The organism is Streptomyces monticola, from assembly GCF_042665355.1.
GTDB classification, from domain to species: Bacteria; Actinomycetota; Actinomycetes; order Streptomycetales; family Streptomycetaceae; genus Streptomyces; species Streptomyces monticola.
Window position 1 is genome coordinate 226,614 of the sequence record NZ_JBHTCF010000005.1, and the last position, 230,686, is coordinate 457,299.

Consider the following 230,686-nt stretch of genomic DNA (forward strand, 5'->3'; position numbering starts at 1 on the left):
TCCTGTCGCCCGGGTACAGCGTCGGCATCCTGCTGCAGGAGCCCCCGCTGAACGAGGAGAAGACGGTCCTCGAGAACGTCCAGGAGGGCGTCTCCGAGACCAAGGGCAAGCTCGACCGGTTCAACGCGATCGCCGAACAGATGGCGACTGAGTACACCGACGAGCTGATGGAGGAGATGGGCAAGCTCCAGGAGGACCTGGACCACGCCAACGCCTGGGACCTCGACGCCCAGCTCGAGCAGGCCATGGACGCCCTCGGCTGCCCGCCCGGCGACTGGCCGGTCACCAACCTCTCCGGCGGTGAGAAGCGCCGCGTCGCCCTGTGCAAGCTGCTGCTCGAGGCGCCCGACCTGCTGCTCCTCGACGAGCCCACCAACCACCTGGACGCCGAGTCCGTGCAGTGGCTCGAGGCGCACCTCGCCAAGTACGCCGGCACCGTCGTCGCCATCACCCACGACCGGTACTTCCTGGACAACGTCGCGGGCTGGATCCTGGAGCTCGACCGCGGCCGTGCCATCGGCTACGAGGGCAACTACTCCACGTACCTGGAGACGAAGCAGACCCGTCTCAAGGTCGAGGGGCAGAAGGACGCCAAGCGTGCCAAGCGGCTGAAGGAAGAGCTGGACTGGGTGCGGTCCAACGCCAAGGGCAGGCAGGCCAAGTCCAAGGCGCGCCTTGCGCGTTACGAGGAGATGGCCGCCGAGGCGGACAAGATGCGGAAGCTGGACTTCGAGGAGATCCAGATCCCGCCGGGCCCGCGTCTGGGCAATGTCGTCGTCGAGGTGAACAACCTCAGCAAGGGCTTCGGCGACAAGCTCCTGATCGACGACCTGAGCTTCACGCTGCCGCGCAACGGCATCGTCGGTGTCATCGGACCGAACGGCGCCGGCAAGACCACGCTGTTCAAGATGATCCAGGGCCTCGAGCAGCCCGACTCGGGCGAGATCAAGGTCGGCGACACGGTCAAGATCTCGTACGTCGACCAGTCGCGCGAGAACATCGACCCGAAGAAGACGCTGTGGGCCGTCGTCTCCGACGAGCTCGACTACATCAACGTCGGCCAGGTCGAAATGCCGTCGCGGGCCTATGTGTCGGCCTTCGGGTTCAAGGGCCCGGACCAGCAGAAGCCGGCCGGAGTCCTCTCCGGCGGTGAGCGCAACCGGCTCAACCTCGCGCTCACCCTGAAGCAGGGCGGCAACCTGCTGCTCCTCGACGAGCCGACCAACGACCTCGACGTCGAGACGCTCTCCAGCCTCGAGAACGCTCTGCTCGACTTCCCGGGCTGCGCCGTGGTCGTCTCCCACGACCGCTGGTTCCTGGACCGGGTGGCCACCCACATCCTGGCGTACGAGGGTGAGTCCAAGTGGTTCTGGTTCGAGGGCAACTTCGAGTCGTACGAGAAGAACAAGATCGAGCGTCTTGGCCCGGACGCGGCGCGTCCGCACCGTGCCACGTACAAGAAGCTCACCCGAGGCTGAGGGTGCGGCTCAAGTGACCAGGCATATCTACTCCTGCCCGCTGCGCTGGTCGGACATGGACGCCTTCGGGCATGTCAACAACGTGGTCTTCCTGCGGTACTTGGAGGAAGCGCGGATCGACTTCATGTTCCGGCTTGCGCCGGGGGACGGTTCGCCGTCCTTCTCCGGCGGGTCCGTGGTGGCGCGGCACGAGATCGACTACGTGCGGCCGTTGGTGCACCGGCACGAGCCGGTCACCGTCGAGTCGTGGGTGACGAAGATCGGCGCGGCCTCGCTGACCATCGCGTACGAGATAAAGGACCCGGAGCAGGTGTATGTCCGGGCCTCGACGATCGTCGTGCCGTTCGACCTCGAGGCGCAGCGGCCGCGGCGGATCACCGCCGAGGAGCGGTCGTTCCTCGAGGAGTATCTGGACGACTCGGCTCCGGGGGCGCTGGCCGCATGACGGCAGCGCCGCTGCAGTTCGCCGATGCCGGGGAGGCGGCCGATCTCGCCGCCTTCCTGGCCCGGCTGATCCACTACGACAAGGCCGCGGCGGTACGGCTGCAGGCCGGTGACGGTGCGCTCGCGGTGTTCGGGCGGCCGCCGTCGTTCGAGGTCCTCGCCATTCGCAGCGCCCGCGTGACCGGCCGGCACGACATGGATGTCACGGTCTCCGCCGGTGAACTCCTGGAATCCATCGATGAGTCGGCGGGGACGGCCGGGGTGCCCGCGGCGGTCACCGGACCGCCCTGGGCGGGAGTGCTGCCCCCGCGCGGCGGCTGGCAGCAGGAGCCGGGGCTTCCCGCGCTCGACGGGGTGCGCCGGGCCGTGGCGGTGGCGATCGGTGAATTCCGGGCGCGTACCGAGGAGTTGGACCCGGAGAAGCGGACCCGGGCCGAGCTGGACCGGATCGGCCGTGAGGTCTGGTCGCGGCCCGTCGGCGACACCGAACTGCCGGTGCGGGCGGCGCACGCGGCGCAGTCCCTCGGCTTCCTGCGGCCGGTGGCAGGACCGGCGGCCCCCGCGGGTTCCGGCGCGGAAGGCCCCAAGGACGCGCCGGCGCTGCTGTCGTCGGGAGCGTGGCTGCGGCTTCGTACGCCCTACGGGTCGATTGCCGTACGCCGGGCGGGAGTTGGCTCGCTGAGCGTCACGCCCACCTGAGGCCGGGCCGGGGCCGGCCCGGCCGTGGTCAGCTTGCCGTGTTCACCATCGAGGCGGCTGCGTACGTCAGATAGCTCCAGAGCGTGTGCTCATGCTCCTCGGAGAGGTTCAACTCCTCGACGGCCACGCGCATGTGCTTCAGCCAGGCGTCGTGCGCGGCCTGGTCCACGGTGAACGGCGCGTGCCGCATCCGCAGGCGCGGGTGGCCGCGGTTGTCGCTGTAGGTACGGGGGCCGCCCCAGTACTGCATCAGGAACAGCACGAGCCGCTCCTCGGCCGGGCCCAGGTCCTCCTCCGGATACATCGGCCGGAGCAGCGGGTCTTCGGCGACGCCCTGGTAGAAACGGTGCACCAAGCGCCGGAAGGTCTCCTCGCCGCCGACCTGCTCGTAAAACGTCTGCTCCTGAAGTGTGCCGCGCGGAATCTCTCTCACCCCTCCATGGTCTCAGACAGGGCGGCCGAGGACCGGGGGCCTAGGACTTCCCGTCGTCTTTCCCGGCCTTTCCGGGCCTTTCCCGGCTTTTCCTTGTCCTACCGGCCTTTCCCGGCGCCATGGGCCTCGCATCCAGGGCGATATCGCAGCACAGTGGGTATATGGGTGCCGCAGAGCAGCCGCAGGGACCGCCCGCCGGAGATGACGACGGCGCCGGCGCGGATGCCGCCGACGCCGTCGCGGCGCGGGCCGCGCTGGTGCGGGAGATCGAGGCGAGCGGGGCCTTCGAGGGGGATTCCTCCTGGCGGGAGGCGTTCGCCGCAGTGCCACGGCATCTGTTCGTGCCGTACTACTACGTCGGCAGGCCCGGGGGCTATGAGCGGCTGTGGGGCGAGGACCCCGACCCCGGGCGGCGGGCACGCTGGCTGCGCGGCGCCTACACCGACGCGCCCCTGGCCACGCGGGTACGCGACGGCGAGCTGATCTCGTCGAGCAGCCAGCCCTCGCTGATGGCCAGGATGCTGGTGGAACTGGCGGTACGGGACGAGGACGCCGTCCTGGAGATCGGCGCGGGCACCGGGTACAACGCGGCGCTGCTCGCTCATCGCCTCGGTGACGCCCTGGTCACCACCGTCGACCTGGACCCGGAGATCACCGAGTCCGCGGCCAGACATCTCGCGGCCGCGGGGCATCATCCGGCGGTGATCACCGGTGACGGGGCCCGGGGATGGGCCGGGCGTGCGCCGTACGACCGGATCATCGCGACCTGCACCCTGTCCACCGTGCCGCGGGCGTGGCTGGCGCAGTGCCGGCCGGGGGCGCGCATTCTGGCGCCGCTCGCCACCGGGCTCATCGCCCTCGAAGTGCGGGACGCGGAGCACGCCGAGGGGCGGTTTCTGCATACGCCCGCCTACTTCGTGCCTCTGCGCGGCGGCGACCGGGGCTTCGGACAGGCCCAGGTCACCGGCGGGCTGCCGCAGCGCGCGCTGGAGAGCGAGCTGTTCCGCTTTCTGCTGTCGCTGACGCAGGGCGTGTTCGATCCGCACGAGGCGCTCGCGCTGTGGCGGCGTGAGGGGCGGCCGGTGCGGGAGCGGTTCGGGGTGACGGTGAGCGGCTCAGACGTATGGGCCTGGCTGGATGATCCAGCGGGCCCCTACGCCTGGCCGCTCCCGTGAACTCCCTCTTCGCCGGCGGTGGTTCAGCCGCGGCGGATGGTGATCGTCGTCCAGGCGCCCACATGCACCCGGTCGCCGTCCTGCAGCGGTACGGGGACGAAGGGCTGGATGGGCTCCTCGCCGCCGTTGACCGTGGTGCCGTTGGTGGAGTTCTGGTCCACCACCGCCCAGCTGCCGTCCGGCTGCTGGACCAGGACCGCGTGCTGGTGCGAGACGCCCGGGTCCTCCGGCGGCACCGACAGATCGATATCGGGGGTGTCACCGGTGGAGTGCCGGCGGCGGCCGATCGTGAGCTGGTTGCCGACCAGCGGACGCTGCTGCTCCGGTGAGTACGCGGGCAGGTTGAGGCCCGAGGCCTCGGGGCCGCTGCGGTGCATCATCGCCATGAAGTACTCGCGGTCGGGGCCGATCGTCGCCGACCAGCCCGCGGGTGCGGGTGCCTGGTTGCCCTGCGGGTAGCCCTGGTCGCCCTGGGGCGGGTAGCCCTGGTCGGGGAAGCCGGGGCCGGGGGGCATCTGCGGCTGCGGCATGGGCTCGTAACCGCCCTGCGGCGGACCCTGTTCCTGGAAGCCCTGTTCCTGGAATCCCTGGCCGGGACCGCCCTGGCCCGGGCCGCCCTGGCCCTGGTCGGGGAAGCCGGGCTGCGGCGGTGCGGGCGCCTGGGGGCCGGGGGCCGGGGGTGCCATGGTCTGCTGCATGGGCGGCGGAGCCTGGCCGGACGGCGGCTGGATCATCCAGTCGTCATTGCCGCCGAAGCTGGGGCCGGGCGGCGTGGGCTGCGGAGCCGGAGGGGGCGGCGGGCCCTGCTGGCCCTGGCCCTGGCTCTGGTCCTGCGGGAAGCCCGGGGGCGGGCCCTGCTGCTGACCCTGGTCCTGCGGGAAGCCGGGCGGCGGGCCCTGCAGACCCTGGCCCTGGCTCTGGTCCTGCGGGAAGCCCGGGGGCGGGCCCTGCTGCTGACCCTGGTCCTGCGGGAAGCCGGGCGGCGGGCCCTGCAGACCCTGGCCCTGGCTCTGGTCCTGCGGGAAGCCCGGCGGGGGGCCCTGCTGCTGACCCTGGTCCTGGGGGAATCCCGGGGGCGGGCCCTGCTGTTGACCCTGGTCCTGCGGGAACGCGGGCGGGGGCGGCGGGCCCTGCATGCCCTGGGGTGCCCCGGGCGGCGGGGGCTGCATGCCCTGAGGGGGCTGCGGTGCCTGGGGTGCCTGAGGCTGCAGCGGCTCGGCGGGCCGGTTCATCTGCGACGGCCGTGAACTCGTGTACTCACCGGGGGGCGGACCCGCCTGTGACGTGAAGCCCGGCGGCAGGTTGAGCCCCGGCGACGACGGGGGCGGGGCCGCGGGGGTGTACGAGGTCGCGGTGTTGGTGAGGAAGTTCCAGCGGCACTCCTCGCAGAACGGGGCGTTCGCCTCGCGCGGGGTGTTGCACTGCGGGCAGTGCTCCGGCGGGGCGCCGGCTCCCGGCTGCGGATAGCCGTAGCCACCGCCGGGCGCGGGCGGCTGTCCCTGCTGCGGGTAGCCGTAACCACCGGGCGGCGGCGGGGGCGGAGGTGGCATCGCACCGGCGGGCGCGCCTGCTCCTGCCATGCGATGGCCGCAGACCTCGCACCAGTCGTCGGAACCCGACTGGTGTCCGTTCGGGCAGGTCGGCATGTCGGCGCTCCCCCTCTCCTTCTTCTTACGCTGTGGGTGACGGTCACGCAGTGCGCTTACTTCGTCACGTGGACCGTCTACTTCTGCACGTTCTTCACGCGGACCGTCTTGGTCGACCGGGTTTCGAGAGTCATCTCGTCGGCGTCCTCGACCTTCGCTTTCAGTCGCACAGTACCTGTCGCGGCGTCGACCACGTCGACCACCTTCGCAAGCAGTTTCGCAGTATCCGCGTTCCCCGAGTCGGCCGCGAGCTGAACAGCCCGTCCCAGCTTGGCCGTTGCACCATCCGTATCGCCCGATTTACGGGCATCGAGCCCCTGCTGGATGACTTGTGCAAGTTCGGCCTGGCCTGTGTAGTGCGCAACCTGCGGATTGATCGAGGTGGAGGCCGCCATGTCGTCGGTCCACACCGCACGTACCAGGCCTTGCGACAGGGTCTGTGCGCTTCCGTCGCTCTGCGGGATCACGAGGGAGACGCGGGCGGCGAGCATCTCCTGGCCGATCTCCGCGTTCGGCACTTCGACGCAGACGTGGTAGTCGCGGGACTCGTCGCCCCAGGAGCCGGTCGGGTAGTCGCCCGCGCGCGGGCCCGCCTGGGTGCGGCGGTCGGTCAAGTCCTCGACCGTGGGCGCCACTTGCTTCACGAACTTGATCTCGGCGCCCACCGGTGTCCACAGGCGCAGGGACACATCGGCGACCTCCTTGCCCATCGCCGCCTCCATCATCTGTGTGAAGTCGGCGGCCAGGCCTGTGGGATCGGCCACGATGTCGGCGGAGCCGAGCATCGCCGAGGCGATCCCGGTGACCTCTTTCACTTCCCAGTCGGTGCCGACGCCGCGGGCGTCGCAGGTGAAGCGGCCCGCACAGGCTTCGAGGGTGGCCCCGAGGTCCTCCGGTGACTCGTGTTCGTTGCGCCCGTCGGTGAGCAGGATGCCGTGCCGTATCGACGTGTCCGAGAGGTCCGCGGAGTTGAGCAGCCGGTCCGCGAGCCGCAGCCAGGTGCCGATCGCCGTGCCGCCGCCCGCGCTGAGCCGGCGCAGCGCCTGCTTGGCCTGGTCGCGGGTGCCCGCGTCGGCGACCGCCAGGCGGCCGTCGCCCGGGTAGACCTCCTTGGCCACATGGGTACCGCCGATCACCGCGAAGTGAACTCCGTCACGCAGGGTGTCGATGGCGGCCGCGGTGGCGTCGCGCGCGTTGCGCATCTTCGTCGGCGGGTAGTCCATCGAACCCGAGCAGTCCACCATGATCGCGACGGCCGCGTCCGGGCTCTGTCCCGGCGCGAAGCTGCGGGCGACCGGGCTCCCGGTCGTGCCGCCGCCCGTCGAGGTCACCGTGACGATGGCGTTGACCTCGCGGCCGCCCTCCGGCAGGTACTCGTTCTGGTACACCTCGGCGGAGAACTGCGGCACGTTCGACTTCGAGAAATTGGCCATGGTTACTGCCTCCCCCTTGCTTTCCCCCTGTTGATCCACGGCGCTGCCGTGGTGGCCGTGCCGTGACGGCGGCGGTGCCCGGTGCCGGGACCGCCGCGTGCCTCAGGCCGAGCCTGCCCCCTGTGGTGCGACGGGGAACGGCAGCACCGCCACTGTTACGTTGTCGTGGCCCCCGCCGTCGAGTGCGTGTCCGACCAGGACCTGGGCGCTGTGCAGCGGGCGTTGCGCGGCGTCCGCGGGGACGGCGGCGGCCATCTCCCCGGCACCTTCCGCGTAGTTCCACAGGCCGTCCGTGCACACCACCACTACACCCGGCCGGTCGGGCTTGAAGGAAGCGGTGTGCGGCTCCAGTTCATAGGCGTCCGCGCCGAGCCAGCCCGTGATGGCGTGGGCGCGCTCGTCGGCGTAGGCCTCCGCCTCGTTCATCAGGCCCGCTGCCACCATCTGCGCCGCCCACGAGTCGTCCTCGGTGAGCCGGGCGGCGGGGGCGGAGCGGTCGACGGGCACCCAGTAGACACGGGAGTCGCCGACCCAGCCCACGACCAGGAGGCCGCCCGCGACGACCGAGGAGACGAAGGTGCAGGCCGGGGCGTTCTGATGACGGTGCGGGTCGTGCTCCATGGCCTGACCGGGGTCGGCGGCAAGGGAGTTGACGGCCTCGGACGCGGCGACGATCGCGTCGTGCATGGCCTGCTGCGGGTGGGTGCCGCGGGGCAGGGCGGCGAGCAGCGACTCGTTGGCGGCCTGGGAGGCGGCGAGTGAGGCCTCGTCGGGGCGGGTTGCCGAGGAGACTCCGTCACAGACCACCGCGATCACGGCGGGCGAGCCGTCGGGGAGCGCCGTCGCGGAGACGGCGAACGCGTCTTCGTTGCGGTGGTGGCGCAGTCCGCGGTCGCTGACCGCGGCCACCGCGTCGAGCTCCTGCTCCATGTGGTCGCGCTCGCGGGGCTGGGCGTGGCCGCAGTTCTCGCAGTAGCCGTCCCTGTCGACCTGGCCCGCGCGGCACGCCACACAGAGCTTCCCGCCGGTCTTCGTGCCGGCCGGGGGTGTGGGCGTGGGCGCGGAGGTACGCGGGTCGGGGCGGGCGGCGGCACGCGAGGGCGTGGACGGCGTGGAGGGTTCGTCGAAGTCGGCGAGGCCTTCGGGGGCCGGCGGGTCGTCGAAGTCGGACAGGCCGCTTTGTGCCGTGGGCTCGTCGGGCCCGGCGTGCTGCGGCGCGCTTTCGTCGGGTACGGCGTGCTGCGGCGCGCTTTCGGTGGGTACGGCGTGCTGCGGCGCGCTTTCGTCGGGTACGGCGTGCTGCGGTACGGCGGTGTGCTGCGGTACGGGGTGCTGTGGCTCGGCGGCGCCCGTGGTCGGGTCGGTGTGACGCGGTGCGGCGGTGCCCGTGGTCGGGTCGGTGTGCCTCATGTCGCCTGCTTCCGGCGGCAGTTCGCCCCCGTCGGAGTCCGTGCCCGCCAGGTCGCCGGGCAGATGCACCGGGGCCGGGGTGTCCGAGCTGTCGGCCTCGGGGGCCGGGGGCCACTCCACGGACGACGCGGCCCTGGCCACGGCGCCGTTGATGGCGATCGTGGGGTGGTCCTGCGCGGCGGCGGGCGCCGTCGACAGGTCGTACCCGCAGGCGCCGCAGAACAGGTCACCCGACTCCAGCGGCTCCGCGCAGCTGGGGCACGTCGACATAGCGGCCCCCTCGGTCAGCTGGTGCATCTGCGACATCAATCACACCCACGTCCGGGGGCGGAAGCGGTTGGCCCGCTCCACCAGTTCGATCCTCTCCTCGCCGCCCTTGGCCAGCCTGGCGAGCGTTCGGTACGAACGCTCAAGACCGAAGCGCAGACCGCGCTCGTCCAGACTGCTGCCGAGCAGCACCGTGTGCACGGGTCCCTGCGGTGGTGCGGCTCCGCGGCTCCCGGAGAGTACCCAGTCAAGGGCGGTCCCCAGGACCTCGGCCGAAAGGCGTTCGCGGCGGACCGCGTCCAGGCCGAAGTTCTGCAGCGCCTCGACCTGGCCGGCGGCGGCGGTCAGGTCGTCGAGCAGGGGCTCGTGCGCCGCCTGGTCCCGAAGGCGGGCCCGTACGGCGGCTACCCGGGCCGCCGTGTAGTGAATCGACGCCTCCGGTACGGATTCCAGGGTACGCACAGCTCCGCGCCGGTCGCCCGCGGCCAGCTGCACCCGGGCGAGGCCGAAGGCGGCGCTGACGTAGCTGGGGTCGGTCGTCCAGACGAGGCGGTAGTACTCCGCCGCGTTGTCCAACTGCCCGAGCACCTCGGCGCAGACGCCGAGGGCGAGCTTGGGCGCGGGCTCGCCGGGGAACGCGTCGTAGACGGCGTCGAAGGAGAGCGCGGCGCTCTCGAAGTCGCCGGTGGTCAGGGCGAGCACACCGCGGTACCAGACCACGCGCCAGTCGTCGGGGTGGCCGCGCTCCAGGTCGTCCAGGTTCCTGGTCGCCGAGGTCAGCTCGCCCATCTCCAGGCGGGCCCGCAGTTCGCGCAGGCGCAGTTCGAGTGAGCCGGCGGGGGCTGCTCCCAGGGCGCTGATCAGCTCGCCGGGGGCGGAGGCGAGGAGCCCGGCCAGGAAACCGGCGTTCGGGTCGTTCGGGTCGACCTTGGGCACGGGCAGGGCCAGGGCCGTCGCGGAGGTGTCAAGGGACCGTACGAGGCGGGTGCCTCCGGGAACCGCGACACCGTCTCCTCCGGAGACCGCGACACCGTTCCCTCCGGTGCCGGAAGCAGCAGTACCGCGACGCGGTCTCTGGGCCACCCGCACCCCGAGGCGGGAAACCTCCCCGTCCCCCTCCGCGAACAACTCCGTGTCCGTGACCCGCAGTTCGGGGCCGAACAGGGTCGACAGGGCGGGGCGCGGGCGGCTCGACTGGAGGGCGACGACCTCGCGCAGGACGCCGGTGAGCTGCTCGGCCATCTCCTGGGCGGAGGCGAAGCGGCGGGCCGGGTCCGGGTCCGTGGCGCGGACGAGGAGGCGGTAGAAGGACTCGTAGGTACGGAAGACCTCGATGTTGCCGGGGTCGGGCAGGGAGTCCACGAACACGTTCGTGTAGCCCTGGAAGTCGAAGGTGAGCACCGCGAGGGTGCGCGCGACCGTGTACAGGTCGGAGGCGACCGAGGGGCCGGCCTCCGCGACCTCGGGAGCCTGGTAGCCGACCGTGCCGTAGATCGCCGACTCGACGTCGTCCATCCTGCGCACGGCGCCCATGTCGATCAGCTTGAGCTGGTCCTGCTGCTGGATGGCGTTGTCGACCTTGAAGTCGCAGTACAGGAGATTGCGGCTATGGAGGTGGCCGAGCGCCTCCAGGGCCTCGATGCCGTACGCGCAGGCCTGCTCGACCGGCAGCGGATCGCGTTTGCCCTGCGGGGTGCGCCGCTCGTTGGCGAGCTCCTTGAGGGATTTGCCGCCGACGTACTCCATCACGATGTAGCCGTCGAGGGAGCCGGTGCGCTGGTCGAGATGTTCGACGAAGTTGTAGATCCGGACGATGTTGGAGTGCTCGATCTCGGCGAGGAAGCGGCGCTCGGAGATCGCCGCGGCCATGGCGTCCTGGTCGCCGGTGTCGAGCAGGCCCTTCAGGACCACCCAGCGGTCGGAGACCGCGCGGTCTATGGCGAGATAGACCCAGCCGAGCCCGCCGTGCGCGAGACAGCCCATCACTTCGTACTGCCCGTGCACGATGTCGCCGGTGTTCAGCTTCGGTACGAAGGAGTACGGGTGCCCGCACTTGGTGCAGAAGCCCTCCGTGCGGCCCGGCCGGTCGCCGCGGGCGCGCCCCACCGGGGCCCCGCAGTCGGAGCGTGAGCAGAACCGCTTGCGCTCGGGCACCTCCGGGTTCTCCCGGACCATGGTGCGCGGGTCGGGGCGCGGCACCTGCGGCACGTCGACCAGGCCGACGCCGAGTCGCCCGCGTCCCGAGGCGCCGGAGGGCGCGCCGGAGCTGCGCACGGAGACCGAGCGTGTCGACGCGCTGCCGGACAGGGAGCGGGAAAGGCGGCCGGAGACCGAGCGGCGAGACGTCGATGAGCGTGCCGAACGTGCCGAACGTGCCGAACGGGCGCTGTCGCGGGACGAACTGCTGTCGCGCCCGGCCGAGGTGATGCCGGTCGGAGCCGAGGCCACCAGGCCGTTCGGTGCGACGACGGGCGCGAGGCCGCAGGTGTCGCAGTACAGCTCGCCGCCACCCATGTCTTCGTAGTGGCCCTCGCAGCCGGGGCGCTGGCACTGCTTCTGGTTCATGCTCATCACTGCCCCCTGCGCCTCTTATCGCTCCTGTTCATGGTTCCCCCTCCGGTCCTCGGGCGCGTGCGCCTGCTGCGGCACCCGGCCCGCGAGGACCTCACCGACCGCCCGCTGGTAGCGCAGGACAGCCTCTTCCGCCACGCGCAGATCACAGGGCGCGCTCCACAGCATGCGCCGCGCTGCGTCGTACCGCTCGATGAGCAGGGGGTCCTCGGCGGCGCCGTGCCGGGCGACTTTCGCCTTGTAGGCGTCCAGGCGGCCGCGCAGCTCGGCGCGGACCGCGAGCGGCGCGGTGACGGCGGTCAACGACTCGCGGGCGCGCAGGAGTTCGTCCTCCGCCTTGCGCTCCAGGGATTCCAGGAGCGGGGAGAGCCGGTGCCACTGGGCGTGCCTGCGGTACTCGGCGGCGGTGGCGAGCTGCTCCTGCAGGGCGGTCGGCGGGCCGCTGACCGCGGGCACCTCGGATGCGGCGATCTTCGCGAGAACCTCGCCGCGCGCGGAGCGGGCCTCGGCCAGGGTGCGGTCGGCCCGGGACAGCACGTCACGCAGCTTGCCGAGGCGGAGTTCGGCGTCCTGGCGGACGGTGAGCACCGCGTCGATCTCACGGCGCACCTCCTCGAGGGCGCGGGCCTCCCGGTCGTAGCGCTCGGTGTCGGGGCGGCCGCCGCCGGGGGCCGAACTGCCGGGTGTGGGGCGCCAGAACTCCAGCGGGTCGGAGATCACTTGGGCGCGCAGTCCGGTGAGCTCCCGCGTGATGCGCTCCAGGTCGTCGCCCGAAGGGTGCTCCCCGGGGCGTACGCCCACGGAGGACGCGAGGCGGCGGGTGCGGGCCAGCTCGGCCGAGAGCAGGTCGATCCGGGCGGGCAGCGCCGACCAGACGGCGTCGGCGGCCACCACCATGTCGAGGGAGCTCGCGTACAACTCGTTCATCCGGTCGACGAGTTCGGCCAGCGTGAACTGCTCGGCCAGCTGCGCCGGGCCGGTCAGGGACACCGGAGTGCCCGCGCCGCCCGTGCCGCCGGCGACCGTGACGGAGCGGCCGCGCAGCAGCTCGGTGAGTTCGGTGAGGTCGTCGCGGTTCGGCCAGCGCCTGCGGGCGCGCAGCTCACGGGCGCCGGACAGGGCCGCGGTGTACGCGTCGAAGTACGCCCACAGGCGGGTGATGGCCTCTTCGGCCGCGGCCCAGCGGTCCTTGGTGACCCCGGTCAGGTCCGCGCCTTCGAGGAGCCTGCGGCCCGCGTGGTCCTGCAGGGCGAGCAGGGACGTCTCGACCGCTTCGTGCTCCGCGCCGAGCCTGGCCAGGGCACGGTCCACCTCGTCCCGGTCCATGACGGGGCCCGCTGGGAACGGGGGTTCCCCCATGGAATCGGGGGAGGGTCCCGCGACGCCCATCGATCACCTCTCGCTGTGCGCAGTCCGGGAGCCGGGCCGTGCGGCCCGGCTCTTCTGTCCCGTCAAGCCGGTCGAGATCCGTCGTTACGGATCCGTCGTTACAGGTCGGTCGGTTGAGTTCCGTCGATCGAGTTCGGTCGGTTGAGTTCGGTCGGTTGTGATCAGTCCTCGCGGTACTTGGGCTTCGGCGGTCCGTCCACGTTCTTCAAGTCGTCGGCCAGCCAGTTGTCGTAGGCCTTGTCCCAGTCGTCCTTGCGGTACTCGTCGAGCACGTGGTTGACCTGACGCACCAGGTCCGGTGCTTCCTTGCTCATCGCCACGCCGTAGTACTCGGTGGTGAAGGGCTTGCCCACGAGGCGCACCGTCGGGTCCTGTGCCGCCTGGCCCGCGGCGAGGGCGCTGTCGGTCACCACCGCGTCCACCTCGCCGAGCTGGAGCCTTACCAGGCAGTCGAGTTGGTTGGGCACCGTGGTGGAGATATCGGCGCCGAACGACTTCCTCTTGAGTTCCGTCTCGGCCGTCGAACCGGCGGCCGTGCACAGCTTCTTGCCCTTGAGCGAGTCGTCGTACCCGGTGATCTTCGAGGTCTTGGGGACGAGGAGCTGCTGCCCCGTCTCGAAGTACGCGGTGGAGAAGGCGACTTGCTCGGCGCGCTCGCAGTTGATCGTCATGGTGCGTACGACCATGTCGACCTGGCCCGACTGGATCGCCTGCACCCGCTGGTTGGTGGGCACGGCGCGGAAGAGCACGGCGTCACGGTCGCCGAGCAGCTCGTCGGCGATGGCGCGCACCAGGTCGATGTCGAAGCCTTCGAGATCGCCGGTGCCGGGGTTGCGGTAGCCCCAGCGGTAGCTGTTCTGGTCGATGCCGACGATGAGTTTGTTCGGCTTGTCCTTGCGGGTCTTGATCTCCTTGACGGTGGGGCCCTCGTCCTTGGACGGCTTCAGGCTGCGCACGGCGTCCTCGGGTGTGCAGTCGTCCGCGGCGGCGGGCTCGGCCACACCGAGGCCGGGGCCGCCTACGCCGATGCTGCCGTCCGTACCCGTGTGGGACAGCGGCAGCAGCGTGAAGAGAGCCGTGAGCACGCAGGCCACCGCCATCGCGGCCACGCCGCCCCAGCCGCGCAGCCGGCCGGGCCCGCGGGCCCTGCGCCGTCCGGTCATCTCGCCCCCACTCACCCTCACCGGTGCCTCGCCCCCTCTCACCGGTACTCCGAAAGCCTGCGTCCGATGCCGAGTACGGCGCCCGCCGCGCCGAGCACGGCGAGTGCCGCCGCGCCGACGGGCAGGCCCGTCATGGCGCCCAGGCCGTCCTCGGCAGCTCCCCTGAAGTCCTGCTGTTCATGCTTCACGGCCTTCGACAGGGCCTTGTCGGCCCGGTCGAAGTACTCGCCGGTGGGGTGCTCTTCCGGCTTGCCGTCCTCCGGCTTGTCGCCGTTCGCCTTGCCGTCGCCGATGACGCGCTCGAGCGCCTTTTCGTACTCCCCTTGTGTATCGGCGTCACGGGCGGCCTTGTGGCGTTTCTTCCATTCCTCTACGGCTTTCATCGCGTCGTCGAGCGGGGTGCGGCCCTCGCGGTCGTCGGCGTAGTGCATCGCCTCGCCCAGGGAGCCCATACCGCTCCGGTCGGTGCCGCCGTCGCCGAGTGCCTTCATCTGCTTGCGGTAGTCGACGTCGTACTGGTCCTCGCCCGCCTGCGGCCGGCCCTCGGGGACGGTGACCGCGCCGCGCGCGACCAGGGTCAGGTTCTCGTTGCTGCGGGCCTGGAGGGTGCTGATCCGGGCGTCGTTGAGGACGTTCAGGGAACGGATGCCGTTGTCGTACGAGTCGGACAGGGCCGTGAACGCCACGGTGTGGCCGGCGAGCAGCCAGAGCAGGACCGCGGCGGCCGTGGCCGTGGCGGTGACCAGGCCTGGGTTGAACACCCGGTGGGTACGGCGGTAGTTGCGGCGCTGGGCCCAGACGAGGACGGCGAGCACGAGCAGGCCGAGGCCGATGGCCGCCCACGGGTAGGACTTGGCGTCGTCGTAGTCGGCGCCGAGGCGGGACTTCTCCGCGGCGTAGAGCTTCTCGGCGGCGGGCAGCATCTGCGTCTGCATCAGGTCGTTGGCGTTACGCAGATAGGCGCCGCCCAGGGGCAGGCCCTGGCGGTTGTAGGTGCGGGCCGCCTCGATCCGCTCGGCGTACTCCGGCAGCAGGCCGTTCAGCTTCGCTATCTGGGCGCCCGCGGTGGCGGAGCCCTTGCTGTTCGCGGCGGCGGTGGCGAGCTTCTCCGCGGCCATCGCGATGTCGTCCTCGTACCGCTTGCGGACGTCCGCGGGCTCCTCGCCGCCGACCAGGAAGCCGCCGGCCGCCGCGGTGTTGGCGTCGGCCAGGGAGCGGTAGATGACCGCGGCGTCCGCGCTCAGGGGCTGGCTGCGGTGCAGTACGTCGTCGGCGGCGGCGGTGCGCTCGGACATCTGCCAGGCGGTGACGGCGCCGAACGCGATGACGAGCGCGGCCAGTACGGCGCCGATGATGCGCAGCCTGCCGGGCTCCGTGATCGCCGCCGCGCGCAGCCGGTCGAGGGCCTCGGCGAAGGCGGTGCGGCGCTGCGGGAGCGCGGCGGGCGGTGTGGCGGGGGAGCCGGGCGTCTGGTGCGGCAGCGACGACGCGGGGTGCGCGGTCGGAGCCGCGCTGCCGGTCTGCGGATGTGTCACCTGTTGACCTCCCCCGTGGTCATCCGACGGTCGCCCGCTCCCCGTTGGCGAGGGGAAAGGGCGCTCGGCCGTCCAGTATGGCCGCAGGGACGGACATCGACACCGGCGTTTCCTGGATCTTGTATGTATTGAGCCCTCGGTCATCGGTGCGGGCGCAGCGTAGTACATGCTCCGCGCACCGCCCCCTGCCCTTCTATACGCGATCGGGGCCTGTTCGGTTCCCGTTCCCCCGGAGTTACGCCCCGTCAGGGCCCTGAGTCCGCCTCTTCTCAGTGCCCTGGGTCCGCCTCCTCGAAGAACGAGCGCACGCGCGCGTGCACCTCCGTTCCTGCCCCTGTCCGGTCGAGCCCCAGCAGTGCGGCGCCCAGGACCGGGCGGGCCGCCACGACGCGGGCCTCGGCCTTGGGTGCGCGCTCCGCGAGGAGGGCGCGGACGCGGTCGTCGAGGCCGGGGTGGCCCGCCGTCAGGACGGAGCCGCCCAGGAGTACCGGGACCGCCTCGTCGAGCAGGCCGAGCCGGGTGAGGGCGACCGCGGCCATCGAGACGACCTCCGTGGCGAGCCGGTCGATGAGGGCACGCGCCACCGGATCGCCCGCGGCCGCGGTGGCGAACAGCACCGGCGTCAGCTCATGGCGCCGCGCGGGGGCGATCCGGCCCAGGTGCAGGGCCTCGATCAGGGCGTACATGGACGGCAGGCCGAAGTGCGCGGGCAGGGTGCGGGCGAGCTCCGTGGGGCCGCCGCGGCCGTCCTCCGCGCGGGCCGCGTGCCACAGCGCCTCCTCCGAGAGGCCCCAGCCGCCGCCCCAGTCGCCGGAGATCCGGCCGACGGCGGGGAAGCGGGCGGTGCGTCCGTCGGGCGTCATGCCCACGCAGTTGATGCCCGCGCCGCACACCACCGCGACCCCGAGCGGCCGGTCGACGCCCGCGCGCAGCAGGGCGAAGGTGTCATTGCGTACGTCGACGTCGTGCCCCCAGGCCCGTGCCCGCAGCGCCGCCGCCAACTCCTCTTCCTCCACCGGCAGATCGGCGTTGGCGAGGCAGGCGGAGACATGCTCCACACGGTCGGTCCCGGCGTCCCCGAGTGCGCGCCCGACGGCCTCCGCGAGGACGTCGACGGCCGCCTCGACGCCCACTTTCGGCGGCTGGAATCCGCCACCGCGCGTGCTGGCGGCCACCCGCCCGTCGGCCGTGACGACCGCGACGTCGGTCTTGCTGTTCCCCGCGTCGATCGCGAGGACGGTCCCCCTGACCGCCTCCGTACCCGCCCCCGTGGCGGTCCGCGTCATGCCCACGCGAGGTGCTCCCGGTTGTGCGCGAGCAGCCGGTCCGTGAGGTCGTCCGCGTAGGCGTACTGGCCGATCAGGGGGTGTGCGAGCAGGGCCTTGAAGACCCGGTCGCGGCCGCCGCGCAGCGCCGCCTCCAGGGCCAGCTCCTCGTACGCCGTCACATCGGCGATCAACCCCCGGTACAGCGGGTCGAGTTCGCGCACCGGCAGCGGGTGGGCGCCGTGGGCGTCGACGGTGGCCTGCACCTCGATCACCGCGTCGTCGGGCAGGAACGGCAGGGTGCCCCGGTTGTGGGCGTTCACCACTTGGTGACGGCTGCCGCCGCTGCCTATGAGGGAAGCGGTGAGGTCGACGGCGGCCTCCGAGTAGAAGGCGCCGCCGCGCTTGGCGAGCAGTTCGGGCTTCGAGTCGAGCGCCGGGTCCGCGTACAGCTCCAGCAACTCCCGCTCCATCGCCGCCACTTCCGCGGCCCTCGACGGCTTCGTGGCGAGTTCGCGGACGACCTCGTCGTGGGCGTAGAAGTAGCGCAGGTAGTACGAGGGCACCACGCCCAGGCGGTCCAGGAGGGTGCGCGGCAGGTGCAGGCTGTCGGCGATGGTGTCGCCGTGCTCGGCGAGCAGCCCGGGCAGCAGGTCCTGGCCGTCGGGGCCGCCGAGGCGTACCCCCGTCTCCCAGGTGAGGTGATTGAGGCCGACGTGGTCGAGGAAGATCTGCGCCGGGTCGACCTGGAGCGCGGCGGCGAAGCGGCGCTGGAAGCCGATGGCCACGTTGCACAGGCCGACCGCTTTGTGGCCGGCCTGCAGCAGGGCGCGGGTGACGATGCCCACCGGGTTGGTGAAGTCGATGATCCAGGCGTCGGGGTTGGCGCGGCGCACCCGTTCGGCGATGTCGAGGACCACGGGCACGGTGCGCAGCGCCTTCGCGAGGCCGCCCGCGCCGGTGGTCTCCTGGCCGACGCAGCCGCACTCCAGGGGCCAGGTCTCGTCCTGGTTCCTGGCGGCCTGGCCGCCGACGCGCAGCTGCAGCAGCACGGCGTCGGCGCCGTCGACGGCGGCGTCCAGGTCGGCGGTGGTGACGACGCGCCCCGGGTGGCCCTGCTTGGCGAAGATCCGCCGGGCCAGGCCGCCGACGAGTTCGAGACGGTCCGCGGCCGGGTCGACGAGAACGAGCTCGCTGACCGGCAGGACGTCCCTGAGCCGGGCGAAGCCGTCGACGAGTTCGGGCGTGTAGGTGGAACCGCCGCCTACTACTGCCAGTTTCATGGGGAGTTGAGCCTTTCTCAGCCGGGTGCGGGGGCCGCCTTGGCGGCGGTCAGCCTTTGACGCCGGTCAGGGTGACGCCTTCGACGAATGCCTTCTGGGCGAAGAAGAACAGGACGATGACGGGCGCCATGACGAGGACGGTCGCGGCCATCGTCAGATTCCAGTCGGTGTGGTGGGCGCCCTTGAACGACTCAAGGCCGTAACTGAGTGTCCAGGCACCGGGGTTCTCGGACGCGTAGATCTGCGGGCCGAAGTAGTCGTTCCAGCAGTAGAAGAACTGGAACAGCGCGACGGCCGCGATACCCGGCTTGGCCATGGGCAGAACGACGCGGATCAGCGCGCGGAACTCACCGCACCCGTCCACCCGCGCCGAGTCCAGGTATTCGTCGGGGATGGTCAGCAGGAACTGCCGGAGCAGGAAGATGGAGAAGGCATCGCCGAACGCCATCGGAATGATCAGCGGCCACAGCGTGCCGCCGAAGTCGAGCTGCTTCACCCAGAACAGATACATCGGGATGATGACGACCTGCGGCGGCAGCATCATCATCGAGATGACGAGCATCAGCGACAAGTGCCGGCCGCGGAAGCGGAACTTGGCGAGCGCATAAGCCACCGGGATCGACGACACGACCGTGAGCAGGGTGCCGAGTCCCGCGTAGAGAAGTGAGTTCTTCCACCAGGTGAGGAATCCGGGGGTGTCGAAGACCTTCAGGTAGTTGCCGAACTCCCAGGTGTCGGGGGTGAGATCGCGGGTGAGTGCCTGCTGGTCGCTCATCAGCGAGGTGAGTACGACGAAGACGAAGGGCAGCACGAAGAAGAGCGCCGCGGCGACACCGACGGCGTGTACGCCGACCCAGTGGAGCAGCTGTTTGCGGTTCATCGTCCACCCGCCCCGAGGAGCCCGCCGCGGCGCCGCATGAGGAGCGCGGTGAAGGCCATGGCGAGGGCGAAGAGCACCAGGGCGACCACACAGGCGGAGCCGTAGTCGAAGCGCTGGAAGCCCAGGTTGTAGACGAGCTGGGGGAGGGTCAGCGTGGATTTCTCCGGATATCCGGGCTCGAATTGCTGGCCCGCGCCGCCGATGATTCCGGAGGCCACCTTCGAGGCGACGATGGGCTGGGTGTAGTACTGCATGGTCTGGATGACTCCGGTGACCACGGCGAAGAGCACGATCGGCGAGATATTCGGCAGCGTCACGAAGCGGAACCGCTGCCGGGCGTTCGCCCCGTCCAGCTCGGCCGCTTCGTACTGCTCTTTGGGTACGTCGAGAAGCGCGGCCAGGAAGATCACCATCAGATCGCCGATACCCCAGACCGCGAGCATCGTCAGGGCGGGCTTGGACCAGCCGGGCTCGGTGAACCAGCCGGGCGCCGCGATGCCCATGCCTTCGAGTGCGCTGTTGACCGGCCCCGTACCGGGATTGAGCAGAAAGACAAAGGCAAGGGTCGCGGCCACCGGCGGCGCGAGATAGGGCAGATAGAAGAGGGTGCGGAAGAATCCCGCCCCGGTCTTGATCTTTGTGATGAGCAGTCCGACGCCGAGCCCGAACACCACCCGGCAGGTCACCATCACCAGGACCAGCCACAGGGTGTTGCGCAGGGCGGGCCAGAACATGGTGTAACTGCCGAAGACATACGACCAGTTGGTGGTCGCGTTCCAGGTGGGCGACCCGAATCCGTCGTACTTCATGAACGAGAAGTAGACGGTCGAGAGCAGCGGATACGCGAAGAAGACGGCGAATCCGATCAGCCAGGGCGACAGAAAGGCCACCGTGCGAAGCGCACTGCGGGTGCGCTTCGCACGCAGGGTGTACGTGGTCATGGTGCGCGCCGCCCCGCCCCTACTTGGCCTGGGCGATATCGGTGTCGATCTCCTCGGCGGTCTTTTCCAGGCCCGCCTGGATGTCCTGCACCGCTCCCTTTTCGACCTCGTAGCCGAAGTTCTGCAGCGACATCTGATAGGTGATGCCGTTGACCGCGCCGTCACTGGTGTTGGAGTCGGGGTGCTGCGCGATGTCCAGGAAGGTCTTGAAGCGCGGGTCGAACTTCAGCTTCGGGGACTTCAGGGCGGCGAGCGTGGAGGGCACGTTCTTGATGGAGTTGGCGAACTCCACCACCGCGTCGGTGTCGGTGGTCATGTACTTCACCAGTTCCCAGGCGGCGTTCTGCTTGGTGCTCGCCGGGGCGATTCCCATGATGGTGCCGGACAGATAGCCCTTGCCGTAGGTGTCGAGCTGGTCCTTCGGTACCGGCAGCGGGGCGACCCCGATCTCGAATCCGGGTTTCGTGGCCTCCGCCATGCCGAGCCGCCACTCGCCGTCCAGCTGCATGGCCACCTGGCCGGTGTGGAAGGGATGCTTGGCGCCCCACTCGTCACCGAAGGTCTTCTGGTACTTCTCCAGCTTCGCGTAGCCGCCGAGCTTCTTCACCAGATTCCGCTGCCAGGTGTACATCTCCTTGAAGGCGGGGTCCTTGGCGATATTGGACTTGCCGTCCTTCGTGAAGTACGTGGGGCTCCACTGCGAGATGTAGTGCGAGGGCACCGTCTCGTAGCCGTGGTAGTTCGGCATGAAGCCGAGCTGTTTGTAGCTGCCGCCCTTGTGCTCGGTGAGTTTGGCGGCGGCCTTGTCGAACTCCTCCCAGGTCTTGGGCGGCGCCTTGATGCCGGCCTTCTTGAAGGCGTCCTTGTTGTAGTAGAGGCCGTACGCGTCGCTCAGGAGCGGCAGTGCGCAGCGCTTGCCCTCGAACTGGGTGTAGTCGAGCAGCGGCTTGGAGAAGGTCTTCTCCAGGTCGATCCCCGATTTCTCGATGAACGGCTCCAGATCGGCGAAGGCGCCGGACGAGCAGAACTTGCCGACATTGGCCGTGGTGAACGACGACACCACGTCGGGGCCCTTCGAACCGCCCGCCCGCAGCGCCTGGTTGAGCTTCTCGTCGTTGATGCCGCTGACGACCTTCACCTTGATGTTCGGGTGCTTCTTCTCGAAGCGTGCGATGTTCTCGTCGATGGCCTTCACTTCGGCCGGGGCCGTCCAGCCGTGCCAGAAGGTGATGGTCGCCTTCGCCTTCGGGTCGTCCGTCGCCCCGCTGTCGGACGAGCCGACGCAGGCGGTGGCGAGGACCGATATCGAGGCCGTGGCGGCGGCGAGCGTAAGCCTGTTTCTGCGCATGACGATGTCTCCCTCGGCGGGGGTAACAGGGTTTCGGGGCTGACAGGGATTTACGGCACTTTCAGCGGGAGGTGTCGAACACTTCGTCGCGGGTGTCGGCGAGCGCGCTCTCCAACGCCCCGCGCAGGACCGGGTGTTCGCGCACCTCGCCGAGGACGAGCCGGGGCCGGGATGCGGCGAGCTCGGCCAGCTCGGACTGGATCAGGGCGCGCAGTGGTTCACCGCCCGCGCAGGTCACGCCGCCGGACAGGACGATGAGTTCGGGGTCGAGCACCGCGACGACGGCGGCGAGACCGGTGGCGATGCGCTGGGCGGTGCCGCGAAGGAGTTCCCGCAGCCGCTCGTCACCGCTGTCGTCGTCGGCGGCCCGCCGCAGGAGCGCGGCGGCGGTCTCGGCGTAGGGCTGCTCGGGGGTGGTGATGCCGAGCGACTTGGCGATCCGGGGCACGGACTGGGCGCCGGCCAGCTCCTGGAAGCCGCCGCTGTTGGCCTTGGTGACCTGCCGGACGAGCGGCGTCCCCGGCACGGGCAGAAACCCGAGCTCTCCGGCGCCGCCCGTCCAGCCCCGGTGCAGACGTCCGCCGATGACGAGCGCCGCACCGATCCCCTCCTGGTTCCAGAGGAGTACGAAGTCCTCGTGCTCGCGGGCGGCTCCCAGGCGCTGCTCGGCGACGGCGGCGAGATTGACGTCGTTCTCGTACTCGACCGGCATCGGCAGCGCGGCCGCCAGATCGTCAAGGAGGTCGGGGGCGTGCCAGCCGGGCAGATGGCTGGCGTACCGCAGTCGTCCGGTGCCCGGGTCGAAGGCGCCCGGGGTGGCGATGACCACGCGGTGCAGCTCGGCGCGGGTGAGCCCGGCGGCCTTCACGGCGCCGTCGAGGGCGTCGAGCACCTGGCGTACGACACCGTGGCCGCTGCGGCCAGGGGTGCGCAGCTCGAAGCGGCCGGCCTCGGCGCCGGTGATGTCGGCGACGGCGGCGAGGATGCGTTCGGGGGTGACATCGAGGGCGGCGACGTGTGCGGCGCCCGCGTTCACGGCGTACAGCTGGGCGTTCGGCCCGGGGCGGCCCTCGCTGGTGCCGGTCGCCACGACCAGGCCCGCGGCTTCGAGCCGGGCGAGCAGCTGGGACGCGGTGGGCTTGGAGAGGCCGGTCAGATGGCCGATCCTCGTGCGCGAGAGGGGGCCGTGCGCGAGCAGGAGGTCGAGCGCGGCCCGGTCGTTCATGGCCCGCAGCACCCGTGGTGTGCCGGGGGTACCGGGGGTACCGGGGGTACCGGGTGTGCCGGGGGGTGTACCCGCCATGACGTGCTCCTCCGTGACCCTTGACCCGCACTGTTAGGAAGGTTTCCTATCGCGTGCGAGGAACGTAGCAGCGCACGTCAGGGCGGAGTCAAGAGGTCGTGGTGGAAACCGGGAAACTGGGTGCGGAGGAGGGCGGTGCCGAAGGCGAGGGGTGAAGGTGGGCGTAGAAAAACCCGGCTCGTCAGGCGGAGATGCCGTCGATCCGGGCCATCGCGTCGTCCGCGCCGAACGGCTGCAAGTACGGCAGCCAGCGCGGGTCCCTATGCCCGGTCCCGATGATGCGCCAGGCCAGACCGGTGGGCGGCGCCGGTTTGTGGCGCAGTCTCCAGCCCAGCTCCAGCAGATGCCGGTCCGCCTTCACGTGGTTGCAGCGGCGGCATGACGCCACCACGTTCTCCCAGGCGTGCTGGCCGCCGCGGCTGCGCGGGATGACGTGGTCGACGCTGGTTGCGACGCCACCGCAGTACATGCACCGGCCGCCGTCGCGGGCGAAGAGCGCACGCCGTGTCAACGGGACGGGCCCGCGGTAGGGGACCCTCACGAAGCGCTTGAGCCGGACCACGCTGGGTGCGGGGATGGTGCGGGTCGCGCTGTGCATGAAGGCGCCGGATTCCTCGAGGGAGACGGCCTTGTTCTCCAGGACGAGGACGAGCGCGCGGCGGAGCGGTACGACGCCGAGCGGCTCGTACGACGCGTTGAGGACCAGGACATGCGGCACGGGTGCCTCCTTGTACGCCGGCGGCGCGTGGCTCGCGCCGGGACGATCTGCTCTCAGTCTCCCCTCATGCCTGGTCGAAGCGCCACCATGTACCGGTAACGGGCTCGGAGTGTTTTCGACCACACCTCCTTCATCCCCAGGTGAGCACCGTCTCTCCCTCGAACATGACAACGATCCACACACAATGCCCCGTTAGTGTGGTGGGTCTGCCCGCTCGTATCCCTTATTGCGGGCAGGCCGCTACACCTGGAGGTGCCTGCCGTGTTCTTGTCCGCTGTGTCGACGTTGTCGGCCGCGGGGTCCGGGAAGGACCCCGCCGACCATCTCGACGAAGCTCAGCAGAAGGCGACGAACGCCGCGGGTTGGGTGGAGCAGAACTGGTCCGCCTGGCTCGGCATCGGACTGCGGGTGCTGCTGATCGTCGTGATCGCCACCGTCCTTCGCAGTGTGATCCGCCGCACGCTCACCAAGCTCATAGAACGGATGAACCGCGGTGCCCAGGCCGTCGACGGCACCGCGCTCGGCGGTCTGCTCGTCAACGCCGAGCGGCGCCGGCAGCGCTCCGAGGCGATCGGCTCCGTGCTCCGCTCGGTGGCCTCGTTCCTGATCATGGGCACGGCCGCGCTGATGATCCTGGGCATCTTCGAGATCAATCTGGCGCCGCTGCTCGCGAGTGCCGGTGTGGCCGGTGTGGCGCTCGGTTTCGGTGCCCGCAACCTCGTCACGGACTTCCTCTCCGGTGTCTTCATGATTTTGGAGGACCAGTACGGAGTCGGTGACTCCATCGACGCGGGCGTGGCCTCCGGCGAGGTCATCGAGGTCGGCCTGCGGGTCACGAAGCTGCGCGGCGACAACGGCGAGATCTGGTACGTGCGCAACGGCGAGGTCAAGCGGATCGGCAACCTCTCGCAGGGCTGGGCCACCGCGGGCGTCGATGTCACGGTGCCGTCCGACGAGAGCCTGACGAAGGTCCGAGAGGTCCTCTCCGAGGTCGGCGACTCCCTGAGCAAGGACGAGCCGTGGAACGAGCGGCTCTGGGGCCCGGTCGAGATCCTCGGCCTCGACGCCGTGTACCTGGACCAGATGGTCATCCGGGTCAGCGCCAAGACCATGCCGGGCAAGGCGCTCGGCGTGGAGCGCGAGCTGCGCTGGCGGATCAAGGAGGCCTTCGACGCGGCGGGCATCCGCATCGTGGGCCGGATCGCTCTCGCCGCGGAGGACGAAGAGCCGGGCGCCGCGGCCCCGGCCGTCTCCGCGCCCTCCGCGTACGCCTCGGCGACCTCACCACAGTCGATCGCGGCCTCGCCGATCACTCCGCCGAACATGTCGAAGTAGCGGGCACGTCGAAGTAGCGGGCACGTCGATGTAGCGGCCGGCGCGAAGGCGCCGGCGACGGGGAGGCCACCGCCGGGGTGCCCCTGCCGGGGCCACCGCCGGGGTGGCCCTACCGGGAGCCCCGTACCGCGTAAGCCTCCACGCCCCACAGTGAGTAGCCGAAGCGGGTGGCTCGCTTGTCGCCCTGTACGCGTACGTAGCGCACGTCCTTGGCGTCCATGCGGACCGACTCGCGGCCGCCCTTGCCGTCCTTCACGGTTGCCGCGGTGCGCCAGCGCTTGCCGTCCGTGGATACCTGGACGCGGTAGGCCGAGGCGTATGCGTCCTGCCAGTGCAGGACCACGTGGCCGAGTCGTACCGGGTGGCCGAGTTCCGCCTGCCACCAGGCGCCGTCCTCGGCCGGGGACGACCAACGCGTCTTCGGGTCGCCGTCGTTGGCGGCGTGCGCGGGGAAGTCCGCGGTCTCGTCGCCCGAAGAGGAGGCCTTCGCGGTACGGGCCAGATCGGCGCCGCCGGTGCGCGGATAGGCCCGGACGGTGAGGGTGCGGGTCTCGCCGGCGAACGCGACGGGGACCTCGTAACTGCCGGACCGGGTGCCCTCGGGGACCGTGATCTCGACGGGCACCGTCACGTCCGTACCGCGCGGCACGGTGGTTTCCGCCGGGGTGCGGACCTCGATTCCCTTGGGTGGCTCGGCCGTCAGACGGCCCTTGACCTCGCCGGGGCGGCGGGAGGAGAGCCGGGCCGTCACCTTCTGCGCGGGGCCGCCGATCTCCGCGTCGGTCTCCGTGCGGGTGAAGTCGACGGAGGCGTCGGCGCCGTCCGCGAACCAGGGCGCGACGGAGCGGATCCCGGAGCCGGTCACGCGTACCGCGTCCGCCCTCAGGCCCCGTGCCGGGGTCTCCGTCCAGCCGTCGCCGGTCAGCCGGGCGAGCGTGCGCCAGCCCTCGCCGGGGACATGGGCCGCCACCGTGCCCTCGGTGCCCGGCTCCGTCAGGGCCGTCACCGCCTCGATCGGCCGGGGCCGCTTCAGGCGCACGGTGTACGAGGAGGCGTCCTTGGTGATTTCGCCGTGCTCGTCCGCGGTGCCGGTCCAGGCCGCCGACTCGCGCTCGGCGCGGTCGAGGAACGGATCGAGGACGCCCTTGCCGACCGTGGCGTGGCCCGTGCGCAGCTCCTTGCGGGCCGCCGTGAGGGCCCGGGCGCCGGCCCATGCCTTGGCGCCGTCGCCGTCCGCCTGGGCGGTGAGCATGTCGACGGCCGCCTCGCCCGCCCTGCCGTAGCGCGCCAACTGCTCGGTCCAGGGCCCGACTTCACCGCCGAGCTCGGTGCCGCGCAGCCGGCCCGGCGTCTCGCGCAGCACCGTGAAGGCGTCGCGGAGCTTGTCGGCGGCGGCCCGCAGACGGGCCCGGTCGGTGCCCGCGCGGGCGCGCCAGAACTCCTCGGCGAGCGGGCGCAGATACGCCGATTCCTCGGCGCCGAGCACCGACGACGCGGTGTTGCCCGCCAGGGCACGGACCGCCTCACGGTCCTCGGCGCCCGCACCCGCGAGGTCGTTCACGGCGGCCTGCCAGGACTCCTGCGGGCGGTAGGCCTTGGGGTTCCAGGCGTAGTCGGCGGCGGTGAACAGGGCGATACGGGAGGCGGCCGGCTGCTCCATGGCGTTGGCGAGCAGCGCCGCGGAACCGGCGGCGACGGCGGGCTCGCGGCCCGTATAAGGGCCCAGGAAGATACGGTCCTGCGCGTAGTCGTTGACCGGGTAGTTGTCCATGGTGACCAGCGGATGCCCGAACGCCTCGCGCGCACCGGCCAGTTCACGCCCCGTAATGGTCCTCGGCACGACACCGACGCCCGTCCAGGCCACCTCCACCCGGTCGTCGAGGCCCCGCGCGAGCGCCTCGCGGTACTCGGTGTCGCCGTCCTGGAAGTACTCGGTCGGCATCAGGGACAGCGCGGCGGCGGCCTTGTGACGCTCCTTGAGGTGCGCCGCGAGGGCGTTCGTGACCTCGGTCTGCGCCCTTGCGGCCGCCTCCGGGCCCGAGCCGAAGGCGTCGGCGTCCTCGTCGCAGTGCCACTCGCTGTACGACACGTCCTGGAACTGCAGCTGGAACGCGCGGAAACCGAGCGCCCACATGGCGTCGACCTTGCGCGTGAGCGCCTTGCGGTCGTCTTCGGACGACATGCACATGGCCTGGCCGGGGGCCACCGCCCAGGTGAGCGTGACGTGGTTCTGCGCGGCGCGCTCGGCCAGGGCGCGGAAGCCGGCGCGCTGGTCGGCGGGGTAGGGCTCGCGCCAGCGTGCCTGGCGGTAGGCGTCGTCGCCGGGGGCGTACACATAGCGGTTCTGCTTGGTGCGGCCCATGAAGTCGAGCTGCGCTAGGCGCTGTTCGCGGGTCCAGGGCGTGCCGTAGAAGCCCTCGGTCAGTCCGCGCGCGCCGGTCGCGGGCCAGTCGCGGACACGGACCCCGGGCACGCGCTTGCCCCCGTCGCCCCGGCCGCCGCCTGCCTTGCCGTCCTCGCGCTCGCCGCCGCCCCTGCCGTTGCCGGCGGCACCGGTGATCAGCTGCCGCAGGGTCTGCACGGCGTGGAAGAGGCCGTCATCGCCGACGCCCGCGAGGGCGACCGTGTCACGGCCCGCGACCTGGCCGGCGGCGAGCCGGTAGCCGCCGCGCGGCAGATCGCCGCGCTCGGGCGCCTTCAGGGCGCGCAGTGCGGCCTCGGCCCCCGAACGGTCGCCGCGCGCCGCCTCTCCCGCACGCACGACCAGGCCCCGTGCGGGCAGTTCGGCGGGGTCCGCGACCTCGGTGACCCTGCGGGCGCCCGCGTCGCGAAGGACGGTGCGCAGAGCGCGTACCGCGTGCGGATCGGCGCCCTCGTCCGTGAGGAGGAACACATCCGGGCCGATCGTGACCGCGCCGCCCGTCGCCCGCACCGACTGTGGCCTCGGCCACACATCGGGCAGCGCGCCGGCGTCCTCGCGGTCCGGTGCGTCGAGCCCCGGCAGATCCGGGTCCTGCGGAGCGGCGTACGCGCCGGGCGCGGAGCCGATGAGACCGCCGATGACGGCGGCCGCGATGGCCGCCGCCCCCTTCCTGCGCCGCACCTGCACGGCTTTCCTGCCCTTCTCGTCGCGCTCGGCGACCATCCGCACACAGTGATTCCAGGGTGGAGTCGAGCCCACCACCACGGTGCTGACAGTGTCAATCCGCGGGGCCGTTGCGCCGCATTTGCCCACCGGGACACGGCGCATGTCACATCCGGTCCGGGCCCGGTGCGGCGCCTGAGATGCGGGCAGATGTCCGGGTCGTGGGCCAACTCCCGCGCCGGGAACCAAATGTGAGCAGGGACACGTTCACGGAATGCGATCCATTCCGCTGGGTAGGACTGCGATTTGACCCTGCCGCCCACCGAAGGAGGCCCTCGTGGCCGCATCGGCACAGCTTCTGCTCGACGCCCTCTCCAAACGCCCGGAGCTGCGCGACCTGCCGGACATCTCCCTGGTGTCCGACCCTGACAGCGGGTTGCTCGGCTCCTGCTCCTGCGGCTGCATCGAGCAGCCCCTCACCAGCGAACCGCCCCTCGCCGACGCCGCCCCCCTCACCAGCGAGCCTCCCCTCGCCGACGCCGCGCCTCTGACCAGCGAGCCCACGGCGACCGGCACAGCCGCGGGCATGGACTTCTCGGCCTACTGAGCCCCGAGAACCGAGCCCCGAGAACCGAGCCCCGAGCGCTCCGCGGGACCGGCGCATGCGGAGCCCTGCCGCGCGGCACCTCCTCAAGGCGCCCTGAGCGCACTGAGAGCCGCGTATGCGCTGAGAGCGCTGAGAGCCTCGTACAGCCGTACGAGCCGTACGAGCCGTACGAGCCGTACGCACCGAGAGCGCTGAGACAGCCTGAGACACCCTGACCAGAAGACTCAAGAAGACTTCGGGGGTTCCGGATGACCCTGGCCCGCCTCGCCGAGCTGTACGGCGTCGCCACCTCGTACTCTCCGGCGCCCGGTCACACCGTCCAGGCCCCCCGGTCCGCCGTCGTCGCGGTTCTGGCCGCCCTCGGTGCCGACGCGTCGGACCCGGCGTCGCTCGCCGAGTCCCTGGCCCGCGCCGAGGCGGCCCGCCGCGAGCGGCTGCTTCCGCCGACCGTCGTGCAGTGGGCGGACGGTGAGCCCGCCTTCCTGGCCGGGCTCCCGTCCGGCACCCGCCTGCGGATCGACACGGAGCAGGGCGACACGCTCCAGGACCCCGGCGGGCCCCCACTGCCGCTCGGTGTGCACGCCCTGCACGCCGAGGCGCCCGACGGCCGCAGCGCCGACGCCCGTCTGGTCGTCGCGCCCGCCCGCGTCCCCGCCCCGCGGGGCCGCGCGCACGGCCTGCTCGTGCAGCTCTACTCCCTGCTGTCCGGCCGCTCCTGGGGCATGGGCGACCTCGGTGACCTCGCCGACCTCGCGGCCTGGTCGGGGCGGGCCGTGGACGCCGACTTCATCCAGATCAATCCGCTGCACGCGGCCGTGCCGGGACCGCCCACCGACCCCTCGCCCTACCGGCCTTCGTCCCGGCGCTTCCCCGACCCCGTCCATCTGCGGATAGCGGAGATACCCGAGTACGCCCACCTCGCGCCGCAGGACCGCGAGCGCGCCCAGGAGCTGCTCGACCGCGCGGCCCGGCTGCGTGAGGCCGTGCTGCACAAGGGCGCGCTGATCGACCGGGACGCGGTGTGGGAGCTCAAGGCCCGGGCCCTGGAGCTGATCCGCGCCGTCCCGCTCACCCCCGGACGCCGCGCCGCCTACTGCGAGTTCCTCGCCGCGGAGGGCGAGGAGCTCGAGGCGCACGCCACTTGGTGCGCACTCGCCGAGCTGCACGGCGGCGACTGGCACGCCTGGCCGCCCGCCCTGCGCGACCCGAAGTCACCCGAAGTGGCGCGCGCCCGCGGCGAGTTGATGGAGCGGATCGACTTTTACTGCTGGCTCGCCTGGCTCACCGACGCCCAGCTCGGCGCCGCCCAACGCGCCGCCGTCGAAGCGGGCATGGACATCGGCCTGGTGCACGACCTCGCCGTCGGCGTGCACCCCGGCGGCGCGGACACCTGGGCGCAGCAGGAGTTCCACGCCGCGCGCATGTCGCTCGGCGCGCCCCCCGACGCCTTCAACACCCGCGGCCAGGACTGGGGTCTGCCTCCCTGGCGCCCCGACGCCCTGGCCGCCTCCGGGTACGCGCCCTACCGCAGTCTGCTGCGCGCCCTGCTGCGGCACGCGGGCGCCCTGCGCATCGACCATGTGATGGGCCTGTTCCGGCTCTGGTGGGTCCCCGAGGGGCATCCGCCCACCGAGGGCACCTATGTGCGGTACGACGCCGAGGCGATGCTCGCGATCCTCACCCTGGAGGCACACCGCGCGGGCGCCCTCGTCATAGGCGAGGACCTCGGCACCGTGGAGAGCGGGGTGCGCGAGGCACTGGCGCGGCGCGGAGTGCTCGGCACCTCGGTCCTCTGGTTCGAACGCGACTGGGAGGGCGACGGACTGCCGCTGCCGCCCGAGCACTGGCGCGCCGCGTGTCTGGCCACCGCCACCACGCACGACCTGCCGTCCACGGCGGCCCGGCTGACCGGCGACGACGTCAGGCTCCGGCACCGCCTGGGTCTCCTCGACCGCCCCTTCGATGTGGCGGAGGCCGAGGACGCCGCGGAGGCGGGGGAGTGGCTGGCGCTGCTCGCCAGGCGCGGGCTGCTCCCGGGTGGCCCGGGTGACGAGGAGGAGGAGATCCGCTCGGTCTACCGCTTCCTGTGCGCCACCCCGGCCCGCATGGTCGGCGTCTGGCTGCCGGACGCGGTCGGCGACCGGCGCCCGCAGAACCTGCCCGGCACCTGGGACGAATACCCGAACTGGCGCTTGCCCGTCGCCGACGCGACCGGGCACCCCGTCTCCCTGGAGGAGCTCACGCTCTCGCCGCGTCTGCACGCCCTGTTCGCTGCCCTGCGCGGCTGAGGTCGCGGCGCTCGCGGCCGAGATCGCTGCCCTGCGCGGCTGAGCCTGTGCCCCGTACGGGCACCCCGGGCGCGCGGCTCGTTCACGCATTCGCTACGTTGGCACCGTGGACAAGAAGAACGCACTGCGGGCCGGCGCCGTGGCGGCCGGTACGACGCTGATGATGCTGCTCATGTCTTCCCCCGCGCTCGCGCTGACGCGTGACGACGGCGACGACCCGGGCCCCGGCCTGAGCGTGATGGAGACCCTCGGCCTGTATGTCGTGGCGCCGATCGTGCTCTTCCTGGTGATCGCGGGCCTCGTGGTGGCCGGCGACAAGTCCCGCAAGCAGCAGAAGCAGGGCTGACGCCCGCGCTTTTCCGTGCTCTTACGCGAGGGCGCGGCCGCCGGTCACCGGCGGCCGCGCCCTCGTTGTGTCCTCGGACGTTCCGTTCCCGGGAGCCGGTGTCCTCGGGTGTCGGTGTCCTCAGGTGCCGCTGTCCTCAGGCCCGCGTGACGCCCCCGAGCAGGGTGCGAAGGAGCGCGGAGAGCTGCTCGACCTGCTCGTCGTCGAGGACGGACATCAACTCCTGCCGTACGTCGAGCCCGGCGACCACCGCCTTGTCCACGAGCTCCAGTCCTGTGCCGGTCAGGGTGACCTGCAGACCGCGCCGGTCGTGCGGGTCGGGTGAGCGGCGCAGCAGCCCGGCGCGCTCCAGCTTGTCGAGGCGGCCCGTCATCCCGCCCGTGGTGAGCATCAGGGTCGCCGAGAGCTGCCGAGGGGAGAGCGTGTACGGCTCCCCGGCGCGGCGCAGGGTCGCGAGCACGTCGAACTCGCCGCGGGAGATGCCGAATCGGGCGTACGTCTTCTCCATGTGACCGCTGACGGCCTGGGCGATGCGGTGGACCCGCCCGAAGACCTCCATCACGCGTACGTCGAGTTCGGGCCTGACGCTGTGCCACTGCCCGATGATCGCGTCGACGGCATCCGGGGCCGCCGCCTTCTCCGCCGCCTTCTCCGTCGGCTCCATCGGCTCCGTCGGCCGCTCGGGCTGCGCGCTCGGCTGCTCGGTCGGCTCGGGACTCCGGCTTCGGCTCATGCGGCCCAGTATCGGCGGGAACAAGGCTCCTTGCAAGAAAGTTGCTTACGAGCAAGCCACTTGCACATAAGTAGCTTAACGCTAAGCTACTTAGCGCCGACCCTTCCGCAAGGGGGTGGCCTTACCTCAAGGAGCGTTCCTGCCATGAACCGCGCCGCCACCATCGCCCTCGCCGCGCTCGCTCCCGTCTCCTGGGGCACCACCTACGCGGTGACCACCGAATTCCTGCCGCCCGACCGCCCGTTGTTCACCGGACTGATGCGCGCCCTGCCCGCCGGGCTCGTGCTTCTCGCCGTCGCGAGGGTGCTGCCGCGCGGGGTGTGGTGGGGGAAGGCGGCGGCGCTCGGGGCCCTCAACATCGGGGCGTTCTTCCCGCTGCTCTTCCTCGCCGCGTACCGGCTGCCCGGCGGTCTCGCGGCCGTGTTCGGGTCGGTGGGGCCGCTGTTCGCCGTGGGGCTCGCCGCCCTGGTGCTCGGGGAGCGGATCACGGTCCGCCGGGTCCTGACGGCCGTCGCGGCGGCCTTCGGTGTCAGCCTCGTCGTCCTGAAGGCGGCCGGCGCGCTCGACCTCGTCGGTGTCGTCGCGGCCCTGGCCGGGACGGCCTCGATGTCCGCCGGGACGGTTCTCACCAAGCGCTGGGGCCGCCCCGACGGAGTGGGGCCGCTGGCCATGACCGGCTGGCAGCTGACCGCGGGCGGCCTGCTGATAGCGCCGCTCGCCCTGCTCGTGGAGGGCCCGCCGCCCGTGCTCGACGGCCGCAACGTCGCGGGCTATGTCTACCTCGCCCTGATCAACACGGCGGTCGGCTACTGGCTCTGGTTCCGCGGCATCGGTGCGCTCAGTGCCACCCAGGTCACCTTCCTCGGCCCGCTGTCCCCGGTGACCGCGGCCGTCATCGGCTGGGCGGCCCTCGGCGAGGTGCTCACCCCGGTCCAACTGCTCGGCATGGTCGTCGCGTTCGGGGCGACGGTCGCGGGCCAGCTGACACCGGTGTCGCTCCGTTCGTCGTCCGGTTCACCGTCCCGTGCATCGTTCAGTCAATCGTTCAGCTCAACTGAACAGAACATCCAAAAGTTTTCGATGGACCTAAGTAAGGAGTCGGTGCGACGGTAGGTCCCGTAAGCGATCAAGCCGCTCCGAAAGAGCGGCACACAGCCCCCGTAAGGGCAGCTCAGCAGCCCCTTCGGGGAGAAGGAAAAGGGATACGAATGGCAGTCCTCGACCGAGTCCACAGCAGCGAGGCGAGCGCGGCGGCCGAACGGGCCGAGCGCGAGACGGCCCGGGCGACGAAGGTGAAGCAGGCCTCCGGCCTCGGCCTCGTCCTCGCCGCACTCGCCACCGTGGTCTGGTCGGGCAGCTTCGTCACCTCCCGCGCCCTCGCCGAGAGCGTTCCGCCCATCCAGCACGCCTTCTGGCGCTGGATCATCGCCATCGCCGCCGTCGCGCCGTTCGCGGCCCGCGAGGCCTGGCGGCAGCGGGCCCTGCTCCGCCGCCACCTGCCCTATCTGCTGCTCGCCTCGCTGCTCGGCGTCACCGTCTACAACACCCTCGTCAACCAGGCCGGTATCTCCACCCCCGCCGGGAACATGGGCATGATCATGGCCGCGTCGCCCGTGGTGATGGCCCTCTACGAGCGCCTCAGCGGCACCCGGCTCGGCGTCCGCAGGATCACCGGCATGCTCATCGCCTGCGTCGGGGTGCTGCTGCTCGTCGGTGACGGATCGCTCGCCGTGGACTTCGGCGCGGGCGATCTGTGGATGCTCGCCGCGATGCTCTCCTTCGCCTCCTACAGCGCGCTGCTCCGCCGTAAGCCCGCCGAAATCGGCGGCCTGGCCTTTCTGTTCAGCACCTTTGTGCTCGGTGCGCTGATGCTGTCCCCGGCGTACGCCGTGAGCCTCGCCGTCCAGGGCGGCTTCGAGGCCACCCCGGCCACGGTCTCGCCCCTGCTGTACGTCGGAGTCGTCTCATCGGCCGTGGCGTTCTTCGCCTGGAACAAGGCCATCTCCCTGATCGGCGCCGCCCGCGCCGGAGTCATCTACTACATGCAGCCCGTCTGCGTCGCGCTCCTCTCCTTCGCCGTCCTCGGTGAGTCGACCGGAGTCATGCAGGTGGTGTGCATGGCGCTGATCCTCGGCGGTGTCGTCCTGGGCGCGGCCCGCGGAAAGCAGTCAGGACCCGAGGCCGGGAAGCCGACCAGGGTCTGAGGCCGGAAACCGTCCCGGGCCTGCGGTACGGGGGTCCTGAGGTGCCGGGCGGTGCGCCCCTCCCCACCAGCGGGGAGGGGCGCACCTTTTGTCGTGCGGGAGGCGGATAAGTTGCCGGGTATGACCGAGTGGGACATCAAGAAGCTGCAGATCCTGCGGACGCTGAAGGAGCGGGGCACCGTGACGGCGACCGCCCAGGCGCTGCTCATGACCCCGTCCGCGGTGTCCCAGCAACTGTCCAACCTGGCCAGGCAGGTCGGCGTCCCGCTCCTGGAGGCGCAGGGGCGGCGGGTGCGGCTCACCGACGCGGCGCATCTCGTCCTGCGGCACGCCGAGGCCGTCTTCGCCCAACTGGAGCTCGCCGACGCCGAGTTGGCGGGGTATGTGCGAGGCGAGGCCGGGGAGGTGCGGGTCGGGGCGTTCTCCACCGCCGTGCCCGCGCTCGTCGTGCCCGCCGTACGGCAGCTGCGGGCGGCGGCGCCCGGAATCGAGGTGCGGGTACGGGAGGCCGAGGCGGCCGAGGCGTACGAACTGCTCTCGGGCGGCGAAGTGGATCTGGCGCTCTCGCTCGCCGCGCACGCGCCCACGGCCCGCGACCCCAAGTTCACCAGGGTGCCGCTGCTCGCCGACCCCCTGGACGTGGCGCTGCCGGTCGGGCATCCGCTGGCCGGCGAGGGCCGGCTGCGGCTCGCGGACCTCTCCGGGGAGCAGTGGATCTTCGGCGGCAGCGGGCCCTGGTCGGAGATCACGCTCGCCGCGTGCGAGGCGGCGGGGTTCGTGCCCGAGCAGGCGCACAGCGCCGCCGGGTGGACCGCGATCATGGCGATGGTCGAGGCCGGTATGGGCGTCGCCCTCGTGCCGAGGATGGCGGCCGTACGCAGGGTGGGCGTGGCCATGTGTGTCCTCGACGGCGACCAGCCGCGGCGGCATGTGGTGGCCGCGGTGCGCAAGGGGGCGGAGGCGGGCCCGTCGGTGGCCCGGGTCCTGGACGCACTCCGGGACGCTGCGGGGGCTCTGGGGCGGGAGGAGTAGGACCCCGCCGTACGGGGCTTGCCTCCTGCAGGGGGGCGGCGCGTGGGCGTCAGAGGGCCCCGCAGGGATGCCGACGGCGCGTGGACGTCAGAGGGCTCCCGCAAGGGCCCCGGTGAGTGGGCGTCAGAGCGCCTTGCCGAGGAGTCCGATCCCCTCCGTGATCGCGGCCGTCGGCGTGGCCGCGTACCCGAGGAGCAGTCCGGGTGCGCCCGGGCGCTGGGTGTGCCAGGACAACGGGTGGGTCTTGACGCCCCGTTCGAGGGCCGCGGCGGCGAGCTCCGTGTCGGGCCGTGTGGAGTCGAAGGTGATCGTCACATGCAGGCCCGCCGCCGCACCGTGCACCGTGGCCCCCGGCAGCTGGGTGCGGACCGCCGTCACCATCGCGTCCCTGCGCCGCCGGTGGCGCCCGCGCACCAGCCTCAAGTGGCGTTCCAGGGCGCCCGATTCGAGGAGCCGGGCGAGCACCAGCTGGGGCAGGGTGGCATTGCCGAGGTCGGCGAAGCGCTTGGCCTCGATCAGCGCGTCACGGTATTTCGGGGGCGCGAGCAGCCAGCCCACGCGCAGGGCGGGAGCCAGGAGCTTGGAGACGCTGCCCGCGTACAGCACCCGCTCAGGGAGCATCGGGCGCAGCGCCGGTACCGGCGGCCGGTCGTAGCGGTGCTCGGCGTCGTAGTCGTCCTCGAAGACCAGTACGCCCGAGTCGGCGGCCCAGCGCAGGAGTTCGCGGCGGCGTCCGCCGGCGAGCACCACACCCATCGGGAACTGGTGCGCGGGCGTGAGCAGGACGGCCGGGGCGCCGAGGTCCCGCAGCGCGTCCACGCGCAGCCCCTCTGCGTCCACCGGCACGGGCGGGGTGGTCAGGCCGCCGGCCTGCAGATGCTGGCGTACGCCGAGTGAGCCCGGGTCCTCCATGGCCATGGTGGAGATCCCGTCGGCGCGCAGCACCCGGGCGGTCAGGTCGAGGGCCTGGGCGGTGCCGGCGACGATCAGGATCTCGTCCGGGTCGGCGCTGATCCCCCGGTTCAGGGCCAGCCAGGTGGCGACGGCGCGGCGCAACTCCGGTGTGCCGCGCGGATCTCCGTAGCCGAGGCCCGCGGACGGAAGGTCCCCGAGGACGGCCCGTTCGGCGCGCAGCCAGGCCGTACGGGGAAAGGCGGTGAGGTCGGGGCGGCCGGGGGAGAGGTCGATCCGGGCCGGTGCGTTCCGGATCACGTCCCAGATGTCCGGGGTGGCGGCGGACAGGGCCGGCGCGGGCGCCGTCGACGGGGGCGCCGCCGAAGCGGGTGCCGGACGCGGGACCGCCGTGGCCCCGGCCGGTGCCGCCACCACGACTGTGCCGCCCCGGCCGCGCCCGGCGAGCCGGCCGTCCTCGGTCAGACGGCGGTAGGCCTCGGTGACGACGCCGCGGGAGACCCGCAGTTCGGTGGCGAGCGCCCGGGTGGCGGGCAGGCGGCTGCCGACCGGCAGGCGTCCGTCGGCGACCGCGCGCCGCAGCTCTCTGGTGAGCCAGTCGGCCAGGCCCCCCGGCGGGGCGTCGGCGGCGTCGAGCTGGAGGAAGTCGGCGGTGCCCGGGGAGTGTGGTCCTGTGGCCTGCGGCGTTGGCGCGGTGACCGCCGACGTCGGCGCGGTGGCCGCTGAGGTTATGGACCTCTCGGACGGGCTCTCATTGGATCTGTCCACCGGACCATTCTGGAACGAGAGTTGCGGCATGTTCTCGCTGACTCCCGAATTCCTGCTGACCTCCCTGATCATGTGTGTCACCCCCGGCACCGGCGTCCTGTTCACCATGGCCGCCGGACTCGCCCGCGGCGCACGGGCGTCGGCGGTGGCCGCGGTCGCCTGCACGCTCGGTGTCGTACCGCACATGCTCGCGGCGATCACCGGACTCGCGGCCCTCCTGCACACCAGCGCCCTCGCGTTCCAGATCCTCAAGTACGCGGGAGTGGCCTACCTCTTGTACATGGCGGTGAGCACCCTGCGGGACAAGGGCGCCCTGACCGTGGCGGACGAGCGGCCCGGGGCGGCGCCGCCCTCGGTGGCGAAGGTGCTGGTCTCCGGAGTGCTGATCAATCTCCTCAACCCCAAGCTCACCCTGTTCTTCTTCGCCTTCCTGCCGCAGTTCCTAGTGCCGGGCGAGCCGGGCGCGCTGCTGCGGATGACGGGGCTCAGCCTGGTGTTCATGCTGATGACGCTCCTTGTGTTCCTCGCGTACGGAGCGTTCGCCGCGGCCCTGCGCCGTCATGTCATCTCCCGTCCGGCCGTACTGACATGGCTGCGCCGGACGTTCGCCGTGGCCTTCACGGCGCTGGGAGCGCGCCTGGCGTTCTCCTAGACCCTTTGGTGACGGCCGGTTCTGATCGGGTGTCAGAGTTCTTCACATCCTGCACAACTTCCGGATTCAATCACCGGATACGATGCGAGACGCCTTGATCAACATGGGGCGTGGGTCGTGCCCCGCGACGAGAGTGAGTCCTCAGTGGGGTCCCAACTGGCCGTACCGCCCATCTACTCGCCGTTCGAGGCGGCGATCCACCCCCGCCATGTGGTGATCGACCAGCGCACCGCAGCCTGGGCCGAGACATTCCGCATCGGCTCCGACGAACTGCGCGGCAGGCTCGTCTCGCACGACATAGGCGGGTTCTCCGCTCGCATACTGCCCGAGGGCCGCGAGGAGGTCGTCTCGCTGCTCTCGGACTTCGTCCTGTGGCTGTTCGGTGTGGACGACGGCCACTGCGAGGAAGGCGAACTGGGGCGCAGACCAGGTGAGTTGTCCGGATATCTGCAACGGCTGCTGCGCATAGCCCAGAACCCCGAGTCCCCGATGCTGCTCGACGACCCGCTGGCCGACGGCCTGCGCGATCTGCGGCGCAGGGTCGACCGCCATGGCACCCCCGGTCAGGCGGCGCGCTGGGTGGACGCCCTGCGGGAGTACTTCTTCTCCGTGGTGTGGGAGGCCGCCCACCGCACCGCGGGCACCGTGCCCGACCTCAACGACTACACCCTGATGCGGCTCTACGACGGTGCCACCTCCGTCGTCCTGCCGCTCCTGGAGATGGGGTACGGCTATGAACTGCAGCCCCACGAACGGGACCGCACCGCGGTGCGCGCGGCGGCCGAGATGGCGTCCTTCATCATCACCTGGGACAACGACATCTTCTCGTACCACAAGGAGGCCAGCGGCGACGGCTTCTACCTCAACGCGCTGCGGGTCCTGGAGCGTGAGCACGGCCTCGGCTCCGTGGCCGCACTCGACCTGGCGATCTCGCAGCGGGACCGGGTGACCAACCTGTTCCTGCGGCTGTGCGAGCGGCTGCGCGCGGAGGGCAGCCCCCAGCTGCGTCAGTACCTCGACAGCCTGGGCACCTTCATCAGGGGCGCTCAGGACTGGGGGGTCAGCTCGGTGCGCTACACGACACCGGAGGACCCCGCCGACATCCCCTCGGCCTTCCGCGACACCCCGATCGACCCCGGTGTAGGGCCTCTTGACATTCCCGCGGTGGCCTGGTGGTGGGGGCTCGTGCCCGACGCACCCACCCCCGCCCTGGCGAACTCCGGGGCGGATTCCATGGCGACCCCTATGGCGAAGGAGCCGACCGTTGTCCGTTGAGCTGCGTGCCGTCCCCCGCGCGCACGGCGCGCTGCCCGTGCTCGGGCATGTCCTCAAACTGTGGCGGGATCCGCTGGGTTTCCTGAAGTCACTGCGCTCCACCGGTGAGTTGGTCCGGGTCGACCTCGGCACCATGCCCATGTACGTGGCCACCACGGCCGGGCTCGTGCAGGAGATCACCGTCAAGAAGGCCCGCAGCTTCGAGAAGGGCCGCCTCTACGACCGGGTACGCCCCCTCGTCGGCGACGGGCTCGCCACCGCGAGCGGTGATATCCACCGCAGGCACCGGCGCCTGATGCAGCCCATGTTCCACAAGGAGCGCATCTCCTGGTACTCCGAGGTGATGAGCAGCCGCGCCATGGCGCTCGCCGAGTCCTGGACCGACGGGCAGGAACTCGCGGTCGAGCAGGCGATGGGCGAGTACGCCATCGAGACCCTGGCGGAGACCATGTTCTCCACGGACATCGGCCGGCCCGCGGTGGCCGCCGTACGCCGCAATCTGCCGGTGATCCTGAAGAACATGCTGATACGCGCGGCCTCGCCCAAGCTCTTCGACCGGCTGCCGATCCGGCCCAACCGCGACTTCGACGCGGCCTCGCAGAGCATGCGCGAGGTCATCGACGAGGTCATCGCCGGCACCCGCCGCTCCGGTGACACGAGCCGACCGGATCTGCTGTCCGTGCTGCTCGACGCGCGCGACGCGGACACCGGTGCGGCGCTGACCGACGCCGAGGTGCGCGATGAACTCGTCACCATCCTGTTCGCCGGCACCGAGACCACGGCGTCCACGCTGTCCTGGACCTTCCATGAGCTGGCCCGCCACCCCGACGTGGAGAAGCAGCTGGTCGCCGAGATCGACGAGGTGATCGGCGACCGGCAGGTCACCATCGAGGACATCCCCCGGCTGCCCGCCATCCGGCGCGTGCTCGACGAGGTGATCCGGCTGTACGGCGTGACGCTCCTGATGCGCCGTACGACGGAAGAGGTCGAACTCGGCGGCGTGAGCGTGCCGCCCGGCACGGAGATCGCCTTCAGCCTCTACGCCCTGCACCGCGACCCGGAACTGTACGAGAACGCCGATGAGTTCGACCCCGACCGGTGGCTGCCCGAGCGCCGGGCCGCGATCGGGCGTGAGGAGTTCGTGCCCTTCGGCTCGGGCAACCGCAAATGCATCGGGGATGTCTTCGCGTGGACCGAGGCCACCATCGCCCTGGCGACGATCCTGCGCCGCTGGCAGCTGCGGCCGCTGCCCGGCCATGAGCCGAAGGCGGCGGCATCGGCGATGGCACACCCCGATCACGTACCGATGCGCGTGGTGGCCAGGGCCTGAGTGAAGGAGGGCCCGGCGCGGTGCACACGCCGGGCCCCCACCACAGGCAACCTGCTTGCCGCCCGGACAGGCCTGCTTGCCGCCCGGACAGGCCTACTTGCCGAACAGCCGCGCCCACCAGGACACGCGCGGTGTGTCCGGTGCCGTCGGCTGCTGAGCCGCCGCCGTCGACTCCGCCGGCAGCGGGGCCGCAGTGTGCTGCGGCGTGGCCGTCGAGCCGGTGGTCTCCGTGCCGCGCGGCGTGAAGGTCACCGGGAGCGCCACCAGCTGATGCGACATCATCGAGGCACTGCGCGGCAACTCATGGTCGGGAACGGCCAGTTCGAGATCCGGCAGCCGGCCGAGCAGGGCGTCGATCCCGGTGTCGGCGATGGCCCGGCCGATGTCCTGGCCGGGGCACTCGTGCGGGCCGCCGCTGAAGGCCAGATGGGAGCGGTTGCCGTGGACGGGAGTGGAGAGATCGGGGCGGATCTCCGGGTCGACGTTGCCGGCCGCGAGGCCCAGCAGCAGTGCGTCCCCCTCCCTGATCTGCTGACCGCCGAGCTCGGTGTCGCCGGTGGCCCAGCGGCCCATGACCGTGGTGAGCGGCGGCTCGTCCCACAGCACCTGCTCCAGGGCGTCCGGCAGCGTCATATGGCCACCGGACAGGCTGGTACGGAAACGCCGGTCGGTGAGCACCATGCGCAGGGTGTTGGCGATGAGGTTGGCGGTCGTCTCATAGGCGGCGACGAGGACGAGACGTACGTGCTCGACGATCTCGTCGTCGCTCAGGTCCGACTCGTGCTCCAGGAGCCAGGACGTGAAGTCACGCCCCGGCTGCTCCCGCTTGCGGTCCACGAGCTGGCGCAGGGCCGTGGTGATGTACTCGTTGCTCTGCACCGCCGTCTCGGTGCCCTTGAGCATGTCGCGGGCGGCCTCGACGATCCGCGGACCGTATTCGTCGGGCATGCCGACGAGCTGGGTCATCACCAGCATCGGCAGCTGCTCGGCGAAGTCCTGGACCAGGTCGGCCCGGCCGCGCTCGCTGAACCGGTCGATCAACTGGTTGGCGAAGCGCGTGACATAGCGGCGCACTCCGCGCCGGTCGAAGCGCTCCAGGGACTCGGTCACCGCGCCCCGCAGCCGCTGGTGCTCGGCGCCGTCGACGAAGATGCAGCTCGGCTGCCAGGCGGCCACGGGGGCGAGCGGATGGTCGGCGGGGACCCGGCCGGCACGCCAGTCGCGCCAGCGCCGTGAGTCGCGGGAGAAACGGGACGGGGTGCGGGCCACATCGAGGTTCTCGCGATGGCCGAGCACCAGCCAGGCCGTCAGGTCGCCCGGCAGCAGCACGGGAGCCACGGAGCCGTGCTCGGCGCGCAGCTTCTCGTAGAGCCCGCGCTGATCGGCCTCCGCCTCCGGGCCGTAGAGCCTGCGCAACTCCGCGGGACCGAGCCCGTGTGCGGGGCAGCCCGGCGGCGGGGACGCCGGCTCGGGGGCGGCCGCCTGGCCGGGGTCGCTGTGAGTGCTCACGATGCCTCCGTCGTCAGGGCGAGAGTCTGCAGGTAGCGCATCAGCGTCATCAGGACGTCACGGCTCGAGGTGCGCAGGCGTGCGTCGCACTCCACGATCGGCACCGAATCCGGCAGGTCGAGCGCGGCCCGCAGCTCCTCCACGGGGTGACCCGGCGCGTCCGGGAAGGAGTTGACGGCGACGACGAACGGCACCGCGCGCTCCTCCAGGCGGCCGATGACGTCGAAGCTGACCTCGAGGCGGCGGGTGTCGACCAGGACCACCGCGCCGAGGGCGCCCTCGAACAGGCCGCGCCACAGGAACCAGAACCGCTCCTGGCCCGGAGTGCCGAAGAGATAGAGGACCAGCTCCTCGTTGATGCTGATCCGGCCGAAGTCCATGGCGACCGTGGTCGTGGACTTGCGTTCCACGCCCGCCGTGTCGTCGACGCCGACCCCGGCCTGGGTCATCGTCTCCTCGGTGGTCAGGGGCCTGATCTCGCTGACCGAGCCGACCAGGGTGGTCTTGCCGACCCCGAAGCCGCCGACGATCACTATCTTGACCGCGGCCGCCGCCGTGTCCGGCAGGGCGTCCTCGCTCCGCGGCCCCGCGGTCCCCGACGGCAGCCCGGGGCCCTGTTCAGAGCTTCTGAAGTCCATCGATCACTGCCTCAATCAACGCGATGTCGGGGAGTTTTGCGGGCGGTACCGGCGGGCGCGAGATCACCCGCCGGTCGTTGAGCAGATCGCCGACCAGCACCGTGACGACGCTGACCGGCAGGCTCAGATGGGCGGAGATCTCGGCGACGGAGAGCGGCCGGTGACAGAGGCTGACGATCGCCGCCTGCTCGGGCGGCATCCCGGGTCCGGGACCCGACTTGGCCACGATCAGGGTGACCAGGTCGAGCGTGGTCCGCGCCGACGAACCACTGCGCCCGCCGGTGATCACATAGAGCCGCTCAGGCCCCCCGTCGTCCCATGCGTCGTCCGGCCGTCGGTCTGACGGGCTCACCTGGCGGCCACACCGTCCTGCCGCGGCGGGCTGCTCAGGTGCTCACCGATCCGCAGGACGAGATCCCGCATCCGCTGGCCCATCAGACCGGCGTCCACGCCCTCGTCGGCCAGGACCGCGAGGAACGCGCCCTGGCCCGCGGCCATCAGATAGAAGAAGCCGCCGTCCATCTCGATCACGACGAGCCGCATCCGGCCCTCGCTCTGCGGGAGTTCGGCGGCGACCGCACCGGCCAGGGACTGCAGTCCCGCACAGGCCGCGGCGAGCCGGTCGGCGGAGTCGGTGTCGGCGCCGTGCTGGGCCATGCGCAGGCCGTCGGCGGAGAGCACCACGATCTGCCGGGTCTGCGGGACGCCCTCGGCGAGATCCTTGAGCATCCAGTCCATGTTGGCCGCCTGACCAGACTGTCCCTGCTGCTGCATCACTGCTCGTTCCCCTTGCTGGTCGACGCCGACGAGGCGTCGCTGTGGTGTGCGGTCTCACCGGCGAGGCCGCTCTGGAAGGCGGCCAGCCACATGCCCGGCTGGACCTGGCCCGCGTCTTCCTGCTCCGGCGCGGCCTGCTCGGGGGCGGGCGCGGGCTGCGGAGCGGGGGCCTTACGGCGACGCTGCGGCAGTCCGTTCGGGGTGCGTTCGGTGACCACGGGGGCGTCCTCGTCCGGAAGTCCTTGGGCGGAGCCGGCCGGCGCGGCCGGGCCCGGGGCCGTCACCTCGGGTGCGGGGACGCCCGCCGCGAGACCGTTCGCCGCCGGCGCGGCCCCGGCGGGCGCGTTCGCCGTCCCCCCGGTCACCGGCGCGGGCCCCGTGACCGGCCGTTCGGTGCGCTGCGCGGGCACCGTCACGGCGGTGCGCGGCCCCGACGAGGAGCCGATGCCGTGGGCGAGCCCGGTCGCCTTCGCCACGGTCGTGATCAGGTCCTGCGGTACGACGAGCACGGCGCGCACACCGCCGTACGCCGATGGGCGGAGCGACACCTGGAAGCCGTAGGCCTGGGCGAGCCGGCCGACCACGGCGAGGCCGAGCCGGGGGGTCTCGCCGAGGTCGTTGACGTCGATGCCCTCCTGGGCCTGCTGCAGCATCCGCTCGGCGCGCCTGCGGGCCTCCTCGCTCATCGAGACGCCGCCGTCCTCGATCTCGATGGCGATGCCCGACTGCACGTCCACGGCGGTCAGATGGACCTTGGTCTGCGGCGGCGAGTAGCGGGTCGCGTTGTCGAGGAGCTCGGCGAGCGCGTGGATCAGCGGCTCGACGGCGGTGCCGACGACGGCGATCTCTGAGACCGAGTGCAGTTCGACGCGCTGGTAGTCGATGATCCGCGACATGGCGCCGCGCATCACGGAGTAGAGCGGCACGGCCCGCGACCACTGACGGCCGGGACGCGCGCCACCGAGGACGGCGATGGAGTCGGCGAGCCGGCCGATCAGGGCGGTGCCGTGGTCGATCCGCAGAAGATCGCCGAAGACATCCGGGGCCTGCCCGTGCCGGTCCTCCATCTCCCGCAGTTCCTGGGCCTGTTGGTGCACGATCGCCTGCACGCGGCGGGCGATGTTCACAAAGGCCCGCTGCGCCGAGTCGCGCAGGTCCTCCTCGGCGGTGACCGCGTCCACGACGGAGCGCAGCACCTTGAGGTGGGCCTCGGGCGCGTGCAGCGAGGCGAGTACGTCCTCGGGGAACTCGCCCTTGCGCAGCCGCGCGACGACATCGGGCAGCAGCGCGTCGGCGAGGCGCACCGTCTCCGCCTCCTGCCGCTGAAGGGCGTTCTGCCGTTCGGCGGCCGCGGCGCGCAGCTCGGCTATCAGGCGCCCGCGGCGGGCGGCCTCCGCACAGGCGGCGCCGACACCGAACACCGCGACGACCCCGATGAGGAGGACCGCGATCCGTGTGCCGCCACCGGCCAGGAGCGTGGCCACCGCGGTGGCCATGGCGGTGCCTGCGGGGGGCAACACCCACAGCGGGAAAGGGGACTTGGGACTTCCAGGGGATGCCCCCGCGCGAACCCTCTGCACTGCGCCACTCCCGACGTACCGAAGATCACCAGACGGTTCGGTAGCGTAACGCCTTCGTGTGAAGCTGGATGACACAGGGTCAGCCTGTTGGCGCGATCTGTATGCCGCGTGATAGCGCAACGCGACGGGCCCGGCACCATGGGGTGCCGGGCCCGTCGGACGGCGACTTGTTCAGCGGGTGAAGGTCGCCGGATCAGGTCGCCACCGGCGAACGGCCCGGACCGCCGCCGGTCAGCGGCTCAGGCCGCCGCCGCGTCCGCTGCCTGCGCCTTCAGGGCGCGCTCCACACCGGCGCGCGACTCCGAAATCAGCCTGCGCAGGGCCGCGTTGGGCTCCTCGACGGCGAGCCAGGCGTCCGTCGTGTCCAGGGTGGCCTGCGCCACCTGGAGCGAGGGATAGAGGCCGACCGCGATCTGCTGGGCCATCTCGTGCGAGCGGGATTCCCACACGTTCTTCACCGCGGCGAAATACTTCTCCGTGTACGGCGCGAGGAGTTCACGCTGATCGGTCTGGACAAAGCCCGCGATCACCGCTTCCTGCACGGCGTTGGGGAGCTTGTCGGACTCCACGACCGACGCCCAGGCCTCCGCCTTCGCCTCCTTGGTGGGCCGGGCCGCACGGGCGGTGGCCGCGTACCGCTCGCCCGCCGCCGTCCTGTCCCGCTCGTACTCGGCGGCGATCTCCTTCTCGCCGGCCCGTCCCGTCGCGGCGAGCCGCTGCAGGAACGCCCAGCGCAGCTCGGTGTCGACGGCCAGGCCCTCGATCGTCTCGGTGCCGTCCAACAGGCCGCCCAGAAGGTCGAGTTGCTCGGGCGTACGGGCCGCGGCGGCGAAGGCGCGGGCCCAGGCGAGCTGGTGGTCGCTGCCCGGCTCGGCGCCCTTGAGGTGCTGAAGGGCGGCCTCGGTCCAGCGGGCGAGACCGCTCTCGCGCCAGTCAGGGGCGGAGTACAGCTCGAGGGCCAGCTTGGCCTGGCGGTGCAGCGACTGCACGACGCCGATGTCCGACTCCTTGCCGATGCCGGACAGGACGAGCGAGAGATAGTCGCGGGTGGCCAGCTCGCCGTCGCGGGTCATGTCCCAGGCGGAGGCCCAGGACAGGGCGCGCGGCAGGGACTCGGTGAAGTCGCCGAGGTGCTCGGTGACGACCTTCAGGGACTCCTCGTCCAGGCGGACCTTGGCGTACGACAGGTCGTCGTCGTTGAGCAGGATGACGGCCGGGCGCTGCTTGCCCACCAGGTCGGGCACGTCGGTGAGTTCACCGTCGACGTCCAGCTCGATGCGCTCGGTGCGCACCAGCTTGCCGCCCTGCTGTTCGTACAGGCCGATGGCGATGCGGTGCGGGCGCAGTGTCGGCTCGCCCTTGGCGCCTGCGGGCAGCGCGGGCGCCTCCTGCTGGACGGCGAAGGCCGTGACGACACCGGAAGCATCGGTCTCGATCTTCGGCCGCAGGATGTTGATTCCGGCCGTCTGCAGCCACTTCTTCGACCAGGTCTTCAGGTCGCGGCCGCTGGTCTCCTCAAGGGCCCCGAGAAGGTCGGAGAGCCGGGTGTTGCCGTATGCGTGCGCCTTGAAATAGGCCTGCACGCCGCGGAAGAACTCGTCCATGCCCACATAGGCGACGAGCTGCTTGAGAACGCTCGCGCCCTTGGCGTACGTGATGCCGTCGAAGTTCACGAGAACGTCATCGAGGTCATTGATTTCAGCCATGATCGGGTGCGTCGACGGCAGCTGGTCCTGCCGGTACGCCCAGGTCTTCATGGAGTTGGCGAACGTCGTCCACGAGTGCGGCCAGCGCGAGCCGGGAGCGTAGGCCTGGCAGGCGATGGAGGTGTAGGTGGCGAACGACTCGTTGAGCCACAGGTCGTTCCACCACTCCATGGTCACGAGGTCGCCGAACCACATGTGGGCAAGCTCGTGCAGGATGGTCTCGGCCCGCACCTCGTAGGCCGCGTCGGTCACCTTGGAGCGGAAGACGTACTGGTCGCGGATCGTCACCGCGCCCGCGTTCTCCATCGCGCCCGCGTTGAACTCCGGCACGAAGAGCTGGTCGTACTTCGCGAAGGGGTAGGCGTAGTCGAACTTCTCCTGGAACCACTCGAAGCCCTGCCGCGTGACATCGAAGATCGCGTCCGCGTCGAGGTACTCGGCGAGCGAGGGCCGGCAGTAGATGCCGAGCGGCACGCTCTGCCCGTCCTTGTCGTACGAGGAGTGCACCGAGTGGTACGGGCCGACGATCAGGGCCGTGATGTACGTGGAGATCCGCGGCGTCGGCTCGAAGGCCCACACGTTGTCCCGCGGCTCCGGCGTCGGCGAGTTGGAGATGACGGTCCAGCCCTCGGGCGCCTTCACGGTGAACCGGAAGGTGGCCTTCAGGTCCGGCTGCTCGAAGGAGGCGAAGACGCGGCGGGCGTCCGGCACCTCGAACTGCGTGTAGAGATACGCCTGGTCGTCCACCGGGTCGACGAAGCGGTGCAGGCCCTCACCGGTGTTCGTGTACGCGCAGTCCGCGACGACCGTCAGTTCGTTGCGCCCCGACTGCAGGCCCGCGAGCGCGATCCGCGAGTCCGCGAACACGGCGGCGGGGTCGAGGGACTCGCCGTTCAAGGTGATCTCGTGCACCGTCGGCGCCACCAGATCGATGAAGCTCTCGGCACCCGCCTCGGCGCTGTCGAAACGCACCGTGGTCACCGAGCGGTAGGTGCCGCCCTGCTGTGCACCGCTGAGATCCAGATCGATCTCGTACGCGTCCACGGTCAGCAGGCGCGCCCGCTCCTGCGCCTCTTCGCGGGTGAGATTTGTGCCAGGCACGCGGTCATCTCCTCGGGGAAAACTCGGGATGGGACTTTCCGGCAATCCTTGCATGTCGGCCGGTAAAGGCACGGGCCTCATTGTCCGCGCCAAGGGCCGGCACTAGCATCCGCGAGCGGTGCTCGAGGCCTGCCGTTGTCCGAGGGGCCCGGGGGACGCGACAGGGGACGCGACATGCTGGAGATCAAGGGCCTCGGCCATACCTACGACGACGGGCACCGGGCCGTCGACGGTATCGACCTGGAGGTCGCACAGGGCGAACTCGTCTCGCTCGTCGGCCCGTCCGGCTGCGGCAAGTCGACGCTCCTGCGCTGTGTCGCCGGCCTGCTCACGCCGACCGAGGGCGCGGTCGTCATCGGCGGCCGCGCGGTGGAGCGGGTCCCCGACGAGCTCGCCGTCGTCTTCCAGGACTACACCCGCTCCCTGTTCCCCTGGCTGTCCGTACGCGACAACGTGGCGCTGCCGCTGCGCCGCCGCGGCCTTCGCCGGGCCCAGCGGCGCGCGGCGGCGGAGGAGGCGCTCGGGCAGGTGGGGCTCGCGGCGGCGGCCCGCAGATATCCGTGGCAGCTGTCCGGCGGGATGCAGCAACGCGCCGCCATCGCAAGGGCGTTGGCGTACCGCCCGGCGCTCCTCCTGATGGACGAGCCGTTCGGCTCGGTCGACGCGCAGACCCGCGAGGACCTGGAGGATCTGCTGCTCGGGGTGCGCGGCACGGGCGCCGAGGGGGACAAGGAGGACAGGGGCGGGGGCGGTGACGGGGGCGGGATGACGATTCTGCTCGTCACGCACGACATCGACGAGAGCGTGTACGTGGGCGACCGCGTCGTCGTCCTCACCGGCGCCCCCGGCCGCGTCCACAGCGACCTGCGGGTCGGCCTCCCCGCACCCCGCGACCAGATCGCCACCCGGGAACTGCCCGCGTTCGTGTCCCTGCGCGCGGAGGTGGGGCGGGCGGTGCGGCGCGGCTGAGCCGTGCAGCCGAAGGGACGGCCATCAGCCGAAGGAGCGGTCATACAGCCGGAGGGGCGGCCACCGGGAATGGTGGCCGCCCCTCAGGGCGTGTGCGTACCCGGCGTCAGCCCTTCAGCTCCGCCGCCACCAGCTCCGCGATCTGCACGGCGTTCAGCGCCGCGCCCTTGCGGAGGTTGTCGTTGGAGAGGAACAGGGAGAGGCCGTTCTCGGCCGTCTCGTCGTTCCGGATACGGCCGACGTACGAGGCGTCCTTGCCGGCGGCCTGCAGCGGGGTCGGCACGTCGGAGAGCTCGACACCCTCGGCCGCGGCCAGCAGCTCAGTGGCGCGCTCGGGGCTGATCGGACGCTCGAAGCGGGCGTTGACCTGCAGCGAGTGGCCCGAGAACACCGGGACGCGGACACAGGTGCCGGAGACCTTGAGCTCGGGGATCTCCAGGATCTTGCGGGACTCGTTGCGGAGCTTCTGCTCCTCGTCGGTCTCGTTCAGGCCGTCGTCGACGATGGCGCCCGCCATCGGCAGGACGTTGTACGCGATCGGCGCGACGTACTTGTTCGGCGCGGGGAACTCCGCGGCCGAGCCGTCATGGGTGAGCTTAGGGGCGTCCTCGCCGACCTTCTTGACCTGCTCGAAGAGCTCGTCGACCCCGGCGAGACCGGAACCGGACACGGCCTGGTAGGTGGCGACGACCAGGGCGGTGAGCCCGGCCTCCTTGTGCAGCGGCTTCAGGACCGGCATCGCGGCCATCGTCGTGCAGTTCGGGTTGGCGATGATGCCCTTGGGGCGGTCCTTGATCGCGTGCGGGTTCACCTCGGACACGACGAGGGGAACCTCGGGGTGGCGGCGCCAGGCCGAGGAGTTGTCGATCACCACGGGGCCCTGGGCGGCGACCTTCTCGGCGAGCGCCTTGGAGGTGGCGCCACCGGCCGAGAACAGCACGATGTCCAGGCCTGTGTAGTCGGCGGTGGAGGCGTCCTCCACCGTCACGCCGTCGAGGACCGAACCGGCCGAGCGGGCCGAGGCGAACAGGCGCAGCTCGTCGACCGGGAAGTTCCGCTCGACGAGGATCTTGCGCATGACCGTGCCGACCTGACCGGTGGCTCCGACGATTCCGACCTTCACAGGGTTCCTCCGCGTATCCGTGCATGCGTCATCCGTGCATGCCCTTGGTTCCATCATGCGTCTGTCCAGGCTCGCCTTGTCCAATCCATTGTCCGGGGTGCAAGACGCCACACCGGAGGCGAACGTTTCGGGGCCGCCCCGCGTCGTAGGGGAAACGCACCGCGGCGAAGGGTGGGGGAGTGCTGCGCAGAAGACCGCGCCGGAGTGAGGAACGGGAGGACCCCCTGGGCCCTGCCCAGGAGGACCGGGTGCGTGCCGTCCTCGCGCTCGGCGGTGTGCCGCAGGCCGATCTGCAGGACGGTGTGCAGCAGGTACGCCTCAAGCTTCTGGAGCGGGCCGCCGACGGCCATGAGTCCCCGCGTGATGTCTCCGCCTGGGCCGCGGTCGTCGCTTCCAACCTGGCCATGGACTGGCACCGGGCCCGGCGCCGTCAGGAGCGGCTCGGCGAACGGCTCGCGGCGCTGCGTCAGGAGCCCGCGGCCGGCTCGGCGGAGGAGGCCAAGGTGCTCTCGCTCGCCGTGGCACAGGGCCTCGACGACCTGACGGACACCCAGCGCCAGATCATCGTCCTGCGCTTCTACGCGGATCTCCCGGTCCGTGGCATCGCGGACGAGCTGGGCATACCGGAGGGCACGGTCAAGAGCAGGCTGCACACGGCGGTACGGGCGCTGCGCGTGCGGCTGCACAAGGACGAGGTGGTGTGACGTGGCCCCCATGGATCCGCTGATGGCGGCGCTCACGGACGAGGAGCCGCCGCAGGAGCTGCGCGACGACGCCGAGTACCGGGCCGCTGTGACGGATGTCGCACTGTTGCGCGCGGAGCTGCAGAGCCTGGGCGACACCCTCGGCCGGGCCCCGCAGCCCCGCCCCGAACCGGCGGCGAGCCCCCGCGGCCTCCGCGGCCCCCGCGGCCTCCGTAGCTCCCGTAGTTCCCGCGGACGGCGTCCCGGCGCCCTGCTCGCCCTCGCCGCCGCATGCGCCGCCGCCCTGCTCGGCGGTGTGATGTGGCTGGGGGCGGTGAACGGCGTCGGCGGCGCGGTCAGCGGGGACGACCGGAGCGCCGGGGCAGAGAAGCAGGAGGCGGCGTCCACGTCGGCCGAGGGCACCGTGGCCTGCGCCCGGCTCATCGTGGAGGGCACCGTCGCGGCGGTGGAGTCACTGCCGGGGGCCGCCGGGGAACGGATCACGCTCGATGTCATCCGCTCCTACAAACCGGCCGACGGCGAGCCCCGGGTCACCTTCGTGACGGAGGCGGAGTCCTTCCCGCGCCTGCGCACCGGCGACCGGGTGCTGATCATCGTCCCGAAGGGGCAGGCGCGGCCGAGCCATGTGGCCACAGGCGAGGACGTGACCCGTGACCGGGCGTGGATCGAGCGGGCGCTGCCCGGCGCGCGCGGACTCACCTGCGACCGGGGCTCGGGCGATCAGGGCCCGGGTGATCAGGGATCGGAGGGCTGAGCAGCCGCCCTGCCCGGAATATCCTGCCTGCCCGACGGCGGGGGCCCAGGGCAGCCGAGCCCTGGACCCCCGCGCGCTTTACGGCACTACCTTCTTTACGGCACTACCTTCTTTACGGCACTGCCTTCTTTACGGCACTGCCCTCTTTACGGCACTACCTTCTCGATCCGCACGCTGCCCGAACCGGCAACCGTGCCACGGGCGTTCAGCACCCGCACCTCCCCGAAGAACTGCCGTCCCTCGGGCGCGGCAGCGGCGGCGACGACCTCGGCACCGATCTGTGCGCTCGCGCCGTTGGCCAGCTGCACCGGCTTGGTCTCGTCGACCTTGACCTGGCCGAGCGAGGGCGCGAAGTACACGTCGAGGTAGTCGTAGGCGGTGGACCCGGCCGGGACCGAGTAGCCGTCGACGACGATCGTGTACGTACCGGCGGCGGGCTTGGTGAGGCTGACCGCCTCCTCCGAGTCGCCGTCAGCGGCCTGTCCGACGACCTTGCCGTCCTTGAGGACCGTCAGATCCAGGTCGGCGGCCTTGTCGGCGGTGTTGCCGATGGCGACGTCCAGCTTCTCGGCGCCCTCGGGCACCACCACGGTGGTCTCCTGCGACGCGTGGTGCTGGATCGTGGGCCGGGCCGACTTGGAGGACCCGAGCGAGCCGCCCTTCAGCTTGCCGTCGACGGCGGCGTGGTCATTGGTGACCTTCCACGCGACCGGCGCGGGGGTGCCGACCTTGGCCTCGGGCACGGTCTGCACGGCCGGGTCGAAGGCCACGCCGAGCACGGAGACATCCAGCTTGTACGGGTTGTCGAGCAGCGGCGACGTCCGCCGCGACTCCACCTCGACCTCCCACACGCCGGGCTGCGGGTTCGCGTACGAGCGCAGGTCGGGGCGGCAGGTGTTGGCCGGGTTGGGGTAGTTCGGGTAGCAGTTGACCGTCGAGGTCGGGTCGACGGGGACGCCGTAGGGGTGCAGCGCGATGAACCGCGTCTGGCTGCCCTCCTTCAGGCCGCCGAGGGCGACTTCGAGGGTCTTGGCTCCCTTGGGCACGGTGATGAAGTACGACGTGGTGCTGTTGCGCTGCACCTCGGCGCTCTTGCTGAAGGTGTACGAGGGCTTCGCCAGGTCGTTCGCGACGACCACGGTCGCCATCACCTTCTTGTCGACGCCCTCGGTGCGCGGGTCGTCCACGTCGAGGATCGCGCTGTGCACCCCGGCGGTGCGGGGCTTCGCGTCGACCTTCACGGTCACCGGCTTGTTCAGGGGCAGCGTGACGTAGCCCTTGCCCGGCAGCGAGAACGTGCCGTCGTTCCGGACGATGTCCAGCTCGTGGCGCAGCGCGCGGTCGGGGCCGCTGGTGCGGGTGAGCGTGACGTCGTAGGTCTTCTTCCGTCCGGCCTTGAGCCCGCCCTCGCGGTCGTAGATCCCGGTGCCGGGCTTCTTCAGCTCCTGCTCGAGTGCCGTGTCGACCGGGGCCTTCACGCCGTAGTCGTGGGCGGTGGCGCCGTCCCTGAGCGACTCCCAGGCGTCCACGACGTCGATGAGGCCCGCGCCCTCCTGGTGCGGTTGGAACCCGCGGATGTGGTGCGCGGTCGAGGACAGCGCGGTCCGCAGGTCCTTCGGGTCGATCTCCGCGCCGCGCTGCTTGGCGGCCGAGATCAGCAGCGCCGAGGCGCCCGCGGCCTGCGGCGAGGCCATCGAGGTGCCCTGCAGCATCGAGTAGCCGGCGGGCAGCTGGTAGCCGGCCTCGGCGACCGGGGAGCCCGGCAGCCAGGTCTGCGTGGTGTTGATCGCGGCGCCGGGCGCCGCGATGGTCGGGGTGAACCCGCCGTCCTCACGCGGGCCGCGCGAGGAGAACGGCAGCATCGCGTACGGCTTCTCCACGACCGAGCCGTAGTTGGCGGCCCAGGTCTCCTTGGAGATGGAGGCGCCGACGGAGATCACCTTGTCGGCGAGCGACGGGTCGCCGATGGTGTTGGTGCCGGGGCCGCTGTTGCCCGCGGAGATCACCAGCTGCACGCCGTAGGTGTCGATCAGCCGGTTGTAGAGCTCGGCGCGGGCGTTGTTGCCGTCGTTGAGCGCCGGGAGCCCGCCGATGGACATGTTGACGATGTCGACACCGCGCTTGGTGACGAGGTCGATCATGCCTTCGGTGAGCGCGACGTTGGTGCAGCCGCCGCCCCAGGAGCAGGCCCGCGAGGAGACCAGCTTGGCGCCGGGCGCCGCGCCGTTCATCCTGCCGCCGAACAGCGAGTTGGCGGCGGTGATGCCCGCGACGTGGGTGCCGTGCTCGGACTCGATGATGCCGATGTTGACGTAGTCGGCCTTGTTCCCGGCCGCGTCGTAGACGACGTCCTTGCGGATCTCGACGACGAACGGCACCTGCTCGACGACCTCGGTCTCCGGCTTGTCCTTGCCGAAGTAGCCGGTCTGGAAGCCGTTCTTGTACGGCTTCATCGGCTCGTCGTTCGTGAAGTCCGCGTCGTCGTTCAGGTCGACGCGTACGGTGCCCGCGGCCGCGTCGTAGAGCACTCCCCACTTGTCGGTGGTGTCGCCGTCCCGGTTCAGGTCGCCGTTCGCGTCACCGCCGGTGGAGGCCGACTCGCGGAACCAGTTGATCTGGTACGAGCCCGCGGGAGCGGTCCAGGTGCGGCCGTCGAAGGTGAACGTGGGCCCGGCGGCCGGGGTGTTCATCCGCCGCCAGGTCGCGTCCCCGTCGATCACCGGGTCGGTGGCGGTCACCCAGTCGACGATCTTGCGCTCGCCGGTGGTGGTCTTCTGCAGCGAGGGGTGGGCGAGGTCGACCCCGGAGTCCAGGACGCCGATCGTGACGCCGCGGCCGTCGGCCTTGGGATGCTGCTTCACGAAGTCGACGGCGCCGGTCTCGAAGGACGGGTTGTACGGGTTCTTCGCCGGGGTGTCCTTGCCGGGGGCGGGGTAACCCGCGCCCTGCGCCGCGGCCTCGGCGCCCTCGGCGCGGTCGGCGGCGGGTGTCGGATCGTCCAGCTTGATCTCGTGCCGCAGGTCGATGCCGTGCACGGAGGAGAGCGCGGCCGCGTCCTCGATCGCGGCGTCGGCGCGCTTGGTCGGCACGGTGGCGCGCACATAGCCGAGCTTGTCGTACGCCTTGCCGACCGCGCCGCCCGCGACGGCGTCGAGCTGCCTGGCCACCTGCTCGGTGGCGCCGGGTGCGGTGGCGACCATCATCGTGACGTTCTTGTCGCCGTCCGCCTTGGCGTCGGCGAGGAGCTCGGCGTCTGCCGAACCGAGCTTGTCCCCGGGGGACTTGTCCGCTTTGGCGGTGAGGCCCGTCCCGGGCGCCGGGTCGTCGGCGGAGAAGGCGGGCATGGGCGCGGCCGCGGACAGCGCGGCCGCCAGACCGGCGGCCAAGGCTATTCGGGCCGCGCGTCTCGCACCTGGTCTGGAGGTCATCTGCATCCCTGTACGTGAAGAGATGGTCCGCAATTTGGGACCGGATGACCGCATAGCTTTACGCAAGTGGCACGCGTTTGGGGAGAGTTCGCCAAAAAGTGACCATAATCCGGTGCGAAACCGGTCGGGCGGTCGGGAACAGGCGCGGCCAGTCGGGGCCGGGCGCGGTCAGTCGGTGCGGGTCCGCGCGTAGTGCCGGGAGGCCTTGGCCCGGTTTCCGCACAGCGCCATGGAGCACCAGCGCCGCGTCCCGTTCCGTGACGTATCGAAGAAGTGGAGGGTGCACGCTTCGTGCGCGCAGGCGCGGATCCGGTCCGGCGCCTTCGTCAGGAGCGTCAGATAGTCACGGGCCGCGAGCCAGCCGGGGCCCCACGCCGGATCCGTGAACTCCGGGCGCTCGCCCGGTCCTTCGGCGTCGAGCACGGCACGGATCCGCCCGTGGTCGAGCACGGCGTCGAGCCGCCGCAGAGCCTCGGGACCGGCCGGGTCGCCGACGACGGACCCCAGCGCGTCGCGGGCGGCCAGCGCGTGCCGCAGCGTCGCGGCGTCGGCGGCGAACGGGCGGTGGCCGGGTCCGTCGAGGCCGTTGGCGCTGAGCCAGACCGCGAGCCCGTCCGTGTCCGTCAGCAGGTCCCGGGTCCGCCCGTCCTGCACCCAGCGGGTGTTGAGCAGGTCGAGGGAGAGCGGCTCGCCGGTCAGCGGGCGCGGATCGATCGCGGCGGCGGACATCTGCGGCTCCTTTCAGTACTAACCGGTCAAGGGTACGTCACCGGTTGGCGCGCGCCCTGTCCGCGATGAGTCCGGTCACGGCGGCCTCTCGCCTCCCCCTCGAACGGGGCGGTGCTATCCGGTGTATTGGCGCTGACGCCGGTCTAACGTCTGGGTGTGCACAAAGAGCTCCGGGTGGCGGCCTACGCCGTGTGCGTACAAAGCGGACGGCTTCTGCTCGCCCGCTGGGTGGCGGGGGACGGCAGCAAGCGATGGACGCTGCCCGGGGGCGGCATGGAGCACGGTGAGGACCCGTACGACACGGTGGTGCGGGAGGCCGAGGAGGAGACGGGGTACGCCGTCGAGCCGGTCAGGCTCCTCGGCGTGGACTCCATCCGTCGCCGCTACCCGCGCAAGCTCGGCACGTTCGCCGACTTCCACGGGCTGCGCCTGGTGTACGAGGGCGAGGTCACCGGCGGCGCCCTGCGCCACGAGGAGTCGGGCTCCACGGACATGGCGGCCTGGCACGACCTGGACGCGGTGTCCGAGCTGCCCCGCGTGGGCCTGGTCGACGTGGGCCTCGAACTGTGGCGCGCCCGCCCGGCGGTGGGGCGGGTCGCGGCGGCGGAGTGAACTCCCGGGCTCCGGCGGCGAAGTGGGTGCCCTACCCCGGCAGATGAACACAACGTGACGGTCTCCTCTCGGCAAGAGGAGCGCCCCATGACGGGCACACCGCTGCCAAGATCCACGTACCACGATCGGCTCACCCCGTTGCGGCGGCGTTAACGCACAGGCCACCCCCGGTGCCAACGATCCAGGGGAGACGGGAGTCCGCACCTCCCCGTCGGACCGCCGAAGCGCACGCACCCGGGGAGACCGCGCCATGCCGCGCATACGCTCAGTCGCCGCCAGCCTCGACCGCCGCTCCTTCCTCGCCGCCGCCGGTGCCGTCTCGGCCTCCACCGGCATCGGACTCGCACTCGGCCTCAGCGGCGGTGAGGCGAACGCCGCCCGTCCAGCCGCCGCCACCAGGCTGCATTCGCGCAAGGCGCCCGCCGCGCCCCTCGCCCCGTACAAGAACGGCACGACGCTCGGCACCGTCGCCACCCCGCGCGGCCACGGCGGCTACCGGCGCCTCGGTGACGGCCCCGCATGGCCCCGCGTCGTACGCCCCGAGATCGCCGCGCCCAAGGGTGGCCGGGACGAGCGGCGTACCGCGCTCGCCGCCTTCGTACAGTTCACGGACCTGCACATCGTCGATGTGCAGCACCCGCTCCGCTACGAGTATCTGCGGGCCCAGACCGCGAGCGCCTGGCGGCCGCAGGAGACGCTGTCCGTGGCCGGGGCGGTCGCCCTCGTCGAGCGGGTGAACGCCCTCAGGGGCGCACCCGCCACCGGCGCCCCGCTGAGCTTCGTGATGACGACGGGCGACAACACCGACAACAACTCGCGCGCCGAACTCGACTGGTTCCTGCGGACGATGAGCGGCGGCTCCATCACCCCGAACACCGGTGACCCGCGCCGCTACGAGGGCGTGCAGAACAGCGGCCTCAAGCAGTTCTGGCACCCGGAGGACCGCGATCTGCGGGACTCCGACAAGCAGGCGGGCTTCCCGGCCGTCGACGGTTTCCTCGACGCCGCGATCCGCCAGGTCCGCAGTCCGGGTCTCGATCTCCCCTGGTACTCCACGGTCGGCAACCACGACTCCCTGCCCGGCGGCTGCTATGCCTCGGGCGACAGCTGGTTCCATGACTTCGCGGTCGGCGGCAAGAAGCTGATGTCGCTGCCCGACGCGCAGGGCGCCGCCTTCTGGAAGGCGGTCAAGAAGGGCCTCGACCCCAAGGGCAAGGAGTTCAGGGAGCTGATGCGCAGCGAGGCCAAGCGGCTTCGTTCCATCACCCCGGACGCCTCCCGCGCACCCTTCACGCCCACCGAGTACGTCCAGGCCCACCTGGACCCGTCGTACGCGGGTCCCGGTCCGGTCGGCCACGGCTATACGCAGGCCAACCTCGCGGCGGGCACGCAGTACTACGCGTTCCGTATCTCCGACGACGTGGTCGGGGTCAGCCTGGACACCACGGACCCGGCGGGCCACTACGAAGGCTCGCTCGGCACGGCCCAGTTCGACTGGCTGAAGCGGACACTGAAGGCGGCCGAGGAGGACGGCCGGTACGTCGTCGTCTTCAGCCACCACACCAGCGCCAGCATGCGCAATCTGCGCCCCGACCCGCAGCGCCCGCGCGAGGCCCGGCACGGCGGCGACGAGGTGGTCGCGCTGCTCAAGCGGCACCGCGGTGTCCTCGCCTGGATCAACGGCCACAGCCACCGCAACAAGATCACCCCGCGGGGCTCCTTCTGGGAGATCACCACCGCATCGCACATCGACTTCCCGCAGCTCGCCCGGGTCGTGGAGCTGGTCGACAACCACGACGGCACCTTCTCCGTCTTCACCACCCTCATCGAGTCGGCCGCCGGGCACCGCACGGATTTCGCCGATCTCTCGCAGCCCGGACTCGCCGCCCTCTACCGGGAGCTGGCCTTCAACGCCCCGGGCCGCAAGCCGGATCTGGGCGGCGAGAACGACGACCGCAACACCGAACTGGTCCTCCAGAAGGGCTGATTACCGCTCAACCCCACGCATCCCGTCAACCGTCACAGCCGCCCCGTGAGTCCTGCCCGTCGACAAAGCAGACGAGCTGGACGAGGGGAAGGAACACCCATGGCAGTACGTACGGTGCGGACCGGTCTGGTGGGTCTCGTGGCCACGGCGGCGCTGACCGCCACGGCCTTCACGGTGCCCGCCCAGGCCGACTCCGGCAGGGGGCACCAGGCGACCCAGGAGGCCATGGACGCCGCCGTGAAGGGCGGGGTGCCGGGCGTGGCGGGGCAGGCGAAGGACAAGCACGGCACGTGGAAGGGAACGTCGGGCGTCGGCAACCTCAAGACGGGCAAGCCGCGCAGCGCCCACGACCGCTTCCGGGTCGGCTCCATCACCAAGACCTTCGTGGCGACGGTGCTGCTGCAGCTGCAGGCCGAGGGACGGATCGACCTCGACGACACGGTGGAGGAGTGGCTGCCGGGCGTCGTCCACGGAAACGGCCACGACGGCGGGAAGATCACCGTCCGCCAGCTCCTCAATCACACCAGCGGCATCTACAACTACACCGACGACCCGGAGTTCCAGGAGACCTTCTTCGGCAAGGAGTTCCTGGAGCACCGCTACGACACCTTCGAGCCCGGCGAGCTGGTGGACATAGCCCTCGGCCACAAGCCCACCTTCGAGCCGGGCAAGGGCTGGAGCTACTCCAACACCAACTACATCCTGGCCGGCATGGTGATCGAGAAGGTCACCGGCACCCCGTACGGCGAGGAGGTCGAGGAGCGGGTCATCGAGCCGCTCGGTCTGCACGCCACCAGCGTCCCCGGCACGGACGCCGGAGTGCCGAAGCCGAGCAGCCGGGCCTACTCGAAGCTGTCGCAGGAGGCCACGGGCAAGACCTATGACGTCACCGAGCTGAACCCGTCGGGCGCGGGCGCGGCGGGCGAGATGATCTCGTCGCCGGGTGATCTGAACCGCTTCTACTCGGCGCTGCTGCGCGGAAAGCTGCTGCCCGCACAGGAGTTGAAGGAGATGAAGACGACGATCCCGGTCGGCGACGAGGCGCCCCAGGCGAGCTATGGCCTCGGCCTGATGAAGTCCGGGCTGCCCTGCGGCGGCGAGGTCTGGGGCCACGGCGGCGGCATCCACGGCTCCCTCTCCCAGGCGGTCACCTCGCCCGACGGCGGCCACGTGCTGGCGTTCAACTTCAACGGCGACTGGGCCGGGGGCAGCGAGGCGGTCGTGGAGGCGGAGTACTGCCCCAAGTAGCACACGGCGTACTGCCCCAAGTAGCCCACGGCTGACGGAGGAAGGCGCGGGACCCGCCGTCCGGGCCCCGCGCCTTCGCTTCCGTACCCCCGTGCTCTAACGCGGCAGCACCACCACATAGGCGGCCGGGTCCCGGTCCGACGACGCCATCAGGGCGGTGCGGACGACGGCCGCCTGCTGCTCCACCGACTCGCGCAGCTTCTTCGGCGTGATGTGTACGACGGTGATACCGAGGCGCTCCAAGTGCTCGCGCTTGCGGGCGTATTCGGACCACAGGGCATCCTCGTCCTGACGTGGGGCACGGGTGTCGAGCTCGACGGCGACGGCCTGGTCGGGCCAGTAGGCGTCGACGCCGCCCAGGTGCGGGCCGCCGGGCAGCCGCAGGTCGATGTTCCACAGCGGATCGGGCAGACCGTGCTCGCGCACCATCTCGTAGAGCCGGTCCTCGGCGATGGCCCGCCCTTCGGCGAGCAGCGAGTCCACGGCGTCGACGACATGCGGCCGGTTCAGGAGCCGGGCCGCGTTCAACTCCTTGACGATGGCGGCGGGTTCGCAGTGGCCGCCGCGTACCGCCTCGGTGAGCAGCCGGCGTACGGCACCCGCGTCGGCGAGCTGCGCGACGGCGTCCGCGAGCGCCCTCGGCACGGGCGCCACGGGCACCCCGGTGACCTGCTGCGACTGCGGCAGCGACGGGCTCCTGAGGACCCGGGCGCAGCCGGTGGACTTCAGCCGCCGGGTGCGCGGTACGAGCACGTCGATCCGGTCCAGGGAGAGCAGCGGGGGAGCGGAGGAGAACCGGTGCAGGGCGAGCGCCGCGAGCCCCGTGATCATCGCGTCCCCGCCGGGGAGCTGGGACTCCGCCGAGCGCCGGGCGGGCGGCAGCGACGCGGCGGCGGCCGAGGCCTCCGACTGCTGCGGTACGCCACCGGGGGCGGCGCCCGGAGGCCGGTTGGCGTAGAGCAGCACGGCGTGCAGCCGCTCCTCGCTGGTCGGCGGGCCGGGGTGCAGCAGGAAGACGCCCGGCAGGATCTGCTGCCACGGCCCGCCCGGGCGGCACTGGGCGGTGGTCTCGGCGGCGGAGATCCCGTGCGAGCGCAGCTGCGCGGCGGTCAGGACCCGGCGCTGGGCGTCCGAGAGGTGACGGAGGGGGCGGGGGGAGACCGGGGTGTTGTGGTTCATGCCTCGGGGTTTCCCGCAGCCCGCGGGCTTCCTAACCGCTGTTACACGCTCGTCGACAAATACGGACAAGCTCGCACTAAAGCCCTCCGGGGGTTATGCCGAAAAGTCCAGGTCCCCTGGGGGGTTACGGCCATCGGCCGCCCGGCTCGTCACAAGTTCGTCCCCGGAGGGGCTGACAGATCAGCCCCTCCGGCAAGACTCAGCCCCTCCGGCGTTTGAGATGGGGGTCCCCCTGCTCGAGCGAAGTCGAGAGCTTGGGGGAGGGGTCCGGGGCGGAGCCCCGAGACGTTCAGCCCGCAGCCGCGTCACAAGCCTGACCCCGCAGGGTCCGGGCGAGGTCGTCGCGAGCCTCGATCACCAGGCGGCGCAGCGCGGGGGGCGCCGAGGCGTGGGACGAGAGCCACGCGTCCGTGGCCGCCAGCGTCTCCGGGGAGTCGAGGAGCGCGGGGAACATCCCCCGCACCACATGCATCCCGATCTGGATCGACCGCTCCTCCCAGACCCGCTCGATCACCTCGAAGTACCGCGCCGCGTACGGCGCGAGCAACTCCCGCTGCGAGGGCTGCGCGAAGCCCGCGATCGTCGCCTCGACCAGCGCGTTGGACAGCGCGTCCGACTCCACGACCTGCGCCCACGCCTGCGCCTTGACCTCCGCCGAGGGGCGTGCGGCCAGACACCGCACCTGGTGCCGCTTGCCGGACGCGGTGTCGTCGCGGGCGAGCTCGGCGGCGAGGACGGACGCGTCCGCCCGCCCGTGCGAGGCCAGCGGTTCGAGGAAGGACCAGCGCAGCTCCTGGTCGACCTCGAGACCGTCGATCTTCGCGGGGCTCTCCAGCTGGCCCAACAGCCCCTGCAGCAGCTGCAGATCGGCGTCCGACGATGCCACCGAGGCGAAGAACCGCGCCCACGTCAGCTGGTGCTGGCTGCCCGGCTCGGCGAGCCGCAGCTCGCGAAGGGCGCCCTCGGAGACAAGGCGTGCGCCCTCCTCGCGCCACTCGGGTGCCGCGTAGTGCGTCAGGGCCGAGCGCGCCCAGGTGTGCAGCATCTGCAGGACCCCGATGTCCGACTCGCGCCCGGCGAACCGCAGCACCAGGCCGACGAAGTCACGCGCGGGCATCAGCGCGTCCCGGGTGAGGTTCCAAAGGGCGGTCCAGCACAGCGCGCGCGCCAGCGGGTCCGTGAGGGATCCGAGGTGGTCCCGCAGGGTGTCGAGGGAGCCCTCGTCGAAGCGGATCTTGCAGTACGTCAGGTCGTCGTCGTTGACGAGGATCAGCTCGGGCCGCTGCTCGCCCGCGAGCTCGGCGATGACCGTACGGGGCCCGGCGACATCCGCCTCGGCGCGCGCGTACCGCACCAGATCGCCATCGGCCTCGCGCCGGTACAGGCCCACGGCCACGCGGTGCGGCCGCAGTTCGGGGTGCGTCTCGGCCGCCTCCTGGAGGACGGCGAGCTCGGTGATCCGGCCCTCGGCGTCGTAAGTGGCCGCGGGGGTGAGCGAGTTGACCCCGGCCGTCTGCAGCCAGGCACGCGCCCACTCGCCCATGTCGCGCCCGGACGTCTCCTCCAGGACGGACAGGAGGTCGCCCAGCTCCGTGTTCCCGTAGGCGTTCCGCTTGAAGTAGCGCCGGGCGCCCTCCAGGAACGCGTCCTGCCCGACGTATGCGACGAGCTGCTTCAGGACGCTCGCGCCCTTGGCGTAGGTGATGCCGTCGAAGTTGAGCTTGGCGTCCTCCAGGTCACGGATGTCGGCCGTGATCGGGTGGGTGGACGGCAGCTGGTCGGCCCGGTAGGCCCAGGACTTGCGGTTGTTGGCGAAGGTGATCCAGCCGTTGGTGAAGCGGGTCGCGTTGACCATCGAGAAGGAGCCCATGAAGTCCGCGAAGGACTCCTTCAGCCACAGGTCGTCCCACCACTGCATGGTGACCAGGTCGCCGAACCACATGTGCGCCATCTCGTGCAGGATGACGTTGGCCCGCCGCTCGTACGAGGCCTGCGTGACCTTGCCGCGGAAGATGAACTCCTCGCGGAAGGTGACACAGCCGGGGTTCTCCATGGCGCCGAGGTTGTACTCGGGCACGAAGGCCTGGTCGTACTTGCCGAAGGGGTACGGGTAGTCGAAGTGGTCGTGGAAGAAGTCCAGGCCCTGCTTCGTCACCAGGAACACGTCGTCGGCGTCGAAGTACGGGGCGAGCCCCTTGCGGCACATCGCGCCCAGCGGGACGGTCAGCCGCGTACCGTCGTCGAAGGTGCGCTCGTAGGTGTCCGTGACGTAGTGGTAAGGACCGGCCACGAACGCCGTGATGTACGTCGAGATCGGCTTGGTCTCCGCGAACCGCCAGACCCCGTCGTGCAGTTCACCCGCGCCGTTGGACCACACCGTCCAGCCCTCGGGCGCCGTGACCTCCATGCGGAAGGGCGCCTTGAGGTCGGGCTGCTCGAAGTTGGCGAAGACGCGCCGGGAGTCGGCCGGTTCGTACTGCGTGTAGAGATAGACCTCGCCGTCCTCCGGGTCGACGAAGCGGTGCATGCCCTCGCCGGTGCGGCTGTAGGCGCACCGGGCGTCGACCACCAGCTCGTTGTCCGCGCGCAGGTCCTCCAGCTGGATGCGCGAGCCGTCGAAGACCTCGGAGGGGTCGAGGTCCGTGCCGTTGAGCGAGAGGGCCGTCACGGACGGCGCGATCAGATCCGCGAAGGAGGCCGCGCCCGGCTCGTTGCAGCGGAAGCGGATCGTGGTCACCGAGCGGAACGTACGCGGCTCGGCGTCACCGTCGGCGGGGGCGCCGACTGCGGAGCGCAGGTCGAGCGCCACCTCGTACCCGTCGACGGACAGCAGGGCGGCCCGCTCGCGGGCCTCGTCGCGGGACAGGTTCTCACCGGGCACGGGCACTCCTTCGTGACGCGTTCGAATTGCCTACGATCCTCCCATGAGGCCCCGACCAGGAGCATCCGGGAATGCCCTCGCCGCGTCAGGTGTTGCCGCGCACTAGGTGCGACCGAATTCACGAATGTCCACGATCTGAGCTGTGCGAGGAGAGACATGACCGCCAAGGCGTCGAATGACAAGGTCATCGCCGACTTCTGGTTCGACCCGCTGTGCCCCTGGGCCTGGATGACTTCGCGGTGGATGCTCGAAGTCGAGAAGGTCCGCCCGGTGGAGGTCCGCTGGCACGTGATGAGCCTCGCCGTACTCAACGAGGACAAGCTGGACGAGCTGCCCGAGCAGTACCGGGAGGCCATGGAGCAGGCCTGGGGTCCGGTGCGCGTGGTGATCGCCGCACAGCAGCTGCACGGCGACGAGGTCGTCGGCAAGCTCTACACCGCGCTCGGCACCCGCTTCCACAACCGTGGCGAGGGCGCCACCCGCGAGGCCGTCGCGGCCGCCCTCAAGGACGTCGGTCTGCCCGAGTCGCTGCTCGAGTACATGGACTCCGACCGTTACGACAAGGAACTGCGCGCCTCCCACAAGGAGGGCATCGACAAGGTCGGCCAGGAGGTCGGCACCCCGGTGATCGCGGTGCCCGGCGCGGACGGCGAGCAGATCGCCTTCTTCGGCCCCGTCGTCACCCCCGCCCCGCAGGGCGAGGCGGCCGCCAGGCTCTGGGACGGCACCCTGCTCGTGGCCGGCACCCCGGGCTTCTACGAGATCAAGCGCACCCGCACGGCAGGCCCGGACTTCTCGAACCTGGCCTGAGACGAAGTCCGGTGCAGTTCCCCGCGCCCCAAAGGGGCGCGGGGCTGTGTCGATATGCGGCTCCGCCGCGGGGCGCGCCCGGCCACGACGCACCCGCAGGTGCTCACGACGCACGACGCACCCGCAGGTGCATACGACGCACGACGCACCCGCAGGTGCTCACGACGCACGACGCACCCGCAGGTGCTCACGACGCACGACGCACCCGCAGGTGCTCACGACGCACCCGCAGGTGCATACGACGCACGACGCACCCGCAGGTGCATACGACGCACGACGCACCCGCAGGTGCTCACGACGCACGACGCACCCGCAGGTGCATCACCCCGGCCCCTCCGTGGAGCGCTGCAGCAACCCCCGCTCCAGCGCGATCACCACCGCGTGCGTACGGTCCTTCGCGTCCAGCTTCGCGAAGAGCCGCAGCAGATGTGTCTTCACCGTCGCCTCCGCGATCACAAGCCGGCGCCCGATCTCGGCGTTCGTCAGGCCGTCGGCGACCGCGTTGAGGACATCCACCTCACGGCCGGTCAGCGGCACTTGGGCCGGCTGCCGCATCCGCGCCACGAGCCGTTCCGCCACCCGCGGCGCGAGCACCGTCTCGCCCCTGGCCGCCGAGCGGATCGCGTCGGCCAGCTGCTCGCGGGTGGTGTCCTTCAGGAGATAGCCGATCGCCCCGGCCTCGACGCCGCGCTCGATGTCCGCGTCGGTGTCGTACGTCGTCAGGATGAGGACCCGGGTCCGCGGGTGCCGGGCGACGATCTCGGCGGTGGTGGCCACCCCGTCGAGCACCGGCATCCGCAGGTCGACCAGGGCCACGTCGGGGGAGTGGCGGGCCACGAGTCCGAGGGCGGCCCGGCCGTCACCGGCCTCGCCGACGATCTCGATGCCCGGCTCGGCGGCGAGCAGCGCGACCACCCCGGCGCGCATCACGGTGTGGTCGTCGACCACGACGATACGGACGGTCATGCCGTCACCCCGCTGGATGGTCATGCCGTCACCCCGCTCTCCTCGGCGCTCTGCCCGGCCGGGGCCGCGCCCGCCACCGGAATCCGCGCCAGGATCCGGGTGCCGTCACCGGGCGCGCTGGTGACGGTCAGCTCCCCGCCCAGTTCGGCGAGGCGTTTGCGCATCCCTTCGAGGCCGAAGCCGTGCGAGCGGACCGCGGCGAAACCGGCGCCGTCGTCGGTGATCTCGAGCTCCACGCCGTACGGCTGCCGCGCCAGGACCACGCCCACGGTGCCGGCGGCGGAGTGCTTGCGGACATTGGCCAGGGACTCCTGGGTGCAGCGCAGGAGTGCGATCCGGGTGGGCTGGTCGCAGTCGATGTCCCGCAGCTCCGCGTCGACGGTGAGCCCGGTGTCCTCGGCGAAACGGTCCAGGGTGCGGCGGAGCAGCTCGGCGAGCGTGCCCCGGTCGACCCGGTGGTTGTTCTGTGCGGAGCCGACGAGCACCCGGGCCTCGGCGAGGTTCTCGCGGGCGGTGGACTCGATGGACCGCAGCTGCCGGGCGCTCTTGCCCGGGTCGGACGGAAGCCCGGCCCTGGCCGCCTCCGCGAGGACCACGATCGAGGCGAAGCCCTGGGCGAGCGTGTCATGGATGTCACGGGCGAGGCGCTCACGCTCGTCCGCGGCGCCCTGGCGCTGGTGGGCCTCGGCGAGGCGTGCCTGGGTGTCCTCCAACTCCTCGATGAGACGGGCCCGTTCATCGCTCTGCGCGACAACCGCGTGCGCCCACAGGCCGATCAGGACCCCCACGGCGACGACGACCAGGACGGATACGAGGGTCTCGCCGAAGAACGCCGCCGACGGGCCCTGGCGCAGCGCGCTCCCGGTGAGCGCGGCGGCGGTGGCGAGCCCGAGGAAGACCAACGAGGCCCGCCGGCCGCGCCCGTACATCCAGAAGTGCGGCAGCGTCACCATGAACAGCGCCCCGAAGCCGCTGCGCAGATAGGCGAGCCCGCCCAGGCAGAGCACCAGGACCGTGAGATACGTGTGCGGGCCGACGACGGGGTTGCCGGGGAACCGGTCGAGGACCGTGTGGCCGATGACGACACAGCCGAGCAGGGCGAGCGCCGCGTACTTGCTCGCGCCCGGCCGGTCCATCGCGGCGAGCCCGACGGCCAGGGCCCCGAAGAGGATCCGGCACACCACGTTCCAGCGGCGCAGCGTCGGGTCCCGGAACAGGCCGGTGGCGAGTCCGGCGGCGGGCGTCGCGGCAAGAGCGGCAGGCGTCGCGGCAGGAGTCATGGCACTCAACGTACGTCGGTTCACCGTGCGTCGGCCGCCGTGATCCGGGCTCCGGGTGCTTTCGGCCTCCGCACGGTCCCGTCCGGCGGCGAGCCCCGGCGCCGTCCGGGACGCGACGGCCACCAGCTGGCCTCGGCGAGGAGCAGCATGGCCGAGGGCAGGATCACGATCCGGATGATGAAGGCGTCCAGGAGCACGGCGGTGGCCAGGACGAAGCCGATCTGCTTCATCTCGATGAGGTGCAGCGCGACGAAGGTGGCGAAGACGGTGACCATGACGACCGCCGCGCTGGTCACCACGCCCGCCGAGTTGCGTATCCCGTCGAGCACCGCCTGTCTCGTGGGCACACCGGCGAGGGCGGCCTCCCTGATCCGGCTGACCACGAACACCTGGTAGTCCATGGAGAGTCCGAAGAGGATCACGAAGAGGAACAGCGGCACCCGTGAGCCGATCGACCCGGTCGACTCGAAGGCGAGCAGGTTCTCGGCCCAACTCCCCTGGAACACAAGGACGAGCAGCCCGAGCGAGGCGGCCGCCGACAGCAGATTCAGTACGACGCCGAGCACACCGAGCACCACGGAGCGGAACGCCAGGGCCGTCATCACGAAGGTCACGAGGAGCAGCGCCCCGACGACGAGGGGCAGCTTGCCGCTCTGGTGCGCGGGGTAGTCGGCGTAGCGGGCGACGTCACCGGTCACGCCGGTCTCGGCGCCCGTGATCCGGCCGGTGGTCGCGGGCACGTAGTCGTCCCGCAGACGGGAGAGGGACGTGTGCGCCTCGTCGGAGTCGCCCAGGTACGGCACGGACAGTTCGAGGACGGCGACCCGGCGGTCGGCTGAGGTGCGAAGGCGCGGCTCACCGGTGAACAGGGGATCGGCCGCGGCCCGGCGCCCGAGTTCGCGCAGCGCGGCGCCGACCTGCCCGGCCCGGTCCGCGTCGGCGCGCACCACCACCTGGTGGGTGACGCGCAGTTCGGGGAAGGCCGCGTTGAGCCGGTCGTAGGTCCGCATGGCGGGGATCTCACCGGAGTGGGTGTCGCGGCTCATCTCGGTGAGGTTCAGGCCGGCGACGGGCGCGGCCAGGGCGAGCATCGCGAGGACCGAGACGGCCAGGGAGAGCGCGGGCCGCCGGCTCGCGGGCCGCATCAGGGCGTCCCATACGCGGCCGGAGCGCGCCCGGGAACGCCGCGGTGTACGCGGACGAGCACCGCGTGCGGCCATCCGCCGGGCCTTGCGCGCGGCCCTGCGCTCGGCGCGGCGGCCGAGCTTGACCAGGAGCGCGGGAAGCACGGTCAGGGAGCTGGCCACGGCGACCAGGACGACGACGATCGTGCCGGTGGCGAGCGAGGAGAAGATCACGTCGGAGGCGAGATAGAGCGTCGCCGTGGAGGCGACGACGGCAAGCCCGGACACGACGACGGCCCGTCCCGAGGTGGCCGCGGCCAGTTCCACGAGCGCCGCGGAGCTCAACTGCCCGCCGGCGCGGGCCCGTTCCTCGCGTTCCCGCTTCAGGTAGAAGAGCGTGTAGTCGACGCCGACGGCGAGCCCGATCATCAGGATCACATTCATGGAGACCCCGGCGTCGGGGGAGAGATGCGAGGCCAGCATCGACAGGCCGACGGCCCCGACGATCGACGACAGCGCGAGCAGCAGCGGCACCGCGGCCATCGCCACCGAGCCGAAGACGAGCAGCAGCGTGACCAGGGTGACCGGCAGCGCGATCCGCTCCGAAAGCGCCAGGTCCTTTGAGCGCTGGCCGTCGACCCCCTTGCTGACGGAGGCGCTGCCGGTCTGCTCGACCCGCAGCCCCGGGTGGGCGTCCTGGACGGCGGCGGTCTGGGCGAGCAGCGGGTCGACATGGTCCTGCGCCAGGCGCTCCTCGCCCTTCATGGCCACCTCGACCACGACCGCCGCGCCATCCCTCGCGGTGCGCGCCGCCGCCACCCCCGCGACCTCGGGCAGCTTCGCCATCCGGGTGCGCACCTCATCCGCGGCGGCCGCGGCGGCGCGCTCGTCCAGGGCGCCGGAGCGCGCGGTGATCAGCACCCGCTCGGTGGACTCCTGGAGGAGCCGTCCGTCGGCGGCCATGGCCTCGGCCCGGCCCGCCTCGCCCACCCGGTAGTCGGCACTCGTCGCGTCATGGGTGCCGACGGCGATACCCGCGCCGGGACACAGGGCGACGAACAGCAGCCAGCCGAGGATCGCGCGCCAGGGGTGCAGGGCGCTCCACCGGGCCGCGCGCACAGGGAGTTGATTCATACGGAAAGCCTGGTCGCCGGGGGGTGCGCGACGACAGCATCGCCCGGTGGGACTTGCCGTCCACCCATCGGCGGAAGGAGGCGGTGGGGAAAACCCCCGGCAGGCACTGCGGCCGGCCCCCCGACAGGCGCCCCGCCGTCTGCTCGTTTAGCGTCCCCGTATGGGCCAGGCCGACCTCGCAACCCCGCTGGGCCGCGACGGCGGCCGTGACGATCCGCGTATCCCGAACGGGAACGCCCCGTACGCGTCGCTGCGCCCGCGCCCCTACGACCGCGCGCTGCACCTGGTGTGCCGCGGCCTGCCCCCGCTGTGGGCGGCGCTCGGACTGCCGACGGCAGCGGCGACCCTGCGCCACTATCTGTGCGGCTCCGGCACCCCGTACCCCCTGGACGCCGGGGCCCTGCTCGCGCTGCCCGCGGTGCGCGCCGCGGCCGACGTACAGCTGGCCCGCTGGCGCGCGCAGGCCCTGGCGCTCGGCCCCGGTGTGTATCCCGCCGACAGCGGCTGGCGCGGTATCACCGTCACGCGCCGCCGCAGCGCGGACCTCTGGCTGGCGCTGCGCGGCGTCCAGTACCGCCTGAGTGGCACGGTCCGGGTCAAGGCGGGCGGCCGCACGGCCGTCACGTACCGCTTCGAGGTGCACAAGAGCTGGAACTTCGACCGCGGCGAATCCGAGTACGGCATCCCGTTCACCCCCTTCGCGAGGCTCCACGAGACGGGCCTGGCAAGGGAGTTCGCGGCGGCGGGCGAGCTCGACGGCCTGACGGCGTGACCGGCACCGAACGATTCGCGGGCGCCCCCGCACAGAGTGCAGACGACCCCCGCGAGTCACTCCCCCGGCTACCGCTGGGAGGTGCCCCCAGCGGGGGTCGTCCTTCTACCGCCTGCCCGGTGAAAGTTGAGAAGACGATCACGAGCAGGTGTTCTTGGCCGCTGTCCGGCTCAGGGCACGCCTTGGGGCACGCCTGATGGCATGCCCGAAGGCACGCCTTACGGGGCCAGCAGCAGGTTGTACGAGCGCTCCTTCGCGGCGGCGTAACGCTTCGCCACGTCCTGCCAGTTGACGACCGCCCACATCGCCTCGATGAAGTCCACCTTCTGGTTCTTGTACTGCAGATAGAAGGCGTGCTCCCAGGCGTCGAAGACCAGGATCGGCGTGGAGCCCTGGCCGACGTTGCCCTGGTGGTCGTAGATCTGCTCGACGACGAGACGGCCGCTGACCGGCTCGAAGGCGAGGACGCCCCAGCCCGAACCCTGCGTGGTCGCGGCGGCCTTGGTCAGCTGGGCCTTGAATCCGGCGAAGGAGCCGAAGGACTCGGCGATGGCGTCCGCGAGCTCGCCCACACCGTCCTTCTCCAGGGGCTCGCCGCCGCCGTCACCGGTCATGTTCTGCCAGTAGATGGAGTGCAGGATGTGGCCGGAAAGGTGAAAGGCGAGGTTCTTCTCAAGGCCGTTGATGGAGCCCCAGGTCTCCTTGTCGCGCGCCTCCGCCAGCTGCTCCAGCGTGTCGTTGGCGCCCTTCACGTAAGCCGCGTGGTGCTTGTCGTGGTGCAGCTCGATGATCTCGGGGCTGATCACGGGTGCCAACGCGGAGTAGTCATAAGGGAGTTCAGGAAGTGTGTAAACGGCCATCGGGGTCCCCTCCGGGCTCTTATTGCAAATAGCTTGCAACTGCAGGCTAGCAGCAACTGTCGCACGGGTCGCGGGCGGGCATGACGAAGGCCCCCACCCGTGTCGGGTGGGGGCCTCGCGGCGCGATGGTGCCGCGTCAGTCCTTGGCGTCGGCCTCGGCGCCGGCGGTGTCACCGGCCGGGGCGGCCGCCGTGCCGCGCGAGCGCGACCACTGCAGCGCGAGCCCGGTCAGGGCGAGCACGACGGTCAGGCCGCCCGTGTAGTACAGCTGCACCCGGGTGCCCTCCTCACGCGCCATCAGAACGAAGACCGTCGCCATGCCGGCGAGGGCCACCCAGGTCAGATACGGGTACGCCCACATCTTCACGACCAGCTTCTCCGGCGCCTCACGCTGCAGCTTGGCGCGCATCCGCAGCTGGGCGGCGGCGATGAAGAACCAGACGACCAGGATGATCGCGCCGATGATGTTGAGCAGCCAGGCGAACAGGGTCTCCGGGTACCAGTAGCTGAGCAGCACGCAGACGAAACCGAAGACGCTGGAGGTCAGCACGGCGACCCGCGGCACACCGCCGGAGACCTTGCCGAGCGCCTTCGGCCCCTGGCCGCGCGAGACCAGCGAGCCGGCCATACGGGAGGCGCCGTAGATGTTGGCGTTCATCGCGGACAGCAGGGCGATGAGCACGACGACGTTCATGATCTGGCCCGCGGCCGGCAGGCCGAGGTGCTCCAGGGTCACGACGTAGGAACCCTTGTCCGGGTTGGGGAGCGCCGGGTTGTCCCACGGCACGAGCGTCACGATGACGGCCATCGAGCCGACGTAGAAGATCGCGATCCGCCACATCGCGGTGCGCACCGCCTTGGCCACGCCCTGGATGGGGTGCTCGGACTCGGCCGCGGCGATGGTGACGGTCTCCAGGCCGCCGTACGCGAAGACGGAGGCCAGGAGTCCGACGATCAGCCCCTCGCTGCCGTTGGGGAAGAAGCCGCCCTGGCCGGTGAGATTGGACAGGCCGGGCGCTTCGTTGTCCGGCAGCACGCCCGCGATCGCGAGCACGCCGATGCCGAGGAAGAGGACGATCGCGCCGATCTTGAGCGCGGCGAACCAGAACTCGAACTCACCGAAGTTGCGCACCGAGATCAGGTTCGTGACACAGAACATCAGCATGAACAGGGCCACGAAGCCCCACTCGGGCACGCTCGGGATCCAGCCGTGCATGATCTTCGCGGCGCCGATGCCCTCGAGGCCCACGGCCACGCAGAGCAGGAACCAGAAGGACCAGCCCGCGGTGAAGCCGGCCCAGGGGCCGATCGCCCGCTCGGCGTGCACCGAGAAGGAGCCGGATGCGGGGTTGGCGGCGGACATCTCGCCGAGCATCCGCATCACGAGCATGACGAGGGCGCCGGATATCGCATACGCGACGATGATCGACGGCCCTGCGGCGGCGATGGCGGCACCGGAGCCCACGAAGAGGCCGGCCCCGATCACACCACCGAGGGCGATCATGGAAAGGTGGCGCTGTTTCAGGCTGTTGGAGAGCGGTGAGCCGCCCGCCGAGGTGCCCGACACTTCCTCTTTATCCAGCGTTGTCCGAGTCATGGTCGCGGGGGGTCCAGTACGTGAGACGGTAGAGGCACCCGTCAGTGTGAGCGCCCTCACCGCTCAGCAGAAGATCCGGCCCGCTATCCGGACAACTTGCTTACGGTACGTGGGAGTTCGGTCACTTCCCGTTGCTTCGCCGGTCCCGCACCTCGCGCAGCCCCGCCACCACGAGGACCGCGGCCGCCGCTCCCGCCGACCACAGCAGCTGCGGCCGGGCCGCGGAGTCCGTCAGCATCAGGCCGACCACCGTGGCCATGGCGGCGAGCGCGGCCCAGGTCAGCCACGGGAAGCACCACATCTTCAGGACGAGCCGCTCGGGCGCCGACTCCTCGATCTGCCGCCGCAGCCGCAGCTGCGACACGGCGATCAGCGCCCACACGAAGATCAGGACGGCGCCCACGGCGTTGAGCATGTAGAGGAAGACGGAGTCGGGCCACTTCAGATTGAGCAGCACGGACACGAAGCCGAAAGCGACCGAGGCGAGCACGGCCCGCCGCGGCACCCCGCCCTTCGACACCTTGAGCAGCGCCTTCGGCGCCTCACCGCGCTCGGCGAGCGAGAAGACCATCCGCGAGGAGCCGTACAGATTGGCGTTGAGCGCCGAGAGCAGCGCCACGAACACCACGATGTTCATGATCTGCCCGGCCGACGGCACCCCGATCGAGTCGAGCACGGTGACATACGGGCTGAGCCCGGCCTTCTGCGCCGTCCACGGCAGCACCGTCACGATGACCAGCATCGAGCCCACGTAGAAGAAGAGGATCCGCCACACCGCGCTGCGCACGGCCCGTGACACCGAGCGCGCAGGGTCGTCCGACTCGGCGGCCGCGATCGTCACGACCTCCAGGCCGCCGAAGGCGAAGACGACGGCCAGGACCCCGGAGATCACACCGGCCCACCCATGGGGCAGGAACCCGCCCTGGCCGGTCAGGTTGGTGAGCCCGACCGGATCCGTGTCGGGAAGAACCCCGAAGACGGCGAGCCCGCCGAGCACCAGGAAGAGCACGATGGCGCCGACCTTGAGCGCGGCGAACCAGAACTCGAACTCACCGAAGTTCCGCACGGCCGTGAGGTTCGTGGCGGTGAACACCACCATGAAGATCAGCACCCAGGCCCACTGCGGCACGGCGGAGACCCAGCCGTTCGCGATCTGCGCGGCCGCCGTCGCCTCCACGGCGAGCACCACGACGAGCAGGAACCAGTACAGCCAGCCGGCGCTGAACCCCGCCCAGCGGCCGATTGCCCGCTCGGCGTGCACCGAGAAGGACCCGGACGCGGGCATGGCGGCGGACATCTCGCCGAGCATCCGCATCACCAGCATCGCGAGCACACCCGCGATCAGATACGACAGGACGATGCCGGGACCGGCGACCGCGATCCCCGCACCCGAGCCCACGAAGAGCCCGGCGCCGATCACTCCGCCCAGCCCGAGCATGGTCAGATGGCGCTGCTTGAGCGCGGCGGAGAGCGGCTCGGACTCCTGGACAAGTCGCTTCGGATCCTGCGGCTCGGCCTGGCCGGCCGGGGCATCGTGCATGGTGGTGGGCGCTCTCAGGAATTTGGTGGGACCCCACAGTGTCTCCCGCCACGGCCGACTCGCGCAAAACGGACACCATTGCCCTGTTCTCCCGTGACGAGCGTCACGCGGCCCCCGGTCCGCCCGCCCCTCTTTGTTTGGATCGCACGACACCACCAACCACCGCTTTGTACCCGCCTCATGGTGATCCGCCGCAGGCCCTTCGGCTAACGTCACGATGTCCCGCACCACCACCCCCGTCCTGCCAGGGAGCCCCCATGGCCACAGCCGCCGTCACCACCCGCCCCGGCCAGGTCCTGGCCGACCTGCTGCCCGCCTCGCGCACGAAGGATGTCGCCCTGGTCGTCGGCGGCGCCGTGCTCACCGGCATAGCCGCGCAGATCGTGGTCCCGGTCCCCGGCTCCCCGGTCCCGGTCACCGGCCAGACCTTCGCCGCCCTGCTCGTCGGCACCGCGCTCGGCGCCCGCCGCGGCCTGCTCTCCCTCGCCCTCTACGCCCTCGTCGGCCTCGCAGGCGTGCCGTGGTTCCAGGGCGGCACCTCCGGCCTGACCGCGTCCTTCGGCTACATCCTCGGCATGCTCCTCGCCGCCACGGTGGCCGGCGAACTGGCCCGCCGCGGCGGCGACCGCTCGGCGCTGCGCATGGCGGGCACGATGGCCATCGGCTCGGCCGTGATCTACGCGGTGGGCGTGCCGTGGCTGATGGCGCACGCGGGGATGTCCTTCCCGGCCGCCCTCGCGGCGGGCGTGACGCCCTTCCTCATCGGCGACGCCCTGAAGGCGGCTTTGGCGATGGGCGTACTGCCGTCGACCTGGAAGCTCCTGGGCCGCCGAGGCTGAGACTGCTTCGCCATCGCCGGACGGGCTGAATTTTCAGCCCGTCCGGCGATTATTTTCAGCCCGTCCGGCGATTGAGGACAACGGGGTCTGGGGCGGAGCCCCAGTTACGGGAAGGGGCGGGGCTGGGGAAACAGCCCTGCAGGGCTAACTCCCCACACCCGGCCGGATGTTGTACGTGTGCCGGAACACGTTCCCGGGGTCGTAGGCGGCCTTCACCTCACCCAGCCGCCGCAGCGCGTCCTCCTCATACACATCCCGCACAACCCCCTCCCCGAACTCCCCGAACAGATGGTTCAGATTCCGCCCCACCCGCACCGGCACCAACGGCGCGAGCACCCGCTCATGAACGTCCCGAGCCTCATCCCGCTCCATGTCGAACAGCGCGGACAGCGCCGTCACCAGGAACCGCGCATCCCGGTGCCCCACCGGATTCGGCACCTTCGGCTCCCGCCCGAGCGCACCGCCCAAGTGCTTGATCTGCACGATGGCCCCGGTACGGGCCTCGGCACCGGTCAGTGACCGCACGGCCTCCGCGGGCACGGCGGTGACCAGCGCGTTGTCACCGTCGTAGGGGTGCGGATGGGGCGGGTCACTGTGAATCGTGTGGCTCTCGCTGTACGGCATGACCCGCAGGTTGTCGACGAGCGGAGCGCTCACCGCTCGCAGCGGCGCGACCAGCCGCTCACCCTCCTCCGCGCTGCCGGTGAACGCGACCCGTACCGACATCACGTAGCGTCCGCGGAACGCCTCGGGTGCGAACGGCGCGTCCGGCCAGGACATCAGCGCCACCGACGAGGTCAGCTCGTCGGGCAGATCCGCGGTCCACTCCAGGTACGCGGCGAGCGCGGGCTCCACCTGCTCGTCGGCGTAGGCGAGGATGCCGCCGTACACCTCGGGCAGCGCCACCAGGTCGAACTCCACGGCCGTCACGGCCCCGAAGTTCCCCCCGCCCCCGCGCACCGCCCAGAACAGCTCGGGCTCGCTGTCGGCGGTGACATGGTGCAGGGTGCCGTCCGCCGTCACGAGGTCGAGGGCACGCACATGGTCGGCGGCGTAGCCGAACTGCCGTCCCAGGATGCCGAGTCCGCCGCCGGTGAGATAGCCGACGACGCCGACGCCCGGGGCGGAGCCGTTGATGGGGGCGAGCCCGTGCGCGGCCGCGGCCTCGATGACCTCGGCCCAGCGCACCCCGGCGGCGGCGTGTGCGGTCCTGGCGGCGGGGTCGATCCGCAGTTCCTTCATCCGCCCGGTGGTGATCAGGACGCCGCCGTCCGCCGCGGCGGAGAGGCCGTGCCCGGTGGACTGCACGGCGACGCCGAGCCCGTGCGTATGGGCGTAGGCGACCGCGGCCCGGACGTCATCGGCGTTCTCGGCGCCGACGATGAGCGCCGGACGGTGGGAGTAGGCGGCCTGGAAGCCCGCGCGCTCCTCGTCGTAGTCCGCGTGCCCGGGGTGCAGGACGGGGCCCTGGATACCGCTGAGTGCCGTGTCGCTGAGCGTTGAGTTCTCGTTCATGGGAAGAACTCTCCCCGCATAACCTGACAGTTCCCGTCAGCTTTTCCCGGAGCGCGAAAACGGCGCCCCCGCGACGCGAAAACGGCGCCCCCGCGACATCGTGGGGGCGCCGTGAGCGCAGGCCAGGGGACCGCAGGCCAGGGAACCTGCAGGCCAGGGAACCTGCAGGCCAGGGTGGCTCAGGCGGCCGACCGCAGCCGCCGCCGCTCCCGTACCACCGCGATCCCGATCACGAGCGCCGCGACGAGCAGCGAGAGCAGTACCTGCTCACGGCCGCTGTCGTCGAAGAGCATGTAGACGAGCACGAACGTGATCATGCCGATGGTCGCCCAGGTCAGGGCCGGGAACAGCCACATCTTCACGACCAGCTTCTCCGGCGCCTCGCGCAGGATGATGCCGCGCATCTTCAGCTGCGTGAAGCAGATCACCAGCCACACGAACAGGGCGACGGCACCGGAGGAGTTGAGCAGGAACGCGAAGACGGTGTCGGGCCACTTGTAGTTGAAGAAGACGGCCACGAAGCCGAAGACGACCGAGCCGAGGATCGCGGCCCGCGGCACACCGCCCGGGGTGGTCTTCGCGAAGGCCTTGGGCGCGTCACCGCGCTTGCCGAGCGAGAAGGCCATCCGGGAGGCGGTGTAGAGGCCGGAGTTCAGGCAGGAGAGCACGGCCGTCAGGACGATCACGTTCATGACCTGGCCGGCGTGCGGGATGCCGATCGAGTTCAGGGCGGCGATGTAGGAGCCGTCCTTCTCGATGGACTCGGTGTTCCACGGCAGCAGCGTGAGGACCACGAAGATCGAGCCGAGGTAGAAGATGCCGATACGCCAGATCACGCTGTTGGTGGCCTTGGTGACGGCCCGCTGCGGGTCCTCGGACTCACCGGCGGCGAGCGTCACGATCTCGCTGCCCATGAAGGAGAAGACGACCATCAGCACACCGGTGAGGATCGCGCCCGGGCCGTGCGGGAAGAACCCGCCGGTGTCGGTGAGATGCGCGAAGCCCGCGCCAGGGTTGTCGGAGCCGGGCAGGACACCGAAGACGGCGAGCAGGCCGATCACCACGAAGGCGCCGATCGCGACGACCTTGATACCGGCGAACCAGAACTCGAACTCGCCGTAGGAGCCGACCGAGACGAGGTTGGTGGCGGTCAGCACCACCATCACGATGAGCGCCCAGCCCCACTGCGGCACGGCGGGTATCCAGCCTTCCAGGATGTCCGCGCCCGCGGTGGCCTCGACGGCGAGCACCACGACCCAGAAGAACCAGTAGAGCCAGCCGATGGAGAATCCGGCCCAGCGGCCGAGCGCGCGGTCGGCGTACTCGGAGAAGGACCCCGAGGTCGGATTCGCCGCGGCCATCTCACCGAGCATCCGCATCACGAGGACGACCATCGCGCCGACGAGGGCGTACGAGATGAGGATGGCCGGACCTGCGGCGGCGATTCCGGCGCCGGAGCCGACGAAGAGGCCGGCCCCGATCACACCACCGATGGCGATCATGGAAAGATGGCGGTTCTTGAGCCCTGCCTTCAGGCCGTCGCCGGACGGAGCCTCCCCTGGGTCGCCGGAGTGGCTGTCTTGCTTCGCAAGGGACGGTTGCGAGGTCATGGACGAATCCTTAAGTTCTCGGGTTACGAGCCCATGCATTCAATCCCTTGACCGGCAAGAGACGGAAGACCCGATTCCGGATCGTTGTACGAGGGCGAAGGTCCCGACCCGGACGCGACTCCGGGTCACCGGACGTGCCACACTCAGTCCCATGCGCGTGTACCTCGGCTCGGATCATGCCGGTTATGAACTCAAGAACCACCTCGTCGAGTGGCTGAAGGCCCATGGCCACGAGCCCGTGGACTGCGGTCCGCACATCTATGACGCCCAGGACGACTACCCGCCGTTCTGCCTGCGCGCCGCGGAGCGCACGGCCGCGGACCCGGAGGCCCTCGGCATCGTGATCGGCGGCTCCGGCAACGGCGAGCAGATCGCCGCGAACAAGGTCAAGGGCGTGCGCTGCGCCCTCGCCTGGAGCGAGCAGACCGCCGCGCTCGGCCGTGAGCACAACAACGCGAACGTGGTCTCGATCGGTGGCCGTATGCACACGGTCGACGAGGCGACGAAGTTCGTGGAGATCTTCCTCGCCACGCCTTACTCGGACGAGGAGCGCCACACGCGCCGCATCGAGATGCTCTCCGAGTACGAGGCCACGGGCAAGCTCCCCGAGATCCCGGCACACCACCCGCAGGGCTGAAAGCCGGCCTGCCCGGCGATCGAAGACAAGGCCGTCCGCAGGCCGGGCCGTCCTTGGGCCAGGCGCTCCGCAGGCCAGGCCGTCCACAGGCCACGCGGCGGCAGCCGCACATGGGACACAGCCGGCAAGGGGCGGGCAGGGGAAGACACCCCGCCCGCCCCGCGCCATGACCGCACCCCGGACCGCACCCCGCAAGGAGACCCTCGTCGTGCCCGAAGGCCACACCATCCACCGGCTGGCCGCCGATCACCGCGAGCGGTTCCTCGACCGAGGCGTCCGCGTCACCAGCCCCCAGGGCAAGTTCTCCGACGCGGCGGCCCTGCTCGACGGCCAGGTCATGGACGGCGCCGAGGCCCACGGCAAGCACCTCTTCCTCGGCTTCGGCGCGGCCGGCCACATCCATATCCACCTCGGCCTCTTCGGCAAGCTGAACTTCGGCACCACCCCCGCGCCCCCGCCCACCGACACCGTCCGCCTGCGCCTCACCGGCGAGCGGGCGTACGCGGATCTGCGCGGCCCCACCACCTGCGCGCTGATCACGGAGGGCGAGAAGCAGGCGATACACGACCGCCTCGGCCCCGACCCGCTGCGCGCCGCCGACGACCCGGTCAACGACCCGGACAAGGCGTGGCGGCGGATCTCCCGCTCCCGCACCACCATTGCCGCGCTGCTCATGGACCAGAAGGTCATCGCGGGCGTCGGCAACGTCTACCGGGCCGAGGTCCTCTTCCGGCACCGCATCGACCCGTACCGCCAGGGCAAGGACCTCACGCACGACGAGTGGACCGCGATCTGGCAGGACCTGGTCGAGCTGATGCACGAGGGGGTACGCCTCAACCGCATCGACACCGTCCGCCCCGAGCACACCCCCGAGGCCATGGGCCGCGCACCGCGCGTCGACGACCACGGCGGCGAGGTGTACGTGTACCGCAGGGCCATGCTGCCCTGCCATATCTGTGGCGGCGAGATCCGCACCGCCGATCTCGCCGCCCGCAATCTGTTCTGGTGCCCCGCCTGCCAAAAGCGCTGAGGCGCCCGGCAGTTCAGGTCCTCCGGGGGACGGGCCGTTCAGGAGCCGGGCCGTCCGGGGGCAGGGTCGTTCAGAAGCCGTGCGGCAGCCAGGGCAGCACCGGAGCCGCGAACGCCGCCGAGGCCTCGGCGAGAGCGCCTTCGCGCAGCTCCCGCACCCGCCCGGCCGCCGCCAGCGCGGTGAGCGCGGTGCCGCCCAGATAGGCGGAGCCCAACTCCCGTACGGACAGGGCGAGTTCGGCGGGGTCCTCGGTGCGTACACAGCTCGCGCCCTTGGGGCCGCCGGTCAGCCGCCAGCGGCCCTCGTTCCACGGGCAGAAGGAGTCCGTCACGTCCAGGACGACATCGACGTCCGTGGCATACGTACGGGCTTCGAGGGCCGCGCCGACCTCGACGGGGCGTAGATAGAGGCCGTCGCGCAGCCGTACCGCGCAGCGGCGGATGTCGGAGACGAGATGCAGCCAGGCGTCGTCGGCGGGACGGTTGCGGACCTTGACCGTCGAGGTCAGGTCGATGTCGAAGAGGAACTGCCACAGCGCCCCGTACGCCGCCGGGTCCAGGGCCTCCAGGTCCCGCAGGATCACCGTGCCCTCGGGGACGGCGCCGGGCTGCCACTGCGCCTTGTTGTGATAGCGGGCATAGCCGACCGTCTCGCCCCCGCGCTCCGCGACGACACACTGCAGCGCCCCCGCGCCGCCGCGGTCCTCGGGCGGGTCGAGCACCCCTTGCCGCTCCCAGCCGGGCTGCCGCGCCAGCATGCCGGGACGGGCGGCCACCGACTGTGCGTACACCGCCTCGCACTGCTCGAGGACATCGGCCGGCTTGGCGAGCCGGAGCCTGATCTCCTCGGTGCCGGGCGGGAGTTGGAGCCGTACCAGGGACGACTGGATGTCCGCCATGAGCTGCTGTGTCGCCGCGCCGTACCCGAACCGGCCGTAGATGGCGGGCTCGGACGCGGTGAGCAAGGCGAGCGGTTCGCCCAGGGCGCGGATGTCGTCGAGCTGGCGCCGCATCATGGCGGTGAGCAGCCCGCGCCGCCGGTGGGTCGGCGCGACGCTCACCATCGTGACGCCGGCGGCGGGCACGAGCGCACCGCCGGGCACGCTCAGGCGGAACGAGAAGGCGCCGGCGGTGGCGACCACCTCGTCACCGTCCCAGACGCCGATGGACCGCTCGCACTCCGTCACGGAACGGTCGAACTCCCGCTCCTCCTCGGCCTCCCGCCCGCCGAACGCGAGCTCGAGATTGCTGAACCAGCGGTCCCAGTCATCGGGTCGCAGCACCCGGACGTCAGTCGTCGTCATGGCACCTGCCTACCAGGGCACCCGGCCCCGGTGCGAGGGGATTTCGTCCCGTCACATCCCCGGCCGTGAGCCCGCTCGACAGGGGGACAACCGGGACCTCCCGTGCGAAGCGGCACGCCGGGTGGATAGGGTCCACGAGCAATGGCGGTACGACAACGGAGCCGCCGCGCCCCCGAGCGGCGCGCGGCAGCGGAGACGTTCACGGCCCGGCTGCGCAAGCGGCTGCACCGGGCCCGCATCGGCCTGCGCAAATCCGGTGTCGACTACTTCCGCGGCGACGGCTCGGACTGGATCGCCCTGGTGGGCCTGCTCCTCACGGTCCCGGTGATCGCGGTGGGCACGCTCTCGATGCCGGTCTGGTTCTCCCCCGCCCTGCTGGTCCTGCCCATCGTCGCGGGCGGTCTGCTCCTTCGTCCCGCGAGTCTGCTCGGTCTGTACGCCACCGCGGCCGCGGCTCTGATCGTGGAGTCGGTGCGGCTCGGGCCGTACACACAAGGGCCCTCGCGCGTGACCCCGGGCATCGTGCTCGTGGTGGCGGCCTGCGGGTTCTTCGGCCTGGTCATCGCCCAGTTCCGCAGCAGGGTCGGGGTGCCGTGGCGGCGCGGCGGCACCATGCTGTTCGACCTGCGCGAGCGGATCAGGGTGCAGAGCAAACTGCCCAAGCTGCCGGTGGGCTGGCACCGCGAGATGGCGCTGCGGCCCGCGGGCGGGCAGTCCTTCTCCGGTGACTTCGTGGTGGCGGCGCGCACCAACGGCGGCCGCACACTTGAGGTCGTCCTCACGGATGTGTCCGGCAAGGGCATGGACGCGGGGTCGCGCGCGCTGCTCCTGTCCGGCGCGTTCGGCGGTCTGCTCGGCTCGCTGCCGCCGCATGCGTTCCTGCCCGCCGCCAACGGCTATCTCCTGCGCCAGGACTGGGACGAGGGCTTCGCGACCTCCATCCATCTCGCCCTGGACCTCGAGTCAGGTGACTACGAGCTGCTCTCCGCCGGTCATCCACCGGCCGTCCAGCTGAACGCGGGCACCGGCCGCTGGGAGGAGAAGGCGGCCGAGGGCCCGCTCCTCGGGGTGTACGACGGGGCGCAGTTCGACCCGGTGAAGGGCTCCCTGCGCCCCGGCGATGTGCTGATGCTGTTCACCGACGGCCTGGTGGAGACCGCCGAGCGCGATCTCACGGAGGGCATCGACCGCCTCACCGGAGAAGCCGACCGCTATGTGGCGGGCGGCTTCCACGGTGCCGCGTGGCATCTGATCGAGGCGGTCGCCAAGGACGTCAATGACGACCGGGCACTGCTTCTGCTCTGCCGGGAGGCGTGAGCGCGGGTTCAGCGGCAGCCCCTCCGTCACCGCCCGCCCCCGTGCCGCGTCCGCCCGGCAGGATCTTCGCCAGCCAGTGCGCACGGCCCGCGGCCAGCGGCCCGAGCACGGCGAGCAGCAGCACATAGCCCGCGATGAAGGGCGAGAGCCGGTCGTCTAGGCCCGCTGCCGCCGCCATGGTGGCGAGGATCAGCGCGAACTCGCCGCGGGCCAGCAGCGTCGCCGAGATATTCGCGGCGGGCCCGGCCCCGAAGCCGTAGACCTTGGCGGCGGAGAGCCCGGCGAGCACGTTCATCACCAGCGTCAGCGCCACCGCGGCGAGCACCGGCCAGAGCACCACCGGCAGATCGCCGGGGTCGATGGAGAGCCCGAAGGCGAAGAAGAAGATCGCCCCGAAGGCGTCCCGCAGCGGGTGCACCAGCTTGCGGATGCGCTCACCCGACGTCGTACTGCCGAGCATCAGGCCGACCATGAACGCCCCGATCGCGTCCGCGACCCCGAACCACTCGGAGACCCCGGCGAGGAACACGGCCGCGCCGAGGAAGGAGATGACGAGCAGCTCGTCGTCGCGGGTGTCGATCAGCCTGCCGACGACCTTGGTGCCGAAGCGCGCGGCGAGGGCGAGCAGCAGCAGGAAGCCGAAGGCCTTGCCGCCGTCCATCACGGCCGAGGCGAGCGAGTCGGCGCCGGACAGGATGGGCTGCAGCGCGGCGAGATAGAGCGCGAGGAAGATGTCCTCGACCACGATGATCCCGAGGATCGGCTTGGTCTCGGGGTTGCCGAGGCGGCCGGTGTCCACCAGGACCTTGGTGACGATCGCGGACGACGAGATGCCGAGCACCCCGGCGAGGACCAGCGCTTCGGAGGTGCCCCAGCCGAGTGCGAATCCGAAGCCCAGGCCGGCGCCGACGTTGAGCGCGAGATAACTCCCGCCCGCGATGGCCATCTTGCGGCCGCCCGCCTTGAGGTCGTCCATATGGAACTCGAGGCCGAGGTAGAAGAGCAGCAGCACGAGCCCGAGTGCCGAGAGCATCTCCAGGTCGTGCGGGTCGGCGATGAGCACGATGCCCGGGGTGTGCGGGCCGAGCAGGATCCCGGCCAGGATGAAGAGGGGAATGGTGGGCAGTCCGATACGCCCCCCGAGACGGGCGAGGACCGCGGCGGCGAGAAAAGCGCCGCCCATGGCTATCAGGGTGTCTGCGTGTCCGATGGGCCGTACCTCCTGGTCGGGTCGTGCGAATCGCGGCAGGCAAAGGGTGCGTCAAGAACGCGTCAATAGTTAGCTTACCAAACGATTGAGACTGCAACTTTGTAGCGCTCATGCTCGGGAAAACCCCACCCGTGATCCACCGGCGACCGCCATGGCCCCGAGACCTGCCGAATCCGTACGTTCGGGTCATGGGTGAACGAGGTGCGAACGGAGACCGGACCATGACGCTGCGACGCGGCATGAGGTCGTACGGGACGGAGGCGACCGATGTGGCCGCTGCCGGCCCGGCCGTGGAACTACGGGGTCTGCGCCGTCAGTTCGGCCGCGGCGCCCGTGCCGTCCACGCGCTGCGCGGTATCGACCTCGCGCTGCCGCGCGGCAGCTTCACGGCGGTCATGGGCCCATCCGGCTCCGGCAAATCCACGTTCCTGCAGTGCGCGGCGGGCCTCGACCGTCCCACAGCGGGCAGCGTCAGGCTCGGCGGTACGGAGATCACCGGCATGAGCGAGAACCGGCTCACCGCCCTGCGCCGCACCCGCCTCGGCTTTGTCTTCCAGGCCTTCAACCTGCTGCCCTCGATGACCGTCGAGCAGAACATCGAGCTGCCCCTGCGCCTCGCGGGCCGCCGCCCCGACCGCCGCCGCTGCACCGAACTCCTCGAGCAGGTCGGCCTCGACGGCCTCGGCGGGCGGCGCCCCGGAGAGCTCTCCGGCGGCCAGCAGCAGCGCGTCGCCATCGCCCGCGCCCTGGTCACCACCCCCGACGTGATCTTCGCCGACGAGCCGACCGGCGCCCTCGACACCACCACGGCCACCGAAATCCTCGCCCTCCTGCGCGAGGCGGTCACCCGGCTAGGCGCGACGGTGGTCATGGTCACGCACGACGAGAGGGCTGCGGGGTATGCGGACCAGATCGTGTTCCTGGCGGAAGGGGCCATCGCGGACCGCACTCTCAGCCGGTCCAGCGCACCCCTCAGCCCGTCAGGCGCTCGGTAATCCAGCCCGTCCGGCGTATCACTCAGCTCACTCAGCCCGTCCGGTGCTTGAAAATCCAGCCCGTCCGGCGTTTGAGGACGAGCCCGGAGGGCGATCGGGGGGTCCGGGGGCGGAGCCCCGAAGCCGACCGCAGGGCTTTCGGGAAGGGACGGGGTGGGGAAGGAAGCCCGCCGCAGGCGCCAACGCCCCCGTGCGGAAGAATGGCAGCTCAGCCAGAAGAGGGGGGTGGCCGAATTGAACCAGAGCGACGCGCAGCAACCGCAACCACATCCGCAACCGCAACTCACCCTCACCGAGGTGGAGACCACGGCCCGCACCGCACACGCCACCCAGACGGACAAAGCGGGCCGCCCCTACACGGAGCACCTGCGGGCCGTCGCCGACGGCGTCCGCACCCGCGGCGGCGACGAGGACCAGATCGCCGCCGCCTGGCTGCACGACGCCATCGAGGACGGGGCCCTGTCCGAGCGCTGGCTCGCCGATGCACCCCTGTCCGCGCGGACCAAGGCCATCGTTCTCGCGCTCACCAAGCGCGCGGGCGAGAGCCAGGAGACGTACGCGCGCCGCATCCTCGCGACCCCGGGCGCCACCCTCGTCAAAGCCTCCGATCTCGCGCACAATGCCGATCCGGTACGCCTCGCCGCCCTGGACGAGGCGACCCGGCAGCGGCTCACCCGCAAGTACGCGGACATGCGAGGCCTCCTCGGCCTGCCCGAAGGCCACTGAGACGTACGGAAAAGACGTACGGAAAAGACGTACGGCCGAGGCGTACAGAAGATCGCGGAGGAACCGGGTGGGGGTCGTGTGAGGGATCGCGTGAGGCTTCAACAGCACAGCAGGCCCGTGAGGTTGGCGATGATAGGTTCCCGCGCGTGGTGAGCATGGTGGGCACGGTGGGCACGACAGCGGACACCGTGGCGGAATCGGTGACAGACCCGGCAGCGGACCGGGAGCAGGTGCCGGCGGACGGCCTCGACCTGCGGACCTGGCGCTGGCGGCCGGCCTCGCGCCGCCCCGTCGCGGCCACGGCCAGCCTCGCCCTCGCCACGGCGACGGCGCTGCTCGCCCGCACCGCGTTCCCGCTCGACTCCGTGGCGTACGGCCAGCTCGTCACGGCCGCGGTCCTCGCCGTGGCGGGTGTGCTCGCCGGCCGGCTCGGCCGCTCCACCAGCGCCGGTGCCGGCGGTCTCGCGAGCGTCCCGGGCCGCGGCAACCGCGGTCTCGCCACCGTGCTCCTGCTCACCGCCGCGGTGTTCGGCGTGCTCGGCGCCTGGACCGCGGGCGACGCCCACTCGCTGTCCGGTCCGGCCCGGCTCGCCGCCATCGCCGGGGCCGTCGCGGTGGCCCTGCTGCTGCTCGGCCTCTTCTCGCCGTTCGGGCGCTCCGGGCTCACCGGCGCGGTGGCCGTGCTCGCGCTGACAGCGCTGTGGGAGCTCGGGGCCCTGCTCGTATCCGGCGATCCGGCGCGGCTCGGCGCCCTGCTCGCGGTGGTCTCCGCCGTTCTGCTCGGGCTCCTGCCGCGGCTCGCGCTGCGCGCCACGGGCCTGACCGCCATCAACGACCGCCGCTCGGCGGGCAGTTCGGTCAGCCGTCACCAGGTGGCCGACGCGCTCGCCGACACCCACCGCGGTCTGGTGCTCGCCACGGTCGCGACGGCCTGCTCGGCGGCGGGCGCGGGCTGGCTCCTCACCCGGGGCGAGCCGACGGTGTGGACGGTCTCGGCCACCGTGGTCACGGCCGTGGTGCTGCTCGCCAGGGCACGGGCGTTCCCGCTCGCGGCCGAGGTGGTCGCGGTGTTCGCGGCCGCGGCGGTGCTGGTCGTACGCCTCGCGGTGCTCTGGCTGCGCGACACGGGCGGCATCGGCCCGCTGCTGTTTCTCGGCGCGGCCGCGGTACTCCCGCTGCTCGCGCTGGTGCTGCAGCCGCCCGAGCAGCTGCGCGCCCGGCTGCGGCGCGCGGCCGACCTGGCCGAATCGATCGGCGTCGTGGGCCTGTTCCCGCTCGCCGTCGGTGTCTTCGGTGGGTACGGGCAGCTGCTCGGCGGATTCTGAGCGCGGCGGGAACGGGCAGCAGGGGAGAGGCGAGGGACGACATGCCGAACGGCGACAACGTACAGAACGGAACGGACGCGGCCGTGACTTCGGCGACGCCCGAGGACACAGACGTACTGAGTGACACGGGGCCACGCGGGCAAGAGGCGCCCCGCACCTCGCTGATGAAGACCGGGGCGCAGGACCGACCGGTCCTCGACGACTTCAGCGACTTCGACGACCCTCCGGTTCCGGCGCCGGAACCGACTCGGACTCCGACTCCGACTCCGGCCGCCGTCACCACGGCGGAGATCCCCGACGCCCCGACGACGATACTCAGGGACGCCGTACCCGCCGTACCCGTCGCGCAGGCCGCCCCGCTGCCGCCGCTCGCCCCGCCCCCGGCGGCCCCGCTTCCCCCGGCCGCACCGCCGGTGGCCGCACCGGCGGCCCCCGACCCGGGGGTCACGGCACAGCTCCCGACCGTCCCCGCACCGGCCCCCGACCCGGGGGTCACGGCACAGCTCCCGACCGTCCCCGCACCGGCTCAGCCCGTACAGCAGGCACCGGCCCCGCCCGTACAACAGGCACCGGCGCCTGCCGTGCAACAGGCACCGGCGCCTGCCGTGCAACAGGCACCGGCCCCGCCCGCACCGGCACCCGCGCCGCCCGTGCAAGTCCCCGCGCCCGCGCCCGCCCCCGCGCCGCCCGTCTCCCGGCACGCCTTCAGCTCGCTGCCCGTCGTGGACGACTCGCTCGCCGGTACGCGCCGCAAGCCGCGGCACGGCGAGCCCCTGGTCGGCCGGGCGCTGCGGGCCGTGCGGCGCACCGTGTCCTCGTCGGCCGCGCGAGAGGTCGCCGAGGCCTCCCGTACCGCCGAGCTGCTGCAGCAACCCGTGGCCACCGGGCGGCAGATCGCCGTCACCTCCATCAGGGGCGGCGCGGGCAAGTCGACCGTCGCGGCGCTGCTCGGCACGGCGTACGCCCACTACCGGCACGACCCGGTGCTGCTCGTCGAGGCCGACCCGGCGCTCGGCACGCTGCCGTTCCGGCTCGGTGCCGAGTCCCTCCGCTGGACGGTGCGCGATCTCGCCGGGATGGTCGAGCCGTCGATGTCGCTGCTCGACGTCACCGGCTATCTCGTCCAACTCCCGGACAACGCCTGGCTGTTGCCAGGAAGCAAGGGTGAGGTCGGGGCGATGCTCGACACCAAGGCGTACGAGAAGGCCATGGTGGCCCTGCGCCGCTACTTCGGCGTGACGGTCGTCGACTGCGAGACCCTGCCCGCCGAAGTGGCCCGTACCGCGCTCACCGCGGCGCAGTCCCGGGTCGTCGTGGCGCCCGCCACCTTCGAGGGCGTGGCGAGCACCCACTCCGTACTGCAGTGGATGTCGGGCCTTCCCCGGCAGATCGTCGAGGGCACGGTCGTCGTGCTCACCGAGGCGGTGCCGCACGGCGGTCTCGACGTGGACAAGGCGCTGCAGAAGCTGCGCGGCACCGGTGCGACGGTGCATCTGCTGCCGTACGACCGGCATCTGGCGGCCGGCGGCGCGATCGACACCGAGCTCCTCGCCCATGCCACGCGCGAGGCGGTCACCCGGATCGCGGCCGAGGCCCTGCAGCTCTCCCAGCGCAGGCCCTGACCCCACCGCACAGCACACAGCACGGCGCCCGCCCACCACAGTTGTGGCGGACGGGCGCCGAACAGAACCAGCTGCCGTAAGCGAAATGGTCAGGTACGGGAAGAAGAGGCCTTGGCCCGTTCCCGTGCCAGCTGGGCCGCGTCCCGTTTGAACGCCCACTCCATCTTCGGCTCCATCGCGAAGCGGAAGGCCCGCTGCACCGGTGGGGTGCACAGCAGGGTGACCACGGTGGCCGCGACGAGGGTCACGAAGATCTCGCCGAGCGGCTTGTGCAGCCAGGAGTAGTCCTCGAACCAGCCCCAGAAGCGCGAGCCCTTGGCGAGGAAGCCGTGCAGCAGGTAGCCGTACAGCGTGCCCGCGCCGAGCACCGTGAACCACATCTTGCGCTTGGGCACCCAGGCGAAGAAGCAGGCCATGAGCACCATCGAGCAGCCGAAGAGCGCGAGCGTCATCACGACGCCGCTCCACCACGGAGCACCCAGCTCCTGTGCGCTGTCGCGGTGGTAGAACCACGCCGAGGTCATCCGCGGCCCGGCCCAGTAGGCCAGGAGCAGTGCGCACGCGAAGATCGGCACGGAGAGCAGCTTGACCTCGCGGCGCCGCATCAGCTGGAAGTGCTCGGGCTTCATGAACAGGCCGATGACGAAGAACGGCAGGAACTGAAGGACCCGCTGCAGATCCAGGTCGTCGCCGATGTCGGGCGAGATCGAGGCGAGCACGGCGATCGCGATCGACAGCGGAATCGGCCAGCGCACCATCTTCCACAGGGGAGTGGTCATCCGCCAGACGAACAGCGCGGCCAGGAACCAGGTGAGGTACCAGGGGTCGAGCAGACTGATCGGCTGGGTCGGGTCGTCGTCCGCCCAGCGCTTGAAGAAGGTGTACGCGACCTCGAAGATCACGAAGGGTACGAGCACGCCGGTGACAAGCCGCTTGAGCCGGTCGGGCCGCATGTCGAAGCTGCGCGAGAAGTAGCCGGAGATCAGGATGAACGCCGGCATGTGGAAGGTGTAGACGGTCATGTACAGCGCCTCGGCGGCGCGGCTGTGATCCGTCAGCGGCTCCCACGAGTGCCCCATGGCGACGAGCACGATGGCGAGGTACTTCGCGTTGTCGAAGAACGCGTCACGCTGTTTGGCGGGTTTTCCGCCGGTCGCACCCGCGGGGGGAGCGGCGGGTGTGTCCTGATGGCTCTGCGGGTTTCGCGGGCTCGGCACCGCCGGTGCCGAGTCCCGTACCGGGGGGAGCGGACTTCTGTGATGGCCGCCCGGGCGCAGCGAATTCGTCACAGGCCCTCCCACCACGAGCTCGGGGAGACGATCCGTGACCGCGCGCCTTCGGGGGTAGTGGCAGCGTGGAACATCTGAGGCACCCTAGCGTCGCCCCAGGGATTTCGTAAAACCCCTTGGGGACTCCCTTGCGGACTCCCCGCGGGATTTCCGGTTATGCGTGTCGAGTACCCCGCATACCGGGAAGTCGACTTAGCGATCGGCATCTGAAATGTGAGCTGAGTCGCTGCCTGATCTCCGCCTGGTACACCCGTATTGATCCTCTTTAAAGAGGGCATAACGCCCGCAGGCGACTCTGGTGAAATGTCCACTTCCTTCGCCTTTTGGGTGCGCCCAGACGCGGCGGTAATCCGGCTGCGGCCCAACGGCACAGGTATCCGTATGCACTTGAAGTGCATACGTGGTGTGCGCACGGCAACAATTCGAATTCACTGCGAACGCCAAGTGTGCGGACCCCGTGAACGTCATGTGCGGTACCCGGCGGGCGCGTTGGGTGTGCAGGGAAACGATCAAGCCGAAATCGCCGGGCGCCGGATGGCCTGAATTGCCGCAGGGCCCGCGCCGCGGAGGCCCTGCGCCCCCGGCGGCACACCCGCCCCCGCGCGGCCGGTCGGTCCACGGGCGCCACGCCGGTCGCGGGGGACGCGTATGTCCTAGGCCAACGATGTGTCACCGGCCGCATAGGCGGGGCCGGTTGGTGGCACGATGGTTCTGGCGGGGGTGTGCGGGTCGCGGACCTCCGGGCGGGAGTGCGGACCGACCTAGGGTGTGATCAGTGTGGCGATTTCGCTGTCTGTGGTGCTGCTGTTGGCGATCATTCTTGTGGTGCTGATCCGCGGGGGTTCGCTCAAGGCCGGGCCTGCCGTGGTGGCAGTGCTCTTCGGCTTCTTCCTGGCGTCGACGGGCATGGCCGACGACATCCAGCGATTCCTGAACTCGATAGCGGAGACGATCAACTCGATCCAGTTCTGACGGCGGGGAGCGCCGCACACAAAACGTGACGGGGGGCACACGGGGAATGGCGCTGCGCGCATCGGATCCGGAACGGATCGGCGGCTACCGCATAGAGGAGCGGCTCGGCTCGGGCGGTATGGGCGTCGTCTATCTGGCCCGTACGCCGTCGGGGCGCGCGCTCGCCGTCAAAGTGGTCCACGCCCAGCATGCCGACGACCCCGAGTTCCGCACCCGCTTCCGTCGCGAGGTGGCCGCCGCCCGCCAGGTCAGCGGCGCTTTCACGGCCCCCGTGGTGGACGCGGACGCGGATGCCGAGCAGCCCTGGATGGCGACGCTCCACATTCCGGGCGAGGACCTCGGCGGATATGTCCGCCGCCATGGCCCGCTGCCCGTGCCCAGGCTCCGTGAGCTGGCGTTCGGCCTGGTGGAGGCCCTGCGCGAGCTGCATCGCGCGGGTGTGGTGCACCGGGACCTCAAACCGGCCAACGTGATGTTGGCCGAAGACGGCCCCCGGGTCATCGACTTCGGTATCTCCCGCAGCGCCGAACCACACTCGGGCGAGGCCCTCACCCAGACCGGCAAGGTCATCGGCACCCCGCCCTTCATGTCCCCCGAGCAGCTCCGCCACCCGCGCGAGGTCGGCCCCGAGACCGATGTCTTCTCCCTGGGCGCCGTCCTCGTCCACGCCGCGACCGGCCGGGGCCCCTTCGACGCCGACAGCCCCTACGAGACGGCCGTCCGCGTCATCCAGAAGGAACCCGAACTCGACGGCGTCCCCCGGGAGTTGCGCCCCTTCATCAAGCGCTGCCTGGCCAAGACCCCCGCGACCCGGGCCACCCCCGACGAACTCCTCGCCCTCCTGGAGGGCCGGGAACCCCCGCCCAGAGCCGCCCAGGAACAGGACACGGTCGTCCCCGGCCGCCGCCGGCGCCGTCTCACCGCCATCCTGGGCACGGTCGCGGCCGTCCTCGCCTGCGCCCTGACCGCGACCCTGCTGCTCGCGGACGGTGAGAGCACCGCGTCCCCGGACCGCCCGCAGGGCTGGCGGCCGTGGACCAAGCCGCTGCTGTCCGCCGGCGGTGGCGCGGAGTCCACGGACCTCGGCTGCGCGGCGCGGGGGCGAGCCCTGTTCTGTGCCGCCGCCGACTGGAGCGGCGGCGGCGTCCAGGTGGCCCGCCTCGACCCCGCCACCGGCAGAACGATATGGAGCAAACCCCTCGCGGCCGCTGCGACGGAGGCGAAGATCGGCGGATTCGCCGGGGACACGGTGCTCGCCTACGACGTACGGGACGACGTCCACGGCGAGCGCCAGGAGTACTACCTCGAGGCCTATGACCAGTCCGGCGGCGAACTCCGCTGGCGCACCCCGGCCCGCTCCCAGGGCTCCACCGCCGTCCACCCTCGCGGCGTGCTCGTCATCTCCGCCGACCACAGGTCGTACAGCCTGCACCACCCGACCCGGGACGAGACCCGGTGGACCGCGCGACTGCCCGCCGGCCTGCGGAACAAAGAATGCGTACCCACCGTCGCGGCGCAGCGCGCCTATCTCCTGTGCGACGACGGCCGCGAGGAGGGCTGGGAGGCGTCCCAGCTGCTGAGCATCGACCCGGACGACGGCAGCATTCTGCGCTCGACCCGCTTCGAGCAGGAAGCGACCTGGCTGGGCGCGAGCGAGGGTGCACTGCTCCTGACGGAGACCGACGGCGGCGAGACGACGACCCTGCTCCGGGTCGACCCGGACACCCTGCACACCCGCAGGACCCAGCTGCCCAAGGCCGGGAGCGAGGACTACCGGGAGCTGGGGCTGCGCGGCGACCGCCTCTACGAGCCGTACGGCAACGGCCGGCTGCGGGCCATCTCCGCCAACACGGGAAAGATCCTGTGGGACGTCGCCACCCCGCTTGAGGTCTCCTCGGTCCCCACTCCCGCGCGGGGCCTGCTCTACGTCGGCTCCGTCTCGGGCCGGCTCGCCGCCCTCGACCCCGCCACCGGCGCCGAACGCTGGACCGACGGCACCCCCAGGACCAGGGAGTCCTTCGACGCCGACTACACCCAGAACCCCCCGCTGGTCACCGGAGACGTCCTCTACGGCACCACGGAGGGCGACGACGTCGTCTACTCCGCGGACCCCACGAAAAACACCTCCGGCCCGGCCCGGTGACACCACCCGAAGGCGCCTCACCGAACCGGGCCGGAGGCCACGGAGCGGGCGACGGGAATCGAACCCGCGTAGCTAGTTTGGAAGACTAGGGCTCTACCATTGAGCTACGCCCGCACGCACCGCAGGTCACGCGACCGCGGCACGAAGAGCATCGTAGCGGGTCGTACCCGTGGGACGCACACCCCATTCCCCCGCGCACCGCGAAGACCCCGGGCACATCTCGGCCAAGGTCCCGACGAGGCGGCCCGTGCTTCCCCTCCGGACCCACGCGAAGCCCCCGTCAAGTCCCCGCGATACCCCCATGAACAATGCGGGAGCCGCACTGCCTGCAGGCATGTACCCTACGTGTCGCACCGACGGGGTGTGGCGCAGCTTGGTAGCGCGTCCGCTTTGGGAGCGGAAGGCCGTGGGTTCAAATCCCGCCACCCCGACCACCAGTACCTTCGCCGCGTACCTTCACTCAGTGCGGCCCTGAAGATCGCCTTTTGGGACGGGTACCCGCTGCGGTTACTATGCAAGCTGCGCGCCCGTGTGTCTCACGTCTGATGAAGTTCTCCCGGGCGACGAAATCCGCTGAAGCCCTCCGCCGCCTGAACGCGACGGAGCCTTGGCCCAAGCAGAACCCAAGAAGTCAGCCATCAAGGAGACCGAACCGTGAAGAGCGCCGTGGAGACCCTGAACCCGACCCGGGTTCGGCTCACTGTCGAGGTGCCCTTCGAGGAGCTCAAGGACAGCCTCGACGCGGCGTACAAGAAGATCAACCAGCAGGTCACGGTGAAGGGGTTCCGCAAGGGCAAGATCCCGGCCCGCGTCATCGACCAGCGGTTCGGCCGCGGTGCGGTTCTGGAGGAGGCGGTCAATGACGCGCTTCCGAAGTTCTACACCGAGGCGGTCAACGAGGCCGAGCTCAACGTCCTGGGCCAGCCCGAGGTGGACATCACCGAGCTGAAGGACAACGAGACCCTCAACTTCACCGCCGAGGTCGACATCCGCCCGGCCATCGAGATCCCGGACTACTCCGGCATCGAGGTCGAGGTCGACGCGGTCGAGGTCACCGACGAGGACCTCGAGAAGTCCGTGGAGCAGCTCCGTGAGCGCTTCGCGTCCACCTCCCCGGTCGAGCGCGCCGCCGCCGACGGCGACGTCGTGACCATCGACCTGGAGGCCAAGGTCGACGGCAAGGTCCTCGAGGACGGCGTGGCCAGCGGTGTCTCGTACACCATCGGCTCCGGCGAGCTCCTCGACGGCATCGACGAGGCCGTCACCGGTCTCGAGGCCGGCGGCGAGGCCACCTTCACCTCGCAGCTCAAGGGCGGCTCGGCCGAGGGCCAGGACGCCGAGGTCACCGTCAAGGTCACGCAGGTCGCCGCGCGCGAACTGCCCGAGCTGGACGACGACTTCGCGCAGCTGGCCTCCGAGTTCGACACCCTGGACGAGCTCAAGGCCGACAGCCGCAAGCGCCTCGAGAACATGAAGCAGTACGACCAGGCCACGCAGGCCCAGGAGCGCGTCCTGGAGAAGCTGCTCGAGCTGGTCGAGGTTCCGGTTCCCGAGAAGCTGCTCGCGGACGAGGTCCAGACCCGCAAGCACAACCTCGAGCACCACCAGCTCGGCCAGATGGGCCTCGACCTCGACAAGTACCTGGAGATCCAGGGCAAGTCGGCCGAGGAGTTCGACGAGGAGACCCGCGAGCAGGCCGTCAAGGGCATCAAGACGCAGTTCGTCCTGGACGAGCTCGTCAACAAGGAGAAGCTGAACGTCAACCAGGAGGAGCTCACCGAGCACCTCATGCGGCGCGCTTCCTCCTCCGGCATGTCCCCCGACCAGTTCGCCCAGGCCGTCGTCGAGGGTGGCCAGGTGCCGATGCTCGTCGGCGAGGTCGCCCGCGGCAAGGCCCTCGCGGTCGTCGTCGAGGCCGCCACGGTCAAGGACACCAACGGCGAGGTCGTCGACCTCAGCGACGACGAGGACGAGACCGCCGAGACGGTCGAGGCCTCCGCCGCCGAGGCCGAGGGCACCGAGGCCGCCGCCGAGGAGAAGACCGAGGCCTGAGCCACGGCCTCCAGCTGATCCGGCTACGAGGGCCCCGGGACGCGCACCGCGTCCCGGGGCCCTCGTGCCGTACCGCGACAAGGGCCCGTGACCCTGCGCTCACAGCGAACAGTCAAGGAACCGGGATGGCCTCCGCCTGCCTGCGCGTTAGGGTCCATAACTACGAGGGCAGGGGAGTCCCCGAAACCGCCGAGACCGGCGGACGACGAGGGGCCCCAGGCCCCAGCAGAAGACGTGAGACGGCCCGGCGCCGTCGTAAGACGAGCAGGTGGATACGTGACGAATCTGATGCCCTCCGCCGCCGGCGAGCCTTCCATCGGTGGTGGCCTCGGCGACCAGGTCTACAACCGGCTGCTCAACGAGCGGATCATCTTTCTCGGTCAGCCGGTCGACGACGACATTGCCAACAAGATCACCGCGCAGCTGCTGCTCCTTGCCGCCGACCCGGACAAGGACATCTTCCTTTACATCAACAGCCCCGGCGGCTCGATCACGGCCGGCATGGCGATCTACGACACCATGCAGTACATCAACAACGACGTGGTGACGATCGCGATGGGCATGGCCGCCTCCATGGGCCAGTTCCTGCTCAGCGCGGGCACCCCCGGCAAGCGCTTCGCCCTGCCGAACGCCGAGATCCTGATCCACCAGCCGTCCGCGGGCCTCGCGGGCTCCGCGTCGGACATCAAGATCCACGCCGAGCGGCTGCTGCTCACCAAGAAGAAGATGGCCGAACTGACGGCGTTCCACACCGGCCAGACCGTCGAGCAGGTCACGCACGACTCCGACCGTGACCGCTGGTTCGACCCGCAGGAGGCCAAGGAGTACGGCCTCATCGACGACATCATGCCCACGGCGGCCGGCATGCCGGGCGGCGGCGGCACCGGGGCCTGAGCCCTTCAGCCCCAGTCGACCCCAGCCCCCTTCAGGAGACCCCAGTGAACGACTTCCCCGGCAGCGGCCTCTACGACCGGCTGAGCACCGAGCAGGCCACCGGTCAGTACACCGGCCCGAGCGCCGAGTCCCGCTATGTCATCCCGCGCTTCGTCGAGCGCACTTCGCAGGGCGTGCGTGAGTACGACCCGTACGCGAAGCTCTTCGAGGAGCGCGTGATCTTCCTCGGCGTGCAGATCGACGACGCCTCCGCCAACGACGTCATGGCGCAGCTCCTGTGCCTGGAGTCGATGGACCCTGACCGTGACATCTCGGTCTACATCAACAGCCCGGGCGGCTCCTTCACGGCGCTGACCGCCATCTACGACACGATGCAGTTCGTGAAGCCCGATGTGCAGACGGTCTGCATGGGCCAGGCGGCCTCGGCCGCCGCGGTCCTGCTCGCCGCCGGCACCCCGGGCAAGCGCATGGCGCTCCCGAACGCCCGTGTGCTGATCCACCAGCCGTACAGCGAGACCGGCCGCGGTCAGGTCTCCGACCTGGAGATCGCCGCCAACGAGATCCTCCGGATGCGTTCGCAGCTGGAGGAGATGCTGGCCAAGCACTCCACGACGCCGATCGAGAAGATCCGCGACGACATCGAGCGCGACAAGATCCTCACCGCCGAGGACGCGCTGTCCTACGGCCTGATCGACCAGATCATCTCCACCCGGAAGATGAACAACGCGTCGGCCGCCTGACCGAGCAAGCAGTATCTGCCTCCTCTTGGCGCGGAGCGCGTGCAAGCGAACCGCGCCAAGGGGGGCCCGAACGGGGGGCCCGGCAAGGTACCGTCGGATATGAGGCACCAGGAGCCGCCTGTACGGGCGTCTCCCAGGCGAAGGGGAAGCACCTCGTGGCACGCATCGGTGACGGCGGCGATCTGCTCAAGTGCTCGTTCTGCGGAAAGAGCCAGAAGCAGGTCAAGAAGCTCATCGCAGGCCCCGGTGTGTACATCTGCGACGAGTGCATCGACCTCTGTAACGAGATCATCGAGGAAGAGCTCGCGGAGACCAGTGAGGTCCGGTGGGAGGAACTCCCCAAGCCTCGCGAGATCTACGAGTTCCTCGAGGGTTACGTCGTAGGTCAGGAAGCGGCCAAGAAGGCGCTCTCGGTCGCGGTGTACAACCACTACAAGCGGGTTCAGGCCGGAGAGAACGGCGGGGCCCAAGGGCGCGAGGACGCCATCGAGTTGGCGAAGTCCAACATCCTCCTGCTCGGTCCCACGGGCTCCGGCAAGACGCTCCTCGCGCAGACGCTCGCCCGGATGCTGAACGTCCCGTTCGCCATCGCCGACGCGACGGCGCTCACGGAAGCGGGCTATGTCGGCGAGGACGTCGAGAACATCCTCCTGAAGCTGATCCAGGCCGCGGACTACGACGTCAAGAAGGCCGAGACCGGCATCATCTACATCGACGAGATCGACAAGGTCGCCCGCAAGAGCGAGAACCCGTCGATCACCCGCGATGTATCGGGCGAAGGCGTCCAGCAGGCCCTCCTCAAGATCCTTGAGGGCACCACGGCCTCGGTGCCCCCGCAGGGCGGGCGCAAGCACCCGCACCAGGAGTTCATCCAGATCGACACCACGAACGTCCTCTTCATCGTCGGCGGCGCCTTCGCCGGCCTGGAGAAGATCATCGAGGGCCGTGCGGGTGCGAAGGGCATCGGCTTCGGCGCGACGATCCACTCCAAGCGGGAGCTGGAGGAGAAGGACCAGTTCGAGGACGTCATGCCGGAGGACCTGGTGAAGTTCGGGATGATCCCGGAGTTCATCGGCCGCCTGCCCGTCATCACCTCGGTCCACAACCTCGACCGCGAGGCCCTGCTCCAGATCCTGGTCGAGCCGCGCAACGCGCTGGTGAAGCAGTACGAGCGTCTCTTCGAACTCGACGGCGTGGAGCTGGACTTCGAGCGCGAGGCGCTCGAGGCCATCGCGGACCAGGCGATCCTCCGCCAGACCGGCGCACGCGGACTGCGGGCGATCATGGAAGAGGTCCTGATGTCGGTGATGTACGAGGTCCCGTCCCGCAAGGACGTGGCCCGCGTCGTCATCACGGCGGACGTCGTCCACTCCAACGTCAACCCGACGCTGGTGCCCCGGATCGTGAAGAACGACGGACGGCACGAGAAGAGCGCGTAGCGCCGTTGCTCGGCCGTTGCTCGTAGGTGAAGAGCGGGACCCGACCAGAGCTGGTCGGGTCCCGCTTTGTTCGCGCCAGTTACCTCGCGGTCCGTGGATCTTCGGTATGCGAAGTGCTCGACTGGTGTGTGACCAGGGCGCCTTGTGGGGCCCGTGAGACACCTGGGGGCAAGTGAGCTTGAAAGTGAAGCGGCTGCTGGCTGCGGTGGGTGTGACGGCTGCGGCGGGGGTGGTGCCGGTGGTTGCGGCGGCGCCGGCGCAGGCGGATCAGATGGATTGTGCCCAGTACCTGAAGGGGGCGGGATACGTGGTCGGTTCCAAGGCCAAGGGCGCCTGCAGGGTGGGCAGCCAAGGTGGGCCGGTCAACTGGATGGGCTGCGATGCGCGCCTGGTGACCATTGGCGTCTCCAGCGCTCACTCGACGCGGGCCTGTAACTGGTCGCAGCGGTAACAGCGAGAGGGCCCGGTCGCGATCGACCGGGCCCTCCTGTTCTCGTTGGGGCTGTTTTACTTCGTCTCGACGCGGACGTCGTTGCGCAGCTTGGCGGTGAGGTCGGCGGCGTCCTCGACCGGCACGCCCTTGCCCTGCATCATGGCTGCGGCATCGTTGGCGATCACAAGGCCGAAGGTGCTGTTGTCGGCCCACATGCAGATGGGCATCTCGAGGCCCTTCGGGGCACCGCTGGCGGCGCCACCCTTGAACTTGGCTGCCTGGCACTTCAGGATGCCGTTCTCGAAGCCGTCGGGCTCGAACGACTCGGGGCTGCCGAGCAGTTCACCCTCCTCCGGCTCCTTGTCGGCTTCCTTCTTCATGTTGGCGAACGCGGCGTCCACCATGGCCTCGGGGTCGTCCACCTCGCCGTAGGCGCCGCCGAACTGGAGCACCTTCTGCTTCAGCGGGTCACTCGCGCTGCCCGTCTGGTACTGCGCGCTGACGTCCTTGGCATTCTTCATGCCCCACTTCTCGGCTTCGGCGACATCGCTGCTGCCCCCGGCGCCATCGCTGCCGGACTTCTTCTTGTACTCGCCGCCGATGACCGACGCGGGCGTCGTCAGCTTGTACGTCTTGCCGTCGTCGGCAACCGTGCCGCCGCCCCCACCATCGCCCACCAGGAACCACACACCGCCCGCGATCACCGCGAGGGCCACCACGGCGCCGATGATGATGCCGGCCTTCTTCCCGCCGCCGCCTCCGCCCGGCGGCGGGGGCGGGACCTGGCCGTAGGGGGCCTGGGGCTGCTGGCCGTAGGGGCCCGGCTGCTGCGGGGCGCCGTACGGCTGCTGGCCCGGGTAGCCACCCTGCTGCGGGACGCCCTGGGGGGCCTGCTGCGGGTAGCCGTAGCCGGGCTGCTGGGGGGCCTGGGGCTGCTGGCCGTAGGGGCCCGGCTGCTGCGGCTGCCCCGGCTGACCGTACGGTCCGGGCTGCTGGGGCTGACCGCCGTACGGGCCCGGCTGGTTGTAGCTCATTCCTCTGTCCCCTCCAGTGCTTATGCGTTCCGAACATCCTGACGGAAGGCGCCGCACCGTGGGGCGTCGGGGGTCACACCGTTACCAACGAATCTGGTTTCGGTACAGGACCGTGACGGCCCTAAACTGTGCGTCGTGACCGAGAACACTCAGCAGCAGCAAAGCAGCGTCCCCGAGCCCGAACTGCCGAAGACCTACGCTCCGGCCGAGGTAGAGGGGCCGCTGTACGAGCGCTGGGTAGACCGCGGTTACTTCGCCGCCGACGCGAAGAGCGACAAGCCGCCGTTCACCGTCGTCATCCCGCCGCCGAACGTCACGGGCTCGCTCCACCTGGGCCACGCCTTCGAGCACACGCTGATCGACGCCCTCACCCGCCGCAAGCGCATGCAGGGCTACGAGACGCTGTGGCAGCCCGGCATGGACCACGCCGGCATCGCCACCCAGAACGTCGTCGAGCGCGAGCTCGGCAAGGAAGGCAAGTCGCGCCACGACCTCGGCCGGGAGAAGTTCGTCGAGCGCGTCTGGCAGTGGAAGGGCGAGTCCGGCGGCCAGATCTCCGGGCAGATGCGCCGCCTCGGCGACGGCGTCGACTGGTCGCGTGAGCGGTTCACCATGGACGAGGGCCTCTCCCAGGCCGTCCAGACCATCTTCAAGCGGCTCTACGACGACGAACTCATCTACCGCGCCGAGCGGATCATCAACTGGTGCCCGCGGTGCCTGACCGCGATCTCGGACATCGAGGTCGAGTACCAGGACGACGACGGCGAGCTGGTCTCCATCAAGTACGGCGAGGGGGACGAGACGCTCGTCGTCGCCACCACCCGCGCCGAGACCATGCTCGGTGACACCGCCGTCGCCGTTCACCCCGACGACGAGCGGTACGCACACCTCATCGGCAAGCAGATCAAGCTGCCGCTGACCGACCGCTCCATTCCCGTCGTCGCGGACGCGCACGTCGACCCGGAGTTCGGCACCGGTGCCGTCAAGGTCACCCCGGCCCACGACCCGAACGACTTCGAGATCGGCCAGCGGCACAACCTGCCGTCCATCGCCGTGATGGACGAGCACGCCGTCATCACCGTCGCCGGCCCCTTCCAGGGCCAGGACCGCCTGGAGGCCCGCTCCGCGATCGTCGCCGCGCTGCGCGCCGAGGGCCGGATCGTCGCCGAGAAGCGGCCGTACACCCACTCCGTCGGCCACTGCTCGCGCTGCAAGACGACGATCGAGCCGCGTCTGTCCATGCAGTGGTGGGTCAAGGTCGGCCCGCTCGCCAAGGCCGCCGGTGACGCGGTCCGCGACGGCAAGGTCAAGATCCACCCGCAGGAGATGGAGAAGCGCTACTTCGACTGGGTCGACAACCTCCACGACTGGTGCATCTCGCGGCAGTTGTGGTGGGGCCACCGCATCCCCGTCTGGTACGGCCCGAACGGCGAAGTCGTCTGCGTCGGTCCCGACGAGGAGCCGCCGGGCGGCGAGGGCTGGACGCAGGACACCGATGTCCTCGACACCTGGTTCTCCTCCGGCCTGTGGCCGTTCTCCACCCTCGGCTGGCCCGAGCAGACCGAGAGCCTCGCGAAGTTCTATCCGAACTCCGTCCTGGTCACCGGCTACGACATCCTCTTCTTCTGGGTCGCCCGGATGATGATGTTCGGCCTGTACGCGATGGACGGCACCCCGCCGTTCCACACCATCGCCCTGCACGGCATGGTCCGCGACCAGTTCGGCAAGAAGATGTCGAAGTCCTTCGGGAACGCGGTCAACCCGCTGGACTGGATGGACAAGTACGGCTCCGACGCGCTCCGCTTCACCCTGGCCCGCGGCGCCAACCCCGGCACCGACGTCCCGATCGGCGAGGACTGGGTCCAGGGCTCCCGCAACTTCGCCAACAAGATCTGGAACGCGACCCGCTTCGCGCTCATGAACGGCGCCACGGTCGAGGGCGAACTCCCGCCCGCCGAGCGCCTGTCGGCCACCGACCGCTGGATCCTGTCCCGCCTGAACGCGGTCGTCGCCGAGGTGGACGCGTACTACGAGGACTACCAGTTCGCGAAGCTCTCGGACACGCTGTTCCACTTCGCCTGGGACGAAGTCTTCGACTGGTACGTCGAGTTGACGAAGACCACCTTCCAGGAGGGCGGGCAGGCCGCAGAGGACACCAAGCGGGTCCTCGGCGAGGTCCTCGATGTCACTCTCAAGCTGCTCCACCCGGTCGTCCCGTTCGTCACGGAGACCCTGTGGACCACGCTCACCGGCAGCGAGTCGCTGGTCATCGCCGAGTGGCCGGCCGACTCGGGCTTCCGGGACGCGTCCGCCGAGCGCGAGATCGAGACCCTGCAGCAGGTGATCACCGAGGTCCGCCGGTTCCGTTCCGACCAGGGCCTGCAGCCCGGCCAGAAGGTCCCGGCCCGCCTGGTCCTCGACGGCACGACGCTCGCCCCGCACGAGGCCGCCATCCGTCAGCTCCTGCGTCTGCAGCCGGAGGGCGAGGGCTTCGCGGCCACCGCCACGCTGCCGGTGTCGGGCGCGACGGTCGCGCTCGACCTGTCCGGCACGATCGATGTCGCCGCGGAGCGCAAGCGTCTGACGAAGGACCTCGCGGCGGCGGAGAAGGAGATCGCGGCGGCCAACGGGAAGCTCGGCAACGAGGCCTTCCTGGCCAAGGCCCCCGACCACGTGGTGGACAAGATCCGTGGCCGGCTCTCGAAGGCGGAGGCGGACATCGAGCGGATCAAGGGACAGCTGGACGCCCTGCCGGCCGCGTGAGCCGTATAGCCGTATATGAGTGAAGGCCCCGGGACCACAGGGTCCCGGGGCCTTCCCGTCCGCACTTCCGGCCTTCCCGTCCGCACTTCCGGCCCTCACGTCCGCACTTCCGGACTTCCAGCCGAAAGAGAGTGTTCAGCCCGCCCGTAGCCCCAGCCGTACCAACTCCGCCTCCGCCAGGGCGTCCAGGGTTTCCGGTTCTCCGTTCCGCCAGCCCTCCGCCAGGCTTCCCGGGCTCGCGTCCGGCAGGAACGAGGCCGTGCGGGCCACTTCGTCGAGGGGACGCAGCAAAGAGCGCAGCGCGAGCAGCTCACGGCCGTCCTCCGATTCCGCGAGCTCCTGCGCGGCCGCCGCCTGGCGGGCCCAGCGCAGCCGGCGCGGCAGCCACAGGGCCAGGACGAGACCGACGGGCAGCGCGAAGAGACCGACCGCGCCGATCGCGGCGAGGGCGTCCACGGCGGTCTGCCCGCCGTCCCCCGCGGAGGCGAGCTTGTCGCCCGCGCCCGCCACATTGCGCAGCGCCGCATCCAGCTTGCCGCCCACCAGAGGCACTCTGGCGGCGGTCGTGCCGGCGTTGGTGAGGCCCGAGCTGAAGCTGCGTCCCGCCGTCTCCACATCCTCGGCGGGGCGGGAGAGCATCTGGACGAGCCGATACGCGATCATCGCGACCGCGGCCCACAGGGCGGTCCACAGCAGGACCGCGCCGTCGCCGATCATCTGCCGCGTTCTGCGGCCGGAGTTCTGGGCGTACCACATGCACCGATTGCACCCCCGGCGCGCACCGGGCCGGGCAAACCGCGCCGTGGCTACAGCAACCGGTCGCCGAAACGGGTCAGTACGAGCACCAGAACGGTGCCGTAGAGGATGACGGGCCCCGCCCAGGCATACGTCCGCAGGGCGCGCACCAGGCGTTCGGGGGCGGGCAGTACGCCGCTGCGCAGACAGTGCACGCTCACGTACCAGAACAGCGGGAGCACCACGGCCCACACGAGCATGCACCACGGGCACAGCGCCCCGATGACGTACAGACACTGTCCGATCAGCCAGACGACGAAGACGAACGCGCCCGTCACCCCGGCCTGGAGGCCGAGCCACAGCCAGCGCGGGAAGCCCGCCCCGACGAGCAGCGCGAGGCCGAGCGCGGCCAGGGCGGCGAAGGCGGGGATGCCGATGAGCATGTTCGGGAAGCCCAGGAGACTGCCCTGCCAGGTCTCCATGACGTCGCCGCAGCTGAGCACCGAGTTGATGTTGCAGCCGGGGGCGAAGGCGGGATTCGCGAGGCTCTCGATGCGGTCGTACGTGAGCACGGTCGAGGCCAGCGTGCCGAGCACGCCCCCGATCAGCAGCAGCAGGCTCAGGGGGCGGCCGGCGCCCAGGGCGGGCCGGCGCGCGCGGTGGATCTCGCAGTCGCTCTCGGGCATACCGTCAAGCCTCGCCTGACCTGGGCTCTTGCAGGAAGGCGCGATGGTCCCGGGAAAGTCCTCGACCGGTCCGTACTTTCGGCCGAAGACAGCCGAAACAGGGTGCCGTAAATCACGTAAATCAGGACGGAAGTCCGCCGGATCGGGCCAAAAGACCCCGGATGATGGAAGACATGCACGTAAGGTCCGCCTCCGGGGCGCTCAGCAGGCTGTCGGCCTGGGGCCGTCGCCTCGCGCGGCGCCTGGCGGGCTGTCCGCGTGCGCTCGACGTACTCACCGCGCTCAGCTGTCTCGGCCTGATGGCCCTGGACATACCGGGCCTTGCCGCGGCGGACAACTCCCTCGACGGCCATCTGCAGGCCGGGCTCGTCCTGACCGCGGGCTCGGCGTCGCTGCTCCTGCGCCGCCGGGCGCCATGGGTGACGTATCTCGTGGGGATCGGCTTCCTGTGGTGGCTGCACGAGCTGACCCTGGTGCAGTTCGCGCTGTACTCCCTCGGCCGCTACCGCGGCAGGCGGGCCGGTGTGGGGGCCGCCGTGCTCTATGTGGCCGTCGCCTACGCGCTGTTCAACCTGCCCGGCTGGCCGGTCACGCGCGGCGACACCCTGCCGGAGTTCTTCTCCCTGGTCGTGCCGATCGGGGCGCTCGCCGCCGGAGTGGGCATCGCCGCCAACCGGCAGGACCTGGTGCGGGCCCTGGAGAAGCAGCGGGCCCAGACCTCGGTCCTGGAAGCGGTGCACGCCGAACGGGCCCGGGTCGCGGGCGACGTGCACGACTTCGTGGGGCGCGAGCTGACCCTGCTGACGGTGCGCTCCGAGGTCCTGGCGCGCCGGGCGCGCGGCGAGCCGTACGAGACGGACTTCGAGGAGCTCTCCGAGACCGCCCGCAGGGCGCACCGGGTCCTCAACGAGATCATCGTGCAGCGTGGCGCCGACGGTGCCCCGACGCCGGGCCTCGACGCCCTGCCCGATCTCGCCGAGCAGAGCGAACGGGCGGGCAGCGCGGTCGAGTTGGCGGTCGACGAGGCCGCCTACGGACTGTCGCCGCTGCGCCAGGCGGCCGTCTACCGCGTCGTCCAGGAGTGTCTGACCAACGCGGCCAAGCACGCGCCGGGGGAGCCGGTCGGGGTCCGTATCGAGCTCGCCGAACAGCAGGCCCGCATCACGGTCACCAACGCCCTGCCCGAGTCGGCCCCGTCGCGGGCACCGGTGTCCGCGGGCACCGGGACGGCGGGAATGGCGGAGCGGGTGCGCAGCGTGGGCGGGACCTTCGCGGCCGGCCGTGCCGAGGGGATGTACGAAGTGGTCGCCGAGCTGCCGGCCGGAAAGATCGCCCCCTCCGGCGTATGAAGCCCGGCCTCTGCGGCATGTGAAAGGTCGCCCCTCCGGCATGGGGAAGCCCGGCCCCCGCGGCATGCGAAGGGCCGGACTGCGCGGCGTATGAGGGACCGGACCGCGGCAACGGCGGCACGAAGTACCGCTACGCCGCTACGCCGCTACGCCGCTACGCCGCTACGCCGCTACGCCGCCGACATCAGCCGCTGCAGCGAGTCGAAGTCCTCGACGCACTTGCCGCACCCCAGGGCCACGGAGTCCAGCGGGTTCTCCGCCACGACCACCGGGATGCCCGTCGCCGCCGCCATCCGCAGATCGAGCCCGGGCAGCAGCGCACCGCCGCCCGTGATCACGATGCCGTGCTCCATGACGTCGCCGGAGAGCTCGGGCGGGCACTCCTCCAGGGTGGTCTTCACAGCGGCGATGATCGCCTCGATCGGCTCGTCGAGCGCGGCCCGTACTTCCTTCACGGTGAGGTCGATCGTCTTCGGCAGGCCGCCGACCTTCTCGCGCCCGCGCACGGTGAACGTCCGCATCTCGAAGGCGTCCTCGCCCGGCACCGGCCAGGCCGAGCCGATGGCGACCTTGATGTCCTCGGCGGTGCGCTCGCCGATGAGGAGGGCGTGCTGCTTGCGTACGTAGTCGGTGATCGCGGCGTCCAGACGGTCGCCGCCGACCCGCAGGGACTGCGCGGTGACGATCCCGCCGAGGGAGATCACGGCGACCTCGGAGGTGCCGCCGCCGATGTCGACGACCATGGAGCCGCGCGGCTCGGCCACGGGCAGGCCCGCGCCGATCGCGGCGGCCATCGGCTCCTCGATCAGATGGACCGCGCGGGCGCCGGAGCGCTGGGCGGCGTGCACGATCGCGCGCCGCTCGACCGGGGTGACCCCGCTCGGCACGCAGACGACCATGCGGGTGCGCGGCCGGCGGCCGGGGACGGCCTTGCGCACGAAGTGCCGGATCATCTCCTCGGCGGCTTCGTAGTCGCTGATCACGCCGTCCTTGAGGGGGCGGATAGCGGTGATCGACCCGGGAGTGCGGCCGATGGTCTCCTTGGCCTCCGCGCCGACGGCGAGGGCTCCGCGGGCGCCTTCGCGGACGGCGACGACGGACGGCTCATTGAGCACAATGCCCTGGCCGCGGGCATAGAGCAGGGTGTTGGCAGTGCCGAGGTCGATACCTATGTCCATGATCCGCAAGTTTGCCGGGTGTTTCTGCGGAAGGGCCGGGCGAAGGTCCCGAACCGGGCGGGTCGAAGGTCCTGTCACCCCCTCTCCGTAGACTGGCGTACGTGAGCGACCTCCCCCCGCACGGCAGCCCGAGCGACGACAACGAGCCAGAGCCCTTCGACGCGTCCGATGAGCCCGACGCCTTCCAGGACATCGTCGAGGCCGAGACAGACCGAGACCCCGACCTCGCGGTGATCGAGGCCGGCAGTCGCACCCTGCGCGCCCAGTCGGCGCCGCCGCAGGCCGATGTCCCGGCCCGCCCCGCCGACCCCGAGGTGGACAAGGCCCTGCGCGAGGTGGAGGCCGACCTCGCCACGCGCTGGGGCGAGACCAAGCTGGAGCCGTCGGTCGCCCGTATCCAGGCCCTGATGGATGTGCTCGGCGACCCGCAGCGCGCGTACCCCTCGATCCATCTGACCGGCACCAACGGCAAGACGTCCACGGCCCGCATGATCGAGGCCCTGCTCGGCGCCTTCGAGCTGCGCACCGGGCGTTACACCTCACCGCACGTCCAGTCGATCACCGAGCGGATCAGCCTGGACGGCGCCCCCATGAGCGCCGAGCGCTTCATCGAGACGTACCAGGACATCAAGCCGTACGTGGAGATGGTCGACGCACAGCAGGAGTACCGCCTTTCCTTCTTCGAGGTCCTCACCGGCATGGCGTACGCCGCCTTCGCGGACGCCCCGGCCGATGTGGCCGTCGTGGAGGTCGGCATGGGCGGCAGCTGGGACGCGACGAACGTGATCGACGCGGATGTCGCCGTGGTCACCCCGATCGACCTGGACCACACGGACCGCCTGGGCAAGACCCCCGGTGAGATCGCGACCGAGAAGGCCGGCGTGATCAAGCAGGACGCGACGGTGATCCTGGCCCAGCAGCCGGTGGACGCCGCGCAGGTGCTCCTGAAGAAGGCCGTCGAGGTCAATGCCACGGTGGCGCGCGAGGGCATGGAGTTCGGCGTGGTCTCCCGGCAGGTCGCCGTCGGCGGCCAGCTGCTCACCCTGCGCGGCCTCGGCGGCCCCGCCACCGAGTACACGGATGTGTTCCTGCCGCTGCACGGCGCGCACCAGGCGCACAACGCGGCAGTGGCCCTGGCCGCGGTCGAGGCGTTCTTCGGTGTCGGTGCCCAGCGCACCGAGCCGCTGGACGCGGAGACCGTGCGCAAGGCCTTCGCCTCCGTCGTCTCGCCGGGCCGCCTGGAGGTCGTCCGGCAGTCCCCGACCGTCGTCCTGGACGCCGCGCACAATCCGGCGGGCGCCCGCGCGGCCGCCGACGCGGTCGGCGAGGTCTTCGGCTTCAGCCGGCTCATCGGCGTGGTCGGCGCGAGCGGCGACAAGGATGTGCGCGGACTCCTGGAGGCCTTCGAGCCGATCTTCACGGAGATCGTCGTCACGCAGAACTCCAGCCACCGCGCGATGGACGCGGACGCCCTTGCCGCCGTCGCCGTCGAGGTCTTCGGCGACGAGCGCGTCCAGGTCGAGCCCCGTCTCGACGACGCCATCGAGGCCGCGATCACCCTGGCAGAGGAAGAGGGGGAGTACGCGGGCGGCGGCGTCCTCGTCACCGGTTCCGTCATCACCGTCGGCGAGGCCCGACTGCTCCTGGGGAGGGGCTGACTTTCCATGCGTACGCTCTGTGCGTCCACTTTGATCGGCGAGTTCTTCATCATCGGCTTCGCCGGTCTGGTCGCGATGAAGGACCCGGACCTGTCGACGTCCACGGTGTGGACGGTCTGCGGCATCGCCATGGCCCTGTCGGTGCTGCTCTGCGGAATGATCACCCGGCCGGGCGGGGTGCAGCTCGGCTGGGCCCTGCAGATCGGCCTGATCGCATCCGGCTTCGTAGTGCCCACGATGTTCTTCCTGGGGGCCTGCTTCGCGGGCTTGTGGTGGTGCTCGGTGCACTTCGGCCGCAAGGTCGACGAGGCGAAGGCACGGTTCGCGGCGCAGGCGTGAAGGGGCTTGCGCCAGCGCCTGACGCTGCGTAACCAGCACCGCTCGGTGCCCTGTAACCTCTGTGCACCCGCTCACCGACGTTTTACTGCAAGGAGCCGACACCGTGAGCCAGCGCACCCTCGTCCTGCTCAAGCCCGACGCCGTACGCCGTGGTCTGATCGGCGAGATCATCGGCCGTATCGAGCGCAAGGCGAACTGGACCATCAGCGCGCTGGAGCTGCGCACCCTGAGCCAGGACGTCCTGGAGCAGCACTACGGCGAGCACAAGGGCAAGCCTTTCTACGAGCCGCTGGTGGAGTTCATGGCCTCCGGCCCCGTCGTCGCCCTGGTGGTCGAGGGCGAGCGGGTCATCGAGGGTGTCCGCGCGCTCGCCGGGCCCACCGACCCGATTGCCGCGGCGCCGGGTTCCATCCGCGGCGACTTCGGCACCATCGTGCGCGAGAACCTGATCCACGCCTCGGACTCGGAGGAGTCCGCCGAGCGCGAGCTGAAGATCTTCTTCCCCTCGGTGGCCTGACCGGCCACCGGATCGGCGGCCCACGGGCCGGAGGGGACACAATGGATTTTCCTGACGGGCCGTCAGGGCAGCAGGGTCCATGACCAGGGGTGGCCGTGAATTTCGCGGTCACCCCTTGGCATATGCAAGCCGATTGGGGGAACGCATCCTTCCGTCGGCTCGTCCCCATTAGCGGGGCGGCGAATCATCTGCTGACAATGGCGGAGACCCTCGCGCCGTGTCCGTGCAGGCGAGACTACGATGGAAGCCTCCACGCCACAGCACCCACTCGCCGACCTAACCAGCCATCAACGCTCCACTTTGGGAAGGCCAGACGCTCCTGATGGGAACCAACATGTCGTTCATCGGCCGGGACATGGCTGTCGACCTCGGGACCGCCAACACGCTGGTGTACGTCAGGGGCCGCGGCATCGTACTCAACGAACCGTCCGTCGTCGCCATCAACACGAACACGGGTGGCATCCTCGCGGTCGGTGCTGAGGCGAAGAAGATGATCGGCCGCACCCCTGGCAACATCGTCGCGGTCCGCCCGCTCAAGGACGGCGTCATCGCCGACTTCGAGATCACCGAGCGGATGCTCCGCTACTTCATCCTCAAGATCCACAAGCGCCGGTACCTCGCCCGGCCGCGCGTGGTCGTCTGTGTCCCCTCCGGCATCACGGGCGTCGAGCGCCGCGCGGTCATCGAGGCCTCCACCCAGGCCGGCGCCCGCCAGGTGCACATCATCGAGGAGCCCATGGCCGCGGCCATCGGCTCCGGCCTCCCGGTCCACGAGGCCACGGGCAACATGGTGGTGGACATCGGCGGCGGCACCACCGAGGTCGCCGTCATCTCCCTGGGCGGAATCGTCACGGCACAGTCCATCCGCGTCGCGGGCGACGAGCTGGACAACGCGATCATTCAGCACATCAAGAAGGAGTACAGCCTCCTCCTCGGCGAGCGCACCGCCGAGCAGATCAAGATCACCATCGGGTCCGCCTACGACATGGACTCCGACGAGCACACCGAGATCCGCGGCCGCGACCTGGTCAGCGGACTCCCCAAGACGGTCGTCATCTCCGCGGCCGAGGTCCGCAAGGCCATCGAGGAGCCGGTCAACGCGATCGTGGACGCGGTCAAGACCACCCTCGACAAGTGCCCGCCGGAGCTGTCCGGCGACGTCATGGACCGGGGCATCGTGCTCACCGGCGGCGGCGCCCTGCTGCGCGGCCTGGACGAGCGGCTCCGCCGTGAGACCGGTATGCCGATCCACATCGCGGAGGACCCGCTCGACTCCGTGGCGCTCGGCTCCGGCAAGTGCGTGGAGGAGTTCGAGGCCCTGCAGCAGGTGCTCGACTCGTCGCCGCGCAGATGACGTAATTCCAAAACATCCGCCGTACGGAGCTGCCACTTCGTACGGCGGATCGTTGATATAGAGGCATAAGCCCGGCAGGGCCAGGCCCGACAAGAAGCGCGCCCCCGCAGGCGCCGTATACGCAAGAGGCACAACCCATTCCGACGAGGAAGGCACGGCCGCCGCACGTGAGGGACACACGAGAGAGCCGGCTGCTCCTGGTGCTGCTGATCGCCATCGCGTTCGCACTGATCACGGTGGATATCCGAGGTGGCGAGGAGTCTCCGGTCGACGGCGCCCGACAGGCCGCCGCGACGGTCTTCGGGCCCGTGGAGAACGGCGTATCGGCAGCGGTCAATCCGCTCGGCAACGCCATCTCCGCGGTCCGCGACTCCGACGAGCGGCACGGCCGGATCGGCCAACTCGAGCGGGAGAACGCCGCGCTGAAGGCCAAGCTCGGCAGCGACGACCGCAACCGCAGCCGGGTCCGCCAGCTCGACCAGCTCCTGAAGAAGGCCGGCGCCGGCCAGTACGGCATCAAGGGCGCCGAAGTCATCGCCATAGGAGCCGCGCAGGGCTTCTCCTGGACCGTCACCATCGACGCCGGCGCCAATGACGGCCTCAAGCGCGATATGACCGTGCTCAACAGCGAGGGGCTCGTCGGCCGTGTCACCACGGTCGGCCCGAACACGGCGACCGTGCTGCTCGCCAACGACCCGGACTTCACCGTCGGCACCCGGATGGAGAAATCCGACGAGCTGGGCTTCGCCACCGGCCAGGGCGACCAGGACCTCGCCGTGCAGATGCTCAACGGCAAGGCCAAGGTCAAGAAGGGCGACCGCATGGTCACCTTCGGCTCCCAGGCCGACAAGCCGTTCGTGCCGGGCGTGCCCATCGGCGAGGTCGTCAAGGTCGACCCCTCCGGCGGCGACCTCACCCGCACCGTCTACCTCAAGCCGTACGTCGGCTTCAGCAAGCTCGACATCGTCGGCGTCGTCGTCGAAGCACCCCGCACCGACCCGCGCGACAAGGTGCTCCCCGAGCCGGCCAAGCCCAAGCCGACGCCCACGGTGACCGTAACCGTCACCCCGCCCGCCCCCGGCCAGGAAGGCGAGGGCCAGGACGGGCAGGCGCCCCCGGCGGGCGGCGACGGCCAGCAGCCTCAGGACGACCAGGAGTAAGGCCCATGCGTTTCAACCGGATGCTCCTGTCCACCACTTTGGTGGTCGTCGCGCTCGTGATCCAGGTCAGCGTGCTCGCCCGGCTCCATCTGCCGGGCGCCGTACCGGACTTGGTGCTGCTCACCGTCCTCGGCCTGGCCCTGGTGTACGGCCATGTCGGCGGCGCCCTCGTCGGCTTCGGCGCCGGCCTGCTCTCCGACCTCGCACCGCCCGCCGACCACGCCGCCGGGCGTTATGCGCTCGTCCTGTGCGTCATCGGCTATCTCGCGGGCCTGATGAAGCCCGAGTCGGGACAGGTCCGCTCCGCGACCGGGCCGATGGCCGTGGTCGTCGGCGCCGCCATCGGCTCGACCCTGCTGTACGCGGGAGTGGGCGCCCTCGTCGGCGACACCGCGGCCCGCCATGTGGGCCTCGGCAGCCTGCTGTTCACCGCGACGCTCTACGACCTGCTGCTCGCCCCCTTCGCCGTACCCGCGATCATGGCCCTGGCCAGACGCGCCGAGAACGACCCGCTCGCCGAGTCCGGCTCCGGCGGCAAGGCGAGCGATGTCTCCTCCGGCTGGCTCTCCGCCGGCACCGGCCTGCGCATCGGCAGCCAGCGCGGCGGCGGCCTGCGGATGAAGGCGGCCAAGGCCAAGGTGGCCAGGGCCGGCCGGATCAAGGGGGTCAAGCGCCTGTGACCGCGATGCCCGACTCCCCGGCGCGGACGCCGCGTTCGTCTTCCGTACACGACTGAGAGGGGGCAGGCGTGACCAACATTCCCGAGACCGGGCGCACGCCACGGGTGCAGATCCGCCTCATCATCATCCAGGTACTCGTCTTCTCGCTCCTGCTCACCCTCGGCGGCCGCCTCTGGTACCTGCAGGTCCGCAATGGCGAGGAGTACGCCGACGAGGCCAACGGCAACCATGTGCAGCGTGTCGTCGACCCCGCCGTACGGGGCTCGATCCTCGACGCCCGCGGGGTGCCGCTCGCCGACAACCAGACCCGGCTCGTGGTCTCCGCGTCCCGCACCGAGCTGATGAAGATGAAGGACGACGGCGACGCCGTCCTCACCCGGCTCGCCGACGTCCTCGGCATGACGCCCAAGGAGGTCGGCGACAAGGTCCGCCTCTGTGACGCCAAGACCCCGCAGCCCTGCTGGAACGGCTCGCCCTACCAGCCCATCCCGATCACCGACGAGGCGACTCCCAAGCAGGCCCTGCAGATCCGTGAGCGCGCCGAGGACTTCCCCGGCATCACCGCGGAACCCACGGCGGTGCGCCGCTACGCCGCACCCGGCGGCGCCCAGACCTCCCAGGTGCTCGGCTATCTCTCGCCCGTCACCGACGCGGAGATCCAGGCGGCCAAGGACACCTCGTCGCCGTATCTGCGCTCGGACTCGGTGGGCCGCTCCGGCCTGGAGCGCACCTACGACAAGCAGCTGCGCGGCAAGGCAGGTGTGACGGCCTACGAGGTCGACAAGCTCGGCCGGGTCATGGGCAAGACCCAGAGCGACCCCGCGCGGCCCGGCGCCAACGTCGTCACCAGCATCGACGCCCGGGTGCAGCGCGTCGCCGAGTACGAGCTCAACGAGGCGATGAAGGCCGCCCGCAAGGAGTTCGACAAGAACACCGGCGAGAACTACAAGGCCGACGCGGGCGCCGTCGTCGTCATGGAGTCCAAGACCGGCCGCATCATCTCCATGGCCTCCAACCCGGACTACGACCCCAATGCCTGGGTCGGCGGCATCTCCGGCAAGGACTACGCCCAGCTCACCGGCAAGAAGTCCAACTTTCCGCTGCTCAACCGCGCCATCCAGGGCCAGGCCGCCCCCGGCTCCATCTTCAAGGTGATCCCCACGGCGGCCGCGGTCAACGCGGGCTACAAGTTCAACGACCGCTACCCGTGCCCGAGTTCGTACTCCATCGGCGGCCAGACCTTCAAGAACTTCGAGTCCAAGGGGCACGGCTCCATCACCCTCGGCCAGGCCCTCGAAGTCTCCTGTGACACCGTCTTCTACAAGCTCTCCCACGACCAGTGGAACAAGGACGGCGGCAACAAGCCGAAGAAGGACACCAAGGACTGGTTCTACCGCACCGCCCATGAGTTCGGCCTCGGCAAGGAGACCGGCATCGACCTGCCCAACGAGGTCAAGGGCCGGGTCCCGGACCGCCAGTGGAAGAAGGACTACTGGGACGCCAACAAGGACTCCTGGTGCAAGACCGGCAAGAAGGGCGGCGAATACGCCGAGCGCATCGCGTACGAGAACTGCCTCGAAGGCATGAAGATGCGCGCCGGTGACTCCGTCAACTACTCCATCGGCCAGGGCGACACCCTCGTCACCCCGATCCAGATGGCCACGATCTACTCGGCGATCTCCAACGGCGGCACCATGTACGACCCGTCCGTCGGCAAGGCGATCATCAGCCCCGACGGCAAGCACACCGAGGAGATCAAGCCCAGGCCGCACGGCAAGCTGCCCATGGACAAGAAGCTGCGCGACGACATAGACGGTGCCCTCGCGGATGTCGCGACCCGCGGTACCGCCGCCTGGCGCTTCGGCGGCTGGCCGCAGGACAAGATTCCGATGCACGCCAAGACGGGTACCGCCGAGGTCTACGGCAAGCAGACCACCTCGTGGTTCGCGACGTACACCGACGACTACACGGTCATCATGACCATCTCCCAGGGAGGCACCGGCTCCGGTGCCTCGGGCCCCGCGGTCCGCAAGATCTACGACGCCATGTACGGCCTGGACGCCAAGGGCAAGCAGGACCCGAAGAAGGCACTCCTGCCCAAGCCGGAGGCATCGCTGCCGAAGATCGAGCCGGACGGTTCGATCGACGCACCCACGATCAAGCCGTACGAGCCGCAGAAGGAGGAGCCGCCCGCCCCGCAGGAGCTCGCGGCCGCCGTCCCCGCTCCAGCTTCAGGAAGGCGTGACTGATGGCAGGCGGCTTCTCCGTCTCCGGATACGGACCCGAACGCGGCATCTGGGCCAAGCTGTTCGCCCGTGACGCCGTCACGCGTCGGCTCGACTGGCCGCTGCTCCTGTCCGCGCTCGCGCTCTCCCTGATCGGCTCGGCGCTCGTCTACTCGGCGACCCGCAACCGCACCGAGCTGGTCGGCGACGACCCGTACTCCTACGTGGTCAAGCACATCCTCAACGTCGGCATCGGCCTCGCCCTGATGGCCGGCACCATCTGGCTCGGCCACCGCACCCTGCGCACCGCGGTGCCGATCCTGTACGGCGTCTCGGTCTTCCTGGTGCTGCTCGTGCTGACCCCGCTCGGCGCGACCATCAACGGCGCGCACGCCTGGATCAACATCGGCGGACTCTCCCTGCAGCCCTCGGAGTTCGTGAAGATCACGATCATCCTGGGGATGGCGATGCTGCTCGCGGCCCGTGTCGACGCGGGCGACCGGGCGCACCCCGACCAGCGCACCGTCCTGCAGGCCCTCGGCCTTGCCGTCGTCCCGATAATGATCACGATGCTGATGCCGGACCTCGGCTCGGTCATGGTGATGGCCGTCATCGTCCTCGGTGTGCTGCTCGCCTCCGGCGCCTCCAACCGCTGGGTGTTCGGGCTGCTCGGCACCGGTGCCGCGGGCGCCGTCGCGGTCTGGCAGCTGGGACTCCTCGACGACTACCAGATCGCCCGCTTCGCGGCCTTCGCCAACCCCGCCCTCGACCCGGCAGGCGTCGGCTACAACACCAACCAGGCCCGTATCGCCATCGGCTCCGGCGGACTGACGGGCGCCGGGCTCGGCGACGGCTCACAGACCACGGGCCAGTTCGTGCCCGAGCAGCAGACCGACTTCATCTTCACCGTCGCCGGTGAGGAACTCGGCTTCCTGGGCGCCGGGTTGATCCTCCTGCTGCTCGGTGTCGTGCTTTGGCGGGCCTGCCGGATCGCCCGCGAGACGACCGAGCTGTACGGCACGATCGTCGCCGCCGGGATCATCGCCTGGTTCGCCTTCCAGTCCTTCGAGAACATCGGGATGACCCTCGGCATCATGCCGGTGGCGGGCCTCCCGCTGCCCTTTGTGTCCTACGGCGGTACATCGATGTTCGCGGTCTGGATCGCCATCGGGCTGCTCCAGTCGATCCGGGTGCAGCGCCCGATGTCCGCGTAGGAGGAACTGCACGCCAAGGGCTGCCCAGGGCCGCCTTTCGCGACTAAATTCGGTTCATGGCGGAGACGAAGCGCGAGATCGAGCGGAAGTACGAAGCCACCGAGGGCCTAGCCCTGCCCGACCTGAGCAAGGTCGGCGGCGTCGCGGCCGTCCTGGACAAGGGTGTCGTCGACCTCGACGCCACCTACTACGACACCGCCGACCTCCGGCTCGCCGCGTCCGCTCGCACCCTGCGCCGCCGCACCGGCGGTGACGACGCGGGCTGGCATCTGAAGCTCCCGGTCTCCGACGGCGTCCGCGACGAGGTGCACGCGCCGCTCTCCGCCCAGGTGCCGCGCGCCCTCGCCGGTCTCGTACGGTCCCGGGTGCGCGACGCCGAGCTCCTGCCCGTGGTGCGGCTGCGCTCCGCCCGCGACGTGCGCCATCTCGTCGACGCCGACGGTGCCCTGCTCGCCGAGGTCAGCGTGGACGCCGTACGCGCCGACCGGCTCAACGGCGGCGAAGGCAGCGCCGAGTGGACCGAGATCGAGGTGGAGCTCGCCGACGGCCGGGACCCCGCCTTCCTCGACAAGGTCGAGAAGCGGCTGCGCAAGGCCGGTGTCGCCCCCGCGGGATCGGCGTCAAAGCTGGCCAGGGCGCTCGCCGAGACCGGCGCGAAGCCGCGCAAGGCGCGCTCGGCCAGGGCTCCGAAGCCGGTCACCGCGGGCGACCACGTCCTCGCCTATCTGCGTGCCCAGCGCGATGCGATCGTCGCGCTCGACCCGGCCGTCCGCAGCGACGAGCCCGACTCCGTGCACCAGATGCGGGTCGCCACCCGCCGCCTGCGCAGCGCGTTCCGCTCGTACCGCAAGGTCCTCGACCGCGGTGTCACCGACCCCATCGGCGACGAGCTGAAGTGGCTGGCCGGGGAACTGGGCGTGGACCGGGACCGCGAGGTGCTCACCGAGCGCATCCAGGCAGCGCTCGGCGAACTGCCGCGGGCGCTGGTCACCGGTCCCGTGCGGGGCCGCCTCAGGACCTGGTCGGCGGCCCGGCGCAGTGGTTCGCGCCGCCATCTGATCGCCGTGCTCGACGGCCGGCGCTATCTCGCGGTGCTCGACACCCTGGATGCGCTGCTCGCGGACCCGCCGCTGCGCGCCGCCGCGGCCGAGCCCCCGCAGGGCATCCTGGCGAAGGCCGTTCTGCGCGATTACGACCGCCTGGCGGAGCTCGTGGCCCAGGCCCTCGACGCGGCCCCCGGCACCGACCGTGACCTCGCCATGCACGAGGCCCGCAAGAAGGCCAAGCGCACCCGGTACGCGGCGGAGGCGGCGACGCCCGCTCTGGGCAAGCCCGCGAAGCGCCTGGCCGGCCATGCGAAGGAGCTGCAGGGCCTGCTCGGCGAGCACCAGGACAGCGTGATGTGCCGCCTGGCCCTGCGCGATCTGGCCGCCCAGGCACACGCGGCGGGCGAGAGCGCCTTCACGTACGGACTGCTCTACGGCCGCGAGGAGCTGCGGGCGGCGGACTGCGAGCGCGAGCTGCCGGGCCTGAGCCCTCAGAAGCACCCGCGGTACGCGGCGGACCTCGCCTGACGTGGCAGAAGGCGGCTGACCTGCACGGCGCGGAGGGCCTAGGCGAAACGGGTTAGGCTTGAGGGTCACCCCTGCCAGCTCACGAAGGTTTCGCGATGCCTGCCGAGTCCGTCTTCCCTCAGCTTGAGGCTCTGCTCCCGCACGTGCAGAAGCCCATTCAGTACGTCGGCGGTGAGCTGAACTCCACCGTTAAAGAGTGGGACTCCTGCGACGTCCGCTGGGCCCTGATGTACCCGGACGCCTACGAGGTCGGTCTGCCCAACCAGGGCGTCATGATCCTCTACGAGGTACTGAACGAGCGCGAGGGCGTCCTCGCCGAGCGCACCTACAGCGTCTGGCCGGACCTGGAAGCGCTGATGCGCGAGCACAAGGTCCCGCAGTTCACCGTCGACAGCCACCGCCCGGTGAAGGCCTTCGACGTCTTCGGACTCAGCTTCTCCACCGAGCTCGGGTACACCAACATGCTCGCGGCCCTGGAACTCGCGGACATCCCGCTGGAGGCCAAGGACCGCACCCTGGACGACCCGATCGTCCTGGCCGGCGGCCACGCCGCGTTCAACCCGGAGCCGATCGCCGACTTCATCGACGCGGCGATCATCGGTGACGGCGAGCAGGCCGTGCTCGACATGACCGAGATCATCCGCGCCTGGAAGGCGGAGGGCCGCCCCGGCGGCCGCGAGGAGATCCTCTTCCGCCTCGCCAGGACCGGCTCGGTCTACATCCCGCGCTTCTACGACGTCGAGTACCTGCCCGACGGCCGCATCGGCCGCGTCGTACCCAACAAGTCCGGTGTGCCGTGGCGCGTGTCCAAGCACACGGTCATGGACCTGGACGAGTGGCCGTATCCCAAGCAGCCCCTGGTCCCGCTCGCCGAGACGGTGCACGAGCGGATGTCGGTGGAGATCTTCCGCGGCTGCACGCGCGGCTGCCGGTTCTGCCAGGCCGGCATGATCACGCGCCCGGTGCGGGAGCGCTCGATCACCGGTATCGGCGACATGGTCGAGAAGGGCCTGAAGGCGACGGGCTTCGAGGAGGTCGGCCTGCTGTCCCTGTCCTCCGCCGACCACACCGAGATCGGTGACATCGCCAAGGGCCTCGCGGACCGCTACGAGGAAGACAAGATCGGCCTCTCGCTGCCCTCCACCCGCGTGGACGCCTTCAACGTCGACCTGGCCAATGAACTCACCCGCAACGGCCGCCGCTCGGGCCTCACCTTCGCTCCCGAGGGCGGCAGCGAGCGGATGCGCAAGGTCATCAACAAGATGGTCTCCGAAGAGGACCTGATCAGGACGGTCGCGACGGCGTACGGCAACGGCTGGCGCCAGGTGAAGCTGTACTTCATGTGCGGTCTGCCCACGGAGACCGACGAGGACGTGCTGCAGATCGCGGACATGGCAACCGCCGTGATCCAGAAGGGCCGTGAGGTCTCCGGCAAGAACGACATCCGCGCCACGGTCTCCATCGGCGGCTTCGTCCCGAAGCCGCACACCCCGTTCCAGTGGGCCCCGCAGCTCTCCGCCGAGGAGACCGACGCCCGTCTGGAGAAGCTCCGGGACAAGATCCGCGGCGACAAGAAGTACGGCCGCTCCATCGGCTTCCGCTACCACGACGGCAAGCCCGGCATCGTGGAAGGCCTCCTCTCCCGCGGTGACCGCCGTATCGGCTCGGTCATCCGGGCCGTCTACGAGGACGGCGGCCGCTTCGACGGCTGGCGCGAGCACTTCTCGTACGACCGCTGGATGGCCTGCGCCGCCAAGACGCTGCCCGAGTTCGGTGTGGACGTCGACTGGTACACGACCCGCGAGCGCACCTACGAAGAGGTTCTGCCCTGGGACCACCTGGACTCCGGCCTCGACAAGGACTGGCTCTGGGAGGACTGGCAGGACTCGCTCGACGAGACCGAGGTCGACGACTGCCGCTGGACCCCGTGCTTCGACTGCGGGGTGTGCCCCCAGATGGACACCCAGATCCAGATCGGCCCCACGGGCAAGAAGCTGCTGCCGCTCACCGTGGTCAAGTAGCCCCGCGCGCCGGGGCGTTCACGCGCCCCGGCACAATGGCGTGATGCCCCGGCTCACCGTGCCCGACGTCCGGTTCCGCGCCTCGTTCCTCGAGGCGATGGCGGAGTACGCCGCCGAGGAGGAGTCCCCGGGCAACACGCGCAGCCGTGAGCTCGCCGAGTACGGCGCGAGCTGGCACGAGCCGGCGGGCTTCGCGCGGTATGTCGCGGCGGTACGCGAGGAGGAGCGGGAGGACGGCCGGCGGCCGTCGGGCTTCGTGCCCGGGAGCTGGTTCTGGTACGTCGACGGTGACACGTTCATCGGGCGTATCCAGGTACGTCACCGTCTGACCCCGCACCTGCGCGACTTCGGCGGCCACATCGGCTACGGGGTGCGTCCCTCCGCCCGCCGCCGCGGTCACGCCACCGCCATGCTGCGGGCCGTGCTGCCGTATGCCCGGACGCTCGGCGTCGACCCCGCGCTCGTCACCTGCGACACCGTCAACACCGCTTCCCGCAAGGTGATCGAGGCCTGCGGGGGAGTCCTGGAGGACGAGCGCGACGGGAAGTTGCGGTACTGGGTGCCCGCCGGGCGGATCCAGAGCGGCTCCTGACGCGTCGTCGCAGATATGGAACTGGAGAAGAGTGCCCCGCCCAGGGAGCCGGAAATGAGCGCCCCGCCCCCGTCGGCCGAGCAGGGCTGCCTGGTGACGGCGATCCGGCTTCCGGTGCGGATCGTGGTCTTCGTTCTCGTCGTGCCGGTGCGGATGGTGTGGGACGCCCTCGTCGTCTGCGGGCGGTTCCTCGACCGCACCGTGCTGCGGCCCGCCGGGCGTGCCCTCGCGTGGCTCGGCCGGACACTGTTCGTGGTGCCGGTCGTGTGGACGTACCGCCGGCTCCTGACGCCCCTCGGGCACGGCATCGCCTGGCTCGGCCGCACCCTCGTCGTCCTTCCCGCGCAGTGGCTCTACGCGCGCGTGCTGACGCCGTCGGGACACTTCCTCGCCCTGCTCGCCAGGGGAGCGGGTGCCGGTCTCGGATGGCTCGCCATGGCGCTGTTCGTCTGGCCGTGGGTCGGGTTCTGGCGGTACGTGGTCAGGCCCGTCGGGAGCGCCCTCGCATGGCTCGGGCGGATGCTGCTCGTGGTGCCGGCGCAGTGGGTGTACCGGAACGTGCTCACGCCGCTCGGGCACGGCATCGCCTGGGCCGCGCGGGGCATCGGTGCGGGAATCGCGTGGGCACTGCGCGGACTGGGCGCCGCCGTCGCCTTCGTGTGGCGGTGGCTGGTGGTGGTGCCGGTTGTCTTCGTGTGGCGGTGGCTGGTGGTGGTGCCGGCTGTCTTCGTGTGGCGGTGGGTGCTCGTTCCCGTGGGGCGTGCGCTGGCCGTCGTCGGGCGCGAGGTCGGGGACGCGTTCGGGCACGCGTGGCGGATCGCCGGTCATGTGTCGCGGGCCGTCGGCCGGTTCCTGGCGCGGGTCTTCCGGTGGATCTTCGTGGAGCCGGTGCGCTGGGCGTACCGGCACGTCCTGACGCCCCTGGGGCACGTGGTGCGCGACGGCGTGTGGCGGCCGGTCGCCGGGGCCGTGCGCCAGGCCGTGGCCACGGCCCGCGACAGCGCCCGTCAGATACGGGCCGACCTGCGCCGTGCCCTCTTCGGCGCACCACGCGCCGAGCCCGGGCCGATGCCGCTCGCCGCGCCCCGCGGGGAACCGGGCCCGCCCGTGGCACGTACTCTAGGTAGCAGTACGACCGCATACACGAAGCTCACGAAGGACTGAACGACACTGGGCAAGCGACAGCCCGAAGGCCCGCCGCCCGCACCGGCGGTGCAGCGCATCCGACTGCGCTACACCAAGCGCGGCCGCCTCCGGTTCACCAGCCACCGCGACTTCCAGCGCGCGTTCGAGCGCGCACTGCGTCGCGCCGAGGTCCCCATGGCGTACTCGGCGGGCTTCACCCCGCACCCCAAGGTGTCGTACGCCAATGCCGCACCCACCGGCACGGGCAGCGAGGCCGAGTACCTGGAGATCGCCCTCACCGAGCACCGTGACCCCGCGAAGCTCAAGGACCTGCTCGACGAGTCGCTGCCCACCGGGCTCGACATCACCGACGCGGTCGAGGCCCGGGTCTCCGGTCTCGCCGACCGGCTGCAGGCCTCCGTGTGGGAGCTGAGGCTCGATGGAGTGACGGTGGAGGACGCGGCACAGGCCGCCGAGACGTTCCTCGCGGCCGACTCCGTCGAGGTGGAGCGGCGCACGAAGAACGGCATGCGCAGCTTCGACGCGCGTGCCGCCGTCGCAGATCTCCAGGCCTCCCGTCCACATGCTGATAGGCCGGTGGACGGGCCCTGTGCGATACTGCGGCTGGTTGTTCGGCACGTGACGCCTGCCGTTCGACCCGACGACGTCCTGTCCGGTCTCCGAGCTGTGGCCGACCTGGCGCCGCCGGTCCCCGCAGCGGTGACCAGGCTGGCGCAGGGGCCATTCGATGAAGAGACCGGCACGGTGACCGACCCGCTCGCGCCCGACCGCGAGGCGGTCACGGCCGCCCCAGCCGATCGCTCGGGGCTCGCCGGACCCGCCGCCGCGGCGACGCAGGTGCCGGAAGGTTCCGCGTAGGGACGGTCGTCGCAGCGCAGCCCTTGCACTCGGGAGCCACCTGGGTCGGGCCGCGCGACAACCACCAAGACTTTCGCCAGGCCGTGCGTACATCGCGTACGGAACCGGCGAGACAGACAAAGAGAGCTCCCGTGCGGCGCCCGCGCCTCCCGGACGGCGGCCCCGCGCATCGCGCGCCGGCCGCGGACGTCACCGGTCACAGGCGCGGCGCCCGGGAGCCTGACGGGAGAACCGCCCGCATGCTCGAGCCGAACGAACCCGGTGTGACCGGGGAAGCCGAGGATCACAGCAACGCCCCTGGCGACAAGCTGCCGCCGCGCCGCCGGCGCCGTGCCGCTTCCCGCCCCGCGGGGCCGCCCGCGGCATCGGCCGCACAGAGCGCCACCGACGCCGCCGAGAGCGCGGCCGTCGCCATACCGGCCGCGGACCCCGCTGTCGCCGAAGAGGCCGATGAAGCCGCTGCCGCAGCGGCCGAGGTCACCGGCGTGAGTGCCGCACAGGCCACCGTGACCAGGGCGCCCGCCGCCGCGGCGGCCGAGGCGCAGGACGAGCAGGCCACCGCCGCGCCGCGCACCCGGCGCCGGGCGACGCGTCGCGCGTCCGCGCCCGCCGGTGCGCCGAAGCCCGTCGAGGAGACCGCCGTCGAGGAGACCGTGGTCGCCGCCGACGAGCCGGCCGCCGTGGCCGCCCAGGATGCCGAGGCCGTGACCGCCGGCGCCGAAACCGCCACGGATGAGGCCCCGCGCCGTAGCCGTCGCCGCGCCACGCGGAAGGCGACCGCCCCCGCCGGTGCCCCCAAGAACGCCGAGACCACCGAAGAGGCCCCCGCCGCCGTCCGGCAGCAGGAGCAGGCCGCTCCGGCCGCCGCCGCGGAGCCCGTCGCTGCGGAGCCCGCCGCCGAAGAGCCCGCCGCCGAGGCGCCCCGTGCACGTCGCCGTGCCACTCGTAAGGCGACCGCTCCCGCGGGGGCGCCCGCGCAGGCCGCCGATGAGCCCGCCGAGGCCCCCGCCGCCCCGGCTGCCGAGGCCCCCGCCGCCGAGGCCGAGGCCGAGGAGGACGCGACGCGTGGGCGTGCGCGCCGTCGTGCGACCCGTAAGGTGACCGCCGCCGCCGAGGCGCCCGCGCAGGCCGACGAGGCCGCCGCCGAGAGCGCCCCCGCCGATGAGGCCGCCGTTGCCGAGGCGCCCAAGCGTGGTCGCCGCCGTGCCGCCCGCAAGTCCGCGGCGATCTTCTCCGCCCCCGGTGCCGAGGCCCGCGAGGAGGAGCAGGAGGACGAGGGCGGCCGCCGTCCGAAGCGTCCCGCCGTCGCCGTGTTCCAGGCCCCGGTGTTCACCGAGCCGATGTTCCAGACGCCCGAGCGCGCCGCGGCCGCCGCCGCTGCCGAGGCCGCCGACGACACCCCCGATGAGCAGCCCGCCGCTGCCGAGGAGGAGCCCGCCACCGGTGGGCGCCGCCGTCGTCGGCGCCGTGGCGAGCCCGCCGAGCCCGCGGCCCCGGCCGCCGAGGCACCGGCGAAGCAGGAGCCCGCGGAGGCCGAGCCCGCCGAGCCCGCCGAGGCCGCCGAGTCCGCCGATGACGCCGACGGTGACGACGCCGACGAGCAGGGCGGCCGGCAGGGCCGTCGCCGCCGCCGCGGTGGCCGTCGCCGCCGCCGTGGCGACTCCGCCGACGGCGCCGACGACACCGCCGATGGCGATGACGACACCGCCGCCGAGCAGGCCGCGCAGGACGCCGAGGACACCGCCGAGCAGACGGAGGAGGACGCCGAGGACGAGCGGGACGAGCGCTCCGAGTCCGGTGGCTCCGCCAGCAGCCGGCGCCGCCGCCGTCGCCGCCGTCGTGCCGGTGACAGCGGCAACGAGGCCGAGCCGGGCGACGGCGACCCGGAGCGCACCGTCGTCAAGGTGCGCGAGCCGCGCGCGAAGAAGTCCGCCGACGACTCGACGCCGTCCGACGAGGTGCAGTCCATCAAGGGCTCGACCCGTCTGGAGGCCAAGAAGCAGCGCCGCCGCGAGGGCCGCGAGCAGGGCCGCCGCCGGGTGCCGATCATCACCGAGGCCGAGTTCCTGGCCCGCCGCGAGGCGGTCAACCGGGAGATGATCGTCCGGCAGAACGGCGACCGCACCCAGATCGGCGTGCTCGAGGACAACATCCTCGTCGAGCACTACGTCAACAAGGAGCAGTCGACCTCGTACGTCGGCAACGTCTACCTGGGCAAGGTGCAGAACGTCCTGCCGTCGATGGAGGCCGCCTTCATCGACATCGGCAAGGGCCGTAACGCCGTCCTGTACGCCGGCGAGGTCAACTTCGAGGCGCTCGGCATGGCCAACGGCCCGCGCCGTATCGAGTCCGCGCTCAAGTCGGGCCAGTCGGTGCTCGTGCAGGTCACCAAGGACCCCATCGGCCACAAGGGCGCCCGCCTCACCAGCCAGGTGTCGCTGCCGGGCCGCTACCTCGTGTATGTGCCCGAGGGCTCGATGACCGGCATCAGCCGCAAGCTGCCCGACACCGAGCGGGCCCGTCTGAAGACCATCCTCAAGAAGATCGTCCCCGAGGACGCCGGCGTCATCGTGCGCACCGCGGCCGAGGGCGCGAGCGAGGACGAGCTGCGCCGTGACGTCGAGCGTCTGCAGGCGCAGTGGGAGGACATCCAGAAGAAGTCGAAGCAGGCGTCGACCAGTTCGCCGAGCCTGCTCTACGGCGAGCCGGACATGACCGTCCGCGTCGTGCGCGACATCTTCAACGAGGACTTCTCCAAGGTCGTCGTCAGCGGTGACGAGGCCTGGGAGACCATCCACGGCTACGTCCAGCACGTCGCGCCCGACCTGGCCGACCGGCTGCAGCGGTGGACCTCCGAGGTCGATGTCTTCGCGACGTACCGCATCGACGAGCAGCTGATGAAGGCCCTGGACCGCAAGGTCTGGCTGCCCAGCGGCGGTTCTCTTGTCATCGACAAGACCGAAGCGATGATCGTGATCGACGTCAACACCGGCAAGTTCACCGGCCAGGGCGGCAACCTCGAAGAGACCGTGACGAGGAACAACCTCGAAGCGGCCGAGGAGATCGTGCGCCAGCTGCGCCTGCGTGACCTGGGCGGCATCGTCGTCGTCGACTTCATCGACATGGTCCTGGAGTCCAACCGGGACCTGGTGATGCGCCGTCTGCTCGAGTGCCTGGGCCGTGACCGTACGAAGCACCAGGTCGCCGAGGTCACCTCGCTCGGCCTTGTGCAGATGACGCGTAAGCGGGTCGGACAGGGGCTCCTGGAGTCCTTCTCCGAGACCTGCGTGCACTGCAACGGCCGTGGCGTCATCGTGCACATGGAGCAGCCGGGCTCCTCCGGCGGTGGCGGCGGCAAGCGTTCCAAGAAGCGCGGCGGCCGCAAGGACGGGCACGAGCACGAGCACACGCACGAGCAGGTCTCCGAGCCGTCCGGCAAGGACAAGCCGGAAGAGGCCGAGACCGCGGCCGAGGTCGCAGCCGAGGCCGCCGCTCCGGCGAAGCTCGCCGAGCCGGACTTCGCGCCGGACGAGGAGCTGTACAGCAGCGCCGCCGAGGCGGAGGCCGCCGCGTCGACCCGTGGGCGTTCACGCCGCAGGGCGACCCGCAAGGCGTCGGCGCCGTCCGGCTCCCCGAAGCCGGCGGCCGAGGCGGAGACCCCGGTCGTGGCCGAGGCCGCGCCCGAGCCCGCGCCGGCCAAGGCCGAGGCACCCGCGCAGGAGGCACCGGAGACCGGTGGTGGCGAGGAGGCCGCGCCCAAGGGCCGTACGCGCCGCCGGGCCACCCGTAAGGCCTCGGCTCCGGCCGGTGCGCCGAAGGTCGCGGACGAGGCGCCTGCCGCTCCGGCTCCGGCCGCCGCGGCCGAGCCCGCCGAGTCGCCGGTCCAGGCCGAGGACCCGGTCGCGCCGGACGAGCCGGTGGCCACCGGGCCCGTGGCCGAGCCCGCGCCCAGCGCTCCCGCGCGGCCGCGTCGCCGTGCGGTGCGCAAGGCCGCGGCGCCGACCGCCTCCGAGGACACGGCCGTCGTGGTCGTATCGGCGGAGCAGTCCGAGGCCAAGGAGGCGCCCGAGGCGCCGGCCGGGGACGCGGCGAAGGACGAGCCCAAGACGAAGTCCAGGGCGAAGGCCAAGTCCGCGGCCAAGTCGGTGGCCAAGGACGAGGCGAAGTCCGACGGCGAGGCCGAGGCCGCGTCCGAGGACGGGGCTCCGGCCAAGAAGGCCGCGCGGAAGTCGGCGAAGAAGGCGACCGCGAAGAAGGCCGCGACGAAGAAGACGGCCGCCAAGAAGACGGCTGCGAAGAAGACGACGGCCAAGAAGGCGTCGGCCAAGAAGACCGCGGCGGCGGAGCAGCAGACGCTGCCGTCGGTGTCGGCCTCGGCCGCGTCCGACGAGGGCTGACCGCCCCGGCCGTAGCGCCTCGACGCCCCCGTGCAGGGTTCTGCACGGGGGCGTCGGCATTTCCGGTCTGTCTCGATGGTGGCGACTCGCTACAACCGCGCCGCAACTCTGTGTAAAACTCATACGTCACACAAATGAACCGCGGCTGTGCGTTGGGGAGACGACCGGCTGAGGCAGGGGAGGGAATGGCAGTGGCGCGTATGCGTCTCAAAGGCACGGGTCGACACCGTGCGGGAAAGCCGGTGATCGGGGGCCGGCAGGCCGCGGCGCTCGCCACGGTGTTGTCGGCGGCCGGGGTGCAGCTGGCGGGCGGTGCGGGAGCCGCGGCCGCCGTGGAGCCGCCGGCCTGGACCGAGGGGCCGATCTTCAACGATCCACTCGGCACCACAGATCAGCAGTACGCGATACGCACCCGGCTCGTGCAGCTGACCGACGCCGCGCTGCCCGGTTCGACGATCAAGGTCGCGGTCTATCACGTCTGGGAGGCCACGGTCGTCAACGCGCTGGTGAACGCGCAGGCCCGCGGTGTCAACGTACAGATACTGCTCGACGAGACCAGCGTCAGCGACCGGCCCACGAACACCTCGTACGCCACGCTCAAGAACGCCCTCGGCACCGACCGCACCAAGCCGTCATTCGTGTCGCTGTGCCCGGCCGGCAGGTCCTGTCTCGGCGACCCGAAGTTCGGGAAGTCGATCATGCACAACAAGTTCTGGCTGTTCTCGGAGGTCGAGGGCGCCCGGGACGTGGTCGTGCAGACCACCTCCAACTCCACGCCGTCCGCGCACACCAAGTTCTTCAACGACGCGCTGCTGCTGCCGGACAACCCCACGCTGTACGACGCGTACGCGGGCTACTTCGACGACATGATCGCGAAGGACTGGCGGAACTGGCGCTACCGCACCGTGAGCAACGGCCTCTACAAGGCGTACTTCTTCCCGCGGGCCGGCACGACGAACGACACCGACACCGTGTACTCGGTGCTCAACAACGTGAAGTGCACCTACAAGGACGCGGCCGGGGTCACCCAGCGCACCAAGGTGCGGGTCGGGATCTTCAAGCTGACCCGGCAGGAGATCGCGGACAAGCTGGTCGCCCTGAAGAAGTCGGGCTGCTCGGTGTACGTGACGTACGCCGAGACCGACAGCGCCGCCAGCCAGGGCGGCACGAAGGGCACCTGGGAGACGCTGCACACCTCCGGCGGCCCCTCGGTGCGCTGCTACAACGACGACCGGGACCCGCTGAACCCCGGCCAGAAGCTCACCACGCCGTACATCGTGCACAACAAGTACGTGCTCATCGACGGCGTCTACGACGGCAAGCGGAACAAGGTCTCCTTCACCGGCTCGGGGAACTACACCGCGCCCGCCCTGCGCGAGAACGACGAGGCGATAGTGAAGGTCGACGACGACGCGGTGCACGATGTGTACCGGACGCACTTCGACCGGCTGCGGACGGTGGCCTGGCCGGGGAGCGCCGACGCCACGAACCTGTGCAAGGGCGTGAAGCCGCTGCCGCCGGACGGTGAGAAGCCGACCCGCTGAGCACGGTACGGGGCCGGTTTGACCCTTCCGGGTGGGCCCCGTAACCTTGAGCGTCGGCGTGTCCATCGGCACGTCCCACCCCTGTAAACCTTTTTCCTCCCGGATTCCCGGGAGCCTCCTGCGGCTCACGCCCGGGAGAGGCCGAGCGTCTTGTGCGAGCGGCTGGACTGCGGGGGTCCCGTTTCGAGTCGGAGGAGAGATCCGCGTGTACGCCATCGTGCGCAGCGGTGGCCGCCAGCACAAGGTTGCTGTCGGTGACATCGTTGAGGTTGACAAGCTTTCTACTGCCCAGGTTGGCGACACGGTCGAGCTCTCGACCCTGCTGCTCGTCGACGGCGAGTCCGTGACCAGCGACCCGTGGGTTCTGGCCGGCATCAAGGTCCAGGCCGAGGTCGTGGACCACCACAAGGGCGCGAAGATCGACATCCTTCGCTACAAGAACAAGACCGGCTACCGCCGTCGTCAGGGCCACCGCCAGCAGTACACGGCGATCAAGGTCACTGAGATCCCCACGGCTGCGAAGTAAGGGACTGAGGAGAGATGGCACACAAGAAGGGCGCATCGTCCACTCGGAACGGTCGCGATTCCAATGCTCAGCGGCTCGGCGTGAAGCGCTTCGGCGGTCAGGTCGTGAACGCCGGTGAGATCCTGGTCCGCCAGCGCGGCACCCACTTCCACCCGGGCAACTCCGTCGGCCGCGGCAAGGACGACACGCTGTTCGCGCTGACCGCCGGTGCGGTGGAGTTCGGTACCCACCGTGGCCGCAAGGTCGTGAACATCGTCCCGGTCGCCTGAACGGCTTCCTGACCGGTACTTTTCGCGAGGCGGACCTCACTTCCCGTACGGGAAGCGGGTCCGCCTTTCGCGTGTTTTGAATAGATGCAGCACCGCTGTTCCGTATCGGGTGCGGCACCGCTGAGAAATTTCCCCTTGCTTCTGGAGGCACCGAACCATGACCACCTTCGTGGACCGCGTCGAGCTGCATGTCGCCGCGGGTAGCGGGGGCCACGGCTGTGCCTCCGTCCACCGTGAGAAGTTCAAACCGCTCGGCGGTCCCGACGGCGGCAACGGCGGCCGTGGCGGCGATGTCATCCTGGTCGTCGACCAGTCGGTGACGACGCTGCTCGACTACCACCACTCGCCGCACCGCAAGGCGACCAACGGCAAGCCCGGCGAGGGCGGCAACCGCTCGGGCAAGGACGGCGAGGACCTGGTCCTGCCCGTCCCCGACGGCACGGTCGTCCTCGACAAGCAGGGCAATGTGCTCGCCGACCTGGTCGGCCAGGGCACCACCTTCGTCGCCGCACAGGGCGGCCGCGGCGGCCTCGGCAACGCGGCCCTCGCCTCGGCCCGCCGCAAGGCCCCCGGCTTCGCGCTGCTCGGTGTCCCCGGTGATCTGCGGGATGTCGTCCTGGAGCTGAAGACGGTCGCGGATGTCGCGCTCGTCGGCTACCCCAGCGCCGGCAAGTCCTCGCTGATCTCGGTGCTCTCCGCCGCCAAGCCGAAGATCGCCGACTATCCGTTCACGACCCTGGTGCCCAACCTCGGTGTGGTGACGGCCGGTTCGACCGTCTACACCATCGCCGACGTGCCCGGTCTGATCCCCGGCGCCAGCCAGGGCAAGGGCCTGGGCCTTGAGTTCCTGCGCCATGTCGAGCGGTGCAGCGTGCTCGTGCACGTCCTGGACACGGCGACGCTCGAGTCGGACCGTGACCCCGTCTCCGACCTCGACATCATCGAGGCGGAGCTGCGGGAGTACGGCGCGGGCCTGGAGAACCGGCCGCGGCTCGTCGTCCTCAACAAGATCGACGTACCCGACGGCAAGGACCTCGCCGAGATGGTCCGCCCGGATCTGGAGGAGCGCGGCTACCGCGTCTTCGAGGTGTCCGCGGTCGCGCACACCGGGCTCAAGGAGCTGTCCTTCGCGCTTGCCGAGCTGGTCGCCGGCGCCCGGGCCGCCAAGCCCAAGGAGGAGGCGACCCGGATCGTCATCCGGCCCAAGGCCGTGGACGACGCCGGGTTCACGGTCGTACAGGAAGAGGACGGTCTCTTCCGGGTGCGCGGCGAGAAGCCGGAGCGCTGGGTGCGGCAGACCGACTTCAACAACGACGAGGCCGTGGGCTATCTCGCCGACCGCCTCAACCGCCTCGGTGTGGAGACGGAGTTGATGAAGGCCGGTGCCCGCTCGGGCGACGGTGTCGCCATCGGCCCCGAGGAGAACGCGGTCGTCTTCGACTGGGAGCCGACGATGGCCTCCGGCGCGGAGATGCTGGGCCGCCGTGGCGAGGACCACCGCTTCGAGGCCCCGCGCCCCGCGGCGGTGCGCCGCCGCGACAAGCAGGCGGAACGGGACGAGGCGGACGAGGAGTTCGACGAGTTCAAGCCGTTCTAGCCGGTTCGGTTGTACTGGGAGGGGGCGCCGTGACGGTGCCCCCTTTCCCGTGACCAGGGGCGCCGTCGATCGCCCTTCGGGCTCGTCCTCAATCGCCGGGCGGGCTCAAATATCGAAACCGGACGGGCCTCAGGTACCGAAAGCGGACAGGCTCAAGTACCGAAACCGGACAGGCTCGCAGACGAAGAAGGGGCCCGGGACATCATGTCCCGGGCCCCTTCTCGCCTACCGCTCACGCAGTTCGCGTACCGCTCACGCGGTGACTTCCTCCGCGCCGTTCGGGTCCGACTCCATCTCCTCCGCCGCGTGCTCCGCTGCCTCGTCGCCCGTGCGCTGGGACGGGATCTCGGAGGCGAGGCGGGACTCCATGCGCAGACGTCGGGCATCCACCTTGGCGCACAGGGCGCCGATCGCGGCGTTGAAGCGGTCGATGGACGGCGGGTCCGAGGGGCCGAGCAGATGTTCCTTGAGCTCGGCACGGGCCTCGGCGAAGCGGTCCTTCTCCGGGTGGCGGACCGACTCGAGGAGCGCGGCGACACCGTCCGCCTCGGGGGCGAGGATCGTGGCCGCGCGCACCGTCGGGAAGCCGGCCTTGAACTCCGTCTCGGACAGGCCGGAGGTGTTGGCGACGGCGTACGGCTTCTCGCTGCTCAGCCAGTCCGAGACGACCGAGGAGACATCGCTGATCAGCAGCTCGGCCTGGTTGAAGCAGGAGAAGATCGGCGGGCGGGCGGAGGTGATGATCTGGTGCTCCCACTCGGGGAAGGAGTCCCAGTACGCCGTGTCCCAGGCCGCCGTCGCCGCGGCCACCGCCGCTTCGCGGTCACCGTCGGGGGCGCTCTGCAGCAGCATCCGCTCCATCTCGTCGGCGCTGGTGCGGAACGACGTGGAGGTGAGCCGGTCCAACTCGGCGGTGCGCAGGGCGAGTTCCTGGGCGGCCTCGGGGCCGGGCCGGGCGCCGGAGCGCTTGGTGTTGGCCTCGCGGATCATCGCCTTGATGCGCTCGTTGGCGAGGCCCGCGCGGGGGTCCTGGGAGCCGGTCATCGGGTGCGGCTTGTAGAGCAGCCGGACCTTGGGGTCGGCGAGCAGCTCGCGCACGATGTTCTCACCGGCGAGGACCACCGACGTATTGCCGGGGTTGCCGTCCCAGCCCTCCCAGGTGGGGGCGTACAGGACGGTCGTGTATTCGCGCTTGCCCGCGGCCGCCTGGTCGTCGTAGCGGCGGATCGGGGACAGCTGCGGGCGGCCCACCTCCACGACGTCCTTGTCCTCGACGCCGATGTCCGCGAGCTGGTAGCGGTCGCGGGCGGCGGGTCCTGCGACCCAGACCTCGTCGTAGGCCTTGGCGTAGGGGTTGCAGGAGGAGAGCTTGTCGCTCTCGCCGTGGTTGATGAAGGCGTGCTTGAGCGTCGGGATGCGCAGCACCTGCGAGGTCTTCGCCGCGTTGGCCGGGTGCAGCATCATCTTCAGCGTCGAGTTCTCCAGGGCGAACATGTTCGCGACCTTGGGGACGCACAGGATGGGCACGTCGGTGGCGTCGATCTTCTGCACCATGAACCGCTCGCGCAGCACGATCAGCGGCTTGCCGTCGACCTTGGCGAGGGTGGAGAGCCACATGTTCGCCTGGTACGCGGAGGTGGTGCCGCCGGAGAAGTACATGGCGACGGTCGGCTGGTAGTCGTCGAGCCACTTGCCGAGCCACTCGATGACCTTGGCGTCGTTCGCCGCGCGGTTCTTCGGCAGCAGCCAGGTGGCGAGGTAGAAGGTGCCGCCCGCCATGAGGGCGAGGGAGACGCCGACGCCGATGGCGCCCGGGTACACGGTCGTGCTGATCGCCGAGCCGAGCAGGCCCGCGGTGGCCGGGGCCGAGAAGACCAGGAGGCGGTGGGCCTGGCGGCGGGACAGGATGCGCGGCGGCGCGGCGCTCAGGCGCAGTGCCGAGGCGTCTATGTTGCGCGTGACGATCGGCAGCTGGCGGGTGCGCCGGACCAGGACGGCGAGCGCCTGGCAGGTGAAGTGCAGAACGTAGAAGGCGAGCAGCGCGATGGTGAGCGGCGCCTGCTCCTTCAGCGGGTTGATGCCGGGCAGCCGCAGCAGGCCGACCACGATCAGCATGTCGCGCAGGAGCTGGCGCACCGTCACGTCGAAGCGGATCTTGCTGAGCAGCGAGAGCAGACCGGGCTGCTTGTACTGCAGGTAGGTGTCGAGGGCCAGTCCGCCGGCGCTGGCGATGACGAAGACCGGCAGGTTCGGCAGCAGGGCGCTGGCGAGCTGTGCCGTGAAGAGCGCAAACATCGAGAGCAGCGCTGTCAGCTGCACGATGCGGCGGGGGGCGAGTCCGGCGGAGGGCACGGGCTGGGCTCCTGGCAGTTCGGATGAGGGGGGGATGCGACAGAAAAGAGCCTCGTGGGGAAGGCTGACCCCTGACCGTATGACTATCAGTGCCGCCCTAGCAATCTTCCGTGACATCAATCACCGGATACCGGGGCAAAGCCAATGAACCTCAGGGGGCGTTCTGTCGTCCGGCCTTGACGGGGGCTTCGGTGTGGTCGTGGCCCTCGTCGCGGTCGGAGGCCCTGCCGTGGTCGGAGGCGGCCGCCGTTCGCTCGGTCTGCTCGGTCCGCTCCGTCCGCCCGGTCCGCTCCGTCCGCCCGGTCCGCTCGCGCTGCTCGGGCCCCTCCGGCTCGCGCGGCAGCAGCCAGCGCGGGAACTCGGGCTCGACCAGTGGCCGCAGCAGCACACGTACCGGCTTGCCGGACAGGACGAGTGCCAGCGTGAGCCCGAACACGGCGAGTGCCGGGGCGGCCCAGGCGCCGAGGCGGCCGACGAGCACATCGAGGTCGAGGGCCTCGCAGGTCTGGATCACCAGTCCGTGCGCCAGGAACGGGAACATCGTGACGGCCCCGAGTGCGGTGAACCGGGTATGCCGGCCCGGCACCAGGGCGAAGAAGGCGGCGACGAGGACGGCGGAGAGCACGAAGAGCAGGAGCCGCATCCCGAGGTAGCCGGGCAGGCTGCTGTCCAGGTCCATGTAGCCGTACTGCATGTTGAACCAGTCCGGGTTGATCCCCGGAGCCAGCAGATACGCGCCCACCAGCGCGGCGACGAACACGAAGGGCGCCGTGCGGCGGACGCCCGCGGTGCGCAGCAGCCCGAAGTGCTCGGGGCGCAGCCGCAGGCCCAGGACGAACCACGGCAGGAACATCAGCACCCGCGGCAGCGCCAGGTCGTAGCTCATGGTCGTGGTGCCGGCGGCGAGGGAGACCAGGACCGCGAGGGCGACGGGGAACCGCACCGCCTGCCACAGCGGCGCGGTGAGCCGCCACAGGCACAGGGCGAGCAGAAACCACAGGACGTAGGTCGGCTCCGTCGGGTGGATCTTGAAGTGGCCGCCCGAGATCCACAGGTCGAGGGCCTGGTACGCGGTCTGGAACAGCAGATACGGCACCAGGACCTTGGTGGCGAGCGCCCGCAGCTGCGCGGGGCTGCCCCGGAAGCTCCGCGAGAAGTAGCCGCAGATCAGGATGAACGCCGGCATGTGGAAGAGATAGACGACGGTGTACACCGCACGTACCGCCGGAATGTCCGACTCCAGCGGCGACCAGCTGTGCCCGCAGACCACAAGGACGATCAGCAGGAACTTGGCGTTGTCGAAGAAGGGGTCGCGGCCGGGGGACGTCACACGGGGGACCCTACGTACGGAGCCTGTGGCCCACGCCCGCCGAAAGTCCTGGACCTGGCGGGCCGAAAGTCCCGCTCCGCACATCCCGCCCCTCGAAACGCGGAGGCGGGCCGGCGGCGGACTCACGTAGATTGCAGGACCAGCAGGTCGAGGATGTCGAGGTTGTCGCGGATTCAGGACCGGGCAGGCCGAGGATCCTGGACCGGTAAGTCGAAGATTCAGGCCGCATCGGTCGGGGCGCACTTCAGGGGACGGACGTGTCAGGCGCAAGCAGGAAGGGTGTGGCGGAGGCCCGCCGCATCGTCGTCAAGGTCGGCTCCTCGTCGCTCACCACCGCATCGGGCGGTCTGGACGCGGACCGCGTGGACGCCCTCGTCGACGTTCTCGCCAAGGCCCGCAGCGGCGGCGAGAAGGAGATCGTCCTGGTCTCCTCCGGCGCCATCGCGGCCGGGCTCGCGCCCCTCGGTCTGCGCCGCCGCCCCCGTGATCTGGCCCGCCAGCAGGCCGCGGCCAGCGTCGGGCAGGGGCTGCTCGTGGCCCGCTACACGGCCTCTCTCGCGCGTTATGGCGTACGCGTCGGACAGGTGCTGCTCACCAGCGACGACATGGCCCGTCGCGCCCATCACCGCAACGCCTCGCGCACCCTCGACCAGCTGCTCGCCATGGGCGCGCTGCCGGTCGTCAACGAGAACGACACGGTGGCCACCGACGAGATCCGCTTCGGCGACAACGACCGGCTCGCCGCCCTCGTAGCCCATCTCGTCCACGCCGACCTGCTCGTCCTGCTCTCCGACGTGGACGGCCTGTACGACGGTGATCCGGCCAAGCCGGGCAGCTCACGGATCGAGGAGGTGCGCGGCCCCGCCGACATAGCGCACGTCCAGATCGGCAGCGCGGGCAAGGCGGGTGTCGGCACCGGCGGCATGGTCACCAAGGTCGAGGCCGCGCGGATCGCCGCCGCGGCCGGTATCCCCGTGGTCCTCACCTCCGCGGTGCACGCCGCCGACGCGCTCGCGGGGCGCCCCACCGGCACCCACTTCCACAGCACCGGGCGCCGTTCCGCCGACCGCCTCCTGTGGCTGCAGCACGCCTCGACGCCGCAGGGTGCGCTGACCCTGGACGAGGGGGCGGTGCGCGCGGTCACCGAGCGGCGCACCTCGCTGCTGCCCGCCGGGATCAAGGCGGTCGAGGGTGAGTTCAGCGCCGGTGACCCGGTGGAGCTGCGGGACACCGACGGGCGCCCGGTCGCCCGCGGGCTCGTGAACTTCGACGCCAAGGAGATCCCGCAGCTGATCGGCCGCTCCACGCGGGAGCTCGCCAAGGAGCTGGGGCCCGCGTATGAACGCGAGGTCGTGCACCGGGACGATCTGGTGGTCCTGCACGACTGAGGGGTACGGGGCGGTCGCCCTGCACGACCGAGGGGTACGGGGCGGTCGCCCTGCACGACCGACTGCCGAACCGGGCAATTCGGTCGCTCTGTGCAGCTCACGGGATGATCCGGTCGTTCCGTACGGCTGAATCTGATGCTCCGCCCCGAAAATCCGGCCGAAATGCCCTGCCCTGACTGAGGGACCTTCCGTAAAAACGCCACGCGGAGCCCTGTGGACTGGTCAACTTTGTTGCGGGCCAGGTGTTGCGGGGCAGAGGTCCGCACGACGAAGGCAGAGCAGGAGGCCGCTGGTGAGACGAGCGCGCCCTGGGACGGCGTCCCGGCATGGGGAGCGGACCCTGATGAGTGTCACGGCGGGGGACAGCCATGCGGAGCCGGACGGGCAGATGGACCACACCAAGGATCCCGACGAACCACGCCTCTGGCACGTCACCCTGAGCGTCTCGGGCTCCGCGGCCCCGCTGCCGGACATCAGGCGAGCCCTCGAACAGCTCGCCCACGATCACCCCTTTCTGCTGACCAGCCGGTACGCAGGCGATCACGCGGAGATCCGCTACTGGGAAGAGGCCCGCGATCTGCACGACGCCGCCGCGGTCGCCCTGCGCCTGTGGGGCGAGCACCGGCAGAGCGCGCAGCTGCCGCCGTGGGAGATCGTCGGCCTGGAAGTGATCGACCGGGACACCTACCACCAGCGCATCGCGGAAGGCTATGGCCCGCCGCCGGCCGCACCCGTGGGCGTACACCCTTTTTGAGTCCCGTCACAACGGTCGTTTCAAGCCGTCTTGTCCCGGACGTCACGGGAACAGAACCAGGCGCCATAAGTCCGGGCGTCACGGCAACAGAACCGGGTGCCATGAGTCCGGGTGCCATGAGTCCAGGTGTCACAGGGGAGGGCGACGCCCCCGACGGCTGACCGGACGCCTGACCGTATGCCTGACAGGACCCCGGCGCGGCTGCCCCGCCGACCGTGCGGCCGGCCGCCGTCCCGCCCCATGTCTCGCAGTGCGGAATACCCGCTGGACGGCCGCCGCGCCCCGGCTACCCTGCGAGCATGACCTCGCTCTCCCCGTACGCCGACATGACCCCGGTCGCCCAGGCCGCCTATCGCGCCCGTGCCGCGGCCGCCGATATCGCGCCGCTGCCACGGGCCACGAAGGACGACGCGCTGCTCGCCATCGCGGACGCACTCGAAGTGCGGACGAAGGAGATCGTCGAGGCCAACGCGCAGGACATCGCCAAGGCCCGCGAAGCCGGCACCAGCGAGTCGATCGTCGACCGCCTCACGCTCACCCCCGAGCGCGTCAAGGCCATCGCATCCGACGTGCGCGACGTGGTGGCCCTGCCCGACCCGGTCGGCGAGGTGGTGCGCGGCTCGACGCTGCCCAACGGGATCGATCTCCGTCAGGTACGCGTCCCGCTCGGCGTCGTCGGGATCATCTACGAGGCCCGGCCCAATGTCACCGTGGACGCCGCCGCCCTGTGCCTGAAGTCCGGTAACGCGGTGCTCCTGCGCGGCTCGTCCTCCGCGTACCACTCCAACACCGCACTCGTACGCGTCCTGCGTGACGCCGTGGGCGGTGCCGGCCTCCCGGCCGACGCCGTGCAGCTGGTGCCCGGTGAATCCCGTGACTCCGTACGGGAGTTGATGCGTGCCCGCGGCCTGGTGGACGTGCTGATCCCGCGCGGCGGCGCCTCCCTGATCCGTACCGTCGTCGAGGAGTCCACGGTCCCGGTGATCGAGACCGGCACGGGCAACTGCCATGTGTACGTGGACGCGCAGGCCGACCTCGACATGGCCGTCGACATCCTGGTCAACTCCAAGGCGCAGCGCCCCAGCGTGTGCAACGCCGCCGAGACGCTGCTCGTGCACCAGGACATCGCCGCGGAGTTCCTGCCGCGCGCCCTCGACGCCCTCGCCGAGGCCGGGGTCACCGTGCACGCCGACGAGCGGGTGCAGGCGTACGCCGAGGACTCCAAGGCCACCGTCGTGGCGGCGACACCGGAGGACTGGGAGACCGAGTACCTCTCGTACGACATCGCGGCCGCCGTCGTCGACTCCCTCGACAAGGCCGTGGAGCACATCCGGCTGTGGACCTCGGGCCACACCGAGGCGATCGTGACGACCTCGCAGCAGGCCGCGCGCCGCTTCACCCAGCTCGTGGACTCCACCACGGTCGCCGTGAACGCCTCCACGCGGTTCACGGACGGCGGGCAGTTCGGCTTCGGCGCCGAGATCGGGATCTCCACCCAGAAGCTGCACGCCCGCGGCCCGATGGGGCTGCCCGAGCTGACCTCGACCAAGTACATCGTGACGGGCGACGGGCACATCAGGGACGGTGGCCGCCGGAGCTGCTGAGGCGCACGCGGCGTCGGTCGAATTCCCTTACTCTCTGCCCAAACTGACCCCCCAGGTCTACTCTGGATTCGTGCCGGAGGACGTGGGGGGTTCGCCGTTTCCCGACGGCTGGGAGCCCGACGACGACCACGACCGCGGGGGCGCGGACGAAGAGTTCGCCTCCGTGGTCTTCGACGAGGACTTCGTGCGGGCCGCGGAGATCCATGAGCCCACCGCGGTGGAGCGGCTCCTCGCCGCCGCCGAGGCGCGCGCGGAGACCGAGCAGCACCGCGGCCGCGCCCGCCGCAAGGGGCCGGATGACGATCTCGACGACTTCTACGACGCGTACGAAGGTCCGGGCACCCACCCGGCCGGACACGACCGTAGCCCGGACGGATACGGCGAATCCGGCCATGAACCCGGCCCCTACGACCTCTATGACCCGCGGGCCGCGGAGGAACTGGGCGGGCGCCGAGGCCAGGGCCGGTGGCACCGGCCCGTCGCCTGGATGCTGGCCCTCCTGATGGGCATAGGCATGGTCGCCCTCGCCTTCACCGCCGTCTACCGCGGCGCCTCGTCGGGGCGCCAGGACCAGGTGCCGCCGCCCGCGACGACCGGTGTGGACACGGGGCCCTCGGCGTCGGCCGATTACTCCGCGCCACCGGTTTCGGTGCAGCCGCGCACTCCCTGAGACGGTCTGCGGCCGCCGGCGCCAACTTCTCCGTGTCCCCGAGAAGTTGACGTGTACCAGGGCGTTTACCTTCGGCTCCGGAGACCTACCCTGAAAGTATGGCCGGGCCTGGAGACCCACCTGAGGGCACACCCGAAGGCGTCCCCGGTGGTGGAGAGGAAGAGTACCGATCCGTCGTCTTCGACGAGTCGTTCGTCCGTGCTGCGCGGCTCGAGGAGTTCTCCGCGCGCGAGCGCCTCGGTGAGCACGCCCCGGCCGTGCGCCGCCGCTCCGGACGCCCCGTCGGTGCGACCGCCAAGTCCCTTCCCCGGCAAGGTCTGATCCTGGTCGTGCTGATCGCCGTGGCCTTCGGAACCGCGATCTACATGGGCGTACGCCACCCTGCTCCGCCGCCGCCGGCGCGGCCCGCTGAGCCGCTGCGGATGACGGTCATTCCGCTGGTGCCGCAGGGCCCGGTGCCGGGGGCGAAAAAGGCCGCCGACCTCTACGAGCGCAGCCCCGCCGCGCAGTTCAAGTCCGGGGCCGCCGGAATCACGCTGCCCGCCGTGCGGCGCACCCCGCACTTCTCCGACAGCCAGGTGATGACCGCCCTGACCACCGCCAAGGACTATCTCGTCGAGTCCTCGCTCGACCCGGGCGTGCTCACCGGGGACGCCGTACGGCCGGTGCGGATCCTGCTCGATCCGGAGCAACTCGAGCAGTTCGACCGGAGCTTCGACCGGCCCCTGGCCGACGGGCGGCATGCGGCCACCGGCTGGCTGGTGCGCTTCGACCCGACGAAGAGCGCCCTCGCTGATCACAAAGTACGGGTCCAGGGCACGCTGCACGCCGCCGAGGCGGGCCCCGACACCCTTGAGGTGACCTCCGACCACACCTTCGTCTATGCGCTGCGGCCGGTGGGCGGCGGCGACGGCGAACGGGTCTCCCTGTTCACCGTCCGGCGCGAGCTGCACTTCCGCTTCGACCGCGAGGATCTGCAGCGCCACCAGGCCGAGGTGCTTGTCTCCTACCTCCAGGCCGGACCGCTGGCCTGCGGCGCGGACTCGGCGTCCCGGCTGCGGCCGCTGCACGCCGGAGAGACGGCGAAGGCGGGCGGGCCCGCGGGCACCGATCCGTACGCGACCGGGGGAGTGACGGCGCTGTGCGGGTCCCTGGCGGCGTCCGCACAGCCGTCCCCGCGGGCCTGATGCCGCCGCGGGTCTAACTCCCGGTGCCCGCGGGGCCGTTGTCGTCACTGCCGTCGCCTCCGGGGGTGCTCCCGCCGTCCCTGGGGGTGCTTCCGCCGCCGGTGAACTTGCCCCGCAGCTTGCCGCCCAGGTCGCCCGCGCCGCCCGCGATGTCCGAGACCAGCTTCATGAGCGGGTCCTTGGAATCACGTATGTCACTTGCGTAGTTGGACGCGGACTGGCGGAAGGAGTCGGAGACCGAGGTGTCCTTGTCCTCCTCGCGCTTCGGGTAATGGCCGTCCATGATCCGCTGGTAGTCGCGGGACTCGGACCACTTCTTCAGCTCGGCCGCACGGACCGTGGTGAAGGGGTGCGAACGCGGCAGAATATTGAGGATCTTGAGGACCGAGTCGCGCAGGTCGCCGCCCGCCTCGTACTCCTCGGCCTGCTCCAGGAACGCGTCCACGTTCATCTCGTGCAGGTGGTTACCGCCGGCGATCTTCATCAGGCCGCGCATCGAGGCCTGCAGATCCTGGCCGACGAGCAGGCCCGCGCGGTCGGCGGAGAGCTCGGACTTGCGGAACCACTCGCGCAGCGCCGTGACGATCGCCATGATCGCGACATTGCCGAGCGGGATCCACGCGACCTTCAGGGCGAGGTTGGTGAGGAAGAGCAGGATCGTGCGGTACACCGCGTGGCCGGAGAGGGCGTGGCCCACCTCGTGCCCGACGACGGCGCGCATCTCCTCCTCGTCGAGAAGCTCCACCAGGCCCGTGGTCACCACGATGATCGGCTCGTCGAGACCGATGCACATGGCGTTCGGCTTCGGGTCCTGTGTCACGTACATCGGGGGGACCTTCTCCAGGTCCAGGATGTAACAGGCGTCCCGCAGCATGGTGTTGAGATGGGCGAACTGGGCGTCGCTCACGCGCACCGAGTCCGACAGGAACAGCAGACGCAGGCTGCGCTCGGGCAGCAGGCCGCTGAGAGCCTTGAAGACGGTGTCGAAGCCGCTGAGCTTGCGCAGGGCCACCAGAGCCGAGCGGTCCGCCGGGTGTTCGTACGCCCGCGATGAGATCCCGGGAAAACGCCGGCGCTGGCGGCCGGGCAGATTCTCGTGGCTTCCGTTTTCGGTCATGTGGCCCCCATGTGGCTGCGAGTGGTCCCACGGATCGCGTCGTCCGCTGGTCCTGCGATGTCCGCGCACCGGTCCCGCTGTGTCCGCGGCTGTTCCCGCCCCCCGAGAACGTCCAGCCTATGCGGTTCAGTTCCGGGCGCGCGGGGTCGGCTCCGGATGCGTGGTGATCGCGGGCTACCGTGGGCGGGCAGCACACCGAAGGAGTACGCGCCATGGACTACCGCAGCGCCGTCCTGCTCGCCGCCGAGCATGCCGAGCACATCGGGCTCGCAGCGAAGGAGCAGGGCCCCGGCAATGTGATCCGCGTCGTCCTGGTCGTCTCCCTCCTGGGCGCGGCCCTGCTCGCCTGGTTCCTCCTGCGCGGCTACGGCAAGGACGCGGACGACGACGCGGATGCCTGAGCCGACGGGGGCGCCGATGCCCGAGTCGACGCGGATGCCTGAGTCGGCGTGAGCCCGCGCAGGCCGCCCGCTTACGATGTGCCAGAAGTCTCAAGCCCGCTCCCACCCGGATAGGTCCTGCCGACGATGAGCCTCCACAGCACCGCAGCCCAGCTGGTCTCCCTCGCTTCCGAGGGCGGCGAGCACGTAGACGAGCACGCGAGCATCAGTCCCTACATCACCGGTGGCGGCGCGCTCCTCGCGCTGCTCCTGCTGCTGTGGATCACCACGCGGTTCAACCGCGACCGCTGAGCCCGACCCCGCCGCCGACGGGGCCGGTCGCCCTGGGCCGGTAGGGTCTGCACGCATGGGAGAGCAGGACATGCCTACCGGCCCGTCGCTTACGGGCAAGCGCCGCCTCGGCGTCATGGGCGGAACGTTTGACCCGATCCACCACGGACACCTGGTGGCCGCCAGTGAGGTGGCCGCCCAGTTCCACCTGGACGAGGTGGTGTTCGTGCCGACCGGGCAGCCCTGGCAGAAGAGCCACAAAAGCGTCTCCCCGGCCGAGGACCGCTATCTCATGACGGTCATCGCGACCGCGGAGAACCCGCAGTTCTCGGTCAGCCGCATCGACATCGACCGCGGTGGAGCGACGTACACCACCGACACCCTGCGTGATCTGAGCGCGCTCAACCCCGATACGGATCTGTTCTTCATCACCGGGGCCGACGCCCTCGGCCAGATCCTCACCTGGCGGGACACGGAGGAACTGTTCTCCCTCGCGCACTTCATCGGCTGTACCCGGCCAGGGCACACCCTGACGGACCCGGGGCTGCCGGAGGGCGGGGTCTCGCTGGTCGAGGTCCCGGCCCTCGCGATCTCCTCGACGGACTGCCGGGCGAGGGTCGCCAAGGGGGACCCTGTCTGGTATCTGGTGCCGGACGGCGTGGTGCGTTACATCGACAAGCGCGAGCTGTACCGCGGCGAGTGAGCCGAGAGGGGCACCGGTGAACGACCGACAGTACGACCCTTACGACCCGTACGCCGGCCAGTACGAGATCGTCGGCTACGACGAGTACGGGCAGCCGGTGTACCAGCAGGTCGCGCCGCAGCAGCCCCAGCAGGCCCAGCAGGCCCAGCAGCCCCAGCAGGCCCAGGGCTACGACCCCTACGCCTCGCAGCAGCAGGTCCCCCAGCAGCCCCAGGGGTACGGCTACGACCCGTACGCCGCCGCGTCCGGCACCGGCCAGCAGCCGCCGGTCCAGGACTACGGCCGGCAGCCGCCCGCTCAGGACCACGGACAGCAGTCGCCGGGCCAGGGCCAGGACTACGGACAGCAGTACGGCGGGCCCGCCGGCCAGGAGCCCTCGTACGACCCCTACGACCCTTACGGTCAGGCGGCCGGCACCGGGCAGCAGCCGCGCGTCGACGAACAGACCGCCTGGGTGCCGCAGCAGCAGCGGCCCGAGCCCCGGCAGCGGCGCCCGGAGCCCCCGCAGCCCGCGCATGAGGACCGCGACTACCGCACCGAGCAGTTCGAATTCATCGAGGAGCCCGACGAGGACTCCGAAGACGTCATCGACTGGCTGAAGTTCACGGAGTCCCGCACCGAGCGCCGCGAGGAGGCCAAGCGACGTGGCCGCAACCGCGTGGTCGCCCTGATCGTGGTCCTCGCGCTCGCCCTCGTCGGCGGCGTCGGCTACCTCTGGTACGAGGGCAAGCTGCCCGGCATCTCCGGTGCGGAAGGGGACGATCCGGCGGCGAGCGGACCGCAGAAGCGCGACGTCATCGTGCTGCACCTGCACAACACCAAGAAGCGCGGCACATCCACGGCGCTGCTCGTCGACAACACCACCACCGAGCAGGGCGCCACCGTGCTGCTGCCCAACTCCCTGTCCGTGACCGACGAGGACGGCGCCGCCACCACTCTGGGCAAGTCCGTCGACGAGGACGGCGCGGGCGGCACCCGCGAGGCCATCGACTCGCTCCTCGGCACCAGCATCGAGGGCACCTGGCGCCTCGACACCCCCTATCTGAACAACCTCGTCGAACTCGTCGGCAACATCGAAGTCAGCACCAACACCGACGTCCCCGACCCCGAGGCGAAGAAGAAGGGCGAGGCGCCGCTCGTCAAGAAGGGCGAGCAGCAGACGCTGAGCGGTCCCATGGCCGTCGCGTACGCCACCTACAGGGCGCCGGGTGAGTCCGAGACGGCGCAGCTGCAGCGCTTCGGCGCGGTCATGCAGGGCGTGCTGCGGAAACTGTCCAGCGACCCGCAGGCCGCCACCACCACGGTCAAGACCCTCGCCCAGATCCTGGACCCGTCTCTCAAGGAGAACGACCTGGGGGCCTCGCTCGCCAAGCTGGCCGAGCACGCCAAGAACGGCGACTACAAGACGTCGGTCCTTCCCCTGCAGCAGGACGGCACGCTCACGGACCGGGCCACCGACAGCGTGGTCAAGGACGTGCTCGGCGGCAAGGTCAAGAACCCCGACCAGGGCGACGCGATCCGGATCAACGTCTCCGGGGACGCGAAGTCCGTGCAGAACGCCCGCGTCGACCTGGTCAACGGCGGCTACACCGTGGTCCAGGGCAGCGCGTCCGGAGGGACCGCCTCGCAGGTCACCTACGCCGAGGCGGACAAGAAGGCCGAGGCCGCCGAGGTCGCCAAGACCCTCGGGCTGCCCGCCGGTGCCGTCAAGAAGGGCAAGGTCACGGCGAACGCGGACATCGGGGTCGTCCTGGGCTCCGACTACCGAGCCGGCTGACGGCCCTCGCCGGGGCTGCGGAACGCCGGGGGAACCCGGGTGCACACGCGCGTGCGCCCGGGTTCCGCGTATGTGCTCCAGGGGTCCGAGTAATCGTTTGGGGTGCTGTCGGCGGTCCGTGAGACCCTTGAGGGGTACTGACCGCCTAAAGAAAGCCCTCGTAGTGACCGCGACGGACCGCTCCATCGAGCTCATCAACGTTGCCGCGCAGGCGGCAGCCGACAAGCTCGCGCACGACATCATCAGTTACGACGTAAGCGACGTCCTTGCCATCACGGACGCCTTCCTTCTCGCCTCCGCGCCCAATGACCGCCAGGTCAAGGCGATCGTGGACGAGATCGAGGAGCGCCTCAGCAAGGAGCTCGGCGCCAAGCCCGTGCGCCGTGAGGGCGACCGCGAGGCCCGCTGGGTCCTCCTGGACTACGTGGACATCGTGGTGCACGTCCAGCACAGCGAGGAGCGCGTCTTCTACGCCCTCGAGCGCCTGTGGAAGGACTGCCCCGAGCTCGACCTGCCGGCCGACGCCAAGGCCACCCGCGGCAAGGGCGCCGAGCACGCCGAGCAGGAGGCGGCGGAGGCCGACGAGCCTGCCGGGGACCTGCGATGACCTCGCAGCCCTTCTCGAACGCGGGCGGCGTCCGCGGCCGCCGCCTCATTCTGTGGCGGCACGGCCAGACCTCCTGGAACCTGGAGCGCCGCTTCCAGGGCACCACGGACATCGAGCTGACCGAGGAGGGTGTGGCCCAGGCCCGCCGCTCCGCCCGTCTGCTCGCCTCCCTGAAGCCGGACGCGATCGTCGCATCCGACCTCAAGCGCGCCGCCGCCACGGCCGCCGAGCTGGCGGCCCTCACCGGCCTCGACATCACGCATGAAGAGGGCCTGCGGGAGACCTACGCGGGCAAGTGGCAGGGCCTCACGCACGACGAGATCATCGCGCAGTACGGCGAGCAGTACGCGGCGTGGAAGCGCGGCGAGCCGGTGCGCAGGGGCGGCGGTGAGCTGGAGACCGAGGTCGCCGACCGGGCCGCGCCCGTCGTCCTGCGGCACGCGGACAAGGTGCCCGAGGGCGGCACCCTCGTCGTGGTCAGCCACGGCGGCACCATCCGCACGACCATCGGCCGTCTCCTCGGCCTGGAGTCGCACCACTGGGAGGGGCTCGGCGGCCTCTCCAACTGCTGCTGGTCCGTCCTCGGCGAGGGCGCCCGCGGCTGGCGGCTCCTTGAGCACAACGCGGGCACACTGCCCGAGCCGGTGCTCGGCGACGACGACTGAGCCCGCCCGCCGATGGCCTGGGGACCGGATTTCACTTTCCGGCAGGTCGCAGGCTAAAGTTCTTCTTGTTCGCCCGCCGAGCGGGAAGAACACAAGGGGCTATAGCTCAGTTGGTAGAGCGCTTGCATGGCATGCAAGAGGTCAGGAGTTCGATTCTCCTTAGCTCCACAGTCACCAAATCCCGTCCCCATCAGGGGGCGGGATTTCGCTTTGCCCGCAGGGCCTCGGTGCGGGCCCGGCTCTCGTCGTCGCTCGGTGTGTAGGCCACGATCCGGCACTCCGGCATGCCGTTGACCGACAGGGACACCGACGTCATGCATATCTCGCCCACCGCGCGGTGCCTGAACGTCTTCACGCGCGGGCCGGGCGGAATCACGTCACCGCTCTCCCACAGCTTCGCGAAGTAGGGGCTGGCCGCCGAGAGCCTGCGGATGTACGACTCCCAGGCGGGCTCGCCGACATGGCGTCCGTACGCACCGCGCAGCTGGGCCACCATCGCCGGGAGTTCCGTCTCCCTGAAGACGAGCGGGCACTGCGGCTCGGGGACGACGAACAGGGTCCACAGCACATTGGGCACCCCCAGCTCCGTCATCGGCGGCACGAAGAACAGGTCGCGGTAGGCGGGGTTGGTGGCGAGGATGTCGTACCGCGAGTTGTAGACCACCGCCGGGTGCGGGTCGAGGGCGTCGATGATGCCCTGGATCTCCGGGCCGACCTCGACGGCATCGGCCAGGGACGCGGCGTCAGGGACGCAGGGCACCTCGGCCAGGTGGTACAGATGCTCGCGCTCGGGGCGGTCCAGGCGCAGGGTGCGTGCCACCGCGTCCAGGACCTGCGCCGAGGCGTTGATGGGGCGGCCCTGCTCCAGCCATGTGTACCAGGTCACGCCGACGCCGGAGAGCTGGGCGACCTCCTCGCGGCGCAGGCCGGGGGTGCGGCGGCGCAGCCCCGGAGGCATGCCCACGTCCTCGGGTGTCACCCGCGCCCTGCGACTGCGCAGGAACGCGGCGAGCTCGGGTCTGCGGCTCTTGCCGCCGCCCGCGGCCGCCGCGGTCGTCGGCTCTGCTGTCACGATCGTCACATCCCCCATGGTCGAACCGGTCCGGTGCTGTTGCCAGGTGCTGTCAGTACCCGTATCGACGGGCTCTCGGGATGCTTCGGCACCACTCGGCACGCTCGGTGCCATGACGACAACCACCGCACCGCCAAGTAAAGCCGGTGGCGCTGACAACCGTGGCGCCGCGCCTCCGGGGCGACTGCTCGCGGTCGTGCTCACCGCCCAGTTCATGGCCCTGCTCGATGTCTTCATCGTCAATGTCGCGGCGCCCACCATCCGCACCGAACTCGCCGCGTCCGGCGCCGGGTTGCAGCTCGTGGTGGCCGGCTACACGATCGCGTACGCCGTCCTCCTGATCACCGGGGCGCGGCTCGGGGAGCGCATCGGGCACCGCCGGGTGATGCTCGCCGGGCTCGCGCTCTTCACGGCCGCCTCCCTCGCCTGCGGGCTCAGCCAGGGCACCGGCCAGCTGATCGGCTTCCGGCTCGCCCAGGGCGCGGGCGCGGCGGTGATGATCCCGCAGGTGCTCAGCCTCATCCAGCGGAACTACACGGGCGAGGCCCGCGTGCGCGCACTCGGCGCCTACTCCGCGGTCCTGGCCACCGGTGCCGCCGCCGGACAGGTGGTGGGCGGTGTCCTGGTCAGCGCCGATCTGTTCGGGGCGAGTTGGCGGCCGGTGTTCTTGGTGAACGTGCCGATCGGCGCCGCCCTGCTCGTCCTCGGCGCGCGCGTGCTGCCGCGCGACGATCGTGACGACGGCCCGCCGGCACGCGCTCGTGGCCTCGACCTACCGGGCCTGGTGCTGCTCGCCGCCGCCGTCTCGCTGTTCACGGTGCCGCTCGTGCTCGGCCAGGAGCAGGACTGGCCCGTGTGGTCCTGGCTCTCGCTGGCCTCAAGTGGCCTGCTGTTCGCGGGCTTTGCGGCGTACGAGGCCAGGCTCGCGGCCCGTGGCGGCGCACCGCTGATCGCGCCCAGAGTGCTGCGTATCCCCGGCATGGGCCGTGCGATCGTCCGCATCCTCCTGGTGATGGCCGTCAACGCGGGCTTCTTGTTCACGTTGACCCTGCACTTCCAGAACGGGCTCGGGCACAGCGCGCTGCGCACCGGGCTCACCTTCGGGCCCACCGCGGTGGTGTTCGGCGCGGTCGGGCTGACCTGGCGCCGCTGGCCCGGGCGGCTCCAAGGGGCGCTGATTCCGGGAGGGTTCGCCATAGCGGCGGTTTCCAGTGCGGCGGTGGGGATCCTGCTGCGGGACGGCGGCTCGGGTGGGCCCTGGCTGTATGTGGCGTTCGCGGGCGTGGGGGTGGGGCTGTCGCTCGGCTTCAGCCCGTCCCTCACCGGCGCGCTGGCGGCCGTACGACAGGAGGACGCGGCCGATGCCAGCGGGCTGCTCGCCACCGTCACACAGCTCGGTCAGCTCGTCGGCGTCGCGACGTTCGGCACGCTGTTCCTCAACCGCCTTGAGGGCGCGAACGCGACAGCGGGGGCGCAGGCTTCCGCCGACGCTCTCCTGGTGTGCGCCCTGGCCCTCGCCTGGGCGGCAGTGCTCGGTGCCGTGTCCGGACTGGTACGCGCGCGTCGCTGACCCATTTGGCTGGCCATGGCAGAATCGGGCGGGCCGGAAGGGGGCTGGACAACCGGCGAAGGGCGCCCGATGGGAGGGAGAAGCGCGATGCCTGCGAGCATCCTCGAGGAGGTCAACGACCTGCTCGACGTGGCCGAGGCACAAGGCTACGACTGGCTGCCGGAGTACGCGCTCCGCTTCACCTGCCCCCCGTGCGCCTGCCCCGAGGGCCCCACCTACTTCCTCAACTGCCCGTCCTGTGGTTCCCCCCACGTCGCCCAGGTACTCGGCGACAACGGCGGAATCTCCTACGTGTGCACGGCCTGCGGCCACAGCTGGAGCTGATCGATGGGTGCACACAGGAGGAAGTGCGACTGGTGCGGCAGTGGTACGCCCATCGTCCGCGACATGGAGCCGGTCAACTCCGACTACCAGTACTGGTGCGAGGAGTGCGCGCGGGCGCTGATCATAAAGGGCGACCCCATCGAGACGTACCGCGAACTCGAGGGCGAGCCGATCTACGGCCGGCTCCTGGACGAGCACTGCACGCTCAAGCGCTTCTACTCGTTCGCGACGGCCTGAGCCCGCTCCGACGGCTCCGGTGGCTCCGACGGCCTGCGCAGGCGCTGCGCCGCCAGGGCCAGGAAGGCGAGGCCGGCCAGGGAGTAGCCCGCCGAGAGCAGGAACTCCCAGGCGTTCTGGTCGAGTTCGGGGCGGTCCGTGGTGCTCGTACCGGCGTGCGGAACCCACCACAGGCAGAACGAGAAGAACAGCACGGCGGCGCCGATCGTGGCCGCCCGCAGCCGACGGCTGCCCGTGCGGTGCACCTCCGCGGCGAGCAGGATCAGGACCGGCAGCACCCACACCCAGTGGTGCGACCAGGAGATCGGACTGATGAGGAGTGCGGTCACCGCGCACGAGGTGACCGCCCATGCGGCACGCGCGCGTAGCAGCGAGATCACAGCGACGGAGAGCCCGGCGACCGCCACCAGGCCCGCCACGGCCGCGTAGGAGACACCCGGATCGGGGGTGTGAAGGAGCCGCGCCAGGACGCCGCGCAACGACTGGTTGGCGGTGTCCTCGGCCTGTCCCGGGCGGCTCGCGGAGAAGACCATCTCGGTCCAGAACCGCTTCGAGTCATAGGGCAGGACGACCCAGGACGCCACCGAGGCCAGGAGGAACGTGCCGGTGGCGACGGCGGCCTGGCGCAGCCACGGATTCCACCACCGCAGGCCCGCGCGGGCCAGGCGCACCGCCTGCACGATGCCCGCGAGCGCCAGCATCACGGCGAAGAGCGCGGGTGTCAGCTTGATCGCGGCCGCGATGCCGATGCCGATGCCGGCCCAGCGGTTGTCCGCGCGGCGGGTCAGATCCCACAGCACGAGCAGGGCGAGCAGCAGGTTGATCTGGCCGTACCGCAGCGTCGTCCACACCGGCTCGCACCACACAAGGAGCGCCGCCGCCCACAGGGCGAGCGTCAGGCGCCGCGGCCGCCGCTCGACACCGACCAGGCGCAGGCACAGGTACACGACCCCGACGACGAGCAGCAGGTTGAAGCCGGTCGCGAAGGTGCGCATCTCCGGTACGCCGAGCAGCGTCAGCGGGGTGAACAACAGGGCGGCGAACGGCGGGTACGTCGTCGGCAGTTGCGAGACGGTGGCCTGCATCGCGTACAGATCGCCGCCATTGCGTACGGTCCAGCCCTCGGCGCGGTAGACCATCACGTCGAGCAGGGTGACCCCGGCGAGACGCTGGGCGATCCAGAACGCCGTGAACGACGCCAGGCACACGAGCAGGGCCACGGCCAGGGAGCGCCGGTCGGTTCCCGCACCGGCGCCGCCCCGGTCCTTCTCGGCCGTCGTGGCGGCCCCTCCCACTGTGGTCACGCGAGCTGACAGTACCGGGTGGGGCGTCCGTGCCAGTGGGGCGGACAAACGATTTGGTGGAGGGGCGGGGAGACCGTGTAATGTTGTCGACGTCGCCGCGGGGAAGACCCGGGCGGTACACCGCAAGGGGCTATAGCTCAGTTGGTAGAGCGCTTGCATGGCATGCAAGAGGTCAGGAGTTCGATTCTCCTTAGCTCCACAGCAGCTTCTTAAGAGAGCGGGTCGTCCGATTCGGACGACCCGCTCTCTTTGTGTGGTGCGGTGCTCAACTCCGGCCGCTGTCAAGGGCCTTGCGGCCAGGGGTGCCGGGGAGCGCGGGGCGCCTCTGACCTTCGGACGGTGCGCGTTCGAGCCGGAGCGCGAGCGCGGGACATCGGCGCACGGCACGCTGGGCCCGCCCCCGCAGAGGCAGCGGAACGGGAGCGTCCGCGACGGAGGGGAAACCGTCGGGGCCGAGCCGGATCAGCTCGGGCACCACATCCGCACACAGACCGTGCCCCTCGCAGAGCGTCCAGTCCACGGCGAGCCGCTCGCCGCTCGGCACCCCGGGGTCCCGCCGTCCCGGCGCGGGCAGCGGCAGCACGCCCCTGGTCTCGCGCCCGCAGCCGCCGCTCAGGACGTGCGCGGCGAGATCGTCCGCGAACGCGGAGAGCGTGGAGGACAGGAACTGTGCCGTGCCGTCGGGGTGTTTGCACGCGCCCCGGCCCCGTACCGCGCTGGTGACCTCACGCAGCGCCTCGAGCGCCGTCGGGCCGCCGCCGCCCAGCAGATCGGCGAGCCCTCCGGCCGCGGCGGGCAGACCGAGCCGGCACGGGCCGCACTGCCCCGAGCTCTCGCCGGCCAGCCATTGCGCGACCCGCAGCGCCTCGCCGAGCGGGCAGGTCTCCGGGCCGATCGGCAGGACGGCACCGGCACCGAGCGCACCGCCGAGCGCTTCCAGGGCGGTACGGGACACGATGGCCTCGTGCGCGGCCGTCGCCCCGAGCCAACTGCCGTGGTATCCGCCGGTCAGCACACCTTGGGGGAGCGGGGGTGCACCGGCCAACTGCAGGACGTAGCGCAGCGGCACCCCGGTGGGCACCTCGATGACCATGGGTCGGGCGACGGCCCCGGAGAGAGTGAGCAGGACGGTGCCCGGCTCGTCGTGCAGGCCGGTGTTGCGATAGCGGGCCGGACCGATCCTGGCCGCGACCGCGAGCTGCGCGAAGGTCTCGGCGTTGGACAGCAGGGTGGGTGCGCCGCCGACCCCTGAATCCGAGGCGCGCACCCGGCGCCCCGGCGGGAGCGCGGGGCCGCCGTCGGCCGAGCGCACCAGGGCCGAGGCCTCACCGGTGACCATGCGGTGCGGATTGCGCTGCACACGCGCGCGTAGTGCCGAAGTCCGCCTGTTGGAGAGCCCTCTTTCGGAGAGGGCGGCGGTCATCGACGCCTCGGTGGAGTCGCGTGTGACGCCGATGACGAGAGTGCGGGCGCCCAGCGCCTCGGCGGCGAGCAGGGCGCCGTCGAGGACGAGGTGCGGGGCCCGGTTGATCAGGACGGTGTCCTTGCGGCAGGCGGGTTCGTCCTCGCTGCCGTTGACGACCACGACGGGGCGTACACCGCGCCCGATGGCCGCTTGGGCGACGGCCCGCAGCTTCCTGGCGAAGGGGAATCCTGCGCCGCCGCGGCCGCGCAGGACCACCTCGTCGGAGAGTGCCGCGAGCCGCTCGCCGCCCACGGGTTCGAGCGGTCCGTGCACCTTGAGGTGCATCGCCAGATCGAGACGCTCGACGAGGTCGAAGCCGGCGGTGAGCTGAGGGAGGCCGACGACGCGCACTTCGGGAACGTCGGGCAGGGGCGCGTTCAACGGCGGCCTCCCGGGAAGCTCGATGTGCTCCATGGCTCCCAGGGCTCCCCGGCGGTGGGGGCGCTGAAGGGCCCTTCAGCGCCCGCCCGGCGCGCTCCGGGTCCGCTGTCCCGGGTGTGCTCGGTGTGCTCGGTGTGCTCGGTGTTCTGGGCGTTCTGGGCGTCCTGGGCCGGGATGCCACCGGTGTCGTACGGGTCGTACGGGTAGGGCGTGTACGTGGGCGGGGCGGGCCGGGAGGCCTCTGCGGGCGGGGGCGGGGAGGGCGATGGCCATCGGGTCGTGGGTGCCTGCCGCGGCTGTGGCACCGGGGCGTCGACGGTGGGCAGGACCTCTGTGGGCTCCAGGCCGGTGCGGGCGCCGTGACCGGGACCGGGCTCCGCGTTCAGTGCGCGGTAGGCGGCCGCCATGTCCGTGCCGGGCGGCGGGGGTGGCGAGTCCACGGCGGGATGCGGCGCGGCCTCGTACAGCGGGGGTGTGGGAGGCGTGAACCGGTGCTCGTGGGGCGGGAGTCGGGGAAGCCCGTGTTCGGGGCTCACCGCGCTGCCCATACCGGGAAGAGGGGCGCTGCCCATGCCCGGCAGAGGGGCGCTTCTGTGGGCGGGGCCGCGTTGCCGGGCCGGGTCAAGGAGCGCGAAGACGCGGCGGGCGACCTTGCGCTTGACGGTCAGTGGTGCGGCGCGCAGCGCGATGGCCCCGGTCACGGCGGTCAGGCACAGGCAGTACAGCGCCACGACCCAGGGCCTGGGCTCGCGGCCGGAGTACAGGCCGTGCACGAGCGCCGCGCACCAGGCCGGATAGGCCAGCATGTGCAGGGCCCGCCACCGCGCGGCGACGCGGGCGGGGGAGGCGAAGGCGCTGCGCAGGGCGCCGGTGACGCCGGTCGCCACCATGAGGAGCCCCGCAAGGGAGCCGAAGCCGATCAGGCCGTCGGTGCCGCTCACCCCCAGCGAGAACGGCACCAGTGCGCCGAGCAGCGACACATGGTCGAGCACCAGCTTGACGGTGCCGTGCAGGAGCAGGAACCCGATCGAGGCGACCGCGGTGGCGCGGTGCACGGCCTGGGCGAGCAGGCGCTGGCGGGTGGTGAGGAAGAGCCGGTCGGAGGCGACCAGGCCCCAGACGACCGAGCAGGTCAGTGCCACCAGGGAGAGGACACCGGTGGTGAAGTCGAGCGCGGCGCGGAATCCGTCGCCGGCCACGAGGACGGTCAGGGGTATCAGGAGCAGTGCCACGGTGGATAAGGCCCCGCGGGCGGTGCGGCTCAACTCGGGTAAGGAGACGGTTCGTTGGTGCGGATTCCGGGGGTTGGGGCGAGGGGGCTGAGGGTTCATGGGGGGTCACTCCGAATGGTTCGGCAAAGCGCGTCCCGGTGCCGCATGCTAAGTGGCCCCATACCGGCCAGTACGAGGTTTGAGTTATTGCGTTGTTATCAAGTAGCGATGTGCCTGTGGTGTTGCCCCGATAGACGCCGGTACGCCGAGTAACCCCTGAGGGTGTCTGGGGTGGGTCACGTGGATCGCGCGTTTCCCCGAGGTGGGCCGCACGCGACCGTCGCCACGCGGCGCGTGCCGCACACGGCCGCCGCTACGCGCGCGTGCCGCACTGCGCAAGGGGACGGTGGGGGTCCGCCGGAAGCTCGATGCGGCGCCCACGGGCCCTGCGGTACCCTGACGCCATGCGTGCCGTACGCCTTCTGCTTAGCGAGCCGCGCTGATCAGTCCCGACCACTGAAGATTCGTGGTCGGAATCGGCGCGGCGTCCCCTCCTGTGCGAGGGGATTTTTCATTTCGGCTGTACGTCGCAGCCGAAACCGCTGGCAGAGACGATCGATGGAGCCTTAAGGATCATGAGCGAGACGAATTCTGCTGCCGAGGTGGCAGCGCCGCACCGCTACACGGCCGCCATGGCCGCCGATATCGAGGCACGCTGGCAGGACTTCTGGGACGCGAACGGCACGTACGAGGCGCCGAACCCCAGCGGGGACATGGCCGGTGACCCGGCGGTCGTCGCCCGACCCAAGAAGTTCATCATGGACATGTTCCCGTATCCCTCGGGTGCGGGGCTGCACGTAGGCCACCCGCTGGGCTATATCGCCACCGACGTGTTCGCCCGCTTCCAGCGGATGACCGGGCACAACGTCCTGCACACCCTGGGATTCGACGCGTTCGGCCTGCCCGCCGAGCAGTACGCGGTACAGACGGGCACCCACCCGCGGGTCTCCACCGAGGCCAACATCGCCAACATGAAGACCCAGCTGCGCCGTCTCGGCCTGGGCCACGACGGCCGCCGGTCCTTCGCGACGATCGACCCGGAATACCACAAGTGGACCCAGTGGATCTTCCTGCAGATCTTCAACTCCTGGTATGACGACGAGGCCGACAAGGCCCGCCCGATCGCCGACCTGGTCGCCCAGTTCGAGAGCGGTGAGCGCGCTGTTCCCGCCGACGAAAACGGCACCACGCGCGCGTGGAACGAACTGAGCTCCGTGGAGCGGGCCGAGGTCCTGGGCGGCTACCGCCTGGCGTACGCCTCCGACGCGCCCGTCAACTGGTGCCCGGGTCTGGGCACCGTCCTGGCCAACGAAGAGGTCACCGCCGACGGCCGCTCCGAGCGCGGCAACTTCCCGGTGTTCAAGGCCAAGCTGCGCCAGTGGAACATGCGCATCACGGCCTACGCGGACCGTCTGATCGACGACCTGGACGCGCTGGACTGGCCCGAGGCCATCAAGCTGCAGCAGCGCAACTGGATCGGCCGCTCGGAGGGTGCCCGCGTCGACTTCCCGGTCGGCGCCGACGGCGACGCGATCACCGTCTTCACCACCCGCCAGGACACCCTGTTCGGCGCGACCTACATGGTGCTGGCGCCCGAGCACCCGCTGGTCGAGAAGATCGCTCCGGCCGCCTGGCCCGAGGGCACGCACGACGTGTGGACCGGCGGTCACCCGACCCCGGCCGACGCGGTCGCCGCGTACCGCAAGCAGGCCGCCTCGAAGTCCGACGTCGAGCGCCAGGCCGAGGCCAAGGACAAGACCGGCGTCTTCACCGGCGCGTACGCCACCAACCCGGTCAGCGGCGAGCAGGTCCCGGTCTTCATCGCCGACTACGTGCTGATGGGATACGGCACCGGCGCGATCATGGCCGTCCCGGCGCACGACGCCCGTGACTTCGCCTTCGCGCGCGCCTTCGAGCTGCCGATGCGCTGTGTGGTCGATCCCTCCGACGACCGTGGAACCGACCCCTCCACCTGGGACGACGCGTTCGCCTCGTACGACGCGAAGATCGTCAACTCCACGGGAGCGGAGATCTCCCTGGACGGCCTGGGGGTCGTCGAGGCCAAGGCGAAGATCACCGAATGGCTGGCCGGCCGTGGCATCGGCGAAGGCACCGTCAACTTCCGGCTGCGCGACTGGCTGTTCAGCCGCCAGCGCTACTGGGGCGAGCCCTTCCCGATCGTCTACGACGAGGACGGCGTCGCCCACGCGCTGCCCGAGTCGATGCTGCCCCTGGAGCTGCCCGAGGTCGAGGACTACTCGCCGCGCACCTTCGACCCGGACGACGCGAACACCTCGCCCGAGACGCCGCTCTCGCGCAACGAGGAGTGGGTCAACGTCCAGCTGGACCTGGGCGACGGCGTCAAGACGTACCGCCGCGAGACCAACACCATGCCCAACTGGGCCGGTTCGTGCTGGTACGAGCTGCGCTACCTGGACCCGCGCAACAGCGAGAAGCTGGTCGACCCCGAAATTGAGCGCTATTGGATGGGGCCCCGTGAGGGCCAGCCCACCGGAGGTGTCGACCTGTACGTGGGCGGCGCCGAGCACGCCGTACTGCACCTGCTGTACGCGCGCTTCTGGTCCAAGGTGCTGTTCGACCTGGGGCACATCTCCTCGGCCGAGCCGTTCCACAAGCTGTTCAACCAGGGCATGATCCAGGCGTACGTCTACCGCGACAGCCGCGGCTTCCCGGTGCCGGCCGCCGAGGTCGAGGAGCGGGACGGCAAGTACTTCTTCGGGGACGAGCTGGTCAAGCGCGAGCTGGGCAAGATGGGCAAGTCCCTGAAGAACGCCGTCACTCCGGACGAGATGTGCGCCGAGTACGGCGCGGACACCCTGCGCCTGTACGAGATGGCGATGGGCCCCCTGGACGTCTCCCGGCCGTGGGACACGCGCGCGGTGGTGGGCCAGTTCCGGCTGCTGCAGCGACTGTGGCGCAACGTCGTCGACGAGGCCACCGGCGCGGTCACCGTGGTGGACGCCGAGCCCGACGAGGACACCCTGCGTGCCCTGCACAAGGCGATCGACGGGGTCCGCCAGGACCTGGAGGGCATGCGGTTCAACACCGCCATCGCCAAGATCACCGAGCTGAACAACCACCTGACCAAGGCCGGAGGCCCGCTGCCGCGCTCCGTCGCCGAGAGCCTGGTGCTGCTGATCGCGCCGCTCGCCCCGCACGTCGGCGAGGAGCTGTGGCGCAAGCTGGGCAGCGACTCGTCCGTGGTGCACGAGGACTTCCCGGTCGCCGACCCGGCGTACGTCGTCGACGAGACCGTGACCTGCGTCGTGCAGATCAAGGGCAAGGTCAAGGCGCGCCTGGAGGTCTCCCCGTCGATCTCGGACGAGGAGCTGGAGAAGGTGGCTCTGGGCGACGAGAAGGTCGTGGCGGCCCTGGACGGCGCCGGTATCCGCAAGGTCATCGTGCGGGCGCCGAAGCTGGTGAACATCGTCCCGGCCTGACCTTTCCGGGTTGTCCCTTACGGGCAGGTTGGGGGTTCGAAGGAACCCTCGGCCTGCCCGTGTGCGTTTACCGTGGAAGAGACACCCGACCACCCGGATCCCGACCACCCGGACCGTCCCCCTCAAGGCCGGCCTTCCGAAGGAGCACCCCGTGGAAGCAGTGATCGCCGCAGTGGCGCTGCTCGTTGTGCTGTTCATGGTGCTGGGGGTGTTCGTCACGATCAAGATCGTCAAGACTGCCGCGCGCGGTGTCGACCGCACCATCGAGCAGACCCGCCGCACCGTGGAGGACACCACGCTCAAGGCGCGGACGTTCGCCCAGCCGGGAGCCGCGGGCGAACTCGCCCAGCTGCGCCTGAAGTTGCGTACGACGATGAGGGCCACCCAGGAAGCTCTGGGCGCGGGAGCCGTGCACGACGCGTCGCTCCAGGAGTCCCTGCGGCTCTTCGAGCGGCTGAGCGCACACGGCCTTGAGCTGGACGCCGAGCTGAAGCGTCTGGAGCGCGATCCGGACAAGGTGCGGCTCGCCCAGCGGCTGCCCGAGATCAAGGAGCGCACGGAACAGATCACCACGGCGGCCGACTCGCTGCGCTGGGCCGCGCACGACCGCGCCCGCAATTTCGCCGACGACGACCTGTCGGAGCTGGGGCGGCAGATCGACGTGGAGTCCGGAGCGCTGCGCCACTGGATGACGGAAGAGCCGGGAGGGCAGGGAGCGGAGTCCCGCGCCGCCCAGACTCCGGCGACGCCCGGGGCCACCGGGCCCACCGCGCCTTCGTGGCCCGAACCGACCCTGGTGGACGGGCCGAGGGTGCCGCCGGAGCAGACCTGGCCCGACCCGAAGGCGGACGAGAAGCCCGGCGAGAAGGGCGACCGGAAGTCCGGTGAGGAAGCCGGACCCCAGGCGATCGAGCAGGGGCGCCCGGTCACCTATCCGTGGCAGAAGAGCGCCAAGCCGGAGAGCACGACCTGATCCCAACTCGGGTCGGCGGGGAACGAGGCCCGGGTGGGGCATCGGCGCAGCACGCGGGGGTACGCGACACAAGGTGCGGCGGAGTGCGGACCGCGCCATCGGGGGCGTTGAAACCGCTCTGTGCGAGAGGGCCCGGGCTGCCGCCTCCGGGCCACGGAAGGTAACCTCCAGCTCATGTCCCGCCATGTCGCGATCGTCACGGATTCCACGGCCTATCTGCCGCAGCGTGCGATGGAACGGCACGACATCACGGCGGTGCCGCTGACCGTGGTCCTGGGAGACCAGGCGCTCGAGGAGGGCACCGAGATCTCGGCGCGCTCGCTGGCTCTGGCCCTGCAGAAACGGCGCCCGGTGACCACGTCGAGGCCGAGCCCTCAAGTGTTCGCCGAGACCTATCGCAAGGTCGCGGACGCGGGGGCTGCGGGAATCGTCTCGCTGCATCTGTCGGCGGAGTTCTCCGGGACATACGACGCGGCGGTCCTGGCGGCGAAGGAAGCCCCTGTCCCGGTGCGTGTGGTCGACACCGGCATGGTCGCGATGGCCCTCGGCTTCTGCGCGCTGGCCGCAGCGGAGACCGCCGACGGGGGCGGCACCGTGGACGAGGCGGTGGCGGCCGCCGAGAAGCGTGCCGCGTCCACGGCCGCGTTTTTCTACGTCGACACCCTCGACTATCTGCGCCGCGGAGGGCGGATCGGGGCCGCGCAGGCGCTGCTCGGCTCGGCTCTCGCGGTGAAACCGCTGCTCGAACTGGATGGCGGGCGGATCGAATTGCTGGAGAAGGTGCGTACGGCTTCGAAGGCGATCGCCAGGCTCGAGGAGATCGTGGCCGAGCGGGCCGGCACGAGCCCGGTCGATATCGCGGTGCACCACCTGGCCGCGCAGGACCGTGCGACGGCGCTTGCGGACCGGCTGCGGGAGCGGGTGCCGGGCCTCGCCGAATTGCACGTCAGCGAGGTGGGCGCGGTGATCGGGGCACACACCGGGCCCGGTCTTCTCGGTGCGGTGGTGTCGCCGCGGTAGGTGGGGACGCGTGGGTGCGGCCTCCACTTGTCTGATGGGCTTGCCCTGGGGGCGCCTGGTGGTCTGGGGCGCGACTCGTGCTTCGGGTGTGCCTCGTGTGGGTGACGGAGTTATCCACAACTCCGCGGTAATCCACGGGAATTGACCATGATCAGCAGGGGTGCGCGGAGCTGCCTAGCGTCACGGGCATGACTCTTCGACCTCTTCGGCACTCTGCACCTCTTCGGCGTCCTTCCGCCTCTGCCGTCACCAGCGGACCCGGGCGCGGTCCCGCTTCGGACGGCCGTGTCCGACACCGCCCGGTCCGCGATCGCGGGCGGGTGCGGCACAGGCGCGCCTCGGCCGAGCGCGTCCGGCTGCGCGCCCAGACTCTCTTCGAACCGCCCGCGCCTCCGGAGGCGCAGCGGCGCGTGCCGTCCTTGGCACCCGCGCCGGGACATGCGGGTGCTGTGGACGCACCGGGCGCACCGCCTGCGGGAGGGCCCGCGGGAGAGGGGCGGGAGCCGCCGCTGAGCCCGGACCAGGTGGCGGGAGGCGATGGCGCACGGCGCCGGCGAATGCGTCTCGCCGTGCGCGAACGCCTCCCGCTGTGGCTGCAGTTGAGGTGTGGCCTCGAGCGCAGGAGCCTGGTCGCACTCGGCGTGGTCCTGGCCGTCGCGGTCGGCTTCGCGGTGCAGCACTTCTGGGCCGGACAGCCGCAGTCGGTGCGTGCGCCGGATGTGGTGCGCGAGGCCGCGGCGGAGCCGGCACCCTCACCCGGACGGCAGGCCATGACGCCCGGACCCGGTGGGGCGGGTGGCTCGGCGGACAGCGGCGCTTCGGGTGACCGGGTCGTCGTGGACATCAGCGGCAAGGTGCGCAGGCCGGGTGTCCACCGGCTGCCGGCCGGCTCACGGGTCGCCGACGCGCTGCGGGCCGCCGGCGGCGTGCGGCGCGGTGCGGATACGAGTGGGCTCAACCGCGCCCGTGTGCTGATCGACGGTGAACAGGTGATCGTGGGGGCGCCCTTGGGAGCCGCGCCACCGCCCCCGGCGACTTCCCCCTCGGGTACGGCTCCGGGCACTTCTGCTGTTCCAGGTGCTCCGGGTGCCGCGGGCGCTCCGGTCAGCCTCAACGCCGCCACCGCCGACCAACTGGACACGCTCCCCGGGGTCGGCCCCGTGCTGGCCCAGCACATCCTCGACTACCGCAACGAGCACGGGGGCTTCCGCTCCATCGATGAGCTGCGGGAGGTCAACGGCATCGGTGACCGACGCTTCGCGGACCTGAAGAACGCCGTACGTCCATGAGGCGACCCATGAGGCACGCCCTGAGGCGATCCATCACACCCCCTGTGGCGCGCCCGGCAGTTCACGCGGCGTCGGACAGCACCCTCGGAGCTTCGAACCCCCGGCAGGAAGGCCCGGCCGACCTTCGCCTCGTCCCACCCGCCCTGGCCGCCTGGGCGGCGGCGGCCTGCGCCTTGGGAGCCCGCGGCTCGTGGTCGGTCATCGTGGCGGCGGTCTGCGTCCTGACGGCGGTGACGCTCCTTGGGGCGGAGGCGCTGCGCGTTCGGCGAGCGACGCGGGAATCGGGGCGGCCGTCTACTCCGGGGAGGGGCCCTCAATCCTCTCTGGGGGGTGGCCCTGGGCCTGGCTTGGGTGGTGGCCCTGAGCCAGGTTTGGGTGGTGGCCCTGTATCCCGTCCGGGCGGCGACCCTGGGCCCACTCTGGGCGGTGACCTCGGGCTCCCTTCGAGTGGCCACCCTGCACCCTCTCCGGGGCGGGTCTCCGGTTTCCCGGGTCGGGCTTCGGCTTCCGGTTCGGGTCGGGCTTCGGCTTCCCGTTCGGGTCGGGCTTCGGCTTCCGGTTCGGGTCGGGCTCCCGCTTCCGCTTCCGGTTCGGGTCGGGCTTCGGCCTCCCGTCCCGGTCGGGCTCCCGCTTCCCGTCCGGGTCCGGCCCCGGCCTCCCGTCAGGGGCAGGCCTCCGCTGCCCGTCCGGTGCCGATCTCCGCTGCCCGCGCGGGACGGACAGCTCTGCGGCCGGGGCGGGTGGCTGCCGCCGCCACCCTGCTCTGTGTCGCCGCGGCGATGGCCTCTGCCGCGCTGCACACCGCGGATCTGTACCGCGGCCCGCTGCCCGGTCTCGCAGCTCAATACGCCCGCGCCACGGTCGAGTTGGAGGTTACCTCGGACCCCAGGCCGATCCGGACGACAGTCAGAGGAGACCGGACGACGCCGCCGGGAACGGTCCTCGAGGCCGAGGCCGTCCGCGTCACCACTTCCGCCGGTCTGGTCACCAAGACCCGCACGCCGGTTCTCGTCCTCACCCGCGAACCTCGTACCGGGCCCGGTCCCGGGACCTCGGCTGAGGCCGGGACCAGGACCGGTACCGAGCCCGGGACCAGGACCGGCACCGAGCCCCGGACCCAGAGCGGTACCGAGCCCGAGCCCGGGGACGGAGTCGCCACCCGGACAGGCGCCGAGGCCCGCCGAGCCGCCCCGGGACACGACGGCTCCGGCCCCCAGTGGCGCACGCTGCTTCCCTCGACCCGGCTGAGGGTGCACGCGCGGCTCGCGCCTCCGATGCGTGGCGGTGACCGGATCGCGGCCGTGCTGCGGGTGCCGGGCGACGGTCCGCCCGAGGTGATCAGAGGGCCCAACTCGCTGCAGCGCACCGCCGGGACGCTGCGCGCCGGGCTGCGCAGAGCAACCGACGGCCTGGCGCCGGACGCCCGCGCGCTGCTGCCCGGCCTGGTCGTCGGGGACACCACGCGCGTGCCTGCGGAACTGCACGACGCGTTCCGGGCCACCGACCTCACGCATCTGCTGGCGGTGTCGGGCAGCAACCTCACGATCGTCCTCGTGCTGCTCATCGGCCCGCCGGGGACCGCGATGCGCGTCGAGCGCGGCGGCCTCGCGCCCCGCCTCGGCATCTCCCTCAGGGGCACCGCACTGCTGGGCGGCGCCCTCACCCTCGCTTTCGTCGTCGTGTGCAGACCCGACCCGAGTGTGGTGCGTGCCGCCGCCTGCGGGCTGATCGCCCTGCTCGCCATCGGCACGGGCCGGCGCCGTTCCCTGATCCCGGCACTGGCCGCGGCCGTGTTGCTCCTGGTGCTGTACGACCCCTGGCTGGCGCGCAGTTACGGCTTCGTGCTGTCCGTACTCGCCACCGGCGCGCTGCTCACCCTCGCGCCCCGGTGGAGTGCGGCGCTGCGCGGCAGACGGGTTCCGCCGAGGCTTGCCGAAGCGCTGGCCGCGGCCCTGGCGGCGCAGGCTGTCTGTGCGCCCGTCGTGGTGGTGCTCGCCTCCCGCGTCAGCCTCGTGGCGGTGCCGTGCAATCTGCTGGCCGAACTGGCGGTGGCGCCCGCGACCGTACTCGGTTTCGCCGCGCTGGCGGCGGCACCGTTTGCCACGCCTGTCGCCAAAGGGCTCGCCTGGTGCGCCGGTTGGCCCGCGGGGTGGATCGCCGATGTCGCTCGCGCCGGTGCCGCTCTGCCGGGAGCGGGCCTGGACTGGCCGGGTGGCTGGCGTGGTGGGCTGCTGCTCGCGGTGGTCACCGCTGCGGTGCTGCTGTTCGGCGGCAGGCTGCTCCGTCTGCCCGGGGCGAGATTTCTGCGCCACCCCGCGGCTGTGGCGGCCTGTGCCCTGCTTCTGCTGCTCGCCGTGGTCCGTCCCGCCCCGCTGACCCGGGTGATCACCGGCTGGCCGCCCCCCGGCTGGCGGTTCGTGATGTGCGACGTCGGCCAGGGGGACGCCTCCGTCCTCGCGGCGGGCGCGGGCTCGGCGGTGGTGGTCGACGCGGGCCCCGACCCGGCGCTCGTCGACCGCTGTCTGCGCTCCCTGGGCGTCACGCGTATCCCGCTTCTGCTGCTCACCCACTTCCACGCCGACCACGTGGCAGGGCTGCCCGGGGTGCTGCGTGGCCGCGAGGTCGGGCTGATCCAGACGACGGGCCTCGAAGAGCCGCCGGAGCAGGCCGAGTTCGTGCGTCATGAGGCATCGGCCCGCGGAGTGCCGACGGCCCGAGCCGTCGCGGGGGAGTGGCGGCGGGCGGGGCCGGTCCGCTGGCGGGTCCTGTGGCCGCCCGGCGCCCGGGTCCCCGCGCCGGAGGGGCCCAACGACGCCAGCGTCACCCTGCTGGTGCGCGCGGCGGGGCTGACCCTGTTGCTGCCGGGCGACCTGGAGCCGCCCGCGCAGGAGGCGCTGCTGCGGACGTTCCCCGCACTTCCGCCGGTGGACGTGCTCAAGGTCGCCCACCACGGATCGGCGTACCAGCACCCGGATCTGCTGCGCCGGATACGCCCGAGGCTCGCGCTGATCTCCTGCGGCACGGACAACCCGTACGGGCATCCGGCTCCCAGCACGCTCGCGGCACTTCGCTCGCAGGGGGCGGCCGTCCTGCGCTCGGACCGTCACGGCGCGGTGGCCGTGGCGGGGGCCGGTGCCGAGCTGCGTGCCGTGCAGTCAGGCCCAGGCTCAGGCCCAGGCCCGGGGAGGTCGGATGGCAGGTAAAGGTTTCTTGCTAAAGGAACCGTTGTATAGAACTCTTTCTAAAGATACCTTTAGAAGCGTGGTGGACAGGAAGAACGGAAAGCACGGGACGGCCCCTCAGCCTTCCGGGAACCCCAGGAACCCCAAGAGCCTCAAGGCTTTGAAGAGCCCCAAGGGCCAAGAGAGCCAAGAGGCCTCGAAGGCCGCAGAGGGGTCAGGCGGCTCTCAGGACTTCCCGCGCGAAACGCGTCTCACCGACCCTCGTGCCCTGCGTGCCTACGCGCACCCCACGCGTATGCGTCTCGTCGGTCTGCTGCGCCGGGAGGGGCCGTTCACCGCCACCCGGGCGGCCGAGCTGACTGGTGAATCCGTCGCCAGCTGCTCGTACCACCTGCGGATGCTCTCCAAGTACGGACTGGTCGAGCAGGCGGGCGGCGGGCAGGGGCGGGAGAAGCCATGGCGGGCCCTTGCCGCGTACACGAGTTGGCCGAACCAGTCGGACGACCCGGCGGTGGCGGACGCCTCGACGGCACTGACCACGGCGGTGGCGGAGCTGTACTTCGACCGCATCACCCGTGCCATCGAGACCCGGCGCGAACTGCCCAAGGAGTGGCAGGAGGCGCAGGAGTTCGGCGACAGCCAGCTGTATCTCACGGCAGGGGAGCTGACTGGGCTGCGGCAGAAGATCTGGGAGTTGATCCAGCCTTTCGAGGCCCGGGGCGCCGATCCGTCCCTGCGTCCCGACGGCGCGCGCCTCGTGGAGCTGCTGCGTATCGCCTTCACGGTGCCGGACCAGCCGGAGAGCGCGCGGGGTGCGGACCAGCCGGAGAGCGCGCGGGGTGCGGAGGAGCCGGAGGGCTCGCAGGGGGCGGGGGACCGGCCGGAGGGGGCCTCATGAACCCGCTGCGGCGCAAGGTGCCCGGCCTCTTGCTGGGCCAGTCCTTCCGTCGCTACTGGACCGCCCAGGCCGTCTCCCTCATGGGCGACCAGATCTCTCTGATGGCGATCCCGCTCGCGGCCGTCGTCGTCCTGGGCGCCGACGCCGCCGAGATGAGCCTGCTGAAGACCGCCGAGCTGCTCCCCGCGCTGTTGCTCAGCCTTCCCGCGGGCGCGTGGGCGGACCGCCGGGCGCGGCGCAGACACGTGATGATCGCAGCTGATCTCGCCCGCGCCGCGCTGCTGTTCTCGCTGCCGGTCGCGTACGCCTTCGGGTCCCTCACCTTCGGCCAGCTCTACGCGGTGGCGTTCGCCGTGGGCGCGATGACCGTGCTCTTCGACGTCTGCAATGTCACGCTGCTCGCCTCGCTGTTGCGGACAGAGCGCTATGTTCAGGGGAACTCGCTGGTCAACGGCAGCCGCTCGATGGCTGGCCTCGCCGGCCCAGGCGTCGGCGGGCTGCTCGTGCAGGTGCTGACCGCCCCCTTGGCGCTGCTGGCCGACGCGGTCACCTATCTCGTCTCGGCCGAGCGGCTCGCACGTATCAGCCCCGTCGAACCACCGCCCGCAGAGCGCGAGAAAGGGCACTTCACGGCGGGAATGCGGTGGGTGCTCAAGGATCCGTCCCTGCGGGCGATGTTCGGCGCATCGGCCACGGTGCAGTTCTTCAACTTCGTGTTCGGCACGTTGTTCGTGCTGTACGCCACCCAGGAACTCGGCCTGAGCCCGGGGCTGCTGGGAGCGATCCTCAGCGGGGCCGCGGTGGGTGGGCTGATAGGGGCGATAGGCAGTGGCGCGGTCGTGCGCCGGATCGGTGTCGGGCCGGCGGCCGCCGTGGGGTTCGCCGGATTCACCCTGCCGCTGATGCTCGTGCCGCTCGCCGACGGGCCGCGGCCGCTGGTGGTCGCCACGCTCTTCGCCGCGGAGTTCCTCAGCTGCTGCGGAGTCATGCTGGCCGACATATCGGCGGGTTCGCTGCAGCTGGCCCTGGTGCCCGCCGCGCTGCGCTCGCGCGTACTCGGCGCGTACCGCATGCTCACCCACGGCTTCCGCCCTCTCGGAGCGCTCGCGGCCGGGGCGCTGGGCACGGCGATAGGCCTGCGCCCCAGCCTGTGGATCGGCACGGTGGGAGCCGTGCTGAGCCTGCTCTGGCTGATCGGATCCCCCGTCATCCGTATGCGCACTCTGCCCGTGATCGAAGAGCTCCCGCCGAAGCGGCCGGCCGAAGGAGCCGTGGGGCCGAAGGAGGCGACATCGCAGCGCAGTTGAGGACGTAATAGGGACACTGGTCCCATGGACACCAGCAGCACCGAAGCAACCGCCCACGGGACCGACAGGTCCACCACAGCCTCGCCCGCCTCTGCCGACCGGGCGGGCGCCTATCTCCACCGCATCGGCGTCCCGCGCCCCCAGCACCCCACCGCCGGGGCCCTGCGTGAGCTCCACCTCGGGCATCTGCGCACCGTGCCCTTCGAGAACCTCTCCATCCACCTCGGCGAGGACATCGTGCTGGAGGAGAAGGCGCTCGTCGCCAAGGTCGTGGACGCCCGGCGCGGCGGCTTCTGCTACGAACTCAACGGCGCCTTCGCGGCGTTGCTGCGTTGGCTCGGGTACGAGGTGACCCTGCTCCAGGCGCGGGTGTACGACGACGAGGGCCGCCCCGGCATCCCGTACGACCACTTGGCGCTGCGTGTCGAGACCGAAGAGGGCCCCAAGCTGGCCGATGTGGGCTTCGGCGCGCACAGCCACTACCCACTGGACCTGGACGGCCCGGGTGAACAGACCGACCCCGGCGGCGTGTTCCGTATCGACGCGGCGCCGCAGGGCGACCTGATCGTCCTCAGGAACGGAAAGCCGCAGTATCTCCTCGACCAACGGCCGCGCGAGTTGGCCGAGTTCAAGGCCGGTGCCTGGTATCACCGCACCTCGCCCGAGTCCCACTTCACCCGGTCCCCGGTGTGCTCGCGGGTCACGGACGACGGCCGGATCACGCTCAGCGGCAACACCCTGACGACGACCGTGGGCGCGGAGCGCGACACCGCCGAACTCGCCGAAACCGACGTCCTGTCCGCGTACGAGCAGCACTTCGGCATCATGCTCGACCGCCTCCCGGACCGGCCGGACCTCTCCCGGCAGCCGGACTGAAACGTCAGCCGACCACCAAACCGCTCCGCAATACGCCCCCGCAATACGCCCCGCTATGCGTCCCGCAATACGCCCCGTGTTGCCCCGAAAGCCGCACTGATGGTCGAATGGCTCCGGGGCGGGGGAGATTTCAAGTCATACGTAGCATCAGGGGTGTCTTCATGTTCGGCCGCTGGCTGGGAAACCGTACGAACCGGGCCAAGGGCACCCATCCAGCCCCGGGTCTGCCCATACCTCCCAGTGGCGGCATGGTGAGCTGCCGGGTCCTCGACCCCGTCAACGAGCCTTTGCGGCATGCGGAGTTCACCGTCACCGACGCCCAAGGCCGCAGGGTGGTGGGCGGCGAGGCCGATCCGTTCGGCTCCTTCGTCGCCACCGTGCCCGCGGGTGAGTACCGCCTCGCGGTGTCGGCGGACGGCTACACGCCCTACCGGGGCAGTGTCACCGTCGCCGAGCACGGCCACGCCGCCATCGGCGATCTGACGCTGCAGGTCGCAAGCCCGCCGGCGCTGCCCGAGCCGGGGGACTGGGAGATGGAGCCGATGCACTCCTCGATCGCCTTCACCGCCCGGCACATCGGACTCGCCCGTATCCACGGACGGTTCGACACCTTCGCGGGGGCGGTACGCATAGCCGAGCGCATGGAGGAGTCGGCGATGCACGTGGTCATCGACGCGGCCTCCATCGACACCAAGGTGAAGATGCGCGACGACCATCTGCGCTCCGCCGACTTCCTCGACGTCGGCCGCTATCCGACGCTGGAGTTCTACAGCGACCGCTTCACCCACCGCGGCGGCAGCCGCTGGGCCGTCACCGGGGCGCTCTCCCTGCACGGCGTGACCCGCACGGTCACCCTTGACACCGAGTACCTCGGCCTCGGCAGCGGCATGGAGAACGAGACGCGCGCCGCCTGCCGCGCCACCACCGAACTGCACCGCGACGACTTCACGGTCAGCTGGCAGACGATGCTGGCCCGGGGCATCGCGGTCGTCGGCCCCAGCATCAGGATCGACCTCGACGTCCAGATCGTCCCCAAGACCTGAAGCGACGCCGACCCCGCGCCCCGATCCTCTGGCCCCTGCCCCGCACTCGGCGCCCGGCCCTCGCCCCGGCCCCATGACCGGCTTCGCTCGCCCGGATAGGAAGATGTCCATGTGAGCGATGTGAGACATGTGCTGGTCCTGCCCGACCGTGACGCCGCGGAAGAGGCGGCCGAAGCGCTGGCCGAGCGCTTCGGGGTCACCGAGGAGCCCCAGCTCGTACGCGATGCCCTGGCCGGCGAGGACGACGCCGAGGACGCCCAGTGGCTGCTCGTACTCGAAGACGCGCAGGAGCGGCTCGAACCGGCCGCGCTGGACGAGTTCGCCGCCGAGTGGGACGGCTGGCGCGAGGAGCCGTAGGGCAGCTCGTACGCCGCTGTCAGTGCCCCGTGCGATCCTTGACCGCGATGGCCAGGAAACCCGCAAACGACAATCCGCTCGCCCCCGTCACGATCGCCGTGGGCCAGGAGGATCTGCTGCTCGACCGCGCCCTGCAGGAGGTGGTCGCCGCCGCCCGCGCCGCCGACGCCGACACGGACGTGCGCGACCTCACCTCCGACCAGCTGCAGCCGGGCACCCTCGCGGAGTTGACCAGCCCGTCGCTGTTCGCCGAGCGCAAGGTCGTGGCCGTACGCAATGCGCAGGACCTCTCGGCCGACACCATCAAGGACGTGAAGGCCTACTTCGGCGCACCCGTCGAGGAGATCACCCTGGTCCTGCTGCACGCGGGTGGTGCGAAGGGCAAGGGCCTGCTCGACGCCGCGCGCAAGGCGGGCGCCCGCGAGGTGGCCTGCCCGAAGATGACCAAGCCCGCGGACCGGCTGGCGTTCGTGCGCGGTGAGTTCCGCGCTCTGGGCCGGTCGGCGACGCCGGAGGCCTGCCAGGCCCTGGTCGACTCGATCGGCAGCGATCTGCGGGAGCTGGCGAGCGCGGTGTCGCAGCTCGCGGCGGATGTCGAGGGCACGATCGACGAGGCCGTCGTCGGCCGCTACTACACGGGCCGGGCCGAAGCCTCCAGCTTCACCGTCGCCGACCGCGCGGTGGAGGGCCGGGCCGCCGACGCCCTTGAGGCACTGCGCTGGTCCCTCGCGACCGGTGTCGCCCCAGTGATGATCACCAGCGCCCTCGCGCAGGGAGTCCGCGCCATCGGCAAGCTCTCCGCCGCCCGCGGCGGCCGCCCCGCGGACCTGGCCCGTGAGCTGGGTATGCCGCCCTGGAAGATCGACCGGGTCCGGCAGCAGATGCGGGGCTGGACCCCCGATGGCGTGGCGGTCGCCCTGAGGGCCGTCGCCGAGGCGGACGCGGGCGTGAAGGGCGGCGGCGACGACCCGGAGTACGCACTGGAGAAGGCGGTCGTCACCATCGCCCGAGCGGCCCGCTCCCGCCGCTGACACCCCTCAGGCCAACTCCCACAGCCCTCACACGCCTGAGCCCTCGCACACCAGAGCCCAGACAGCCCTGAGCCCTCGCGCACCAAAGCCCGGATACCTGAGCCCCCGCACACCGCCCCCCCCCCCCCCCCCACACCAAAGGCCCCGTCCGCCGCCCTGGGGAAGGGCGGCCGACGGGGCCTCGGTTCACGCTGTGTGGATCCGCACCCGCGTGGCGAACGCAGGCCGCGTGCGGATCCGGGGTGCCGGTCGGGAGCGGAAGAGAGGGCCCGCTCGGGTCCGCCCGGCGATCAAATCAAGTGGTCAGCCCTTGAGGCCGGCAACCTTCGAAGCAAGCGCCGACTTCTTGTTGGCGGCCTGGTTCTTGTGGATGACGCCCTTGGAGACGGCCTTGTCCAGCTTGCGGTTGGCGTCGCGCAGGGCCTCGGCGGCCTTCTCGACGTCGCCCGCGGCGGTCGCCTCACGGGTCTTACGGATCGCGGTCTTGAGCGACGACTTGACGGCCTTGTTGCGCAGGCGCGCCTTCTCGTTCGTCTTGTTCCGCTTGATCTGGGACTTGATGTTCGCCACGAAAGAGCCTTTTCAGGTTCGATGATTCTTACCGAGTGATCACCGAGCACACTCGCCTGACGGCGGGAGCGCCTGATGACCGGAGTGTTGTGCCTCGTACGCTGAGAGGGCACGCGAGACACAGCTGACCAGGCTACCAGTGGTCCTTCCAACGGCCCAAACCGAGCCTTCGCCGCCGCGCATGGGACGATGGAGCCTACGTATCGATCCGACCCGTGGCTGCAGAGAGCTGCAGACGTCTCAAGAATCAGGACCCTGCGTGCCCGCGACCCCTACGAATGTGCCTCAGCCGAGCCGTACCGACCCGGCGCTGATCCGCAATTTCTGCATCATCGCGCACATCGACCACGGCAAGTCCACGCTCGCCGACCGGATGCTCCAGCTGACCGGAGTGGTCGAACAGCGGCAGATGCGCGCTCAGTACCTCGACCGCATGGACATCGAGCGCGAGCGCGGCATCACCATCAAGTCCCAGGCGGTCCGTCTGCCCTGGGCGCCCACCGAGGGTGACGGTCAGGGCAAGACCCACATCCTCAACATGATCGACACCCCGGGCCACGTGGACTTCACGTACGAGGTGTCCCGCTCCCTGGCGGCCTGTGAGGGCACGATCCTCCTGGTCGACGCGGCACAGGGCATCGAGGCCCAGACCCTCGCCAACCTTTATCTGGCGATGGAGAACGACCTCCAGATCGTTCCGGTGCTCAACAAGATCGACCTGCCGGCGGCGCAGCCGGAGAAGTTCTCCGAGGAGCTGGCGAACCTCATCGGCTGCGACCCCGACGACGTCCTCAAGGTCTCCGCGAAGACCGGCGTCGGTGTGGACGCGCTCCTTGACCGCGTCGTGCAGCAGGTGCCCGCCCCGGTCGGCGTCCACGACGCCCCCGCCCGCGCGATGATCTTCGACTCGGTCTACGACTCCTACCGCGGCGTCGTCACCTACGTCCGGGTCGTCGACGGCCAGCTCAACAAGCGCGAGCGCATCCGGATGATGTCCACGGGCGCCACGCACGAGCTGCTCGAGATCGGCACCAACTCCCCGGAGATGCTGCCCGCCGACGGTCTCGCCGTCGGTGAGGTGGGCTATCTGATCACCGGCGTGAAGGACGTCCGCCAGTCCAAGGTCGGTGACACGATCACCACCCTCAGCAAGGGCGCCGAAGAGGCGCTCGGCGGCTACAAGGACCCGAAGCCGATGGTGTTCTCGGGCCTGTACCCGCTGGACGGCTCGGAGTACCCGGACCTGCGCGAGGCCCTGGACAAGCTGCAGCTCAACGACGCCGCGCTCACCTACGAGCCGGAGACCTCGGCAGCCCTCGGCTTCGGCTTCCGCGTCGGCTTCCTCGGCCTGCTGCACCTGGATGTGATCCGGGAGCGCCTGGAGCGCGAGTTCGGTCTCGACCTGATCGCCACCGCCCCCAACGTGGTCTACCGCGTGATCATGGAGGACGGCACCGAGCACACGGTCACCAACCCGAGCGAGTTCCCCGAGGGCAAGATCGACCAGGTCTTCGAGCCGGTCGTACGGGCCACGATCCTGGCCCCGTCCGAGTTCATCGGCTCGATCATGGAGCTCTGCCAGAACCGCCGCGGTGTGCTGCTCGGCATGGACTACCTCTCCGAGGACCGCGTCGAGATCCGCTACACGCTGCCCCTCGCGGAGATCGTCTTCGACTTCTTCGACCAGCTGAAGTCCAAGACCCGTGGCTATGCCTCGCTCGACTACGAGCCCACCGGCGAGCAGTCCGCGCAGCTCGTGAAGGTCGACATCCTGCTGCACGGCGACAAGGTCGACGCCTTCTCCGCCGTGACGCACAAGGACCAGGCCTACGCGTACGGCGTGCGGCTCGTGGCCAAGCTCAGGGAGCTCATCCCGCGCCAGGCCTTCGAGGTGCCCGTGCAGGCCGCCATCGGCTCCCGGGTCATCGCCCGCGAGACGATCCGCGCCATCCGCAAGGACGTCCTCGCCAAGTGCTACGGCGGTGACATCTCCCGTAAGCGCAAGCTCCTCGAGAAGCAGAAGGAGGGCAAGAAGCGCATGAAGATGGTGGGGTCCGTCGAGGTCCCGCAGGAGGCCTTCATCGCCGTCCTGTCCAGTGACGAGGGCCAGTCCAAGAAGAAGTAACCCCCGTCCGGGCCCAGGCTCCACGTCTGCGTGGGCCGCTTGGCCGACGAAAGGCGCTCGTCCTTCTACCGGACGGGCGCCTTTTGGTTTGATGTGAGAATTGGAAAAGCGCCTGCGGCATCCGGGTGATTGGGAAAAAAGCCGTTGCTCAAGAGTTTCCGCAGGCCGGGAGATCCCGTTACGAAGGGTGGCAGCGGCGTTCCGAGCGGCCAGCAAGACGCTCGGGCGGCACGACGGTCGTGACCGTGAAGGACGCCGCTTCGGAAAGGGATGCTGAAGTGAAGTACACGAAGGCTGCTGCGGTTGTTGCCGGTTCTATGATGGCCCTCGGTGCCGCTGCGCCCGCCATGGCGGACGACGTGGACAACGCCCCGGCCGGCAAGGACGACAGCCAGTTCGCCAACCTGGACACGGTCAACAAGAGCGAGGTCAACAACCCGCTGAAGGATGCGGACATCAACCTTGAGGCGCTCGTCGGCAAGGCGAGTGACGCCATCAAGGCCAAGCAGGACAGTGACCTGGGAACCACCGTCGGTGCCCCCGGCGCCAAGGCGGCTCCGGCCCCGATGCTCGGTGGTCTCCCCGCCACCGGCGCCCTGCCGATCGGCGGCTGATTGCCGCAGGCGCATACCCTGCCGTTTCCTCGAGCGGCGGCATGGTGAATTGAAGCGGGCCCGGCGCACATTGCGCCGGGCCCGCTTTCATTTGTGTGCCTAATGCTCTCTTAGGGCCCTTTGTGCGGGCGAATGAATTACAGCGGCCTGGTTCTTGGAATTGTGGCTAGAGTTTCAGTCTTTGAAGGAGGATGGCCATGAACACCAAGAACGTAATTGCGCGGGCACTGTTTGCTCTCATCGCGACACTGCTGCTGGTCGGCGGCGGAGCCTCGGCTGCCGTGGCGGACGACGGGCCGATGGTGCAGAGCGAGAGCCAGGTCGGTGTCGACGTCGGCGCGCTGGCCGAGATCGGCGTCAACAACGAGGTCAACGGGACCGACTCCCAGTCGGGTGTCTCGGTCGACGGGCCGGCCGGAATCTCCAGTGACCTGTCGAACCAGGCCGACGTCAACCTCGATCTCCTCGCCGACGTCGTCAGTGAGGTCGACCTCGGTCTCTGACCGGACCAGGACCCGCACCGGACTCGCACCGGACCCGTCGCGCACCTGCGCGGCGGGTCCGAGTCATGTCCGGTGTCTGTAGGAAGTGACAGGTCGCAGCCCCTTACGTGGCGGGCGCGGGCGCTCTACTCTGATCACTGCTCAAAGGTTACTCGCTAGTTAAACAATCGCACCCCAACGCCCCCTTCTCAGACAATCGCCCCCTTCGCCAACAGTCGCACGCACTGTCGCGGGCCCCGGAGGATGTCGTGAGCGACACACAGACACTGATCGAGAACCGTCCGCCCTCCGTGGCGACCCTCTTCCTGGAGCGCGTTGCCGCCACACCGGACGGTGAGGCCTACAGGTATCCCGTGCCGCCTGCCTCCGGCGAAGGGCCCGACGACTGGAAGTCGCTGAGCTGGGGACAGGCCGCCGAGCGGGTCTTCGCCATCGCGGCAGGCCTGATCGACCTGGGGATCGTGCCCGAGGAGCGGGTGGCGCTCGCCGCCGACACCCGGGTCGAGTGGATCCTCGCCGACCTCGGCATCCTGTGCGCGGGGGCGGCCACCACGACCGTGTACTCCTCGACCAACGCCGAGGAGTCCGCGTACATCCTGGCCGACTCCGGCAGCAAGGTGCTGATCGCGGAGAACGAGGAGCAGCTGGCCAAGGCGCGCGAGCGGCGCGCTGAGCTGCCGGACCTCAAGTACGTCGTGGTGATCGACGGCGACCACGGTCTCGCGACCGGTGACGACCCCGATGAGTGGGTGCTCTCGCTGGCCGATCTGGAGGCGCGCGGTGCCGCGTATCTGGAGAAGAACCCCGACGCCGTGAAGGAGCGGATCGGGGACATCACCAAGGACCAGCTGGCGACGCTGATCTACACCTCCGGGACCACCGGGCGGCCCAAGGGTGTGCGGCTTCCGCACGACAACTGGTCGTACATGGCGAAGGCGATCTCACAGACCGGGCTCATCGGGCCCGACGACGTGCAGTACCTGTGGCTGCCGCTCGCGCATGTCTTCGGCAAGGTGCTCACCAGCGGGCAGATCGAGGTCGGGCATGTGACCGCCGTGGACGGGCGGGTCGACAAGATCATCGAGAATCTTCCGGTGGTGCAGCCGACGTATATGGCCGCCGTGCCGCGGATCTTCGAGAAGGTCTACAACGGGGTCGCCGCCAAGGCCCGGGCCGGCGGCGGCGCCAAGTACAAGATCTTCCAGTGGGCGGCGGGCGTCGCCCGTGAGTACGCCAAGGTCACCCAGGACAACTTCCGCCGTACCGGCACCGCTTCGGCGCCCTTCGGGCTCGCCGCCAAGCACAAGGTCGCCGACACACTGGTGTACGGGAAGCTGCGGGAGGCCTTCGGCGGGCGGCTTCGGGCCTGTGTCTCCGGGTCGGCCGCGCTCGCACCGGAGATCGGCTACTTCTTCGCCGGCGCCGGCATCCACATCCTGGAGGGCTATGGACTCACCGAGTCCAGCGCCGCCTCCTTCGTCAACCCCGGCGAGGCGTACCGCACCGGCACCGTCGGCAAGCCGCTGCCCGGCACCGAGGTGCGGATCGCGGACGACGGCGAGATCCTGCTGCGCGGCCCCGGCATCATGGAGGGCTACCACGGGCTGCCCGAGAAGACCGGCGAAGTCCTGGAGAGCGACGGGTGGTTCCACACCGGTGACATCGGTGAGCTGTCCCCCGACGGCTATCTGCGGATCACCGACCGCAAGAAGGACCTGATCAAGACCTCCGGCGGCAAGTACATCGCGCCCGCAGAGGTCGAGGGCCAGTTCAAGGCCGTGTGCCCGTACGTCTCCAACATCCTGGTGCACGGCGCCGACCGGAACTTCTGCACCGCACTGATCGCCCTCGACGAGGCGGCGATCCTGGCCTGGGCCGAGGAGCAGGGCATCGGCGCCAAGTCGTACGCGGATGTCGTCGCCGACAAGCGGACGGTCGCGCTCGTCGACGGCTATGTGCAGGAGCTCAACCAGGGCCTGCAGCGCTGGCAGACCATCAAGAAGTTCCGGCTCCTGCCGCGTGACCTCGATGTCGAGCACGGGGAGCTGACGCCCAGCCTGAAGCTGAAGCGGCCGGTCGTCGAGCGGGAGTACCAGGGCCTGATCGACGACATGTATGCCGGGTCCGTGGAGAAGTAACGACTCTTCAGCGCGCGGGCGCGGCCCTAGAGGCCGCGCCCGCGCCGCATCTCGCTCAGCAGGGACTCCATCCGCGCCAGCTGGGCACGCAGATCGTCGAGGTCCGTGGGTTCCTCCTTGGCGAGCTGGTGCTCCACTGCGCCGATACGGGACGCCAGTTCCTCGAACTGCCGCTGCTCGCGCGCGAGCAGCCGCTCAAGTTCCTTGTTCTTGCGGTACAGATCGAGGAAGACGGTCACCTTGGCGCGCAGCACCCAGGGGTCGAAGGGCTTGGTCATGTAGTCGGCGGCGCCGGTCGCATAGCCACGGAAGGCATAGCCCGTGTCGGCGTCGGTGCCCGTCAGGAAGATGATGGGCACGTCCTTGGTCTGGTCGAGCCGCTTGATGTTCGCGGCGGTCTCGAAGCCGTCCATGCCGGGCATCCGGACATCGAGCAGAACGAGGGCGAAGGGCTGCCGCAGCAGCGCCTTCATCGCCTCCTCGCCCGAACGCGCCCGGATCAGCGGTTCGTTGAGCGACCCCAGGACGGCTTCGAGTGCGATCAGATTGTCCTCCATGTCATCGACGAGGAGGATGCTTGCGCGGTCTTCTGTCGAAACCTCAGTGCTCATAGCGATGATGCCTATTCGCTCGCCGGCGGGACGGCGGACTCCTCTTCGCCGCTCGCCCCTTCCGGTGTCTCTTGTTCTGTCTCTGTTTCTGTTTCTGCTTCCGCGCCGGCGGTCTGCTCGGTGAGTGCGCCCTCGGGATCCAGGAGGGCACACACCACGGTGAGCAGCTGGTCCACGTCCACCGGCTTGGGCACGTATTCATTGGCGCCGCCCGCGACGGCCTTCTCCCGGTCCCCGGGCATGGCCTTGGCGGTCAGCGCGATGATCGGGATGTCGGCGAGGCGGGGGGTGCGACGGATGACGGAGATCGTTTCGTAGCCGTCCATCTCCGGCATCATGATGTCCATCAGGACGAGCTCGATGGGTCCCGTCCCTTCCCGGTCGCTGCGCTCCAGGATCTCGATGGCCTCGCGGCCGTTCTCCGCGTAGAGCACGGGCATGCCCACCCGGCCGAGAACATGGGTGAGCGCGAACACATTGCGGATGTCGTCGTCCACGATCAGGACGCGGCGTCCGGGCAGCACCTCGCCGCCCCGGCCCGAGCGCCATGCCTCCAGCTTGGTCGGCGCCGGCCAGCCGTCCTCGCGGCCGTGTACCACCACCGAGTGCGCCGACGACTGCTCGGGCAGCTGCGGCGCCTGCGACGACGGTGCACGCTCACGCGCGGCCGACTCGGCTTCCGTGAGCGGGGGTTCCTGCGCCACCGGGATGTAGAGAGTGAAGGTCGAGCCCTTGCCGAGTTCGCTCTCGGCGACGATCCGGCCGCCGAGAAGCCCGGCGATCTCACGGCTGATGGACAGGCCGAGGCCGGTGCCGCCGTACTTGCGGTTGGTGGTGCCGTCGGCCTGCTGGAACGCCTCGAAGATCACCGGGAGTTTCTCCCGCGGAATGCCGATACCGGTGTCGGTGACGGCGAAGGCCAGAAGGTCATGGCCGCCGTCGAGGACCCGCCGCTCCGCAGCGGGGACCCGGCGGACGCGCAGCTCCACCTTGCCGCTCGCGGTGAACTTCACCGCGTTCGACAGGAGGTTGCGCAGGATCTGCTGCAGCCGCTGCTCGTCCGAGTAGATCTCGCGCGGCACGCTGTCGCCCACCCCCACGTCGAAGGCGAGCCCGCGGTCGAGGGTGAGGGGGCGGAACGTGGCGTGCACATAGTCGAGGAGCTTGATGAGGGGGAGCTTCTTGGGGCGTACGTCCATCCGGCCCGCCTCGATCTTCGACAGGTCCAGGATGTCGTTGATCAGCTGGAGCAGGTCGGAACCCGAGCGGTGGATGGTCGTCGCGAACTGGACCTCCTGGTCGTTGAGATGGCCCTCCGGGTTGTCGGAGAGCAGCCGGGCGAGGATGAGCAGGGAGTTCAGCGGCGTCCGCAGCTCGTGCGACATATTGGCCAGGAACTCCGACTTGTACTGCGAGGAGGTGGCGAGCAGGGCCGCCTTCTCCTCCAGCTCGGCGTTGGAGCGCTGCAACTCGGCCTGCTGGCGCTGGAGTTCCTCGGTGCGCTCCTGCAGCTGCAGGGCGAGCCGCTGGGACTCGCCTAGCAGGGACTCGGTGCGGGAGTTGGCGATGATGGTGTTGATGGCGACGCCGATGGTGTTCACGAACTGGTCGAAGAACGCCAGGTGGACATCGGAGAAGCGGGAGAACGTGGCCAGTTCGATCACACCGAGGAGACGGTCCTCGAAGAGGATCGGGATGATGACCACGCTCTTCGGCGCCGCCTCGCCGAGCCCCGACTCGATCTTGATGTAGTCCGGCGGCGCATCCTCCACCAGGATCCGCTTCTTCTCCAGGGCGGCCTGCCGCACCAGGCCGTGCACCGGCATCCCGCCGGTGTCGATGACCGCGCCCCGCGCCGATCCGTACCCCGCGATGAAGGCGAGCCCCTTGGACGGTCCGGAGGCGGGCCGCTGGGCGCCGTCCTCCTCGGTCGCGGCCAGGAAGAACGCGCCGTACTGGGCGTTCACCAGCGGGGTCAGCTCGCGCAGGATCAGGTCGGCGACCTCCATCAGATCGCGATGGCCCTGCATCAGCGCGGCCAGACGGGCCAGATTGGACTCCAGCCAGTCCTTGGCGCGGGTGGTCTCGCGCAGATTGGACACCATCAGGTTGATGTTGTCCTTGAGCTCGGCGACCTCGCCGCTCGCCTCCACCGTGATGGCGCGGGTCATATCGCCCTGCGTCACGGACGAGGCGACCTCGGCGATCGCGCGGACCTGCGTGGTGAGGTTGGAGGCGAGTTCATTCACATTGGTGGTCAGGCGCTTCCAGGTGCCGAAGACGCCCTCGACCCTGGCCTGGCCGCCCAACTGGCCCTCGCTGCCCACCTCGCGGGCCACCCGGGTCACCTCGGAGGCGAAGGAGGAGAGCGTGTCCACCATGGTGTTGATGGTGGTCTTCAGCTCCAGGATCTCGCCGCGCGCATCCACGTCGATCTTCTTCGACAGATCGCCCTGGGCCACCGACGTCGCGACCTGGGCGATATTGCGTACCTGTGAAGTCAGGTTGGACGCCATGTAGTTGACGTTGTCCGTCAGATCGCGCCACACCCCGGAGATGCCCCGCACCTGGGCCTGGCCGCCGAGCCTGCCGTCCGTGCCGACCTCGCGGGCGACCCGGGTGACCTCGTCGGCGAAGGCGCGCAGCTGGTCCACCATCGTGTTGACGGTGTCCTTGAGCTCCAGGATCTCGCCCCGGGCGTCGACGGTGATCTTCTTGGACAGATCGCCGTTGGCGACGGCCGTGGTGACCTGGGCGATATTGCGTACCTGTGAAGTCAGGTTGGACGCCATGAAGTTGACGTTGTCCGTCAGCTCCTCCCACACCCCGGAGACACCGCGGACCTGGGCCTGGCCGCCGAGGTTGCCCTCGGTGCCGACCTCGCGGGCGACGCGCGTGACCTCGCCGGCGAAGGCGGACAGCTGGTCCACCATGGTGTTGATGGTCGACTTCAGCTCCAGGATCTCGCCGCGCGCCTCCACCGTGATCTTCTTGCCGAGGTCGCCCTGCGCCACCGCCGTCGACACCTGGGCGATATTGCGCACCTGGGCGGTGAGGTTGGACGCCATGTAGTTGACGTTGTCGGTGAGGTCCTTCCATACGCCGGAGACGCCGCGGACCTGGGCCTGGCCGCCGAGGTTGCCCTCGGTGCCGACCTCGCGGGCGACGCGTGTGACCTCGTCGGCGAAGGCGGACAGCTGGTCCACCATGGTGTTCACCGTGAGCTTGAGCTCCAGGATCTCGCCGCGGGCGTCGACGGTGATCTTCTGCGACAGGTCTCCGTTGGCGACGGCCGTGGTGACCTGGGCGATATTGCGTACCTGTGAAGTCAGGTTGGACGCCATGAAGTTGACGTTGTCGGTGAGGTCCTTCCATACGCCGGAGACGCCGCGGACCTGGGCCCGGCCGCCCAGCTGGCCCTCGGTGCCGACCTCGCGGGCGACGCGCGTGACCTCGTCGGCGAAGGCGGACAGCTGCTCCACCATGGTGTTCACCGTGAGCTTCAGCTCCAGGAGCTCACCGGTCGCCTCGACGGTGACCGTGCGGGTCAGGTCGCCGCTCGCCACGGAGGTCGTGACCGCCGCGATGTCCCGGACCTGGGCGGTGAGGCGGCCCGCCATCGCGTTGACGGCCTCCCCGACGTCCCGCCAACTCCCGGACAGGCCCTGCACCTTGGCGCGGCCGCCGAGCCGCCCCTCGGTGCCGACCTCGCGGGCGACCCGGGTGACCTCGCCGGTGAACAGGGACAGCTGGTCGACCATCTTGTTCACCGCGCGGCCCAGATGGCGCAGGTCGCCGCGGAGCTGGCGGCTGCCGTCGTGCAGGTCGACGCGCTGGGTGAGATCGCCGCCCGCCACCGCGTCGAGCACCCGGGTGGCGTTCGCGGCCGGTGCGACCAGGGCGTCCACCAGGGAGTTGGCGTCGTCTATCGCCGTGGCCCAGGCGCCGTGGCCCGGGGACGCGGCGAGCCGCTCGTCGAGGTGGCCGTGCCGGACGACCTCACGGCGCAGCCGGGCGATCTCGGTGGCCATATGCAGGGTGCGGTCGGCGATCTGGTTGAAGACAGCCGCCAGTTCGGCTGGAATCCCCTCCGCGCCTTCGGGTACCCGAACCTTGAAGTCACCGTCACGCAGCCCCGTCATGGCAGCCAGTAGCGGACGGATCTCCTCTGCCCGGAACTGACCGCTTCCGAGCGCGGGCGTAGCACGATTTTCACTCATGGCGGCCCACTTCAGTAACTCGGTGCTTATGAGCGAGGCCAGTCTGTCACTCTGTCCTCATCGCCTGAGAGGCATTTGCCCGAACTGCTCAGGAGCTGCAAACGTGGGGTCGATTCCAATGCAGCGGGAGACCGTATTTCAGGGTTCTCGCGCCTCTTCTCCGCCCGGTTTCCGGGACGCACGCGCTTGCGCGAGCACCACGCTGCCCGGCAACCCGATGGCGCCGGGCGCCGCCCGTCGCTTCGTGCGGGCCGCGCTCGCCGACTGGACGGAAACGGGTCAGCCCGCGTCCATAGGAATCACGGAACGCCTGGCCGACGACGCCGTGGTGCTGGTCAGCGAACTCGTCACCAACGCCGTGGTGCACGCCGGCACCAACGTCGAGCTGACCTGCCGCATGGAGTACGCCGGGGAGAGCGCCGACGGCGAAGGCACCTCCCTGGTCCTCGAGGTCTCCGACCACCATCCTGCCCGCGCCGTGCGCGGCGAGAACCCCAAGCGGTCCGCGGACTCCGTCGAGTACGGCCGCGGACTGCAACTGGTCTCCTGCCTCTCCGAATCCTGGGGCATCACCTACCGCACCGGCACCAAGACCGTCTGGGCGCGGCTGCCCGTCGACGGAGTCGAGGCCGCCCGGCAGATCGAGGCCTACGCCGGTGAGCAGGCCCTGGAGCGCGGCCTGCGGGTCGTCGAGATCCTCGACCCCACGCCCAACCGGGTCCGCGAGGCCGGGGAATGGGGCCACCGCGGCGCCCTCACCTTCCTCGCCGAAGCCTCCGACCTGCTCGCCGGGCAGCTGGACGAGGACATGGTCGCCGCGCTCTCGGGCCAGCTGCTCGTGCCGCGCCTGGCCGACTGGTGCGCCGTGTGGCTCGACGACGAGACCGGCCCGCGGGTCAGGTCCGAGGGCAGCGCCGCGCTCGTACCCCGCCTCGCCCGCGTCTGGCACACCAGCGAGAACCGCATCGAGGAGCTGCGCCGTCTCCTCGAAAAGGACCCGCCGCGCCACCAGGGCCCCCTGCACGGCGGTGCCGTCCCCGTCCCGTGGCCCGCCGACGGCCCCATCGACACGGGCGGCACGGCCCTCGCGTACCGCCTGATCGCCGGTGGCCGCGGACTCGGCACGCTGATGGTCGGACGGGCCGGTCTCGCACGCTTCCCCGACGAAGTCACCGGTCTCCTGGAGGACTTCAGCCGCCGCGTCGCCCTCGCGATCGGCGCCGCGCGGCAGTACACCCGGCAGGCCACCATCAGCCGCATCCTGCAGCGCGGACTGCTGCCGAGCTACGTCGCCCAGGTCCCCGGCGTGGAGAGCGCGCTCGTCTACGAACCGCGGGACAAGGGCCTCGCGGGCGGCGACTTCTACGACGTGTTCCCCGCGGCTGACGGCCGCTGGTGCTTCGCACTCGGCGACGTCTGCGGCAACGGCCCGGAGGCAGCCGTCGTCACCGGCCTCGCCCGCCCCTGGCTGCGCCTGCTCGCCCGCGAGGGCTACCAGGTGGCCGATGTGCTCAGCCGCCTCAACCGCGCCCTCCTCGACGACGCCATGGAGGCAGCCGAGGCCGCCGCCCGCGCGGTGGCCGCCGCGGGTATCGACGGCCTGGTCGACGACGGCTCGCCCACCCGCTTCCTGTCCGTCCTGTACGGCGAGCTGGTCCCCACCGACGAAGGCGTGCGCTGCACTCTGGCCTGCGCCGGGCATCCGCTGCCGCTGGTGCTCAGCCCCGACGGCAAGGTGCGCGCCGTGGCCGATCCGCAGGTTCTGCTCGGTGTCATGGATGACGTGGCATATACCAGCGAAACCTTCCTTCTGGCTCCGGGCGAGACCCTGCTCTGTGTCACCGACGGCGTCACCGAGCGCCGCAGCGGGCCGCGCCAGTTCGACGACGATGACGGCCTCGCCCAGGCGCTCGCGAGCTGCGCCGGTCTGAGCGCACCCCTCGTCGCGGAGCGGATCAGGCGCCTGGTGCACGACTTCTCGGAGGTGCCGTCGGACGACGACCTGGCGCTGCTTGTGCTGCAGGCGAGGTAGCGCCGGCTTCGCCTCCCGGGCCCCAGGTCGCTGCGGGCCCCTGCGCGCTGCGGCCCCTGCGCGCTGCGGCCCCCTGAGTGCTCCGGGCCTCTGAGCGCTCCGGGCGTACGGGAGAATGGAGGGCATGCCCTCCGTACTCCCCGATGGTGAGCCCGTGCCCGCTGACGGGTCGCTGCCCCCGCACGCCCTGGCCGACGCGGCGTCGCGCCCCCTCGGGTTCTATCTGCACATCCCGTACTGCGCCACGCGCTGCGGCTACTGCGACTTCAACACCTACACCGCGAGCGAGCTGCGCGGCTCCGGCGGTGCGCTCGCCTCGCGCGACAACTACGCGGACCACTTGATCGAGGAGATCAGGCTCGCCCGCAAGGTGCTCGGCGACGACCCGCGCAGTGTGCAGACCGTCTTCGTCGGAGGCGGCACGCCGACGCTGCTGCCGGCCGCCGACCTGGTGCGGGTGCTCGGCGCGGTCCGTGCGGAGTTCGGGCTTGCGCCCGGCGCGGAAGTCACCACGGAGGCCAACCCCGAGTCGGTCGGCCCCGCCTATCTCGAAGAGCTGCGCGGCGGCGGCTTCAACCGGATGTCGTTCGGTATGCAGAGCGCACGGCAGCACGTCCTGAAGGTCCTCGACCGTACGCATACGCCGGGGCGCCCCGAGGCCTGCGTCGCGGAGGCGCGGGCGGCGGGCTTCGACCATGTCAACCTCGACCTGATCTACGGCACGCCGGGGGAGTCCGACGACGACTGGCGGGCCTCCCTCGAAGCGGCGATCGGTGCGGGACCCGACCACGTGTCCGCGTACGCCCTGATCGTCGAGGAAGGCACCCAGCTGGCCCGGCGGATCCGGCGCGGGGAAGTCCCGATGACGGACGACGACGTGCACGCGGACCGGTATCTGATCGCCGACTCGATGCTGGCCGAGGCGGGTTTCTCCTGGTACGAGGTGTCCAACTGGGCCACCACGGACGCCGGGCGCTGCCTGCACAACGAGCTGTACTGGCGGGGCGCCGACTGGTGGGGCGCGGGTCCCGGCGCCCACTCCCACGTGGGCGGGGTGCGCTGGTGGAACGTCAAGCACCCCGGCGCGTATGCGCAGGCGCTCGCCGGTGGCGGGTCGCCGGGGGCGGGGCGTGAGGTGCTGTCGGAGGAGGACCGGCGGGTGGAGCGGGTGCTGCTGGAGCTTCGGCTGCGGGAGGGGTGTCCGCTGTCGTTGCTGCGGGCCGCGGGGCTCGAGGCCGCCGGGCGTGCGCTGGCGGATGGGCTCTTGGAGGCCGGGCCCTACGAGGACGGGCGGGCCGTGCTCACCCTGCGGGGGCGGTTGCTGGCCGATGCGGTGGTACGGGATCTGGTGGACTGACCCAGAGGGCTTCTTTCTCCCCGCCCCGCCCCTTCCCGATGTCCTGCGGACAGCCTGGGGGGGTGCGCCCCCTTGCCCCCCGGTCGCCCTCCGGGCTCGTCCTCAATCTCCCCCAGCTACCGCTGGGAGGTGCCCCCGGACGGGCTCAATCTGTCGTCACGAAATCGATCAACTCCTCCACCCGGCCCAGGAGTTCGGGCTCCAGGTCCCGGTACGACGACACCCGGCCCAGGATGTGCTGCCAGGCCGCGCCCGTGTTCTCGGGCCAGCCGAGGGAGCGGCACACTCCCGTCTTCCAGTCCTGGCCCCGTGGGATCCTCGGCCAGGCCTTGATGCCGACCGACGACGGCTTCACGGCCTCCCAGATGTCGATGTAGGGGTGGCCGACGATCAGGGCGTGGTCGCTGGTGACGGACTGCGCGATCCTCGACTCCTTCGAGCCGGGGACCAAGTGGTCGACCAGGACTCCGAGGCGGGCGTCCGCGTCCGGGGCGAACTCGGCGACGATCGCGGGCAGGTCGTCGATGCCCTCCAGGTACTCCACCACGACGCCTTCGATGCGCAGATCGTCGCCCCAGACCTTCTCCACCAGCTCCGCGTCGTGCCGGCCCTCGACGTAGATACGGCCCGCGCGGGCGACGCGGGCCCGGGCGCCGGGGACGGCGACCGAACCGGAGGCGGTGCGCGTGGGGCGTACCGGAGCTGCGGCGGTGGGGCGGACCAGGGTGACCACGCGGCCCTCCAGGAGGAAACCGCGGGGTTCGAGCGGGAAGACCCGGTGCTTGCCGAAGCGGTCCTCCAGGGTCACCGTGCCCGCCTCGCAGCGGATCACGGCGCCGCAGAAGCCGGTGGTGACCTCCTCCACGACCAGATCGCGGTCGGCGGCCACCTCGGGGGCGGGCTGCTTCCGCTTCTTCCAGGGCGGGGTGAGGTCGGGGCTGTAGCTGCGCATTCGGCCGACGATAGGAAGTAAGGGCGGACGGCTGGTCACGACACGCCGTGACGTGTGGCCAGAGCATCGCGCTGTGCACGGACAAAGGCCGCGTTCACCACCGAACCATGCCCGGGTACGTACAGCGCGTCCGCGCCGCCGAGTTCGAGGAGCCGGTCGAGCGCGTGCGGCCACTGGGTCGGCAGCGCGTCCGGGCCCGACTGTGGCTCACCGGACTCCTCGACCAGGTCGCCGCAGAAGACGATCTCGGGGGAGCCGTCGGTGCCGGGTACGAGGACGGCGAGGTCATGGCCCGTGTGGCCGGGGCCGACGTTCGCGAGCAGCACCCGCGTTCCGCCGCCCAGGTCGAGCGTCCACTCGCCGCACACCAGGTGATGCGGGTGCACGAGAAGGTCGGCGGCCTCGCCCGCCGCGTGCCGGTCGACGCCATGGCGCACCGCGTCCGCGGCCAGCTCGTCGCGGCCGCGCTCGAAGACCGTGTCGATGCCCACCGCCCCGTACACCTCCACGCCGGAGAAGGCCGCGGCCCCCAGGACATGGTCGAAGTGCGGATGGGTGAGCGCGACGTGGGTGACGCGGGCGCCGCCGAGCAGGCCCCTGGCCTGGGTGCGCAGCTCTGCACCCTCCCGCAGCGTCGAGCCGGTGTCGATCATCAGGGCCGCGTCCGCGCCCGCGACCAGGCCCACCGTGCAGTCCCAGACCGGCAGCCGACGCCGGGCGACGGCGGGGGACAGCTGTTCCCAGTCGGACGCGTACGGCTCTTCCCAAGTCAACCGCATAGGGAGACGCTAACCCCGCGCGCGTGGCCTGGCACGGCCTTGGTGCCACCGCCCTTGCCGGGCCTGTACTGTCCGGCCGTACACTGGGCCGGTGCAATGCTGGCACTCGCCCGAGGTGAGTGCCAGACAAGCGGCGGAAGGGCCGCGGGGACGACATCAGGGAGGTGTGCGCGGATGCTCAACGAACGCAGGCTCGAGGTGCTGCGCGCCATCGTCCAGGACTACGTCGGCACCGAGGAGCCCGTCGGCTCCAAGGCCCTGACCGAGCGGCACCGGCTCGGTGTCTCTCCGGCCACCGTGCGCAATGACATGGCGGCCCTGGAAGAAGAAGGGTTTATCGCCCAGCCGCACACGAGCGCCGGGCGGATTCCCACGGACAAGGGCTACCGCCTGTTCGTCGACAAGCTGGCCGGGGTCAAGCCCCTGTCGGCCGCCGAGCGGCGGGCCATCCAGAACTTCCTCGACGGCGCGGTCGACCTCGACGACGTCGTGGGGCGGACCGTGCGGCTGCTCGCGCAGCTGACCCGGCAGGTCGCCGTGGTGCAGTACCCGTCCCTGACGCGGTCGACGGTGCGCCATGTCGAGCTGCTCTCGCTCGCGCCCGCACGCCTGATGCTCGTGGTGATCACGGACACGGGGCGGGTCGAGCAGCGGCATGTCGACTGCCCGTCGCCCTTCGGCGAGACCTCGCTCGCCGATCTGCGGGCACGGCTCAACAGCAGGGTCGCGGGACGCCGTTTCTCGGATGTGCCGCAGCTGGTGCAGGACCTGCCGGAGTCGTTCGAGGCGGAGGACCGCGGCACCGTCTCGACGGTCCTCGCGACACTCCTCGAGACGCTGGTCGAGGACACCGAAGAGCGGCTGATGATTGGCGGCACTTCCAATCTGACGCGCTTCGGGCATGATTTCCCGCTCGTGATCCGGCCGGTGCTCGAAGCACTCGAGGAGCAGGTCGTGCTCCTCAAGCTGCTCGGCGAGGCCAAGGACTCGGGCATGACAGTACGCATCGGGCATGAGAACGCCCATGAGGGGCTCAACTCCACGTCCGTCGTATCGGTCGGCTACGGTTCGGGCGGCGAGGCAGTCGCCAAGCTCGGCGTCGTAGGACCGACGCGGATGGATTACCCGGGAACGATGGGAGCGGTACGCGCAGTGGCACGTTACGTCGGACAGATCCTGGCGGAGTCGTAAGTGGCCACGGACTACTACGCCGTACTCGGCGTGCGCCGCGACGCTTCCCAGGACGAGATCAAGAAGGCCTTCCGGAGGCTGGCGCGTGAGCTCCACCCGGATGTGAACCCCGATCCGAAGACGCAGGAGCGCTTCAAGGAGATCAACGCCGCGTACGAGGTGTTGTCGGACCCGCAGAAGAAGCAGGTCTACGACCTCGGCGGCGACCCGCTGTCCCAGGCGGGCGGCGGCGGTGCCGGTGGCTTCGGCGCGGGTGGCTTCGGGAACTTCTCGGACATCATGGACGCCTTCTTCGGTACGGCGTCCCAGCGCGGTCCGCGGTCCCGCACCCGCCGTGGCCAGGACGCCATGATCCGGCTCGAGATCGAGCTGGACGAGGCGGCCTTCGGTACCACCAAGGACATCCAGGTCGACACGGCCGTCGTCTGTACGACGTGCTCCGGTGAGGGTGCCGCGCCCGGCACCTCCGCGCAGACCTGTGACATGTGCCGCGGCCGCGGTGAGGTCTCGCAGGTCACCCGGTCCTTCCTGGGCCAGGTCATGACCTCGCGCCCGTGCCCGCAGTGCCAGGGCTTCGGCACGGTCGTGCCCACGCCCTGCCCGGAGTGCGCGGGCGACGGCCGGATCCGGTCCCGTCGCACGCTCACGGTCAAGATCCCGGCCGGTGTGGACAACGGCACCCGGATCCAGCTCGCGGGCGAAGGCGAGGTCGGCCCCGGTGGCGGCCCCGCCGGTGACCTCTACGTCGAGATCCACGAGCTGCCGCACCCCGTCTTCCAGCGGCGCGGCGACGATCTGCACTGCACGGTCACCATTCCGATGACGGCGGCCGCGCTCGGCACGCAGGTGCCGCTGGAGACCCTGGACGGAATGGAGGAGGTCGACATCCGGCCCGGCACCCAGTCCGGACAGTCGATCCCGCTGCACCAGCGAGGCGTAACGCATCTGCGGGGCGGCGGGCGCGGTGACCTCATCGTGCACGTCGAGGTGCTCACCCCCAGCAAGCTGGACCCCGAGCAGGAGCGGCTCCTGCGGGAGCTGGCGGCCCTGCGCGGCGAGGAGCGCCCCACGGGGCAGTTCCAGCCCGGGCAGCAAGGGCTCTTTTCTCGGTTGAAGGATGCGTTCAACGGGCGGTGAGTTGTGCGGCCGGGGGGTCCGGGGGTTGACCCCCGGGTGAGCACAGCCAGCCCGGGCAGCAAGGGCTCTTTTCTCGGTTGAAGGATGCGTTCAACGGGCGGTGAGTTGCCCGGTGAGTGTGTCGCCCGGGGGTGCTGAGCCGTTCGGTGCTCCTGGGTGCGGGCTCGGTTCGGAGCAGGGCGGTGGACGTGAAACCATGCGGTCATGTCCACCGCACTGACCGATCTCAGTCCGTATCCGATCGTGCAGGCCCCCATGGCCGGTGGCGCATCCTGCCCCTCCCTCGCCGCGTCCGTCTGTGAAGCCGGCGGCCTCGGCTTCCTGGCCGCCGGGTACAAGACCGCCGACGGTATGTACCAGGAGATCAAGCAGCTGCGCGGGCTCACGGACCGGCCCTTCGGCGTCAATCTGTTCATGCCGCAGCCCGACTGCGCCGAGCCGGCCGCCGTCGCCGTCTACGCCCAGCAGCTCGCGGGCGAGGCCGGCTGGTACGACACCCCGCTCGGCGACCCGGACTCCGGGCGCGACGACGGCTACGACGCCAAGCTGGCGATCCTCATCGACGACCCCGTGCCGGTCGTCTCCTTCACCTTCGGCTGTCCCACGCGCGATGTGCTCGACGCCTTCTCGCGCGTCGGCACCTACACCGTCGTCACCGTCACCACGCCCGAAGAGGCGCAGAGCGCCCAGTGGGCGGGCGCCGACGCGGTGTGCGTCCAGGGTGTCGAGGCGGGCGGCCACCAGGGCACGCACCGCGACGACCCCGAGCGGGACGGCACCGGCATCGGGCTGGTCTCACTGATCGCGCAGGTCCGCGAGACCGTGCAGGTGCCGATCGTCGCGGCCGGCGGCCTGATGCGCGGCGGCCAGATCGCGGCGGCGCTCGCGGCGGGCGCGGACGCGGCACAGCTGGGCACCGCGTTCCTTGTCTGCCCCGAGTCGGGGGCGAACGCCCTGCACAAGCAGGCCATGACCAATCCGCTGTTCGTCCGCACCGAACTCACCAGGGCCTTCTCCGGGCGCCCGGCGCGCGGCCTGGTGAACCGCTTCATGCGGGAGCATGGGCCGTACGCACCGGCCGCGTACCCCCAGGTCCACTACCTCACCGGCCCGCTGCGCAAGGCGGCCGCCAAGGCCGGGGACGCGCAGGGCATGAGCCTGTGGGCGGGTCAGGGGCACCGGATGAGCCGGGAGCTGCCGGCCGGTCAGCTGGTCGAGGTGCTCGCCGCCGAGCTGGAGGCGGCGAAGGCGACGCTCGCGCTGCGGGGTGTGTCGTGACGGCGCCGGTCTTCGTGGTGGACGAAGTCCCTTCCGGCGGCGGCGAGTTCGTGCTCGACGGGCCCGAGGGGCGGCACGCGGTGTCGGTACGCCGACTGCGCGCAGGTGAGCCCGTGGTCCTGACCGACGGGCGCGGACACGGGGCGGCGGCGGTGGTGCTCGCGGCCGAGGGCAAGGACCAGCTGACGGTCGAGCTGACCGGGTCGCTGCTCGATCCCGAACCCGCGCCGCGGATCACGGTCGTTCAGGCGCTGCCCAAGGGCGAACGGGGCGAGCTCGCGGTCGAGACCATGACCGAGACGGGCGTCGACGCGATCGTGCCGTGGGCGGCGTCCCGGTGCATCACGCAGTGGCGGAGCGAGCGGGGGCTCAAGTCCCTGGGCAAGTGGCGGGCCACGGCTCGGGAGGCGGGCAAGCAGGCCCGTCGGCTGCGGTTCCCCGAGGTGGCCGAGCTCGCGTCCACGCGTGAGGTCGCGGCGCTGCTCGCCGGGGCGTCCTTCGCGGGTGTGCTCCACGAGGAGGGGAGCGCGCCGCTGGCCACGGCGGGGCTGCCGGCCTCGGGGGACGTGGTACTCGTCGTCGGGCCGGAAGGGGGCGTCTCCCCGGAGGAGTTGGACATCTTCGCGGAGGCGGGCGCGAAGCCGTACCGCCTCGGCCCTTCGGTCCTGCGTACGTCCACGGCCGGGACGGCGGCGGTGGCGCTGCTGCTCGGGCGCACGGGGCGCTGGGGCTAGGCGGTTCGTGCCCCAGAGGGGCGCGGGGTTGTGTCGATATGCGGCTCCGCCGCGCGGGCGCGACCAGCCACGACGCACCCGCAGGTGTCAACTTCGGCCCCTGGCCCAGCAATTGGCGGCAAGAGGGCTTCCGCCCCGGGTGAGGGAGTGGGAACCTGCCCTGTATGGGCGCTTTGAGGCGTGTACGGGTGCGGAGCGGACTGCTGGCCGTGGCGCTCGCCGGTGCCGTCGGCGTGGGTCTGGTCGCCTGTGAACCCGGTGACGGGATGAGTTCCATCGCCGTCGCGCTCACCACCGATCAGACCGGGACCAAGGCTCTGGAGCGCAAGGGCTTCGACGTGCAGTGGATGAGCTGTACCGCCACCATGGGCGAGGGCGGCAAGGTCACGGCGAACAGCTCCGACGGGCCCTCCAAGTCGCCGAGCGTGCGCAGCGTCGCCACCGTGGACTGTGAGGGCGAGACCAAGGACGGGCGGGACATCACCCTCAAGGGCAAGGTGACCGAGGAGCGCCAAGGCCGTTGTGTACGGGGGGACTTGACCGCCAAGGTCGACGGCAAGGTCGTCCTGGAGGCCAGTCTGCTCGGCAACTGCAGCGGCACCGAACCCAGCCGGCCCGAACCCAGCCAACCCGGGCCCAGCGGACCCGAGCCCAGCAACCCCGGCCCCACGCCGCCGGACGATCCCCGGCCCACCGTGACCGTCACGGTGACCGCCGATCCGCCGCCGACGTGCGACTGCTCGCCGGGTAAGTGATCCAAACCCCTGCCGCACGCGAGGCGGCCTGCTTAGGGTGACAGGGTGACGCACCCTGCCTACCTTCGGTTTCCGCATCTCCAGGGCGACTTGGTCGCCTTCACCGCAGAGGACGACGTCTGGGTCGCGCCGCTCGACGGCGGCCGGGCATGGCGTGTCAGCGCCGACAACATGCCCGTGAACCACCCCCGGATCTCGCCCGACGGCACCCATGTCGCCTGGACCTCGACCCGGGACGGCGCGCCGGAGGTGCATCTCGCGCCCGTCGTCGGCGGCCCGGCCAAGCGCCTTACACACTGGGGGAGTTGGCGCACCTCCGTGCGCGGCTGGACCCGGCAGGGCGAGGTACTCGCCGTCACCACGCAGGGCCAGGCCTCGCTGCGCCGCAGCTGGGCCCGCGCCGTACCGCTCGACGGCGGTCCCGCGCCGGTCCTGCCGTACGGACCCGTGGGCGACCTGGCGCACGGCCCGGACGGCGAAGTGCTCCTTCAGAGCGTCACCATGGGACGCGAGGCCGCCTACTGGAAGCGCTACCGGGGCGGTACGGCGGGCAAGTTGTGGATCGACCGCGCGGGCGACGGTGACTTCGTCCGCGTACACGAAGAGCTCGACGGGAACATCGAGTACCCGATGTGGGTGGGGGAGCGGATCGCGTTCCTGTCCGATCACGAAGGGACCGGGGCGGTCTACTCGTCCCTGCCGGACGGAACCGAGCTGCGCCGCCATTCGCCCCTGGAGGGGTTCTACGCGCGCCATGCCGCCAGTGACGGACAGCGGGTCGTGTACACGGCCGTCGGTGAGCTGTGGGTCATCGACGATCTCGACGGCGCCGAGCCCCGGCGGCTCGACATACGCCTGGGCGGACAGCGCACCGACCTGCAGCCGCACCCCGTCAAGGCCGAACGCCACCTCGGCGTCGCGGCGCCCGACCACACCGGACGCGGCAGCGCCGTCTCCGTGCGCGGTGCCGTCCACTGGGTGACCCACCGCGACGGGCCCGCCCGCGCCCTCGCCGCCGAACAGGGCGTACGCGCCCGCCTTCCGCGCACCTTCCGGGTGGAGGGCGAGGAGCATGTGGTGTGGGTGACGGACGCCGAGGGCGACGACGCCCTGGAGTTCGCGCCCGCCACCGGCGTCGCCCCCGGAGCGTCCGTACGCCGGGTCGCCGCCGGGCAGTTGGGGCGGGTGCTGTCCCTCGCCATGGCACCGGACGGCAGCCGTGCCGCGATCGCCTCGCACGACGGGCGGGTGCTGCTCGTGGAGCGCGCCTCCGGCGACGTACGCGAAGTGGACCGCAGCGAGCACGGCGAGGCCACGGGCCTGGTGTTCTCGCCCGACTCGGGGTGGCTGGCCTGGTCGCACCCCGGGCCCTCACCACTGCGGCAGCTCAAGCTCGCCAACACCGCGGACCTGACCGTCTCCGAGGCTACCCCGCTGCGCTTCCGTGACTTCGCGCCGGCCTTCACGCTCGACGGGCGGCATCTCGCGTTCCTCTCCGAGCGGTCCTTCGACCCGGTCTACGACGTGCATGTCTTCGACCTCGCGTTCGTCGGGGCCTGCCGGCCGCATCTGATGACGCTGTCCGCGACCACGCCCTCGCCGTTCGGGCCGCAGCGGCACGGGCGGCCCTTCGAGAGCGCCGAGAAGTCCAGCGAGGTCGCGGGTGGCGACGACACCCCCACCACCCGTATCGACCTCGACGGACTCGCCGACCGGATCGTGTCGTTCCCCGTCGAGGCGGCCCGCTACTCGACGCTGCGCGCCGCCAAGGACGGGCTGCTGTGGCTGCGCCACCCGGTGCGCGGCGCGCTCGGCGCCTCCCGGGCCACTCCGGACGACCCGGGCCCCAGGACCGCGCTCGAACGCTACGACCTGGCGCAGCAGCGGATCGAGGAACTCGCCTCCGCCGCCGACCACTTCGCGGTCAGCGGCGACGGCAAGCGGGTCCTGCTGCACACCGGTGACCACCTCAAGGTGGTGCCCAGCGACCGGCGCGCGTCGGCCGACGACGACGGCGAGAACAACATCACCGTCGACCTGTCCAGGATCAGGCAGAGCGTCGACCCCGTCGCCGAGTGGCGGCAGATGTTCGACGAGAACGGCCGCCTGATGCGCGACCACTTCTGGCGCGCGGACCTCGGCGGCGTCGACTGGGACGGTGTCCTCGCCCGCTACCGCCCCGTCGTGGACCGGCTCGCCACCCACGACGACCTGGTCGACCTGTTCTACGAAGTCCACGGCGAACTCGGCACCTCGCACGCCTACGTCATCGCGGGCGGCGGCTACGGCGGCTCCGACACCCGTCAGGGACTGCTCGGCGCGGACATCTCCCGTGACGAGAACGGCAGTTGGCGGATCGACCGGATCCTCGCATCCGAGACCTCCGATCCGCACGGGCAGTCACCGCTCGCCGCTCCGGGCGTCGCGGTGCGCGCCGGGGACGTGCTGCTCGCGGTCGACGGCCGGCCCGTCGACCCGGTGACGGGGCCAGGACCGCTGCTCGTCGGTGCCGCGGGCAAACCGGTCGAGCTGACGATCTCGCCGTCGGGAGGCGGCGACCCGCGGCACGCGGTGGTCGTGCCCATCGACGACGAGGAGCCGCTGCGGTACCACGCGTGGGTCGCCGACCGGCGCCGGCACGTCCATGAACGCTCCGAGGGCCGCCTCGGCTATCTGCACGTCCCCGACATGCAGGCGCCCGGCTGGGCGCAGATCCACCGCGACCTGCGGGTGGAGGTCGCGAAGGAAGGGCTGATCGTCGACGTACGCGAGAACCGCGGCGGTCATACGTCGCAGCTCGTCGTCGAGAAGCTCGCGCGCCGTATCGTCGGCTGGGACATGCCGCGCGGTATGCGGCCCTTCAGCTACCCGATGGACGCGCCGCGCGGCCCGGTGGTGGCGGTGGCCAACGAGTTCTCCGGCTCCGACGGCGACATCGTGAACGCCGCGATCAAGGCCCTCGGGATCGGCCCGGTGGTCGGCACCAGGACCTGGGGCGGCGTCGTCGGCATCGACAGCCGCTACCGCCTGGTGGACGGCACCCTCGTCACCCAGCCCAAGTACGCGATCTGGCTCGAGGGTTACGGCTGGGCGGTGGAGAACCACGGCGTCGACCCCGACGTGGAGGTCGTGACCGCACCCCAGGACCATGTGGCGGGACGTGATCCACAGCTGGACGAGGCGGTACGGATGGCACTCGCGGTGCTCGCGGAGAACCCGGCGAAGAGCGCGCCGGAGCTGCCGGAACTCGGGTAGGCGAGGGCCTTTCCGGGTCGGATCGGGCGATCAGTGGCCGATACCATGCCCTGTGTACCCGTCACGTACCCGTCAAACGGAGCGAGGAGGCCGAGGACATGGCCGGTGAGGCACCAGCGGACTGCCTGTTCTGCAAGATCATCGCGGGGGAGGTGCCCGCGACCGTCGTGCGCGAGACCGACACCACCTTCGCCTTCCGCGACATCAACCCGCAGGCGCCGGCCCACATCCTGGTGATCCCCAAGGTCCACCACCCGGACGCGGCCTCGCTTGCCGCCGCCGAGCCGCAGATCGCCGCCGATGTGCTGCGCGAGGCCGGCGAGGTCGCGGCCGAGGAGAAGCTGGAGAGCTACCGCCTGGTGTTCAACACCGGCAGCGGCGCGGGCCAGACCGTCTTCCACGCCCACGTCCACCTGCTCGGCGGCCGTGGCCTGCAGTGGCCCCCCGGATAACCACCTGTGTCCGTACGTGAATTGGTGGTGCTCGGCACCGCCAGCCAGGTCCCGACCCGGCACCGCAACCACAACGGCTATCTGCTGCGCTGGGACGGCGAGGGCATCCTCTTCGACCCCGGCGAGGGCACCCAGCGCCAGATGCTGCGCGCCGGGGTCGCCGCGCACGACCTCAACCGGATCTGCGTCACGCACTTCCACGGTGACCACTCGCTCGGTCTCGCCGGGGTGATCCAGCGGATCAACCTCGACCGGGTCCCGCACGAGGTCACCGCCCACTATCCGCACTCCGGGCAGCGCTTCTTCGACCGCCTCCGGTACGCCACCGCCTACCGCGAGACCGTGCGTCTGACCGAGGCGCCGGTCGCCGCGGACGGAGTGCTCGCCACCACCCCGGCGTACACCCTCGAAGCACGTCGGCTCTCGCACCCCGTGGAGTCCTTCGGCTACCGCCTCGTCGAGCCCGACGGGCGGCGCATGCTGCCCGCGCTGCTCGCCGAGCGCGGCATCAAGGGGCCGGATGTGGGGCGGCTGCAGCGGGACGGTGAGTTCGGCGGCGTCCACCTCGACGAGGTCAGCGAGATACGGCGCGGACAGCGGTTCGCCTTCGTCATGGACACCCGGCTCTGCGACGGCGTGCACGCGCTCGCCGCCGGCTGCGATCTGCTCGTCATCGAGTCCACCTTCCTCGACGAGGACGAACAACTGGCCGTGGACCACGGCCACTTGACCGCCGCACAGGCCGCGGTCGTGGCGCGGGACGCGGGCGTACGGCATCTCGTCCTGACGCACTTCTCGCAGCGCTACAGCGACCCGGGGGAGTTCGCGCGGCAGGCGCGGGCCGCCGGTTTCACGGGAGAGCTGACCGTGGCGGCCGATCTGTCGACCGTGCCGGTGCCCAAGCGCGCCACCTGAGCGCACTGAGCGCACCGAACGACCCGAGCACACCGAACGGCCTGAGCGCCCTGAACAACCCGAAAGAACGCCCATGAACCTCCCCAAGGCCGAACTCCATCTGCACATCGAAGGCACCCTCGAACCCGAGCTGGCCTTCGCACTCGCCGCCCGCAACGGCATCGAGCTGCCCTATGCCGACACCGAAGAGCTGCGCCGCGCCTATCTCTTCGACGACCTGCAGTCCTTCCTCGACCTGTACTACGGCCTGATGGCCGTGCTGCACACGGAGGCCGACTTCGAGGAGCTCGCCGACGCCTATCTGGCGCGGGCCGCGGCCCAGGGCGTACGCCACGCGGAGATCTTCTTCGACCCGCAGGCGCACACCGCGCGGGGCGTGGACATCGGCACGGTCATCGAGGGGCTCGGCCGGGCGCTGGACCGCAGCGAGGAGCGGCACGGTGTCTCCACCCGCCTGATCATGTGCTTCCTGCGGGACGAGTCCGCCGAGTCGGCGCTCGCCGCCCTGGACGCCGCGAAGCCGTATCTGCACCGGATCACCGGGGTCGGTCTGGACTCGGCCGAGGTCGGGCACCCGCCGGTGAAGTTCCGCGAGGTGTACGAGGCGGCCGCCGCGCTCGGTCTGCGCCGGGTCGCCCACGCCGGGGAGGAGGGCCCGCCGGCGTACATCACCGAGGCCCTGGACATCCTCGGCGTCGAGCGGATCGATCACGGGCTGCGCTGCATGGAGGACCCCGAGCTGGTCTCGCGCCTGGTGCGCGAGCGGATTCCGCTCACGCTGTGCCCGCTGTCGAATGTGCGGCTGCGGGCGGTGGACATCCTGGAGGAGCACCCGCTGGGGCGGATGATGGCGGCGGGCCTCATGTGCACGGTGAACTCCGATGATCCGGCGTACTTCGGGGGGTACGTCGGGGACACGTTCCACGCGGTGCATGAGGCGTTGGGGCTGGGGCCCGAGCAGTTGCGGGAGCTGGCGCGGAACTCGTTCGAGGCCTCGTTCCTCGAGGACGACGAGGAGCGGCGGGCCCGGTACTTGGCCGAGGTGGCGGCGTACGAGTTCGAGTGAGGTTCCGGGGGCAGCTCAGTTCCCGGCCGACGCTCCGTCCAGGATTCGTGCCGCCACCGCCGGTGAGTCCACCAGGGGGTGCAGGGCGAGAGCTCTGAGTGCCGCGTCCCTGTCCTTGAAGAGGGCCGCCTCGATCGTCGCCCGCTCCACCGCCTTCAGCTGCAGCATCAGCCCCAGCTCGGCCTCCCCGAGCGGAGCACCCGGCAGCGGACGGGCGCCGTCGGCGTCGACCTCGCAGACCGTCTCGATGATCGCGTCGGCGGGCAGCGCCGGGACGGTGCCGGCATTGCGGACGTTGAGGATCAGCCGCGTACCGTCGCCGGCGGCGATCGCGCGCATCAGGGCGAGCGCCACCCGGTCGTAGCCGCCGCCGTCCAGGTCGCAGGAGTCACGCTGCCAGCCGCCGGTCGCGGCGCGGCTGTCCGCCATATACGTTTCCTCGCGCTCAAGGCGGGTGCGCTCCCACAACTCATGGGCGCGGGAGGGGGATTCGGCGGCCCGCGCGAAGAACTCGCCCTGCTGGTGGTCGAGGAACTCGCCCCGCGTCTCGTCGGCGGTGCGCACCGCGTCGAGGGTTTCGCGGCGGAAGTAGTAGTAGTGCAGATACTCGTTGGGCAGCGAGCCGAGCGCGCGCAGCCAGTCCGCGCCGAAGAGCTTGCCCTCCTCGAAGGAGGCGAGCGCGGCCGGGTCGGCGAGGAGGCCGGGGAGCAGGTCGGGGCCGCCCGGGGCGCTCAGCCGCCGCAGCCAGCCGAGGTGGTTGAGGCCGACATAGTCGTACGAGACGGCGTCGGGGTCCGTGCCCGCCGCGCGCGCCGCCCGCCGCACCAGGCCCACCGGTGAGTCGCAGATGCCGATGACGCGCTCGCCGAGCACCGCCGCCATCGCCTCGGTGACCATCCCGGCCGGGTTGGTGAAGTTGATGACCCAGGCCCGCGGGGCGAGCGCCGCCACGCGCTCCGCGATGTGCAGGGCGACCGGGATCGTCCGCAGGCCGTAGAGCACACCGCCCGCGCCGACCGTCTCCTGCCCGAGCACACCCTCGGCGAGGGGAACGCGCTCGTCGCGCACCCGGCCCGCGGTGCCGCCCACGCGGATCGCCGAGAACACGAAGTCCGCGCCGCGCAGCGCGTCGTCGAGGCTTTCGGCCACCCGGACCCGCGGCCCCGGCGGCAGCCCTTCGAGGACGGAGCGCACCACGCCGAGCCGCACCGGATCGGTGTCGTACAGCGTCAGTTCGGTGATCTCGCTGCCTACAAGGGCGCCGTACACGAGCGGCACCCGGAAACCGCCGCCGCCGAGAATCGTCAGCCTCATGCCGCGGAAGCTACCTCATGAAGTGCGCCGGGGTTCCAGGCGGTCGGCACTGCCGGGCCGCTCATGGGGCACACTGTCCTGACCTGCACGCACCATGTCCGGGGAGCGCAAGGTGAACTCCGACGAACAGACGACACACGGCGGCCGCACCCCCCGGGGCCGGCTGGACCACCGGCTCGGTCACCGGCTTGAGAACCGGGTCGACGACCGCTCCGGAGAGCGTCTCGACCACACGGCCCTGCTCGATCCGCTCGCCGCGCTCCGCACCCCCGACGACCCGCCCTGCGACGTGTACCTCACGGGCACCGTCTTCCTGGACATCATCCTCACCGGCCTCGACTCTGCGCCCGTGCGCGGTACCGAGTCCTGGGCCCGCGGCATGGGGTCGAGCCCCGGCGGCGTCGCCAACATGGCCACCGCCCTGGCCCGGCTCGGCCTGCGCACCTCGCTCGCCGCGGCCTTCGGCGACGACCACTACGGCGAGTACTGCTGGGATGCGCTCGCGCAGGGCGAGGGCATCGATCTGACGCCGTCGTGGACCGTGCCCGGCTGGCACTCACCGGTGACCGTCTCCATGGCGTACGAGGGCGAGCGGACCATGGTCTCGCACGGTCACGAGGCCCCGCCGCCGGAGGAGCCCGCCCCGAACTGCCCGCCACGCGCGCGTGCCGCCGTGGCCTCGCTGACGCCCGGAGCGCCCGCGGAGTGGATCGCACAGGCCGCCGCCCGTGGCACCCGGGTCTTCGCCGACGTCGGCTGGGACGACACCGGGCGCTGGGACCTGGCGGGCCTCACCGATCTGGCGCACTGCGAGGCGTTCCTGCCGAACGCGGAGGAGGCGATGCGCTACACCCGCACGTCCTGCCCGCGGGCGGCCGCGCGGGCGCTCACCGCGTATGTGCCGCTCGCGGTCGTGACGCTGGGTGCGGAGGGGGCGTACGCGGTGGACGGGCGTAGCGGCGAGACGGCCGACGTACCGGCCATCGAGGTCGCCGCCCTCGACCCGACCGGGGCCGGGGACGTGTTCGTGGCCGGTTTCGTCACCGGCACCCTCGCGGGGTGGCCGCTCGCGGACCGGCTGGCCTTCGCGGGGCTCACGGCGGCGCTGTCGGTGCAGGAGTTCGGCGGGTCACTGTCCGCGCCCGGCTGGTCCGAGGTGGCGGCCTGGTGGCAGCACGTGCGGACCTGTGCCGACCAGGACCCCGTGGCGTTGCGGCGGTACGCGTTCCTGCAGGGGCTGCTGCCCGAGGTCTGCCGGGCCTGGCCGCTGCGGCGGGCGGTGCCCACGATCGGCTTCGGCAGCCGGTAGCCGGGGCGGCCGCGGAGCCCGGGGGGCCGATAAGCCGGCCGGGGTGAAAAACGCCTCGGTCTTGTCGGTGCACCGACGTACGCTGGTAGGCACCAGAGGCACCCGGGCGGGATGAGCCCCGCATAGGAGGACGAGCTAGGCCACAGCGCCGGCCCATGACTCAGACACCCACAGCTCACACCCCTGCGCAGGGGCAGGCACGAGCCCACTTCTCCGTTCCGGCGAAGCACCCGATGGTGACCGTGCTGGGCTCGGGAGACGCCCTGCTGCGCGTGATCGAGAAGGCCTTCCCGGCGGCCGACATCCATGTCCGGGGCAATGAGATCAGCGCCGTGGGCGACAAGGACGAAGTCGCCCTGATCCAGCGCCTGTTCGACGAGATGATGCTGGTGCTCCGCACCGGACAGCCGATGACGGAGGACGCAGTGGAACGCTCGATCGCCATGCTCAGGGCGAGCGAGGACGGCGAGGGTCCCGAGGAGACCCCGGCCGAGGTGCTCACCCAGAACATCCTCTCGTCGCGGGGCCGCACGATCCGCCCCAAGACCCTCAACCAGAAGCGGTACGTCGACGCGATCGACTCCCACACCATCGTGTTCGGCATCGGCCCCGCCGGTACCGGCAAGACGTATCTCGCCATGGCCAAGGCCGTGCAGGCCCTGCAGTCCAAGCAGGTCAACCGGATCATCCTGACCCGCCCGGCCGTCGAGGCCGGCGAGCGGCTCGGCTTCCTGCCCGGCACGCTCTACGAAAAGATCGACCCGTATCTGCGCCCGCTGTACGACGCGCTGCACGACATGCTCGACCCCGACTCGATTCCGCGCCTCATGGCGGCCGGGACGATCGAGGTCGCGCCGCTCGCGTACATGCGCGGCCGGACGCTGAACGACGCGTTCATCATCCTCGACGAGGCGCAGAACACCAGCCCCGAGCAGATGAAGATGTTCCTGACGAGGCTCGGCTTCGACTCGAAGATCGTCATCACCGGTGACATCACCCAGGTCGACCTGCCGGGCGGCACCAAGTCCGGTCTGCGCCAGGTCCAGGACATCCTGGAGGGCGTCGACGACGTCCACTTCTCCCGCCTCACGTCCCACGACGTCGTACGCCATAAGCTCGTCGGCCGTATCGTCGACGCGTACGAGAAGTTCGACAACGAAAACGGCACGGAGAACGGTGCACACAAGCCCTCTCGCCGCCGCGACAGCAAGTAGCGAGAACACAGCGAGAGATCAGCGAGAGCAGCAGATGTCGATCGACGTCAACAACGAGTCCGGCACCGAGGTCGACGAGCAGGCGATTCTCGACATCGCCCGCTACGCACTCGCGCGGATGCGCATCCACCCGCTCTCCGAGCTCTCGGTGATCGTCGTGGACGGCGAGGCCATGGAGCAGCTGCACATCCAGTGGATGGATCTGCCGGGCCCCACGGATGTCATGTCCTTCCCGATGGACGAGCTGCGGCCGCCCGTCAAGGACGACGAGGAGCCCCCGCAGGGGCTCCTCGGTGACATCGTGCTCTGCCCCGAGGTCGCCAAGCGCCAGGGCGAGGAGGCCCCCACCGGGCACTCCATGGACGAGGAGCTGCAGCTCCTCACCGTCCACGGCGTGCTGCACCTGCTCGGTTACGACCACGAGGAGCCGGACGAGAAGGCCGAGATGTTCGGACTGCAGGCCGCGATCGTCGACGGCTGGCGGGCGGAGAAGGGCCTGACCGGCCCGTCTCCGGCGCCCACCGTGTCGTGAGCGCCTCACTGGTCTTCGGCGCCGTCCTGCTGGTCGTCGCCGCGTGGCTCGCCTCCTGTGCGGAGGCGGGCCTCGCGCGTGTCTCCAGCTTCCGCGCGGAGGAGGCGGTGCGCTCCGGGCGCCGCGGCAGCGCCAAGCTCGCCCAGGTCGCCGCCGACCCGACCCGCTATCTGAATGTGGCGCTGCTCGTCCGCGTCGCCTGCGAGATGGCGTCCGCCGCCCTGGTGACGTACGCCTGTCTGCAGGAGTTCGACCGGACCTGGGAGGCGCTCGCCGTCGCCATCGCCGTGATGGTGCTCGTCAGCTATGTGGCGGTGGGGGTGTCGCCGCGCACCATCGGACGCCAGCACCCGCTGAACACGGCGACGGCCGCGGCGTACGTCCTGTTGCCGCTGGCCCGCATCATGGGCCCGATCCCGCCGCTCCTGATCCTCCTCGGCAACGCCCTGACCCCGGGAAAGGGCTTCCGGCGCGGGCCGTTCGCCTCCGAGGCCGAGCTGCGCGCGATGGTCGACCTGGCGGAGAAGGAGTCCCTGATCGAGGACGAGGAGCGCCGGATGGTGCACTCCGTCTTCGAGCTCGGCGACACCCTGGTCCGCGAAGTCATGGTCCCCCGTACCGACTTGATCGTCATCGAGCGGTACAAGACCATCCGGCAGGCGCTGACGCTCGCCCTGCGCTCCGGGTTCTCCCGTATCCCCGTCACCGGGGAGAGCGAGGACGACATCGTCGGCATCGTGTATCTGAAGGACCTCGCCCGCAAGACGCACATCAGCAGGGACGCCGAGTCGGAGCTGGTGTCGACGGCGATGCGGCAGGCGTCGTTCGTGCCCGACACGAAGAACGCGGGCGATCTGCTGCGCGAGATGCAGCAGGAGCGCAACCACGTCGCGGTCGTCATCGACGAGTACGGCGGCACGGCCGGCATCGTCACCATCGAGGACATCCTGGAAGAGATCGTCGGCGAGATCACCGACGAGTACGACCGTGAGCTGCCGCCCGTGGAGGAGCTGGGCGAGGGCACCTATCGCGTCACCGCGCGGCTCGACATCGGGGACCTCGGGGAGCTGTACGGCATCGAGGAGTTCGACGACGAGGACGTCGAGACGGTCGGCGGACTCCTCGCGAAGGCCCTCGGCCGGGTGCCGATCGCGGGCGCGACGACGGTGGTGGACCTGCCGGACGGGCGGGGGCTGCGGCTCACCGCCGAGGCCGCGGCGGGACGCCGGAACAAGATCGTGACGGTGCTCGTGGAGCCGGTGGCTCCGCCCGAGGAGGACGAGTCCGAGTGACGCCCGCGGAGCTCCGGTCCCTGTGTCTGTCGTTCAACGCGGCGACGGAGGAGTTCCCCTTCCCGCGCAATCCCGGGCTCTCCACCTTCAAGGTCCTCGGCAAGATCTTCGCCTTCAGCGGGCTTGAGGAGTCCCCGCTGACGGTGGCCCTCAAGGCCGAGCCGGAGATCGCACTGCGGCTGCGGGAGGCCCATCCGGGGGTGATCGTGCCCGGCTACCACCTGAACAAGCGGCACTGGAACACGGTGGTGGTGGGGGAGCTGCCGGAGCGCCAGGTGCGGGAGCTGGTCGAGGACTCGTACGACCTGGTGGTGGCGGGACTGCCGCGGCGGGAGCGGCTGCGGCTCGACCGCGGGTGACCTTTCCCCGGCCCCGCCCCTTCCCGAACCGGGGCTCCGCCCCAGTTGGGCTCATTTTTCCGGCGCGGGAAAGAGACCAACGTCCCGAGCCTGAGGACCACCGGCGCCGAAACCGCACTTACGCGACGCTTAGGTTTGCTGTCACCAGGAGGGGAGAGCACCCCGGCCGGGACCTGTGGGAGCGGGTGCGCCGGGGTGCTCCTCCGGTGCCGTGGGAGCCTCCGTATGCTCGGGGCATGACCGACAGCAGCGCGCTCGACCCCGAGGACCGCAAGATCGTCACCCTGGCCCGTTCGGCCCGGGCCCGTAACGGTGTGCCCGAGGGCGCGGCCGTACGCGACGAGACGGGGCGTACGTATGTCGCCGGCACCGTGGACCTCGACTCGCTGAAGCTGAGCGCCCTGCGTACCGCCGTCGCCATGGCGGTGGCCAGCGGCGCCAAGTCGCTGGAGGCGGCGGCCGTCGTCACCGGGGCCGGCTCCGTGCCGGACGAGGACCGCGCGGCGGTACGCGACCTGGGCGGAGCCGGGACGCCTGTGCTGCTCGCCGGGCCCGACGGCACGGTCACGGAGACCGTCACCGCGGGCTGACGGGTGTTTCCCGGCGGGTCCGTACACCTGGCCGGAAAGCGTCGCCCGGCCGCGCCCTGTAACGCTCGGCCCTCTCAAGTCCCAGAAGAATCACGGGACTTTCTCTTGCCTTCTCCGCCTGCCCGCGCATCAATGGACGACGGTTCGTCCGACGGACCGTCAGATTTTCTGTGGCGTGCGCGCGCCAGCACCTGACCAGCTCCCCACCCCCACGGGGCTCCCCCACCACGGGAAGGTGAACCGATGCAGCGCAGCAGGAGCAGCAGCAGACGCAGTCGTAGCGGGATCGGGGCCGGCGCCGCGCTGACCGCGGGCGCCCTCGCCCTCGCCGGGTTCGTCCTGGCCCCGGGCGCGGCGGCCGTCGCGCCCGGCACGGCCACGACCAAGGCGGACTGCGGTATCTACGGCAGCGGTGGCGTCACCCTGACGGCTACCCAGAGCGGTACGAGCGCGACCATCACCGTCACCTCGACGGACATCACCACACCGGTCGCGGTGGAGGCGGGCACGGTCGACTCCTCCCTGACCATGACGAAGGCCGGCGGCGCGACCACCGTCTTCGCCGGCAAGAGCAACCCGGCGATGGAGGCCGGCGGCGGGGTCAATTCAGGACCGCTGACCGGGACCGTCGCCGCCGGTGACTCCCTCGACCACCCCGGCTCCCTGAAACTGGTGGTCCAGGGCATCACCGTCACCTGCAACTCCACCGAGTCCCTCGCTCCCGGTCCGTTCGTCTTCGACTGAGCCGCACGGCACCACTGCGGACAGAACGGACTCAGCCGGCCGGGTCGCACGGCCCGGTCGGCGCCCGTTCCCGCATCGGGGACAATGGACGCCATGAGCGCACCTTCCCCTGCCGAGTCCGAGCCGCAGGCCACCGAGCACCGCGCGGGTTTCGCCTGCTTCGTCGGCCGGCCGAACGCGGGCAAGTCGACCCTCACCAACGCCCTCGTGGGGACGAAGGTCGCCATCACCTCCAACCGGCCGCAGACCACCCGGCACACGGTCCGCGGCATCGTGCACCGCCCGGACGCCCAGCTGGTCCTGGTCGACACCCCGGGTCTGCACAAGCCCCGCACCCTGCTCGGCGAGCGGCTCAACGACGTGGTGCGCACCACCTGGGCCGAGGTCGACGTGATCGGCTTCTGTCTGCCCGCGAACGAGAAGCTCGGGCCCGGCGACCGGTTCATCGCCAAGGAGCTCGCCGGGATCAAGAAGACCCCGAAGATCGCGATCGTGACGAAGACCGACCTCGTCGAGAGCAAGCAGCTCGCCGAGCAGCTCATCGCGATCGACCAGCTCGGCAAGGAGCTGGGCTTCGAGTGGGCGGAGATCGTGCCGGTCTCGGCGGTCGGCGACCAGCAGGTGGCACTGCTCGCCGACCTGATCGTGCCGCTGCTCCCGCTGAGCCCGCCGCTCTACCCGGAGGGCGACCTCACGGACGAGCCGGAGCAGGTCATGGTGGCCGAGCTGATCCGTGAGGCCGCGCTCGAAGGCGTCCGCGACGAGCTGCCGCACTCCATCGCCGTGGTCGTGGAGGAGATGCTGCCGCGCGAGGACCGGCCCGCGGACAAGCCGATGCTCGACATCCACGCGAATGTGTTCATCGAGCGGCCGAGTCAGAAGGGCATCATCATCGGCCCGAAGGGCAAGCGGCTCAAGGACGTCGGGATGAAGTCACGCAAGCAGATCGAGGCGCTGCTCGGCACCCCCGTCTTCCTCGACCTGCACGTGAAGGTCGCGAAGGACTGGCAGCGCGACCCCAAGCAGCTGCGGAAGCTGGGGTTCTAGGAGCGAGCTCCTGGGGCGGGGCGGGGCGGGGCGCGGCGGGCCGGGGCCATTCCTCCGGGCGTCAGTCCACGCCCCGGATCCTGGTGACCAGGACCGCCCCCGCGAGGCCGATCGCCGCCGCCACCGCGTACAGCACCCGGTAGCCCGCAAGGGTCACGATCGGGGCCGCCAGGGCCGGGGCGGCCACCTGGGGGAGGGAGTTGGCGATGTTGATGACGCCGAGGTCCTTGCCGCGGTCGGCGGCCTTCGGCAGGACGTCCGTCATCAGGGCGAAGTCGACCGAGGTGAAGACGCCGAAGGCGATGCCCAGGACCGCCGCCGCGACGATCGCGCCGGTCCAGGTCTGCCAGACCGCGAGCATCGAGGTGGCCGCCGCCATCAGGCAGCCGGACCACATGACGAACGGTTTGCGGCGGCCCAGACGGTCCGACCAGACTCCGCCCACCACGACCGTCGCGAGCATCGTCACGCCGTTGACCGCGGTCAGGATGAGGACATGCGCCTCGGGGTCGCGCACCTGCAGCCGGTCGCGCAGGTAGTACAGGAGATAGAGCAGCACCAGGACGTTGCCCAGGTTGATCAGGAAGCGGGTCAGCCAGGCCCAGGCCAGGTCCGGGTGGCGGCGTGGGCTCAGCCAGAAGCCGCGCAGGAAGCCGCGCCAGGAGAAGGCGGGGCGGTCGGCGGGGTCCAGGCGCAGATCGCGGTGGAGCAGTACGTACGGAAGTACCGCGAGCGCCGTGAACACCGCGCACGCCGCATAGCCCGCCGCGATGCCGCCCGTCAGTGTGGCGAGGCCCGTGCCCGTCACCACGCCGAGCAGTTGCGTACCGCCCAACCAGCCGCCCACAGAGCCGCGTTGGAGCCTCGGCACCCGGTCGGGGACCGCCGCCGTGACGGCGGCGAACGCGGCGTTCAGGGTGAGCTGCGCCAGGCACCAGCCGAGCGCCATCGCCGCCACCGAGTCCGCGGCCGAGGTCAGGAGCAGGGCGAGGGCGCCGCCCGCCGCGCCCGTCACGATCCATGGCGTACGCCGTCCGAAGCGGGATGCCGTACGGTCCGAGAGCGCGCCGAAGAGGGGGTTGGCGAGCAGTGAGACCACCGCTCCCGCGCCCGTCACCCAGGCCAGGACCGTCTCCTTGGAGACGCCGGGCGGCGCGAGCTGCGCGGCCTGCTGGGCGAGCAGGATCTGCAGGGGGCCGTAGAAGCCCACCCAGATCGCGCCGTTGGCGAGGCAGAGGGCCGAGGTCCAGCCCTTGGTGACCCGGGCCGTGGGTTCCGTGAGCGTGAGGCCGCCTGTTCCCGTGCCGGGACCGCCGCTGGTGCCCGCGCCAGGACTGCCGCCTGTTCCCGTGCCGGGACCGCCGCTGGTTCCCGCGCCAGGACTGCCGCCTGTTCCCGTGCCGGGACCGCCGCTGGTTCCCGCGCCAGGACTGCCGCCCGTTCCCGTGCCGGGACCGCCGCTGGTGCCCGCGCCAGGACTGCCGCCTGTTCCCGTGCCGGGACCGCCGCTGGTTCCCGCGCCAGGACTGCCGCCTGTTCCCGTGCCGGGACCGCCGCTGGTTCCCGCGCCAGGACTGCCGCCTGTTCCCGTGCCGGGACCGCCGCTCATCCCCGTGCCTGTGCCCGCAGGGCCTCGCGCAGCCACGCGTAGGACGCCTTCGGGGTGCGCTCCAGGGTGTCGTAGTCGATATGCACGAGGCCGAAACGCTGCCGGTAGCCCTCCGCCCACTCGAAGTTGTCGAGCAGCGACCACACGAAGTAGCCGCGGACGTCGACGCCCGCCTCCAACGCCCGGTGCAGGGCCCGCAGATGGGAGTCGAGGAACGCGATCCGCTCCTGGTCGTCGAGACCGTCGTACGAGCAGCCGTTCTCGGTGATCACCAGTGGCGGGAGCCGGTCGCCGTAGCGTTCGCGGAAGCCGACGAGGAGTTCCGTGAGCGCCTCGGGCACCACCGGCCAGCCGAAGCCCGTGACCGGATAGTCGTCGAGTTCCCTGACGGAGAAGGGCAGTTCGGCCGGCAGTGTCAGGCCGGAGAACTCGATCTCCGCGCCCTGCGGGGCGCCCACCTTCGTCGGCTGGTAGTAGTTGATCCCGTACCAGTCGAGGGGCTCGGAGATGATCCGCAGATCGGCGCTCACATCACCGGGGAGCAGCTCGGCGATGCCGTCCGGGTAGCGGCCGAGGATCAGCGGGTCGGCGAAGAGCCGGTTCAGGAGTACGTCGTAGAAGTCGGCGGCCTCCCTGTCGTCCGGCCGCTGCGAGGCCGGCCAGGTGGGGCCGTGGGAGTTGGCGATGCCGATGTCCCGGGCGCCCGCCGCGCGCAGGGCGCGGACCGCGAGGCCATGGGCGAGCAGCTGGTGGTGGGCCACCGGCAGTGCGTCGAACAGCAGCTGTTTGCCGGGTGCGTGGGCGCCGAGTGCATGGCCCAACAGGGTGTGTTCCGCCGGTTCGTTGAGGGTGATCCACTTCTGTACGCGGTCGCCGATGCGGTCCGCGACCGTGGCCGCGTAGGCGGCGAAGCGCTCGGCCGTGCCCCGGTGCAGCCAGCCGCCGGCTTCTTCGATGCCGAGGGGCAGATCCCAGTGGAAGAGGGTCGGCACGGGGCGGACGCCGGCCGCGCAGAGCTCGTCGACGAGCCGGTCGTAGAAGCCGAGTCCGTCCGGGGACTCCGCCCGGGGCCAGGAGACCGAGAAGCGGTACGCGTCCACGCCGAGGTCGCGCAGGAGGGCCACGTCCTCCTGGTAGCGGTGGTAATGGTCGCAGGCCACGGCGGCCGTCGTGCCGTCCTTCACCCGGCCCGGCTCGGCCGTGAAGGCGTCCCACACCGAGCGGCCGCGCTGGTCGGCGGCGCCCTCGATCTGGTGGGCGGAGGTGGAGACGCCCCACAGGAAGTCCCGTGGGAACGGGGGCAGGGCGGCGGCGGGAGCGGTCGGCGCAGTCATGTGCGGGATCATCCGTACCGCTGGTAACGGTGTCAACGGGCCGACCGCGCCGCCTTGTTCAGGCCCCTTCCTTCATCACCCTCGTGATCAGTTGCCGCTGGGGCTCCGTGAGGCGTGGGTCCGAGCAGTAGACCGTGCGGCCGTCGACCGTGATCTGGTAGCTGAACCCGTCCGGCACCCCTATGGGCGGTGTGCCCCGGCCCTGTGCCACGGCCTGTTCGACAAGGTCGTGCCATTCGTGGGCATCGAGGCGCCCCGCCGTGTCGACCTCGGCGTGACGCTCGATGCCGGCGAATCCTCCTGTGCGCTTCACCTGGATACGCATGCGTCCCTGTCTACTCCGAGACGGGCTCAGTTGGTAGGCACCCCGACCTGGGACCACGCCTTCAGGACGGCCTGGTGCTCCTCGCCCTCGCCGTAACGCTCGGCGGCCTTGGCGACGCTCGCCTTGGCGAAGTCCACGAAGCTGCAGTCGACTTCGAGGCCGCCGGTGGTCAGGACGTCGTACCAGATCTGTCCGGCGCGCTCCCACGCGTTGCCGCCCAGCTGCGTGGCGAGCAGGAAGAACGCGTGGTTGGGGATACCGGAGTTGATGTGCACGCCGCCGTTGTCACGGCCGGTGCGGACGTAGTCGTCCATGGTCGCGGGCTGCGGGTCCTTGCCGAGTACATCGTCGTCGTACGCCGTGCCGGGGGCCTTCATCGAGCGCAGCGCCACACCCTGGACGTTCTCGTGCAGCAGGCCCGCGCCGATCAGCCAGTCGGCCTGGTCGGCACTCTGACCGAGGGTGTACTGCTTGATCAGCGAGCCGAAGACATCGGACATCGACTCGTTCAGGGCGCCGGGCTGGCCGAAGTACGTGAAGTTCGCCGTGTACTGCGTGACGCCGTGGGTCAGCTCGTGGCCGATGACGTCCACGGGGATGGTGAAGTCGAGGAAGATCTCGTTGTCTCCGTCGCCGAACACCATCTGCTCGCCGTTCCAGAAGGCGTTCCCGTAGTTCTCGCCGAAGTGCACGGTGGCGATCAGGGGCAGACCCTTGCCGTCGATGGAGTTGCGCTTGAAGCTCTTCAGGAACAGCTCGAAGGTGGCTCCGAGTCCGGCGTAGGCACGGTTGACCGTGGCGTCCTTGCCGGGCTTGTCACCTTCGCCGCGGACCTTCTTGCCCGGCAGGTCCTGGCGGTGCTTCGCGTCGTAGATGGTGCGGTGCGGCTTCTCCTGCGCGGCTTCCTTGGGCGGGGTGATCTCAGGGGCGCCGAGCACCGTCATCAGCCGGCGGCTCGTACGGTTCGCGGCGTCCTGGACGAGGGTGCGACGCGCCGGCTCGGCGATCGCGGGGTTCTCGGCCTTGGTCAGCTGGTCGAGAAGATGCGGCGGCACGATGGTGCAGTAGACAGGCTCGAAGCCTGATGGGTTGGCGGTCATGGCGAGCAATGTGGCACTGGGTCATAGCTCTGTCACTACCTGCAACCATGATTGATGAAATAGAGGGATTGATCACGCCAAGACCGTTACCTCAGGACGGTCCCGCATACTGATACGGGGCGGCGCACACCGTGCCCCCTCCGCTAGTCTCGGCACATCATGCGTTTCGGGCTGCTTCTCCTTAGCTGCCGCGGCGAGGGCCTGTAGCTGTAGGCCGACCCCCTCCCCGCGGAGTCTGGTGTTGCGCGAAACCGTCGGCCGCCTCCAGCGGACCCACGAGGAGCCCTACGCAATGCCGAACTTTCAGCAGCCCTCCGCCATGCCGATCCACAAGTACCGCGGCTATGAAGCCGTGGACATCGCGGACCGCACCTGGCCGGACAACCGCATCACCAAAGCGCCCCGCTGGCTCTCCACGGATCTGCGCGACGGCAACCAGGCCCTGATCGACCCGATGTCGCCGGCCCGCAAGCGCGAGATGTTCGACCTGCTCGTACGCATGGGCTACAAGGAGATCGAGGTCGGCTTCCCGTCCTCGGGGCAGACGGACTTCGACTTCGTGCGGTCGATCATCGAGGACGGCGCGATCCCGGACGACGTGACGATCTCCGTCCTGACCCAGGCCCGCGAGGAGCTCATCGAGCGCACCGTGGAGTCCCTGGTCGGCGCCAAGCGCGCCACCGTGCACCTCTACAACGCCACCGCCCCGGTCTGGCGCGAAGTCGTCTTCCGGGGCTCGCGCGACCAGGTCAAGCAGATCGCCGTGGACGGCACCCAGCTGGTCATGGAGTACGCCGAGAAGCTGATCGACGAGCGCACGGAGTACTTCGGCTACCAGTACAGCCCGGAGATCTTCACGGACACCGAGCTGGACTTCGCCCTGGAGGTCTGCGAGGCCGTCTGCGACGTATGGCAGCCGGGCCCCGGCCGCGAGATCATCCTGAATCTGCCCGCCACCGTCGAGCGCTCCACGCCGTCCACGCACGCGGACCGCTTCGAGTGGATGTCGCGGAACCTGACCCGGCGCGAGCACGTATGCCTGTCCGTGCACCCGCACAACGACCGCGGCACCGCCGTCGCCGCCGCCGAGCTGGCGATCATGGCCGGAGCCGACCGTATCGAGGGCTGCCTGTTCGGCCAGGGCGAGCGCACCGGCAACGTCGACCTGGTGACCCTGGGCATGAACCTGTTCAGCCAGGGCGTCGACCCGCAGATCGACTTCTCGGACATCGACGAGATCCGTCGTACCGCCGAGTACTGCAACCAGATGGAGGTGCACCCGCGCCACCCGTACGCCGGTGACCTCGTCTACACCGCCTTCTCCGGCTCCCACCAGGACGCCATCAAGAAGGGCTTCGAGTCCATGGAGTCCCGTGCCGCCGCGGCGGGCAAGACGGTCGACGACATCGAGTGGGCCGTGCCGTATCTGCCCATCGACCCCAAGGACGTCGGCCGGTCCTACGAGGCTGTCATCCGGGTCAACTCGCAGTCCGGCAAGGGCGGTATCGCCTACGTCCTGAAGAACGACCACAAGCTGGATCTGCCGCGCCGGATGCAGATCGAGTTCTCCAAGCTGATTCAGGCCAAGACCGACGCCGAGGGCGGCGAGGTCACGCCGACCGCGATCTGGTCGGCGTTCCAGGACGAGTACCTGCCCACCGAGGCCGGTTCCGGGCACACCCCCTGGGGCCGTATCCAGCTGCGCTCGGGCCAGACCACGACCGACAAGGACGGCGTGGACACCCTCACCGTCGAGGCCGTCGTGGACGGCGCCGAGACCGTTCTGACCGGCTCCGGCAATGGCCCGATCTCGGCGTTCTTCGACGCGCTGCAGGCCATCGGCATCGACGTACGCCTGCTCGACTACACCGAGCACACGATGAGCGAGGGCGCGTCCGCGCAGGCCGCTTCGTACATCGAGTGCGCGATCGGCGACAAGGTCCTGTGGGGCATCGGCATCGACGCCAACACCACGCGTGCTTCCCTGAAGGCGGTCGTCTCGGCGGTCAACCGCGCCGCACGCTGATCACGCTGATCACTCAGGGGGGTTCGGGTCCGCCCTCGGACCCGGCTTCCGGTTCGTCTCCGGATCCGCCCCCGGCTTTGCGGAAGGCCCTGTTCACCGGTCCGGTGAGCGGGGTCTTTTCCGTTCCGTACGGCTTCATCGGGCGTTTGGTCTTGGCCATCTCTCAGCCATGTGCGGCCCAAGGTGCTGACGCCGCATCAATGATGTGGCTAACATCACGCCAATACGGCAATGTTGCCGAAGCGTTACGGAGGTGCGGCGTGCTGCAAGGCCCGGGACGACGTGTCCGGAAGCTACGGATCTGGGGCATCCGCATCGCGTGGACCACAGTCGGCGACGGTGAGTTCTTCTGCCCCGGCTGCGGTGGCGACCGCAACTACCAACGCCGCACCGGCCGGCGCCGCTTCACTCTGCTCGGACTGCCGCTGCTGCCGCGCGGCGTCGCGGGCCCCGTGGTCGAATGCGCCGCCTGCGCCGAGCACTTCGGGCTCGACTGCCTGGACCACCCCACCACCGTGCGGTTCTCGGCGATGCTGCGGGACGCCGTGCACACGGTCGCCCTCGCCGTGCTCGCGGCCGGCGGCGCCTCCTCCCGCACGGTGCTCGACGCGGCCGTCGGCACGGTGCGTTCCGCCGGGTTCGACGACTGCACCGAGGACCAGTTGACGACCCTCGTCGAGGCGCTCGCCGCGGACACCGGCCGTCTCCTCGGCGGCACGGACGCGGGCGCGGCCGCCGACGCGGCGCAGTCCGGGGTCACTCTGGCCATAGAACTCCATGAGGCGCTCGACCCGTTGGCTCCCCATCTGGCGCCCGCGGGACGTGAGTCGATCCTCCTGCAGGCCGCTCGAATCGCACTCGCGGATGGGCCGTACACGCCCGCGGAGCGGGATGTTCTGACGACGGTGGGCGGTGCGCTCACCATTTGCGCGGATGATGTGGCGCGGCTGCTCGCCGCGGCGCGCACGCCGTCCTAGCCGTACCGGTCTCTCACCTCCTTCCTCAACTCCCGCTGTGCGCACGGCTATTGCCGCGCCCCTGAGGGCGCTGTAACTTCACCGGACATCCGACGTCCTATGTCCGCTGTCCGCCACGTGGAGTGCTCATGCCCTTTTCGCGTACCAGCCGGATCGTGTGCCTCGCCGCCGCCCTCGTCGCCGTCACCGGCGGCACCGCCGCCGCGCAGTCCCCGGGATCCGACGTGCCGTCAGGCGGTCCATGCACCTCGTCCGTCCCGTACAGAGCGGGCCAGGACGGATACGACACGTACCGCATACCCGCGACGCTCAGAACCCGGGCGGGCACGCTGCTCGCCTTCGCCGAAGGCAGGGTCGGGAGCGCGGGCGACACCGGCAACATCGATGTCGTCCTCAGGCGCTCCACGGACGGCGGCTGTACGTGGGGGCCGCTGAGCGTCGTCGTGGCGGGCGGCGGCGACACCCGGGGCAACCCCGCGCCCGTCGTCGACCCGCGCACCGGCAAGGTCGTGCTCGTCACGTCGTACAACAGCGGTGCGGTGACCGAGGCGCAGATCATGCGCGGCGATGCCACCTGGGAGCAGAGCCGCCGGGTGTTCGTGCAGAGCAGCCGTGACGACGGCCGTTCCTTCACACGGCCCCGCGAGATCACCCGGGACGTGAAGCTGCCGCACTGGCGGTGGTACGCGACGGGACCCGGGCACGCCCTTGCCCTGACGCGCGGCCCGCACGCCGGGCGGCTGGTGATCCCCGCCAACCACTCCGTGGCGCCGCCGGAGGGCTCCACGGACACCGGGCAGGAACCCAGGTACTACGGCGCGCACGCCTTCTACAGCGACGACGGCGGCCGCAGCTGGGAGCTGGGGTTCGTGGAGGACGCGTACGAGGGTGTGAACAACGCGAACGAGTCGATCGCGGCCCAACTGCCCGACGGGCGCCTGTACTTCAGCGCCCGGGACCAGCACGGGACGAGCGCGGGGAACCGGCTCGACTCGTATTCGAGCGACGGCGGTGCGTCGCTCGACCGCCCGTACGCGGTGCAGCCCACACTGAGCGACGTGCCGGTCGTGCAGGGGAGTGTGCTGCAGCTCGCGGGGCGGGACGGGGGGCTGCTGTTCTCGGGTCCTTCGCTGCCCACGGCCCGGCAGTCGATGGCGGTGTGGCGGAGCGGGGACGGCGGGGGCACCTTCCGCAAGGTGCGGACGCTCTCCTCGCAGAAGGCCGCGTACTCGGATCTGGTGCAGGTGGGGCGCAGGACCGTCGGGATCCTGTACGAGACGGGTGTCTCGGGCACGTACGAGACGATCGAGTTCCGGCGGCTCCCGGTGGCGGAACTGGGCGGGTAGGCGGGACGGGCGGCCGTCCGGGGCGCGGCAGGGCGCCCCGGCGCGGGCTCAGCCCACCCACTCCCGCAACAGCTTCTCGCGCTCCGCACCCCGGGGCGTCCCGCCCTCGTGTGCGCGGCCCCACGCCGACATCGCCGCCAGTGTCGCGGCCGTCGTCGCGGCGCCCTCCGTGAGGCGGGACAGGAGGGTGCGGGAGAGGGCCACTTCGGTGGGGGAGTAGCCGACGGCCGCGGCGACGTAGGCCGACAACTCGTGGTCGCCGCCGGATGATTCCATGCGCAGCGTCATCAGCGCAGGCTCGTCCGTCGGCCCGTGGGCCATGGGCCCGCCCAGTGACATCACCGCGGTCAGCGCCAGGTCCGTGGCCACGCCCACCCGCCGGATCAGGGACTTCACGGGGACGTCCGCCGCCGTGAGCGTGCGCACGTCCTCCCACGGGTGCAAGCCGGACTGCCGTTCGCCGAGAGCCACCACGCCCTCCGGGGCCAGCCGTACCCCGGGCGCGTGGCCGGACGGCTTCGCGCCCACGTACACATCGCTCTCGACGATCCAGAACAGGCCCACCATGGCCATGAGTTGCTCACGTCCCCCGTGTCGCACACCAAACGATCAAGTCACCCTAGCCGTTACAGCAGACCGGCCGCCGCCAGGTACTTCCCCACCCGCTCCACTTCCCCCGAGGACAACGGGACTTGCGGCACCGCTGTCGCCGGGCAGTCGATCACGCCCCGCAGGTGCAGCGCCGCCTTGAACGCGCCGAGGGCGGAGGACGAGCCGCCCATGCGGGACGGGTCGCCGACGGCCGTCATGGCGAACAGGCCGCACAGGCGCTCCTGTTCGGCTCGTGCGCGGGCCCAGTCGCCGCTGCGGCAGTAGCGGTAGAGGCGTACATAGCCCTCGGGGTCGACGTTGCCGAGGCCGGGGACCACGCCGTCGGCGCCCATCGCGAGGGCCGAGTCGACGGTCAGTTCCGCACCCGTGAGGACGCTGAAGTCCGTGATGTCGGCGCGGGCGCGGGTGCCGAGCAGGACGCGGCGGAAGGTGCCCTCGTCGCCGCTGGAGTCCTTGACCCCGGCGAGTACGCCCTCGGCGGCGAGGTCGAGGAGCAGGTCGGCGCCCAGTTTCGTGTGCACCGAGACCGGGAGGTCGTAGGCGAAGAGGGGGACCGGGGACGCGGCGGCCACCTCGCGGAAGTGCGTGGCGATCTCGGCGGGGTGCGTGCGGGTGTAGAACGGCGCCGTGGTCACCACCGCGTCCGCGCCGGCCGCCGTCACGGCCACCACATGGTCGCGTACCCGCAGCGTCGTCATATCGATCGCGCCTGCCAGGACCGGGAGTTGGCCGGCGACATGGCCGGTCACCGTGTCGACGACGGTCCTGCGGTGCCGGTCGGGCAGGTAGGCCGCCTCGGAGGACGAGCCGAGCACGAACAGCGCGTCGACTCCGGCGGTGACCAGATGGTCCACGAGCCGGGTCAGTGAGCCGACGTCCACCTCGTTGTCCGGTGTCAGGGGTGTGCAGACGGGCGGGACGACACCGGTCAGCGGGGTGGGAAGAGTCATTGATCCTCCTGGGGTACGGCCGTGGCGGCGGCCTGGGTGACGAGTTCGTGGAGCGACTGGCCGTCGTCCACGGGGTGGTGGCAGCGGAAGCGATGGGCGGCGGCGGAGCCCGACTGCGCGAAGTCCGGCATCGTCGCCGCACACTCCGCGTCCGCCTTCCAGCAGCGGGTGCGGAAGGGGCAGCCGCTGGGCGGCCGGGTGGCGGAGGGCACGGGCCCCGCCAGGGGGATGGGGTCGATGGGGTCCAGGAGGCCCGGCGTCGCCGAGAACAGGGCCCAGGTGTACGGGTGGCGGGCGCGGGTCAGGCCCTCGTCGGCGGGGGACTCCTCGACGATTCTGCCCAGGTACATCGTGATCACCCGGTCGCTCATCCGCCGGACCGTCTGGATGTCGTGCGAGACGAAGACCAGGGCCAGACCGAGGCGTTCCTTCAGGTCGAGGAGGAGGTTGAGGATCTGGGCGCGGACCGAGACGTCGAGGGCGCTCGTCGGCTCGTCGGCGACCACGAGCTGCGGGTCGAGCGCCAGGGCCCTGGCGATGGCCACCCGCTGCCGCTGACCGCCGGAGAGCTGCCCCGGCAGGCCGTCCGCGAGCACCTTCGGCAGACCGACCAGGGACATCAACTCCCGGACGCGTTCCTCGCGTTCGGCGGGCGTGCCGCGCCTGTGGACGTCCAGCGGGTCGCGCAGGATCTGGCGTACCGTCAGACGGCGGTTCAGAGCCGTCGAGGGGTCCTGGAAGATCATGCCGACGCCGGTGCCGACTGCGGCACGGCGCTCGGCGGGCTTCATGGCCCACAGGTCACGCCCGTCGAAGGACACCGTTCCCGACGTCGGGCGCTGTACGCCCACCAGGACCTTGGCGAGCGTGGACTTGCCGCAGCCCGACTCGCCGACCACGCCGACCGTCTCGCCGGCGGCGACGGTCAGATCGGCGCCGGTCAGGGCGTACACCCGGTCCCGGGAGAACAGACCGCCCGAGCGGGCCCGGTGCACCACATGGGTGTCCGTGAGCGCCACCAGTTCCGTCGCAGCCCTCAACTCGGTTTCTTCCGCGCTCACTTGACCGTCTCGCTTCCCCTGGGCGCGGGCGCCGTCAGCGCGACCGCCGGATGGTGGCAGGCGGCGGAGTGCCGGCGCCCGGCGCCGAGCAGCTCCGGTGCCGTCGTACGGCAGATCTCGCTCGCCAGCGGGCAGCGGTCCGCGAACCGGCAGCCGGCCGGGAAGTCGGCGGGTGCGGGCACGACGCCCTTGATCTGGGTGAGGCGCTGTGCCGCCGACTCCAGGGAGAGGACCGAGCCGAGCAGTCCGCGCGTGTAGTGGTGCGAGGGGGTCGCCACCAGGTCGGCGGTGACACCGGTCTCGACGATCTGCCCGCCGTACATCACCACCACCCGGTCGGTGACGTCGGCGACCAGGGCCAGGTCGTGCGAGACCAGGACCAGGGCGAAGCCCAGCTCCGCGCGCAGCCGCAGGAGGAGTTCGATGACCTGGGCCTGGACCGTCACGTCCAGGGCCGTGGTCGGCTCGTCGGCGACGATCAGCTTCGGGTTGCGGGACAGGGCCATGGCGATCAGGACGCGCTGGCGCTGGCCGCCGGAGAGCTCGTGCGGATAGCTGCGCAGGGTGCGCTCCGGGTCGAGGCCGACGAGTCCGAGCAGCTCCACCGAGGTGCGTGCGCCGCCTCTGCGGACGACCTGCTTGAGCTGGGAGCGGATGGTCATCGCCGGGTTCAGGGACGACAGCGCGTCCTGGTAGATCATCGCCATGTCGTGGCCGAGGAGCCGGCGGCGCGCGCTCATCGGCAGGCCGGTCAGCTCCTGGCCGTCGAAGGTGACCCGGCCCCCGATGCGGGCGCCCTTGGGCTGCAGGCCCATCACGGTCAGGGCGGTCAGGGACTTCCCGCAGCCCGACTCGCCGACCAGGCCGAGGACTTCGCCGGGGCGTACGTCGAAGCTGATGCCGTCGACGATGTCGCGGCCGCCGTGGCGCCGGTCGAAGCCGATGGCCAGATCGGTGACCTCGAGGACCGGTGGGCCCTCGGGCAGCGGCCGGGCGCGGGCACGGAGCCTGGCGGCCGCCTCCGTGAGTCCCGGAAGGGCGAGGACCTTGCCGGTGCCGGGCTCGGGGGCCTCCAACTCGTCTTCCCTGCGGGCCTTTTGAGCCGGAACGTCGCGGGCGGCGGGCGCGGCCCAGGCGTCCGAGACGCCCTCGGAGAGCACGTTCAGGGCGAGCACGGTGATCAGCATCAGGAGGCCGGGGAAGACCGTGGCCCACCAGCCGCCGGTGAGCACCATGTTCTTGCCGTCGGCGATGACGCTGCCCCAGGACGGGTCGGGGGGCCGGACGCCCGCGCCGATGAAGGAGAGCGAGGCCTCGAAGACGATGGCCTCGGCGACCTGCACGGTGCAGAAGACGAGCACGGGCGCGGCGCAGTTGACGGCCACGTGCTTGAGGACGATGTGCGGGGTGCGGGCGCCGATGACGCGCTCGGCCGTGACGTAGTCCTCGCCGTACTGGTCCATCACGTTGGCGCGTACGACCCGGGCGATCGGAGGAGTGTAGAGGAAGGCGATGGCGCCGATCAGGACCGGGATGCTGCCGCCGAACACGGCGATGAGGACGGCCGCGAGCGCGATGCCGGGGAAGGCCATCACGATGTCGAGGCAGCGCATCAGGAACTCGTCGACGGCCTTGCGCGAGGTCGCCGCTATCGCCCCGATCAGGGCGCCCGCGGCCAGGCCGAGCAGGGTGGCGCCCAGGCCGATGACGAGCGAGAGCCGGGCGCCGTGCATGAGCCGGCTGAGGATGTCGCGGCCCAGGCTGTCCTGGCCCATCCAGTGCCCGCCGGAGGGATGGCCCGTGCCGTCGGCCATGGGGGCCTGGTCGAGCGGGTCGTGCGGGGCGAGCAGCGGTGCGAGCGCGGCCATCAGGACGACGACGGCGATCACCCCGACGGAGATCTTGGACAGCAGGGGCAGCCGCCTGAACCCGCGCAGCCTGATGCCGGGCCGGGAGAGGAGTTCCGCGAGCTGTTTCCGGGTTCTCACGCGGCGCTCCTCAGGCGGGGGTTGACCAGGAGATAGAGGATGTCGATGGCCAGGTTCACCACGACGAAGCCGATGGCGGTGGTGATGACCACGCCCTGCACCACGGCCGGATCACCGTTCTTCACCGCGGTGATCATCAAGTTGCCCATCCCGGGCAGGGCGAAGATCGTCTCGATGACGACGGCGCCGCCGAGCAGATAGCCGACCCGCAGTCCGAGCACGGTGAGCGGATTGATCAGGGCGTTGCGCAGCACATTGCGGCCGACCACGACGACCGGCGGCAGTCCGCTGCCGATCGCCGTGCGCACATAGTCCTTGTCCAGCTCCTCCACCACGGCCGTGCGCACGATCCGGGTGAGCTGGGCGGCGACCGGCAGCGAGAGCGCGAAGGCGGGCAGGGTCATGGTCTTCAGCCAGCCCGTGAACGAGTCCGCCGGATTGACATAGCCGCTGGTCGGGAACCAGCCCGCCTCCACCGCCAGATACTGGATCATCAGCAGCGCCAGCCAGAAGCCGGGCGCGGCGACCCCGGTCAGGGAGACCACCCGGATCAGCTGGTCGGGCAGCCGGTCCCGGTAGATGGCGGCGGTGACCCCGAGGACCAGGGAGATCACCACGGCGATGCCCAGGCCCATGAAGGTCAGCTGCATGGTGAGCGGCAGGGCGGTGCTGATCTGCTCGATCACCGGCGCCCTGGTGAGGACGCTGATGCCCATGTCGCCCTGGAGCAGCTCGCCGACGAACGCCACGTACCGCACCGGCAGCGGATCGAGCAGGCCGTGCTCCTCCCGGAAGTCGTGCAGCTGCTCCGGGGTCGGGTTGGTGCCCTGGTAGAACGCGGCCGCCGGGTCGACGTCGGAGAACCGCATCACCAGGAACACGAACAGGACGATGCCCAGCATCAGCGGGACGAGCAGGGCTATCCGGCGGGCCAGGATTCTGGCGATCTGAACCATGCGAACTAACGTCCCCCGAGGGTCAGTTGGCGGGCTTCGCCTGCAGCAGGTTGATTCCGGGATACGGCTGGGCGCGCACACCGGACAGCTTGTCCGGGTCCCAGGCCGTCATCAGCTCGTTGTGGACCACCGGGTAGATCACCGCGTTCTCCGCGACGACGTCGATGTACTCCTGCACCATCTCGGTCTTCTTCGCGGCGTCGGCCTCGCGCGTGGCCTGGTCCATCATCTTGAAGAGCTTCTTCGCCTCGGAGTCGGAGGCCCAGCGCGCGTACTGCATCCAGAGGTTCTCGGCCCCGTAGTTGTAGTGCATGATCAGGTCGGCCTCGACGCCGAACTGGTTGGGGTTGGAGGCGGCCGCGACGACCTGGAAGTCCTTCTTCTGGTCGAGCTTGGTGAACAGGGCGGCGGTCTCCTGCGGTTCGAGCGTCGTCTCCACGCCGATCTTGCGCCAGGACTCCTCGATGGTGGGCAGACAGTCCACGATCCAGCTGACGTTCACGGCCATCAGATTGACCTTGAGGCCGCTGACCCCGGCGTCCTTGAGGAGCTGCTTGGCCTTGTCGGGGTCGTAGCCGTAGACGGTCTTCGCCTTGCGGTAGGAGGGGTTGCCCTCGTCGAGGAACGAGCTGGACGCCTTGCCGTGCCCCTTGAGCGCCGCCGAGATCATCTTGTCCCGGTCGATGGCGTAGTGCAGGGCCTGGCGCACGCGTACGTCGTCGAAGGGCTTGTGCGCCGTGTTGAACATCAGGAACAGGTTGTTCATGCCGGCGCCGCCCTCGACCTTCAGGCCGTCCTTCTCCAGCTGGGCGATATTGGCGTACGGGACGTTGTCGGCGATCTGCGCGCCCGCGCTGGCACCGGAGATCTTGGCGACGCGGGGCGCGGCGTCCACGATCGTCAGCCAGTTCATCTTCTTGAACGCCGCCTTGCGCGGGCCGTTGTAGTCCGCGAAGGCCGCGAAGGTGGTGTTGGACTTGGGGTGGTGCGCGGTCTGCTCGTACGGGCCCGAGCCGACCGCCAGACCCTTGATCGCCTTGTCCCACGCACCCGGCTTCGAGAACACATGCTTCGGCATGATCTTGGCGAGGGTGAGCCGCGCCGCGCCGTCCGGGAAGGGGAACTTGAGCACCAGCTCGACGTTCTGCGCGTCGACCTTCTTGACCTCCTTAAGCCAGGACGCGAAGAAGCCCTTGGCGAGCGTCTGGGTCTTGGGGTCGAGGATCCGCGCGAAGGTGAACACCACGTCGTCCGCCGTGACCGGCTTCCCGTCGTGCCACTTGGCGCCCGAGCGCAGCGTGAACTTCCAGGAGGTGGCGGTCTTGAGGTCCTTGGGTATCGCGGTGGCCAGGGCGGCGTACGGCTTCCGCGTGATCGGATCGGTGTCGAGCAGCCCCTCGTAGATGTGGTGGTTGCCCGCCATCGCGAAGGCCGAAGCGGTTTGCGTGGGGTCCCAACTGCCGTCGTTGCCATAGCCGATGACGACGGTCAGCGATTCCAGCCCGTCCTTTTCGTCACCGGTCTCGTTGGTGGACTCCGGGCCGCCCCCGCAGGCGGAGAGGGTCGTGGTGATGGCGGCGGCGGCGCCGATGGCGCCGGTGTACTTCAGGAAGGACCGGCGGTGCAGCGCCGATCCCGGGGTCACGTCGCTCACGGTGTCTCCAAGTCCCGGGCAGAGAAGGATGGTTGAGAGATCCCACGTCCTACGTCTGTAGGTAGCGCGACCATAGGAGTGCCGCAGGGAGCGGTCAAGAGATCGCGCAGGGACGGACTTTCTGCCCGAGGTGGGACGTGGGATGTCCATCGGCCTTACGCTGTGCCGCATGTCCGAGGAGCCGAAGAACTCAAGGGTGCCCTCTGCCCGGGAACGACGCGTGGGGACACAGATCCGGCGTGACGTCATGCAGTTGATCCTCGACCGCAGACTTCCCCCCGGCGCACCGCTGCCCACCGAGGCCGAGCTGATGGAGAGCCTCGGGGTCAGCAGAAACTCCGTACGCGAGGCGCTCAAGGCCCTGCAGGCCCTCGACATCGTCGAGATCAGACACGGCTACGGCACCTATGTGGGGCAGGCCTCGCTGACCCCGCTCATCGACGGTCTGACCTTTCGCACCCTGGCCCAGGTCTCGGACGACCACGCCGCGCTCGGCGAGATCCTCCAGGTGCGGGAGGTGCTCGAAGAGGGACTGATCCGCCGGGTCGCGGGCGGCCTCGCCGACGCCGAACTCGCCCAACTCGAGTCCATAGTCGGCCGGATGGAAGAGGCCGCCCGCTCCGGCGAGTCCTTCCCGGACCTGGACCGCGAGTTCCACGAAACGCTCTACGAAACCCTCGGCAACGCTCTCGTGCCCCAGCTCCTCGCGGCGTTCTGGAGCGTCTTCCACCGGGTGGCGGGGGTGCGCGGCTGGGATCGCGACCCGGCGCCGAAGGTCACGGCACAGCGGCACCGCGACATCCTCACGGCGCTGCGGGCGCGGGACGTGGCGGGTGCGCAGGCGGCGATGACGGATCACTTCCGGGGCATCGAGGCCCGGGCGGGACAAGCGACTCTGGGGGTCAAGTGACGGACACAGAAAGCGAGTTCGCGGTACAGGGCGGGACAGGCGGCAGGCGCGGCCCCATCGCGGACGAACGCATCGGCCACTTCTACGGCAAGCTGCGCTCACTCGCGTACGGCGGCGACTACAACCCCGAGCAGTGGGGCCCGGATGTGCACGCCGAGGACATGGAGCTGATGCGCGTGGCGGGCGTGAACCTCGCGACCGTCGGCATCTTCTCCTGGGCCCAGGCCGAACCCGCCCCGGGTGTCTATGAGTTCGGCTGGCTCGACGGCCACCTCGACCGGCTCGCCGAGGCCGGCGTCGCGGTCTCCCTCGCCACGATGACGGCCTCGCCGCCGCCGTGGCTGGCCCGCCTGCACCCGGAGACCCTGCCGGTGCTCGCGGACGGCACGCGCCTCTACCCGGGCTCCCGCCAGCACTGGTGCCCGTCGAGCCCGGTCTTCCGCTCGTACGCGGTACGCCTGGCCGAGCAGCTGGCGAAGCGGTACGCGGACCATCCGGCACTGGCGCTGTGGCACATAGGCAACGAATACGGCTGCCACATCTCGCGGCACTGCCACTGCGAGATCTCCACGGCGGCCTTCCGCGACTGGCTGCGCGAGCGCTACGGCACCCTCGACGCGCTCAACTCGGCCTGGTCCACGGACTTCTGGGCCCAGCGCTACGGCCAGTGGGACGAGATCCACACGCCGCGTGCGGCCCCGTCCTTCCGTAACCCCGCACAGCAGCTGGACTATCTGCGCTTCTCCTCGGACGAGCTCCTGGCCTGCTATCTGGCGGAGAAGCGGGTCCTGGACGACCTCACCCCCCAGATTCCGGTGACGACCAACTTCGTGCCGGTCGCCAAGACCCTCGACCTCTTCAAGTGGGCCCGGGAGACGGACATCGTCTCCTACGACTCCTACCCGGACCCGCACGACCCGGCATCGGTGCACGAGGCGGCCTTCTCGTACGACGTGATGCGCGGCCTGAAGGGCGGCCGCTCCTGGCTGCTGCTTGAGCAGGCGCCGAGCGCAGTCAACTGGCGTACTCGCAACGGCCGTAAGCCCTCCGGGGGAATGCGCCTCGGCAGCTGGCAGGCCGTGGCACACGGCGCGGACTCGGTGCTGTTCTTCCAGTGGCGGCAGTCGCGGGGCGGCGCGGAGAAGTTCCACTCGGCGATGGTGCCGCACGGCGGCCGTGAGACCCGGATCTTCCGGGAGGTCACCGAACTGGGCGCCGAACTGGCCGCCCGCCCCGAGCTGTTGGGCTCGGTGCCCGAGCGCGCCGATGCGGCCCTGCTCCTGGACTGGCCGAACTGGTGGGCCCTGGAGCTCGACGCCCACCCCAGCGCGGATCTGCGCCTCCTTGAGACGGCCCTGGCTCACCACCGGCCGCTCTACGACGCGTCCGTGGCCTGCGACGTGGTCCCCACGGACGGCGACTGGTCCCCGTACAAGCTCCTGGTGGTCCCGAATCTCTACTCGGTGGACGAGGACACGGCGGCCCGCCTGCGCGCGTATACCGCCGCCGGCGGCACCCTCTTGATGTCCTTCTTCTCCGGCATCACGGACGCCCACGACCGGGTGCACCTGGGCGGCTACCCGGCGCCGTTCCGGTCCCTGCTCGGGCTGCGGGTGGAGGAGTTCGACCCGCAGCCCGACGGCTCCTGGCGCGAGGAGATCGTCCTTGAGGGAGCGGAGGCGGTGGCGTCCTTCCCCGACGGCGGCCCCTCGGTGACCCGGCACACCTACGGCGACGGCGTGGCCTGGTACCTCGGCACACGCCCCGACCCGGCCGCGATGCGCGCCCTCTTCGACCGCGTCCGCGCAGAGTGCGGCATCGAACCCCCGGAACCGGATCTGCCCGAGGGCGTCCAGGTCCGCACCCGGATCACCGCGGACGGCCGGCCCCTGCGCATCCGTATCGACGGGCGCGACGGGTCGGTGAGCGTGGACTGAGGCGAGCGGAGGGTTCGGCCGTCAGCCGTACCACGTGACATTGCAGATGTAGACGCACTCGTGGCGTGGCACTGGCAGGAAGCTGATGAAGCCGCGGCCGCCCAGGATGTCGAACTCCCGCAGCCCGCCTTCGCGGTCGGTCGGCCTGCCGATCCGGACGGCGTCCGGCCCGAGCGCGGCGAGCTCTGCGATGGTCGCTCGACCTCGGCCACCACGCCGAAGGGCAGGCCGTCGGTGATGTATTCCGCGCTTGGGTCGTAGTCCCAGTTCCAGGAGCTCACCGAAGTCCGGCCTCGACCTCTGCGGCTTCGTGGATCCGACGAATCTCTGTCATGGCCTCCGTCGGGCCCTGCTCACCGGCGTCGACGACACGCTCCAGCTCTCGCAGCCGCGCCGCGCGCTGAGGGTGCCGCTCGACGGCGACGAACACCCCTCAAGCGTGGACGAAAGCGCGCAGAGGGGCGAGGCTTTGCGACTGCTGGGCGTTCGTCGTCGCCTCGAAGAGGTGCTGGGTGAGCGCAGGCACCCGGCTGGCTGCGATCTTGGCCACGGCGGAACGCAGAGCGTCGGGCGTCAGCTCGGGCATGGGGATCAACGGGCCGCAGGGGCCGTCGGACAATGCGCTCACTGAGTGCCTCCGGGGTGTGCGGGACTGCTGTCTCGTACGCTACCGGCCTGCCGGAAGGGGCAGGCGGTGAACGCGACAAACCGCACATCGCGATGGCATGGGGTTCCGGGTCAGCCGAGGGACGCCGTCGCGAGGACGTCGCCCGTGACGACCAGCAGCACGCCGACGACGGCCAGGGCGAAGGCCCGCTTCGTGCGGCCGCGCCGGGCGAGTACCGCTGCCGCGAGGCAGCCCACGGTGGAGGCGGCGCAGAAGGCCACCCACGCGCCGGGTTCCACCTCCCCGGCCAGGCGCAGCCAGCTCACCGCCGGTCCGAGCACGGCGAGCAGCAGCGCCGCGATCATGGTGCCTCTGCGCGCGGCCCTGGCTTTGTGCAGCCGGGCCAACACCGCCTCCACCGAGCCCTGTTCGTATTCCACCGACCCCTGTTCACCCCGTGTGGTCATGGCAAATGAGCGTACCGCCAGGGCCTGTGGTCTCAGCCCGCGTTCAGGACCGCCGAGCCCAGCGGGGTCAGCGAGTGCCGTACGGAGTTGCGGTGCCGCACGCTCGACACCAGGCCCGCGGCGCGCAGCACGGCGGCGTGTTCGCTCGCCGACGACAGTGACACGCCGGCCCGCCGCGCCAGTTCGCTGGTCGTGCAGTCACCGGAGAGGGCCCGCAGGACCGCGGCCCGGGTGTGCCCCATGAGCGTCGCCAGGCGCTGGTCCTGGCGGGACCCGGGCTCCGGGTGGACTTCGCGGCGGGCCGGGTACACCAGGAGCGGCGGCAGCGACGCGTCGGCCAGGGCCACCGGGCTGCGGCAGAAGTACGACGGCACGAGCAGCAACCCACGCCCCTCCAGGCGCAGTTCGCGCTCGACCGGGTAGGCGACTTCGAGTACCGGCTCCCGCCAGCGGATATCGGGCCCGTAGGTCCGCAGCATCGCCTCCGCGCCGCCCTGCCACAGTGCGTGCAGGCGCAGCGAACGGTCGGCCCGGGTGCAGCGGCCGATGTGCGGCCAGGCAGGACCGAGCGCCGTGTGGTGGTAGTCGCGCAGACTGCGGGCGAGCGCACGCAGCGTCGCGGGCTCGCCGTCCGCCAGGGAACGGGTCCAGGAGGGCAGCTCGTTGCGGTGCGCCAGGGCGGTGAGTTCGGACCGCAGCCGGGTGCGGGGCGTGGACATCAGGGCTTCCAGGCCGTGTTCCATCCCGGCCGCGGCGGCCGGTGGCGTGAGGAAGTCAGGGAAGTAGCCGCGGGGCGGTACGAGCGGCAGCAGGACGCGCAGTGGGCCGCTCCGGATCCGGGTGGTTCCCCGCCAGGCCGCGAGGGCGGGTTCCGGCCGCCGGTCCCGCAGACGGTGCAGGCTGAGGACGGTCTCCCACAGTGGATCGGCCCCGTCGGACACCCGGGTGCGGGCCAGGTCCGCGGCGGTGAAGTGAATACGCAGCACGGTGTGGTTCCCCCGTTGTTCTCGTGCAGTCGCCGATCCCCCGAGCGGCGACAGGGATGACCATCGCGGCACCGGCATGCCCTGGCAAGAAGCGGGCGTCCCGCTGGGACGCTGGGACGCCCGAAACCGCCCGACCTGCTATCTTCTGCCGCTGTGGGACGGACGGGGGTGGTTGGACGGTGCCAGACAACCGTCAACTTGCCGAGCAGCTCCAGGAGTTGAAGGAGCGCAGCGGCCGCAGCTACACCGCCATCGCGAGCCGCACAGGGCTCAGCCGGTCCTCGGTGCACCGGTACTGCCAGGGCCTGACCGTGCCCGGCAGCTTCGGCACCGTCGAGCGGATCGCGCGGGTGTGCGGCGCGGGCCAGGAGGAGCTGAACGGCCTCTATCCGGCCTGGGTGCGCGCGGCGGCACAGGCCGAGGCCGTGGACGCCGGGGCGGCGCAGGGCGAGGATGCGGACGCCGCGGAGGTGCGGGACGGGGCTGTGGACGCCGCGGCGGCGAAGGGCGAGGCCGTGGACGCCGCGGCGGCGGAGGGCGAGGCCGTGGACGCCGCGGCGGCGGAGGGCGAGGCCGTGGACGCCGCGGCGGCGCGGGACGAGGGCGGGCGGGCCGTCGCCCCGGCCGCGGCCGGCACGCCCGCAGTCACCTCGCCCGCCACCGCGCCCAGTACCCCCGAACCCCCGCCCCCCAGAAGCTGGTTGACGCGTTTGCGCCGGCCGTCCCTGGCCGCCCGGCTACGGCCGCATCTGCTCATGATCACGGCCCTGCTCTGCGCCGGTGGCGTCATCGGCTACGCCGCGTTCGGGCCGCTCCTGGATTCCCCCGCCACGGGCGGCGCGGAGTCGGCACGCCAGCAGGTGCGGGGCCCGGAGTGGAGCATGGCGCCCCAGCGCATCGACGGTGAGTTCTTCGGCGTGACGATGAACACCGACACCGGCCAGATGCCCGACTTCAAGGTCAGCGGCATCCGCCTGTGGGACGGCGAGACCCGCTGGGGCCAGATGGAGCCGGAGAAGGGCGAGCTGGACTGGTCGGTGCTCGAACGGATGGTGAAGGGCGCCGAACGGGCCGGTCTGCCCGTCCTGTTCACCTTCGGCGGCACCCCCGGCTGGGCCGCCCCCGACAGCGAACACACCCTCTACGGCGACGACACCCGTACCGCGCCTCCGGACGACCTCGGCGACTGGGACCGCTTCGTCAAGAAGGTCGCCACCCGCTACCGCGACCGGATCGGCGCGTACGAACTCTGGGACAACGTCGGTGCCACCTCGCACTACTCGGGCGATATGCGCACCCTGGCCGCGATGGTGCGCAGGGCCTCGCGCATCATCCGCGGCGCCGACCCCGATGCGGTGGTGGCCTGCCCCTCCTTCGGCAGGCTGTGGGAGCGCCACGGCCAGGACCTGCTCAGGGAGTTCGCCCGCACGGGCGCGTACAAGTACTGCGACGCCGCCGCGCTCAAGCTGCATCCACGGCGGGCCGACGGGCCGCCCGAGGAGATCATCGAACTCGCCGCGAAGGTACGGGACGACGTCCTGTACGTGGAAGGCATCGGCCTGCGCCTGTGGAACACGGGCCCCGGCAAGGACATCGTCACCAGGCCCCAGCTCGGCGCCCGCCGCGCCGAGGACTACGCCGTGCGCTTCTACCTGGCGGGCCTGTTCAGCCGCAAGGCGAAGCTGGACCGGATGTACTTCTACAGCTGGGGCAGCACCGGTGTACCGCTGGTCGTGCAGCCCGTCGGCGGCGCCCCCACGGAGGCGGGCAGACGCATCGGCAGGCTGCAGAGCTGGCTGGCGGACGCCAGGATCACTTCCTGCGGCTTCGGGACCCGCGTCGGGCTGCCCGAGCACGTCTACGAATGCCGGTTCCAGCGCGGCGACGGCGAACCCGGAACGGTGCGTTCCTGGCTGGCCGTCCGCTGGGCCCGGCAGGGCAGGGCGAGCGCCGAGCTCGACGCGAAGGCCCGGCAGCTGCACCGCATGGACGGCGGCAGCGAACGGGTACGGCCGGGCCAGCGGGTGGAGTACGGGGAGTCGCCGGTGCTCGTGGAGTACGGAACGGAGTGAGACGTAGGGTGCGGGCCCATGGCGATATGGACCTCGATCCGGACCACGGCAGGGAGCTGGAGAAAGCCGCGTACCGAGCGCAAGTACCCCGTACCCCTCACCATGCACCAGCTCTGGATGGTGTCCCTGAGCGCGCCCGTGAACCGCGACAAGGACGCCTCGCGGACGACCCTCTACCCGTTCACGCGCATCGACGACGACAAGGCGCGGCGGTGGCTGGCCGAGCAGTGGGAGATCACCTCGCGGGCCGCACTGCTGCCGCGCCTGCGTGAGCTGGCGCACAGCGGCTACCGCGCCCGCGCCCGGCAGCGGTACGGCATCTCGCCGCTCGCCTGGGACACCGCTCTGTACGCCGACATCACGCGCCGTGGCTTCGCGGCCGGTCTCGTCACGGAGACCGAGGCCTGGACCGCGCTCAAGGACATCGTGCCCGCGGTGGCCCGGACGTACGGCTCCTGGCACGCGTACGCAGAGGACTTCCTCCTGGGCCGCAAGGTCTGGACGGAGCTGCTGCGCGGCACCGAGTACGAGGACTTCCCGGCCCCGCAGGCGGCGTCGGACGCCCATCTGCGCCGCCTCCTCGACCCGTCGAACGCCGCCAGCCCGTGGGCCATGGCGCCCTACGAGGCGATCAGCGGCCCGGACCGCCCGCGCTGACGCCGACCCGCTCATCCCCGCCCGCGTACTTCACGGGTGAGTCCCTGGGGCACGGCGCCGTGCGCGAGAATGGCCCCATGAGCCTTTTCCGTGACGATGGGATCGTCCTGCGCACCCAGAAGCTGGGCGAGGCCGACCGCATCATCACGCTGCTCACCCGCGGGCACGGGCGGGTGCGGGCCGTGGCCCGCGGAGTGCGCCGCACCAAGTCCAAGTTCGGCGCCAGGCTCGAACCGTTCTCGCATGTCGACGTGCAGTTCTTCGCGCGCGGCAGCGAACTGATCGGTCGCGGGCTCCCGTTGTGCACACAGAGTGAGACCATCGCCGCATACGGTGGCGGAATCGTGAGTGACTACGCGCGCTACACCGCCGGCACGGCGATGCTGGAGACCGCCGAGCGGTTCACGGACCACGAGGGCGAACCGGCCGTGCAGCAGTATCTGCTCCTGGTCGGCGGGCTTCGGACCCTGGCCCGCGGCGAGCACGCCCCGCACCTCGTCCTGGACGCGTTCCTGCTGCGCTCACTCGCCGTGAACGGCTATGCGCCCAGCTTTGTGAACTGCGCCAAGTGCGGTATGCCGGGCCCCAACCGGTTCTTCTCCGTCGCCGCCGGAGGCGTGGTCTGCGGGGAGTGCCGGGTGCCCGGAAGCGTCGTACCCTCTGCGGAGGCCATCGCCCTGCTCGGGGCCCTGCTCACCGGTGACTGGGCGACGGCCGACGCGTGTGAGGCGCGGCATGTCAGGGAGGGCAGCGGACTCGTGTCGGCGTATCTGCACTGGCACTTGGAGCGCGGACTGCGTTCCCTGCGCTACGTGGAGAAGACCTGAGCCGGGGTGCAGGACCTGGGCCGGGTGCAAGACCTGCGCATGCGGACGACCTGAGCATGCGGAAGACCTGAGAACGACCCCTAGGGAGCGAGTTACCCCATGGCACGACGCGGGATTCTGGGACGGGCACGGCGCGACTACAGGACGCCCGAGCCGCACCCCTCGGGCGCACGGCCGCCCAAGCTCCCCGGCGAGCTGGTCCCGGGCCACGTGGCGGTCGTCATGGACGGCAACGGCCGCTGGGCCAAGGAGCGCGGTCTGCCGCGCACCGAGGGGCACAAGGTCGGCGCCGAACGCGTCCTCGACGTCCTGCAGGGCTCGATCGAGATCGGCGTCAAGGCCATCTCGCTCTACGCCTTCTCCACCGAGAACTGGAAGCGCTCACCGGACGAGGTGCGCTTCCTGATGAACTTCAACCGCGACTTCATCCGCAAGAGCCGCGACCAGCTCGATGAACTCGGCGTCCGGGTGCGCTGGGTGGGCCGGATGCCCAAGCTGTGGAAGTCGGTGGCGAAGGAACTCCAGATCGCCCAGGAGCAGACCAAGGACAACGACCGTCTGACGCTGTACTTCTGCATGAACTACGGCGGCCGGGCCGAGATCGCGGACGCGGCGCAGGCCCTGGCGGAAGATGTCCGCTCGGGCCGCCTCGACCCGTCGAAGGTGAACGAGAAGACCTTCGCGAAGTATCTGTACTACCCGGACATGCCGGACGTCGACCTGTTCCTGCGGCCCAGCGGCGAGCAGCGCACCTCCAACTACCTGCTCTGGCAGAGCGCTTACGCGGAGATGGTGTTCCAGGACGTCCTGTGGCCCGACTTCGACCGTCGTGACCTGTGGCGGGCCTGCCTCGAATACGCCTCCAGGGACCGCCGCTTCGGCGGTGCGATCCCCAACGAGGAACTGGAAGCGATGGAAGGCCGCCCCACCGGCAGCTGACACCCGGTGGCCGGCCGTGCGGGGCGCGCGGCGCCCCGCACGGCGGCTCGGGCTCCAGGCCTTCTCTTTCGCCCGGGCTGATGCCCAGGTGCCTAGGAGGACTTCCCCGCCGCCGCGCACTCCGCGCAGGTGCCGAAGATCTCCACCGTGTGCGCCACGTTCACATAGCCGTGTTCCGCCGCGATGGCCTCGGCCCACTTCTCCACCGCGGGGCCCTCGACTTCGACGGCCTTGCCGCAGACGCGGCACACCAGGTGGTGGTGGTGCTCGCCGGTGGAGCAGCGGCGGTAGACGGATTCGCCGTCGCCGGTCCGCAGCACATCGACCTCGCCGGCGTCGGCGAGGGACTGCAGGGTGCGGTACACGGTGGTCAGACCGACCGAGTCGCCCTTGTGCTTGAGCATGTCGTGGAGCTCCTGGGCGCTGCGGAACTCGTCCACCTCGTCCAGGGCAGCCGCCACGGCTGCGCGCTGCCGGGTCGACCGGCCGCGTACGGGCGCTGTCACTGGTACCTCCTCACGTCTGCTGCCGGGCCATTGTGCCAGGTTGGCCCGGCACGTAAGGCATGCCTTACGTGACCTGGGTCGGCTGTGGCAGGTGTACCGCCTCAGACCTTGACGTCGTCCACCGTCCTGCGGGCCGGCGGCAGGGTGCACTCGGCGGCCTCCGCTGCGGCCGTGCCCCGGGCCCTGCGCCTGGCCAGCGGTGCGGCGAGCAGTGCGAGCACCAGGAAGACGGCGACGGCGAGGAGCACGATCGCGGCACCGGACGGCGCGTCGACGTAGTACGTGGCGGCCGTGCCGGTCAGCGAGACCGTGACCCCGATGGTCATCGCGAGGGCGAGTGTGGTCACGAAGCCGCGGGTGACCCGCTGGGCCGCCGCGACCGGGATCGCCATCATCGCGCTGACCAGGAGCAGGCCGACGATCCGCATCGCGACCGTCACGGTCACGGCGGCGGTGACCGCGATCAGCAGATTGAGCAGCCGCACCGGAAGACCCGTGACCCGCGCGAACTCCTCGTCCTGGCAGACCGCGAAGAGCTGGCGTCGCAGGCCGAGGGTGATGGCGATCACAAAGGCCGCGAGGATGCAGATGGCCGTCACGTCCTCCGGCGAGACCGTGGTGATCGAGCCGAAGAGATAGGTGTTGAAGCTGGCCGTCGAGTTGCCGGGGGAGAGGTTGATGATCATGACGCCGCCGGCCATGCCGCCGTAGAAGAGCATCGCGAGCGCCACATCGCCGCTGGTGCGGCCGCGGGAGCGGACGATCTCCATACCGACGGCGCCGAGGATCGCGACGAGCGTCGCCATCCACACCGGGCTGGTGTTCATGAGGAAGCCGAGCGCCACACCGGTCATGGCGACATGGCCGATACCGTCGCCCATGATCGCCTGACGGCGCTGTACGAGATAGGTGCCGATGGCGGGCGCGGTGATGCCGACCAGGGTCGCCGCGATCAGGGCCCGCTGCATGAAGTCGTAGTTCAGGATCTCCAGCATCAGGTCAGCAGCCCCGTCCGGATCGGCTCGGCGTCGTGCGCCGTGTGCGGGTGTACGTGGTCGTGGCCGGGCAGGGCGTGCTGGCCGACGGCCTGCGGGGGCGGCCCGTCGTGCACGACGCAGCCGTCGCGCAGCACCACGGCGCGGTCGATCAGCGGTTCAAGGGGCCCGAGTTCATGCAGGACGAGCAGGACGGAGACACCCGCCGCGACCTGCTCGCGCAGGGCGCCCGCGAGCACCTCCTGGTTGGCCAGGTCGACCCCGGCCATCGGCTCGTCCATGATCAGCAGCTCGGGTTCGGCGGCCAGGGCGCGGGCGATCAGGACGCGCTGCTGCTGGCCGCCGGAGAGGGCGCCCACGGAGTCCTTGATGCGGTCCTCCATGCCGATGAGGGCCAGGGCGCGGCGTACGGCGGCGCGGTCGCCCTTGCCGGGCAGGCCCAGCTTCGTACGGGCGAGCCGGCCCGAGGAGACGACCTCGCGGACGGTCGCCGGGACACCGGATGCGGCGGTGGTGCGCTGCGGCACGTATCCGATCTTCGACCAGTCCTTGAAGCGCCGCTGCGGGGTGCCGAACAGCTCCAGGGAGCCGCCGCTGAGCGGGACTTGACCGACGACGGCGCGCACGGCGGTGGACTTGCCCGAGCCGTTGGCGCCGAGCAGGGCGACGACCTCACCGCGGCGCACGGTGAGGTCGACGCCGCGCAGCACGGGGCGCGAGCCGAGGGACGCGGTGGCGCCCGTGAGGGATATGACGGGCTTCTGGCCCGCGGAGTCCTTCATCACTGGTGCCTCCCATGCGGATGGTGCTTCCGGCGCTCCCGGCACTTCCGGCGCTTCCGGTGTTACGGATGTCACTTCGCGCCGAGCGCCTTCTTCAGGGCGTCCAGGTTGGAGTGCATGACCTCGATGTAGTCAGTGCCCTTGGACTTGTCCGTGATTCCCTCCAGCGGGTCCAGGACGTCGGTCTTGAGGCCGGTGTCCTGCGCGAGGGTCTTCGCGGTCTTGTCGCTGGCGAGGGTCTCGAAGAAGACGGTGGAGACGTTCTCCTCCTTCGCGACCTCCTGGAGCTGCTTCATGCGCGCGGGGCTCGGCTCGGCCTTGGGGTCGATACCGGAGATGCCCTCCTGGTCGAGGTCGTAGCGCGCGGCGAGGTAGCCGAAGGCGGCGTGCGTGGTGATGAAGGTCTTCGTCTTGGAGTCCTTGAGGGAGTCCGCGAAGTCGGTGTTCAGGCCTTCGAGCCTCTTCACCAGCTCGCCGGTGTTCTTCTTGTAGTCCGCGGCGTGGTCCGGGTCGGCCTTCTCCAGGGCCTTGCCCACGCCCTTGGCGGCCTCGGCGTACTTCACCGGGTCGAGCCAGAAGTGCGGGTCGGTGGCCTCGCCCGCGGCCTCTTCCTCGTGGCCGTGCTCTTCCTCGTGACCGTGCTCGTCACCGTGGCCGTGGTCGTGGCCGTCACCGCTGGACTTGAGGTTCAGATCGGTCAGGGAGGCCGCGTCGACCTTGTTCTTGACGGAGGACTGCTTGACGGCCTCGTCCACGGCGGGCTGCATTCCGCCGAGGTAGAGGATCATGTCGGATTCACCGAGCTCGGCGATCTGCTGGGGCTTGAGCTCCAGGTCGTGCGGCTCGACTCCCGGCTTCGTCAGGGCGTCGACACTGACGTGCTCGCCGCCGATCTGCTCGGCGAGGAACTGCATCGGGTAGAACGACGCCACGACGCCGAGCTTGCCGCCGTCCTTGCCGTCGGAAGCGCTGGAGTTCCCGCAGGCGGACAGGGTGATCAGGCCGAGAGCGGCGGCGCCGGCGGCGGCGGAGGCGGGTATGAGGCGGCGTCGTACGTTCATGACAGTCATTTTCATCAAAGATGGAAACGATTGTCAACAAAGGTCAGGTCGGTACAGAGCGGGATAGCGGCCGGGGAACCGATTTGATCCGGGGGTGGGCGCCGCCGGTAACCTGAAGCATTCGCTGCCGTCCGTCGTAATGAAGAGAGCACCGTGGCCGCCGACAAGATCGACACCATCGTCAGCCTGAGCAAGCGCCGTGGCTTCGTATACCCCTGTAGTGAGATCTACGGCGGTCAGCGTGCCGCCTGGGACTACGGACCGCTGGGCGTCGAGCTCAAGGAGAACCTCAAGCGCCAGTGGTGGCGCTACATGGTCACCTCGCGTGAGGACGTCGTCGGTATCGACTCGTCGGTGATCCTCGCCAGCGAGGTCTGGGTCGCCTCCGGACACGTCGCCACCTTCACCGACCCGCTCACCGAGTGCACCGCCTGCCACAAGCGGTTCCGTGCGGACCACTTGGAGGAGGCGTTCGAGGCCAAGCACAACCGCGCCCCCGAGTCGCTCGCCGAGGTGAACTGCCCCAACTGCGGCAACAAGGGCCAGTTCACCGAGCCCAAGCAGTTCT

General features: G+C 70.8%; 190 protein-coding genes and 4 tRNA genes (2 of these 194 only partly in view). 118 read left to right on the top strand and 76 right to left on the bottom strand.

From position 1 onward, the window contains the following. The 3 genes in view from ettA to ACFQVC_RS14695 are tightly spaced (at most 13 nt apart) and all read left to right on the top strand, a layout consistent with a single transcriptional unit that may run on beyond the window. Positions 1–1,478, top strand: partial view of an energy-dependent translational throttle protein EttA gene (ettA, locus tag ACFQVC_RS14685; RefSeq protein WP_381830825.1) — the 3' portion only. It extends 187 nt beyond the left edge of the window; 1,478 of the gene's 1,665 nt are visible here — the last part of the coding sequence; its start codon lies off the left edge, out of view; it ends in the stop codon at positions 1,476–1,478. A gap of 13 nt (positions 1,479–1,491) precedes the next feature. Continuing rightward, positions 1,492–1,923 carry an acyl-CoA thioesterase gene (locus ACFQVC_RS14690; RefSeq protein WP_381830826.1) on the top strand — a complete coding sequence of 144 codons (432 nt, stop codon included), beginning with the start codon at positions 1,492–1,494 and terminating at the stop codon, positions 1,921–1,923. Further along, a complete protein-coding gene (locus tag ACFQVC_RS14695; protein ID WP_381830827.1) occupies positions 1,920–2,621 on the top strand; it encodes a DUF8010 domain-containing protein in 702 nt (233 codons plus the stop codon). Before ACFQVC_RS14690 ends, ACFQVC_RS14695 begins: the two co-directional genes overlap by 4 nt. 28 nt (positions 2,622–2,649) lie before the next feature. Here the strand turns inward: ACFQVC_RS14695 and ACFQVC_RS14700 are convergent, their stop codons facing one another. Continuing rightward, on the bottom strand, positions 2,650–3,054 hold the full coding sequence (locus ACFQVC_RS14700; protein ID WP_381830828.1) for a globin: 405 nt from the start codon (positions 3,052–3,054) through the stop codon (positions 2,650–2,652). Between the two features lie 161 nt (positions 3,055–3,215). On the opposite strand from ACFQVC_RS14700, the gene ACFQVC_RS14705 reads away from it, so the two are divergent. Further along, positions 3,216–4,229 carry a methyltransferase domain-containing protein gene (locus tag ACFQVC_RS14705; RefSeq protein ID WP_381830829.1) on the top strand — a complete coding sequence of 338 codons (1,014 nt, stop codon included), beginning with the start codon at positions 3,216–3,218 and terminating at the stop codon, positions 4,227–4,229. Between the two features lie 23 nt (positions 4,230–4,252). Here the strand turns inward: ACFQVC_RS14705 and ACFQVC_RS14710 are convergent, their stop codons facing one another. The 14 genes from ACFQVC_RS14710 to ACFQVC_RS14775 form a co-directional block, all read right to left on the bottom strand. Continuing rightward, positions 4,253–5,875, bottom strand: a complete 1,623-nt coding sequence (locus ACFQVC_RS14710; RefSeq protein WP_381830830.1) for an FHA domain-containing protein — start codon at positions 5,873–5,875, stop codon at positions 4,253–4,255. A gap of 77 nt (positions 5,876–5,952) precedes the next feature. Next, on the bottom strand, positions 5,953–7,308 hold the full coding sequence (locus tag ACFQVC_RS14715) for a vWA domain-containing protein (RefSeq protein WP_381830831.1): 1,356 nt from the start codon (positions 7,306–7,308) through the stop codon (positions 5,953–5,955). A 102-nt stretch (positions 7,309–7,410) separates the two neighbouring features. Further along, entirely contained in the window at positions 7,411–9,015 is a 1,605-nt protein-coding gene (locus tag ACFQVC_RS14720; RefSeq protein WP_381831050.1) for a PP2C family protein-serine/threonine phosphatase, read from the bottom strand. A 12-nt stretch (positions 9,016–9,027) separates the two neighbouring features. Then, positions 9,028–11,556: a serine/threonine-protein kinase gene (locus tag ACFQVC_RS14725; protein ID WP_381830832.1), complete on the bottom strand. Its 2,529-nt coding sequence runs from the start codon at positions 11,554–11,556 to the stop codon at positions 9,028–9,030. Between the two features lie 18 nt (positions 11,557–11,574). Beyond that, positions 11,575–12,945 (bottom strand): coiled-coil domain-containing protein, encoded by a 1,371-nt coding sequence (locus tag ACFQVC_RS14730; RefSeq protein WP_381830833.1) that lies wholly within the window; start codon positions 12,943–12,945, stop codon positions 11,575–11,577. 161 nt (positions 12,946–13,106) lie between these two features. Next, complete coding sequence (locus ACFQVC_RS14735; RefSeq protein ID WP_381830834.1) at positions 13,107–14,108, bottom strand: glutamate ABC transporter substrate-binding protein; 1,002 nt, start codon at positions 14,106–14,108, stop codon at positions 13,107–13,109. Positions 14,109–14,146: 38 nt separating this feature from the next. Next, a complete protein-coding gene (locus ACFQVC_RS14740; RefSeq protein ID WP_381830835.1) occupies positions 14,147–15,643 on the bottom strand; it encodes a hypothetical protein in 1,497 nt (498 codons plus the stop codon). Between the two features lie 269 nt (positions 15,644–15,912). Next, the gene (locus ACFQVC_RS14745) at positions 15,913–16,929 is read right to left on the bottom strand and encodes an N-acetylglucosamine kinase (RefSeq protein ID WP_381830836.1); all 1,017 of its coding nucleotides are present in this window, start codon (positions 16,927–16,929) and stop codon (positions 15,913–15,915) included. After that, complete coding sequence (locus ACFQVC_RS14750; RefSeq protein ID WP_381830837.1) at positions 16,926–18,191, bottom strand: 6-phospho-beta-glucosidase; 1,266 nt, start codon at positions 18,189–18,191, stop codon at positions 16,926–16,928. The genes ACFQVC_RS14745 and ACFQVC_RS14750 overlap by 4 nt, the downstream gene beginning before the upstream one ends. 49 nt (positions 18,192–18,240) lie before the next feature. Next, positions 18,241–19,164, bottom strand: coding sequence for a carbohydrate ABC transporter permease (locus ACFQVC_RS14755; RefSeq protein ID WP_381831051.1), 924 nt, complete (start codon positions 19,162–19,164; stop codon positions 18,241–18,243). Further along, entirely contained in the window at positions 19,068–20,012 is a 945-nt protein-coding gene (locus tag ACFQVC_RS14760) for a carbohydrate ABC transporter permease (RefSeq protein WP_381830838.1), read from the bottom strand. Before ACFQVC_RS14760 ends, ACFQVC_RS14755 begins: the two co-directional genes overlap by 97 nt. Positions 20,013–20,031: 19 nt before the next feature. Then, the gene (locus ACFQVC_RS14765) at positions 20,032–21,360 is read right to left on the bottom strand and encodes an ABC transporter substrate-binding protein (protein ID WP_381830839.1); all 1,329 of its coding nucleotides are present in this window, start codon (positions 21,358–21,360) and stop codon (positions 20,032–20,034) included. Between the two features lie 61 nt (positions 21,361–21,421). Then, positions 21,422–22,663 (bottom strand): ROK family transcriptional regulator, encoded by a 1,242-nt coding sequence (locus tag ACFQVC_RS14770; RefSeq protein WP_381830840.1) that lies wholly within the window; start codon positions 22,661–22,663, stop codon positions 21,422–21,424. Between the two features lie 181 nt (positions 22,664–22,844). Then, positions 22,845–23,381, bottom strand: coding sequence for an HNH endonuclease (locus tag ACFQVC_RS14775; protein ID WP_381830841.1), 537 nt, complete (start codon positions 23,379–23,381; stop codon positions 22,845–22,847). 252 nt (positions 23,382–23,633) lie between these two features. On the opposite strand from ACFQVC_RS14775, the gene ACFQVC_RS14780 reads away from it, so the two are divergent. Next, the gene (locus ACFQVC_RS14780; RefSeq protein WP_381830842.1) at positions 23,634–24,716 is read left to right on the top strand and encodes a mechanosensitive ion channel family protein; all 1,083 of its coding nucleotides are present in this window, start codon (positions 23,634–23,636) and stop codon (positions 24,714–24,716) included. A 109-nt stretch (positions 24,717–24,825) separates the two neighbouring features. Here the strand turns inward: ACFQVC_RS14780 and ACFQVC_RS14785 are convergent, their stop codons facing one another. Then, on the bottom strand, positions 24,826–27,825 hold the full coding sequence (locus tag ACFQVC_RS14785) for a beta-N-acetylglucosaminidase domain-containing protein (protein WP_381831052.1): 3,000 nt from the start codon (positions 27,823–27,825) through the stop codon (positions 24,826–24,828). 313 nt (positions 27,826–28,138) lie between these two features. Between ACFQVC_RS14785 and ACFQVC_RS14790 the strand changes: the two genes are divergently transcribed. From ACFQVC_RS14790 to ACFQVC_RS14800, 3 genes are all read left to right on the top strand, one after another. After that, the gene (locus ACFQVC_RS14790; RefSeq protein WP_381830843.1) at positions 28,139–28,408 is read left to right on the top strand and encodes a hypothetical protein; all 270 of its coding nucleotides are present in this window, start codon (positions 28,139–28,141) and stop codon (positions 28,406–28,408) included. A 248-nt stretch (positions 28,409–28,656) separates the two neighbouring features. Next, positions 28,657–30,696, top strand: coding sequence for a 4-alpha-glucanotransferase (malQ, locus tag ACFQVC_RS14795; RefSeq protein WP_381830844.1), 2,040 nt, complete (start codon positions 28,657–28,659; stop codon positions 30,694–30,696). 106 nt (positions 30,697–30,802) lie between these two features. After that, positions 30,803–31,042 carry a hypothetical protein gene (locus ACFQVC_RS14800; protein ID WP_381830845.1) on the top strand — a complete coding sequence of 80 codons (240 nt, stop codon included), beginning with the start codon at positions 30,803–30,805 and terminating at the stop codon, positions 31,040–31,042. A 136-nt stretch (positions 31,043–31,178) separates the two neighbouring features. On the opposite strand, the gene ACFQVC_RS14805 is transcribed toward ACFQVC_RS14800, so the two are convergent. Continuing rightward, positions 31,179–31,706 carry a MarR family winged helix-turn-helix transcriptional regulator gene (locus tag ACFQVC_RS14805; RefSeq protein ID WP_381831053.1) on the bottom strand — a complete coding sequence of 176 codons (528 nt, stop codon included), beginning with the start codon at positions 31,704–31,706 and terminating at the stop codon, positions 31,179–31,181. A 213-nt stretch (positions 31,707–31,919) separates the two neighbouring features. Here ACFQVC_RS14805 and ACFQVC_RS14810 point away from each other — a divergent pair, with 213 nt between their 5' ends. The 3 genes from ACFQVC_RS14810 to ACFQVC_RS14820 all read left to right on the top strand — a co-directional run bounded on the left by ACFQVC_RS14810 (position 31,920) and on the right by ACFQVC_RS14820 (position 35,011). Next, positions 31,920–32,888 carry an EamA family transporter gene (locus ACFQVC_RS14810; RefSeq protein WP_381830846.1) on the top strand — a complete coding sequence of 323 codons (969 nt, stop codon included), beginning with the start codon at positions 31,920–31,922 and terminating at the stop codon, positions 32,886–32,888. 95 nt (positions 32,889–32,983) lie between these two features. Then, a complete protein-coding gene (locus ACFQVC_RS14815) occupies positions 32,984–33,979 on the top strand; it encodes a DMT family transporter (protein ID WP_381830847.1) in 996 nt (331 codons plus the stop codon). 120 nt (positions 33,980–34,099) lie between these two features. Beyond that, positions 34,100–35,011, top strand: a complete 912-nt coding sequence (locus tag ACFQVC_RS14820; protein WP_381830848.1) for a LysR family transcriptional regulator — start codon at positions 34,100–34,102, stop codon at positions 35,009–35,011. Positions 35,012–35,134: 123 nt separating this feature from the next. On the opposite strand, the gene pdxR is transcribed toward ACFQVC_RS14820, so the two are convergent. Then, complete coding sequence (gene pdxR / locus ACFQVC_RS14825; protein WP_381830849.1) at positions 35,135–36,691, bottom strand: MocR-like pyridoxine biosynthesis transcription factor PdxR; 1,557 nt, start codon at positions 36,689–36,691, stop codon at positions 35,135–35,137. 37 nt (positions 36,692–36,728) lie between these two features. Between pdxR and ACFQVC_RS14830 the strand changes: the two genes are divergently transcribed. From ACFQVC_RS14830 to ACFQVC_RS14840, 3 genes are all read left to right on the top strand, one after another. Next, positions 36,729–37,343, top strand: a complete 615-nt coding sequence (locus ACFQVC_RS14830) for a LysE family translocator (protein WP_381831054.1) — start codon at positions 36,729–36,731, stop codon at positions 37,341–37,343. 144 nt (positions 37,344–37,487) lie between these two features. Further along, a complete protein-coding gene (locus tag ACFQVC_RS14835; protein WP_381830850.1) occupies positions 37,488–38,618 on the top strand; it encodes a selina-4(15),7(11)-diene synthase in 1,131 nt (376 codons plus the stop codon). Continuing rightward, positions 38,608–39,948: a cytochrome P450 gene (locus ACFQVC_RS14840; protein WP_381830851.1), complete on the top strand. Its 1,341-nt coding sequence runs from the start codon at positions 38,608–38,610 to the stop codon at positions 39,946–39,948. The genes ACFQVC_RS14835 and ACFQVC_RS14840 overlap by 11 nt, the downstream gene beginning before the upstream one ends. Positions 39,949–40,041: 93 nt before the next feature. On the opposite strand, the gene ACFQVC_RS14845 is transcribed toward ACFQVC_RS14840, so the two are convergent. The 6 genes from ACFQVC_RS14845 to pepN (ACFQVC_RS14870) all read right to left on the bottom strand — a co-directional run bounded on the left by ACFQVC_RS14845 (position 40,042) and on the right by pepN (ACFQVC_RS14870) (position 47,259). Continuing rightward, a complete protein-coding gene (locus ACFQVC_RS14845) occupies positions 40,042–41,460 on the bottom strand; it encodes a cytochrome P450 (RefSeq protein WP_381831055.1) in 1,419 nt (472 codons plus the stop codon). Further along, positions 41,454–42,095, bottom strand: a complete 642-nt coding sequence (locus ACFQVC_RS14850; RefSeq protein WP_381830852.1) for a GTP-binding protein — start codon at positions 42,093–42,095, stop codon at positions 41,454–41,456. Before ACFQVC_RS14850 ends, ACFQVC_RS14845 begins: the two co-directional genes overlap by 7 nt. Beyond that, complete coding sequence (locus ACFQVC_RS14855) at positions 42,076–42,447, bottom strand: DUF742 domain-containing protein (protein WP_381830853.1); 372 nt, start codon at positions 42,445–42,447, stop codon at positions 42,076–42,078. Before ACFQVC_RS14855 ends, ACFQVC_RS14850 begins: the two co-directional genes overlap by 20 nt. After that, entirely contained in the window at positions 42,444–42,869 is a 426-nt protein-coding gene (locus tag ACFQVC_RS14860; protein ID WP_381830854.1) for a roadblock/LC7 domain-containing protein, read from the bottom strand. Before ACFQVC_RS14860 ends, ACFQVC_RS14855 begins: the two co-directional genes overlap by 4 nt. Beyond that, positions 42,869–44,368: a sensor histidine kinase gene (locus tag ACFQVC_RS14865; RefSeq protein ID WP_381830855.1), complete on the bottom strand. Its 1,500-nt coding sequence runs from the start codon at positions 44,366–44,368 to the stop codon at positions 42,869–42,871. The genes ACFQVC_RS14860 and ACFQVC_RS14865 overlap by 1 nt, the downstream gene beginning before the upstream one ends. A 323-nt stretch (positions 44,369–44,691) precedes the next feature. Beyond that, positions 44,692–47,259 (bottom strand): aminopeptidase N, encoded by a 2,568-nt coding sequence (gene pepN / locus ACFQVC_RS14870; protein WP_381830856.1) that lies wholly within the window; start codon positions 47,257–47,259, stop codon positions 44,692–44,694. 174 nt (positions 47,260–47,433) lie between these two features. Here pepN (ACFQVC_RS14870) and ACFQVC_RS14875 point away from each other — a divergent pair, with 174 nt between their 5' ends. Then, on the top strand, positions 47,434–48,228 hold the full coding sequence (locus tag ACFQVC_RS14875; protein WP_381830857.1) for an ABC transporter ATP-binding protein: 795 nt from the start codon (positions 47,434–47,436) through the stop codon (positions 48,226–48,228). Between the two features lie 106 nt (positions 48,229–48,334). Here the strand turns inward: ACFQVC_RS14875 and ACFQVC_RS14880 are convergent, their stop codons facing one another. Further along, a complete protein-coding gene (locus tag ACFQVC_RS14880; protein WP_381830858.1) occupies positions 48,335–49,351 on the bottom strand; it encodes an aspartate-semialdehyde dehydrogenase in 1,017 nt (338 codons plus the stop codon). A 179-nt stretch (positions 49,352–49,530) separates the two neighbouring features. Here ACFQVC_RS14880 and ACFQVC_RS14885 point away from each other — a divergent pair, with 179 nt between their 5' ends. Both ACFQVC_RS14885 and ACFQVC_RS14890 read left to right on the top strand, forming a co-directional pair. Continuing rightward, positions 49,531–50,055 carry a sigma-70 family RNA polymerase sigma factor gene (locus tag ACFQVC_RS14885; RefSeq protein WP_381830859.1) on the top strand — a complete coding sequence of 175 codons (525 nt, stop codon included), beginning with the start codon at positions 49,531–49,533 and terminating at the stop codon, positions 50,053–50,055. A 1-nt stretch (position 50,056) separates the two neighbouring features. Next, entirely contained in the window at positions 50,057–50,809 is a 753-nt protein-coding gene (locus ACFQVC_RS14890; RefSeq protein ID WP_381830860.1) for a hypothetical protein, read from the top strand. 146 nt (positions 50,810–50,955) lie between these two features. Here ACFQVC_RS14890 and ACFQVC_RS14895 read toward each other — a convergent pair whose 3' ends face one another. Then, positions 50,956–54,237 carry a S8 family serine peptidase gene (locus ACFQVC_RS14895; protein ID WP_381830861.1) on the bottom strand — a complete coding sequence of 1,094 codons (3,282 nt, stop codon included), beginning with the start codon at positions 54,235–54,237 and terminating at the stop codon, positions 50,956–50,958. A 168-nt stretch (positions 54,238–54,405) separates the two neighbouring features. After that, positions 54,406–54,966 carry a CGNR zinc finger domain-containing protein gene (locus ACFQVC_RS14900; protein WP_381830862.1) on the bottom strand — a complete coding sequence of 187 codons (561 nt, stop codon included), beginning with the start codon at positions 54,964–54,966 and terminating at the stop codon, positions 54,406–54,408. A gap of 156 nt (positions 54,967–55,122) precedes the next feature. Here ACFQVC_RS14900 and ACFQVC_RS14905 point away from each other — a divergent pair, with 156 nt between their 5' ends. The 3 genes from ACFQVC_RS14905 (at position 55,123) to ACFQVC_RS14915 (ending at position 58,813) form a co-directional block, all read left to right on the top strand. Continuing rightward, positions 55,123–55,578, top strand: a complete 456-nt coding sequence (locus tag ACFQVC_RS14905; RefSeq protein WP_381830863.1) for an NUDIX hydrolase — start codon at positions 55,123–55,125, stop codon at positions 55,576–55,578. Between the two features lie 250 nt (positions 55,579–55,828). Next, on the top strand, positions 55,829–57,565 hold the full coding sequence (locus tag ACFQVC_RS14910; protein WP_381830864.1) for a TIGR03767 family metallophosphoesterase: 1,737 nt from the start codon (positions 55,829–55,831) through the stop codon (positions 57,563–57,565). 99 nt (positions 57,566–57,664) lie between these two features. Then, positions 57,665–58,813: a serine hydrolase domain-containing protein gene (locus ACFQVC_RS14915; protein ID WP_381830865.1), complete on the top strand. Its 1,149-nt coding sequence runs from the start codon at positions 57,665–57,667 to the stop codon at positions 58,811–58,813. Between the two features lie 96 nt (positions 58,814–58,909). Here ACFQVC_RS14915 and ACFQVC_RS14920 read toward each other — a convergent pair whose 3' ends face one another. Together ACFQVC_RS14920 and pepN (ACFQVC_RS14925) are read right to left on the bottom strand one after the other, a co-directional pair. Next, the gene (locus tag ACFQVC_RS14920; RefSeq protein ID WP_381830866.1) at positions 58,910–59,992 is read right to left on the bottom strand and encodes a hypothetical protein; all 1,083 of its coding nucleotides are present in this window, start codon (positions 59,990–59,992) and stop codon (positions 58,910–58,912) included. 289 nt (positions 59,993–60,281) lie between these two features. After that, positions 60,282–62,873, bottom strand: coding sequence for an aminopeptidase N (gene pepN, locus ACFQVC_RS14925; protein ID WP_381830867.1), 2,592 nt, complete (start codon positions 62,871–62,873; stop codon positions 60,282–60,284). 156 nt (positions 62,874–63,029) lie between these two features. Here pepN (ACFQVC_RS14925) and ACFQVC_RS14930 point away from each other — a divergent pair, with 156 nt between their 5' ends. Beyond that, positions 63,030–63,683 (top strand): mycothiol-dependent nitroreductase Rv2466c family protein, encoded by a 654-nt coding sequence (locus tag ACFQVC_RS14930; RefSeq protein ID WP_381830868.1) that lies wholly within the window; start codon positions 63,030–63,032, stop codon positions 63,681–63,683. A gap of 321 nt (positions 63,684–64,004) precedes the next feature. On the opposite strand, the gene ACFQVC_RS14935 is transcribed toward ACFQVC_RS14930, so the two are convergent. Genes ACFQVC_RS14935 through ACFQVC_RS14945 form a run of 3 tightly spaced genes read right to left on the bottom strand, consistent with a single transcriptional unit; the run spans position 64,005 to position 68,187 of the window. Beyond that, positions 64,005–64,673 carry a response regulator gene (locus tag ACFQVC_RS14935; protein WP_381830869.1) on the bottom strand — a complete coding sequence of 223 codons (669 nt, stop codon included), beginning with the start codon at positions 64,671–64,673 and terminating at the stop codon, positions 64,005–64,007. After that, on the bottom strand, positions 64,670–65,929 hold the full coding sequence (locus tag ACFQVC_RS14940; protein ID WP_381830870.1) for a sensor histidine kinase: 1,260 nt from the start codon (positions 65,927–65,929) through the stop codon (positions 64,670–64,672). The genes ACFQVC_RS14935 and ACFQVC_RS14940 overlap by 4 nt, the downstream gene beginning before the upstream one ends. A gap of 20 nt (positions 65,930–65,949) precedes the next feature. Next, a complete protein-coding gene (locus ACFQVC_RS14945) occupies positions 65,950–68,187 on the bottom strand; it encodes an MMPL family transporter (protein WP_381830871.1) in 2,238 nt (745 codons plus the stop codon). Between the two features lie 160 nt (positions 68,188–68,347). Here ACFQVC_RS14945 and ACFQVC_RS14950 point away from each other — a divergent pair, with 160 nt between their 5' ends. Further along, on the top strand, positions 68,348–68,959 hold the full coding sequence (locus tag ACFQVC_RS14950) for a hypothetical protein (protein ID WP_381830872.1): 612 nt from the start codon (positions 68,348–68,350) through the stop codon (positions 68,957–68,959). Between the two features lie 218 nt (positions 68,960–69,177). Here ACFQVC_RS14950 and ACFQVC_RS14955 read toward each other — a convergent pair whose 3' ends face one another. From ACFQVC_RS14955 to ACFQVC_RS14965, 3 genes are all read right to left on the bottom strand, one after another. After that, positions 69,178–69,819 (bottom strand): superoxide dismutase, encoded by a 642-nt coding sequence (locus tag ACFQVC_RS14955; RefSeq protein ID WP_381830873.1) that lies wholly within the window; start codon positions 69,817–69,819, stop codon positions 69,178–69,180. A 136-nt stretch (positions 69,820–69,955) separates the two neighbouring features. Continuing rightward, positions 69,956–71,416, bottom strand: coding sequence for an amino acid permease (locus ACFQVC_RS14960; RefSeq protein WP_381830874.1), 1,461 nt, complete (start codon positions 71,414–71,416; stop codon positions 69,956–69,958). Between the two features lie 121 nt (positions 71,417–71,537). Next, positions 71,538–72,956, bottom strand: a complete 1,419-nt coding sequence (locus ACFQVC_RS14965) for an amino acid permease (RefSeq protein WP_381830875.1) — start codon at positions 72,954–72,956, stop codon at positions 71,538–71,540. Between the two features lie 257 nt (positions 72,957–73,213). Between ACFQVC_RS14965 and ACFQVC_RS14970 the strand changes: the two genes are divergently transcribed. Further along, positions 73,214–73,795: a biotin transporter BioY gene (locus ACFQVC_RS14970; protein ID WP_381830876.1), complete on the top strand. Its 582-nt coding sequence runs from the start codon at positions 73,214–73,216 to the stop codon at positions 73,793–73,795. 144 nt (positions 73,796–73,939) lie between these two features. On the opposite strand, the gene ACFQVC_RS14975 is transcribed toward ACFQVC_RS14970, so the two are convergent. After that, the gene (locus ACFQVC_RS14975) at positions 73,940–75,310 is read right to left on the bottom strand and encodes an FAD-binding oxidoreductase (RefSeq protein WP_381830877.1); all 1,371 of its coding nucleotides are present in this window, start codon (positions 75,308–75,310) and stop codon (positions 73,940–73,942) included. Between the two features lie 179 nt (positions 75,311–75,489). Continuing rightward, positions 75,490–76,920: an amino acid permease gene (locus tag ACFQVC_RS14980; RefSeq protein WP_381830878.1), complete on the bottom strand. Its 1,431-nt coding sequence runs from the start codon at positions 76,918–76,920 to the stop codon at positions 75,490–75,492. A gap of 151 nt (positions 76,921–77,071) precedes the next feature. Between ACFQVC_RS14980 and ACFQVC_RS14985 the strand changes: the two genes are divergently transcribed. Further along, positions 77,072–77,557, top strand: coding sequence for a ribose-5-phosphate isomerase (locus ACFQVC_RS14985; RefSeq protein WP_381830879.1), 486 nt, complete (start codon positions 77,072–77,074; stop codon positions 77,555–77,557). Positions 77,558–77,765: 208 nt separating this feature from the next. Further along, positions 77,766–78,587 carry an Fpg/Nei family DNA glycosylase gene (locus ACFQVC_RS14990; protein ID WP_381831056.1) on the top strand — a complete coding sequence of 274 codons (822 nt, stop codon included), beginning with the start codon at positions 77,766–77,768 and terminating at the stop codon, positions 78,585–78,587. 70 nt (positions 78,588–78,657) lie between these two features. Here ACFQVC_RS14990 and ACFQVC_RS14995 read toward each other — a convergent pair whose 3' ends face one another. Next, a complete protein-coding gene (locus tag ACFQVC_RS14995; RefSeq protein ID WP_381830880.1) occupies positions 78,658–79,890 on the bottom strand; it encodes a GNAT family N-acetyltransferase in 1,233 nt (410 codons plus the stop codon). Positions 79,891–80,031: 141 nt separating this feature from the next. On the opposite strand from ACFQVC_RS14995, the gene ACFQVC_RS15000 reads away from it, so the two are divergent. Then, a complete protein-coding gene (locus ACFQVC_RS15000; RefSeq protein ID WP_381830881.1) occupies positions 80,032–81,207 on the top strand; it encodes a PP2C family protein-serine/threonine phosphatase in 1,176 nt (391 codons plus the stop codon). On the opposite strand, the gene ACFQVC_RS15005 is transcribed toward ACFQVC_RS15000, so the two are convergent. Beyond that, positions 81,164–82,390 carry a cation:proton antiporter gene (locus ACFQVC_RS15005; RefSeq protein ID WP_381830882.1) on the bottom strand — a complete coding sequence of 409 codons (1,227 nt, stop codon included), beginning with the start codon at positions 82,388–82,390 and terminating at the stop codon, positions 81,164–81,166. The genes ACFQVC_RS15000 and ACFQVC_RS15005 overlap by 44 nt on opposite strands. 248 nt (positions 82,391–82,638) lie before the next feature. On the opposite strand from ACFQVC_RS15005, the gene ACFQVC_RS15010 reads away from it, so the two are divergent. The 4 genes from ACFQVC_RS15010 to ACFQVC_RS15025 all read left to right on the top strand — a co-directional run bounded on the left by ACFQVC_RS15010 (position 82,639) and on the right by ACFQVC_RS15025 (position 87,085). After that, a complete protein-coding gene (locus ACFQVC_RS15010) occupies positions 82,639–83,412 on the top strand; it encodes an ABC transporter ATP-binding protein (protein ID WP_381830883.1) in 774 nt (257 codons plus the stop codon). Positions 83,413–83,646: 234 nt separating this feature from the next. Further along, the gene (locus ACFQVC_RS15015) at positions 83,647–84,138 is read left to right on the top strand and encodes an HD domain-containing protein (RefSeq protein ID WP_381831057.1); all 492 of its coding nucleotides are present in this window, start codon (positions 83,647–83,649) and stop codon (positions 84,136–84,138) included. Between the two features lie 155 nt (positions 84,139–84,293). Beyond that, positions 84,294–85,463 carry a type VII secretion integral membrane protein EccD gene (locus ACFQVC_RS15020; RefSeq protein ID WP_381831058.1) on the top strand — a complete coding sequence of 390 codons (1,170 nt, stop codon included), beginning with the start codon at positions 84,294–84,296 and terminating at the stop codon, positions 85,461–85,463. 41 nt (positions 85,464–85,504) lie between these two features. Further along, positions 85,505–87,085, top strand: coding sequence for a MinD/ParA family ATP-binding protein (locus ACFQVC_RS15025; protein WP_381830884.1), 1,581 nt, complete (start codon positions 85,505–85,507; stop codon positions 87,083–87,085). 89 nt (positions 87,086–87,174) lie between these two features. Here the strand turns inward: ACFQVC_RS15025 and ACFQVC_RS15030 are convergent, their stop codons facing one another. Beyond that, positions 87,175–88,374 (bottom strand): acyltransferase family protein, encoded by a 1,200-nt coding sequence (locus tag ACFQVC_RS15030; protein WP_381830885.1) that lies wholly within the window; start codon positions 88,372–88,374, stop codon positions 87,175–87,177. A gap of 777 nt (positions 88,375–89,151) precedes the next feature. Here ACFQVC_RS15030 and ACFQVC_RS15035 point away from each other — a divergent pair. Then, positions 89,152–89,346, top strand: coding sequence for a hypothetical protein (locus ACFQVC_RS15035; protein WP_030044846.1), 195 nt, complete (start codon positions 89,152–89,154; stop codon positions 89,344–89,346). A gap of 46 nt (positions 89,347–89,392) precedes the next feature. Next, entirely contained in the window at positions 89,393–91,489 is a 2,097-nt protein-coding gene (locus ACFQVC_RS15040; RefSeq protein ID WP_381830886.1) for a protein kinase domain-containing protein, read from the top strand. A gap of 43 nt (positions 91,490–91,532) precedes the next feature. Here the strand turns inward: ACFQVC_RS15040 and ACFQVC_RS15045 are convergent. Next, positions 91,533–91,603: transfer RNA gene (locus tag ACFQVC_RS15045), tRNA-Gly, on the bottom strand. 243 nt (positions 91,604–91,846) lie between these two features. On the opposite strand from ACFQVC_RS15045, the gene ACFQVC_RS15050 reads away from it, so the two are divergent. From ACFQVC_RS15050 to ACFQVC_RS15075, 6 genes are all read left to right on the top strand, one after another. Further along, positions 91,847–91,923 (top strand) — tRNA-Pro (locus ACFQVC_RS15050). Positions 91,924–92,143: 220 nt separating this feature from the next. Continuing rightward, the gene (gene tig / locus ACFQVC_RS15055) at positions 92,144–93,541 is read left to right on the top strand and encodes a trigger factor (protein WP_381830887.1); all 1,398 of its coding nucleotides are present in this window, start codon (positions 92,144–92,146) and stop codon (positions 93,539–93,541) included. Between the two features lie 288 nt (positions 93,542–93,829). After that, positions 93,830–94,435, top strand: a complete 606-nt coding sequence (locus tag ACFQVC_RS15060) for an ATP-dependent Clp protease proteolytic subunit (RefSeq protein WP_381831059.1) — start codon at positions 93,830–93,832, stop codon at positions 94,433–94,435. Between the two features lie 44 nt (positions 94,436–94,479). After that, complete coding sequence (locus ACFQVC_RS15065) at positions 94,480–95,175, top strand: ATP-dependent Clp protease proteolytic subunit (RefSeq protein WP_381830888.1); 696 nt, start codon at positions 94,480–94,482, stop codon at positions 95,173–95,175. Positions 95,176–95,330: 155 nt separating this feature from the next. After that, a complete protein-coding gene (clpX, locus tag ACFQVC_RS15070) occupies positions 95,331–96,614 on the top strand; it encodes an ATP-dependent Clp protease ATP-binding subunit ClpX (protein ID WP_381830889.1) in 1,284 nt (427 codons plus the stop codon). A 184-nt stretch (positions 96,615–96,798) separates the two neighbouring features. Then, positions 96,799–97,065, top strand: a complete 267-nt coding sequence (locus tag ACFQVC_RS15075) for a hypothetical protein (RefSeq protein WP_381830890.1) — start codon at positions 96,799–96,801, stop codon at positions 97,063–97,065. Between the two features lie 56 nt (positions 97,066–97,121). On the opposite strand, the gene ACFQVC_RS15080 is transcribed toward ACFQVC_RS15075, so the two are convergent. After that, positions 97,122–98,081, bottom strand: a complete 960-nt coding sequence (locus ACFQVC_RS15080) for a hypothetical protein (RefSeq protein WP_381830891.1) — start codon at positions 98,079–98,081, stop codon at positions 97,122–97,124. A gap of 135 nt (positions 98,082–98,216) precedes the next feature. Here ACFQVC_RS15080 and ACFQVC_RS15085 point away from each other — a divergent pair, with 135 nt between their 5' ends. Beyond that, on the top strand, positions 98,217–100,844 hold the full coding sequence (locus ACFQVC_RS15085; protein WP_381830892.1) for a valine--tRNA ligase: 2,628 nt from the start codon (positions 98,217–98,219) through the stop codon (positions 100,842–100,844). A 135-nt stretch (positions 100,845–100,979) separates the two neighbouring features. Here the strand turns inward: ACFQVC_RS15085 and ACFQVC_RS15090 are convergent, their stop codons facing one another. Both ACFQVC_RS15090 and ACFQVC_RS15095 read right to left on the bottom strand, forming a co-directional pair. Continuing rightward, a complete protein-coding gene (locus ACFQVC_RS15090; RefSeq protein ID WP_381830893.1) occupies positions 100,980–101,600 on the bottom strand; it encodes a hypothetical protein in 621 nt (206 codons plus the stop codon). Positions 101,601–101,650: 50 nt separating this feature from the next. Further along, positions 101,651–102,265, bottom strand: coding sequence for a vitamin K epoxide reductase family protein (locus ACFQVC_RS15095; protein ID WP_381830894.1), 615 nt, complete (start codon positions 102,263–102,265; stop codon positions 101,651–101,653). Between the two features lie 173 nt (positions 102,266–102,438). On the opposite strand from ACFQVC_RS15095, the gene ACFQVC_RS15100 reads away from it, so the two are divergent. Then, entirely contained in the window at positions 102,439–103,614 is a 1,176-nt protein-coding gene (locus ACFQVC_RS15100; RefSeq protein WP_381830895.1) for a sensor histidine kinase, read from the top strand. A gap of 170 nt (positions 103,615–103,784) precedes the next feature. Here the strand turns inward: ACFQVC_RS15100 and ACFQVC_RS15105 are convergent, their stop codons facing one another. Continuing rightward, complete coding sequence (locus tag ACFQVC_RS15105; protein ID WP_381830896.1) at positions 103,785–104,792, bottom strand: rod shape-determining protein; 1,008 nt, start codon at positions 104,790–104,792, stop codon at positions 103,785–103,787. Positions 104,793–104,893: 101 nt separating this feature from the next. Here ACFQVC_RS15105 and folC point away from each other — a divergent pair, with 101 nt between their 5' ends. The 18 genes from folC (at position 104,894) to obgE (ending at position 128,463) form a co-directional block, all read left to right on the top strand. Continuing rightward, positions 104,894–106,450, top strand: coding sequence for a bifunctional tetrahydrofolate synthase/dihydrofolate synthase (folC, locus tag ACFQVC_RS15110; protein ID WP_381830897.1), 1,557 nt, complete (start codon positions 104,894–104,896; stop codon positions 106,448–106,450). A 6-nt stretch (positions 106,451–106,456) separates the two neighbouring features. Then, entirely contained in the window at positions 106,457–106,789 is a 333-nt protein-coding gene (locus ACFQVC_RS15115; RefSeq protein ID WP_381830898.1) for a DUF4233 domain-containing protein, read from the top strand. 103 nt (positions 106,790–106,892) lie between these two features. Then, positions 106,893–107,306, top strand: a complete 414-nt coding sequence (gene ndk / locus ACFQVC_RS15120; RefSeq protein ID WP_381830899.1) for a nucleoside-diphosphate kinase — start codon at positions 106,893–106,895, stop codon at positions 107,304–107,306. A gap of 334 nt (positions 107,307–107,640) precedes the next feature. Beyond that, positions 107,641–108,660, top strand: coding sequence for a rod shape-determining protein (locus ACFQVC_RS15125; RefSeq protein ID WP_381831060.1), 1,020 nt, complete (start codon positions 107,641–107,643; stop codon positions 108,658–108,660). Between the two features lie 167 nt (positions 108,661–108,827). Further along, positions 108,828–109,820, top strand: coding sequence for a rod shape-determining protein MreC (mreC, locus tag ACFQVC_RS15130; RefSeq protein ID WP_381830900.1), 993 nt, complete (start codon positions 108,828–108,830; stop codon positions 109,818–109,820). 5 nt (positions 109,821–109,825) lie between these two features. Further along, complete coding sequence (gene mreD / locus ACFQVC_RS15135; protein ID WP_381830901.1) at positions 109,826–110,500, top strand: rod shape-determining protein MreD; 675 nt, start codon at positions 109,826–109,828, stop codon at positions 110,498–110,500. A gap of 68 nt (positions 110,501–110,568) precedes the next feature. Next, positions 110,569–112,749 carry a penicillin-binding protein 2 gene (mrdA, locus tag ACFQVC_RS15140; RefSeq protein WP_381830902.1) on the top strand — a complete coding sequence of 727 codons (2,181 nt, stop codon included), beginning with the start codon at positions 110,569–110,571 and terminating at the stop codon, positions 112,747–112,749. After that, entirely contained in the window at positions 112,749–113,939 is a 1,191-nt protein-coding gene (rodA, locus tag ACFQVC_RS15145) for a rod shape-determining protein RodA (RefSeq protein WP_381830903.1), read from the top strand. The genes mrdA and rodA overlap by 1 nt, the downstream gene beginning before the upstream one ends. A gap of 56 nt (positions 113,940–113,995) precedes the next feature. Next, on the top strand, positions 113,996–115,513 hold the full coding sequence (locus ACFQVC_RS15150; protein WP_381830904.1) for a CYTH and CHAD domain-containing protein: 1,518 nt from the start codon (positions 113,996–113,998) through the stop codon (positions 115,511–115,513). Between the two features lie 95 nt (positions 115,514–115,608). Beyond that, positions 115,609–117,534 (top strand): TIGR03960 family B12-binding radical SAM protein, encoded by a 1,926-nt coding sequence (locus tag ACFQVC_RS15155; protein ID WP_381830905.1) that lies wholly within the window; start codon positions 115,609–115,611, stop codon positions 117,532–117,534. 43 nt (positions 117,535–117,577) lie between these two features. Further along, positions 117,578–118,126 (top strand): GNAT family N-acetyltransferase, encoded by a 549-nt coding sequence (locus ACFQVC_RS15160; protein WP_381830906.1) that lies wholly within the window; start codon positions 117,578–117,580, stop codon positions 118,124–118,126. 54 nt (positions 118,127–118,180) lie between these two features. Then, entirely contained in the window at positions 118,181–119,290 is a 1,110-nt protein-coding gene (locus ACFQVC_RS15165; RefSeq protein ID WP_381830907.1) for a hypothetical protein, read from the top strand. A gap of 48 nt (positions 119,291–119,338) precedes the next feature. Further along, complete coding sequence (locus ACFQVC_RS15170) at positions 119,339–120,130, top strand: TIGR03936 family radical SAM-associated protein (RefSeq protein WP_381830908.1); 792 nt, start codon at positions 119,339–119,341, stop codon at positions 120,128–120,130. 239 nt (positions 120,131–120,369) lie between these two features. Next, positions 120,370–124,527, top strand: coding sequence for a ribonuclease E/G (locus ACFQVC_RS15175; RefSeq protein WP_381830909.1), 4,158 nt, complete (start codon positions 120,370–120,372; stop codon positions 124,525–124,527). A gap of 200 nt (positions 124,528–124,727) precedes the next feature. Further along, positions 124,728–126,071 (top strand): phospholipase D-like domain-containing protein, encoded by a 1,344-nt coding sequence (locus ACFQVC_RS15180; RefSeq protein WP_381831061.1) that lies wholly within the window; start codon positions 124,728–124,730, stop codon positions 126,069–126,071. A 205-nt stretch (positions 126,072–126,276) separates the two neighbouring features. Then, positions 126,277–126,597 carry a 50S ribosomal protein L21 gene (rplU, locus tag ACFQVC_RS15185; RefSeq protein WP_381830910.1) on the top strand — a complete coding sequence of 107 codons (321 nt, stop codon included), beginning with the start codon at positions 126,277–126,279 and terminating at the stop codon, positions 126,595–126,597. A 14-nt stretch (positions 126,598–126,611) separates the two neighbouring features. Continuing rightward, the gene (gene rpmA, locus ACFQVC_RS15190; RefSeq protein ID WP_381830911.1) at positions 126,612–126,866 is read left to right on the top strand and encodes a 50S ribosomal protein L27; all 255 of its coding nucleotides are present in this window, start codon (positions 126,612–126,614) and stop codon (positions 126,864–126,866) included. A gap of 157 nt (positions 126,867–127,023) precedes the next feature. After that, a complete protein-coding gene (obgE, locus tag ACFQVC_RS15195; protein WP_381830912.1) occupies positions 127,024–128,463 on the top strand; it encodes a GTPase ObgE in 1,440 nt (479 codons plus the stop codon). Positions 128,464–128,715: 252 nt separating this feature from the next. On the opposite strand, the gene ACFQVC_RS15200 is transcribed toward obgE, so the two are convergent. Continuing rightward, positions 128,716–130,815 (bottom strand): hypothetical protein, encoded by a 2,100-nt coding sequence (locus ACFQVC_RS15200; RefSeq protein WP_381830913.1) that lies wholly within the window; start codon positions 130,813–130,815, stop codon positions 128,716–128,718. Between the two features lie 151 nt (positions 130,816–130,966). Further along, positions 130,967–132,145 (bottom strand): acyltransferase family protein, encoded by a 1,179-nt coding sequence (locus ACFQVC_RS15205; protein WP_381830914.1) that lies wholly within the window; start codon positions 132,143–132,145, stop codon positions 130,967–130,969. 281 nt (positions 132,146–132,426) lie between these two features. Here ACFQVC_RS15205 and proB point away from each other — a divergent pair, with 281 nt between their 5' ends. The 5 genes from proB (at position 132,427) to ACFQVC_RS15230 (ending at position 137,748) form a co-directional block, all read left to right on the top strand. Further along, on the top strand, positions 132,427–133,533 hold the full coding sequence (proB, locus tag ACFQVC_RS15210) for a glutamate 5-kinase (protein ID WP_381830915.1): 1,107 nt from the start codon (positions 132,427–132,429) through the stop codon (positions 133,531–133,533). Between the two features lie 292 nt (positions 133,534–133,825). Continuing rightward, positions 133,826–134,287, top strand: a complete 462-nt coding sequence (locus tag ACFQVC_RS15215) for a hypothetical protein (RefSeq protein ID WP_381830916.1) — start codon at positions 133,826–133,828, stop codon at positions 134,285–134,287. Between the two features lie 299 nt (positions 134,288–134,586). After that, on the top strand, positions 134,587–135,891 hold the full coding sequence (locus tag ACFQVC_RS15220; RefSeq protein WP_381830917.1) for a glutamate-5-semialdehyde dehydrogenase: 1,305 nt from the start codon (positions 134,587–134,589) through the stop codon (positions 135,889–135,891). Positions 135,892–135,961: 70 nt separating this feature from the next. After that, entirely contained in the window at positions 135,962–136,561 is a 600-nt protein-coding gene (locus ACFQVC_RS15225) for an SCO2584 family spore wall biosynthesis protein (protein WP_465270594.1), read from the top strand. Between the two features lie 98 nt (positions 136,562–136,659). After that, positions 136,660–137,748, top strand: a complete 1,089-nt coding sequence (locus tag ACFQVC_RS15230) for an SCO2583 family membrane protein (RefSeq protein WP_381830918.1) — start codon at positions 136,660–136,662, stop codon at positions 137,746–137,748. A 13-nt stretch (positions 137,749–137,761) separates the two neighbouring features. Here the strand turns inward: ACFQVC_RS15230 and ACFQVC_RS15235 are convergent, their stop codons facing one another. Continuing rightward, a complete protein-coding gene (locus ACFQVC_RS15235) occupies positions 137,762–138,865 on the bottom strand; it encodes a M48 family metallopeptidase (RefSeq protein ID WP_381830919.1) in 1,104 nt (367 codons plus the stop codon). Between the two features lie 212 nt (positions 138,866–139,077). Here ACFQVC_RS15235 and ACFQVC_RS15240 point away from each other — a divergent pair, with 212 nt between their 5' ends. The 7 genes from ACFQVC_RS15240 to ACFQVC_RS15270 all read left to right on the top strand — a co-directional run bounded on the left by ACFQVC_RS15240 (position 139,078) and on the right by ACFQVC_RS15270 (position 143,456). Next, positions 139,078–139,266, top strand: a complete 189-nt coding sequence (locus ACFQVC_RS15240) for a hypothetical protein (protein ID WP_381830920.1) — start codon at positions 139,078–139,080, stop codon at positions 139,264–139,266. Positions 139,267–139,392: 126 nt separating this feature from the next. Next, positions 139,393–139,557, top strand: coding sequence for a hypothetical protein (locus ACFQVC_RS15245; protein ID WP_381830921.1), 165 nt, complete (start codon positions 139,393–139,395; stop codon positions 139,555–139,557). 55 nt (positions 139,558–139,612) lie between these two features. Further along, positions 139,613–140,239, top strand: a complete 627-nt coding sequence (gene nadD / locus ACFQVC_RS15250) for a nicotinate-nucleotide adenylyltransferase (RefSeq protein WP_381830922.1) — start codon at positions 139,613–139,615, stop codon at positions 140,237–140,239. A 16-nt stretch (positions 140,240–140,255) separates the two neighbouring features. Next, the gene (locus ACFQVC_RS15255; RefSeq protein WP_381830923.1) at positions 140,256–142,016 is read left to right on the top strand and encodes an LCP family protein; all 1,761 of its coding nucleotides are present in this window, start codon (positions 140,256–140,258) and stop codon (positions 142,014–142,016) included. A gap of 163 nt (positions 142,017–142,179) precedes the next feature. Continuing rightward, positions 142,180–142,623, top strand: a complete 444-nt coding sequence (rsfS, locus tag ACFQVC_RS15260; protein ID WP_381830924.1) for a ribosome silencing factor — start codon at positions 142,180–142,182, stop codon at positions 142,621–142,623. Next, complete coding sequence (locus tag ACFQVC_RS15265; RefSeq protein WP_381830925.1) at positions 142,620–143,288, top strand: histidine phosphatase family protein; 669 nt, start codon at positions 142,620–142,622, stop codon at positions 143,286–143,288. Before rsfS ends, ACFQVC_RS15265 begins: the two co-directional genes overlap by 4 nt. Positions 143,289–143,383: 95 nt before the next feature. Beyond that, positions 143,384–143,456 (top strand) — tRNA-Ala (locus ACFQVC_RS15270). 22 nt (positions 143,457–143,478) lie between these two features. Here the strand turns inward: ACFQVC_RS15270 and ACFQVC_RS15275 are convergent. Continuing rightward, positions 143,479–144,378, bottom strand: coding sequence for a helix-turn-helix transcriptional regulator (locus tag ACFQVC_RS15275; RefSeq protein WP_381830926.1), 900 nt, complete (start codon positions 144,376–144,378; stop codon positions 143,479–143,481). A gap of 94 nt (positions 144,379–144,472) precedes the next feature. Here ACFQVC_RS15275 and ACFQVC_RS15280 point away from each other — a divergent pair, with 94 nt between their 5' ends. From ACFQVC_RS15280 to ACFQVC_RS15290, 3 genes are all read left to right on the top strand, one after another. Continuing rightward, positions 144,473–145,930, top strand: coding sequence for an MFS transporter (locus tag ACFQVC_RS15280; protein ID WP_381830927.1), 1,458 nt, complete (start codon positions 144,473–144,475; stop codon positions 145,928–145,930). An 87-nt stretch (positions 145,931–146,017) separates the two neighbouring features. Continuing rightward, complete coding sequence (locus tag ACFQVC_RS15285) at positions 146,018–146,254, top strand: hypothetical protein (protein ID WP_381831074.1); 237 nt, start codon at positions 146,018–146,020, stop codon at positions 146,252–146,254. Between the two features lie 3 nt (positions 146,255–146,257). Further along, a complete protein-coding gene (locus ACFQVC_RS15290; RefSeq protein ID WP_381830928.1) occupies positions 146,258–146,491 on the top strand; it encodes a hypothetical protein in 234 nt (77 codons plus the stop codon). On the opposite strand, the gene ACFQVC_RS15295 is transcribed toward ACFQVC_RS15290, so the two are convergent. Continuing rightward, a complete protein-coding gene (locus ACFQVC_RS15295) occupies positions 146,470–147,795 on the bottom strand; it encodes a glycosyltransferase 87 family protein (protein ID WP_381830929.1) in 1,326 nt (441 codons plus the stop codon). The two genes, ACFQVC_RS15290 and ACFQVC_RS15295, sit on opposite strands and share 22 nt — an antisense overlap. Positions 147,796–147,921: 126 nt before the next feature. Between ACFQVC_RS15295 and ACFQVC_RS15300 the strand changes: the two genes are divergently transcribed. Further along, positions 147,922–147,994, top strand: a tRNA-Ala gene (locus ACFQVC_RS15300). A 66-nt stretch (positions 147,995–148,060) separates the two neighbouring features. On the opposite strand, the gene ACFQVC_RS15305 is transcribed toward ACFQVC_RS15300, so the two are convergent. Both ACFQVC_RS15305 and ACFQVC_RS15310 read right to left on the bottom strand, forming a co-directional pair. After that, positions 148,061–149,641: an NADH-ubiquinone oxidoreductase-F iron-sulfur binding region domain-containing protein gene (locus tag ACFQVC_RS15305; protein ID WP_381831063.1), complete on the bottom strand. Its 1,581-nt coding sequence runs from the start codon at positions 149,639–149,641 to the stop codon at positions 148,061–148,063. Beyond that, a complete protein-coding gene (locus tag ACFQVC_RS15310) occupies positions 149,638–150,873 on the bottom strand; it encodes a cytochrome b/b6 domain-containing protein (RefSeq protein ID WP_381830930.1) in 1,236 nt (411 codons plus the stop codon). The genes ACFQVC_RS15305 and ACFQVC_RS15310 overlap by 4 nt, the downstream gene beginning before the upstream one ends. A gap of 614 nt (positions 150,874–151,487) precedes the next feature. On the opposite strand from ACFQVC_RS15310, the gene leuS reads away from it, so the two are divergent. The 11 genes from leuS (at position 151,488) to holA (ending at position 166,349) form a co-directional block, all read left to right on the top strand. Beyond that, on the top strand, positions 151,488–154,373 hold the full coding sequence (gene leuS, locus ACFQVC_RS15315) for a leucine--tRNA ligase (RefSeq protein WP_381830931.1): 2,886 nt from the start codon (positions 151,488–151,490) through the stop codon (positions 154,371–154,373). Between the two features lie 151 nt (positions 154,374–154,524). Then, on the top strand, positions 154,525–155,346 hold the full coding sequence (locus tag ACFQVC_RS15320) for a hypothetical protein (protein ID WP_381830932.1): 822 nt from the start codon (positions 154,525–154,527) through the stop codon (positions 155,344–155,346). A 174-nt stretch (positions 155,347–155,520) separates the two neighbouring features. Then, positions 155,521–156,366, top strand: coding sequence for a DegV family protein (locus tag ACFQVC_RS15325; RefSeq protein ID WP_381830933.1), 846 nt, complete (start codon positions 155,521–155,523; stop codon positions 156,364–156,366). Positions 156,367–156,554: 188 nt separating this feature from the next. Next, positions 156,555–157,655: a ComEA family DNA-binding protein gene (locus ACFQVC_RS15330; RefSeq protein ID WP_381830934.1), complete on the top strand. Its 1,101-nt coding sequence runs from the start codon at positions 156,555–156,557 to the stop codon at positions 157,653–157,655. A gap of 779 nt (positions 157,656–158,434) precedes the next feature. Then, positions 158,435–160,858 (top strand): ComEC/Rec2 family competence protein, encoded by a 2,424-nt coding sequence (locus ACFQVC_RS15335; protein ID WP_381831064.1) that lies wholly within the window; start codon positions 158,435–158,437, stop codon positions 160,856–160,858. A gap of 247 nt (positions 160,859–161,105) precedes the next feature. Continuing rightward, on the top strand, positions 161,106–161,735 hold the full coding sequence (locus ACFQVC_RS15340; protein ID WP_381831065.1) for a winged helix-turn-helix domain-containing protein: 630 nt from the start codon (positions 161,106–161,108) through the stop codon (positions 161,733–161,735). Continuing rightward, positions 161,732–163,042 carry an MFS transporter gene (locus tag ACFQVC_RS15345; protein WP_381830935.1) on the top strand — a complete coding sequence of 437 codons (1,311 nt, stop codon included), beginning with the start codon at positions 161,732–161,734 and terminating at the stop codon, positions 163,040–163,042. Before ACFQVC_RS15340 ends, ACFQVC_RS15345 begins: the two co-directional genes overlap by 4 nt. 24 nt (positions 163,043–163,066) lie before the next feature. Continuing rightward, positions 163,067–163,918: an arylamine N-acetyltransferase family protein gene (locus ACFQVC_RS15350; protein WP_381830936.1), complete on the top strand. Its 852-nt coding sequence runs from the start codon at positions 163,067–163,069 to the stop codon at positions 163,916–163,918. 161 nt (positions 163,919–164,079) lie between these two features. Continuing rightward, entirely contained in the window at positions 164,080–164,961 is an 882-nt protein-coding gene (locus ACFQVC_RS15355) for a YceI family protein (protein ID WP_381830937.1), read from the top strand. 111 nt (positions 164,962–165,072) lie between these two features. Continuing rightward, positions 165,073–165,318 carry a hypothetical protein gene (locus ACFQVC_RS15360; RefSeq protein WP_381830938.1) on the top strand — a complete coding sequence of 82 codons (246 nt, stop codon included), beginning with the start codon at positions 165,073–165,075 and terminating at the stop codon, positions 165,316–165,318. A 47-nt stretch (positions 165,319–165,365) separates the two neighbouring features. Next, complete coding sequence (gene holA / locus ACFQVC_RS15365) at positions 165,366–166,349, top strand: DNA polymerase III subunit delta (RefSeq protein WP_381830939.1); 984 nt, start codon at positions 165,366–165,368, stop codon at positions 166,347–166,349. A 303-nt stretch (positions 166,350–166,652) separates the two neighbouring features. Here holA and rpsT read toward each other — a convergent pair whose 3' ends face one another. Then, complete coding sequence (gene rpsT, locus ACFQVC_RS15370; protein WP_381830940.1) at positions 166,653–166,919, bottom strand: 30S ribosomal protein S20; 267 nt, start codon at positions 166,917–166,919, stop codon at positions 166,653–166,655. A 259-nt stretch (positions 166,920–167,178) separates the two neighbouring features. Between rpsT and lepA the strand changes: the two genes are divergently transcribed. The 4 genes from lepA to ACFQVC_RS15390 all read left to right on the top strand — a co-directional run bounded on the left by lepA (position 167,179) and on the right by ACFQVC_RS15390 (position 172,299). After that, the gene (lepA, locus tag ACFQVC_RS15375; RefSeq protein WP_381830941.1) at positions 167,179–169,044 is read left to right on the top strand and encodes a translation elongation factor 4; all 1,866 of its coding nucleotides are present in this window, start codon (positions 167,179–167,181) and stop codon (positions 169,042–169,044) included. Positions 169,045–169,289: 245 nt separating this feature from the next. Continuing rightward, positions 169,290–169,658, top strand: coding sequence for a hypothetical protein (locus ACFQVC_RS15380; RefSeq protein WP_381830942.1), 369 nt, complete (start codon positions 169,290–169,292; stop codon positions 169,656–169,658). A gap of 197 nt (positions 169,659–169,855) precedes the next feature. Beyond that, positions 169,856–170,161 (top strand): hypothetical protein, encoded by a 306-nt coding sequence (locus ACFQVC_RS15385; RefSeq protein ID WP_381830943.1) that lies wholly within the window; start codon positions 169,856–169,858, stop codon positions 170,159–170,161. 248 nt (positions 170,162–170,409) lie between these two features. After that, entirely contained in the window at positions 170,410–172,299 is a 1,890-nt protein-coding gene (locus tag ACFQVC_RS15390) for an AMP-dependent synthetase/ligase (protein ID WP_381830944.1), read from the top strand. Positions 172,300–172,325: 26 nt separating this feature from the next. On the opposite strand, the gene ACFQVC_RS15395 is transcribed toward ACFQVC_RS15390, so the two are convergent. Further along, positions 172,326–172,910, bottom strand: coding sequence for a response regulator (locus ACFQVC_RS15395; protein ID WP_381830945.1), 585 nt, complete (start codon positions 172,908–172,910; stop codon positions 172,326–172,328). Between the two features lie 11 nt (positions 172,911–172,921). Continuing rightward, the gene (locus tag ACFQVC_RS15400; protein WP_381830946.1) at positions 172,922–177,052 is read right to left on the bottom strand and encodes a HAMP domain-containing protein; all 4,131 of its coding nucleotides are present in this window, start codon (positions 177,050–177,052) and stop codon (positions 172,922–172,924) included. 196 nt (positions 177,053–177,248) lie between these two features. Between ACFQVC_RS15400 and ACFQVC_RS15405 the strand changes: the two genes are divergently transcribed. Both ACFQVC_RS15405 and hemW read left to right on the top strand, forming a co-directional pair. After that, positions 177,249–179,162 carry a SpoIIE family protein phosphatase gene (locus ACFQVC_RS15405; protein ID WP_381831066.1) on the top strand — a complete coding sequence of 638 codons (1,914 nt, stop codon included), beginning with the start codon at positions 177,249–177,251 and terminating at the stop codon, positions 179,160–179,162. A 115-nt stretch (positions 179,163–179,277) separates the two neighbouring features. Continuing rightward, a complete protein-coding gene (hemW, locus tag ACFQVC_RS15410) occupies positions 179,278–180,519 on the top strand; it encodes a radical SAM family heme chaperone HemW (protein WP_381830947.1) in 1,242 nt (413 codons plus the stop codon). 145 nt (positions 180,520–180,664) lie between these two features. Here hemW and ACFQVC_RS15415 read toward each other — a convergent pair whose 3' ends face one another. Both ACFQVC_RS15415 and ACFQVC_RS15420 read right to left on the bottom strand, forming a co-directional pair. Continuing rightward, on the bottom strand, positions 180,665–181,471 hold the full coding sequence (locus tag ACFQVC_RS15415; RefSeq protein ID WP_381830948.1) for a DUF3097 domain-containing protein: 807 nt from the start codon (positions 181,469–181,471) through the stop codon (positions 180,665–180,667). Positions 181,472–181,506: 35 nt separating this feature from the next. Beyond that, positions 181,507–182,250, bottom strand: coding sequence for an MBL fold metallo-hydrolase (locus tag ACFQVC_RS15420; protein ID WP_381830949.1), 744 nt, complete (start codon positions 182,248–182,250; stop codon positions 181,507–181,509). Between the two features lie 174 nt (positions 182,251–182,424). Here ACFQVC_RS15420 and hrcA point away from each other — a divergent pair, with 174 nt between their 5' ends. From hrcA to ACFQVC_RS15465, 9 genes are all read left to right on the top strand, one after another. Continuing rightward, the gene (gene hrcA, locus ACFQVC_RS15425) at positions 182,425–183,441 is read left to right on the top strand and encodes a heat-inducible transcriptional repressor HrcA (RefSeq protein ID WP_381830950.1); all 1,017 of its coding nucleotides are present in this window, start codon (positions 182,425–182,427) and stop codon (positions 183,439–183,441) included. Next, positions 183,442–184,578: a molecular chaperone DnaJ gene (dnaJ, locus tag ACFQVC_RS15430; protein WP_381830951.1), complete on the top strand. Its 1,137-nt coding sequence runs from the start codon at positions 183,442–183,444 to the stop codon at positions 184,576–184,578. A 204-nt stretch (positions 184,579–184,782) separates the two neighbouring features. After that, entirely contained in the window at positions 184,783–185,856 is a 1,074-nt protein-coding gene (locus ACFQVC_RS15435) for a nitronate monooxygenase (protein ID WP_381830952.1), read from the top strand. Further along, positions 185,853–186,590 (top strand): 16S rRNA (uracil(1498)-N(3))-methyltransferase, encoded by a 738-nt coding sequence (locus ACFQVC_RS15440; RefSeq protein ID WP_381830953.1) that lies wholly within the window; start codon positions 185,853–185,855, stop codon positions 186,588–186,590. The genes ACFQVC_RS15435 and ACFQVC_RS15440 overlap by 4 nt, the downstream gene beginning before the upstream one ends. A gap of 164 nt (positions 186,591–186,754) precedes the next feature. After that, a complete protein-coding gene (locus ACFQVC_RS15445) occupies positions 186,755–187,345 on the top strand; it encodes a hypothetical protein (RefSeq protein ID WP_381830954.1) in 591 nt (196 codons plus the stop codon). A gap of 45 nt (positions 187,346–187,390) precedes the next feature. Next, the gene (locus ACFQVC_RS15450; RefSeq protein WP_381830955.1) at positions 187,391–190,600 is read left to right on the top strand and encodes a S41 family peptidase; all 3,210 of its coding nucleotides are present in this window, start codon (positions 187,391–187,393) and stop codon (positions 190,598–190,600) included. Between the two features lie 98 nt (positions 190,601–190,698). Then, positions 190,699–191,052: a histidine triad nucleotide-binding protein gene (locus tag ACFQVC_RS15455; RefSeq protein ID WP_381830956.1), complete on the top strand. Its 354-nt coding sequence runs from the start codon at positions 190,699–190,701 to the stop codon at positions 191,050–191,052. Between the two features lie 6 nt (positions 191,053–191,058). Continuing rightward, positions 191,059–191,967 (top strand): ribonuclease Z, encoded by a 909-nt coding sequence (locus tag ACFQVC_RS15460; protein WP_381830957.1) that lies wholly within the window; start codon positions 191,059–191,061, stop codon positions 191,965–191,967. A gap of 73 nt (positions 191,968–192,040) precedes the next feature. Next, a complete protein-coding gene (locus tag ACFQVC_RS15465; RefSeq protein WP_381830958.1) occupies positions 192,041–193,033 on the top strand; it encodes an adenosine deaminase in 993 nt (330 codons plus the stop codon). A gap of 15 nt (positions 193,034–193,048) precedes the next feature. On the opposite strand, the gene ACFQVC_RS15470 is transcribed toward ACFQVC_RS15465, so the two are convergent. Continuing rightward, entirely contained in the window at positions 193,049–194,347 is a 1,299-nt protein-coding gene (locus ACFQVC_RS15470; RefSeq protein WP_381830959.1) for a 6-phospho-beta-glucosidase, read from the bottom strand. Between the two features lie 238 nt (positions 194,348–194,585). Between ACFQVC_RS15470 and ACFQVC_RS15475 the strand changes: the two genes are divergently transcribed. From ACFQVC_RS15475 to era, 8 genes are all read left to right on the top strand, one after another. Beyond that, positions 194,586–195,656 (top strand): carbohydrate kinase family protein, encoded by a 1,071-nt coding sequence (locus ACFQVC_RS15475; protein WP_381831067.1) that lies wholly within the window; start codon positions 194,586–194,588, stop codon positions 195,654–195,656. 155 nt (positions 195,657–195,811) lie between these two features. Next, positions 195,812–196,870 (top strand): PhoH family protein, encoded by a 1,059-nt coding sequence (locus ACFQVC_RS15480; protein WP_381830960.1) that lies wholly within the window; start codon positions 195,812–195,814, stop codon positions 196,868–196,870. Positions 196,871–196,904: 34 nt separating this feature from the next. Next, positions 196,905–197,402 (top strand): rRNA maturation RNase YbeY, encoded by a 498-nt coding sequence (ybeY, locus tag ACFQVC_RS15485; protein ID WP_381830961.1) that lies wholly within the window; start codon positions 196,905–196,907, stop codon positions 197,400–197,402. After that, positions 197,399–198,694: a hemolysin family protein gene (locus ACFQVC_RS15490; protein WP_381830962.1), complete on the top strand. Its 1,296-nt coding sequence runs from the start codon at positions 197,399–197,401 to the stop codon at positions 198,692–198,694. Before ybeY ends, ACFQVC_RS15490 begins: the two co-directional genes overlap by 4 nt. Then, positions 198,691–199,053 (top strand): MmcQ/YjbR family DNA-binding protein, encoded by a 363-nt coding sequence (locus ACFQVC_RS15495; RefSeq protein ID WP_381830963.1) that lies wholly within the window; start codon positions 198,691–198,693, stop codon positions 199,051–199,053. The genes ACFQVC_RS15490 and ACFQVC_RS15495 overlap by 4 nt, the downstream gene beginning before the upstream one ends. A 236-nt stretch (positions 199,054–199,289) precedes the next feature. Then, complete coding sequence (locus ACFQVC_RS15500; RefSeq protein WP_381830964.1) at positions 199,290–199,643, top strand: cytidine deaminase; 354 nt, start codon at positions 199,290–199,292, stop codon at positions 199,641–199,643. Between the two features lie 243 nt (positions 199,644–199,886). After that, positions 199,887–200,387, top strand: a complete 501-nt coding sequence (locus ACFQVC_RS15505) for a hypothetical protein (protein WP_381830965.1) — start codon at positions 199,887–199,889, stop codon at positions 200,385–200,387. Positions 200,388–200,471: 84 nt separating this feature from the next. Continuing rightward, positions 200,472–201,434 (top strand): GTPase Era, encoded by a 963-nt coding sequence (gene era / locus ACFQVC_RS15510; RefSeq protein ID WP_381830966.1) that lies wholly within the window; start codon positions 200,472–200,474, stop codon positions 201,432–201,434. Between the two features lie 61 nt (positions 201,435–201,495). On the opposite strand, the gene ACFQVC_RS15515 is transcribed toward era, so the two are convergent. The 4 genes from ACFQVC_RS15515 to ACFQVC_RS15530 all read right to left on the bottom strand — a co-directional run bounded on the left by ACFQVC_RS15515 (position 201,496) and on the right by ACFQVC_RS15530 (position 205,802). After that, positions 201,496–202,650, bottom strand: a complete 1,155-nt coding sequence (locus ACFQVC_RS15515) for an MFS transporter (RefSeq protein WP_381831068.1) — start codon at positions 202,648–202,650, stop codon at positions 201,496–201,498. 389 nt (positions 202,651–203,039) lie between these two features. Next, positions 203,040–204,377: a GH1 family beta-glucosidase gene (locus ACFQVC_RS15520; RefSeq protein ID WP_381830967.1), complete on the bottom strand. Its 1,338-nt coding sequence runs from the start codon at positions 204,375–204,377 to the stop codon at positions 203,040–203,042. 58 nt (positions 204,378–204,435) lie between these two features. Beyond that, complete coding sequence (locus ACFQVC_RS15525) at positions 204,436–204,702, bottom strand: protealysin inhibitor emfourin (RefSeq protein WP_381830968.1); 267 nt, start codon at positions 204,700–204,702, stop codon at positions 204,436–204,438. Between the two features lie 26 nt (positions 204,703–204,728). Beyond that, positions 204,729–205,802: a M4 family metallopeptidase gene (locus ACFQVC_RS15530; protein WP_381830969.1), complete on the bottom strand. Its 1,074-nt coding sequence runs from the start codon at positions 205,800–205,802 to the stop codon at positions 204,729–204,731. Between the two features lie 292 nt (positions 205,803–206,094). Here ACFQVC_RS15530 and leuA point away from each other — a divergent pair, with 292 nt between their 5' ends. The 3 genes from leuA (at position 206,095) to ACFQVC_RS15545 (ending at position 210,151) form a co-directional block, all read left to right on the top strand. Continuing rightward, entirely contained in the window at positions 206,095–207,828 is a 1,734-nt protein-coding gene (leuA, locus tag ACFQVC_RS15535; RefSeq protein WP_381830970.1) for a 2-isopropylmalate synthase, read from the top strand. Between the two features lie 260 nt (positions 207,829–208,088). After that, positions 208,089–208,805, top strand: coding sequence for a TerB family tellurite resistance protein (locus ACFQVC_RS15540; RefSeq protein ID WP_381830971.1), 717 nt, complete (start codon positions 208,089–208,091; stop codon positions 208,803–208,805). Positions 208,806–208,933: 128 nt separating this feature from the next. After that, the gene (locus tag ACFQVC_RS15545; RefSeq protein ID WP_381830972.1) at positions 208,934–210,151 is read left to right on the top strand and encodes a sialidase family protein; all 1,218 of its coding nucleotides are present in this window, start codon (positions 208,934–208,936) and stop codon (positions 210,149–210,151) included. Positions 210,152–210,199: 48 nt separating this feature from the next. Here ACFQVC_RS15545 and ACFQVC_RS15550 read toward each other — a convergent pair whose 3' ends face one another. From ACFQVC_RS15550 to ACFQVC_RS15575, 6 genes are read right to left on the bottom strand one after another with little or no spacing between them, the layout of a single operon-like run. Continuing rightward, the gene (locus ACFQVC_RS15550; RefSeq protein WP_381830973.1) at positions 210,200–210,724 is read right to left on the bottom strand and encodes a hypothetical protein; all 525 of its coding nucleotides are present in this window, start codon (positions 210,722–210,724) and stop codon (positions 210,200–210,202) included. A gap of 53 nt (positions 210,725–210,777) precedes the next feature. Next, positions 210,778–211,713, bottom strand: coding sequence for a dihydrodipicolinate synthase family protein (locus ACFQVC_RS15555; RefSeq protein WP_381830974.1), 936 nt, complete (start codon positions 211,711–211,713; stop codon positions 210,778–210,780). Next, a complete protein-coding gene (locus ACFQVC_RS15560) occupies positions 211,710–212,774 on the bottom strand; it encodes an oligopeptide/dipeptide ABC transporter ATP-binding protein (RefSeq protein WP_381830975.1) in 1,065 nt (354 codons plus the stop codon). The genes ACFQVC_RS15555 and ACFQVC_RS15560 overlap by 4 nt, the downstream gene beginning before the upstream one ends. Continuing rightward, positions 212,771–214,762 carry a dipeptide/oligopeptide/nickel ABC transporter permease/ATP-binding protein gene (locus tag ACFQVC_RS15565; protein WP_381830976.1) on the bottom strand — a complete coding sequence of 664 codons (1,992 nt, stop codon included), beginning with the start codon at positions 214,760–214,762 and terminating at the stop codon, positions 212,771–212,773. The genes ACFQVC_RS15560 and ACFQVC_RS15565 overlap by 4 nt, the downstream gene beginning before the upstream one ends. Further along, positions 214,759–215,718, bottom strand: coding sequence for an ABC transporter permease (locus ACFQVC_RS15570; RefSeq protein WP_381830977.1), 960 nt, complete (start codon positions 215,716–215,718; stop codon positions 214,759–214,761). The genes ACFQVC_RS15565 and ACFQVC_RS15570 overlap by 4 nt, the downstream gene beginning before the upstream one ends. Positions 215,719–215,740: 22 nt before the next feature. Next, positions 215,741–217,372 (bottom strand): ABC transporter substrate-binding protein, encoded by a 1,632-nt coding sequence (locus ACFQVC_RS15575; protein WP_381830978.1) that lies wholly within the window; start codon positions 217,370–217,372, stop codon positions 215,741–215,743. Positions 217,373–217,541: 169 nt separating this feature from the next. Between ACFQVC_RS15575 and ACFQVC_RS15580 the strand changes: the two genes are divergently transcribed. Together ACFQVC_RS15580 and ACFQVC_RS15585 are read left to right on the top strand one after the other, a co-directional pair. Continuing rightward, positions 217,542–218,282 carry a FadR/GntR family transcriptional regulator gene (locus ACFQVC_RS15580; protein ID WP_381830979.1) on the top strand — a complete coding sequence of 247 codons (741 nt, stop codon included), beginning with the start codon at positions 217,542–217,544 and terminating at the stop codon, positions 218,280–218,282. Positions 218,283–218,374: 92 nt separating this feature from the next. Further along, positions 218,375–220,219 (top strand): beta-galactosidase, encoded by a 1,845-nt coding sequence (locus ACFQVC_RS15585; protein WP_381831069.1) that lies wholly within the window; start codon positions 218,375–218,377, stop codon positions 220,217–220,219. A 277-nt stretch (positions 220,220–220,496) separates the two neighbouring features. Here the strand turns inward: ACFQVC_RS15585 and ACFQVC_RS15590 are convergent, their stop codons facing one another. The 4 genes from ACFQVC_RS15590 to ACFQVC_RS15605 form a co-directional block, all read right to left on the bottom strand. Further along, the gene (locus ACFQVC_RS15590; RefSeq protein WP_381830980.1) at positions 220,497–220,649 is read right to left on the bottom strand and encodes a hypothetical protein; all 153 of its coding nucleotides are present in this window, start codon (positions 220,647–220,649) and stop codon (positions 220,497–220,499) included. Positions 220,650–220,652: 3 nt separating this feature from the next. Continuing rightward, the gene (locus ACFQVC_RS15595) at positions 220,653–220,847 is read right to left on the bottom strand and encodes a hypothetical protein (RefSeq protein WP_381830981.1); all 195 of its coding nucleotides are present in this window, start codon (positions 220,845–220,847) and stop codon (positions 220,653–220,655) included. 110 nt (positions 220,848–220,957) lie between these two features. Continuing rightward, entirely contained in the window at positions 220,958–221,293 is a 336-nt protein-coding gene (locus ACFQVC_RS15600; RefSeq protein ID WP_381830982.1) for a hypothetical protein, read from the bottom strand. Between the two features lie 32 nt (positions 221,294–221,325). Continuing rightward, positions 221,326–222,279: an ArsR/SmtB family transcription factor gene (locus tag ACFQVC_RS15605; RefSeq protein WP_381830983.1), complete on the bottom strand. Its 954-nt coding sequence runs from the start codon at positions 222,277–222,279 to the stop codon at positions 221,326–221,328. Positions 222,280–222,458: 179 nt separating this feature from the next. On the opposite strand from ACFQVC_RS15605, the gene ACFQVC_RS15610 reads away from it, so the two are divergent. The 4 genes from ACFQVC_RS15610 to ACFQVC_RS15625 all read left to right on the top strand — a co-directional run bounded on the left by ACFQVC_RS15610 (position 222,459) and on the right by ACFQVC_RS15625 (position 226,774). Further along, a complete protein-coding gene (locus ACFQVC_RS15610; RefSeq protein ID WP_381830984.1) occupies positions 222,459–224,351 on the top strand; it encodes a helix-turn-helix domain-containing protein in 1,893 nt (630 codons plus the stop codon). An 18-nt stretch (positions 224,352–224,369) separates the two neighbouring features. Then, positions 224,370–225,008 carry a DUF1266 domain-containing protein gene (locus ACFQVC_RS15615; protein ID WP_381830985.1) on the top strand — a complete coding sequence of 213 codons (639 nt, stop codon included), beginning with the start codon at positions 224,370–224,372 and terminating at the stop codon, positions 225,006–225,008. A gap of 77 nt (positions 225,009–225,085) precedes the next feature. Beyond that, positions 225,086–225,835, top strand: a complete 750-nt coding sequence (gene recO / locus ACFQVC_RS15620; RefSeq protein WP_381830986.1) for a DNA repair protein RecO — start codon at positions 225,086–225,088, stop codon at positions 225,833–225,835. 99 nt (positions 225,836–225,934) lie between these two features. After that, positions 225,935–226,774: an isoprenyl transferase gene (locus tag ACFQVC_RS15625; RefSeq protein ID WP_381830987.1), complete on the top strand. Its 840-nt coding sequence runs from the start codon at positions 225,935–225,937 to the stop codon at positions 226,772–226,774. Between the two features lie 92 nt (positions 226,775–226,866). Here the strand turns inward: ACFQVC_RS15625 and ACFQVC_RS15630 are convergent, their stop codons facing one another. The 4 genes from ACFQVC_RS15630 to ACFQVC_RS15645 all read right to left on the bottom strand — a co-directional run bounded on the left by ACFQVC_RS15630 (position 226,867) and on the right by ACFQVC_RS15645 (position 230,118). Next, positions 226,867–227,280: a Fur family transcriptional regulator gene (locus tag ACFQVC_RS15630; protein ID WP_381830988.1), complete on the bottom strand. Its 414-nt coding sequence runs from the start codon at positions 227,278–227,280 to the stop codon at positions 226,867–226,869. 101 nt (positions 227,281–227,381) lie between these two features. After that, on the bottom strand, positions 227,382–228,272 hold the full coding sequence (locus ACFQVC_RS15635) for a metal ABC transporter permease (RefSeq protein WP_381831070.1): 891 nt from the start codon (positions 228,270–228,272) through the stop codon (positions 227,382–227,384). 2 nt (positions 228,273–228,274) lie between these two features. After that, a complete protein-coding gene (locus ACFQVC_RS15640) occupies positions 228,275–229,057 on the bottom strand; it encodes a metal ABC transporter ATP-binding protein (protein ID WP_381831071.1) in 783 nt (260 codons plus the stop codon). A 71-nt stretch (positions 229,058–229,128) separates the two neighbouring features. Next, complete coding sequence (locus ACFQVC_RS15645) at positions 229,129–230,118, bottom strand: metal ABC transporter substrate-binding protein (protein ID WP_381830989.1); 990 nt, start codon at positions 230,116–230,118, stop codon at positions 229,129–229,131. Positions 230,119–230,271: 153 nt separating this feature from the next. Between ACFQVC_RS15645 and ACFQVC_RS15650 the strand changes: the two genes are divergently transcribed. Then, a protein-coding gene (locus tag ACFQVC_RS15650) for a glycine--tRNA ligase (protein ID WP_381830990.1) crosses the window boundary here: on the top strand, positions 230,272–230,686 show its beginning. The gene runs 965 nt beyond the window's last position; 415 of the gene's 1,380 nt are visible here — the first part of the coding sequence; its start codon is at positions 230,272–230,274; the stop codon falls past the right edge of the window.

Coding starts and splice junctions, on each gene's coding strand:
- ACFQVC_RS14875 (WP_381830857.1), top strand. CDS start 47,434: ATGCTGGAGATCAAGGGCCTCGGCCATACCTACGACGACGGGCACCGG.
- ACFQVC_RS15335 (WP_381831064.1), top strand. CDS start 158,435: ATGGCCTCTGCCGCGCTGCACACCGCGGATCTGTACCGCGGCCCGCTG.
- ACFQVC_RS14985 (WP_381830879.1), top strand. CDS start 77,072: ATGCGCGTGTACCTCGGCTCGGATCATGCCGGTTATGAACTCAAGAAC.
- ACFQVC_RS14850 (WP_381830852.1), bottom strand. CDS start 42,095: ATGGACTTCAGAAGCTCTGAACAGGGCCCCGGGCTGCCGTCGGGGACC.
- ACFQVC_RS15240 (WP_381830920.1), top strand. CDS start 139,078: ATGGACTACCGCAGCGCCGTCCTGCTCGCCGCCGAGCATGCCGAGCAC.
- ACFQVC_RS15500 (WP_381830964.1), top strand. CDS start 199,290: ATGACCGACAGCAGCGCGCTCGACCCCGAGGACCGCAAGATCGTCACC.
- obgE (WP_381830912.1), top strand. CDS start 127,024: ATGACCACCTTCGTGGACCGCGTCGAGCTGCATGTCGCCGCGGGTAGC.
- ACFQVC_RS15020 (WP_381831058.1), top strand. CDS start 84,294: ATGGTGGGCACGGTGGGCACGACAGCGGACACCGTGGCGGAATCGGTG.
- ACFQVC_RS15150 (WP_381830904.1), top strand. CDS start 113,996: ATGGCGGAGACGAAGCGCGAGATCGAGCGGAAGTACGAAGCCACCGAG.
- ACFQVC_RS15165 (WP_381830907.1), top strand. CDS start 118,181: ATGAGCGCCCCGCCCCCGTCGGCCGAGCAGGGCTGCCTGGTGACGGCG.
- ACFQVC_RS15040 (WP_381830886.1), top strand. CDS start 89,393: ATGGCGCTGCGCGCATCGGATCCGGAACGGATCGGCGGCTACCGCATA.
- ACFQVC_RS14900 (WP_381830862.1), bottom strand. CDS start 54,966: ATGTCCGCCGCCGCGATCGATCCGCGCCCGCTGACCGGCGAGCCGCTC.
- ACFQVC_RS15220 (WP_381830917.1), top strand. CDS start 134,587: ATGACCTCGCTCTCCCCGTACGCCGACATGACCCCGGTCGCCCAGGCC.
- ACFQVC_RS14865 (WP_381830855.1), bottom strand. CDS start 44,368: ATGGCCACCGCGGTGGCCACGCTCCTGGCCGGTGGCGGCACACGGATC.
- ACFQVC_RS15330 (WP_381830934.1), top strand. CDS start 156,555: ATGACTCTTCGACCTCTTCGGCACTCTGCACCTCTTCGGCGTCCTTCC.
- ACFQVC_RS14810 (WP_381830846.1), top strand. CDS start 31,920: ATGAACCGCGCCGCCACCATCGCCCTCGCCGCGCTCGCTCCCGTCTCC.
- ACFQVC_RS14995 (WP_381830880.1), bottom strand. CDS start 79,890: ATGACGACGACTGACGTCCGGGTGCTGCGACCCGATGACTGGGACCGC.
- ACFQVC_RS15000 (WP_381830881.1), top strand. CDS start 80,032: ATGGCGGTACGACAACGGAGCCGCCGCGCCCCCGAGCGGCGCGCGGCA.
- ACFQVC_RS14965 (WP_381830875.1), bottom strand. CDS start 72,956: ATGCACGATGCCCCGGCCGGCCAGGCCGAGCCGCAGGATCCGAAGCGA.
- ACFQVC_RS15570 (WP_381830977.1), bottom strand. CDS start 215,718: ATGGTTCAGATCGCCAGAATCCTGGCCCGCCGGATAGCCCTGCTCGTC.
- ACFQVC_RS14815 (WP_381830847.1), top strand. CDS start 32,984: ATGGCAGTCCTCGACCGAGTCCACAGCAGCGAGGCGAGCGCGGCGGCC.
- ACFQVC_RS15465 (WP_381830958.1), top strand. CDS start 192,041: ATGAACCTCCCCAAGGCCGAACTCCATCTGCACATCGAAGGCACCCTC.
- rpmA (WP_381830911.1), top strand. CDS start 126,612: ATGGCACACAAGAAGGGCGCATCGTCCACTCGGAACGGTCGCGATTCC.
- ACFQVC_RS15290 (WP_381830928.1), top strand. CDS start 146,258: ATGGGTGCACACAGGAGGAAGTGCGACTGGTGCGGCAGTGGTACGCCC.
- holA (WP_381830939.1), top strand. CDS start 165,366: ATGGCCAGGAAACCCGCAAACGACAATCCGCTCGCCCCCGTCACGATC.
- ACFQVC_RS14705 (WP_381830829.1), top strand. CDS start 3,216: ATGGGTGCCGCAGAGCAGCCGCAGGGACCGCCCGCCGGAGATGACGAC.
- ACFQVC_RS15545 (WP_381830972.1), top strand. CDS start 208,934: ATGCCCTTTTCGCGTACCAGCCGGATCGTGTGCCTCGCCGCCGCCCTC.
- leuA (WP_381830970.1), top strand. CDS start 206,095: ATGCCGAACTTTCAGCAGCCCTCCGCCATGCCGATCCACAAGTACCGC.
- ACFQVC_RS15090 (WP_381830893.1), bottom strand. CDS start 101,600: ATGTGGTACGCCCAGAACTCCGGCCGCAGAACGCGGCAGATGATCGGC.
- ACFQVC_RS15265 (WP_381830925.1), top strand. CDS start 142,620: ATGACCTCGCAGCCCTTCTCGAACGCGGGCGGCGTCCGCGGCCGCCGC.
- ACFQVC_RS15160 (WP_381830906.1), top strand. CDS start 117,578: ATGCCCCGGCTCACCGTGCCCGACGTCCGGTTCCGCGCCTCGTTCCTC.
- ACFQVC_RS15325 (WP_381830933.1), top strand. CDS start 155,521: ATGTCCCGCCATGTCGCGATCGTCACGGATTCCACGGCCTATCTGCCG.
- ACFQVC_RS15025 (WP_381830884.1), top strand. CDS start 85,505: ATGCCGAACGGCGACAACGTACAGAACGGAACGGACGCGGCCGTGACT.
- ACFQVC_RS14750 (WP_381830837.1), bottom strand. CDS start 18,191: ATGAAACTGGCAGTAGTAGGCGGCGGTTCCACCTACACGCCCGAACTC.
- ACFQVC_RS14975 (WP_381830877.1), bottom strand. CDS start 75,310: ATGAACGAGAACTCAACGCTCAGCGACACGGCACTCAGCGGTATCCAG.
- mreD (WP_381830901.1), top strand. CDS start 109,826: ATGCGTTTCAACCGGATGCTCCTGTCCACCACTTTGGTGGTCGTCGCG.
- era (WP_381830966.1), top strand. CDS start 200,472: ATGGACGCCATGAGCGCACCTTCCCCTGCCGAGTCCGAGCCGCAGGCC.
- ACFQVC_RS15280 (WP_381830927.1), top strand. CDS start 144,473: ATGACGACAACCACCGCACCGCCAAGTAAAGCCGGTGGCGCTGACAAC.
- ACFQVC_RS15235 (WP_381830919.1), bottom strand. CDS start 138,865: ATGACCGAAAACGGAAGCCACGAGAATCTGCCCGGCCGCCAGCGCCGG.
- ACFQVC_RS15520 (WP_381830967.1), bottom strand. CDS start 204,377: ATGACTGCGCCGACCGCTCCCGCCGCCGCCCTGCCCCCGTTCCCACGG.
- ACFQVC_RS14930 (WP_381830868.1), top strand. CDS start 63,030: ATGACCGCCAAGGCGTCGAATGACAAGGTCATCGCCGACTTCTGGTTC.
- ACFQVC_RS14710 (WP_381830830.1), bottom strand. CDS start 5,875: ATGCCGACCTGCCCGAACGGACACCAGTCGGGTTCCGACGACTGGTGC.
- recO (WP_381830986.1), top strand. CDS start 225,086: ATGAGCCTTTTCCGTGACGATGGGATCGTCCTGCGCACCCAGAAGCTG.
- ACFQVC_RS15615 (WP_381830985.1), top strand. CDS start 224,370: ATGGCGATATGGACCTCGATCCGGACCACGGCAGGGAGCTGGAGAAAG.
- ACFQVC_RS14945 (WP_381830871.1), bottom strand. CDS start 68,187: ATGAATCAACTCCCTGTGCGCGCGGCCCGGTGGAGCGCCCTGCACCCC.
- ACFQVC_RS15080 (WP_381830891.1), bottom strand. CDS start 98,081: ATGAGCTACAACCAGCCGGGCCCGTACGGCGGTCAGCCCCAGCAGCCC.
- nadD (WP_381830922.1), top strand. CDS start 139,613: ATGGGAGAGCAGGACATGCCTACCGGCCCGTCGCTTACGGGCAAGCGC.
- ACFQVC_RS15060 (WP_381831059.1), top strand. CDS start 93,830: ATGCCCTCCGCCGCCGGCGAGCCTTCCATCGGTGGTGGCCTCGGCGAC.
- ACFQVC_RS15645 (WP_381830989.1), bottom strand. CDS start 230,118: ATGAACGTACGACGCCGCCTCATACCCGCCTCCGCCGCCGCCGGCGCC.
- malQ (WP_381830844.1), top strand. CDS start 28,657: ATGACCCTGGCCCGCCTCGCCGAGCTGTACGGCGTCGCCACCTCGTAC.
- ACFQVC_RS15405 (WP_381831066.1), top strand. CDS start 177,249: ATGCAGCGGGAGACCGTATTTCAGGGTTCTCGCGCCTCTTCTCCGCCC.
- ACFQVC_RS15245 (WP_381830921.1), top strand. CDS start 139,393: ATGAGCCTCCACAGCACCGCAGCCCAGCTGGTCTCCCTCGCTTCCGAG.
- ACFQVC_RS14760 (WP_381830838.1), bottom strand. CDS start 20,012: ATGACCACGTACACCCTGCGTGCGAAGCGCACCCGCAGTGCGCTTCGC.
- ybeY (WP_381830961.1), top strand. CDS start 196,905: ATGTCGATCGACGTCAACAACGAGTCCGGCACCGAGGTCGACGAGCAG.
- ACFQVC_RS14805 (WP_381831053.1), bottom strand. CDS start 31,706: ATGGAGCCGACGGAGAAGGCGGCGGAGAAGGCGGCGGCCCCGGATGCC.
- ACFQVC_RS15420 (WP_381830949.1), bottom strand. CDS start 182,250: ATGCGGTTGACTTGGGAAGAGCCGTACGCGTCCGACTGGGAACAGCTG.
- ACFQVC_RS14765 (WP_381830839.1), bottom strand. CDS start 21,360: ATGCGCAGAAACAGGCTTACGCTCGCCGCCGCCACGGCCTCGATATCG.
- ACFQVC_RS15105 (WP_381830896.1), bottom strand. CDS start 104,792: ATGGACATAGGTATCGACCTCGGCACTGCCAACACCCTGCTCTATGCC.
- ACFQVC_RS15285 (WP_381831074.1), top strand. CDS start 146,018: ATGCCTGCGAGCATCCTCGAGGAGGTCAACGACCTGCTCGACGTGGCC.
- hemW (WP_381830947.1), top strand. CDS start 179,278: ATGGAGGGCATGCCCTCCGTACTCCCCGATGGTGAGCCCGTGCCCGCT.
- ACFQVC_RS15640 (WP_381831071.1), bottom strand. CDS start 229,057: ATGAAGGACTCCGCGGGCCAGAAGCCCGTCATATCCCTCACGGGCGCC.
- ACFQVC_RS15525 (WP_381830968.1), bottom strand. CDS start 204,702: ATGCGTATCCAGGTGAAGCGCACAGGAGGATTCGCCGGCATCGAGCGT.
- ACFQVC_RS14860 (WP_381830854.1), bottom strand. CDS start 42,869: ATGCAGCAGCAGGGACAGTCTGGTCAGGCGGCCAACATGGACTGGATG.
- ACFQVC_RS14980 (WP_381830878.1), bottom strand. CDS start 76,920: ATGACCTCGCAACCGTCCCTTGCGAAGCAAGACAGCCACTCCGGCGAC.
- ACFQVC_RS15230 (WP_381830918.1), top strand. CDS start 136,660: ATGGCCGGGCCTGGAGACCCACCTGAGGGCACACCCGAAGGCGTCCCC.
- ACFQVC_RS14955 (WP_381830873.1), bottom strand. CDS start 69,819: ATGGCCGTTTACACACTTCCTGAACTCCCTTATGACTACTCCGCGTTG.
- ACFQVC_RS15115 (WP_381830898.1), top strand. CDS start 106,457: ATGCGTACGCTCTGTGCGTCCACTTTGATCGGCGAGTTCTTCATCATC.
- ACFQVC_RS15180 (WP_381831061.1), top strand. CDS start 124,728: ATGCGTCTCAAAGGCACGGGTCGACACCGTGCGGGAAAGCCGGTGATC.
- rodA (WP_381830903.1), top strand. CDS start 112,749: ATGGCAGGCGGCTTCTCCGTCTCCGGATACGGACCCGAACGCGGCATC.
- ACFQVC_RS14950 (WP_381830872.1), top strand. CDS start 68,348: ATGGGCCAGGCCGACCTCGCAACCCCGCTGGGCCGCGACGGCGGCCGT.
- ACFQVC_RS15345 (WP_381830935.1), top strand. CDS start 161,732: ATGAACCCGCTGCGGCGCAAGGTGCCCGGCCTCTTGCTGGGCCAGTCC.
- ACFQVC_RS14960 (WP_381830874.1), bottom strand. CDS start 71,416: ATGACTCGGACAACGCTGGATAAAGAGGAAGTGTCGGGCACCTCGGCG.
- ACFQVC_RS14725 (WP_381830832.1), bottom strand. CDS start 11,556: ATGAGCATGAACCAGAAGCAGTGCCAGCGCCCCGGCTGCGAGGGCCAC.
- ACFQVC_RS15100 (WP_381830895.1), top strand. CDS start 102,439: ATGCACGTAAGGTCCGCCTCCGGGGCGCTCAGCAGGCTGTCGGCCTGG.
- ACFQVC_RS14920 (WP_381830866.1), bottom strand. CDS start 59,992: ATGAACCACAACACCCCGGTCTCCCCCCGCCCCCTCCGTCACCTCTCG.
- ACFQVC_RS14970 (WP_381830876.1), top strand. CDS start 73,214: ATGGCCACAGCCGCCGTCACCACCCGCCCCGGCCAGGTCCTGGCCGAC.
- ACFQVC_RS14935 (WP_381830869.1), bottom strand. CDS start 64,673: ATGACCATCCAGCGGGGTGACGGCATGACCGTCCGTATCGTCGTGGTC.
- ACFQVC_RS15400 (WP_381830946.1), bottom strand. CDS start 177,052: ATGACGGGGCTGCGTGACGGTGACTTCAAGGTTCGGGTACCCGAAGGC.
- ACFQVC_RS15555 (WP_381830974.1), bottom strand. CDS start 211,713: ATGACTCTTCCCACCCCGCTGACCGGTGTCGTCCCGCCCGTCTGCACA.
- ACFQVC_RS14695 (WP_381830827.1), top strand. CDS start 1,920: ATGACGGCAGCGCCGCTGCAGTTCGCCGATGCCGGGGAGGCGGCCGAT.
- ACFQVC_RS15005 (WP_381830882.1), bottom strand. CDS start 82,390: ATGGGCGGCGCTTTTCTCGCCGCCGCGGTCCTCGCCCGTCTCGGGGGG.
- ACFQVC_RS15395 (WP_381830945.1), bottom strand. CDS start 172,910: ATGAGCACTGAGGTTTCGACAGAAGACCGCGCAAGCATCCTCCTCGTC.
- ACFQVC_RS15625 (WP_381830987.1), top strand. CDS start 225,935: ATGGCACGACGCGGGATTCTGGGACGGGCACGGCGCGACTACAGGACG.
- ACFQVC_RS15435 (WP_381830952.1), top strand. CDS start 184,783: ATGTCCACCGCACTGACCGATCTCAGTCCGTATCCGATCGTGCAGGCC.
- ACFQVC_RS14715 (WP_381830831.1), bottom strand. CDS start 7,308: ATGGCCAATTTCTCGAAGTCGAACGTGCCGCAGTTCTCCGCCGAGGTG.
- ACFQVC_RS15355 (WP_381830937.1), top strand. CDS start 164,080: ATGTTCGGCCGCTGGCTGGGAAACCGTACGAACCGGGCCAAGGGCACC.
- ACFQVC_RS15470 (WP_381830959.1), bottom strand. CDS start 194,347: ATGAGGCTGACGATTCTCGGCGGCGGCGGTTTCCGGGTGCCGCTCGTG.
- ACFQVC_RS15350 (WP_381830936.1), top strand. CDS start 163,067: ATGGACACCAGCAGCACCGAAGCAACCGCCCACGGGACCGACAGGTCC.
- ACFQVC_RS14730 (WP_381830833.1), bottom strand. CDS start 12,945: ATGGGCGTCGCGGGACCCTCCCCCGATTCCATGGGGGAACCCCCGTTC.
- leuS (WP_381830931.1), top strand. CDS start 151,488: ATGAGCGAGACGAATTCTGCTGCCGAGGTGGCAGCGCCGCACCGCTAC.
- ACFQVC_RS15095 (WP_381830894.1), bottom strand. CDS start 102,265: ATGCCCGAGAGCGACTGCGAGATCCACCGCGCGCGCCGGCCCGCCCTG.
- ACFQVC_RS14895 (WP_381830861.1), bottom strand. CDS start 54,237: ATGACCTCCAGACCAGGTGCGAGACGCGCGGCCCGAATAGCCTTGGCC.
- ACFQVC_RS15385 (WP_381830943.1), top strand. CDS start 169,856: ATGAACACCAAGAACGTAATTGCGCGGGCACTGTTTGCTCTCATCGCG.
- ACFQVC_RS14720 (WP_381831050.1), bottom strand. CDS start 9,015: ATGCACCAGCTGACCGAGGGGGCCGCTATGTCGACGTGCCCCAGCTGC.
- ACFQVC_RS14940 (WP_381830870.1), bottom strand. CDS start 65,929: ATGACTCCTGCCGCGACGCCTGCCGCTCTTGCCGCGACGCCCGCCGCC.
- ACFQVC_RS14735 (WP_381830834.1), bottom strand. CDS start 14,108: ATGACCGGACGGCGCAGGGCCCGCGGGCCCGGCCGGCTGCGCGGCTGG.
- ACFQVC_RS15125 (WP_381831060.1), top strand. CDS start 107,641: ATGTCGTTCATCGGCCGGGACATGGCTGTCGACCTCGGGACCGCCAAC.
- ACFQVC_RS15175 (WP_381830909.1), top strand. CDS start 120,370: ATGCTCGAGCCGAACGAACCCGGTGTGACCGGGGAAGCCGAGGATCAC.
- ACFQVC_RS15530 (WP_381830969.1), bottom strand. CDS start 205,802: ATGACCGCCAACCCATCAGGCTTCGAGCCTGTCTACTGCACCATCGTG.
- ACFQVC_RS14910 (WP_381830864.1), top strand. CDS start 55,829: ATGCCGCGCATACGCTCAGTCGCCGCCAGCCTCGACCGCCGCTCCTTC.
- ACFQVC_RS14770 (WP_381830840.1), bottom strand. CDS start 22,663: ATGGCGGGTACACCCCCCGGCACACCCGGTACCCCCGGTACCCCCGGT.
- ACFQVC_RS14820 (WP_381830848.1), top strand. CDS start 34,100: ATGACCGAGTGGGACATCAAGAAGCTGCAGATCCTGCGGACGCTGAAG.
- ACFQVC_RS15580 (WP_381830979.1), top strand. CDS start 217,542: ATGTCCGAGGAGCCGAAGAACTCAAGGGTGCCCTCTGCCCGGGAACGA.
- ACFQVC_RS15155 (WP_381830905.1), top strand. CDS start 115,609: ATGCCTGCCGAGTCCGTCTTCCCTCAGCTTGAGGCTCTGCTCCCGCAC.
- ACFQVC_RS15275 (WP_381830926.1), bottom strand. CDS start 144,378: ATGGGGGATGTGACGATCGTGACAGCAGAGCCGACGACCGCGGCGGCC.
- ACFQVC_RS15415 (WP_381830948.1), bottom strand. CDS start 181,471: ATGCGCAGCTACAGCCCCGACCTCACCCCGCCCTGGAAGAAGCGGAAG.
- ACFQVC_RS15455 (WP_381830956.1), top strand. CDS start 190,699: ATGGCCGGTGAGGCACCAGCGGACTGCCTGTTCTGCAAGATCATCGCG.
- ACFQVC_RS14745 (WP_381830836.1), bottom strand. CDS start 16,929: ATGACGCGGACCGCCACGGGGGCGGGTACGGAGGCGGTCAGGGGGACC.
- ACFQVC_RS15480 (WP_381830960.1), top strand. CDS start 195,812: ATGACTCAGACACCCACAGCTCACACCCCTGCGCAGGGGCAGGCACGA.
- ACFQVC_RS15600 (WP_381830982.1), bottom strand. CDS start 221,293: ATGACCACACGGGGTGAACAGGGGTCGGTGGAATACGAACAGGGCTCG.
- hrcA (WP_381830950.1), top strand. CDS start 182,425: ATGCTCAACGAACGCAGGCTCGAGGTGCTGCGCGCCATCGTCCAGGAC.
- ACFQVC_RS15505 (WP_381830965.1), top strand. CDS start 199,887: ATGCAGCGCAGCAGGAGCAGCAGCAGACGCAGTCGTAGCGGGATCGGG.
- ACFQVC_RS15445 (WP_381830954.1), top strand. CDS start 186,755: ATGGGCGCTTTGAGGCGTGTACGGGTGCGGAGCGGACTGCTGGCCGTG.
- ACFQVC_RS15550 (WP_381830973.1), bottom strand. CDS start 210,724: ATGGCCATGGTGGGCCTGTTCTGGATCGTCGAGAGCGATGTGTACGTG.
- ACFQVC_RS14915 (WP_381830865.1), top strand. CDS start 57,665: ATGGCAGTACGTACGGTGCGGACCGGTCTGGTGGGTCTCGTGGCCACG.
- ACFQVC_RS15010 (WP_381830883.1), top strand. CDS start 82,639: ATGACGCTGCGACGCGGCATGAGGTCGTACGGGACGGAGGCGACCGAT.